Genomic DNA, 230,686 nt, shown 5'->3' on the forward strand with positions numbered 1-230,686 from the left:
ACGATGGGATTCGATCCCCGTCCCTCAGCAATCTCCCAATTTAAAATTACGGCAAGGGAAATAGATATCATCGGTTCCCGCCTTCAACACGGAAACTTTGAGAAAGTAATCAAATTATTCGAAAATGGGACAATCAATCCAACTGATATGATATCCCATATTTTTCACTATACTGATGTCAAAGAAGCTTTTGAAGTTATTAAAAGTGGTAATTTCAGAAAAATTGTTTTGGATTTCAGCAATTGAATCAAGTTCCTGATCCAAAGAAATCACCTTCTGGCTCGATTTCTTTGGATTGGACAATCCCCCAAGAATGTCAAGCAGAAACCACTTGTCCAAGAACTAGAAAGCAAGATTTTGAATGCTTTGGTTACCATGAGATTAAAAAACTTCTACAAACAGATTTTCCTATAGGCCAAAAAACCAAGCAATCACAATGTCTTCAAAACTATCTACTATCTGCAGAAGAAAATCTTAATCTGTTCGGAAGGTACACGACATGAAAAAAAACAATTACTGAGGGGAAAGACATAACTGTTTGAATATTGCTACTTGATAGGGTCGTAGGACAATTTCCTTGTTATCAAGATTCCCGAAATCCTCTCCCATCAAATTCTCGAAAGGCCCCAAGAAAGAAGGTATTCCCTCAAGACAGAGAACTTGATCGAGGGAACTTACATTCACCACTACCAACAGACTTGCTGAGTCTTGGTGCGAGCGCCGTTCGATGATAAAACAGGAAGGGTTTGAACATTCAGGAATGTCTTGGTCTGCCGTTGCAGAAAAAGCAGGTTCGGCTTTTCGAAGTTGCAAGAGCTGAAGTTGTCGAGAAAGGACTTTTGCCCGTATGGAGGAAGAATCAGAAAGCTCTGTTTGCAGGGCCTCAAGATTCAGTTGCTCCCTATTTATCCTTCGAGGATGGACCTTGAGTTCCGGATCACCATACCAGTTTTGGGAGCCTACCAGACTATGGATATAGATGCCCGGAATACCCTTGAAAAATATCATGATGGCACAGGCGGCCACGAATCGATCGATGGCCATTGTTTCGGATTCATTCTCAACCAAGTCGGATAATGCAGAAAAATAGTTGATGTTCAGTTCATAGGGACGAGTTGTTCCATCGGCCTCGTTCTTCCTGGAAACAAAGCCACCCTGTGCAATTGCATGCTCTGCCATTGCCTCTATCTTTTTATCATCAAGAATTCCCACGACCGGCATGAGACCAATGCCATCATGAGATGCAAGGAAATTAAGGAACGAGACTTTCACTGAAGGCAAACGAAGCGTTTTGGCCCAAGAATGCAAGGCTGTGGCATCCTGGGAAAGAAAGGTATGGTATACAAGCGGAGGCAAAGGGAAATTATAGACCATGGTCGCTTCATCGCTTCCATTCCCGAAATAGGAAATATTATCCCGATGGGGAACATTCGTTTCGGTCAAGAGAAAACTCTGGGGAGCAAGGATATCGAGAATCCAGGAAAAAAGCCTGATAATTGCATGGGTCTTTGGATGGTGTATACACGAAGTACCGAACTCCTTCCAAAGAAAGGCAACGGCATCGAGCCGAACTATCGACACACCTTTGCCGACATAGGCAAGAAACACTTCCAGCATGGAGTAAAGCACCTTGGGGTTATGATAGTTCACATCAATCTGATCCTTGCTGAAAGTAGTCCAGACCAAACGTTTCCCCTCTGAGGTATCGACGGAAGTCAGCAAAGGAAGCGTCCTGGGCCTGAATACATAACGAAGATTTTCCTCCCCGGTAAGGAAGATGGCAAAATCCTTGTATTCAGGATTCCCCGAGAAACACTCCTGTATCCAGTAATTCGACCGGGAAAGATGATTGGCGACAAGGTCAAACATCAACTGATACCTACTGCCAAGCAGTGCAATATCATCCCAGGTCCCAAGCCTCGGGTCAACCGCAAAAGGGTCAACCACCGAAAATCCGTCGTCGGAGGAAGAAGGATAAAAAGGCAAGATATGCACGGTGGAAAGAGCATCACCGACATAGGTATCCAAGAATTTCAGCAAAGAGGCAAGCGGGGCTAAGTTCTCGGAATACAGGGAATCTCCATAGGTTATCAACAGTGCAGTATGCCGGTCCAATCTGTTCTGATGGCTTCCAACAGGCCTTCCGTTTACTTGGATGAAAGAGGCTATCAAATCATAATATCGTCCGGTCCATTCATCTGCGATTTCTTTCCCGTATATTTCCCTGAGTTGCCTATTCAGATTTCTCTGCAAGACTTCGTTTGTCATGTGGATTTCCTGATGATCAATTCAGGTTTCAACAGGATCTGTCGATCTTTCAAAGCTTCTTCAGGAAGAACGATACCTGCATTCTTTTCCTTGATGGTATCAAGAAGCAATTTTGTCACCATTTTTCCTATTTCCCGAATGGGTTGCCGGATAGTCGTAAGTGCCGGACGATACATCGAGGCCATGGGAATATCATCAAACCCAGTTACGGCAAGGTCCTTTCCAATCTTCAAGCCCTGTTCCTTGGCTGCATTGATGGCACCAAAGGCAATGATATCATTGAACCCTATGATTGCCGTTGGAGGATTGGGAAGGGATAAAAGGCTCTTGGTTTGTTCATATCCGTCTTTTTGGTCGAAACTGCCTTCCCGAATCAATTGAGGATCCAAGACAAGTCCCAGTTGTTTCATTTTTGCTTGTACGCCTGATAAACGCTTTGCTGCAAACAGTACCGATAAAGGAGGACAGATGCAGGCAATACGGGTATGTCCCTTGGAAACCAGATGCTCAACGACCAGACCCATCGCATACTCACCGTCTTCTTCCACATAGGGAAGGGAAGAAGTTCCCTCGATCATACCAAAGGCAGCAAAGGGGAATTGCAAGGAATTGAGAAATTGAACCCGAGGGTCATCCCTTAACGTTCGACTTAAGATAAACCCGTCTACCCTGCGTCCAGAAATCAACTTCCTATAGTTGGAAAGTTCATCCTCCTCCTGCGCGTAGGCCACAAGCAGATCGATACCCTGATTTGACGCTTCCTCCCCGATTCCTGCAAGAAATTCACAAAAGAAAGACTCCGCATAGCCCTTGGAGGAAACCGGAGCAATGACTCCTATAGTATCCGCCGACTGTTTCTGTAGACGTTGCGCCAAGGTATTGGGAAAATATCCCATCTCTTCTGCTGCCTTACGTACGATGAGTATCGTATCGGGACTCACATCGGAACACCCAGCAAGGGCGCGAGACACAGTCGTGACAGAACGGTTTACCTTATGTCCGATATCTTTCAAAGTGACCATTTTTTCTTACTCCAAATTTCCCAGTATTTTTTCAGGGAAACAGATAAAGCATCCAGGGAAAAATGTTTCCTGGCTATCCTAAAATTCAATTCTACCATATTCAACCTGACTTGTCTGTCAAAGAGAACTGACAAAATCTGCCTGCAAGCTTCCTGTATCCGCTTTTCACCCACCTTGGCAAACCCATCCTCATCAAAGTCAAAAGTATCACCCAACGAGATTGTCTGAAAACCAAACGAAGCGATATCCTTCTTGAAAACAGGATATTCAAACAAAAGAATCGGCAATTTCGCCCGTACTGCTTCAAGGAATTGATTCCCCCAACCTTCCCAATAAGAAGGATAGGAAACAATATCGGCATTGGCATAGGCATCCCAAAGGCTATACGTTTTCTGTCCATTCGTCTCACTCCGTTCAGAAGCGATCCGATTTCCAAGATACAGAAGCTCCACGCCTAGAATCTTTGCCTTGTTTTGCAATCGATCCAGGTAATTTGATTGATCATCCTTGCAACTACCTGCAAGGACAAGAACAATCCTGCTTGTTTGACTGTATGGTAAGTCTTTGTAGGAATTTTTCCCGATATATCCTGCCATCTTCTTTGTCAATTCCGCAACCACATCGAGGGCCAGCTCTATTCCCTTTCGGGGAATGATGCGCGTTGCCTGGAGAATGACAATATCATCAGCAAAAAGATTGAAAGCAGCTCTGAAATCGGCATTGAAAACATCAATCTGCCAAGGTTCCTTCGAGAAATCAAAGACGTTGGGAATTACGGAGGACTCAAGCCCCTTCCGATCAAGCAAAGCCTTCTGTGCAAAACTATTGATCACTACATGAGAATAGGATTGCTCATGGGGAGGAAGGAAACAATCGGCAACTTCCATTGCAGTCTTGCAGGTCAGGGAAACCTTTCCCACCCGTTCCCAATAGAAATCATGGTTGTGGGACAGCACCGATAGTCTTGGATGTAGGACAATCACCTGATTTACTGCAATGGCAGCAGAAGGATGGACGCCTACGGACCAAATATTTTCCACTATCAGCACATCAAGGGCATTTTGTTCAATCCAAGTATCAAGTTTCCCCTGGATCAAGTCTGCCCAGTGGTATAACTTTGTACGATACTGATCTTCATCCTTGTAAGGAAGCAAGGAAGAGAACGTGGCTCCATTGAGTTTTTCAATTTCAGGCAGATGATACGCAAGCTCTTGGATGATGGTGCAGTTTTTCAATGAAGAGGCATTTCCCGCCTCCCCGCTACAAAAGAAAACAATATGCCCTGCTGTTTCAAGCACCTGTTTCCATTTTTCCATTTCAAGGGAAACTCCATCGGTTTCACCTATCTTGAAATGAATCATTCCTATGTGAAGGGATTTTTGTTCTGTGGCCTTCATTCCTTTACACCCCCGGCAGAAAGCCCTTGCGTAAGATTTTTCTGTATGGACATAAACAAGATCATTACGGGAATCGCAGTCATCATGGAGGCTGCCATGATACGATCCCAGATTGCATTTTTCGATACAAACAAGGTCTTCAATCCCAAGGGAAGTGTATAGAGGTTCTTGAAACTCTTCAGGAAAACAGAAGCAAACATATATTCATTCCAGGCAATCATGAAACAATAGATAAAGACTGTAAAGATTGCACCAATTGAAAGAGGTATGATTATCTTTATTATGGTACCAAATCTACTCAAGCCCTCGATCATTGCAGCCTCTTCGATGGAATAGGGTATCGTCCTGAAATAATTACCCAGCATATATAGGGAAACAGGAAGGGTTTGCACGACATAGACAAGGATAAGGCTTGCCATGGTCCCTCCGGGAGTACCGAGAAATCCCAGGGAGGCAAGAATGCGATAAAGGGGAATAAGAAGCAAAATCCCCCCGAACATATAGACAAACAAGACGCCCCGCTGGATTACCGATCGTCCTATGAATTTCAACCGGCTGAATGCATAGGCCCCGAAAATCGCGAAACATACGGAAATGAATGAAGCTATGAAAGAGACAAGGGCAGAATTCCTGAAATATTTGAAAAAGGGAAAGATATCCCCGGTATTCCGGTACTTTGCAATAATGGTCTTTTTTTGTGCAGCTGTCAGATCAGGGGATTCCTCAAGTAGCATCCTAACCGATTCAGGAACTGTTTTCATATCAGTACCGATATTCAGCAATTCACTATAGGCTTCAAGATTTATCTTTTTCGGAATCCAGGAAGGGTTTCCCCAATCCCAGGAATATTTAAGGGAAAGGGAAAGCATTTGTCCAAAAGGAAAAATACAGAACGCCACGATTGCCACTATCATGAGAAAAAATAACAGGCTCTTGAAAAAGTTCTTTCTTTTTACCATTTAAGGACCTTCTTTACATAAAAGAGGATAAAACCTATCAGCAAAACAAACTGAATGACGGCAAGGGTTGCTCCTTGTCCGAGGTTCATGGTACCGGTAAAGGCTTTTAAATAAGTATATACAGAGAATACCTTTACATTACTGCTCAATAAATAGACCTCGTCAAATTTATTGAAGTTCCATATTACCCGTAGAAGGATGAGGGCATTGACCACAAAATAAATCTCCGGCAAGGTAATTGCCTTGAATTGCTGCCAGGAGGAAGCTCCATCGACCTCCGTAGCCTCATACAGATTTCGGTCAATTGCCTGGAGACGGGAAAGAACCATAAGATAGGTGAACGGAAAGTTTTTCCATATGCTAAACAAAATGGCGGCCCATACAGCGGTCGAGGGGTCTCCTACAACGTTTATTCGATGGGAAAGCCAGCCAAGTTTTGAATAAAAAACATCCATGAATATTCCATTTACCGGATCAAATACAAACTGCCAGGCAAATACCACGGAAATCACGGGAGCAACATAGGGAAGAAGCACGATACTTCGGACCAAACCTCTCAAAGGGAATTTTCTGTTAAGGGCCAAAGCAACGACCACTCCCAAAAAAGTTGTCCCGACAGTAGTGAGAACCACATAGAGAACCGTCGTTGCCAAGGCAGAACGAAACTCCTGGTCCCTCAGGACATTCTTGTAATTGGATAACCCGACGAATATTCGTTTTCCCGTGAGGTCAAAATCAAATAAACTTAAATACGAATTATAGAGAATCGGGTACAGGATAAGGACTACGATAATTATTACCGAAGGAAGAACCAAGGACCAACCCAAAGCCTGATCCTGCTGGGACCTTGTAAGGGAATGCCTGCCCTTGACAGGATATCGTTGGTTGTCAACGTTCTTTAGCACCATACAGCAGTACCTCTACCAGTATTGAATTTTGAAAACTGAGAAAAGACAGGGAAAGGAAAATTTCCTTTCCCTGAATGAAAGATCTACTTACTTTATTATCTTCTTCATTTCTGCCTCGGCCCAGGACATTGCCGAATCGACTGGCATATTTTCCTGAGTGACTTTATAGAGCATCTGGGGAATGATTTGCTTTGCCGTAATCTCACTTGCAGCTTCAATCCTCACTCCATCCACAATACTAAAGGTCTTTATATTTTCCAGTCCCCCGATGATCTCCCCCATCTTCTTCTGACCATAGCGTTTGAACAATCCTGAAGGATCATTCTGGAACCGTGGATTCGTGGCAATTTCCTTGAGCATGGGATTCATCCCACCGGGAGCCATATGAAGGAACGTGATATAAGCATTCTGGGTATAGAGATATTCAACAAACTTCATTGCAGCTGCGGTTTTCGCCTTATCAGTCTGATTGAACAGACCAAGGGCAACGACCGTCCCATACCCGGCAGGAACCTTATGGGAAACAAGGGAGGCAATCTCGGTATTGTTTACCAAGTCAGGATCAAAACTTGAACCTTTCAGGTCCTTGAAATTCTCTCCGGTCAAGGATCCTGCAGCGGCATCCTGCACCGCAAGATCATCCATGATGTAGGTCGAATAGAAGAACATCGCCATCTTTCCCTGCAGATAATAGTCACGGGCTCTCCAAGTCTGAGGACCTGGGGGATTGTATTTTGCAAGTTCAGCATAGTACGTAACCGCTTCCTTCATCTCGGGAGAATTGAAAATCAATTTTTTATCTGCATTGAACAAAGCCGCCTCATTCGACATGGCAATCGGGGTAAAGCATTGTTCGGTATAGGACTCAGGCAGGGTACCTACCAAGATTCCATACTGGTTCTGTTCTGGTTTATAAAAATACTTGGCAGCCGCGAGAATATCTTCCCAAGTGGTGGGAGCTGCAAGCCCGGCTTCCTTGAACCAGTCTGCCCTATACCATATTCCCTGGACCCATCCATGATATGGCAGTGCATAGTATTGATCCTTGGTTGTGGTCTCCAGGACTTTCAGGGGACCGGAATAAAAACGATCGACACCAATACCCTTTATGATCTTGGTAGCGCTTACGGTATCAAGCATATTCTGGGTACCAAAAGATACTACTGTCTCGGCAGGGCCTTCAAAAAGTGCAGGTAAAGCACCCGTGGCCTTTGCCGTCTGGGCCTGGGTGGATAGATCATTCTCGTCGACGGGAATCACGTTGATCGCGATATCTGGATTGAGTGCCATAAAAGTATCGACGAGAACCTGTATGGTTGCCATCCTGTCAGATTGAGTTTCCGTTGTCCAGAATTCAATCGAAACAGGACCTTTCGAGGATTCTTCAGCTTGGGCCTGGGCAAATAAAATTCCAGGGGCCAATATTGCCAAAACTAGAACAGTTAGCAGCAACACTCCTTTTTTCATCTTAATCTCCTTTTTTTTCTTTGATTGTTGTTTGTTTTTCACAACAAAAGTAATCCAAAACGTTTTGAATACACTTAATACTAAATCCAAAACGTTTTGGGAGTCAAGAAAAAGTTTGTTTATTTTTAACCGCTCTTTATCTCTCCATAATAAATCACCTAGGAAAACCTCAAAATGAGCAAGAATTTCTATCTTAAAACGCTAATTAATTTAATGTGTAAATATTCTTATGAAACTAATATTTATATAATTAATACATAATTATCATGTTTAATAATCTATTTTTCACATTATATCTGTTTATTCTTTACTTTTCGTATCGATTTTACGAAAAACATAAACTTCCCTTGACCTGACTTTCTTTCTGACATATATTTGTCATGAGCAATAATTGCTACTAAGAAATATATCGGAGTATCATGATGTTGGACCTCTGTTCTATACGAAAACTGCAAACAGCCATAAGGACCTTTGAGGAAAACCTCAAGAAAGAGACGGGACTATCCTTGAACGATGCCCTGCTTCTTTGCGCAACCCGTAAGGGAATCAACGAGCCGGGAGCCTTGGCCAAGGAACTTGAACTCTCTCCCTCACGCCTTACCAGGGTGCTCGATACCCTGGAAAAAAGAGATCTCATTGTACGGAAGGTATCACAAACCGATAGAAGAGGCATTTCCGTCTCCCTTACCGAAGCAGGCCAGGAATTGATTGGCAACTACAGTTGCAGCGGGATACAAGTTCCTGAAGAGCTCAAATTTACCCAAACAGAACAAAACAACTAATCTTAAGGAGGAACTATATATGTCTAAATACGTTATCGTCGGAGGAGTCGCAGGAGGCGCCGGAACTGCTGCCAGACTCAGGAGACTTGATGAGAAAGCAGAGATCATCATGTTTGAACGCGGGGAATATATCAGTTTTGCAAACTGTGGACTCCCCTATTATTCAGGCAACGTCATTACCGAACGCTCCAGATTGTTTGTCATGACCCCTGAAAAATTCAAACAGTCACTTAATGTAGAGGCGCGAGTCCTATCAGACGTGGTTGCCATCAACCGAAAAGAAAAATCCGTCCACATCAAGAACCTGAGAGACAACACCGAATATGATGAACGCTACGATGTGCTGATCCTCAGTCCGGGTGCCAGTCCCATCAAGCCACCGATACCAGGCATTGACAATCCCTCCATCATGTCCCTCCGATCGGTATCGGATATCGATAAGATCAAAGAAAAAATCGATAATCCCGCAACAAAACGCGCTGTTGTGGTCGGCGGTGGTTTCATTGGCCTGGAGATGGCAGAGAACCTCAAGGAACGAGGACTCGAAGTCTCGGTCGTTGAAGCCCTTGAACAAGTGATGAATGTCATTGATTATGATCTTGCAGCCGAAGTTCAGCAACATATGCGACTGAAAGGTGTTCATCTGTATCTCAAGGATGGTGTCTCTTCCTTTGAGAAACATGAATCCCTGGTAACCGTTCGTCTATCCTCAGGCACCCTTATCGATGCAGATATCGTCATTCTCTCCATCGGAGTCAGACCGGATACCTCGTTTATCAAGGAAGCCGGGATAGAAGTGGCCAAGAACGGAGCCATCAAGGTTGACCAATATTTCACCACCAACGACAAGGATATCCGTGCCGTCGGCGATGCCATTGAATTTATCAGCCCCCTGACCAAGACAGCTCTCACAGTCCCTCTTGCAGGACCTGCCAACAAACAGGCAAGACTTTGTGCAGACAACATCGTGCTTGGCAACAAACACCCCTACGGCGGAACCATTGCAACCAGTATTGCCAAGGTATTCGACTTGACCGTTGCCTCGACAGGCTTGACTGAAAAGGGTTTGAAGAGAGCCGAACTACCTTTCCGTGAAGCAGTGACCCATGCAGGAAGCAACGCTGGATATTACCCTGGTTCCAAGCAAATGACCTTGAAAATTCTGTACCATCCGACAACCGGACAAGTCTGGGGAGCCCAGGCAGTAGGATATGTCGGTGTGGACAAACGTATCGATGTCATCTCCGCTTTCATTGGCAAGGAAGGAACCGTACAGGATCTGGCTGAATTTGAGCAGGCCTATGCTCCACCGTTCTCAAGTGCAAAGGACCCCACCAACATGGTTGGATTCATCGGGGAAAATGTACTCAACGGACTTTCCGATACCATTACTTGGGAAGAAGCCGCCCAAAAGCAGGAAGCAGGGGCTTTCATGCTCGATGTGCGCAGCCAAGAAGAGTTTTCCCTTGGCAAGATTGAGAATGCCCACAACATCCCCCATACTGAACTGAGAAACAGACTTGCCGAGGTTCCCAAGGATACGGAAATCGTCATCAACTGTGCAATCGGTCTTCGTGGATATTTAGCTGAACGCATACTCAGGCAAAATGGCTACACCAAGGTCTACAATCTTACAGGAGGATTCAAGACCTGGGAAGTTGCAATGCGAGAAAAGGAACTTCTTGAAAACAAGGGTAAGGAAACTATCAAGCTTGAAGGAGCCCCTTCGACCCTCAATGAAGACGGAAGCTTCCGCAAGCCTTCCGAAGGCAAGCTTTTTGAAGTTGATGCCTGTGGCCTGCAATGTCCGGGTCCCATCATCAAACTCAAGAAAGAAATTGACAAACTTGAACATGGTGATCGTCTTTTCATCAAGGCTTCCGACCCAGGATTTGCCGTTGACGTACAGTCTTGGTGCTCGCTCACCGGAAACGACCTTGTTTCCTTGGTTACCAAGGAAGGAATCGTTGAAGCTGTCATAGGAAAAGGAAATCCTGATATCTGTTCGATGCCCGATTCCCTTTCCGGATCAAAACCAGCCATCTGCAATCCTGACAATGGTGCTACCCTGATCGTATTCTCCAATGACCTGGACAAAGCCCTCGCCTCCTTCGTACTCGCCAATGGTGCGGCGGCAACAGGCAAGACCGTAACGATGTTCTTTACCTTCTGGGGACTTTCGGTACTGCGAAAGAAAAATGCTCCCAAGGTAAAAAAAGATTTTGTGGCCAAGATGTTTGGCGCCATGCTCCCCAAGGGGATGGAAGATCTGTCTCTCTCATCCATGAATTTTGGCGGAATGGGAGCCAGCATGATGAAAGGCAGGATGAAAAAGAAGAACGTCGACCAGGTACACCAGATGTACGCCCAGGCAAAGGATGCCGGAGTACGTATGATCGCCTGTCAGATGTCCATGGATATTATGGGTATTACAAAAGAAGAACTGCTTGATGGAATCGAAATCGGAGGAGTAGCAACATATATGGGTGCTGCTTCCCAGAGTAAAGTCAACCTGTTCGTCTAGACACAATCAATAATGGGGCGGCCTTCGGCTAGGACGGAGGCCGTCTCCTGTTTCTTCCATCAAGTCAGATACTTTCTTTTCCAATTTTTCCAGATGACTTTCCAAAAGAGCAATCTCTTTTGCCTGCTCAGTCACTATTCTATTGAGGGTCTCCACCGTTTCTTCGGAATATGAAAATTTCATTTCCAATGCATCCAGACGTTCTTCAATCATATTGATTCCTTTTGTTCATCGTACCATGCAAGGGTATAGGCATACAATGTCCTTTTTTTGTTGCATTTTCAACAAACACAGAGCTTTTTTTATTGTCTCAAAACAGTTTCATGCTATACTGGCATAAGATTTGTTGCAAAATGGTGCACGAAAGGGGTAACACATGAAAGGTGAACGAGTAGCCCAACTCGAATTATTACTACATTCACACCCTGAAGGTTTACGCAGGGCAGAAATTGCCAGACGCCTGGGAGTCCATCGATCGACGATAAGCAGATATGTAGACGAGCTGAAACAATATATTGATGTATATGAAGACAATAACCTCATAAAAATTAAAAACAGGGACGGTGACGAGAATATTGCACTCAGTGTCTATGAGAGCCTCGCCTTCAATCTCTCTGCAGAAATACTGGCAACAAATTCCGAATTCCAGAACCCCCATCTTGCTTCTGGACTGCGAAAAATAGCGGTGAACATGCGCTCGTATGCTCCAAAAATCAGCGACAATGTCATCAACCTCGCTGAACAAATCGATAAGCAAGTCCAATTGAAAAAAGAAAACAGCAAGTTCAATTCAATCCTTGAAGTCCTTATTGATTCCTGGGTATCAGGACGTATCGTAAGGATTGTCCAAACAGAAACTGGCCTGGAACCAATGGAAACCGAATTGGCTCCCTATTTTATCGGATTCAGGGAAGAAGATAGCGGGGGAAGAAATCCCATAAGCGTGACTGGTCGGTTACGCCATACCACAGAGATCATCACCATAGATATCAGCACAATTACCAGTGCAATAATCCTTGATGAAACCTATACGATTCCAGACAACCTCAAACCCTTTAAGCTGAAGGAAAATGAAGAACGTTACGAAAGCATGGATATGATCCCACTACGATTGAAGCTCAAGGAACAGTCTGCCATGAACGCTTTCCATGCAGTGGTCCATGGAACCCCTGAATTTGAAAAACAAAGTGATGGATCCCTTATTTGCAAGATGGATGCCGAAAACTCCATCGAGCTTTTTTTGAGAATCATACAATGCGGGGATTCAGTGGAAATCCTGTCCCCTGAAAGCTTCAAGAAGAAATTTTGCAAGATGCTCAATAAAATTCTTGTAATTTACCAATAACTTCTTATTGCCCATAGCTCATATTATCGATATTGTATTGAATAGGAGGATACGACAATGAAAGAATACGAATGCGACCTTTGTGGCTATATTTACGATCCAAAAGTAGGAGATCCTGACAACGGGGTCAAACCAGGAACAGCCTTTGAAGATTTGCCAGATGATTGGGTTTGTCCTCTTTGTGGAGCAGCAAAATCTGATTTTTCACCTCGCTAAACAGCATATGTACCAAAAGGGAATTATCCATAAAACAATTATTGGATAATTCCTTTTTTTTTCATCAAACCCCTTGTTTCCCTTCTTATTTTTCCCATACTTTTATTCAGTTTTTATTCATTCTGTTAGTAACAAGAGCATGGTTATGCAAAATTGATACATAATCTTATGAAAAATAATAAAAACATGCTAATCTAGAAAGACACAAAAGAGGAAACCAAAGATGGATCAACAAGATAAAGCAACGGTGATTCTTTTATGTGATGAAAATCCAACAAAACAGGATTTATATAAGCTTCTCTCAGAAAATTTTACGGTAATTGAAGAAAATACGGTACAAGACACCCTGGATTTGCAACAATCCCTAACAGAGGCACCTCTTGTGGTACTGGATCTGATCAACTCCTACGATAAGGGCTTCTCCTATCTGAATGCACGAACAACCCATGCAGCGGCAATGAAAAGCCCCGTTTTATCCATGATACATCCTGAGGACCGGCAAACCATTGAACAGTCCTTTGCCTTGGGCTCTTCCAATTGTTTCTTTTTCCCGATGGAACCGGAATTACTCAAAACCATGATATTGGATATCCTGGAAAAACAACAAAATCCCATACAAGAAAGGCTCTCGTTCCAAAAATCCTACAATGGCATTGCTTTCTTTGAATACACGGCCCATTACATGAGACCGATTTATATAAATGCAATGGAGACCTCCCAAAAAGAGGGTTCTTCGAAGTTTCAAGATTTTTGTATGAAAGTACCCAATGCCTTCAGTTTGTTCACAGCAAATTCACAATTGCTACTTGAAGAGAAAATTCTGGAGATCCTTGAAACCAAGGACACCTATACCCTCAACTTGGAAACCGGTAACAGCTCACAACTCCCTCCATCTTGTATGTTTCAGATTTCCTGGGTTCCCTTTTCTAGCTCAAATCATCCAGTTATCCTGTTCGTAGTACTTGAAAGCTGGGAACAACATGCAAAGAAAAAATGCATGGAGGCTCAGTTGCAACTCGATCCCCTCACCAATCTCTATAACAGAGAAGCATTTTACAAGGAAGCAAATACTCTCATCCAACAAAACAGGGACACTACATATCTCTATATCCGTTGGAATGTAGTCCGATTCAAGATTATCAACGATATGTTCGGTAACAAAACAGGAAATTCAGTTCTCAAGCATATTGCAAAGGGCTTTTCGACCTGGGTCGGCAATCGAGGAATTTGCGGGAAATTCTATTCCGACCAATTTGCTTTTTGCATTCCACAAACAGGTTTCGATCCTGAGCTCTTTTCCAGTTATTCCCTCGCCTTGCTCAAGTCGACAGGAGTAAACCTGACTCTCCAGATGACGTTTGGAGTATATGAGATCACTGATATCACCCTTCCTGTAGAAAGGATCAACGACCGAGCAAAATTGGCAATGAGAAGTATTCGTGAAAACAGTGCCAAACCATATTGTTTCTACGACGCGGCAATGAGAGACAAAGTACTCTCTGCACAGAAAATTACGGATACAGCGGAGAATGCCTTGCAGACCGACCAGTTCATCATCTACCTGCAACCAATTTTCAACATCAATGAAAATCACTTTGTCGCAGCGGAAGCTTTGGTTCGATGGGTGCATCCGATAGAGGGCATAATCTCTCCCAAGGACTTCATTCCACTCTTTGAAGAAAACGGGTTTATCGAAAAACTCGATATGTATGTACTTGAACAAACCTGCAAGCTACAACGATCCTTGATCGACGAAGGAAAAAGGGTACTCCCCATTTCCATCAACCTCTCGCGAATTGACTTTTTCGATTCAGAACTTTGTGAAAAAATCATACAGATGGTTGATCATTATGATCTCTCTCATGGCCTCATTTATCTCGAGATCACGGAAACTGCCTACATGGACAATCCCAAACAACTGCTCGATACAATCAGCATTCTGCAAAAGCAAGGTTTCAAGATACTGATGGATGATTTCGGTTCAGGATATTCTTCCTTGAATACCCTGCAGGATGTCCCTATAGATATCTTGAAACTTGATATGCTTTTTTCAAGGCAGATAGGAATTTCAAACAAGTCTGAAACCATTGTACAGAGTATAGTAAACATGGCACGGGGTCTCAATCTACCTGTCATTGCCGAAGGTATCGAGACACAACAGCAGGCAACTTTCTTCAAATCAATCGGATGCCCTCTCATACAGGGTTATCTTTTCTCAAAACCCTTGCCAGAAAAAGAGTATAGGAAACGCATCTTCCAGGAAGGGACACAGATTGCCGAAACCAGACAAACCAAGACGATTCCCCTTCCGATGAACAACCTGCTTGTTTCGCGTTATAGGAAACTCCTGGAGACAGTGTTCATAACAATTTTCGAGGTAAATTTTTCGCAGAATACCTACACAAACCTCTATGCCGACGACGGCTTTACCCTATTGCCCTTTGGTATCGCAGGTTCCTTGCAGGAGGCTGAATTGTTTGTAACCCAAAAACTCATACATCCGGATGATCGTAGGCAATACGCAGAACAAAACAAAAATACTGCCCAAGCAACCAAGGAAAAACCAGGAAGCCTGCAGACCTCTGAGCTGAGACTCCTGAATCGCAATGGCTTCTATTGCACGGTCCAACGCTTCCTGGTGAAAATGGAATCAAGGACCAACGATTCAGTATACCTCAGCTTGCTGGCCAAAAAGGAAAACAACCATTTGGCTTCTTGTATCCTTGAAGCCATAAGCGACTTGGAGGCCCAAAGAAAGGGAGAACAACAGTATTGCATAGACAGATTGCAACCACGACCATTACCTTTGAACGGAATTTAAAAACGAAATACCGTATCAGCAGGAAACCCTTCAATTTGGAATAAAATTCAAAAGGAACATAAAAGAACCAACACTAGCTTTTTGAGAAAGCCTCCAAGGAAGGACCTGTCAACCGAAAGACAGACCAGTCCTCCTGGGGACAGGCTCCAAGACTTTTGTAAAAATCGATGCTACTTTGGTTCCAATCCAGACAAGCCCATTCAACCCTTGCACAGCCTTCTTTATTTGCCAACTGGGCAATCTCTGTTATCAAGGCCTTTCCAAATCCTCTGCCTCTATACTCTTTTTGAATATACAAGTCCTCAATATAGAGACCACAGCACCCTTTCCAGGTAGAAAAATTATAAAAATAGAGGGCAAACCCTATTTCCAAGCCATCATTACAACAAAACAGTACCGATGCTTTTTTCTTTTCAAACAACCACAAACGCATTTGTTCAGGGGTCGCAACCACTTCACTTTCCAACTTCTCATATATTGCCAGTTCTCTGACAAACTGTAAAATCCTGGGAATATCATTTTCGTTAGCTTCTCGAATGGTCATCATTGATGGTGCACTATCTCCTTTTCAATTACATTGGTAAGTCGTTCCTCTTCGGTGATAATCAATGGAGATTCCTTGAGAAAGGTACTTCCTATCATGCAGGCAAACATTAATGTAGCAAAAAAAGCAAGCATCCTTCCTGCATAAGGAGCTCCTCCCAAGAGGGTAAGAATCATGAGGACAGAACCAATGGCCTGGGAGCAAAGCATAATCACGGCCTGGATAATCTCCTCTGAAACCCCTTGTCCCAATTCCGCGGCATATTGCAGACCAATGGGAATTGAACTCAGCAAGAAAAAACCAAAAATGGAGGTCCCCAAAAGGGCCACAGTCGTATTGGAAAAGAAAAATTGACCGATATCTTGGCTGAATATCAGAAGGAGAAGACCGGGAATTGAGCAAAAGCAGCAAAGCACATAGAAGAATTTCCGTTTACGGAATTTATCGGAAAAAGAAGGCAAGACAATTGCCCCAAGCATACCTCCACCAAGCAAGGCAATTCCTAGCTTTCCATTGGAATCAGGGAAACCCAACAAGGAACTTACAAAATCGACCTTGCTCAAGAAAGTCATGAGCACGCCCCATCCGATGGCAAAGATAAAAATCAATCCGCGAAGGGAAGGATTCGCACTCATAATGGCAAAGGATCGGAAAAAAGAAAACTTGGATTCTGGCTGGAAAGAAGAAGAAGGTGAATGAGGATTCTCACGCATCAGCAATGCGGCAACCAGGGCAAACACGCCACTTATTAGAGAATACACGATGATCATTTTTTCAAAACCACTGCCATAATTTATTGAGGCTGCATCGGTGATAATAAAGAGAGGAGAGAACACCATAACAAAACCCAACGAAAAATACTGGGTGGCCGATATGATACCGACGGCCATTCCCCTTTCACGGATTGAGAACCATCTGGAAATTATCTCAGTAATACTGTTCAAAATCAAAGCCTGGGCTATAGCCAGAATAAATTGACTGAAAAGAAAAATCGAAAAACTGTCCACATACACACCTTTGCACAGACTTGCAAAGATAATCAGGGAAGAGGCTATCCATATACTGATGGTGATTCCAAAACGATGTATCGCATAGGAACAAGGTAGGCTCGCAACAACGAATACCACCATATAGGTCAAGGAAAACAAATCAATGGGAGAAGCAAATGATTCACTGAAGTGTCCTTGAAAAAACAGGTTGGCAACTCTTCCGACCGGTGCAAGATTCATCCATTGAATCTCTACGGCAAAAACCAAAAGCATGAGGGAAAAGAGGATGAGCCATCGATATCGGTAAACCTTGACGCTTTTCATATCGTTCATGATAGCTCAACTCTCGTTCTTTGTATATCTTGTCCAATTGCATCTTGGCATAAGCCAATTTCAACGGTTATAATCATTGTATGAATGAAACTTTGAATATACTTGATAAACGCAGATCAGTTCGGTCTTTTCTTGAAAAGGAAATAACTCCAGAAGATGCCAAAGCCATCAAAATAGCAACCCTTCGTGCACCTACAGCAGGAAATATGACCCTCTATTCCGTAATTGAAGTTACCGATCAAAAGGAAAAGGAAACTCTGGCGACACTTTGCGATGACCAACCCATGATCGCAAAAGCTCCCATGGTCTGGATCTTTCTTGCCGATATGCAAAAATGGGTCAACTATTTTCAGGAAGGGGGCTCCAAAGCCAAGGGAGAACAGAAAAACCTGGCTGCCTGGAGAAATCCTGGACTGGGAGACCTCCATCTTTGTTTGCAAGATGCCATCATTGCTGCCCAAACATCGGTAATCGCTGCCGAATCCTTGGGTATCGGCTCCTGTTACATCGGGGATATCCTGGAAAACTTTGAACAGGTCAAAACCGTGTTGAATCTCAGTAGCTATACCATTCCTGCGTGTATGGTAGTCTTTGGATACAAGAAAAACCAACAAGAGATAAAGCTGACCCCACGATGTCTTGAAGAGTCAATATTCATGGAGAATCAATATCAAGAGTTGCATCTTGATCAGTTGGAAGCGGCTTTTTCTCCCTTGGAAAAACAAAGAAGGGCAACCAATAGCCTACCTTTTGATAATACGGGATCCATTGCGGATTATTATTACTTCAAAAAGCATACCAGTGATTTCATGGAGGAAATGAACCGTTCAACCGCTGTGATGTTTGACCATTGGACAAAAGCCTGACAGCTCTTGGATTTTCTTGCGTGTTGGTGTTTTTCATACTACCATATATCCTATGCCATATAAAATTCTGCTAGTAGATGACGAAACACCAGTGCGCGAGGGCATCCGTGACAGGACTCCCTGGGAGGCCTATGGGTTCTCCATCGTGGGAGAAGCCGGCAACGGAATAGAAGCCCTGGAAATAATAGATGAACTGCATCCTGATGTTGTCATTACCGATATTCGTATGCCCTATCTCGACGGCATGGAACTCATCAAGCAAATACGGTATTCCTATCCACCGATAACCATCATCATCCTCAGTGGCTATGATGAATTTACCTACGCCCAGCAAGCCATCAGATATGATGTGAGTGAGTATGTTCTCAAACCTGTTTCCGTCGAGGATATTTGCAAGCTACTTGAACGGACAGCCAAACGCCTCGATGAGGATATCATCAGGATGCAAGACCAGAACAGGCTAAAAAACGCCTATCAGCAGGCCTTGCCCCTGATCAAGGAAAAGTTTTTGGTCTCTTTGCTTACCTCTGTACACCAGGTCTCAGACGATTCCTTCATTGCCAAGGCGAAGGAATATGGATATGACCTTGCCGGTGATGAATTCGTGGTAGCAACGTTTGAGACAGACCACAAGATGGAAAATGATCCCCTGCAGGCTATGGCGATGCTTCAGATAGCCGAAGAGGTATTGCACAAGGATCAGGGGCCAAATGTTTTCCAGTTTGAAAACCAAATCATAGCGATTTTTACAGGAAACAGCTTCAACCAGAAACACTATGATTCAAATTTCATGAAAAAGACCTTCAGGCAAGTAGAACAACTCCATGCCTATCTCAGCAAGTATTTTACGTTTCCCATACCCATTGGTTTGGGTACCCTGGGACATACTCCCTCAACCATTGCCTTATCCTATAGGCAAGCCTTGGCAGCCTTGAACTACAGTTCTTTTTATCCTGATCAGAACATACTGTATATAAGTGACTTGGAAAAACCCAATGCAAAGCTGGAAAAAAATAATTTCGAAACGCTTTGCAGCAATTTCATCATCTCAGTGAAAATGGGCTCAGAAGAACAAATGATCGAGAATGTCGACAAACTCTTCGGAGAACAAGTAGCCCTGCTTTCCATCGAAAGGTTGCAATCGTATATATTGGGTATCCTTTCCGCCCTTAATGAATTAGTGGTAGAATATAGTTATTCGTTATCTGATTTCAACGATGACCAGGAAACAAGAAACTTTTTCTCGGAAATCGGTACCTTGACCACTCTGGGAAAAGCTCGTCGATGGTTTTCCCGATTGGCCGGGAATATCCAGACCACCATCAGTGGACAGCGGCAAAATTCACATATCCAGTTTGTCGAACAAGCCAAGGCCCTCATAAACACCCACTTTCAGGAAACAGGATTTGGTCTTGATGAGGTCTGCGATAGTATCGGAATCAGCCCCTCTTATTTCAGCACGACGTTCAAACGGGAAACAGGTTTTTCCTTTGTCCAATACCTTACCAATACCCGCCTTTCCCGCGCCAAGGAGCTTTTGATAAAAACAGAGGACAAAACCTACGAGATTGCCAGGGCCATAGGCTTTACCGAACCAAACTATTTCAGCTTCTGCTTCAAGCGATATGAAGGGTGTTCCCCTTCACAATACAGACAAGGCCACAGGTAAAGGAATGCATACCAACCTCCAGGATAGAAGTATCAAAACCATCCTTACCATTGCAATTGCCGTGGTTTCTATTTCTTTTACCCTTTTCATCACTATCATTCTCTACCATGAATTCTCCAATACCATCAAGGAAAATGCAACTGTCTCCACCCGAGAGATCGTCCGCCAGGTCAATGCAAACCTTAGTTACTATATCAATGATATCGTAACCGTTGCCGGGTATGCCCGGGAACTTGCAAAACAAACAGACCAATATTCAACTAAGGAAATCGAAGGGAAACTGAAAGCTATCCTTGCAAGTCGTCAGGATATCGTCTCCCTCATTTTGTTTGACATGGAGGGAAACAGACTTTTTGGAACATCCCAGACTCCAATACGGGAATCCCAAAAAATAGTTGCCCAACAATGGTTCACCAGGGCCATAGGAGGTGAAGGAAACTTCTATTTTACAGGACCACATGTACAACAACTATTTCCTAGCCAATATCCTTGGGTCATCACCTATAGTCAGCAGATCAGTTATACCAAACCAGGAGGAGAACTCGAACAGGGACTCTTGCTCATCGACATGAATTTCTCAGCCGTCAGCGAACTCTGCCAAAGTGCAAAACTAGGAACCACCGGATATGTCTATTTCATTGATAACAACGGAAAGATTGTCTACCATCCCCTTCAGCAACTGATCAATTCCAATATCTTCAAGGAAGATCTCGACGCGGTCAATGACCATATCTTCGGAACCTTCACCAGCACGTTTGACGGACGAGAAAGACTCACCATCATCGACACTGTCAATAATTGCCGCTGGAGAATCGTAGGAGTCGCCTTCATGGATGAATTGATGCGAGGCTTGAATCAATTCACTACCCTGATGATACTCTTGGTTCTTGTCTGTATCATTATCACCATCTTTCTTGCCAGACTGGTATCCTCTTGGATCAGCAGGCCTATACGACAATTGGAAAAATTGATGATCTCAGTGGAAAACGGGGATCTTTCGGTACCTCCCCCGGTAAAGGGTAACAAGGAAGTGGCAGCCCTCTCCCTCTCCTTTGCAAAGATGATTCAACGAATCCGACAACTGATGGACGATATAGTAAAATCCCAGGAGATGAAAAGAAAGTTTGAACTTGATGCCCTCCAGGCAAAGATCAACCCACATTTTCTCTACAATACCCTTGATTCAGTCGTTTGGATGGCAGAGCAAGGGGATACCGAAGGGGTTATTAAAATGATTACGTCCCTGGCCAAACTTTTCCGAATTTCCATCAGCAAAGGCCATGACATCATTACGTTGGAAGAGGAACTGGAACATGTCCGCAACTACTTGATCATCCAACAGACACGCTATAGGGGAAAATTTGAATTCTCCATCGATCTTCCTGCCGATATGCTGGACCTACCCACCATCAAGCTCATAGTCCAGCCCATCGTGGAAAATGCAATCTACCATGGTATCAAGTATCTACAGGAACTGGGGCATATTGATATCAAGGTTTTCAGAAGAAAACCAGGGGCCATCGTCATTGAAGTGAAGGACAATGGGGTCGGAATGGATGAGAATACCCTATTGCATATACTTAAGTGTTCGGCAAACCATCTCCCTGATGGAAGTGGTATCGGTGTAAAAAATGTCCACCAAAGAGTCCAATTATATTATGGTTCGGACTTTGGACTGGAAATCTCCAGTGAACTGGATGAAGGAACCTTGGTAAATATCATCATCCCGGAGAACTCTCCGATACACACAATCAAGGTGGAAAAGAAATGAAACGTACATTTTCCCGATATCTGATAATTCTCGTTATTTCCCTCCTTCTATTTTCATCTTGCGAAAAACGAAATGAAAAGGATAATCCCTATCGAATCGCGGTCATCACCATGATGCAAGGAGGAGAATTCTGGGGGGAAGTAAAGAATGGGGCCCGGAATGCACGGACCAAGACTGATACTGTTTTGGAATTTCTTGCCCCGGTAAATGAATCTGACTATGAAGGCCAGATTGCCTGCGTCGAAAAGGCAATCGAAGAAAAGTTTGATGCGATTGTCCTATCTCCCAGCCATAGCATCAACCTTGAGGAGGTTGTCCGTAAGGCAAGGTCAAAGGGTATTGAAGTTGTTCTGGCAGATTCTTCCCTCGCCACGGAGACTGCCGATTTTTCCATAACAGCTGATTACAAAAAGATCGGCAAAGAAATGGCCTACCATGCGTTCTCCCTGTTTGCAAAGGATGAAAGCATCAACGCAATGGTTCTGGGATCCCTACCCGACAGCACGCCCATGACCAATATGATGCAAGGTCTCGTGGAGGTTTTCAATACCAACGACAAGGCAACCATTCGTTATGCAACCTATAGCTTCAGCGACGAATCAAGAGCCAAGGACATTACCCAAAAAACCATCAGTGAGGATACCTCGGTAAACCTGGTATTCGCCTTGGAAGAAAATACAGCCCATGGAGCGGCCGATGCAATCAAAGGAAAAGAGGGTATTCACTTCATAGCTTTCGGGACCACCCAATATGAAATCCAATTATTGGAGAATAACGGTCTGGATGCCCTGGTGGTGGTAAATGCCTTTAATATGGGATATCGCTCGGTACAAGCTGCCGTGGATCTTCTCAATGGCAGGAAACCTGTAGAGAAGACGGTGGATTTCGCCTTGGTAACCAAAAAAACCATGTTCAATGAAGAATACCAGAGATTATTATTCCAATCCCTGAACTAAAGAAAGGGGACCATCTCCAGACAGTCCCCTGTAACGGAAAAAGAAAGAACTATTTCTTCTGCACGTATTTGCGGATATCGAACGAAACCGCAGTAACAATGATCAGACCCTTGATGATGTTCTGCCAGTACGGATTGACACCAATAAAAGTCAGGCCATAGTTGATGAAGGAAAAAATGATAACACCGGCGATTACCCCGCTGACCGTGCCAACGCCACCGGTAGTGGAAACTCCCCCGACTACACAAGAAGCGATGGCATCAAGTTCATAACCATTACCATAGTTATTCGTAGCACCACCAGTTCTTGCCGCTTCCAATACCCCTGAGAAAGCAATGAGTCCACCGCAGAGACCAAAAAGGCCGACCAAAGTCTTGGTGATATTGATACCGGACACGGCTGCAGCCTCAGGATTGCCACCGACTGCATAGATATTCTTGCCAAATACTGTCTTATTGAGTATTACCCAGACAATCACGGCGACAACAGCGGCAAAAATACAAATGACAGGTATGAAACCTATCGATCCAGACCCAAGAAAGGTGAAATCATTCCTCAATCCTCCGATGGGTTGGCTATTGTTTGGGGTCATATTGAAATAGATGGAAGTCACTCCATAGATTATCAACATTGAACTGAGGGTTGCAATGAAGGCAGGAACCTTGAATTTAGCTACTATCATTCCGTTTCCCATTCCAAACAGCGTCCCGACAAGAACAGCCAACAATATGGGAAAGATAATGGATATCTGTCCAAGTTCAGGGTAGAAACGTCGAACATAATCAGGATTCTGCAAAAAGGATGCAGAAATTACTGCTGCCATACCAACCATACGTCCACCACCAAGGTCAACGCCACCAGTCAGAATAACAAACATCATCCCCAGGGCCATGATGATTTTCGTCGAACTCATCATCAAGATATCACGGACAACACGTAGGCTTAAAATTCTTGGATTGATTATCGCTATGACAACAACCAAAAGCAAAAGAACCAGAAAGATTGCCTTTTCCATGGCAAATTGCTTGAGGGTTTTCTTTCCACTCACCAGATTGTCAGTCGCAGTATTATTATTTTTCATATTGACTCCTTACCTAGCCGACATACTTCGTCGCCAGTTGCATTATTTCTTCCTGGTCAGTCTTCTTGCTGTCTACCGTACCGGCAACACGCCCTTCACTCATCACCACGATTCTATCAGTCATGCCGATCAATTCCGGCATTTCCGAACTGATCATGATGACACCTTTGCCCTGGGCTGCAAGAGCAGACATAATCACATAGATTTCATATTTTGCCCCAACGTCTATACCTCTGGTCGGTTCGTCAAGAATCAGGATATCGGGAGTAGTCAGCAACCAACGGGCGATCAATACCTTTTGTTGATTCCCTCCGCTAAGACTCTTTATGAGGGTTTTTGCAGAAGGGGTCTTTACATCCAGTTCCTTGAGGCTTTTATCGACATCGGCACTCATCCAATTATTTACGAGCAACCGGGCCTTATTCGTATAGGAAGACATATTTGCAATAAGAAGATTATCCTGAACAGAAAGTACCGGGAAAATTCCCGTTGCCCGTCGTTCTTCCGTCAACAGAGCCATTCCCAGTTTCTTGCCCTCATAGGCACTGTTGCAAACCTTTTCCTTGCCCTTGATATACAAATGTCCTTCACTGTGAAGACGAAGACCAAACACAGCTTCCATGACTTCCGTTCGTTGGGCTCCGACAAGTCCCCCGATTCCAAGAATCTCGCCCTTATGGAGGGTCATGGAAACATTTTGGAAACTTCTCTTGCTTGGAGAGGTATAATTTTCGATGCGGAGCAACTCTTCCCCGATCTTGCTTTCACGCGCTGGAAACCTATTGGTAAGATCGCGTCCTACCATCTTCTTGATTATCAAGGAGGTGGTGAGTTCATTGGCTGCCCAGGTCCCGACATTCTTTCCATCACGCATAATGGTTACTTCATCGGAAATCTGCAGGATTTCTTCCATTTTATGAGAAATATAGATGATAGCCACACCCTTAGCCTTCAGGGCACGAATAATGGTAAACAAGTGATCTACTTCGTTTTCCGTCAGGGAGGAACTGGGTTCATCCATAATGATTATTTTCGATGCATAGGAAACAGCCTTGGCAATCTCAACGCTTTGTGCCTTGGAAACAGAAAGCATACGTAACTTATCGTCGGGCTTGATAGTCAGATTGAGTTCCTTCAACAATTCATCAGTTTTCTTGTACATCACTGAATGGTCGACGAAAGGACTTCTCTTCCCTCCAATCCGCGGAAAACGTCCCAACCAGATATTTTCCATGACCGAGCGATAGGGAATCAAATGCAATTCCTGATGTATCATCGAGATTCCAAGATGCAAAGCCTCTTTTACGTTTTCAATTTTTACAGGTTGTTCATTGAAAAGAATTTCACCTTGGTCCATTGAATACAGGCCAAACAAACATTTCATGAGCGTGGATTTACCTGCTCCATTTTCACCCATCAATGCATGTACTGTTCCTGGTCTTACTTTTAGCGTTACATCATCCAAAGCCTTAACACCAGGGAAAGATTTGGAGACATGGTTCATTTCTAATATGTACATACGGTTCCTTGGTGGCACTGGTCGCCCCAGAGCCCTTCTCTCTTATAAGAAACCCTCCGGATTTTCAAGAACCCGGAGGGAGAATCTACATCCAACCAGTCTTATTTAAACTGCTTGTAGTTTTCCTTGGTGACTTTCTGGTAAGGAACCCATACATACTTGCCATCAGAAATGGTATATCCGATAGAAGCAGAAGTCGGGGTTTTCCCAGTGGCCAATTCATAAGAAAGCATGAAGGTTGCACGGCCTTGGTTGACTGCGTCATTCAAGACGGTTCCAAGTAAGGTACCTTCTTCAAGAGCCTGAAGAGCGGGAGCAGTGGCATCAACACCTACGACGGGCATGAATTTTCCATCCTTGAAATAACCGGCAGCCTTGAGAGCTTCAATGGCACCAAGGGCCATGTCGTCGTTATTTGCAAATACGGCTTCAATCTTGTCGCCTTGGGAAGCAATGAAAGCAGCCATTTTTTCCTGGCCCTTGACGCGATCCCACATACCGGTATCTTCGGCAAGTTTCTCGACCTTCATTCCATTGTCCTTGAGACACTTGATGGAATATTCGGTACGAAGCTCTGCATCCTGGTGTCCGGGCTCACCTTTGAGCATGACATACTGGAGGACTCCATCACCATTGCGATCCATGGTAGCCTTATTGGCTTTCCAGTAATCGGCAATAATCTGGCCACTCATCGTCCCTGATTCCTCGGCCTTTGCACCGACATAGTATACCTTGTCCCATTTTGCCATATCTTCGGCAAGTGGTTCACGATTGAAGAATACTACGGGGATATTGGCTTTCTTGGCTTTGTCGATGATTACACCGGCGGCAGTACGATCAACAGGGTTGATTTCCATGGCTTTGACACCCTTGGTGATAAAGAGGTCAACCTTTTCATTCTGCGTGGCCTGGATGTTCATTGAATCAACAACATCAATCTTGGCATCAGTCTTGGCAGCTGCGGCAACGATGGCATTCTTGACCCCAGTCATGAAAGTGTCATCAAACTTGTAAATAGCACATCCGATCGACACGGAATTACTTTCACCTTGTCCTTGGGCGAAGACCGGCATCACAAGCGTGAGAGCCAGACTCAAAACAACAGCAAACTTTTTCATGTAATCCTCCTAAATGGATTTTCTCTATAGAAATTCTTGCATACCCCTTGCCTCCCGTATATGCAAAATTTTTGGGACAATCTTGGTTTTTTTTTGATATTGGATGCAAAACACCAAAAACCCTTAAGGAACCAAAAGTCAGGAAAACAACAAAGCACTTTGCAATATATCAAAACAGAGGACAATCCCTACAAAAAAGGCAACGATCCTGTTCGGAATGCAGAACGATAGTTCCCTTATTCCAGACAGTTCGTTGCCATGATTTTCCTTTCCTTCACAATGAATTCACAGGTAAAAGAAGCGGAAGAAAAACACTCAAACTATAATAATTTATTCAGTTCAAGATCTTTCAAGTTACTTACCAAGAGAGCCAGGGGAATGGTGCCCAGAGAGGTATTGCCTACACCCAAACAAGTTTTTGCGGCCTTGGACAAGACTCGGATATCGTACCAACCGGGATAAATCTCCTCAACGGGTTTATTCAGGTCCAGCAACCCGTAGACAGCCATCATTGCTGTGCGTACCGAGTATTCCACGGTGAAGACACAATCATGGGGAACTTCGGCATATTGGCCCAAGAATCCAAAATTCTGGCTTCCTGCGGGAATAACCTCAGGACGATCACCAGCAACACGAGGCATGAACTGTGAGGTAATATAGGGCATCATCGAGGGAATGACGTTGACGGTATGGTCAAGAATCGCAGGAATCTGTTTCTCCAAGCCCATATGGTACAGCAATTCCTCAAACATCTCGCGACCAGTGCATTCTGCATAGGTTTTCTTGATGTAGTCACCGGGGACATCCAGTTTCAAGGCATAGGCCCACAATACCTTGACGTTATCGGGTTGATCGATGAAATGAGGATGCTTAGGCACCACCCAGCTCATCAGCCAACTGGAATCCTTGATCGTTACCAAGCCACCCATTCCCGGCTTGTCACCAGTCAATTTGGTGAGGTACGGAAATACGATGTCGTCGTCTTTCAAGGTAACGGTGAAACTCATCCACTTGGTCTTGTCGACATCGGAGCAAAAAACTTCAGGATGTCCGAATTCTGGTGATTTTTTTGCAAGTTTTTCCCAGACGGAGAAACAACCCTTGTTCTCGGAACGATTGAGGGGAGCCGGGGTATTGAAATCACCACGTTGTGTATTCTGTGTCATGGAACCATTGGTGAACAATACAAGATCATCTGGGGCAACATCGATCTGTCCTGCTTTACCACTCTTGGTGAACAAGATACGTGTAGCGGTTTTCTTGCCATTTGAGAAATCAAAATCGATATCGGTTACATCACAACCCATCTGGAATTGCACACCATTGTCCTTCAACCAGGTAAGGAGAGGAAGGATCAGGGAATCAAATTGATTGTATTCGGTATGGAGAATTCCTTTCAAACAATTCATTCCCCCGATAAGATGCATGAATCGTTCGACGTAACGCTTTACCTCAACGACACTATGCCAAGGCTCAAAAGCAAACATCGTAACCCAGAAATACCAGAAATTTGTTTCGAAGAAACTAGGTGAGAAGAACTGTTCAATGGTAGTCCCACCCAGAGCCTCTTCTGTCAACATGTGCAACTTTGCCAATTCAAGGGCGTTTGCCTGACTCAATCCAAAGGAAGAGAAGTCGGAGGGAGTACCCTGTTTCTCCACCAAACGACAATGGGACTCAATCGGTTCTTCAATGTTCAGTTGGCGAAATTCATCCAGGATGCTGATATTTGGGTCATTGAGTGAAGGGATGAAAGAATAGAGATCATTGAAACACTCGAAATGGGATTCAATCTCACGACCACCCCTGGCAGTGTATCCTTTCTCGGCAGTTCCTGCCCCATCCATTGAACCACCTAACAGATCAAGCTTCTCAAGTATGTGAATATTTTTCCCTGGCATATGTGCATCATGGATCATAAATGCTGCTGCAGAAAGAGATCCAATGCCGCCACCAAGCAAGTAGGCATGGCGGTTTGCAATGTTTTCTGGAGTTTTTGGAGTAATTCTTTCGTAATTGTTCATAGTATTTTCCTCGTTCTTCTTTGCTTTTGCTCTTCAGGAGGAGCATTACAGAAACAAGGATACCCATGGGAAAATGGCTAATCAATGAACAAAATTACATGCACGTGTCATAATTGCACAACCAAGGCAAAGTGTATCGGAATACACGCATTATAGTTGTTTCATATCGAATTTTTGCAAAGTATGAATGATACTTCCACTCATGACCCGGTCAATCTGATCCGCCATCTGCTGGGGAGATTTCTCAAGATTGGTCTTGAGCCAGGCAGTAAAGACACCGACCAAGGCATTCGCATAAAATTCGCAACATTCCTGTTTGATTCCCTTGGGCAGGGTCATTGTTTGACTGATCTTTTTGACCACATCCTCCAGAAGCTGAAAGAAAACCCGATACAGGAAACCTTCCAGATGATCACGTCCCAAGGAATGAAAGGTATTCAAACAGATAACGCGGTTCCGTTCCGTATATTGCAGGACCAACAGAATACCTTCAGGCCATTGTGCAAGCGTGCAATACTGATCCAGCCCTTCGATGACTTCCTGATCGTATATCCATCCCAGCAATTCATACACATCACGAAAATGATTGTAAAATGTATGACGGGTAAGCCCACAATCATCGGTTATCATCTGCACATGTATGTGGTTTATGGGAGTGTTTGTCATAAGCTTCTTGAGCGAATCAGCCAAGGCTCTTTGTGTTATGGATGTATTGGACATACCTTTCCTCCACTGCTATCTGCCTTCCCTCTGTAGAAAAAGCACCAGCCTTACTATACAAGGATATCTTTCATAGTAATAAAAAGAAGGCTTTCAGGACACCCATGAATCAAAAGCTACCTAAATTGTAAATGGAACTCTTGTTTGTGATAGAAAATCTCTCTATCAGGAAACCTCAAATTCCTTCAGGGTTTCAGCTCTTTGTTTTTCATCAAGAAAAACCCTGTTCTCCCCTGGGAAAGCTACCGCACCAGGGCCCGTACTCCCCGATTCAAAGAATCGTGATTGCTTGGGGGTAAAGAAGACCTGGGTGCCATCAAGGCAGTTGGCATGCATGAAGGTCCAGCCTTCCTTATTGATATGCTCATCAAGAAAACAATCGATCAGTCCTGCATAGGAGACAATCGGGGGAGCTGCCTTGGGATGCCAGGGTCTTCCGATAAAGACACTTCTCGGAAGCACTTGATCTACTTCACTTAAAAACCTGCATTTATAAAATAAGAAACCAAGTGAATTTTCAAAAGTTGAGGGAGCACAGACATATCCACTTGCCTTTGAGAGTATCGAGCAATCGCAAAAGAGACTCTTTCCCTTTCCAAAGATAAAGTCTATGGATCCTTCTATGTAGCAGTCCTTCAATACATGGCTTCCTTCGTCAAGATATAACGTATCCTGATAACCCAGGAAACGACATCCACTCAGGTGTGTATCATCTGCCAAGGCCGTGGTCATGAAAGCTACTGCTTGCAAGCCTGTTTTCATTCCGGGGTTGTCCTTCACCAAATCCCAATGTGCAAAGTAATCGAAATCATTGGCAAAAGTAAGATTCTGGGCTTTGAACCGGGGAGCTGCTACGGTAACAGAAGCACTGGAAGCTGTTCCCAGAATTTTTCCACCTTGTTTTTGGGACGCAAAATCCCCATAGACAATTGTCGTACTATATGGGGAGGTACCTCGAAACGTACAATCAGGACGCTCAATGCGAAGTTTTTCCCGATACTCACCGGGAGCAAGAGTAAAGACAACTTCCCCTGTCAACCTCTTGCTAGCTTCCAAAGCCTCTCCTATTGTCAAGAATTCTGCGTCAGGCCCTATAGCCAATATATGTTCCTTCATGCTTCCAGCATACTACTGCAGGGAAATGACAGCAATTGATTCGCGTATTTTTCTGCTCTTGAAATCAACCTGTATCGATACCTAAACAAACAAAAAAGGAACTACCCGATAAGAGTAGCTCCTTTGGACAGACAAACTATGCAATCATCAACAACTATATTGCTGAGTAGGTGAAGGTGACAGTACCGGTATAGTTATCTTCGAGAGCTGCTGCATACTCTGCTGCATTGACCTGAGCCGAGACTGCATAACTGTAACCAGTAAGACCGGTGAGGTTGGAAGATGAAACCGTGTTATTTACATTGGAGGAACCATTGGCGGTGTTGAAGGTTGCATTACTGCCAGCCGTTACCGTGTAGTTGATCTTATAGTTATTTCCGGAAGTCCCGGCAAGGGCAGTTGCTGTCATGGTTACCTTGAAACCAGTCCTTCTATTGGACAGGACGTTCAGATAGGCAATGGTGCCGGTATTGGCTGAACTTGTAATTGTTTTATCGGAAACAGGATGCGCAATAACTGTATTATACGCGGCAACCGTATTGCCACCAATTGCATCCTGGGTAAGCGCCATATAGTTGATACCGGCGATTGACGTATTGAGAGTAAGATTTTTTGCGTCAGGCAAGGTCTCTGTGGTGACTGTGGCAAACAAGGAGAGAGAGGTGAACAAGGCTACTGTCAAAAGTGCAATAATATTCTTTTTCATTAGGTAATCCCTTAAGAGCCTTGGAAAGCTCCTGTGCAAGTTTTTAAGTCCTTTTCCTGAACTTGGCTTTATAATAGTCAGAAGTAAGACTTATGTCAATAGTTGTAAATTACTATTCTATCTTTTTTTAATTAAAATCTAAAAAATATTTTATAATAATATATTATATAGTTTTAACTTATTTTAACATATATTAAACTTATGGCATCATAATCTATTTCTATGACTATATATGTAAATATAGTAAGAAATAAAAAGCATAAATCAAATTTTCATATCACAAAATCATCTGTTTAGTCACAAGTAGGTAATAAGAATAGTACAGGTATAAACAGAATCCTCAAAAAGATGCAAACTTGGCACAAGGAAAAATAAAACAATATTCCTGGATGAAGATACCAGGGAATACAGAAAGGACCCGTTGCAAATATTACACTTGCAACGGGTCCTGGTTTCTACATCAATACATTGTCCTGGCCGAAAAATCAACCAAGGCAAAACTTACATAAGAGGACCAAGCTTCTCATAGAAACTCATGCGATTCTTTGCATCTGCCTCGGCTTTTGCAAACAACTCATCCGCATGCTCAGGATTGGTCTTATACAATGAAGTATAACGAACCTCGCCCTTGATGAAGTCCTGGAAGGAACCAGTGGCTGGCTTGGTATCCCAAACAAACTTCTTGCCCTCTTCCATGGCAGGATTGAAACGATACATCGGCCAGTAACCTGCATCAACAGCCTTCTTCTCTTCAACCTGGCTGAAACGCATGTTCATTCCATGGTTGATACAAGGAGAATAGCAGAATACGATCGAAGGACCGTTCCAGGCAATTGCTTCTTGCAGAGCCTTCTGGGCATGAGCCCTGTTGGCACCCAAGGAAATGGAAGCGACATAAGCATGTCCGTAGGTCATGCACATGAAGCCCATGTTTTTCTTGCCAATCTGTTTACCGGCATTTGCAAACTTTGCAACTGCGGCAATCGGAGTAGCTTTGGAAGCCTGTCCACCGGTATTGGAGTAAACCTCGGTATCAAGTACCAGAATGTTCACATTCCTACCGGAGGCGACGACATGGTCAACACCACCGTAACCGATATCATAAGCCCAACCATCACCACCGATAATAAAGACAACCTTGTCGGAGAAGTAGTCCTTCAATTCGACAATCTTCCCCAGGACTTCCTTTTCCTCATTGGTCTTGGCAGCTGCCAAGGCATCGGGAAGCAAAGCCTGAACTTCTTTTTGTGCCTCAACGGCAGCATCGGTAGATTCGGTCCAGAGAGAAAGGGACTTCTCTATGGCGGCCTTGAAAGCAGGGGTCGTTCCGAGTGCAAACAAACGGTCGATGTAGATCTTCAACTGGTTGCGGTTGCTGTCTACAGCGAGCCTCATACCAAGACCATACTCAGCGTTGTCTTCGAAAAGACTGTTTCCCCATGCCGGTCCACGACCATCAGAGGTACGGGTGGTATAAGGAATAGAAGGGAAAGTACCGGAATAAATGGAGGAACAACCGGTTGCATTGGCAGCGATCATACGGTCACCGCAAATCTGCGACACCATCTTGACATACGGAGTCTCGCCACATCCAGCACAAGCACCGGAGAATTCAAACAGAGGCTGCTTGAACTGAAGGCCCTTGACTGAAGTCTCGAGGGTTCCATCAAGAACATCATACGGCAACTTTTCGAAGAATTCAGAATTGGTGGTCTCGCCTTTTGCCCTTTCGTCGGCAATTGGACTCAAGGCCAAAGCCTTGTTCTTTGCAGGACAAGTCTCTACACAAACACCACAACCCTGGCAATCTTCAGTATAGATCTGAATCTTGAACAGAAGGCCACGATCATTCTTGGTATTAGACTTGAGTGTATTGAAAGTCTCAGGAGCACCGGCAAGATCAGCAGGATCAATCTGCTTGGCACGAATTGCAGCATGTGGGCAGGACTGTACACATTGGTTGCACTGGATACAATTTTCGGCAATCCAATGAGGAATGAAGGGAGCAACACCACGCTTCTCGTACTTTGCGGTACCGGTAGGCAAGGTGCCATCGAAGGACATTTTGGAAACAGGAATATCATTGCCATTGAGGTGCATGATGGGTTCCATGATGTCTTTTGCAAAATCACTGGCATTGGAGGGAAGCAGTGCCTTAGGCACAAAACTCTCGGTAATCTTTGCAGGAATGACTACCTGATGCAAAGCAGCACTTGCACCATCTACAGCTGCCCAGTTCTTCTTGACGATTTCCTCGCCCTTCTTGATAAAGGTTTTCTTGATGTACTTCTTGATCAAGTCGATGGCTTCCTGTTCAGGAAGGATTTCACTGATCTTGAAGAATGCTGCCTGCATAACCGTATTGATACGGGTACCGAGGCCAGCTGCCTCAGAAATAGCCAAGGCATCGATATTGTAGAAACGAATCTTCTTGGCAATGATCTGTTCCTGCATTTCCTTGGTCAAGTGATTGAACACTTCATCAGAAGGAATCTGGCTATTCAAAAGGAACACACCCTTTTCTTTCAAAGGACCAAGCATATCGTATCGTCCGATATAAGCAGGGTTGTGACAGGCTACAAAGTCAGCATTGTCAATCAACCACGGCATATTCAAAGAACTCTTGCCGAAACGGAGGTGACTGATCGTGATACCACCGGACTTCTTGGAGTCATATGCAAAATAAGCCTGTGCATTCTGGTCGGTATTGTCACCAATGATCTTGATGGAGTTCTTGTTTGCACCGACTGTACCATCGGATCCAAGGCCCCAGAACATGCAGGAGACAACTCCGGCAGGAGATACATTGATCTTTTCCGTAACTGGAATTGAACGTTTGGACACATCATCATTGATACCAACGGTGAAGTTATTGAAGGCAGCACCGGCAAGATGATCATATACAGCCTTTGCATGGGAAGGAGTGAAATCCTTGCTGCTAAGACCAAAACGACCGCCAATGACCTTGATTCCTGTCCGTCCGGCCTGACTCAGGGCGGTGACAACATCAAGATAGAGAGGTTCGCCAATGCTTCCGGGTTCCTTGGTACGGTCAAGAACTGCAACACGCTCGGTTGTTTCAGGAAGAGCAGCAATGAAGTGCTCAACGCTGAACGGGCGATAGAGACGGATTTTCAGGACACCTGTCTTTGCACCTTTCTTGTTGAGGTATTCGCTGGCCCATTCCATGGTATCTGCACCGCTACCCATGACAATTACGACATCGGTGGCCTTGGGATCGCCAACATAGTCAAACAAGTGATAGGGGCGACCGGTGATCTTTGCAACCTGATCCATGTATTTCTGGACCATCGCAGGAACAGCATCATAATACAAGTTGACAGTCTCACGTCCCTGGAAGTATACATCTTCGTTCTGTGCCGCAACCTTGATTTTTGGTTGTTCAGGACGCTGGGCCCTTTCACGGAAGCGAAGGATATACTCTTCGTTGACGAGAGGACGAATATCGTCATAGGAAATTTCCTCAACCTTCTGGATCTCATGGGAAGTACGGAAACCATCAAAGAAACTGAGGAACGGGACTTGGCTTTCCAAGGTAGCAAGATGGGCAACCAAAGCCATGTCCATGGTTTCCTGGACACTGGATGCCGCAGTCATTGCAAATCCGGTGTTTCGGCAAGACATGACATCAGAATGGTCACCAAAGATTGACAGGGACTGAGCTGCGAGAGACCGGGCAGACACATGGAATACGGTGGGAATCATCTCACCTGCAATCTTGTGCATGTTCGGAATCATCAGAAGCAACCCCTGACTTGCAGTAAAAGTAGTAGTAAGCGCACCTGCTGCAAGAGCACCGTGGACAGCCCCGGCGGCACCTGCTTCGGATTGCATTTCCATGATCTCTACCTTTTTACCCCATAGATTCACTCGACCAGTACTGGCCCAGGAATCTGCATATTCGCCCATCGGCGAAGACGGGGTGATCGGATAGATTGCGGCCACTTCACTGAAGGCATAGGCAATATGCGCGGCAGCAGTGTTTCCGTCAATAGTAACCATTTTTTTGTTACCCATTTTGACACTCCATAAAACAATATTTGATGAGACCCAATAGGGGGCCACACTTTGCAAAATTAAAAAAACCCAAAAGTCAATTCCAAGAAAGAATGATAAACCAATAGGCTATCGATTGCAACCTTGGTCGATTGGTTTTGCCCTTGAATCTTGGAACCAACCCCTTTTTTACGCTCCAAAACGACGGTACATTTTAAAATAACAGAAAACAAGAAAAAAACAAATTGCCGACATTACTGACCAGAGAAGAAAATAATTCCCCTTTCCCAGCAACAAAGCCCCAAGACTGGGTGCCAAGGCATTCCCCAGACCTCCTGCGGCAATCGACACGGCATTGAACCGAGCCCTATACCTGACAGGCGCATAGGCATTGAGAAACACATTACCATTGGTTGCTACCAGGATCTCACCAAGTGTCCATACAAAAGTAGCAATCAGAAAAAAGGGATAGCCCGTACAAAAAGCATACATTCCAAAACCTATGGTATAGAAACACATGGCAAGGCGTATATTTTTAAGCTGATGTCTTTTTATTGTAAGCTGAGTAAGCAGGGGGGTCATAACCAATACAGTAACTGCATTTACCGTCATCAGATACCCATAGTTCACCGCTCCCTTATTGATTCCGAACAATGAAGAAAACTGCAGGGGAAGTGCAAAGGTAGTCTGCCCGTAGGTAAAACAATACAGGACCAAACAGGCAAGATACCAGACAACGGCAGGGGTTTTGGACAACTCCCTGAAAAAATGGGTTTTCTTGCCTATTTCTTCCCTTTGCAAAGTTTCGAGTCCAATCAAGGGAATGAAACAGAGCAACATTATCGTCGAGAGGGCAATCAGAAGTGCAGACCCTCCGAAAAGCAAGGGAAGAGAATGAGCATAGAGGAAAGCAGCGGCGAGAGGACCAATGGCCACCCCGATATTTGTCCCTAGATAAAGCAGGGAAAAAGCACGGCCTCGGTCTGAATCAGAAGAAAAATCAGCTACCATAGTATTGGAGACAGGTGCAGTAGCTCCCCGAAAAGGAGAGCAGACAAGGATAAGGGGCGGAACTAGATTGGAATGGGAACCTTCGATAAGCAGGGCACATACCAGATAGCAGAGAGAGACCATTCCCTGACAAAAGGCAAGCACACGTTTTCGGGGAAGACGATCGGCAACAGACCCTCCTGCCAACTGGCCAAAGGAAGTGCAAATCAAGACCAAGGTAATGTAAAAACCCGTCATCTGGTTACTCATACCTAGTTTCCCGGTCAAAATAAGCACTAAAAGAAGTTGCACGAAGTCACCAAACCGGTTTATTACCCGTACGGCAAAAAGAATGTAGATATTTTTCCCGAGGCCTTTATACAAGGCAAACCCCGCATTCCTTGGAAAGCGGGGTTTTGTAACTGAACTACTCATGCACCTCTGACTCCAGAGCCAGATTAAACAAACAAGCCCTGTTGGTCAACATTCACTATGACCACAAGAAAAACATTTCTTGCAACCTTCTATATTTACAAAGGTCACGTTTCCGCAAATTGGACAAATATCAGGTTTTACACTGTTGACCGAAGGAGGAAGGCCCAAATCAAGTTGGCCGGCATCCACAGGTTCATCCTCCTCATCGGGAAGATTCGCAACAGGCTTTTGGCTTTCCAATGAACCAAGATGCTGCTGCAACACCTGCGCAACCGCATCGGCCAGGCTCATGACGCGATTCTTCCCGAAGCCCATGGAACGACCACTTCCTATACCCGCGAGCTGGGCGATAATCGCCTGGGCTCTCTGTTCGGGGTTCAAAGGAGAAGGCATCCTGAGAATCAGGCTGATCAAACGTCCAAGACCTTCAGCGTCGGCCGCAACATCGGATCCCACCTTGGCAACATTGATAAAGACCTCAAACAAATCGGAGGGATTCGGACCATCGCAGTTAACCGTGATATAAGCCGTCCCTATAGGGGTAGCCTTCCTATATGTCGTTCCCCTGAGTACCGTGGAACGAACCCTGGATTTTGGTTCGGATAACACCATTGCAGGAGCTACCGTTTCCTCTGGTTCCTTCTCTTCCGTCCTTGCAGTCAGAACCTGGGTATCCCTGGACCCATCCCGATAGGTGGTTCCGCCCTTGCATCCCAGATCATAGAGCAATTCATACAGCTTTGCAGTCTGTTCAACCGTATATTCCTTGGGGGTATTCCCGGTTTTGGAAATCGAGGAGTCAACCCATTTCTGAATCGCGGCCTGGACCTTTACATGCCCTTCAGGAGCCAAATCCATGGCAGAGACAAAATAATGCGGACGCTTTTCCCCGGGATGAGCTTTTACCCATTCATCATAGACAGCTACCCGTTCGATGTTCGAGCCCATGCGTCCGGTCCGTTCCCATTCCCAGAAGTAATACGGCTCAATGCCCGTACTGGTGTTCACCATGGTCCCCGTGGTGCCTGTAGGAGCCTGGGTAAGGAGCGTCACATTCCTGAGTCCCTTTTCCTTGACCTCTTTTCTGATATTGTCAGGCATTTGTTTCATGAAACCGCTCTCAAGAAGCTTGTCCGCATCGAAATAGGAAAAACTACCTTTTTCCTCAGCCAGACTAGCACTTTCCAGATAGGCTTCCTCGCAAATGAACCGATAGAGCTTATCGATAAAAACCAGGGAGTCAGGACTACCGTAGGCCAACTCCAGTTTAATCAACATATCTGCAAGCCCCATCGTACCGAGCCCTATTCGGCGTTCCGATTGCTGCTGCTTCTTATTTTCTTCAAAGAAATAGGGAGTATCGTCGATTACATTGTCCAAGAAACGAACTGCATCACGAACAGTACGCCCCAAATCTTCGAATAGGACCTTCTTGTTCTCTACAAACTTACTGAGGTTTATGGAACCAAGGTTACAAACACCCCAAGGAGGAAGTCCCTGTTCTCCACAAGGATTCGTACTCTGTATTGTGCAGTAATACCATGAGTTGGACATTTTATTGTAACGATCGATGAAGAAGACTCCTGGCTCCGCTGAGGCCCAGGCACTTTCTATGATTGCATTCCAGACATCCCGGGCCTTTAAGGTTTGGTAAGGAATGACTTTCTTGCCGGCTGCTTTCCAAGCATTGATATCACCGTTCCAGGTCTGATTATACTCTGGGTCAGTGGTGTCAGGAAAACAAGTTTCCCAGGTACCGTCATTCTTCACGGCTTCCATGAAGTCATCGGTGATGCCAACACTGATATTGGCATTGGTTATCTTTCCCATTTCCCGTTTGCTATTGATAAAATCAATGATATCCGGATGCCAGACATTGAGAATCAACATCAAGGCGCCACGACGTGACCCCCCTTGTTCAATAAGCCCGGTAACAAAACTAAAAAGACCGCCCCAACTGACAGAACCACTGGATCTTCCGTTGACACCCTTGACATAACAATGCCGTGGACGTAAGGAAGAAATATTCATACCGACACCGCCACCACGACTCATTATCTCGGTCATCTGTCCCAAAGAGGAAATGATACCACCTCTGCTATCCTTCGGTGAAGGAATTACATAACAATTGAAATATGTAAGGTTCTGGTCTGTACCGGCTCCTGTGAGAATTCTTCCCCCGGGGACAAATTTCCAATCTTCCAGCAACCAGTTGAATTCTTTTTCCCACTTGGACCGTACTGCAGGTTTTTCCTGGGAAGCAATTCCCTTTGCAACACGGGAGAGCATCTGTGCCGGGTCAGTCTCCAAGGGCTTGTCGACATCATCCTTCTTGACATTCAATATTGTCTCATCATCAAGTTTGACCGTAATGGCATCGCCTACTCCAAGCCCGGTAACAACACCAATCTCTCGTTGACCAGTTTGATTATTGCTTACTGCAACGACAATATCTCCCTCTACCAGGGTTTCTTTCTGTACGTCTTTCAAAGCATATCGGTCCAAGAAAATCTTGCGTCCCAATGGGCTCAGTTCATTCTTCATGTAATCCCTCTCTATACGTGTAATATTCTGAATATGATATATTTAAATTCCAATGCATCAGTTACCATATGCGCAGTTCTAACGATAGCATGGCTATCAATTCTTTGCAACAAGGATTACAACATTTGTAGCGCATACAAAACATCAATAACACTGTATATAGTGTTATATCGGTTTTATAGCATACATGTATGGGTTCTTTTATTCTTCGGTTTTTTGCAAAAAAAACCATGAAAATTCACCTATGGTTTTCAACCAAATTGTTATCCGGTCAAGGAGAAAGAGTTGAAAATCACAAAAACTGGGATTCAGGTTTGTACCTAATCCTTTCCCCTGGCAAAGCTCATAATCGCTTATTTAATTAAGTTTCTACCCACTCGCTAGTGTGGTATTTTATAATCGTTCTCTTCCCTTGACAGAAAAACAACAACGATAAAAACTGAGCCAAAGAGGCAAAATTATGAACATCGCTCCTATAACCAATGCCCAGGAACTATCGGCAACCGTGGAAACCTTGGGATTCCTTCCCTTTTTCCCCAATGCCTTCAAAGGCTTTTCCCTGAAGGAGTCAACTCCTCTGGAGTATTGGTTTGTCAAAGGAATCGAAGGCCCCTGGGAATGGAAAGAACAGGTCACCAGGGAAGGGAATCTTGCCTATGGTACCTTCTTCAAGGGAAAAACAGGGTTCATAAACCTCCCGTGGTATGCTCACTTGGCTAATTACAGACGGAAAGGAGATGATTTTTCGACCCATTATCAAAAAGGCTTGGCGGGACAAATGGAAAAAAAGATTATCGAAAACCTTACAAGAAGAGGACCTTTGCTATCTTTCGAGTTGAAAGATCTGGTAGGAAAATCAGGCTTCAGCCAAGCTCTGGCAAAACTCCAGATGAAAACCTATGTGGCAAACTATGACTTTGCCCATAAAACGGGAAAAACCGGAGAAAACTATGGTTGGGGAGTGGCCCTGCTTGCCTTGAGTGAAGAAGTCTATGGCGAGGAACTTATCCTTGGCCAAAGCGGACTATTACCAGAAGAGTCGCTGGACCTGATGGCAAACCACCTGCAAAAAATCCTTGGTGTGGAAAACAAGGAACAAATAACAGGATTCCTGAAATAGAAAAAAGGAGATAGCCAGATGGTTATCTCCTTTTCTCAGTACAGTATATAACAAAAGAACCCTAGTAACCCATTTGCACCATGGCATCAGCAATTTTCTTGAAGCCGGCAATATTGGCTCCCTTTACATAATTGATATAGCCATTTTCCTCAGTACCTTCCGAAACACAGGAAGTATGGATATTTATCATGATATCATGAAGTCTCTGATCGACCTCCTCGGCAGTCCAGCTGAGATGCATGGCATTCTGGCTCATTTCAAGACCAGAGACTGCAACACCTCCGGCATTGGCGGCCTTTCCCGGGCCAAAAGGAATTTTCCTTTCCTGAAAATAGGTAACGGCTTCTGCCTGACAACCCATATTGGAAGTCTCCACGATATACCTGACTCCATTCGCTACCAAAGTCTTTGCATCCTCAAGGGAAAGTTCATTCTGTATGGCACAAGGAAATGCCATATCCACACTCACTTCCCAAGGTTTCTTTCCGGCAATGAACTTTGCACCGAACTTCTTGGCATAGGGTTCTACGATATCGTTGTTCGAAGCTCTCAGATAGGTCATGAAATCCCATTTCTCCTGGGTTCCGATACCATTCTCGTCATAGATGTATCCATCAGGGCCACTGATGGTAACAACCTTGGCTCCGAGCTGGGAAGCTTTCATTACAGCGCCCCAGGCAACATTGCCAAAACCACTTATGGATATCGTCTTTCCCTTGATGGTATCATTGTGTGCCTTGAGCATTTCATCGGCAAAATACATGGTTCCAAAACCGGTTGCTTCGGGACGAATCAAAGATCCCCCGAAATTTCGACCTTTTCCGGTAAGAACGCCGGTATTCTCCCCTTGTATTCGCTTGTATTGACCATACAGGAATCCAATTTCTCGGGCCCCTACGCCAATATCCCCAGCGGGAACGTCCGTATCGGGACCAATATACTTTTGCAATTCTGTCATGAAAGAACGGCAGAATCGCAAGATCTCGGAGTCGCTTTTTCCACGGGGATTGAAATCGCTGCCGCCTTTTCCTCCTCCCATGGGAAGAGTCGTGAGACTGTTCTTGAACATCTGTTCAAAACCCAGGAATTTCAAGCCACCCAACGTTACGCTGGAATGGAATCGAAGGCCGCCTTTATAGGGCCCAAGGGCATTATTGAATTGCACGCGGTATCCACGATTTACCTGAATATTTCCCTGGTCATCCTCCCAGTCAACCCGGAATAAAAATGTCCTATCAGGTTCGGTAATCCGTTCCAGTATCCGATTTTTTTCATAAACGGGGTTATCGTTTACTACATCTATTACACTCTCCAGGACTTCCCTTGCCGCTTGGATGAATTCCGGCTGGGCAGGGTTTTTCCTTTCAAGTTCCGCCATGAATGGCTCTAGTTCATACATTTGTTCAGTCTCCTTTTTATCGGAAAAAAATCTGGTTCCATCGAAGGCAGAGTAAACCTGCATATTCAATCTGTCAACTCATTTCTGTTTAAGCTTATCGCAATATTTTTAATATTTTTTGATGCATGTATCAAAATTTTCATTAGTTTCTGTTTTTATCCATAATTACATAAGAATGAGTTTTCTCTTCCCACCAAGCCTGCCGCATGATAAAATACAGACTATGTATACATTGGATCCAACCTGGCTGCCTTTCAGCAATCTCATGCTGCGACATATTTACAACGTATTGCTCATTTGCAGCGACTATGATCGTTTTCTGTTGGAGGAAGATGGCAGGGTCGAGGAAGAGCTCTATTTAGAATACACCCAACTCGGACTGAACAATCCCCCCAAGATTACGCATACCAATACCGGGGAAGAAGCCCTGAAACTCCTTGGAGAACGAAAATTCGATTTGGTCATCACCATGCTTGATCTTGGCTCCGACCCGGTAGAGCAACTGGCCTTTGACATCAAGGCAATCCAAAGTGATATGCCGATAATTGTCCTCTCTCCCTCATCAAGTCATCGCCGCAATAAAATGATAAAAGGAGCCTTTTGCCCGGCAATCGATTATTTCTTTTACTGGCAAGGAGACCCAACCATTTTCCTTGCCATGATCAAGCTCGTGGAAGATAGCATGAATGTGGAACACGATACCCAGGAAGCAGATGTACAGGTCATCATCCTTGTGGAAGATTCCATTCGTTTCTACTCCTCCTATCTTCCCCTTATGTATACCTGCCTTATCCAACAAAATCGTTCCAGTATTCTTGAAGCTCTGAACAATTGGGGGAAAACGCTCAGGATGCGCGGTCGTCCTAAAATTGTTTTGGCCAGGACCTACGAAGAAGCCTTCAATCTCTATAATCGGTACCGTCACAATATTTTGGGAGTGATTTCCGATATGTCCTATTCCCATGAAGGAATCCAGGATAAAAAAGCCGGCATGGAACTCGCAAAAAACATACTCGCCGATAACCCGGAAATCCCAATCCTCATTCAAAGCACTGATCTTTCCTTGAAGGAGTCTTGCGAAGACTTTGGAGTCAGCTTCATTTGGAAACTCAGTCCTACGCTCCTTGCCGAATTGAACAAATTCATGAATACCCAGTTTGGGTTTGGCCCCTTCATCTTCCGAGATCCCAAGACTCTCAAGGAATTGGCACGAGCCGAGACAATGCGTGACCTGCAACGATTGCTGCCCACGATTCCCCCTGATAGTTTTGCCTTCCATTGCAGGAGAAACGAATTCTCCCGGTGGCTCAGGGCCCAGAGCCTTTACATCCTTGCTTCAAAGATAAAGAACCTGCAACTACCGGAAAAGGGGGATCTCGGAGAAGTCCAGCAGCAGTTGATTGAAATAATCAGGAACTACAGGACAGAACGAACCAAAGGTGTAATTGCCCAGTTCAGCAGAAACAACTATGACGAGACGCTCTTCTTCAGTCGTATCGGCAGCGGATCGCTCGGAGGAAAAGGAAGAGGTCTTGCCTTCATTGACATGGAATTGCGGTCGAGCGGAATACTGGACAAATATCCTGACATCTATCTGTCCATTCCCCGCACGGTGGTACTTACCACTGACCAATTTTCCCAGTTCATCGAAGAAAATGCACTATCGGATATCATCAGCAGTGAACTTCCCGATGAAACCTTACTAAAGATTTTTCTTTCAAAACCTCTTTCTTCTGAATTGGTGCTCAATCTTGCGGAAATCATTCAGGTCATCAAACAACCCATTTCGGTACGTTCCTCCTCGTTATTGGAAGATTCACACTTCCAACCCTTTGCAGGAGTCTACGAAACCTGCATGATTCCCAACACAGGGCCCGACAGAGAGCGACTGGAAGAACTTTGTGATGCCATACGCTGTGTATGGGCCTCGACCTATTTTCATAAGGCCAAGGAATACCTCAAGGCAACGGACCACATGATGGAAGACGAAAAGATGGCTGTCGTCATACAACAAGTCATAGGAAGTGAGCACGGAACATATTGGTATCCCAATATCAGTGGAGTAGCCCGCTCTCTCAATTATTACCCGATAGGGGGTGAAAAAACTGAGGATGGGGTGGGAATGCTCTCCTTTGGATTCGGGAAATCAGTCGTGGACAATGGCTCTGCCCTTCGTTTTTCACCTACCCACCCCAAGCATCCCGTCCAGTTTTTGGGAAGCAATCAGGTCAGCTCCCAAAACAGTTTTTATGGCTTGAACCTGCATAATGGATACCATCCACTGGAAAAAGATGGACCAGAGAACCTGGAACTCCTGGACTTATCCGAGGCAGAAAAATATCCAGAGTCCCTTCGCTATATTGCAAGCACCTATGACCTGGCCACAGGAACCCTTACCGAAAGCACCCGTGCAAAGGGCTTCAAGACCATTACGTTCAACGGAATCCTTAAATATGACGCCTTCCCCTTGGCCGCAATCGTCCAGGATATACTGCTTTTGGGAACCAAGGCCATGAGTACTCCCATCGAGATAGAATTTGCCGTCAATCTCAACAGAAAAGCTCCCAAGAAACCTGAGTTCAGTCTATTGCAGATACGACCCATTGCCCAAGGAAACGAGGGAACCGATGTTCATATTACAAAGGACGAGCAAACCGAAGCCCTTGTCTATTCGACAGTGGTCATGGGAAATGGCAAGATATCTGATATACGGGACTTGATTTACATCAAGCAGGAAACTTTTGACCCGGCAAAAATGCAAGCAATGGCTCAGGAACTGGACCGTCTCAATGCAACCATGGTACTTGAGGAAAAGGATTATGCCCTGATAGTAGCAGGACGTCTTGGTTCCTGCGATCCTTGGCTGGGAATTCCTGTCTCCTGGTCGCAGATCTCTCGATCCAGGGTCATTGTGGAAACCGGCTTCCCCGGTTTTCAGGTGGAACCGAGCCAAGGCACGCATTTTTTCCAGAACATGACCTCCCTAGGATGTATTTACATGACGGTAAACCCTTCCTACCAAGCAGGAAATCTTGATCTATCCAAGCTTCAGGATTACACGTTGGTCGAGGAAACCAAACACTTTCGGCATATAAGGACAAAAAAACCGCTCACTATCAAAGTGAACGGCTTAAAGGGGGAAGGAGTGATCTGCCTATAGCCTTCTAGGCATTGACCACATGTATCGGATGGCCTTCCTTGAAATTCTTCAGGTTGTCGACGGCAATATCCATCAACCGAGACCGACTCTCTTTCGGAGCCCAGGCAATATGCGGAGTGATGAAACAATTCTTGGCAGTGAGGAGAGGATTGTCTGCCTTGATGGGTTCCGTGGAGACAACGTCGACTCCTGCTGCATATATCCGCCCAGCATTCAGGGCCTCGGCCAAATCCTCTTCAATAATAAGGGGCCCCCGGGAGGTATTGATAAGAATGACACTGCTCTTCATCAGGGCAATTGTATTCTTGTTTATCATCCCCTGTGTCTCGGCAAAGAGAGGACAATGCAAGGAAATCACATCCGATTCAGCAAAGAGTGTTTCCTTATTTACATAGTCGGCTATCGCACGACCTTCTTCATTGGGATATTCATCATAGGCAAGCACCTTCATTCCAAAGGCTTTGGCAATGGAGCCGACAGTCCGTCCTATCCGTCCAAATCCCACGATACCCATGGTCTTTCCCACAAGTTCGATAAGAGGATATTTCCAGAAGCACCAGTCAATGTTGTTTGTCCACTCCTGGGCCATTACTGCATCATTATGGGCAGCCACGTGGTGGCAGATCTCGAGCAGATGAGCAAAGACAAACTGCGCGACGGCAGTAGTCCCATAGGTAGGTATATTGCAAACCACAATATTTCGTTCCTTGGCAAAGGCTACATCAACCACATTATAGCCAGTGGCCAAAACTCCTATGTAGACAATATGGGGGCAAGCAACAAGGGTTTCCCGTGCAAGGGGCGTCTTGTTGGTAATGACAACCTCGGCATCTCCGATCCGCTGGATGATAAGCTCTGATGGAGTTCTCTCATATACGACAAGCTCTCCCAAATCTGCAAACCCTTTCCAGCTCAAATCCCCCGGATTTTCCGTATATCCATCCAATATTACAATTCTCATGGTAGGTACTCCTTTCTTAAGGTATTTAAACTCTTGGCCCTGGAAATCAATTCTGTGCAGAACCCTACCTGCATCAGATCTTGTTAAAAACAATAATAGCATCTATCCCATAAGGGCCACAGATACGACCATTACAATTTGGGGAATTTGCATAGGTGTGCTTTAAAAAAAGCAAACAGATGAAATCAATTCCACTAGGTTCAGAAATCCACAAAAAGGCGGTTTTCTTACTACCGGAGTATTCTTTGTCATGCAAGATACCTTTCCCTGATCTTCGATTATAAAACCTCAAGGATACGGACATAACAAAGAATACCATCAAACCTTTTTCACAGTTCCTCTTTTCTTCCCAGTTTACAATTCATGCTAGAAATACATGACATTCAGAAAGGTACATCAGATCTTTGGATTTTCAGGATGCAACATGGTTGCGATAACCTTGTCGAGCACGTCTTCATCCCAAATTTTCTTCCAATCATCCCGGAGCACCAGTTTATCACCTAGACTAATCGCAACCTTGCAGGCATCGGAAACCGGAGTATTCCCAAGAAATCCTAGAAAATTCGCAGAAAGATTGTAGATATGCCCTGACAAGAAAGAGACTGCCGCTTCCTTTTGGATACCTCGTTTCTCTGCTTCCTTGACAGTCTCAGCCATTGCATACAGGCAAGTGGCACCTAACAATTCCACTAATGTCGGTTCCAGAAAAGCAATATTCCGGGCTTCCATGACATAACTATGTTCCACAGGGGCAAACATCTTTTCCGCTACCTGGCGCATCTGGGAAAACCGCTCATCATCGCCTTGGATCTTGGCCATTACGATATCTTGCTTTCCGCCCAATCCACCAAAATAATCATGCCTGGCCTCATAGGTATCCTGATCAAGAAAATACGAAGGATGACAAGGATGAACTACGCCAAACGTACAATCATCACGCAACGCCAATTCCTTTGCCACTGCAGCAGCTGGATCAAGGATCAAAAGGCCTGCACCAGGAGACATAAGGGCAACAATCCCCTCTGAGATAACCTTTATGAAGGTATCCGGGACAGCAAGGACAACAACATCAACCTGGGAAATGATATCTTTTGCCTCATAGGCTGTAAAACCTCTATCCCTGACGGATTTAAGCCCTTTTTCTCCACTTTCCACAAGATACAATGTATAATCTGCAACCTTTGCGAGATTATTGCTCGTACGGGTTCCCATTTTTCCACCAGCACCGACAACTGCAACTTTGAGTTTATCCATACCCTTACCTCTTTTCTCTCTTATTGATTATTCTTTACGATCCCACAAATATTTTCAGGACTGAACCCGTAACTATCCGCAAGTTCCTTTGCCATGCCAGACTCTCCAAAGGAGGTCAAGCCAATCCGGGTTACCGACTTCGGATCATTTTCACAGGAAAGCTGGCAAATATATGATCCCAAACCACCGTTTATGTTATGGTCCTCAACGGTGAACAACTTATGCCCCTGCTTGATCAAATCCACAATCTTTTCAGGATTCTTTCCGTGCAGGATGTTCACATCAGCAACCGTTACACCTATCCCTGCCTGTTTCAGCAACTCGGCAGCCTCGAGCACACGATCAAGAATGAAACCTGAGGCAAAAATCACATTTTTCTTTCCGTAATCCTTCAGAATCGTGACACCATCCATGGAGAAAGGAGCTTGCCTGTCATAGATGTCATTTTCCCTGCCACTCGCTGCCCGAATGTATACGGGTCCAGAAATTTCATAGGCCTTACGAACGGCCCAATATGTCTGGGCGGCGTCAGCGGGAATAAAGATAGTGAAATTGGGAATACTTGAAAGGATCCCCAGGTCTTCATAGAACTGATGGGTTACTCCCTCTCGTTCACCGCCGATAAGCCCTGCATTCACTCCCAGAAATTTTACATTCAAATTCGGGTAGGCGACAAAGGTCCTCATCTGCTCGCAAGCCCTCATGGTCAGAAAGCCGGCATAGGTTGCCACAAAGGGAGTTATACCACACGTTGAAAGTCCTGCGGCAACATCCACGCTGCATTGTTCGGCAATACCTACTTCCACATATCTATCAGGATATTGCTCGGCAAAAGGAACAGCTCGCATCGCCTTCAAGGAATCTGGCGAAATGAACATTATATCTTTCCCTTCGTCTGCCATATCATTGATGGCACTTGCAAAGGCCTCTCTCGTTCCTTTAAAATCCTTCATCGTACACCCCCCAACTGTTGGACAGCCTCAAGGAATTGTTCCTCGGAGGGAACGCCTTTATGCCAGGCATTGTCATTTTCCATATAATCAAGACCCTTACCCTTGATATCATCGCAAACTATTACATGCGGTTTGCCTGAAATGATCTTGGCTCTCTCGATGGCTTGCTTGATTGCATCGATGTCATGTCCATTGATTTCCTGTACATCCCAGCAAAATCCCCGAAACCTCTCGGCAACATTATTGGCTCCGATCGTTGCTTCTACGGAAGAACCACTTTGCCATCCATTCTTATCCACAAAAACAATCATATTATCGAGTTTATGAGCGGTTGCTACATTCACTCCTTCCCAGACAATCCCTTCCTGCAATTCACCGTCTCCAGTAATCACATAGACAAAATAATCTTTTTTCTGGACTTTTCCGGCAATCGCCATTCCTGCACCAAGAGCAATTCCATTGCCCAAGGATCCACTGGTCATATCAACGCCAGGAGTCTTATTCATCACGGGATGTCCCTGGAACTTACTGCCAAGCGCACGTAGATTGAAATGTTCTACTTTCTCACCAAAGTATCCTCTCTCGTTCAGCGCAGCATACCAAATTGGGCAAGCGTGACCTTTTGAGAGGAGAAATCGATCACGATCAGGCCAGTCAGGTTTTGAAGGATCAATATGCATGACATCAAAATATAGCGTTGTTACAATATCTGCGATGGATAAGGCAGGACCAGGATGCCCATCTTTTCCCTCATACACCATGCGAACAGCTTCCAATCGTAAATGGTTTGCCATCTTTTCCAATTCACTCGTAACCATGGCAACCTCCTTACTAAATATATGATTAGTATAACACCAAACATTAAACATCAGATGTTTAATGTATTTTTAACGTACCACTGTTTTTTTACCATGTCAACAACTTATTATTTCTTATTTCCAGGCAAAACTCATGGATTGGAAAAGACACGTCAATGAAACCATCTAAAAACAATTGTATCGTCGTATCTGGGAAACATAGCTAACAGTCAAGAACCATCCTTCCTCGTATATTTCTTTGCCAAAATGTAAGACAAACTCAGAATTTAAGCTTATAAAGCAATATGGCATTTTTATAGAGAACTTTGTCCAGATCCTCTCTGTTCTTTATCAAGGAACGGTATTTTGCAATTTCCACAGGAATATTAAAAATATTGTCCGTGGAAAAAAGAATTTTTGAACAGCCTATTTGCTCAATCATTTTTTTTACACCGAGGACGCCAACCCAACTAGGTTCCAGGAAAACATTATCAAATTTTTTCGCTAAGTATAAAGCTTGCTGGTTATGCATTTCAGACCCTGCATGGGCAAGCACACAGGGAACGTCCCTATAGAGTTCCAAAGCAGGCGCCACACTGATAGGGTCAGAAAAAGGTATGCCAGCCCCTGTATGGATCATAAGGGGCACCTTCAGCTGCCTGCAAGTCTCCCACACCACCATTGCATCCCTTGAGGATGGATGGGTTGCATGCCCAATTGGAGTAATCTTAATTCCCACAAATCCCAAATCCTTGATGCAACGTACGGCTTCCTTGACATAATCCTCTTCGCGGAAATGAGGATTTATAGAGGCCATTCCCCAAAAATGGTTCTTCTCTGACTCAATTTGGGTAAGGCGGAAAATTCTGTCGTGGATGGCCATATGGTCTTCTAAATAGATACGGGGGAGATAGGGTTGCACAATTCCTCCAAATACTCCATTTTCCTGATAGGCTGCTATCAATTGGTCTTCATTCAATTCTTCATCAAAAACCACATCAACCCCTAGATGGGCATGCACATCAATTATTATTTGTGTATCAGCCATAATATCCCCCTATTTTCAACATTTTTTTTCTTTCACTGAACTATTGCATTGGAACGTCCCTATCAAGACAACAAAAAGAACTATCAACCCCTTTGCTATCTTCTGGGCTCCGACTGACATTCCAAGAATCTGCATGGCGGTTACAATAAGTCCGAGAAACAGACATCCAGCCAGCGTTCCCGGTACACTTGCATCACCTCCTGAAATCAAGGTACCTCCCACCACGACACTTGCTACGGTTTCCATTGTATACGCATCGCCCATTCCCAAAAGAGCTCCCCCAACCCGAGCAGAAATGAGTATTCCCGATAGACCTGCAAATACACTGCTGAGACAATAGGTGATCATTTCAATCTTCACGACTTTGACTCCTGCCAATTTGGCAGCTTCATAGTTTTGGCCAATTGCAAGAAGGGATTTCCCATAAGAAGTTTTGTTGAGGACAAGACCTATGAGGACGGCAATAAGCAGCACAAAATAAATCATAAGAGGTATGCCCAAAACACGTCCACGAGTCATTGCCTGAAGAATCGGGGCAATTGTGAATATTGCAAATTTCCTATTTATCAGCAACGTAGCTGTAGTAAGAATATAATTCATTGCCATGGTAGCAATAATTGTTGGGATCTTAAGATATATAACCATGACACTATTCAACAATCCAATAATTGCCGACAACAGAATGACCACTAGCAAGGCAAGAGGAACATTTGCACTTATGCCATTGATAATACTCATCGAAACGAAAGCCATGAGGGTCAAGACACCAGGAATCGAAAGATCAATGGCCCCTCTTCCTGAAGTTATCACCAGCATTTGCCCAAAAGCAAGAATTGCAAGAAAGGAAGCAGTATACGCATTGGATATAAAGCTTTCGGCATTGAGTCTCCCCGAAGAGATTCCCATTACAAACCATAAAAGGAAAGCGCCGAAACCTGCCCAAACCCAATTATTCTGCTTGATATAGTTTTTTATAGTATTCATTGCTTTTTTTCCTTTTGAAACAACCGGAGTGACAGAATTATTATCAGGACAAACCCTTGTATGGTGGCTGTATAATCAGTGCTGACTCTTAGCAACCCCAGCAATATACTGACTAAAGTAAGAACAATACTTCCAAGTACCGAACCTACATGAGTGACAACCCCTCCCGAGAAATATCCTCCTCCGATAATTACGGCAGCAACGGTAAGTATGGTATAGGTTGACATTGCATTTATATCTGAGGCGGCAATAATCGAAGATTCAGCAATTCCTCCCATGAAGGCAAAACAACCGGCAATCAAGTAAGTTATCCAATAGGCCTTGTATCTTGACCATCCACTATTGATCATTGCTCCTTCGTTATTTCCAAAACCTCTCAAGACAGTACCATAACGAGATCTATAGATACTTATAGCCAAGGCAATAAATAAAAGAAGCCAAAGAAGAATACCTTGCAATAAGGGATTGTTGAAATTAAAAAAGGTGAGCAACCACTGTGGAACTTCCCCGCCCGGGACATCCTGAAGTACATAGGCAAGTCCAGTCCAGACAAAAGAAAGGCTCAAAGTCACGATTATCGGTGGAATCTTCTTCCAACAAACCAACAATCCCATACTCGAATAAGAGAGCAATAATAAAAGCAGTACAAAGAAACCAAACAAGGGTTTATCGTGCAAGAGTGTCGCACACACAACATTCACCAATCCCATATAGGCCCCGACACCTAAATCAATATGCCCCAACCCAATGATAAAAGTTTGCGCCAAAGCCCCAAAGATAAACGGGGTAAACCCAATTGCCAGCAATTCAATCCCGAACTTGGAAAAAACAGCTGGAGAGAGAGTTCCACAAACAACATAGAGAACCACTGAAGCTATCAAGGAGAAAAGGAACAACCCATTTGGAATCTTTTTCTTTCCTTTATTTGCCGAAACCTTTCCTGAGAGATTTCCAAAAGAAAGTTTCAACATAATTGAATGATCAAATTCCTCTTGGGTGAAATTGCCTATTATCTTTCCGGAACTCATAACATAGAGATGGGAGCAATATTCCAACTCAGCATCATCTGATGATCGCCAAATGATTAATTTCCCATTATTGGCTGCTTCCTGGAATATCGAATACAATTCTTGCTTTGTCTTTACATCAACACCCTTGGTGGGGTCATCAAGAAGAATGATATCCGCATCAGAAGCAAGAGCCCTGGCAATGAGTACTTTTTGTTGATTACCCCCACTAAGACAGGTAATGGCATCGTCATAGGAATTGCATTTTGTATTCAGCCGTTTATTCCATTTCCTTGCAAGGTCGGATATATATTCCTTTGAAAGAATTTTAAGCAAGGGTTTCTCAGCGATTTCCGTTATGATTGTATTATCTGAAATTGACCACAGGGGGAAAATCCCTTCTTTTTTTCTATCCCCGGCAATGAAGGCAACCTTTCCCTTGATCTGCAACGAATCCTGCTTCAATTTCCTTTTTGAATTAAAAAATATCTCCTTGAGTAACTCAAGTTGCCCATTACCTTCCAATCCTGTAATGCCAATGATTTCACCACCATGCATATCACAACTGATGGTTTTTAGCATTCCAGCAGAAAAATGATTGAGGGTCACTTCCACTTCTGAATTCAGGACGATATCCTGGCTCTTGTTTTTAGTTTGAAGAGTTTTTTCGACCTTTCCATCCCCCATCCGGGTAACCATATCCTCAATGTCAGTATCACAAATCGTACATTGGTATTTTTCTTTTCCATTTTGCATAATGAAAACCCTATCAGCCAAATCCATCACTTCTTGAAGTCGGTGGGAAATGAATACGTAGGATTGACCCTTGGTAACCGAGTCCTTGATATAGGCAACCAATTGTTCTGTTTCTTCGCAGGGTAAAGAAGATGTCGGTTCATCGAGAATAAATAATTTTGCTTTTTTATCGCAAAAAGCTCGGACAATCTCAACCATTTGCTGCTGGGCAATGGTCAATGTTGCAAGTATTGCATTTACATTGATGGAGTTCCCTGGAAAGACCAATTGCAGGGCTTCCTCAGACATTTTCCTGGCTTGTTTTCTCCAAGAGAAGGCATTGTTCTTGAATTCTTGACCATTTTCAATAAAAAAATTCTCATATACAGACAGATTCTTGCATAATGACAATTCTTGATGGACAACACGAATTCCTTTATCTTTTGAGTCATAGGGCGAATATTTTGAAAAATCAATAGGAGAACCTTCAATCACCATTTCACCGGCATCAGGGGGAATTACGCCCGAGAGGAGGTTTGTCAGAGTGCTTTTCCCAGCTCCATTGGCACCAATCAGAGCCAACACCTCCCCTTTATTGATAGTAATATTCAAGTCATTTACGGCAACAGTATAGCCAAAGGTTTTAGAAATGCCCTTCGCTTGGATAAATATTTCATGCGCATTCAAGGCGCTCTGGGTATCAGTGTTCAACGTATGGCCTCATCAAATTGAAGGTTTATATAGGTATTCTCATAGATATTAGATATACATACCAGTAAAATCTTGTAAAACCCGTTCATCACAAACTTAGGTAAACCTGGTTTGTGATGAACGAGAAACTGTATGCTCAAGCCTTACTACTTCGCAGCTTCAATAATTTCCTTCAGGACATATTCCTTTGAAAAATTTGGTGAAATGAAGGTACCGGCTTTCATTCCGGAATAATCCGAAAGATTATCAACCGTAACATGAGGGACACCTAACATCATTGACTGGGGAACATCAAACCCATTGAGAATATACAAAGAAGTCCAGAATGCCGCACCACCGCAGCCAGGAGTTGAGCCTTGGCTCAAGGTCGTATATCCTTTCTGGTTTTCCCACCAATTAATATATTCTGCGGTATTATCCCCAATGATGATTGGAATGGCTCGTCCAGACTGTTCAAATGCATTTACTGCGCCAATGGCATCACCACCGCAATGGGTTATGACAGCATTGATTTCGGGAAGGGAAGGAAGAACCTTGATCAATTCTTCCTGAGTTTTCGTCGCACTTGCCTCACCAATTACTTCCTGAACGATTTTAAGATCAGGATACTTCTGAATCGCTTGTTTGATTCCAGCATAAATACCTTTGTCAGGAGCAGCGCCTGAAACACCTCTTACTACGACCACGTTCCCTTTTCCATTCAATTGTTGTGCAACAAAGTCTGTGCTATCCATTCCAATTTGTTCCCAGGGATAATCCATGGTATAGACGCCCTTGAGATTTACGATCGAATCAAAAGCAACAACTTTGATTCCTTTGTCCAAGGCCTTTTGAATCGTGCTATTAAGAGCGGTAGGGGATGCAGCGCAAATGGCAATGGCATCAACACCAGAGAGAATGAAGCTATTTATCTGTGCAATCTGTGAATTGACAGTGCCATCTCCATTCTGGATTTCATACCTTGAGATATATCCTGCAGACTTAGCTTCTTCAGCAGCCTTAGAAAAGGCCTCGACCATCTGTTTTCTCCAAGTATTGCCAAAATAGGAGTTGGAAAGACCAATTACATACTCCCCATTTTGCAATTCCCCATTATACGTTACGGCAAGTTTTCCTTCCTTGCTCTCCTGTTCTCCATTTGCGAAGGCTGAACCAAGCGCAATACACATGACCAAAACCAGCACACCAACCTTTTTCATCATTTTTTTCTCCTTTGTTTTTTCGCAGCATCAAAATACCAGAGACATTGAATAGCACGTACCTTTTACAGCAATTAAATCTTGATAATTTTCCCCATAGGGTCAGAAAGAAATCAAATCCACCTCATTACTTTCATCTCAAAACTATCCAACCATTATCGAAAAGGAATCGGTAGGAACAAAAACTAATATCGGACATTAAACATCTGATGTTTACCATAATTTACGCTACCATTGATTTCCCACCCTGTCAATAAATTATTTTCCCACTTATTTCTTCTTGATTTTCGTTTTCAATGCAACTCTGTTTTCCTGAATAATAAAAATATAGTATCCCCGCAGGCTGAGAACATACCAAAGAGTCACCACTACAACTACAGATATCAAAGAATAATATATGCAGATTTACAAAAAACTGGCCAGAAGTTTCTCCTGGCCAATTTCTCTCATTTTTTGTTTTCCTTTCGCAGGAAGACGCTATGCAACCTATTTACGCTCTTGCCTAGACCATACTTGCATGCAAGATACTCTAAGAATTTTCGCTGTTCGCTGTTTTGTTTTGTTGGAGATTTTTCCATATATCAACGGATCGATCAATTGCAGCTCCAGCAATTTCAAGATTGTTTTTCTTGATGGAATCCGTAATTTGCGTGTGCACAGCAAGGGATTGTTCACCCTTATTTTGATTATTATGAGTTGCCTTAATTGTCGGAGCATAAATCTCAAGCACGAATTCATACACCTTTTGCAAGAGATGGTTGCAACTGGCTTTCCCTAACAAAGCATGAAAGGCCAAATCATTTTCAACAAATTGCTCCAGAGTTGCATCCATCTTTATCAGATGCCTAAGATCCTCGACATTTTCATAAATGTTTTCTCTTTCCTCTTGGTTCTTGTCTTTATTCCTGATTATCAGTCCGACTACAGATAATTCAATCACATCACGAAATTCTGCCAGTTCCAGAGTATCCGGTCCATATAGAAGAAAATCAAACAAAAGGGGGTTAATCGAGGATCCTTTTGAATAATGGGCAATATACGTCCCATCTCCAGGCTTAATTTCAACAACACCAAAAGAGGAAAGAATTTTCATGGCCTCCCGTACGGAGCCCCTACTGACACCCAAACCTTCCGATATCTGGCCTTCACTGGGAATTTTCTGTCCAGGAAGCAATTTCTTGTCTATTAAAAGCTGCTTGATATTATCGATGACGATATCGACTGTTGACTGCCTTTTTTGGGTTTTAAATAATTGCTCCATAGTTCAACACTTCCTTCTACCAGTACAGGATTATTCTTCCATTAACCAGAAAACGTTCAATATTTATCTAATAATATCCAAATATCAAACATCAGATGTCTATGTTTATATATACTCTTTCTCGAGTTCGTTTGTCAAACACGAATACAAGGAAAAACAAAAATATATTGGCTAGCAGGCATGAATTCCAATTTTTTATAAAATTGGTCCTAAACCTGTTCCAGAAAGGCATCCCAGAGATTGTCATGGGGCGGTTCAGCCACTACAGCCACTTCCGTTTTCTTTACGGGATGCAAGAAAGTAATCCTTCTTGCATGCAGGCAAATGCCTCCGTCTGGATTGCTTCTGGCTGCCCCATATTTCAAATCACCTTTGATATGCAACCCTATAGCTGCCAATTGAGCCCTTATTTGATGGTGACGTCCCGTATGAAGTTGAATTTCCAACAAAAAATAAGTCTTTGAGGAAGCAACCAAACGATAATCCAGTTTGGCCAATTTACTGCCCTTCCTTTCAATAGGAGTGGCAATGCTCTTGTTATGCTTGGTATCCCTGATCAAGTAATGAACCAACGTACCCTCATCCTGGGGAGGTAGCTTATCGACGATGGCCCAATAGATTTTTTTGACACCGCTTCCCTTGAACATTTCGTTGAGACGCACAAGACATTTTTCCGTCTTTGCATAGACGACAATGCCGCTTGTCGGACGGTCGAGCCTATGGGGAATCCCCAGATAGACATTCCCCTCCTTGTGATACGTCTCTTTCAAGTACTGCTTGGCAAGATCCGCAAGAGTAACATCTCCGGTATTATCCCCTTGTACCAACTCGCCACAAAGCTTGTTGAGTATAAGCAGGTGATTGTCCTCGAACAGAATTCTATCTTGCAAGCCCATTACTCTTTCTCCTCATCAAACAACGTCGGTTCCTCTTCTTTTTCATGGACGACTTCTTTCACTCCCCGGAGTCGAAGAGAGGCAATTTCCTTTACTACTATCCTAACTCCATTTGCCTTTACCCCTTTTACCAGGTAATCGGAAAAATAGAATTTCTCTTCCAGGATTCTCAATCCTGGCTTGGGTTTGTAAGTTACTATCATTTCGGCATTTGGAAGAACAGATAGCTTGATCAACTTGAAATTACCTTCAGGAACCAGAGGATATACTTTTTTCAACGTATAGGAAGCAATCTTGCATCGTTTGAGAAAAAGATATTTATATGTTTTTTCCTGATAGAGAACGGTAAAGGTCAGATTGGCAAGTTCACTCTTGTCGGCAAATCCACAGAAAAGCATCCCCTTGCCCACAAATTCCTTCTCCGGGGCATCAACGACCTGATAGGTTCCATCCTTGCGGATAATGAGCACCCGGTCAAAGGAACTGGCCTCCAAAATCTGGGTACCTGTTTTCACCCCGTACCCAAGATAGCCATTGGAAGGATCATATTTCACTGAAAGATTCCTTTCGGCCACTTCCTTGATTGCAATAGTCTCAAAACTCGTGACCGTAGTCTTCCGTTTGTGAAGCTCGGTTCCCAGCATTTCCTTAAGATCCAAAAGATAATCCAAGGCATAGCCTATCAAATCGGCCAATTTCTTTTCAATCTCTTGCAATTGGGTATTGATGCCCTCGATTTCCTCGCGATTCTTTTCTATATCAAACAAACTGATACGCCTGATGGGAATCTTGAGTAACCGATCGACATCTTCCCCTTCCAGGGGACGAAGCAATTGTTCCGCAAAAGGTTTGAACCCCGTAATCACGGCTTTCGTAACCTCTTCGGCACTTTTTTTCTGTTCTATTCGCTTATAAATCCGCTCCTCGACAAAAATCCGTTCCAAGGTCCTTGCATGGAGTTTATCAAGAAGATGGCCCTTCTCAAGCTCGAGTTCCGCTTTCAGTATTTCCACGAGATGATGGGCATGGAAGGTAAGGATCTCCGAAATGCCTATGATAGTCGGCAATTTATCCCTTATTACCAAAGGGTTCACCGACACCTTGGTCTCACAAGCAGTATAGGCATACAGCGCATCGACTATATCGGAAGCATAGGTATTGCGAGCAAGGTTAATCTCGATATTTACCCGGTCAGAAGTATAGTCGTTGATTGAACTGATTTTCAGCTTGCCTTTTTTTGCCGCATCCTCGACCGAATGAATCATCATTTCGCTCGTTGTACCGTAAGGAAGTTCCTCGATCGTAATTTTCTTGGGATCGGAAGTATTGAGTTTTGCCCGAATGGATACAGACCCCTTGCCATCCTGATAATCCTTGACATCCACGATGCCACCACCAGGAAAGTCAGGATAGAGAATAAAATTTTCCCCTTTGAGACAAGAGGCCATGGCATCAAGGACCTCCAATGCATTATGGGGAAGGATGAAGGTACTCATTCCTACGGCAATTCCACTGACTCCCTGTATAATGACTACCGGAATCTTTGCAGGGAAACAAACAGGTTCCTGGTTTCGTCCATCATAGGAATCCACGAATTCTGTCAATTCTGGGTTATAAAGCACTTTCTTGGCAAAGGGCAGCAAACGACATTCGATATACCTTGCAGCAGCGGCACTGTCTCCTGTCATGAAATTTCCGAAATTCCCTTGCCGTTCTATGAAAAGATCACAGTTCGCAAGGTTTACCAAAGCCTCATAGATCGAGGAATCCCCATGGGGATGATAACGCATCGACCAGCCGACCACATTGGCTACCTTATGGAATTTTCCATCATCCATTTCAAATAACGAATGGATGATACGCCGTTGGACGGGCTTGAAACCATCGGTAAGATCGGGAATAGCCCTTTCCTTGATTACATAGGAGGCATACTCGAGAAAATTTTGCCTGAAAATAGATTGCGCCTGTGCCATCAGATTAAATTCTCCATGATAAAGTCCCTTCTCTGGGGAGTATTGTTTCCCATGTAGAACTCAAGAGTCTTATGCATTTCATTCACCCCTGGAATAAACACAGGGACAAGTCGAATTTCATCACCGATAAATTGGCCGAATTCCTTCGGGTCTATCTCGCCGAGGCCCTTGAACCGGGTAACCTCACTGCCTCGGATCTGGGAAATCGCGACGTCACGTTGTTTTTCCGAATAACAATACACCGTCTGGACCTTGTTACGAACCCTAAACAAGGGAGTCTCGAGGATATACACTCTTCCAGCAAGCACCAAGTCCTCGAAATAGGTAAGAAAATACGTCATCAGCAAGTTTCTGATATGGAATCCATCGTTATCGGCATCGGTGGCAATGATGACCTTGCCATATCGGAGACCTTCGACACCATTTTCGATGCCCAAGGCAACCATCATATTATAGAGTTCAGCATTTTTATAAATTTCCGTACGTTTCTTGCCAAAAACATTTAAGATCTTTCCCCTAAGACTGAAGACCGCCTGGGTCATGACATCCCGTGTCTTGGTAATGGTTCCTGAAGCAGAATCACCTTCGGTAAGGAAAATCACCGAGCGTTCGCATTCATCCTGACGGGATGCACTCTGACCAAGGTGATACTTGCAATCCTTCAGCTTGGGAATATTGAGCGAGACTTTCTTTGCAGACTCCCTGGCGCCCTTCTTGACCTCATTGAGTTCCTTGCGCAAGGTTTCATTGTTGATTATTTTCTGGTTGAGCTTGTTGGCATCCTCAGGATTCTTCAACAAGAAATCGATAATGGCATCCTTGATCTCCGTCACGAGCCACGAACGAATTTCCGTATTGCTCAGTTTGTTCTTGGTCTGTGATTCAAAGACTGGATCTTTTACCTTTATCGCAATGGCTCCCACAATTCCATCCCGGACATCCTGCGGAGCCCAATTCTTTTTGAAAAATTCATTGATTCCCTTGAGAATTCCTTCCTTGAAGGCACTCTGGTGAGTTCCGCCATCATTGGTATGCTGTCCATTGACATAGGAAAAATAATTTTCCCCATAGGATCCAGGAAGATGGGTAAAAGCGAACTCCAGTTGTTTGGAACGGCTATGAATAATGGTATACAAGGCATCATCGCCTACTTCCTTGTCCAGCAAGTCGAGCAAACCATGGGCAGATTTATATACCTTGTTATTGAAATCCAGGGAAAGCCCGGTATTCAGGTAGGCATATCCCCAGATCCGGGAAATGATAAAATCCTCGTTGAAGGAATAATCCCCGAACAATTCAGGGTCAGGGACAAATGTAACGAGAGTTCCATCCGGTTCCGGGCACTTGCCCTTGTCCTGTCCCTTCAAGACTCCCTTGCAAAAGGTTGCGGAAGCAAAACGCCCTTCCCTGAAAGCGGTAACAGTAAAGGAAGAGGAAAGCGCATTCACGGCCTTGGTACCAACTCCATTGAGACCGACGGAAAATTGGAAGACATCATCGCTATATTTTGCCCCGGTATTGATTATCGAAACACACTCGACAACTTTTCCGAGGGGAATACCTCTTCCAAAATCGCGAACGGTAACAGTCTTGTCCTTGACTTTGATTAAAATCTTGTTACCGGACCCCATGATGAACTCATCGACGCTATTGTCAATGACTTCCTTGAGGAGAATATAAATACCATCATCGACGTGAGTACCATTGCCTAGGCGCCCGATATACATACCAGGACGTTTTCGGATATGTTCCAATGCACTCAAAGTCTGGATTTTTGATTCGTCATAGGTTGATTGTGCCATTATTTTTTTATTATACCAGATTTACCAAGCTATGGCAAAACCATCGTAAAAGGTTGTTGTCTTCGAATAATACGTGCTGTAAGCTAAAGACATGAACATTCTACTTGTTATGTATCTAATCCTTTGCACCCTGCATTTGACATTTCGTAGCGAAGGATTGTCCAAGACATCCAAAATCAGCAAGGCTTTATTGATGCCGGTATTGCTCCTATATTTTCTTTCAAGGCAGACAGAAGGCCTGCAGGCAAGCTTGTTGGTCATCCTTGCCCTTGGGTTGGACACGCTCGGGGATATCCTCTTGATTGAATCCAACAAAGGAAATAGGTTTTTTCTCGGAATGGGCAGTTTTTTTCTGGGGCATATCTGCTATGGCACCTACCTTGCCATGCATGGGATAAACTGGGCTTATTTTTTTATGGCAATTGCCCTCCTGGCCTATCCCCTTTATAAAATACTGAGAATCGTGCAGGTACCCCCTTATGGCTTGCCTCTGGGAATCTATGCTACACTTCTGACGATACTTATTGTGTTCAGTGCGGGCAGCGGGTCCTGGTATTGTTTCCTGGGAGCTATCGCCTTCGCTTTCTCCGACTATTTCATCGCTATGGAGGCCATCGGAAAGAGAATCTTTTCAGAAACCTCGATCATGGCAACCTATACATTGGCTCAATTGCTTCTGATCATAGGAATTTTATCCTTACAGGGAGTTTGGTAGGATGTTGGAACAAAAAAAGAAATCCTCGTTGCATAAACAAAAAGAGGGCTTGAGCCCCGGAACCCTTGTCTATGTAGGTTCTGGCGAATCAGAAGAGACTGTTGTCATTACGCATACGTTCAATGAACATGGCTATGAAAGTTCCAAGGGACTGAAGGAACAGGAAAAGGGCAAGATAACCTGGGTTCAGGTTTCCGGTCTCTCCGATATCAATATCCTTGCCTCCATAGGCAAACAGTACAATCTTTCCAATCTCAGTCTGGAAGATGCTCTCTCCACTGACCAACGACCAAAGATCGAATTTACCACCACCTACTTCTTCATTACCATGAGAATCCTCGACACTCCTGAAAAACCAGAAGAACAGATCAGTTTCTTTGTAGGCAAAGGCTGGCTCATTTCGATCAGCGAGCATAGCAGTTCCCTTTTCGACCCGGTCATCAAGCGGTTGAGCGGAGAAGACAGTCGACTGAGAAGTTGCCCAGCGGACCATATTCTCCATTCCCTTGCCGATAGGATAACAGACCAATATATGGTCAGGGCAGACGAGCTGGAGATAAAAACCGAGGACCTTGAAGAATTGGTGATCAAGCAGCCGGATAAAATTTCCGCTTCCACCATTCACAGGCACAAACGGGATATCTTGCATGTACGGAGAATCGCCTTGCCACTGAAAGAACTGTTCGGTACTCTTGCCAAAACAGAGAATCCCTTGGTTTCTCCGGAAACCCTTCCTTTTTTCAGGGATACCTTTGACCATGTCCTCTGGCTCTCCGAGGAATGTGAGATGCTTCGCGAAACTAGTCAGGGCGTTATGGAAGTATATTTATCAAGTTTGGATATGAAAATGAACAGAGTAATGAAGTTTCTTACCATCATATCGACAATTTTCATACCCATTACCTTCGTCACCGGCATGTATGGCATGAATTTCAATTTCATGCCCTATGTAACCAAGGTTTCCTGGGGGTTCCAGGCCGTGATCATCTTCTGCCTCGTCCTCTCCGCCTGGATGATTTTCTGGTTTAAAAGGAAAAAATGGTGGTAATAAGGGACCTCAGGGAAATATCGCCTGAAAAACTTTCCAAAACCTTCAACCTGGCTTTTGAAGATTATCAAGTCACGCTCCAAATGAATGCAACCCAACTTAGAAAAAGTCTTGCAAGAAACAGTTATGAGCCAAGTTCCTCCGTGGGGTTATTTGACGAAGACAGACTCGTCGGCTTCGTTTTCAACGGCAAAAGAGAAAATCGAGCATATGATTGCGGAACGGCCATCATTCCTTCCTATAGGGGAAAGGGATATGCACACCTGTTGCTCGACCAAACGATTCAAATCCTGGAACAAAAGGGACTCACCTCCTGGCAACTGGAAGTCCTGAGCATGAATACCAGGGCCAAGGAACTCTACAAGGGTAAAGGCTTCAAGATCAATCGGCAACTTAACTGCTATACGAAAAAAATAACCAACCAGGATAGACCTACCCCCTTGGTGTCCCTTATTCCTGGGGATATATCCCTTCTGCAAAAAAACACAGATTGTCTGCCCAGTTGGCAAAACAGCAAAGAATCAATCGAGGCAGGGGCTCTTCCTGTCTGGAATATCCTTTCGAATAACCAAAGTACAGGATACCTTTGCTTCTCCCCTGAATCAGGATCAATAACCCAATTATTCATATTTCCCGATTTTAGAAATAGAGGAATCGCATTTGGGGCCATCAAGTCAGCCCAATTTCTTTGCAAGGTAGATACTCTCAGATACATCAACATCGATGATTCCTATGAACCCTTGAACAAGCTTCTCACCAAGACAGGTTTTACTTTGTTTGCCACCCAAGAGGAACTTATTCTGCACCTTGGCAATACATAGGAAGACCAGGAGAAAAGCAATGACAAATGAATATGCGATACGTCTTCTTGAGACAGAGGAGGAACCAGAGCTTCTCCGTCTTATGAAAGATTGTTTTGAACCAAGTCTAGAGAAAATCTTTTCCATCCATCCAGAGTCCACTTTCATTGCCTTGCAGGGAGACACTCCGGTTGCAGGCATCAATCTGGATATCTTTCAGGTAAACAAGACCATAAGGATGGGATATATCAGCTGGCTTTATACCCAGGCCGAACATAGGGGAAAAGGCTTGGCAGGAAAACTATTGTCACGGGCAATGGAGTTTCTACAAGAACAAGGTTGCACCGATGTTTGTGCCTGCATTGAAGGGGATAATCCTGCTTCCTTCAAGCAACTTGTCCGGCAAGGCTTTGCCATCCTCCCTGGGAAGGGACAACTCGCCTTGTTTCGCTTCGGAATCTATAAAGTATATAAACATGCTTCACGCTTCTTTGACATGGGGTACTTTCTCTATCATTATTCGTTTTTCAACAACAAAAGGGAAAGACCCGTGCAAACTCCATCAAAAGCCCTTGGAGTGACTTTGTTGGGAAACACCCTTTTGTGGTTTGCTTGCCTGAAAGGCTGGAATCTATTGCATCTGTTCGGGCTGAAAACGAATCATTCTCTCTGGGGCATGGGAAAACCGGATTTCGCTCTTTCCCTCTTACTTGTTCCCGCCCTCTTTTTGGGTATAAGAACCCTGGCAATGGAACTCAGTGCCAAGGTCCAGAAGATCGAGGTGGAATATAGAAGCTGGGACACGGCTTGGATCCTGGCTTTTCTTACCTCCTTTCTCATCGGAATCCCCTTTCCTGTTCCGGGAAATCTTTATATAAAGGGAAATGACTGGGACCTTGGGCAAATGCAGCCGAAACTCACCATGATGGCTCGATCTTCTCAACTGGCCATTGGGATTGCCTGTCTTTTCTTCTCCCATGATTTCGCCCTACGGTATATCCTTCCTTTGCTTTTTCTCGATTCTCTTTTCTTCTTTTATCCCTTTTGTGGATTCAATGCAAAAAGAATTCACACAGGAAGCCTCCCGGCAAGGACAAGTTCTCTTGCCTTGCTACTTGCCGTATCACTGTTTGTATTGCTATAATAAGACATTATGGATGACCCGTTACCTAGTTTAGGGTGTTCTACCGGACACCCCTTTGATTCGTTTATGACAAGGAAGTGTGTATGAATGCACAACTTCTGGCTATATTGGTGCTTTTAGTCTTGTCTGCAGTTTTTTCTGCAACAGAAACCGCCTTTACCTCACTCTCCTTCATACAACAAAAAACCTTGGAAAACAAACGAGGGCACAGCGCCAGGATGGCCTATAAGCTATGTCAAAAAAGCGACGTTCTCATCACCACGGTACTTGTAGGAAACAATGTGGTGAATATCAGCGTATCCTCCTTGGTTACCACCTATGCCATGGCAATATTCGGCAATGAGGCCATCGGGTATGCGACAGGTCTCTTGACTATCGTCATTCTCATTTTTGGCGAAATAACACCCAAACAAATTGCCCTGAACAATAATATGCGCATCGCTACCTTCATGGCCTATCCGATCAGGTTTCTTACCATTATCCTTTTCCCCTTGATCTGGCTACTGCGGTTGATATCCCGATTGCTCATGAAATTCTTTTCCAAAAACACGGATCCAAGCATTACCGCCGAAGGCGTGATGCATATGGTCGATGCCGCCGAGGATTTCGGGGTCGTGGATGAATATGAATCAGATCTCATGCAACGGGCAATCCACTTCAGCGAGATGCAAGTCAAGACGATCATGACCCATAGAACGGATGTCTTTTGCATCAGCGACGAAATGACGATACGACAAGCTTTCCCTTCAATTGTGGAAAGCGGGTACTCCCGCACACCCGTATATCATGGAAACAATGAGGATATCACGGGAATCGTTCTTGTACGCGATATACTGAGAGCCCAACTGGAAGAAAACCTTGATGTAGGAATCGGCACGATAACCAGAAAGCCTGCTTTTGTTCCTGAACAGATGCATCTCGATGATGTATTCCTCCTGTTCAAGAGGGACAAATTGCAAATGGCAATTGTCCTGGACGAATATGGGGGATTCAGCGGAGTCGTAACCATGGAAGATGTGGCTGAGCAGCTTTTCGGGGAGTTATACGATGAACATGAAAGTCGCTTCCCGGAAAGAATCGTGGAAAGCGAACAAGCTCCGGGTACCTACATTGTCATGGCCGACACCCCGTTCATGCAACTTGTCGATGAACTTTCGCTGAATTACCATCATTCGAACGGAAAAGTAAGCACCGTGGCTTCCTATCTCATGAATCTTACCGGGGACATACCCCAGGAAGGGGATATCCTGCAATCGCCGTTGGGTACCTTCAGAATCATCACCATGAAGGGAAACAGGATGGAAGAAGTAGAATTTTCCCCAACGATTGATGACGGAACCCTCTAGAAACGTATTTGTTGCCCTTCAAAAGTGTAGTTGACGTTGACGGAAAATAGATGCAAATGTATGATTGCTCACATGAGCAACTATCCTTTCCATGAAATAGAAACCAAATGGCAGAAGTACTGGGAAGAAAACCAGACTTTCGCAGTAACCGAAGACCCCTCCGTTCCCCCTGAAAAACGGAAATATGTCCTGGACATGTTCCCGTATCCCTCTGGAGCCGGCTTGCATGTAGGACACCCCGAAGGGTATACCGCGACGGATATCTACTGCCGGTATCTAAGGATGAACGGATTCAACGTCTTGCACCCGATGGGCTTTGACTCATTTGGCCTACCTGCTGAGAACTATGCCTTGAAGACAGGAACTCCGCCCAAGGCTACCACAGAAAAAAATATCGAGAACTTTACGAAGCAGATCAAGAGCCTCGGCTTTTGCTATGACTGGAATCGTGAAATTTGTACGCATTCCCCCGAATATTATCGCTGGACCCAGTGGATTTTCATCCAGCTTTTTAACAAGGGACTGGCCTATGAATCCCAGACCCCGATCAATTGGTGTCCTGAATGCAAGACCGGCTTGGCCAATGAAGAGGTCAAGGAAGGAAAATGCGAGCGTTGCGGCACCCGTGTCGTACGCAAGAATATCCGACAATGGGTTCTCAAGATTACCGAATATGCTGACAAATTGCTTTCTGACCTGGACACCCTCGACTGGCCTGAATCAGTAAAGAGCATGCAACGGAATTGGATTGGACGCAGCGAAGGGGCTTCGGTCTCTTTCAAGCTGGAAAAATCAGAAGATACGCTGGAGGTCTATACCACCAGATGCGATACGCTCTTCGGGGCAACCTACATGGTTGTTGCTCCCGAGCACCCTCTCGTGGAAAAACTCGCGACATCAGAACAAAAGAGTGCCGTTGAGGCCTATCTTTCCGCTTCGGCTCATAAGAGCGACTTGGAAAGAACCGATTTGGCCAAGGACAAGACAGGAGTTTTTTCCGGTAGCTATGCCATCAACCCAGTAAATGGTAAGAAAATCCCGGTGTGGATTGCTGACTATGTATTGATCAGCTATGGTACCGGCGCCATCATGGCAGTACCTGCCCATGATACCCGTGACTGGGAATTTGCGAAGAAGTTCAACCTCCCCATCATTGAAGTTCTCAAGGGAAAAATCGATGTACAGAAACAGGCCTGGACGGAAGACGGCATTCATGTAAACAGCGATTTCCTTGATGGGCTCGACAAGGAAGAAGCGATCAACAAGATGCTTGCCTGGCTTGAAGAACGTAAGCTGGGAACCAAGACCATCAATTACAAGCTCCGTGACTGGGTTTTCAGCCGACAACGTTATTGGGGTGAACCGATTCCCCTGGTACATTGCGAACATTGCGGTACAGTTGCCGTTCCGGAGGATCAACTTCCCCTCAGGTTGCCTGATGTCACCTCCTATGAACCTAGCGGCACCGGAGAAAGTCCTCTGGCAAAAATTGACGAATGGGTCAATACGACCTGTCCGGTTTGTGGAGGAAAGGCAAAACGAGAGACCAATACCATGCCCCAATGGGCGGGTTCCTGTTGGTACTACCTCAGGTATATCGATCCAAACAACACAGAACGCTTTGTCGACCCTGAAAAAGAAAAGTACTGGATGCCGGTCGACTTGTATGTGGGAGGAGCAGAACATGCAGTTTTGCACCTGCTCTACGCCAGATTCTGGCATGAGGTCCTCTTTGACCTCGGGATTGTCTCAACCAGGGAACCTTTCCAGAAATTGGTCAATCAGGGCATGATCACCTCCTTTGCCTACCAAAGAAAAGACAAGAGCCTGGTACCCACCGACATGGTCGAGGAAAAGGGACCGGATAGCTACATCGAAAAGGCAACAGGTGAAGAACTTGAGAGAGTCGTCGCCAAAATGTCCAAGAGTTTGAAGAATGTCATCAACCCGGATGAGATCATACAGGAATTCGGGGCCGACTCAATGCGAATGTACGAAATGTTCATGGGACCCCTTGAAGTATCGAAGCCTTGGGCCACGACAGGTCTTAGTGGTGTCTATCGATTCTTGGACAGGATCTGGCGGCTCTATGAAGACAGGCCTCTTAGTGAGGAAGAACCTTCAGCTGAATTGCTCAAGACCCTGCACAAGACCATCAAGAAGGTTACCTACGATACCAACACCCTGAATTTCAATACTGCCATCAGCCAAATGATGGTTCTTGTGAATGAACTCTATAAAATAGAGACTCTTCCCAGGGTTGTTTGGGAAGCCTTGATCAAGATGCTCGGCCCCTATGTACCCCATATGGCCGAAGAATTATGGGAAAAGGCCGGACATGACCCCTCCCTGGCAAATGTTACCTGGCCTTCCTATGAGGAAAGCCTCACCATAGACAGCGAAGTGGAAATGGTGTTCCAGATCAACGGAAAAGTCAGGGCAAAGGTGGTTATCGAGAAAGGAATGGGCAAAGCCGAGCTACTTGCCTTGGCAAAATCCAACGATAAGATTATTTCTTGGCTGGAAGGAAAAACGATTGTCAAGGAGATCGTAGTTCCCGATAAATTGGTCAATATCGTAATTCGATAACTGTTTACTTACAAAAAAAGACTGTTGCACTACCTGATCCAGGCAAGGCAACAGTCTTTTTTATGCACCTAAGGGATTACTTTCCAAGCAAGTCCAGACACATATCAGGGAAGTTACTGATGACACTCGCAACATCCCAGGACTTCAGCTTTTCTACCTGCTTGTGTTCATTGACCGTCCAGACATTCAGTCCTACTTGCTGTTTTTGGCAATCTTTTACCAATTCATCGTCAACAAGGGTAATGCAAGGATGACAGTACTCAATGCCACAGACCCTCGCCAAAGTCCCTATGTTTCGCATTGAGACATCCCCATAAAGCAGACCACAGGGAACGGTCTTGTCAAGTTGCTTGATTCTTGTGACACTGAGCCAATTGAAGGACGAAAAAATAACTCTGTCTTCCAGATGGTAGTGCCGTATTGCCGCAAGAGCCTTCTCCTCGATTTGCGGATAATATATATTGTTTGTCTTTATCTCAACATTGCTGACCAATGTATTGGTTTGCAAAAATTCGCAATATTCCTCAAAACGTGGTATAGGGGTCATTCCAAATGTATCCTCGAACGTTTTTCCAGCATTGATGGTTGTCAATTCCTGGGAGGTGTAATCACTGACCCTGCCACTTTTTCCGGTAGTTCTTACCAGCAGCTCATCATGAATGATCATCAACTGTCCATCTTTTGAAAGGTGGATATCCATTTCAATACCATCGGCACCTACTTCGGCTGCCTTCTGAAATGCAAGAAGGGTATTCTCGGGATACTTTCCGCTGAATCCTCTATGTGCAAATACTTTCATCTCTTCTGCTTCCCCTTTTCTGATTGAGACGTGCAACAAAACAGTACTGCTCGACAATCGTCAAAACCTGCTGTTCCCTTGATATTCTCTTCAGCAAAAAATAGTATCACATCCATCGGGATTTTATAAAATAAAGTTTATTAATTATAATAAAAACAGTCTTTGGATTCAGATACCCAAGCAACAGGATATATAGAATAGTAATGATGAAGAGCTTTGATTTATTGTCAGGCCTTTTTATCTTTCCAGTATAACATTCAGAACAATATTACTGGTGTAGTCTTTTGGATTTTCTGAAAAGGAAGTTCGTAATTCAGCATCCAAGGTGGTAATATGTATTGTTTTCAGAGTAGTAGAATTTTCTGAATAATGAAAAACAGGGGAATCAGATCGTTCACTCTTCCCCTTCATTTCATAGGAAAGAATATAATCAACGACCTTAGTTCCATTTGATAATGGGGAATGCATGACCATTACTTTGCCAGGTCCCTTTTGCTTGATTTCAAGGGAAACGTCACCAATGGGAATTTTGGTGCCTGAAAAAGATACGGTAGCTGGGGTTATCAAAAAACGAACCTTGGTTTCGGCTGTAGAAAGAGTTATCGCTGAAAAAGCCAAATTCGGAGAGAGGATGCAAAAGAACATAAACAAGGTAATGCAAAACATTATCTTGCGAACCCCCATTCTATTCATTCTATATCATAGCCTACTATATAACGATATTATCATGGTACAATACTATACCAGAGAAACATATGTCAATAGTTATAGGATTTCCACAAGAAGACCTTCAATCAATATTTTGTATATGTCTCAGTAAATATATATACCAATACATCAAAAAGGGCAATATACTTATGTCACAACAGAACTTTTTATGAACCTACTTTGCTTTTCTTAGGCCATCACCTTGGCAAGACCACCACGGGAAGTTTCCCTATAGAGGGAAGGAAGGGCCTGTCCAGTTTCCATCATCACTTCTATTACATTATCAAAGGAGACTTTATGTCTCCCGTCTCCCAGCAAGGCATAGGTGCAATGATCAAGGGAACGCAAGGCTGCAAGCGCATTCCGCTCAATACAAGGAATCTGTACCAAACCGCGCATGGGATCGCAAGTCAGCCCCAGATGGTGCTCCAATCCCATTTCAGCCGCATATTCGACCTGATAGATGGTTCCTCCGAGCAGTTGGGTCGCCGCACCGCCAGCCATGGCACAAGCTACACCGATTTCACCTTGGCAGCCTACCTCGGCACCACTGATGGAACCATTGGTTTTCACCACGTTGCCAATGATGCCTGCTGTAAGCAAAGCCCTGAGAATCTTGATCTTGGGAAATTTATATTGCTTTGCCAGATAATACATAACACCAGGCAGAACTCCGCAACTTCCACAGGTAGGTGCCGTGACAATTTTTCCACCACCTGCATTTTCCTCGGAAACAGCAAGCGCATAGCTAAGTGCCAGGGCTGTATGGCCCAAGGGACCGGTAAATTCAGCTGCCTTGGAATTATATTGCCAGGCCTTGCGGGGAAGTTTCAATCCACCGGGAAGCACTCCTTCCGCATTCAGCCCATTTTCAACGGCTTCACTCATGACATTCCAGACTTCCTCGATAAAAGGCAATATCCCGGAGTCTTCAAATTGCAGGGCAAATTCCCAGAGTTGCATTCCCTCTTGGTTACAGTACTCGAGAATTTGTCGCATAGTACTGTAGTCCTTGGGATAGACCTGGGGAGGATCGTTTTCTGTATGGCCTTCAATGACTACACGTCCTCCCCCGACACTATAATAAGTTTGCTCTGACAGAAGGACATTTTGGGCATCAAAACCTCGTATCGTCAGTGCATTGGGATGAAAGGGTTTTTCAATTTCAGGGAACCAAAGAATTTCCACTGGCTTCTTGGTTTCTTCAAAAACCTGACGAATCGCTTTGTCAGTCAAGTGACCTTTTCCCGTAGCGGCAAGACTACCAAATAGGTCAGCTTCAAATCGTGCAGCTTCCGGATAATGGGAGAGGAAATGACCAGCGGCAAAACGTGGTCCCATCGTGTGACTACTGGAAGGTCCATACCCTATTCTGTACAATTCATGCAATGATTCCATTCCTCGACTGTACTGTTTTGATAGAGAAATGGGAAGCAGGGAAACTACCAGTGGGGTGCTTCATGGATACTTGTAAAGAAAGAAAGGGAAGAATCATCCGCAAATACCTTGAGTAGCAATCCATCTTCCCTGTTCAAGAAGCAGTGAAGCCCATCACTTACCAACAAACCAACTCCACCATCACCAAATTGGGACCAGAAGGCTCCATCATTTTTTCGTTCGGCTATCCAATATCCTGGAGGAATGTCTTCGATGAACACAGATACTCTCTGCTTGATTTCAAGTGAGGAAGAAGAAAGTTCTCCATTGAGAAGATCTTTTGCCAATAAGGTAGGATTGATAAGCTCCAAATCATCCGTCTTATTCTTGATAAGTTGCAATACCCTTGGGTAGTTTACCTGGGAGACGGCTTCGGGACCAGTTTTTGAAATCGATAGAAGCAATTCGCAAATCGTGCCTTCTTCCTGAACCAAGACAAGTGGTCCATTCTCTGAAGGAATGAGTGCTCCTCCCAATGGATGATAACACCCCAAAGGATAGGCACAGGCACACAACGTTTTTCCCCGGGGAACGGAAATCCTGACTTTTCGGATACCTTGGGGAATATGCAAGGTGCCAAAAGTCCCATCACCCGCAGTCCAACGAAGGGTATACCACAGTTGTTTTGTAGCTGCAATTTCCCAGGGATGAGTTTCCCCAAGGACAATCTCGATGGAACGAAAACTGACCGGGGATAGACTACAGCCAATACATACGACTGAAAAGAAAACCGACAAGAAGATTTTTTTCACATCTAAGAAAGGAAAAAAACTTGCACTATCGGTTCACCGATAGCCTAAAAATGGAAATAAACTACTTACTTTATTTAGTTACTTTGTTTTTAAGCTCTCGTATTTGGGCAAGGTAATCAACTCTATACTGTTTAAAAAGAGAGAGAAACTCTTCGCTTGCATAATCTGCATACGTCCAGGGAAGTGGATTGAATCGATGTCCGTAATAAATAAGCGTTGTTTCGGCATAGATACCATCGCGAAGGGGAATCCTATGGGATCTATTCTTGGTGGTCGCAAGAATCAAGTTACCGGCAGACAAAAGCCCTGGGTCAAGATTTATTTTCCGATTTCCTTCAGTTGCGAAGTCCTGTTCCAGGGCATTGGTCTCAATCTTGATCGAGGCAAGACAAGAAGGATCGACAAGATTTTCAAAGACGATGAAATAACGAAGAGGTTGTTGACCCATTTCCTCATTATAGTAGTCGGTAAACAGAAAGGGGACCGGAGTGCTTGCCTCCCGTATAGGACCAAAACGTTGCGTGAGTACCTTTACAAGATGCTCATGCAAATCTTCAGCAGAAGAAAGCACTCCAATGATCAGCCTTTGTTTTTCAAACTGATTGACCCCTCCCATATCAAAGGGATGCCGTAAAGGTTCCAAGAACCCTGATCGAAGAACAACAAACCTTCAATTCGGCCAAGGCCAAGGGGAAGGCACCTTCCAGACCAAGCTCTGTTTCCACGAAGAAGGAATACTCCCAGGGTTTTCCCGGTATTGGTCTGGATTCCAATTTTTTCATGTTCAAACCATGTTTTGAAAGTACTGATAAAGCCTCAAAGAGAGAACCTGGCCTGTCCTCTACGGTAAACTGGAGGGATGCACGATCGACTGGGGAGGCTGAACGGAAAACAGAAGCGTTTTCCTCACGGCAAATGATATAGAACCTCGTATAATTGCTCGGGTTGCTTTCAATCCCTTCGCACAGGATTTCCATGTTATGGAACTTAGCGGCAGGAGCTCCAGCTATGGCAGCCTTAGTCGGATCAAGGGTTTTCTTCACATAGGTGACAGCTCCGGCAGTGTCAAAGAAAGGAACAGCCTCTGCCCAGGGCATTTCATTCTTCAAAAAGTCCGCACACTGGGCAAGCCCCTGTGGATGCGAATAGATATGGGTGATCTGCTCTTTCTTGGTTCCCGGAAGGACAATCAAATTATGGATGATGCGAACCTGCTGTTCTCCCACGACCTGCATTCCCGGATGGCTGATAAGAAGGTCAAGATTATCGTATATAGTTCCCCCGAGGGTATTTTCCAACGGGACCACCCCATAAGCGGCCTTTCCCTGCATTACCGATTCAAAAACATCGGAGAAGGTCTTGCAAGGAAGCACTGAGGATTTTTCATCAAAGGTCCTGCGAATGGCAAGTTCACTGAAAGCCCCACGTTCGCCTTGAAAGGCAATGACCTTATTTCCAAGTGTTCCAGGCTCTTCACTTTGCAAGGAAATGGAGGTGGGGATGATACGGGGAATTCTCTCAAGCGATTTTCCCACGACCGTGGAAAGTGCCTGGACATCTCGCATCAATTTTTCGAATTGGGAAGGATAGAGAGACTGGGGACCATCACTGAGAGCTTTTTCCGGATGATCGTGGACTTCGACTATCAGGCCGGAAGATCCACTGGCCACTATTGCCAGACTCATTGGATTAACCATATCCCGGAGCCCCGTAGCATGACTGGGGTCCCCGATAACAGGCAAATGGGTCATCTTCTGGATAATGGGGATGGCACTGCAATCGAGCGTATTTCGTGTCGCCCGTTCATAGGTCCTGATTCCTCGTTCGCATAAGACAATCTGGTCGGTTCCACTTGCCATGAGATACTCAGCCGCCATAAGCCATTCTTCAAGGGTCGCACACAAACCTCTTTTCAAGAGGACAGGCATTCCTGTTCTCCCTACAGCCTTGAGTAGCTCGAAGTTCTGCATGTTCCTGGCACCGATTTGGTACATATCGATATAATTTCTCATCATATCGACGTCGGAGGGGCTGACAATCTCCGTGGTAACCGGCATGCCATATTTTTCGCCGGCTTCCTTGAGATACACAAGCCCTTCCTCTCCAAGACCCTGGAAGGCATAGGGGGAAGTCCTTGGTTTGAAGGCCCCTCCCCGAAGGATTACCGCCCCTGCCTCACGGACAAGGCCTGCAATGGAAAGAATCTGCTCCCGGGATTCAACGGCACAAGGACCGGCCATGACCGCAATGCGGTTTCCGCCAATCTTCACGTTCCCCACCGATACGATGGTATCTTCCTTTTTCAACTCCCTGGAGGCAAGCTTATAAGGTTTACTGATGGGAACGACACTAGCGACCCCTTCAAGCATCTGGACTTCACGTATATCGAGACCACTGTTGCCAACGGCTCCGAAGACAGTCTCTTCCTGTCCAATGATTTCCTTTACGGTATAACCCTTGCTTTCCAGAAAGGACCTGATGCTCTCACGCTGTGTAGCCTGTATATTTTTCTTGAGTACGATAATCATGGAACAACGCTAGAATGTATCAAAAAAAAGGTCAAGGGAACATTGCCTTTTTCAGCGCATCATGGTATCAGAAATGTCATGAACGAACAGTATTGGGAAAATTTATTCTTGCAATTCGGAGAGACGATAAAAAAGGAAGGCTTCAAGCTCCCCTCGGTCTCTGCAATTGCCCTGGAAAAACAAGATCCTTTCAGGGTGCTTGTTTCCACCATCATATCCTTGAGGACCAAGGATGAGGTAACCCTCCAAGCCAGCAGAAGACTGTTTGCCTTGGCCGACACCCCCAAGACAATGCTGGGACTCCCCCCTTCTGTCATTGAGAAAGCAATCTATCCGGCAGGCTTCTATAAGACAAAAGCGAAAAATCTCCTATCCATCTGTGAAATACTGGAGACTGTCCATGGGGGGCAAGTACCTGCTTCATCCGAAAAACTCCTATCCCTTCCGGGAGTGGGAATCAAGACTGCAAACTTGACCTTGAACCTGGGTTTTGGAATCGATGCAATTTGTGTCGATTGTCACGTTCACCAGATTTCCAACAGACTGGGATGGGTAAAGACAAAAAATGCAGAGCAGACAGAACAAGAGTTGCAAAAAGTCATGCCAAGACGCTTTTGGATACCCCTCAATGAATTATTGGTACTGTACGGACAGCATATCTGTACGCCGATAAGCCCTTGGTGCAGCAAATGCAGCGTACAGGAGACATGCCCTAAAATCGGTGTAAAAAAGACTCGTTGACCTTATTTGGAAATAGCTTTTCCGCAAACCTCATAGGTAGCAAACAAGACAATGAGGTGATACATGAAAATTTCTATCCAGGAAAGCAATTGCCTGGCATCGAAACCATTGAAGCCAGGGGCAAAATCGTTAAAAAAGATTATTGCAATCCAGATGACAACAAGGGCGATCATGCCGCTTTTGACAAAAACCGGGGGAATTCCCTTTGCAAACAAGGGAACCAGCAAGAGAAGCCCGCTTATCATGATAATGGCAGAGAGGCCATAGGTCACGATATCGGAATCAAAAGCCCTGAACAAACTATTCAAAGCTCCAGAACCTTCACCATTAATCAATCCCTGTAGGCCCAGGCTGATATACATCAAGGAAATAACGATACGCAAAAGATTCGCAACAGTCTTTTTTTCAGCCATGATAATTCTCCTAAATGTAAAAATTCAGTACCAGATCAGTATACTGCCTTAACAACTCGAGAAACAGACTCCGCCTTCCCGAGTGTATAGAAATGAACTCCGGGAACTCCATGTTCTATCAGATCCTTAGCCTGCATCGTGCACCAATGGATACCGACTTCCCGTACTTCCTGCAGGCTATTTGCCCGAGCAAGCAAATCCACGAGGACCGAAGGGAAATCAACATGGAAGGTCTGGGGAATCGTTTGGAGGTCCCGTTTGCTTCCGATTGGCTTGATACCAGGAATGATGGGAACGGTAATGCCAGCCTTGCGAGCCTCTGCGACAAAACGATAATAGGCTGCATTGTCAAAAAACATCTGCGTAACGATATAGCCAGCCCCGCTGGCAACCTTTCTCTTGAGCATTTCCATATCATTGGTAAGATTGGGAGCTTCTCCATGTTTTTCCGGATAGCCGGCGACACCAATGCAAAAATCGGTCTTCTGAGGAGTTTTCAACTCCAGATCCAGATAATGCCCTTCGTTCATACGAACAATCTGGGAAACCAGCTCATCGGAATGGGAGTATCCCCCTTCAACCGGAACAAAACGTTTCTCTCCTACGGGAGGATCCCCGCGAAGAGCCAGGACATTATCGATTCCCAGGAAATTCAATTCAACCAGGGTATCCTCGATTTCATCGGATGTCATACCCCCACAAATCAGATGGGCAACAACGGGAATGCCAAAGGTATATTGGATCAAGGCCGAGAGAGCAACAGTCCCCGGTCTCTTATGCACGGTTTTCCTGAGCAAGAGTCCATCGGGACGTTCGATATAGATTATTTCCCTCTGATGATTCGTAACATTGATATACGCAGGTTCGTACTCACTCAATTGCTTCACCGTATCGAGCAACATCTGGGCATTGCCTCCCTTGAGGGGAGGAACAAGTTCAAAGGTAAACAAGGGCTTCTTGGCCTGTGACAATATATCGGTTACTTTCATAAGAGTATTATTCCATACCTTGAAGGAGCATGGCAAGCTCGTCACGATGCATACCTTTTGCTTTCGCATACAATTCCAATTGTTCCTCGGAAACCTTCCCGATACTGAAGTACCTGAGATCTTTCCCCCCGAGAACCATTGCACAGATGCTTGAAGCAGGATCCATCGCAAAATTTTCCGTCAAACGAACTCCGATGGTAGAAGTAGCTCCAAGAAGCTCAAAAATCCCTTGCTTCTCACTATGATCCCCCCACGAGGGATATCCAGGGGCCGGTCTGACAAAACTTGCCTCTGCAAGTCCCCATTTCTTCTGGAGGAACAATTCGGTTTTCTGGGCAAGGACCTCAACGAGCCTGTCGCAAATCATCTGCAAAGAGAGGGCCTTGTAGTCATCTCCCTGTTGTTTGAGTTCTTGCAAGTAAGGCCCGATGGCAAGGGAAGAACTGACAACCATCAATCCTGCCGTATCGTTTTTTTCTGCCACATAATCTGCCAGACACAGACCCGTCGCTTCATTTCTGAGAAAATGAAAATCCTTGTTTTCGACCGTTATGGTCATGCGGTCACTTGTCGCAGGAAAGAGGCCACAAACCGCCTTGCACCCGTCGAGGATGAGTTTGGCAACTTTCGAATCACCAAGCATCTCTTTTGCATCGCTTACCAGTTTCTCGGCTTCCTGGCTTCCAAGAGGAACCTTCCAGGAAGTGCTGTACATTTTCCAGTTGATCAGGGGGAGCAAATCCTCAAGGGAGAATTGTTCAAGGGTAAAAATCCCATATTCACAGGCATGGGAACCTTCTTCTTTTTGTCTTGCAAGTTCCAGGGCCTTTGCATAGCCGACGCCTTGCAAAGCTGGTGAAGTCCTGGGATATCGGGCAAAGGAGGTATCGTTTCTCAACAACTCATATCGTTTAGCCAATTCAGACAGGTAAAGACCCTTCTGGTCCCCCATTACCTTTTGGGCTGCAAAAGCCATCGCCGAGGCATCCTGGGTCTGGATTACTGGATTACCATTGTACAGCGGGGCAAGTTTCACGGCCGTATGCAACTCACTGGTGGTAGCTCCCCCTACAAATATAGGGATAGTACAGCCTTGTTGCTCGAAAAGCGAAACCACAAAAGCCATCTCTTTAAGCGAGGGAGTAATCAATCCACTGAGCCCTACAAGATCAGCCTTGTGTTGCTGGGCAGCCTCCAGGATCTTCTGTGCAGGAACCATGACTCCCAGGTCAATCACCTCAAAATTATTGCAGGTCAGTATCAAGTTGACAATGTTTTTCCCTATGTCATGCACGTCACCTTTTACCGTAGCCATAACAGCAATCTTTTTCTTTTGAAAGCCTATTGTATTATTTTGGTTAGTCAAGAAGGCAGTAATCCTAGGTCCTAGGATATCAACTGCCAATTTCATGGTTCGTGCACTGCGGACTACCTGCGGAAGGAAAAGCTTGCCTTCAGAAAAAAGTTTTCCGACTTTTTTCATTCCTTCCATAAGAGGACCTTCTACTATTTGTATCGGGTCCATGGTATCCAGGATTGCCAAGTCAGCTTGTAAAAAAGAGTTCTCACCATGGTAAATAGCCTCACCAAGGCGTTGTTCGGGACCAAGGCTCTTCCAACTTTCTTCGATGGGTTTTTCCCCATTCCCCTCAGGTTTGGTAAGCTCTCCGCTCAGGGCAAGCTCAATGAGAGCCTGCCTTGCCTCGACAGCTTTTGAATCCTCAGGATACAAGGCTCTCTCAATGATCAATCGGGCATGGGACGGAATGGAAGCTAGGTTTCTATCGGATCCAGGATTGACGATAGCCATATCCAGTTTGGCAAGATCCAAGAATATTGCATGCATCGCGTTACGCAAGCCATCGTTTCCCCTGAAGGAAAAAGAGAGGTTGCTTATGCCTCCGCTTGTATGCGCATACGGTAGGTTTTCCATAATCCAATGCGAGGCCCTGATAAAATCCTTGGCATACAGGTCGTGTTCATCGATGCCTGTTGCAATGGAAAGGACATTCGCATCAAAGATGATATTTTCAGGATGAATGCCATCCTGGATCAATACATCATAGCTTCTCTTGGCAATCGCTATCTTACGTTCATAGTGATCAGCCTGGCCCTCTTCATCAAAGAGCATCACCACCATGGCACAACCATAACTTTCAATGCAGTGGGCATGGGAAAGGAACTTTTCCTCGCCTTCTTTCAAGCTGATGGAGTTTACGATTCCCCTTCCCTGGATTTCCCCGAGGGCTACCTCAATGACATTCCAATCGGAAGAGTCAATCATGACAGGGACTTTCGAGATCGAGGGATCACTGGATACCTGACGAAGAAAGGTGACCATGCTGGGAATAGCCTCAAGCATGGAGGCATCCATACACACATCAATTACCTGTGCTCCCTGAACAACCTGCTTTCTGGCAATACTGAGAGCCTCCTCCCAATTGCCTTCCTTGACAAGTCGGGCAAATTTTCTGGATCCCGCTACATTGGTACGCTCCCCTATAACGACAAAGGATCCTTTTTGAACCTCAATCGGTTCCAAACCGGAAAGGACAAGGGTCGGCTCTCTCTTGGTCTTTACGTGAACTGTGGCTTTGTCCGCAATTTCCTTGATCGCGCTGATATGTTCAGGGGTAGTCCCACAACATCCCCCGACGATATTCAGGCATCCTTTTGCCAAGACAGGAGCAAGTTGTGAAGCCAATTGTCCAGGGGAAAGGGTATATTGGCCTTCCTTGTCAGGAAATCCTGCGTTGGGATGAGCACTGATAAAGAAGGGGGAAATCTCATTGAGACGCTCGATGAGCGGCAGCATCTGTTCCGGGCCGGTCGAACAGTTCAAGCCAAGGGAAAAAATAGGGAAAGGCGAAAGGGTTGCAACAAAAGCCTCCAGCGTCTGGCCACTCAAGGTTCTTCCGCTCAAATCGCTGAATGTCACGCTGACCATGATAGGAACTTTCCGTTCCTTTATTTCCATTGCCTTCAGGCAGGCCCGTACGGCAGCCTTTGCAGCTAGGGTATCGAACACGGTCTCGATAAGCAACAAATCAACCCCACCATCAAGCAAGACCTCGGCTTGTTGGCAATACATAGCCTCAAAGGAGGCAAAATCACTCTTTCTATTGGTTGGGTCATCGACATCAGAGGAAAAAGAGAGTCCTCTGTTCGTAGGGCCAAGGGTCCCTGCGATAAAGACGAAACGTTCATGGGTACGCTCAAAGTCGGCAGCAGCTTCCCTTGCTATCTCGCAAGCAGCACGATTAAGGGTTTCTACTTCAGATGCAAGTCCATACTCTTCAAGATTGAAGGCATTGCCGCAAAAGGTATTCGTGGTGATGATATCGGCACCGCTTTCCAGATACTCAGTATGTATCGTGAAGATGACATCTCCCCTGGTCAAGGAAAGCAGTTCATTGCATCCTACGGCTTTCAAGTCCTCAAGGTAAAAATCCTCGTCGCTGAGATGTTGTTTCTGGATCATGGTGCCCATGGCACCATCGAGTACAAGAACCCTCTCAGAGAGAAGTTTCAAAAAAAACTGTTGTCTATCCATTCTTAGGTACGTACCTCCAACTCGCCGCAGAGGGCCAGTTTGTCATCAAGCAATACCACTGCCGAAATAATATCTGCATGGGTATTCATTTCATTGCATATTCTCTGTACATCAAGTTTTGTCTGTACTCGATTGCAGAAAGCAGTTGCATACGCATCGGCAAGGGAAGCTTCGTGACAAGCCACCATTACGGCATCGGCCTTTCCAAAACTATGGGAATGTCCAATTTTTCCTGAAGAAGTACAAATTCCCAGGGGACTATGTAAAACATCCACTACCAAGGAAAGCTTACCTGAAAGTGGATTACCTGGGGCAATAAGCTTTACTGAGAGCTCTTGCAGGACATCAATATAGAGATCCCCACCGTTTTCTATAACAATTTCCGTCAGCAGGAATTTCTCTTTGAGATAGATTCCCAGAGCCTGGGCAATTGCCCCGGCAACACTGGCCATTGGCCCTGTTTTTGAACAACAAGAGGCTTTTAGCATAGCTTCGATCAACGCTGTAGTAGGTTCACTGTTTTCCAGGGGGGTATACCGCGAAAGGAAAGTCTTGTCAGGATAATCGAGAATTTCGTTGCGCAGTTTTCTCACGTATCGTGCAGCTTCATGGACCATGGAGTCAGTATCTACCAAAGAAGGCTGATATCCGATCCAAAGATCGCTTTCCCCAATCGAAAGGGAAAGTGAATTGAATCGTGAAGAGCCCATCTTTTGACGGTAGGTTCGACTCTCATACATGACCTAGGCCTCTCTCTCCGTGGAAAGCGCAAACAATTTCATGGGACAGGCATGAAGGCAGAGGCCACAAACCACACACAAGGAAGCATCATAGACAAGTTTGCTGTCTGCATCCAAACTAAGGGCCCTGGAGAAACACACAGCCGTACAACTTCCGCAATTGATGCATCCATCGTGATCGAACAGAAGCTCCTTGATCATCTCAGAGACCACAACCCCAGCCTCTAAAAGCCATTGGACGCTATCTGCGATAGCCTGCTCTGTACCGGAGAGTTCAACAATGAGCTTACCACCCTTGCCTGAAGCTACATCGGCATTGAGGATATTGATATCAACATCATAGGTCCTTACCAGTTTTCCGACCAAGGGCAATTCCACCAGGGTAGGGGAAAATCTCAAGGCATATCGTTTCTTCATTGGGCACCACCTTCACGGGGAATCAAGGGTTTTACAAAACTATCCTGGGGAAACATCTTTACCGGTTCGCTCAAGAAAAATTTCTTTTCCCGAATCCAGCCATTCAATTCCTGGGCAATCTTTCTGGCAGTGACCAACGAGGACATGGGGGCTGTCTTCACTTCCTTGCCACCAAACATAACAGAACCGCTTTGCAGTTGCTCATAGGTTACCTTCCCCACGACCTCATGGTCGGCCGTCCCATAATCGCAGATAACCGTTTCTATCTGGCTATTCTTGATTGCCAGATGTTTGGCCATCTCGACATCGAGCACAGGAATGGGAATGCCAATTCCGACAAACATCGAGACGCCATATTTCTCGTAATAGGCAGAACGGATATATTCCGTGGACATATCCTTTGCATTTCCGACAACCGCAAGGGTCGCCCCGCTTCCCACGGGAATACCAAATTCATTCCTTGGCCGCTTCATATTGAACTGGGTTCCATTCCAAACCACATAGCCTTCGGTTCCACCGAGGAATATCCTGGTGCCAAGACCGATTGTCTTGAGATACGGGTCATTGAGCAAGGGACTCAATTCACCACTGGTCGAATAGGTAATATTATTGTTGTTCGGCAACAGACACCCCATATAGGTATACTTCATTTTACTGGTACTATTGGTGGCAGCCGCATAGTTTTGGTAGGCATTACGGGGATTGAACAGATAAAATTCGTTTACCGTATCCTTGTTGATCCAGGTATCGATCTCCTTGGTCGGGTAACAATCGGTCCCCTTGCCTCTTGCATGGAGGTGAATCTCCTTGCCGGCTATCAAATCCTCGATGACATTTGCACCGCCATAGGTACAATCGAATTTCGATTCTGCAGTGGCTCCGATATAGGTATCCACCGCGGCAAGGCCTTCATAGACGCCCACTCCATTGAGGGTTATCTCTTCCATCCTTATTCCCGGTGACCAATGCCCGAAATTCAGCACTGCGCCCGAAGAACACATAGGTCCGAAGGTTGCCGTGGTAACGACATCCACCTCTTGGGCAAGGGTCTCGATATCCGTCTTTTCCGCCATCCGGGAAAACTCCTCGGCTGTAACGACAACGACAGTTCCGGCCTTTATCTTTTCATTAATCTGGGCAACCGTTTTTACCATGGGAACTCCTTCAATTCAAACATTGGACTATCACTGGAACAACCCTTCCAGGGTCATTACAGGAATCAAATGGTATGCGGGGACTTCATAGGGATGGGACTCAAGAAGAGCCTGGACCACAGAGACCACATGTTCTTCATCCACAACCAATTCTAACCGCCACTCCGCCACTTGTTCAAGCACACCCACCTCCCCAATGAAAGGAGAATTGCCTTCACCGGGCTTAAATTGACCAGTTCCGAGCGTTTGCCAGCTACATTGTTCATATCCGTTCATTGCACCGGCTCCTGCTGCAAACAAGGCTTCCTTCACTAATTGGAGATGAGTTTCGGGAATATAGCAAACCAATACATACATCTTTTTCTTCTCCCGTATTTTGGGTACTATACCATCATGGTAAAATTATTGGTATTCCTCGGCAATCCCGGAAAGTTATATGCAAATACAAGGCACAACGCAGGCTGGATGCTTGCTGACAAAGCTTTTCCAGAGGCAACCTGGCAACAAAAATTCCATGCGAAACTGTCCCTGCAGGAAGGGAGAAAACTCCTGAAACCCCAAACCTACATGAACGAAAGCGGGATAGCCGTTCGTGCCTGCTGTGATTTCTTTCAAATTGAAACCAATGAACTGATAGTGGTACATGATGACCTGGAAATTCCCTATGGAACAATCAAGCTCCAGATGGGAGGGGGTCTCCAAGGACACAATGGATTGCGTTCCATCAAGGAACATCTTAACAGTGCCGAGTTCATGCGATTGCGCATCGGCCTAGGAAGACCGCAAAGAGGGAATATTGCCTCTTTCGTACTTTCCCCGTTCTCCAAGGATGAAATCCCTTGGTTGCCATCGATTCTTACCAAGGCTGAAACCTTGCTGCAAGATAGCTTTATATCACTTCCAGTAACAGAATCAGTGTTTTGATATTGGGGATCCTTAACAAATTGATTACAACCTAGGCATTGCATGGTATACTTTTTTTCATGAGAGTTTGTCCGACCATCAGGAAAACAATCATTAACTGGGAGGCATGAATTGATGAAACGGGATTTTCGCATTTCAGTTCGGACACGAACTGAGATGGATTTTTTTTTGGCAGTGTTTCCCTCCGATACCAACTTAGATGGTTTATATAATCAGGCAAATGAATTAGCCCATTTCTACAACACCCTCGTCCACGAACGTAAAGGAACTGGGTATGTTTCGACAGGAAAATTACATGCCACGGCTGTCCTTCACTTTATCTATCAAACAGTATTGAGTAGGTACTTATCGGAAAGTGAACCTGACTTCTTCACACGCCTTACTTCCTTGCTTGCAAAAAACCATGCAGGGCAAGAAGTCCTTGCTTTTTACGTCAAGGAATTTCCCTCTCCCCTTTTGGTTGAGCAAGAACCTCCCTTGGCATTTTATATGGAAGAATCCTTGCGAGGATATTTCATTCATCAGGTAATGATAGAAAACCCCGCTTTGGTAAAAGCTGCAAAACCCTTCATCAGTCCGGAAGGCCTTTCGTTCCCCCAAGGTTCCCAGGCACTCACGGCGCTCTTGGGCGGGTACACCCAGGAAGCAGCCCAGATGGGAAAAAGTGAGGAAGATATTTTTTCGTTCCTTACCCATCCCTCAAAACTCTATCCGGATTCCTTGCTTGACCAAATTAAATATGTTGCAGAAAATTGGGGCGAATTCCTTCCTGCAGAACTTACCAAACTGCTTTTAAGAACCATTGATTATATCAAGGAAGAAGAAAAGCCTCATTTTTTCCCGGGGCCAGGAGCAACAGGAACCGGAAAGGCTCCCACAAAAGTACCTGATTATAGCACTATCATGGAAGAATACGAGGCATTCTCTGCTGACAGGAATTGGATGCCCAATGTCATCATGCTTGCAAAAAGCACCTTGGTCTGGCTTGATCAACTTTCCAAGTCCTATGGCTATGCGATAACCAACCTTTCCCAGATTCCCGATCAGGAACTGGACAAGTTGCAACAGGAGGGGTTCACGGCCCTTTGGTTGATTGGTTTATGGGAACGTAGCAAGGCATCGAAAAAAATCAAGAACCTTTGTGGCAATCCCGAGGCGGAAGCGTCAGCCTATTCATTAAAAAACTATGAGATAGCTGATTCAATCGGTGGCTGGGATGCCCTTGACAATCTTCGCCAGCGCTGTGCGGAACGCAGTATCAGACTTGCCAGCGATATGGTTCCCAACCATTGCGGAATCGATGGGGACTGGGTCTTTGACCACAGCAATTATTTCATCCAACAGGACACTTCTCCGTTTCCTTCCTATACTTATAATGGGCCGAATCTTTCAGAAAACCCACAAGTGGAGATACGGCTTGAAGATCATTATTACAACCGCACCGATGCAGCGGTAACTTTTCAGAGAAAAGATTTGCAGACAGGAAAAACCAGTTATATATTCCATGGGAATGACGGAACTTCGATGGCCTGGAATGATACTGCACAACTCGATTATCTCAACAAAGATACTCGAGAGGCTGTTTATCAACAAATAAAGCATGTCGCCAAGAATTTTTCCATCATACGTTTTGACGCCGCGATGACCTTGGCAAAAAAACATATACAGCGGCTCTGGTACCCAGCTCCTGGACAGGGAGGGGATATCGCAGGTCGTTCCCTCTCGGGGTTGAGCGACCAGGAATTCAATGAGAGAATCCCCCAGGAATTCTGGAGGGAAGTAGTGGACAGGCTCAACGAGGAACTTCCCGATACACTGCTATTGGCCGAGGCCTTCTGGATGATGGAAGGCTATTTTGTCAGAACCTTGGGTATGCACAGGGTCTACAACAGTGCTTTCATGAATATGCTCAAGAATCAGGAAAATCAAAAATACAGGGATACCATAAAAAACACCCTCTCCTTTGAACCAGAAATCCTCAAGAGATTTGTCAATTTCATGAACAACCCGGATGAAGATACTGCGATAGCGCAATTTGGCGATGGAGACAAGTATCTTGGTGTTTGCACCCTACTTTCCACGATGCCTGGTCTTCCCATGTTCGGCCATGGACAAATCGAGGGGTTCAGGGAGAAATATGGCATGGAGTATAGGAAGGCTTATTGGGATGAACAACCCAACCAGCGCCTCATCGACCAACATATGAATAACATTGCCCCCTTGCTAAAAAAACGATATCTCTTCAGTGGCGTTGAAAAGTTCGAACTATTCGACCTCCTCAATGGAGACAACGTTGAGCAATCGGCTTTTTGTTATGTAAATGGCACGGACACGGAACGTGCATTGGTATTGTACAACAACCAGTTTGAAAATGTCGAAGGTTGGATCAAATCCTCGGCACCAAAAGTCGAGAAGTCCGATAGTGGTGAAAAATATACAAAGACCATATCCTTGGCCGAATCGATGGGATTGACCGTAGGAGGGCGACAATACGTTCTCTTTGAATCCTTCCCCGAAAAACTGACCTATCTATGCCCTTCTTTGAAAATTTTCGACGAAGGGTTCAAGGTCACGCTAAAAGGCTATGAAACAAACGTATATATTCATATAAGGGAGGTAGAGGATGTGGATGGTACCTATGACGAACTCTACAAATTACTCGATGGCAAGGGAACGGCAAATATAGAACAGGAAATACAAGCACTTAGGCTCAAACCTGTCTTCAAGGTAATGGAAAGCCTGCGCAATGAACAATTTTTGCTCTTATTGGATACGTTGCTCAAAGGAAAGGCGACTCCCCAGCATGAACGAAAGATCATACTGACGCTTGCGGAGGCCTATACCCATCTCTTTGCAATAATAGAGACTCTTCATCCTTCCGCAAAAAAAGCCTTGCCAAGCCTTCCAAATGAAATAAGCCCTTCCCAGATGGTAACCGAAATTCAACGCCTCGCCACCCTTTGCAATACACCGGGTTATTTTTCACAGGGAGCGATTATCATGGATGAACTTCCGGAAATCCTGGCCATCTCAATGTTTTTGAAACCCTTTATCAGGGAGACGGGAAGTATCCAGGAGGCAATGAAGGCAAGTGACCAATTGTTGCTGCAACGTTTCTTCTCGAAGCAATTGGCCGAAAAAGGCTTCAACTCTGAGCTGGCACGTAAAGCTTGCCATAGCGCAGCCATCTTTGCTTCAGCCAGTTATATGATCCAGGATGCAAAGGACAATCCCAAAACCATCCTTGCAAACTTGCTTACCGACGAAGCCCTGGGCAACTATGCAAATTGCAATGAATATGAAGGAATTACCTGGTATAAAAAGGAGGCAATGCAAGAGATTATTTTCTTGACAGCCTTGTCACTTCACATACTCAAGGGCGAAAAGGATACAACTGAATTCACAAGGATTCTCACTGAGGCAGAAACCTTGGCTGGGTATCAATTGGACAGATTGCTCCAATAGACCGTAAATTCCGGTGTTTTCCTTCTTTGGTCTGTGTTTGATTGACTTGACGCTACCGATAAGATACTCTTGGAAACTATGAAGACGTGGATAACTTATCTGGCTGCAACCGCTTTAGGTTTGGCTGCAACACTATTGTTCGGGGATATCGCTGCATTCAGACAGGCAATGTATACCATCACTGCCTTGCTGGTGCAAATCGGTGGATTCGTGTTGATTCCACTGGTTTTCTTTGGCTTTTCTTCGGGTATCGCATCGCTGCGAAAAGATGAAAAAGGTGGAATTTTTACCCGTACTTCCATTACTTGGAGCGTTTTATCAACGCTCCTGCTTGCCCTTTGCGGAGCTTTTATTTTCGGTTTGTTCCCGGTTGCTTTTCCTGCAAGCAGTACCGCGGGAAGTGACCCTTCGGTAATAAAGACGGTGGCAAGCCAATCCCTCTCCACTTTATTCAATTCAATGCTTCCGATAAATCCTTTCTACTCCCTCTCTTCGGCTGAAAGTTTTCTCTTGCCAGTAATAGTAATATCCTGTATTTTTGGATATTTCTTGAAGCCAAACGTTGAAATAATCAGACCAGCCTACGTCACGATGAACTCCCTGAGCGAAACCATGTTCCGTTTAGCCAGATCGTATGCAGCAGTCGGTCATTTCTTTATTTTCTTCGCCTCTTCCTATTGGTTTTCCCGATTGCAAGATGAAGGTACCGTTTTTGTAGCTTCAAGACTACTCATATTGCTCCTTGCCTCAACAGTCTTTGTTGTCTTGGGTGTATTACCCCTTTTGTTTGCCCTGCTTACTAAATTCAAGGTAAATCCCTATCGACTGCTTTACAGGGTATTGGCCCCGGCAATCGCGGGCTTGTTCAGTGGCAGCATTTTCTTTACCAGTCCAATGACAATCTCCCTTTCCAGACACAATCTTGGTTGCCAGAAACGAGTAAGTGCAACAGCCGTGCCCCTTTATACGTTTATAGGTCGGGGAGGGTCGGCAATGATTGCCGCCGCAAGCATCTGTTCTCTTCTGTATGCGACTTCTGGGTCAATGCCTTCTCTCAAGATAGTCCTCTTTGTGGGACTCGCCAGTGCAGGGGTCTCCTATGCAAGTTCCCTATACCTCGGTTATGAGGTGTTCTTCATTGCCGTCATTGCATTGAAATGGCTGAGAATAGATTTACATGGTGCTGAAATGACCCTTATTGGGCTTATGCCATTATTGAATGGCCTAGGGGTCCTGGTGGATTCGTTTATCGCAGCTCTGGGAACCAGTTATACATGCCAAGCAATGGGAACCAGGGTTGAGTGTGCCTATCCCGATATACTGTAACCGACCATGGGAAAAAATTTCCGTTTCTTTTTGCTGGTTCTCCAAGGACTGCTGACTCTTGTCTTCACCCTGCTCTTTTCGTATTCCCTGTATCAGGCGATACAACAGGGAGCAGAGACCGGTCCGTTGATCTCCTATTACATTCCAGCCTTGCTCCATTTGTTCGTTACCCTGGCTGCAGCAATCTTATTGAGCAAGTTCTACAGGTCAAATATTGGCGCAGAGGCCCAATTCCTTCCTATCCTGTTTCTTGTCATCGCCTTGGAAAATGTGAAAGTGCTGCCGGTCTTCTTCAATGCAACCCATCATTTGATACTGAATTTTGAATGGATCTCCATCATATTCCAGTTCTGTTTTCTGTTTTCTTCATTTTTATTCTTGGCTTCCAGTCTATTTTTACAAAACCTCAACATATCGAAACTGGGACAGTATATTGCTGTTTCAGCTGCCTGGTCCCTCTTCCTTTCCTTCATTGTTCCAATATCTACGAATGCAAGTTCTTATTATAAGGTCCTTTCCATCGCAAGCAAACCACTGGTTGCCGTATGTATGTTCATCACGATCCTTGCAATCCTGACCTTCTTGATATCCTTTTTACGGGACATGGAACAGAGGCATATCCTTGCAAGGTGTCTTTCGTTTACCTTGATTATCCTGGGAAATACCATGATGATTCTTTCCCAGGTTTTATCAGCAACGATTGTCGGTCTTTTCTTCTATATCTTTGGCATTACTTTCTTGCTTTTCACAACCAGGACCTATCACATCTGGACCTGATTGCAATACGCTTATTCTTTGAAAATGGACTGGCCTAAGCCTATTCGGCAATTTCAAGTCCCTTCTGCTTTCTAACCTTGTACACTACCACTGAAAGAATAGCCAAGGTGAGAACAATTCCCGTAATATCTGCCATTACATTGGGAACCAAAAAGAGAATTGCAGTACAAAACATACCAAGTCGAAGGGGAAGAGACAGGGGCGTACCACACCAACCCTCAAAGGAAGCTGCCATCAACAGAACGGCACAGACAGCGACAATGATTGCATATACAGTCAAGCCAAAGGAAGTTCCCACCACCAATAGCCCTGGATAGTAGATGAACAGGAAAGGAATGATGAATCCAGCGATACCCAGCTGGAAAGCCTTTACCCCGGTTTTCATGGAATCTGATTCCGCTATACCCGAAGCAGCATAGGCTGCCATTGCCACCGGAGGAGTGATAAAGGAGATGATGGCAAAATAGAATACAAACAAATTTGAGGCCAGAAGCCCGACCCCGGCCTGAAGCAATGCAGGGGAAGCAACGGTGGCGGCAATGACATAGGCGGCCGTAGAAGGCAATCCCATGCCCAGGATGATGCAGGCTATCATGGTCAAGAAAAGCATCATGAAAAGATTGCCATGGGAAAGTTGGAAAACAATCTGGGCAAACCGAACTCCCAAACCTGTCATGCTGACAATTCCGATGACAATACCTGCCGAGGCACAAGCTATGGTTACCGGCACCGAGGATTTTGCGGCATGAAGAGCAGAAGCCTTCAACTCTTTCCAAGGAAACCGATGTTCAAGATGCAATGTACGGACAATGCCTATCAGAAGGATGGATCCTATTGCAAACAAAGCGGAATAACTGGCCGAGAAGCCAAAACCCAGCAGACAAATTATCAAGACAATCAAGGGAATCAGATGGAAATATCCTTGTCTGAGAATTTTTTTTGCGTTGAGAATCTTTGTATTCTGGTCTGGAGCGATACCCAGTCTTCCTGCCTCAAAATATACGGCAGCACCAAGGCTCAGATAATAGAGCAATCCTGGCACCAAAGCTGAAAGAATAATGGTTGAATAGGCAATTCCTGTCATATCAGCCATGACAAAGGCGGCTGCACCCATGACAGGAGGAAGTATCTGGCCTCCCGTTGAGGCAACCGCCTCCACAGCGCCTGCATATTCCTTGGAATATCCTACTTTTTTCATCAATGGAATCGTAAAGGTACCTGTCGTAACCACATTTGCAACTGCAGAACCATTGATGGACCCCATCAAGGCACTTGAAAGGACAGCTGCTTCCGCGGGACCTCCCCGCATCTTTCCCGTAAGGGCATAGGCCAGGTCAATAAAGAATTTCCCTGAACCAAATTTATCAAGCAACTCCCCGAAAATTATATAAAGCACCACAAAGGATACGGCAGCTCCGATTGGCGTTCCAAAGATTCCTTCGTTGGTCCAACATACATAACTGGTAATATATTCCAAATTATACCCACGATGGGCGATTAGGTTGGGAAGATACGGACCAAGCACGGCATAGCCAAGAAATATCAGGGCTATGATTGGCAAGGAAAGACCAATGGCCTGTCTGGAGGTTTCCAGAATGAGAATCAAGAGCAAAAGGCCAGCGATCATATCCAGGCCATTTATTCCCCAGATACCCTTTTCCCTGATTACATCAGGTGTTGTTTGGGTCAGGTAATAAATCCCCAAGGCAAGAACCAGAAGGGTGAAAAATAGGTTTAGGACCTTTTTTCCGATTGGTTGATCTTTCTGCAGTCGATACAAATACCAGACCAGCATAAGGGAGAAAACATGAATTACCCTCGATTGCATCATGCTTACGGACGTATTCATGGTAATGAATAGATGAAAAAGACAAATGGCTACGGAAAGGATAAATAGCACACGGGCAATTACCTTGCCTTTTGAAGGTTGCAATGTTTGCACGGAATATATCTCCATTAAAGAACCGATTAACAAGAAAAGAAGGCACACCAAAACTATTCAACAAGGAATATTTTTGGTGCACCCGATCAGCAACAGATACTATTTTGCCTCAGGAGGAATCAGGCTGGCAGGAATTGCAACCCCTTTTTCCTTGAAGAAGCGAATGGCACCGGGATGCATCGGCACTGACAGTTCCGAAAGGGCAGAGTCAAAGACAACCTGCTTGGATACCGCGGCGGTGACACTTCCCCACTCTTCACGATTATCCAGATAGCCTTTACGATCCCATAGACCTCATCGTCACTCAAACCAGCTTTTGTCGAAGTAAGCATAAGTATACGGCTTATGGGAACAGATATTACAGAATCAACGTTTGCATAGGTTCCGGCTGGAATTTCATAGCGAGTCCAGAAGGGGAAGGCTTTGTAGAACGCAGGATCCGTAAAGGAAATCATCTTTACCTTTGCCGAAGTGGTAAGATCCATCAAAGCGGCCGATTTCAAAGGATGGGTGCAAATGAATGCAGAGATCTTACCATCCTTGAGAGCGGAAACAGCCTCACTCTCGGGAATGAACTGGGGCTTTATATCGTCATAGGATAATCCGTAATAATCAAGAATCATTCGTGCCGCCATTTCACCACCTGAACCGGCAGCCCCTACACCGATTGCCTTTCCCTTGAAATCCTCAATACTGTTTATCGGACTATCGGCAAGCGTAAATACTTGAATATAGCTGTAGATGGTACTGAACATGGAACGAAGGTCCTCGGCTTTTCTTTTCTCGAAATCACCTTTTCCATTATAGGCAAGCCAGGCAATCTCACTCTGGGAAATACCCATGGCAAGTTTTCCTGATGTCAGGTTGCGCACATTCTCCACGGAAGCAGCAGTAGCTTCTCCCGTACAGGCAATTCCCTGAACATGTTTTGTAATGGTTTCAGCCATGGCAACACCCATCGGATACAAAGAACCTGCTGTTCCAGCGGTTCCGATGGAAATTCTTTTAAGTGAGGAACCGGAAATGGTTGAAGAACTTTCCTGCCCTCCTTGTGCGAACATCCCCGAAACGCAAAGCACACAGACCAACAGGACCGAAAATAGTTTTTTCATGAAAATCTCCTTTTTCTAGATACGTTTTATATCGGCATGCAACATTGTCATCAGTTCATGGAAGTTGGGAAAGGAAACCGCTGCATATTCGGCATCTTCAATCTCGGATTGCCCTTCGGCAATCAAGGCAGCAACTGTAGTTGCCATCACGATACGATGATCATGATGACCACTGAGAACTGCTCCATGCAACGGGGAATGGAATATGGTAAGGGAATCCCTGGTTTCTTCAAAATGGGCTCCCATTTTCGTCAGTTCTTCCTTGATCGATTTTGCCCGATCAGTTTCCTTCAATCTACAGGCCCCAATATTTTCCAGTACTGTTTTTCCCTGGGCATAACATCCAAGTACGGCAAGAATGGGAACGGCATCGGGAGTCCCGCTGCAATCAATATGAATACCCTGCAGGGTTGCTCCGCCCTCGACCGTGATGCCTCCTCTTCCGTTATCAGTGACAGTGACGGAAGCTCCCATATCCTTGAGTATCTTGACAAAGGCAGTTTCACCTGCAAAATCCCCCAGGTCAAGTCCATTGAAAGTCACTTTCGATCCTTTGGTAATCGCGGTGGCGATCATAGGATATCCGGAGGAACCCCAATCACCGGGCAGGGTATAGGTAAAGGGCTTGAATTTCTGATTTCCACGAATGAAAAATTCTTCGTAATTTCGATTTTCCACTACTATACCGGCACGCTGAAGCATTCCGATGGTCATATCGACATAGGGTCGTTCCAACAGGTCTGTCTCCCGAATGAGCGTATCCCCCTGGGCAAGGGCACAGGCACACAAGAAAGGAGTCATCCATTGGGAATTTACACCTGGGAAAGAGATTTCCCCACCTCGAATAGGACCCTTTACGACAACAGGAGCCGTTCCGATACCTCTTGTAGAGAAAGCTTCCCCTCCCAGAGTATTTATAGCGTCAATCATGGGCTGGGCTGGGCGATAGCAAATCTGATAATCGCCAGTGAGAACACTATACCCTGGAATCAAGGAACACAAAGCCAAGACAAAATAAAAACCGGTGCCGGAGTTCTCTGCATCCAGAACACATGCAGGTACAACCAGAGCCCCCCCGGTACCGGTGATAATCCATTCCGAATCCTTACTGGTATCTATGGAAGCTCCCAGTGCCCTCATCATTTTGACAATTGAGTAACTATCAAGATTTGTAAGGGGATTTTTTAATATTGTGGTACCCTCGGCCAAAGAACCAAATACAAGACCACGGGCAGTTCCTGATTTATTTCCTGGGATGGTTGCCTTTCCTGAAAGTGTTGAAGCATTGACTAAAAATTTCAAATCCAAATCCTCCAATAGTGTAATTGATAAACGTTTCCAGTTTACATAAATCATCATAACACACCATTTTGATCTGTCAATTAAATAATAAAAATTATTTAATTGTATATATTTTATATAGTTATATTTATTTTCAGTTATCTGGATAGTTTTTACTGCTATTTATTTATCTTTTGTACATTGTATTCATAACAACAGTTTTGATTAACATTTCCATTATTTTATTGTGCCAATACGCGATACTGTGTATACTAGGTTGCATGAGTACCAACGAGAAACCACTCTATTCAATCAAAGACATCTCCAGACTCAGTGGAGTATCCATTGCAACCTTGTCCAGATATTTCAACGGACAATCCATTCGTCTTTCCAATGAGGAAAAGGTAAAGAAAGTCCTTCAGGAAACAGGATATAGGCCAAGCATCGCGGCACGTTTCATGAAAGGCAGTTCCTCGGGAGTAATTGGCTTGATTGTTCCTGAAATAAACCATCCCTTCTTTGCCATGATTGCCGAAGGCGTCATGCAAGAGGCAAGGAACCAAGGACAATTGGTCCTCTGCAGTTCCAGTTCTGGTTCTGTTGAAACAGAAAGGCAGGTCATCGATCAGTTTTCCCAATCAATACTTGACGGCTTGATCTATATTCCTGTGGCCAAGGCCGAAAACATTCCGGCAATCGAGAATTTCAGAAATTTGCCTTTGGTAATAACAGCAAGAAGAAATATTTTTCAGGGAGTGCCCCATGTCTACCATGACGGTGAAAAAGGGGGCTATCTTTCAACTCGATACCTTATTCAATTGGGTCGCAAGAAAATAGGTTTTATATGCAGTTTCTGGGATACTCCCTGTTCCAATACTGAATTACTCTCTTTCATGGAACAACCTGCAAGCAATACATACTCCTCGATAGATCGCTTCAGGGGATATGTAAAAGCCTTGAAGGAAGCCGGAATCCCCTATGACCCGGATCTGGTAGTCGTAACTGGGTATGGACATCAAAGCGGGGTCGATGCGGCCTCCTCCCTTATCGGTCGTTTCACTGGTTGCAACGGGATAATCGCCATGACACAAGCAGTAGCCAATGGATGTGCCTCCCAGTTCAAACGGCAGGGATATTCCATCCCCCAGGATATCTCCATCATTCTTTTCGATGCAAACGAGAGCAAGGCAGATTACACGTTTACCAGCATAGAACTCCATTTGATACGCATGGGCCAGGAATCGGTCAAAGCATTGAAAGGACTTGTCGAGAAAAAACCTATCGGTAATATTTGCCTGGATGTGGAACTATGCGTACGGGAAACGACTGCCGTACTCAAGAATTCATAAAAAAGGAGTTTCCGTTTCCGGAAACTCCCCCTTATTGAAAATAAACCAGCTTACCTGTTTCTATGTAAGATCAATTATGCTCTTGTCATAATCTGCAGGAGCCTCAAAGCCCAACAAATTCATGCATGTGGCAGGAATACTGCTGATCCCAAGGCCTGCATTCAATTCCTTGGAATATTCACCATTGTAGGAACTGTCAACGATGATGCAAGGTACTGGGTTAAGGGAATGAGAGGTCTTTGCCTGCGGGTCCCCGTTCTTCTTTACCTTGACATCCCCATTTTTGGCATGCTCGAACATATCATCGGCATTTCCATGGTCAGCGGTAATGACCATGACACCGCCAGCCTTCTCAATTACCTTGGCAAGGCGTCCGATTTGCAAGTCCAAAGCTTCCATGGAGCACACCACCGCTTCAAAATTACCGGTATGCCCGACCATATCACCATTGGGGAAATTCATCTTGATGAAATCCCATTTCCCGCTTTCGACTTCCTCGATGACACGATCGGCAATCTCCGCGCATTTCATCCAAGGGCGTTGTTCAAACGGAAGGATATCAGAAGGAATCTCTACATACTCTTCAAGCGTATCATCGAACTTACCACTACGATTGCCATTGAAGAAATAGGTAATATGCCCGAATTTCTGGGTTTCACTGATAGAAAATTGCTTTACCGAGGAAGCACAAAGATATTCGGCGAGAGTTCTGTCAATGGAAGGTGGCTGGACAAGATATTGGGCTGGGACATGTAAATCCCCATCGTACTCCATCATACCGGCATATTCGACGGCAGGACGACGCTTACGGTCAAACTCGGTAAGGTCCTCAGCCTCAAAGGCCTTGGTAATCTCAAGCGCACGGTCACCTCGGAAATTGAACAGGATGACACTATCGCCATCCTCAATGGTTCCGACAGGTTTACCACCTTGTTCTATGACAAACGGAGGCAAATCCTGGTCAATGGCACCGGTTTCCGTCCGAAGGGTCTCAATAGCCTCATGGGCACTTGCAAAGGCTCTCCCTTCACCCAACACATGGGTTTCCCAACCTTTTCTTACCATATCCCAGTTCGCATTGTAGCGGTCCATGGTAATGACCATTCTTCCACCACCACTTGCAATCCTGGCATCAAAGGAATCGTCATTGAGTTCAGCAAGAAAGGCTTCAAAAGGATCAAAATAATCAAGGGCACTGAATTCCCCGACATCACGACCATCGAGCAAGGCATGAACCCTGACCTTGGAGACGCCATCAGCTTTTGCCTGGAGAATCATGGCCCTGAGGTTTGCGACATTCGAGTGAACATTACCATCACTGAGCAAACCGATGAAATGCAAGGTGGAAGCCTTTGTTTTGGCATTACCGGTCAATTTCTTCCAGGTCTTGCCCTGGAACATAGCCTTGGTCTCGATAGAGGCGGCAACAAGTTTTGCCCCTTGGGCGAAAACCCTTCCACAACCCATGGCATTATGGCCAACCTCACTGTTTCCCATGTCATCATCGGAAGGAAGTCCGACAGCAACGCCATGGGCCTTCAGTTTTGTCCAAGGATAGGCTTTATATAAGGTATTGAGGGTACCTGTCATTGCAGCAGCAACACCATCACCCTCTTTATATTTCCCAAACCCAACGCCATCCATGATGACAAGGACAACCGGACCCTTGCGGGAAATCTTTCCATTTTTCTTCAATACTTCAACCATCTATGTTTCTCCTTGTAATTTTTCTGATTCAAAAAACCTTATAAAGGTCGGGTAGCAGCCTCTAGATACTGCAGGGCTTCAGGATCAACCAGATCTTTCAGTTCGTCATAAACCCATTGGTGATAGGTATCCACCAACAAAACTTCCTGGTCAGTCAACAAGCCCTTATCTATCAACTTGCGTTCAAACGGACAGAGCGTCAAGACTTCAAAACTATAGAACTGCCCGAATTCTGTCTTCACGTCCTGTTTGACGGCAACAAGATTCTCGATCCTGATACCATGACGACCTTCCTTGTATACCCCCGGCTCGTCACTGATGACCATTCCGGGCTTCAAGGGAACATCTATGGGTTTGGTGTTGATAACCTGGGGACCTTCATGGACATTCAACCTAAAGCCAACCCCATGCCCGGTGCCATGGAAAAAAGTCATGCCATTCTGCCACAAGAACTGCCTGGCAAGAATATCAAGCTGATAACCACAGGTTCCCTGGGGGAAACGGGCTGCCCCAAGGGCAAGATTTCCTTTCAAGACCAAGGTGTAATCATGTTTTTGTTCCTCTGTTGCCTCTCCGAATAAAATGGTCCTGGTAACATCGGTCATCCCGAATTCATACATTCCACCAGTATCGAGAACCAACAAGCCACTCTTGTTGATCGCAGAGGAGCTCTCCTTGGTTGCACTGTAGTGACACATCGCACCATGTTCCCCAAACCCGGAGATCGGGCCGAAGGATTCGCCCAGACATTCCTTGTTGCGCAACCGCTGTTCAAGAAGCCTGTCGGAAATTGCCTGCTCATCATACGTAGGGGCCTTGGTATCGAGACGAGAAAGGAAATTGACAAGGGCAATCCCGTCAAGCAGATGGGACCTTCTCATGCCTTCCAATTCAGTCTCATTCTTGCAGGCTTTCAAGTCAGTGGAAAAATCCCTGCCAGTTACTGTCTTTGCCTTTTTCAGGGCTTCAAAAACCATGAGGTTGGTTTTATCGGGGTTGATATATACGGTATCCTTCTCCCCAATGACGGAAGCAATCGTTTTTGAAGCTTTCTCATAGGGAACAATTTCCAGTTCTTCGCCCACCACAGCTAGAAGCTCACTGGAAAAACGTGCAGGTTCCGTAAAAAGCCAGGCCTTGTCGGTTCCTACAAGCAGGTAGGAGAGAAATACAGGATTATAGGCAACATCATTGCCCCTGAGGTTTGTAAGCCAGGCTATGTCATCAAGAGAGGAAAGAAGCGTATAGTTACAACTTTTTTGCACCATCGCCAACCTGACCATGGTCATTTTCTGCAACCGGGAATATCCTGCTACATCATCAGCCAACTGGATCAAGGCAGTATTTGGAACTGCTGGACGATCATCCCATATCTCATCAAGATAATCGGGGGTGGCTACCAATGTAATCTTGTTCCCTGAAAAATCCTTTTCCATTTTTTCCCGTACAGAAACCATCAAGGTGGACTGATCGATACCTATCTTGCTGTTTTTTGGCATGGACTTTGAAATCCAGGTAATGGGATCCAGAACATCAGGGGTATCGAGCTTCATCAAGGTATAGCAACTATGCTCTATCTGTTTGGCACCTTGGATGAAATACCGTGAGTCAACCCAAAGCAAAGCTTGATCCTGTGTAATCACCACGGTCCCAGCGCTTCCTGTAAAACCACTTATCCAGGCACGGGTTCTCCAACGGGGACAAACGTATTCGCTTTGATGAGGATCCGTACCATTTATTATCCATCCATCCAAACCTTCGCGCTTCATGATGGTCCGTAGAGCCTGGACCCTTTCATCTATTGTTTGCATTCCACTCTCCTTAATTTATCGAGTGCCAGGTCTTTTTCCCTTTCTTTTCAAGAAAAGCAAAAGCCCCAGTCCAAAAAGCACCATTGCAAGACAGAACACCTGTCCCATGGAAAAATTAAAAAATGATTGAAAAAGTGCAATCGTATCGTGTTTCCTGCCAAGGGCAAGCACATACCCTATATTTTCATCAGGAGCCCTGAAGTACTCCAAAACAAATCGAACAAGTCCATAGCCCATGAGATATACACTAAAACCAAACCCATAGGGCTGTTTTTCTCTTTTGGGACGTATTACGAACCAAAGAAACAAAAACAAGACAAACCCTTCGAAAAGGGCTTCATATAATTGAGACGGATGTCTGGGCAAATTGAGCAATTGTCCTTGGGTATAGGGAATTGAAAGAGAATCGGCAAATTGCCTTACCCAGGAATAATCCGTAGAGAATCGAGAAGCATTGGGGAAAATCATTGCCCAGCTTTTTGAAGAGACTCTTCCGAACAACTCCCCGTTGATGAAATTCCCCAGTCTCCCAAAGGTATAGCCAAGAGGGGCCGCATAACAGATTGTATCGGCAATATTCATAAAATTCATGTGATTCTTTCGTTTGAAGAACCAAGCTCCCACTATGGCCCCGACCAGTCCACCATGGTAGCTCATGCCAGGCAATCCGACAAAACTCCCATTCTCGAAAGGCCAGAAAATTTTCCAGGGGTGCGTCCAATAATACCAAGTCCCGTCATAGATCAATACGGAAAAGAGCCTGGCACCCAGCACAAGACCAATAATGCAGTAAAGCACAAGGTCCAAGGGCTTGTCTCCTTCAAGGTCGATTTCTTTTTTTCTTGCCTGTAAAACAATTAAAAAATAGGTAATGGAAAAAGCGACCACATACATCAAGCCATACCACCGAAACGGTAAACCGGGAATGATTTCCGGTGAAATCCAACTGGGAAAATTGATAAAGAAGGTCATGGGGCAAGTGTAATGTGCAATACCCACGTGGTCAATACTGCAAAGAGTAGCCACATTTCTGATATTCATGTATATTTATAAGCATGAAAAAAAATCCTATACTGAGATTCTGTCTCACGTTCATGCTGATACTTACCGCACTCCCGGCTTTCTCGACCGGGACCATGGAACAAACAGTGGCATCGGCGGCCACTACCACCCAAAAATCCAGTAGCGCTGATCAGATTTCCACGGATTTACAATCGATAGAACGCCTTTACCGCTATGTCGACAGCATTTATTATGAGGATGTCGACAAACAGAAAGTTTTTCAAAGTCTTGCCTCAGCAATGATTGCATCCCTGGACGATCGTTATTCATTTTACGTACCACCAGAGGAAGCCAAGAACTATCAGGAAGAAAATACGGGAATATACGGGGGCATAGGCACCTACCTCAATAAACCGGCCCCTGAATTGAAAGACCCCAAGGATCCTTCCTCCTATATGATCACCATCATCTCTCCCTTCCCTGGTTCCCCAGCCCAAAGAGCGGGGTTGATAGCAGGAGATTTGATAAGCCACATCAACGGTGAAAAGGTTGATGACCTTACCAGCAATGAGGCTAGCATAAAACTCAGGGGTGAACCAAATACAGAGGTCACCATCACTGTCTATAGAAACGGGGCTTCCTTTGACATTACCCTGAAACGTGAAAAAATAACGACACCGACAGTTGAATCAGAAATTCTGGATGGCGACCTCGGATACGTAATTCTATCGGAATATTCACCCCAAACAGGGACACAACTACAAAAAAAGGTAGCGGAACTAGCAAAACAAGATATCAAAGGGCTCATCATTGATGAACGCAACAATCCAGGCGGAGCTGTTGACGGAGCCTTGCAAGCTGCAAATATCTTCTTGCCATCCGGAAAGACCTTGGTGACCATTCAAGGGAGAAAAGGAACAAAGAATGACCAACGATATGTTTCCACGGGAACCATGAGTTTCCCCGAGGACATACCAATAGTAATATTGACCAATGGAGGCTCCGCATCATCAGCGGAAATCTTCGCAGCAGCCTTGCATGACAACAAGCGGGCTACCCTCATCGGGACAAAAACCTTCGGCAAGGGTATTGTCCAGGACGTATTTAAATTTGGAGAGGGCTTTGCACAGATTACCACTGCCCATTATTACACACCAAACAATGTGAATATCCACGGAGTGGGAATTGAACCGGACATCATATCAGAGGATATCAAACTCAAGGATGACCAAATTCCAGCCTATGAAAAATTGATGAAAGATAAAGTCATCCAGAGTTTTGAAAAAGATCATCCAGAGCCGACGACAGAGAATATCAAGTTATTTGCCCAGGAAAACAAGGATTTAGGGATAGATACCGATATTCTCTCCATCCTCATGCGAAATGAATATTATGCAAAAATTCCTTACGACACACGTCCTTTGGGAGATATGGTATTCGATACCCAACTCAAACGCGGTGTTGAATTCCTCAGGACCGGTAAATGAGGCAATATCTTCTGGGGCCTTCCTTTTTAGGACAATCCCGCATTACCTTATCAGGAAAGGAAAGCCAATACCTCACCAGGGTCTTGCGTATCAAGCAAGACCAGAGTTTCGCAGGGATTGACAACCAGGGAAGAATTTGGGATTTGAAAATGGATTCTATCGGCAGGGATTCTTGCACGCTATCCTGCAGCCAGGCAGAACAGGGAAAAGCAAAGGTTGCCACCGATACCATGCCTTCCTATGCAGGCCCCTTCCCCAGGATCTTCCTTTACCAATGCCTTTGCAAGGGGAAAAAAATCGAACAAATCGTTCGCCAAGCCACGGAAATAGGAGTGGAGGAAATCGTCTTGGTGCAAAGTACCTATTGTGTCAGTGACTTTTCAAATAAAAGCGAAAAGACAGTATCGCTGAGAACTGAAAGGTTGGAGTCACAAATCAAGGAAGCAATTCAACAAAGTGGTTCTCCTATTGCCACCCACCTCAATGAAAGAGTTCTCAAGCTTACAGAGGTTCCTGGGCATTGGAATAAAAAAGGCCTTGGCCTATTTTTCCATCAAAGTGAAATCCCTGACCAAAAAAGTCTGTATGGTTTACTTAAGGACCTACCGATGGAAGAACCCATTGCCATCTTGATAGGTTCGGAAGGAGGTTTCAGTGATGAAGAATGCACCTTTCTTGAAACCTCTGAATTCAAGCCTGTTTTATTGAAAACCAATATTCTCAGAGCAGAAAGCGCTGCTATCTATGCTATTTCTGCCATTCAAGTTTTATTAACAGAAAAATAACCTCAACTCTGCAAAAGTAAACTGTGACACCTCTCTTTGATATAGTGGTGTCTTAGTTTCAATCTACCTAAAATAATTAGCATTAGGGAAAAAACTACAAAAAAACACCTCGACTTCATTATATAAAAAGGACTGACTATCTTTTTTTTAGGAGACCGAACATGTCATTACTTATCCTTTCAACCGACTGGAGATTCAAGGAAAAGTTCAAACATCATTTTTCAGCGGAATTTTTAAAAGATTTTAGCATGCCATCCAAATTGATCAAACTTGCAGAGCAAAAAGCCTATGACAACAACGATTGCATTATTCTTGATGAAAAACTAGGAACTTCCAATCAGCTTGAGATTCTGAATAAACTCCAAGAAAACGGTACTTCGATAAAAACCTATCTATTCATTGATAAGGATCATGGCTCCCCTTCACTTCCTTCTGTCGATTTTCCCCTTGAGGTAATATACAAGGCAAATTTGGACTATGAAGAATTTTTCTGTTCATTTAATTCAGCAAATCCACTTGAATACCAAACAGTTGGTGAAGAGATACTCGATTTCCAGAGCCGTCTTATCGGAAACAGTAAATGCATGCAAAATGTTCGTGAAAAATTGGCTCTCTATTCCAAATCAGAATGCTCGATCCATTTGTTTGGGGAGACAGGAACAGGAAAAGAGATTGCTGCAAATTCGGTTCACCATGCAAAACATCCTAAAAGAAATATAATCAGCATCAACTGTTCCCTCCTTGAAGGTTCCCTGGCAGAGTCTATTTTTTTCGGACATGCCAAAGGAGCTTTTACCGATGGAAAAACAGAAGTCGAGGGACTTGTAGGAGAAGCCAACGGTTCAAGTCTGTTTCTCGATGAAATCGAAAACCTCTCTCTTTCTTCTCAGGCAAATATGCTCAGGCTCCTGGAGACCGGCCAATACAGAAGATTGGGCGATCCAAGGATCCGTCATTCTTCTTTCCGTTTGATCACCGCATCAAATAAAAACCTCAATGAATTGATGGAAACCAACCATATCAGAAAAGATTTTTTTTACAGGATCACCGATACTACCATAGGACTTCCCCCTTTGCGGGAACACAAAGAAGATATTGCGCAACTCTCGACTTTTTACATAAACAAGCATCTGCCAGGAAAGCATCTATCGAAGGAAGATCTCGCACTTCTTGAACTATACAACTGGCCAGGAAATGTACGACAACTTTTTTCTGTCTTGAAACGAGGAGGAATTAGATGCGGAAAAAAAGAGACCTTGGAATTATCATACGATGATTTTACCTAGTCTTTTTGTGTCCACCGGTTATCCACATGCAACAAATGAGCATCTCTTCCAGGATACAATATCAAGACCATTTTTAAATCCAGTATTATCTAGAGTTACTTCAACAAGAAATAGTTTTATACCTTGTGGATAACTTGTTGATAGATGAATGATAAACCACTTCTTACAAGCTTGTTCAGACAGTAAGAAACCAAATAATTATTATATAAAAATTACTATAAATCTGTTCCGGTAATTACTAACTAATTCTTTACAAAAGAATTAGTTGTCAAAAACAAAATAAGAGTCAAAATAAACAAGCCAAGAAGTAGTCTCCAGGTATAGAAAAAGGGGCATTCAACAATAGCTACGCTTGCTTGTGGATAACTTGTGGACAACCTTTTTGGGTTATATAGGAATTCTAGTAAAAACAACTACTTATCATACCTTTTCAATAGCAAGACCGAGTGCTATAAGTTTCTCTGAAAGCCTTTCGTAGCCGCGTTCAATCTGGTAGATATTCTCGATTCTGGTTTCCCCTTCGGCACATGTAGCAGCAATGACCAAAGCCATTCCCGCCCGTACATCTGGACTGGTAACGATGGCACCTTGAAGACGGGAAGGTCCATTGACCACAGCCCGATGGGGATCACACAAAATAATGTCTGCCCCCATACGAATCAACCAATCCACAAAATACATACGTGATTCAAACATTTTTTCATGTATAAGAATAGAACCTTTCATTTGTGTGGCACAGACGGTAAGGATACTCAAGAGATCTGCGGGAAATCCTGGCCAAGGAGCATCATCCACTTTTCCTGTATGGCCCCCAACCTCTTTGTAAAGCAAACGCTTTTGGTTCTTGGGAACACGAATGGAAGAGGGGCCATCCACTTTGAAATCAAGGCCGATACGTTGAAAACCAAGACGTATCATCTTCAAGTGTTCCAATTGGACACCCTTGAGCAATATATCCCCTCTGCTAGCCCCGGCCAAACCAATGAACGAACCGATTTCCATAAAATCGCTTCCCAGGGAAAAGGTACATCCATGTAGTTTTTTCTGTCCCTTGATGCGCAAAACATTCGAACCAATTCCTTCGACCTTACACCCCATCAAATTCAGTAAATTGCACAGATCCTGCACATGAGGTTCACTTGCAGCATTCAATACAAGGCTTTCCCCTTCAGCAAGAGATGCAGCCATGAGCACATTTTCTGTTGCAGTGACAGAGGATTCATCCAAAAAAATCGTATTCCCCTTTAGTCTGGAACGTTTCGAACCAATATACAGGGAACCATCTTCCTCGATGGAACAAGTAGAACCCAAGGAAGAAAAACCAAGAAAATGGGTATCCAGCCTTCTGTACCCGATGACATCGCCTCCGGGAGGGGAAAGTCTTGCTTCACCGCATATGGCAAGCAAGGGCCCGAGCAAGAGAATGGATCCTCTCACTGACTCAACCAGTTTTGTATCAAGGTTACCCTTACGGCTTCCGCTGGTGATATCCAGCGTATGGGAATCGACAGGGACAATCAGGGAACCAAGGCTTTTGAGAAGCTTGCACATGACCCGTACATCCTCGATGTCAGGAACATTGCATAGGCGGATGGTGTCATCGGTAAGTAACGTGGCAGCCAGACAAGGCAAGGCAGAGTTTTTATTACCACTGATTGTTATTTCACCACAAGCAGGTCTTCCGCCCTTGATCAAATACGCACCCATCTGGACCTCCTTGGGTATCGTACCTCCTCCCTTGTGAATTAGCAAGGACGTTGTTGAAACGAATACAAAAAGGGTGATATCATGGATGTACATGAAGCAACAAAACAAAAGGGTCTATGGCATCGGAAACCCCCTCATAGATATAATCGTCAGTGTTGAAGATCAAGATATCGTTGATCTTGGTATTCATAAGGGAACGATGGCCCTGATCGGTGAGGAGAGGATGCAAGAACTCCTTTTGTTTAGCAAAACCAGGGAGATATCGTTTTCCTGTGGTGGTTCCTGTCCCAACACAATCATTGCACTCGCTTCGCTGGGAATCGAGACTACGTTGGCGGGCAAGATCGGGAATGATGAAAATGGATCTATCTATTGTGAGAAACTCAAGGAATTGCAGGTCAAAGACGAGCTGGTAAGAACCGATACGCAACCTACAGGTTCCACGGTTATCCTCATAACCCCTGACAGTGAACGAAGCATGAACACCTATCTTGGAGCAAACCGGCTCTTCGATGAATCGGATGTACACGAAGAAACGCTGCAACAGGCTGATTTTTTTCATTTTACAGGATATATGTGGGATACCGAGTGCCAACAGCGCTCCATAAGAAAAGCTCTCTCGGTCGCAAAAACGAACAATTTAAAAGTGTCATTTGATATTGCCGATCCGTTTGCCGTAGGACGTTACAGGGAAACCTTTCTCACGTTGATCAAGGAACATTGCGACATCGTCTTCGCAAACAGGGAAGAGGCAAGAATACTGTTCGACAATTATGACCCGTATGAATGTTGCCGATCGATGGGCAAGCTCTGCGAAACCGCCATCGTGAAGAACGGCAAGAAAGGTTCCCTCATTTGCCATAACGGTGTAATTCATGCCATTCCGGTCAAGGGACCGGTTACGCCCGTAGATACCACGGGAGCCGGGGATGTGTACGCCGCAGGTTTCTTGTATGGTCAATGCCACCAATTGGGTATTGAGGACTCTGCACTGATAGCTTCCATCCTCGCCGGGGAAATCATTGCCCAGCGAGGAGCCCAGTTCTCACCAGTCCAGGCGAAGATACTCAGTGAACTGCTTTCCTCAGGATCGTGGCGCAGCCTTTGAGAAAGGTTTGCCCAGCAAGGTGGTAACCAGGAACCCAAAGGATGCAACCAAGATCCAATACATGACTATGGAACCTGATTTCAAGACAGGAAGGGCAACCAAGGTCGCAAATAATCCGCCGACTTGCAAAAACAGGGAATTAAGACTCAGGGCCGAGGACCTGATCGAGGAATCCAACGCCTTGTTGAGAAGCACCCCTCCAACTACCGATACGATACCGAGCAAAAGATAGATTCCTGCATAGAGTATACAGAACAAAAGGGGTGAATGTGCAAGTGCAAGAAAAAACTCTCCTACAAAGGCTAGCAACAGGAATAGGAGAAAGAGAAAGGAAGCCTTGATTCCTTTCAACAGGACCTTTCCCATAAGGGAACCTACGATACTCACGAGAAAAACCATACCACCAATAAATCCCAGTAACCAAATTTGATCTTGGTCCGCAAGCAACCCTTTCAAGAAAGGTTGCCAGTAACTCTCCATGGAAGCCAATAACATTCCTTCTATTCCGGTATATAAAACAAAATAAGCAAGAAATGGATTTTCTTTTATCTGACCAAGTAACAAAGTAGCTTGCTGATGCAATCCGATACGCTTTTGTCTTGGCATGGTATCATTGCTGATCAACAAGAAAACAAGACAAATATGGAGAGCAATCAGGACAAACCGTACACTGAGAAGCAAATCACAGAGATGTACGCCTGTCTTTCCCCTTGCAAGAAGAAAACCACCCAGAAAAGACCCCAAGGCCAAAAACAGGCTGCTGGCAATGTCCAGGGCAACCATCACGTCTTCCAGTTTTCGGTTCGCCGAAAGATGGTGCTCTATGAACAAGGCATCAAGGCTCCCACTTCCAAAGGCTCTTCCCAGACCAGAGAGGGAAAAACCCAACAAGACTATTGCCAGGGACTGGGAGAATAGGCAAAGAGTACCGATCAAGAGAAAAAACAACCCGAATACATAGCTGTTCCGCCTTCCCTTGGCATCACAGAACAAACCACTGGGAACTTCAAAGACCAACACAGTACCTGAATAGCAAAACATTGCCACCCCAAGATAGAACAGGGAGTATCCCTTGCTATCAAGCAAGAGTCCCATAGCTGGTATCAACAACCCAGTGGATAGATACCCAAGGGAAAGAACCGATAGATACGAAACCAAGGAATATCGTCTAGCCATGATAAGCTACCAAGGAATAGACAAACGGTAGCGTACCCTCTTTTTTCTCTTCATGGACAGAAAGATACTTTCGGATGAGCTTATACAGATCATCAGCTTCCTTTTGGGAGAGATGGATGACTCCCGTACTCATATCGGCGGAAAAATGTTCAGGATCCCATTCATGTTCCCTTGCCTGCTTGAAAAAGCCATCCTGGATATCGCGCAACAGATTCTGTGCCAATACCTCACGTTCCCCTCCCTTGTCCAGCCCAAGGCTGACAGTGACAGCTGCAGGTTTGTAATAGGTGGCTAGAATCCCATGTATGGTTTCCTGGTGGTCAATTTCGACAATTTCAAGCTCCACGAGTTTCAGTAAATGGTGCTTTGCACTGGAACTGGTCATCTCGAGTTCGTCGGCAACCATTTTTGGGGTCATCGGTCCTTTCACCGAAAGCAAGTGCAGTATCTTCAGACGGGAAGGTTGCATATAGATTTTCAATTGTTCATCGGTAGTGAGTTTTATTATTTTCATAACAATATTTATAACATAACAATTATTGTTATGTAAAGTATCTTTTATCTTTTTTTCATTTCTTGCATGCATGTCCAAAAATATTTCTGTTTTCTTGCAATTATTATCATAACTTGGTAGTATCAGTATAAATATGACGTCGATTTGATAGCCTCCCGGCTTGCAGACGTCAATAAAGAAACTTGCTAAAAGGGGAGCGCGGTATATTTCCGCCTTATATCCCCCTTCCGCAGTTCCTAAAGGAAGGGTTTCATGTTAGAGAAAGGTTCTCATATCTTCACTTCAGAATCAGTAAGTGAAGGACATCCAGACAAAGTAAGCGACCAGATTTCAGATGCGGTACTTGATGCCTGTCTTGCCGAAGATAGAAACAGCAGGGTCGCTTGTGAAGTATTCGTTACCACCGATACAGTTATCGTCGGCGGTGAAATCACCACCAAGGCACAGTTGGATATTGATTCCATTGTTCGTAAGGTAGTCAAGGAAATTGGCTATACCGAACAAGATATCGGTTTTGATTACAAGACCCTGAAGGTCACCAACCTGACCAAGACCCAATCTGCCGATATATCCTTGGGAGTCACTGCAAGCAGCAGTCTCTTTGGCGAACAAGGTGCCGGGGACCAGGGAATGATGTTTGGGTATGCCTGCAATGAAACACCGTCCTTGATGCCTGCCCCTATCGTGTGGGCCCATGAATTGTTGAAAAAAGCAACCGAATTGAGAAAATCCGGAACAGCACCCTTCCTTCGCCCCGATGCAAAAAGCCAAGTATCGGTTGTTTATACGGATGGAGTTCCCGTTCGTATCGATACCGTAGTCATCAGTCACCAGCATGCTGCATCGACGACCAGGGAAGAACTTTCCGAATTTTTGACAAAACAGGTAATCCATCCAATATTGGAACCTACCGGTATGTTGGATGAAAACACCAAGATACTGATCAACCCGACGGGAAGATTCGTTATCGGGGGACCTGCCGGGGATACCGGTCTGACAGGAAGAAAAATCATCGTCGACACCTATGGCGGAATGGGAAGACATGGTGGTGGAGCCTTTAGCGGAAAAGACCCTTCAAAAGTGGACCGCTCTGCAGCCTATATGGCTCGGTTCGTTGCCAGAAATTTAGTGGCAAACAAGCTCTGTGACCGTTGTGAAGTACAATTTTCCTATGCAATAGGGGTTCCTTATCCTATTTCCATTTATGTGGATACCTTTGGGACAGGAATTGTTGACGATACGGAACTTGAGCAGTTGGTACGAAAAAATTTCGATCTTTCCCCGAACGGCATCATCAGGACTCTTGACCTCTTACGGCCAATTTATCGTCAAAACGTCAATTATGGACATTTTGGCAAAAAAGAAATGCCTTGGGAAAAAACCATTGCCTTGAAACGATAAATAGGCTTCCTTACTATCTTCAACAATGCATCCAACCCTGTACAAAAGAACTTACTGGTACAGTGGTTGGATTCTTTTTTTCATTGCGATAAGAAAAATCAGATATTTTGTAAACCCTTTCCATTTTTTTCTTCCTGGGCTACACTCAAGTAGGAGCAAAAAATGCATATAATGGGTCTGCAAAAGATGACCTTGCTCGACTATCCCGGTAAGGTTGCCTGTACTGTTTTCTTCGGCGGTTGCAATTTTCGTTGCCCTTATTGTCACAATGCAGGCCTTGTCCTTGGAAATGATTCTGAACCGGTCATTGAAGAAAAGGAGTTCTTTTCTTTCCTTTCCCATCGCCAGGGACTCCTTGACGGGGTCTGTATCACTGGCGGGGAACCAATGGTACAGAAAGATCTTGAAACCTTCATCATCCATATACGGGACTTGGGATTTCAAGTCAAACTTGATACGAACGGGAGCTTTCCCAAACAATTGAAAAGCTTGCTTGACAACCATCTGCTGGACTATATTTCCATGGATATCAAAAACAGCAGGGAACACTATGGAGCTACCATAGGAATCCAAGACTATGATACGAAACCTATTGAACAGAGTGTATCTTTATTGATGAACCAGACGATTCCCTATGAATTCAGGACTACCGTTGTCAAGGAGTACCATACACTTGAGGATATCAAGAAAATTGGCTCCTGGCTTGCAGGCTGCAGAGCCTATTACCTACAAGCCTTCAAGGATTCAGGAAACCTCATTGGCGAAGGTGTTATGACCGCCTTCGAAAAAAGCTCCATGGAAGAGATGATAGAGCTCTTGAGACCCGAAATACCGGCAGTATCACTTCGCGGCATATAGCCGGGCCCTGTCTTTTTATACATATAAAACCACATAATTTTCCACCTCAAGAAAAAAACTCTCCCTTGAGGTGGAAAACCAATACCTATTCCTTGTTTACAGGCAGGCGACCTGCTCACAATAGGTCTTGATGTTCGAGGCATTGGTCACTATCCTGGCTTCACCTTTTCCCACTATAACAAGAGTTGGTGCCTGCATTATGTGGTATTTCTTCACAAGTTTTTGATCCTCTTCTGCATCGATGACACGATACTTTATTCCTGCCTCCGAGAGAAACCGCTTTGCAAGGTGGCAATTGGGGCAACTTTTGGTGGTAAATAAAAGCAGTCCATCATTATCAGTCTTGGTTTTTACAACATCATACAGTTTTCGTTCCTTGTACTCCTCAGCCTTGCCATCGTTCCAGTTCTTGACAGGACGATAATACCCGGTGATCCGGCTATAGACTTCAGTTGGCTGATGGCAATACGGACAGGTATACTCCTCGCCAGGAAGATAACCATGCTCATTGCATACCGAATAAATAGGACTGAGGGTATAATAGGGAAGCTTGTAATTCTGGGCTATCTTATGAACCAAGGCAGCTGCACTTTGCCAAGAAGGGAGCCGTTCTCCCAAAAAAGCATGGAACACGGTACCTGAGGTATAGAGAACCTGCAACTGGTCCTGAACATCCAAAGCCTCGAATATATCGTCAGTATACCCTACTGGAAGATGGGAGCTATTGGTATAAAAAGGTTCTTTGCCCTCCTTTGAGGCTGTCCTGATAAGAGGAAAATCCTGCTTGTCATGTTTGGCCAACCTGTACGAAGTCGACTCTGCGGGAGTTGCCTCAAGATTATAGAGATCCCCATATTGTTCCTGGTAATTGGCCAGTCGCTCTCTCATATGGTTCAATACCTCTTTTGCAAACACAATACCTTCTTTTGAGCCCAAATTCTTGCCAATGAATCGGGCATTGAGACAGGCCTCGTTCATCCCGATCAAACCTATGGTAGAAAAATGGTTCTTGAACGTCCCAAGATAACGTTTTGTGTACGGATACAGTCCTGCCTCAAGGAATTGGGTAATGACCGTTCTCTTGATCTTCAATGATTTGGCACTGATATCCATCAACGAGTCCAAACGTTTGTAGAAATCCTTCTTATCAACTGACTGATAGGCAATCCTGGGCAGGTTGATAGTCACGACACCAACCGATCCTGTCGATTCTCCACTTCCAAAGAAGCCACCTGATTTCTTCCTCAGTTCCCTGAGGTCCAAACGAAGTCGACAACACATGGAACGGACATCGCTGGGTTCCATATCGCTGTTAATGTAATTGGAAAAATAAGGAGTTCCGTATTTTGCCGTCATTTCGAACAAGAGTTTATTGTTTTCCGTTTCTGACCAATCAAAATCCTTGGTGATGGAATAGGTGGGAATGGGATACTGGAAACCACGTCCTTCGCTATCCCCGGCAATCATTGTCTCAATGAAAGCCTTGTTGATCATATCCATTTCTTTCTTGCAATCCTTATACCTGAAAGGCATTTCCACTCCACCTACAAGGGCCGGTAATTCAGCCAAATCAGGGGGAACAGTCCAGTCAAGGGTAATATTGGAAAAAGGAGCCTGAGTACCCCACCGAGATGGTGTATTGACGCCAAAGACAAAGGATTCAATGCACTGCCTTGTTTCTTGATATGAAAGGTCATCGGCTTTGACAAACGGGGCAAGATAGGTATCAAACGAGGAAAAAGCCTGGGCGCCAGCCCATTCATTCTGCAATATTCCCAGGAAATTAACCATTTGGTTGCACAAGGAAGATAAATGTTTTGCTGGAGAACTGGTAATCTTGCCAGAGACACCACCCAACCCTTCCTGGATCAATTGTTTGAGGGACCAACCGGCACAATATCCGGTAAGCATGGAAAGATCATGGATATGGATATCCGCATACCTATGGGCATTGGCAATTTCCTGACCATATACCTCGGAAAGCCAATAGTTGGCCGTAATGGCACCGCTGTTGGAAAGTATGAGGCCCCCAACACTATAGGTGACTGTAGAATTTTCCTTTACTCTCCAATCATTGAGTTTCAGATACTTGTCTACAGTATCCTTGTAATCCAGAAGCGTCGTCTCCATGGTCCTGATTTTTTCCTGTTGCTTTCGATAGAGGATATAGCTCTTTGCCACGTCGGCATATCCTGCCTGAATAAGAACCAATTCGACACTATCCTGAATCTCTTCCACCTCGATTTTCCGATTTTTTATTTTCGGCTCATAATCACTGGTAACCTTTAATGCCAGAAAATCGATGATATTTCGTGTATACTTCTTTTTCTGGGCCTCAAAGGCCTTGGTTATGGCCAAGATAATCTTGGAAATATCAAAGGGTACAACAGAACCATCTCGTTTGATTACCTGATAGGTACATACGCATTGTTGGTCCTGAATTACTGGATTGACTTTCCTGTTTGAATTTGCCAGGGAATTTTTCTGTCCATCGCAGAAAATTTCCTGCCCGTTTTGCTTTGCTTCATTGGTAAGCATGGGTTCCTCCTGCCATCAGGATACAGACAGACGAGGATATACCTATCCACGCCATTGTCATTCACCGTGACGGCGTGTCTGTATAGGGAGGTCTTCTGGCTTTGGTTCAACGGTTTTGGCATCCTTCCCAGATTTCTCCAGTGGTTCAAGCCAAATCCTCACCTTTACAGCGGCGGGACCGCGTGGGCATTCATACCCAACTTCCCTTTTCCTATACACACAACATATAGTGTTTTGTACTAAATTGTACGCTACAAATAGTAGACTTTAAAACCTTTTCTTGTCAAGATTTTTTATGGAACCTTCTAATTAAAAAACAAGCGACGCTCTCGCATCGCTCGCCCTTATAGTTCGGAAGATTCTTGATGTAATTACATCTGGGGAATTCCGTTGTCCCTTTTATTGGAAATACGAATTTGTTTGTATAAGCCTTCGCCTTCGCTTTTAGTCTCAACTCCACCAAAATCATTGAGAGCTGTATGGACCAAACGCCTCTCATAGGGATTCATTGGTTCAAGCAAACGGCTCCTGCCATTTTTCTTCACTTGCTCAGCAGTCTTGAAGGCCATCCTTATCAACTGCTCTTCATGCCGCATGCGATAGTTTTCACTATCAACGACAATCTTCTGATCAGGGTCAATTTGTCCTGCATATACATTGGCAAGCAATTGTATTGCATCCAGGTTCTTTCCCTTCCGTCCGATAATAATGCTTGAATTCTCGCTATCGATGTTCAAACCAAGCTTGCGTTCCTTTCGGAAACTTACCGCTACAGAAGACTCGTAACCCATTTTTTCGATCATAGTTGCCACAAAGGCAATTACCTTTTGCTCAAGCTCACTATTGATGGGGGCATCGCCCTGGGCTACATCCAAAACCGGACGTTCATACATCATCTGGTTATCAAGGCCATTGCCTTCATCAAAGTGAATTCTAATCTTAACGTTGCTTTTCTTGAAAAGGCCCTTGCGGACTGGTTCGACGATTTCCACATCGAAATCTTCACGTTCGATGTGCAGTTCCTCAATTGCCTTTGCAATTGCGTCCTGTTCGGTACGTCCTTCGAATTCTTTCATCATATATTTTCTCCGTATTGGGAGGAACACTCCTCCCAATGTTAAAATTTACTTATAACGGGTTTTTACCTCCGCTTTCCTTTTGAACCCTTCGAATTGGGAAATTGCTTTACCTTGCTTGGTTCAGGTTCAGTCTCTGATTCAATCTTTCTTTTACGGTTGACAAACAACTGCTGGAAAATTGAAAGAGCGTTCATTACCGACCAATAGAGAATCAACCCAGAAGGTGCACTATAGAGAACAAAGAAGAACATCAAGGGCATTCCGTAGGTCATGAACTTCATCATTCCTTGCTGTGATCCAACCGTTGAAGAATTCTGCGTAATCTTCATCGAATAAATCATACTTACCGTATAAATAATGGGAAGAAGGTGCAATTCATTTCCAATGAAAGGAATCGTAAACGGGAAGGTAAACACAGTATCCGGCATGGAAAGGTCAGGGATCCAACCGGGGATAAACATGGCTCCGCGCAATTCAAAGTGCTTGTTAAGCAATCCGTAGAAGGCAATCAAAAGAGGGAACTGAATCAACATGGGGAGACAACCACCCATTGGATTGATCTTCTCTTTTTTGTATAGAGTAGCGATTTCCTCATTTTGTTTGGTCGGATTATCAGGATACTTTGCCTTGATTTCTTCCATCTTCGGAGATAGCGCTGACATCTTGGCAGTTGAATCCATACTCTTCTTGGTAATTGGATACAATACCAATTTCAAGAGGAACGTAAGAATGATGATACCCACACCATAGTTCGGAATAATCTTGTAAAGTCCATTCAACAAGAGCTTCAAGAAGGATTCGAGCCATCCAAGCCAAGAACTGCTATCCAAGGCTTTTTCAAGATCTAAATTGGAAACCTTGAAACTATTGGAACTGGCATTGTTATATATGGCCATGTCTTGTTTAAGCTGGGGACCTGCATAGATGCGAAACGTATCGTTTTGGGAAGAAGATTTAATGGATGGACGTGAGAAATACATACTTGATTTCATGGCTATGGAACCGGTTGTATCCTCATTGAGACTCAACTGATAGGAAGTAGCATCTGGAATGGCAATAAGTGAGAAATACTTACCGGCAAGAGCAGCCCAGGAGAGCGGCTTTGTGGTGGTATAATTACCATTGCTAAGCTTGATCTGTTTCTTGTTGGAAGAGCCATCTTCCTTGATATAGAATCTTCTGTAGTTGTAATTATTGTTCGGAAGTGTAGAAAAAGAAGGTCCTATCTGGGGTTCGAATCCCAAGGTATAGGCAAAATTCTCATAGGAAAGAGGTATCGATTTATTGATACTGTTCTCCATGGATATATCAAGCTGGAAAAGATAATCCTCTTGTCCGAACGTATAGGTCTTGGTAATGGTGAACGGATCACCGGAAGGCTTTCCTTTTTCATCCAGCAGTTCAAAATCCTGACTGAAGATAATTTTCTTTCCGTTGATTTTATAACGGAAGGTTGCATCTATCGGATTTGTCTTGTCATTCCCTGCATAAAGAAGGAAGGCATCATGTTCTTTTGGCCCCTTGAACAACAACTCGACAGGTTCGCCCTTATCCAGGTGTTTATTGAGTTTAAAAGAAGATACCGAGGCTCCGACGGGATTGAATTCAACAGTAAAAACATCAGTCTTGAAAACAAACTTACTCTTTGTTCCTTGGGTACCTACAGAAACCAAGGATCCTGGCAAATCTGTATTCCAGGCAAGATTCGAAGAAATCATGGCATTCTTGGCAGGACTGAGATTCACTGTATCAGTAGTTTTTTCTTGACCGGCATCGGAAGCAACCGTCTCTTGTGGGGATGCTGTCGGTGCAGGGGTAAAAAAGGACGTCTGGATAGTCATTCCAACTGTTATGACAACTACGGAAAGAACAATGGCAAGTATGGTATTTTTGTCCATATCTACTCCTGAGGGTTGGGAATCATGAGAGAATTATCACAGGAAAGATATTATATTCGAAGTTTTCTACACAATAATGAATGAGAATTAGACTATAGGAGTATCTTCCAGTTGAAGGAAGACCCCCGCTTTTTCACAAAGAGATATGAGTTGCTTCGTTTGGGTTTCATTATCTTGAACCTTTCCTGGATATACTACAAACGCAAAATCGTAACCGGGAATCATTCGGGGCTTTTCGTTTCTCCAAATTTCCTTGATTTGGCGTCTAATCCTGTTCCTTTGCACGGCATTGCCAAAATGACGAACAGGAATTACGACTATTCGATCCAAATCAAGTTGATTTTTGGAAACAACCATTTTCATGCCATAACAAGCTTGTGTCTTGCCGGTCTTAAAAATTTGGTTGATCTCCGGTTGTCGCTTTACGATTTCTTGCTTAGTAAGGTTTCTTCTCATCACAGACGCTAAGCTTATGTCTACCCTTGGCTCTTCTTCTTGCCAAGATGAGACGGCCACCAACCGTAGCCATTCTGGCACGGAAACCAAACTTTCTATTTCTCTTCATCTTACTGGGCTGGTAGGTCCTTTTTCCTTTGTAACTCATGAGACACTCTCCAATTTTTCATCGCTTTAAGCGGATATTTTTCTATCTAAGCGGAGGATACTCCCCCGAGTGGTGCAGTATATAGAGCAACTTCTCTTACGTCAAGTAACTATGCACTGAGTACCTGAAGATCCTTTACTTCCAATGAGGGATATTTCCTGTTCACAGCAGAAATAATTTTCTTCTGTTGCATCATTGTAATCTGAGCCCAGGATGGATGATCAGCCTTCAAAACCAAGGTTTTTCCCCTGATATCGACAATTTTGACATGGGGGTATAAACGCGATCCAATAATCTCCTGCCACTTCATCCCAATTGCAGCCTTTGGATTGTCCAGACTGATATTCAGTCTGTGCAAAACCATATCCAAAACTTGCTTGGAATCGATGGGATCGTTGGTTTTGCAAACCCTCGGGCTTTTATCCTTCATGGAGTGAAAACCTCCCGTTTTTTACATCATACACCAATGCATCATCCCCTGCTAGGGAAGAGAAGTAATGTTCTTCAGGAAGAAACGTAAAAAAAACCTGGCAATACGATTCCATGAGATGCAGGAACATCTCCCTTTTCTTGAAATCCAGTTCCAAAAGTACGTCATCGACAAGCAATAAAGGTTGCCTATTTGTTTTCTTTTGGAAAAAAGCCATCTGCGCTGCCCTGAAAATCAAGGAAGCCAACCGTAGTTGACCTGTAGATCCACTTTGGGAAAATAAACCGTTTTGATCAATGACATTAAAACGATCCCTATGAATACCGCTAGTTGTGGTCGAAAGATTCAAGTCACGTTGCCTGTTATTGGCCAGGTGCTCAAAAATTTCCTCTTCCGTGGCACACCGGGACCAAGAAGGGTTGTATTGGATATGTATTTCCCTGTCAGTCTGGGAAACTTCGCTATACATCCCGGGAAATATCTGATCAAACTCGAATACTGCCCTGGTTCTTTCCTGTTGAATGGCAAGTCCATATTTTGCCAGTTGCATATCATAAATCTCGAGAAGGGAATATCGCTCTTCCTTTATGGCCTGGTTTCTTTGCTTCAAGACTGAACGATAATGTCTCATGTCATCGAAAAATAGTGGATTGTACATACTCATGGTTTGGTCGAAGAACCGCCTTCTTTCTTCCGGTTCTCCCCTGACAAAGGAAATGTCATCATGTGAAAAGACAATGCATGGAATATTATATATAAGTTCTTTCCTGTCCTTTATTTCCCTACCATCGAGAAGGACAGTTCTCTTCGAATCCTTGTACTCAAGTTCAAGACAATGAGTAAGTAAACCTTCATCAGAATACATTCCTGTCAACTTAAAATTCTTTTCACCATGGCTTGCCAATTCCTTCATGAATGGGGTCCTGAAGGAAGATCCATAGCAAAGTGTATATATTGCCTCGAGAAGATTTGTTTTGCCTTGTCCGTTGGGACCTACAAGAAATACCTGTTTTCTGTCAACAGGTATTTCCTTTGCTTCGAGATTTCTGAATTGATTTGCCCTGATGGAAGTGAATCGCATCAGGCATTGGGCTGCATGGGCATGATTATATGATAATAATCACGCTCAGTATCAGGTTTTACTGTCATAGCCTTAGTAGGTTCAGTAAAGTTTATGGAGAAATATTCACCCTCCATTGCCTTGAGGGGATTGAGCAAATAGACAAAATTCAAGGAAACCTTGCTTTCCGGTCCCTCATATTTGCAAGGAATAATTTCCTTTGCTTCACCCATTTCACTTTCATCGCTGGTTACAAGGACTCCAGCTTCACTGATATCAAGGAAAATTCGTTTTGCCTTGTTTTCAATCAAGAGTGATACACGCTTAAGCGCATCAAGCATGTCCTGAACCCTCATGGTAGCTGAATATTTTTGCGTTTCAGGAATTACCCTACGATAATTTGGGTACTGACCCTTTATGAGGTTTGAATAGAAAAATCTTTTTCCTATTTTTGCATAGATAAGATTTTCTGTGATGCAGAGATCAAGATTTCCCTCATCTGCCGAAAGTTTTTTCAATTCAAGGAAAAACTTTGGTGGAATGATGACAGAAGGGAAAGTCGGAATTTCTTCGGAGAACTTACGTTCAATGATGGAAAGACGTCTTCCATCGGTGGCGACCATGTTCATTCCCGTGGAAGTTCTTTCAAGGAATAATCCGCAAAGAAAGAATCTTGTCTCATCTTCACTGATGGAAAAGATTGTTTGGTTTGCCATTTCATTGAGGGTCTTCTGGGAAATGGAGAAAAAAGTATTTTCCCCGAGAGTTTCCATCTGGGGAAATTCATCACCATTGATTGTCCTTAGCTTGAAGTCAATGGTTTGGTTGGTAGGCTTGATGGCAAGCATACCGTCCTTGGTCGAGAATTGTATTTCAGAATCGGGAAGCGATCGAAGGATGTTGAGAAATCTATCGCAATATACTGTTATGGATCCGTTTTCAATTGTTTGTACTGCTATCTCTGAAGTGAAGCCAATTTTCTGGTCGGTTGCCTTGATGATAAGACGATCATCAAAGGTTTCCAGATATACGTTTGAGGTGATGGAAAGTGAGTTTCTTTGGCTGGTAAAATCCATTGAATATATTATTTCATTTAGGATCGTTTCTTTGCTGCAGGCGAATTTCATTGATTACTCCTAGTTTAATATAAAAATTAGTAATAATAGTAATAATAGCACGATTTCTGTGGATAGCTCGATAATTCATTATACAATAATTGCTTAAATTTTTCTATCCTGTGGATAACTTTCTAGGTTATTCACAATTGATCAACAGGCAAATTTGGCAATCCACAGGCAAAGCCAGTTATGCACAAGCTACCCATAAGCAATCCACAGGCTATTACTTCTTAATGTTTGTTAAGTCCCTTCTTAATTTTAGTATGGTATTGCTGAAAGATTCATCACTTTTCATAAGTGATTCTATGCGTGCGAAAGCATGCATTACGGTGGTATGGTCACGACCCCCAAATTCGGTTCCGATTTCTGTCGTGGAGAATTCCGTGATATCCCTGGAAAGGTACATCGCTATCTGGCGGGGTTGTATAAGGGACTTGTTTTTCTTTTTTCCCTTGATCTCGAAAGTGCTGACGTTGAAATATTCCCCGACCACCTTGATGATGGTATCGATGGAAAGGGTCTGGTTTGCATTGGCTGCAATTGAAGGCAGGCTTCCTAAAAGTTCCTTTGCCTTGTCCAAGGAAAGATCTTGGCCAAGAAGCTCGCTATAGGCTATGAGCTTGGTCAAGGAAGATTCAAGATCACGGACATTCGTACATACATTGACAGCGATATAATTGAGTATATCATCACTCATTGCACTTGCCCTTTTTTTAGTCTTGCTTTTAAGGATAGCCATCCTGGTTTCATAGTTAGGTGGTTGCAAATCTACATTCAATCCTCGTTCAAAACGGGAACTGAGACGATCGGTAATGTTTTTTAATTCACTGATGGGTCTATCACAGGTGAAAACCATTTGTTTCTTTGATTCATAGAGATTGTTGAAGGTATGGAACAACTCTTCTTGGGTACTGTCCTTACCTTGCAAGAAATGAATATCATCTATCAACAATACATCGACTTTTCTGAACTTGTTCTTGAATCCCTGGGTTTTCTGTGCCCCAATCGATTCAATGAATTCATTGGTAAACATCTCTGCCGTGACATACATCACTTTCAGTTCCGGGGTATGGTCAAGGATGTAATTGCCGATTGAATTGAGCAGATGGGTCTTTCCCATGCCGACTCCACCATAAATAAGGCAAGGGTTGTAGCTTACCCCGGGGTTCTTGGCAATGGCCAGGCTTGCATTGAAGGCAAATGTACTGTTGTCCCCTGTTACGAAGTTCGTGAATTCGTAGGAAGGGTTCAGGTTGCAACCTATCTTCATCTTCAGGTTCTTTTCCGCGGAGATTTTTTCCTTGACTACCTGTATTACGGGTTCTTCTTGTTTCTGTTTTTTCTCTCCTGTATCTTGTTTTTTTCTTTCTTCGATTTCTCCCCTGGATTTGACAATGAAATCCACGCTAATCTCTTCGCCGGTGAGTTCACTGAGGGTATTTACGATCAGGCCCTTGTACCGTGAGATTACCGTATCGAGAATAAATTGGCTTGCACCAGCGAGGATGACTTTTCTGTCATCGGAGCCGATGTAGACGATACGATTGAACCAGGTCGTATATTCCTGTTCTGGAAGAGTCTCTTTTATGCGTGAGGCTGTCTCCTGCCAGAATTCAAAATAGTAGCTTTTTGAATCAGTCATGGGACTATTTTACTCTGTAGGACAACGCCTTGCAATACTAGAGTGAAGGTAGTGTAAAAATCAATAATAAAATTATATATTAAAAGAAGTTAAAAATAGCTTATTATTTTATGTGCCTATTGCAACAACCTTCAATTTCTGGTATACTTGATAAGAATCGGCATAAGCATTTTTTTATTATTACATAAGGATATAACGAATGAGTGAAGGGAGCTTTTCCAATGAATCTTTCCAGCCGCCATTGCACCACAGTGCAGTAAGTACGGATGGTTCGCCAAATACCTATTCTGCCGGGAGCATACAAGTCCTAAAGGGTCTTGAAGCTGTTCGAAAGAGACCCGGAATGTATATTGGATCAACTGGCATCGACGGCTTGCACCATCTTGTTTACGAAGTGGTGGATAACAGTATCGATGAAGCTATGGCCGGCTATTGCACGGATATCCAGGTTTTTCTTGATTTGAATGCGCAAGGAAATGAAGTATGTACCGTTGAAGACAATGGTCGTGGAATTCCTGTTGAAATGCATCCTACCGAGAAGAAAAGTTCTCTTGAGATTGCTTTGACCCAATTGCATGCGGGTGGAAAATTCGACAAGAATTCTTACAAAGTTTCCGGAGGTCTCCACGGAGTCGGTGTTTCTTGTGTAAATGCCCTGTCCGAGTGGATGGAGGTCGTTGTCTACAGGAATGATGCTGTTTTCCACCAGGTATACAGCAAGGGCATTCCCCAAGGTGATGTCGCAAAAATCGGAGATTCCGACCGTACCGGTACCGTTGTAAGTTTTTCCCCCGATTATACGATCATGGAAGCCAACTCATTTAGTTATGAGGTCTTGGTTAACCGTTTCAGGGAACTTTCCTTTTTGAACAAGGGAATTACCATTGCCATTACAGATCGAAGGGGTGAGACTCCCAAGGTCCAGAGCTTTCATTCTGAAGGTGGTATCAGCCATTTTGTAAGCTATTTGAACGAATATAAAAGAGTTTTGATTGATCCCCCTATTTCCATTGAAGGGGAACGGGAGAATATCAAGGTTGAAATTGCGCTGCAATATAATGATAAATATGACGAAAAGGTTCTTTCCTACGTAAATAACATCAACACCCGTGAAGGTGGAACTCATTTGTCAGGTTTCCGTAGTGGTTTGGCCAGGGTTATCAATACCCAGTTGCAGAAAAACCCTAAATTAATGAAGAAATATGCAGAAAAGCTTGAGCAAAGTGATATTTCAGAAGGGCTTACTGCTGTTATCTCGGTTAAGATACCTGAGCCTCAATTTGAAGGCCAGACAAAAATGAAACTCGGCAACTCTGCTGTTGCAGGTCTTGTACAGTCGATGGTCTATGAGAAATTGGGCAATTACTTCGATGAATTTCCTTCTTCCACCGAGATAATCCTTGATAAAATCATAGGGGCCGCCCTCGGACGTGTCGCTGCCCGTAAGGCCAGGGAACAGATTCGCAAAAAAAGCGAGGGTGGCGGGCTTCCTGGCAAACTTGCCGATTGTTCTGAAAAAGATCCGGCGAAGTGTGAGGTGTTCATAGTAGAAGGTGACTCTGCAGGTGGATCGGCAAAACAAGGTCGTGACCGAAAATTCCAGGCCATTCTTCCCTTATGGGGAAAAATGCTCAATGTAGAGAAGGCTCAGGAATACAGGGTCCTTGGCAATGATAAGTTGCAGCCGGTCATTTCTACCATCGGTGCCGGCATGACCAGATACAATAATATGGATGGAAGCGGAAATACCGATAGTGATAGCACCTATACTTTTGATATCACGAAAGTCAGATATCATAAGGTCATCATCATGGCTGATGCCGATGTTGATGGTTCCCATATCAGGACTTTGCTTCTTACCTTCTTTTTCAGGTATATGCGCCCCCTGATCGAGGCAGGCTATGTGTATTTTGCAATGCCTCCCCTTTATAAGATTACATTTGGCAAACGTGTTGAATATGCCTATGACGAGGAAGCTCGGGTCAGGATCCTTACGGAGAACAATGTCACTGATTCCTCAAAAGTCCCTATCCAGCGCTACAAAGGTCTTGGTGAGATGAATCCTGATCAGTTATGGGAGACGACCATGGATCCTGAGACTCGTATGATTAGCAGGATTCACCTTGAGGATGCTGAAGAGGCTGACAGGGTCTTTTCCATGTTGATGGGTGAAGAGGTTGAGCCCCGTAGGGCCTTCATTGACGCGAATGCCGTCTATGTATCGAATTTGGATGTCTAGGAAAGGATAGTATCGTGGAAGAACCAAACGAAAACAGAATAATTACGGTGGATGTTTCCAATGAGATGCGTACCTCGTATCTCAACTATGCCATGTCCGTAATTGTTAGCAGGGCTTTGCCTGATGTACGGGACGGCCTGAAGCCGGTCCATAGGCGAATTCTCTTTGATATGTATGAAATGGGCCTCAGGGCAAATACCAGTTACAAGAAATGTGCTCGTATAGTAGGTGATGTTTTAGGTAAGTATCACCCGCATGGCGATGCATCAGTATACGACGCGCTTGTGCGTCTTGCCCAGGATTTTTCTCTCAGGTATCCAGTGGTAAACCCCCAGGGGAACTTCGGTTCCATTGATGGGGATCCTGCTGCAGCAATGAGATATACCGAAGCCAAGATGAGTAAGATCGGCGAAGAGATGCTGCTGGATATACAGAAAGAAACCGTCGATTTTGGGCCTAACTATGATGACTCTCTTGAGGAGCCAACGGTTCTGCCTGCATCTTTTCCATTCTTGCTGGCAAATGGAAGCAGTGGTATAGCAGTCGGTATGGCCACCAATATGGCACCTCATAACCTGCAGGAAATCTGTGATGCAATCTGTGCTGTCATCGAGAATCCCGATATCACCATCGATGAGTTGATGGAACATATCAAGGGACCTGATTTCCCTTCTGGTGGAATTATTTGCGGCATGAAGGGCATCAAGGATGCCTTTACAACCGGTAGAGGCAAGATTGTCATGCGTTCCTGCTATGAGATTGAATCCCATGACAAAGGGCATGACCAATTGGTCTTTACCGAGATACCGTATCAGGTAAATAAGGCCGACCTTGTAAAGAAAATTGATGATTTGCGGAAAGACGGAGTGATTCCTTCCATCTCGACGGTTCGAGATGAATCCGACCGTAAGGGTATCCGTATTGTCATTGAGTTGAAAATGGGATCGGAACCAATGGTTACCCTCAATCAACTCTTTGCACATACGGCCTTGCAGTCGAATTTCAACGTAAACAATCTTTCCTTGGTCAATGGAAAACCCCAACAACTGAACCTGAAACAAATGTTGGAGTATTATATTCTCCATAGGGAAGATGTTGTTGCCAGGAGAACCCGCTATGACCTGAGAAAAGCCCAGGAAAGGGCTCATATTCTCCTGGGTTTGAAAATTGGTCTGGATAATATCGATGAGGTTATCAGGATCATCAAGGAATCGAATGACAATACTGTTGCCGCCGAGCACTTGATGAGTCGGTTTGGTCTTGACCAGATTCAAGCCCAGGCAATCATTGATATGAAATTGGGCAGATTGTCTCATCTGGAGACTTCAAAGATCCTCGAGGAATTGGGTGATCTTGAACAAAAGATTGCCTATTATCAGGACTTGCTTTCCGATGTCAAAAAAATTCTCAAGGTAGTGGAAACCGAAATCAGGGCCTTACCTGCCAATCTGGCACCGAAAGACCATAGATTGACGAAGATACTCCGTGAGGAGATCGGACAGAGCACCCTTGAGGATTTCATCAAGGATGAGGAAGTTGTCGTTCTTATCAGTAACAAGGGTTTTGCAAAGAGAATTCCTACAGGCGAATATGAGGCCCATGGAAGAGCAGGTAAAGGTACCAGGACTACAAAACTTCAGGATGGTGATTTTGTTGACCATATGTTTGTTGCTTCCACCCATGAGTATGTCATGTTTGTTACCAATGCGGGAAAAGCATATTATACCAAGGTCTTTGATATTCCCGAAGCTTCCAAGACTGCAAAGGGTACCAGTATAAAAAATATCCTCCAAGTGGAGACTTCCGAGAAGATTACTTCGATAATCAGTTTCAAGGAGTTCAGCCAGGATACCTATCTCATGATGGCTACCCGCCATGGTGTGATCAAGAAGGTTTCCTTGGCTAATTTCAGGAATGCCCGAACCAGGGGGATAATTGCTCTCAATCTTGATGAGGGTGATGAACTCTTGCAATGTGAGTTTGTGCAGGATGGCGATGAAGTCATGCTGATTACCAAAAACGGACAGGGGCTTCGGTTCTCCCAGTCTGATGTAAGGGCTATGGGACGTGCTTCCCATGGGGTAAGAGGTATCAAGCTTCTTGGCGAGGATGAGGTAGCTGGTTTGCTGAAGGTGGATCATGACAAACGAATTCTCATGGTCACTGTGAATGGACAAGGCAAGCAGGTTACGTTTGATAGTTTCTCTGTCCATGGACGAGGTACTCAAGGCCAGAAGATTTATCGTATAGGTGGAAAGGCCTCTTTCATTGTAGGTGCCTTGGCTGTCAATGACGATAATGATGTGGTATGTGTGACCCTCATGGGACAAACCCTGCGGATTCATGTAAATCATATTTCGATTCAAGGAAGGAACGCAAGTGGGGTCAAGGTCGTAACGATGAAGTCTCCCAAGGATTGTATCGTCGCCATTGCCTCTACTTCTGGAGAAGAAGATGACGAACAGGATCCCGAGGCTTTGGAAGGTACTTCCACTGAAGAGGTCAAGAGTGACTTAGAGCAGATAAAACAAGACTCTGAGTTAGATCAAGAAGCGATTCAGGATGAGGAGATTGACTCTACAAAAGACGAAGAGTAATCATTTTCAACATATATAGGGTCATCTGACAGGTTGTTGGATGACCCTATTTTTTGAGCAAAAATGAGTCAGTTTTTCCACGCTTATCTGTATCGTTAAATAGAAACATATATAAAAAATCTGCATTTAGCGCTGTAGAATGCTGTTTTTTTGCATTTTGGGAAATTCAAAAAATATAAAGCAAAAAACCAGGCAAAAAGACATAGTGCATTTTTCCAATGATTTTCTTTTTCGTGTTTCACGTGAAACAAAACAACAAGGATAATACCGCAATATGTCAAATAAGCCTGAAAACCATATAATCAATACAGGAAAAGTTTTCTTGTGACGGGTATGTAATAACTTCTGGTTTTGTTTGAAACATCAAGAACTCATGGTTGTAGGAAATTGAAACTTTGCTTGCAATAGCTGAGGTGATACCGGTAAGACGATACTATGTAGAGGTGGTATGCCATGGTTGGGTATGTAGGTTATTTATTTACTTTTCCAAAAGAACCATTGCCCTTGAGAAAATATGTAGTTCAGGAATCAATTCTTTATAAGTCTGGTTTTGTACAATGGCTATGAATGCATTTTCTACCATTCTTTGCGGCATTTAACGGGTGTAGAACACCAAAAATTCATATGGGCTATGCGATATTGTCAGAATATGGATGGTATATAGGCAAAAAAAATACGTTTCACGTGAAACATATGATTCCGTGAAACGTAGAAATTGAATACAAACGGTTCGGCTTATAGATCCGGGCTGTTGACTACTGTTAACTTAGGGTCGACGAAGTTCCGCAAATATCTTTCCACACCGCTTTTCAGTGTCATCTGGGACATTGGGCAGCCTGCACATGCACCTACCAAACGAACAGTGACGTCATTTCCGACCAAACTGATAAACTCGATATCGCCTCCGTCATTTTGCAAGGAGGGTCTGATATCCTCTATTGCCTTTTTGACTTTTTCTTCCATGTCATTCCTCCATAGGGTACTTTGAAGATACAATAGAGCGACATAAGGGTCAAGGAGTATTCCTTTATAGGTGACATTTAGTATTCTTTTTCGTATAGTAGATATATGAGTGTGAAGAAGATCATATTTCTAAACCAGAAAGGCGGTGTAGGGAAGACTACCACTGCCGTAAATCTCGGCTCGGCATTGGCCCAACTGGGGAAAAAGGTCCTCTTGGTGGATCTTGATTCCCAAGGGAACTTGACCAGTGCCGTATCTGCGGATAATCGGCTTCCTGGGACCTATGAGGTCATAGTCGGCAAATGTTCGGCAAAAGAGGCATGCCAATCAACCTCTGTGCAAAATTTGTATGTCATGACAGCAAATATCAATATGGCAGGATTGAATATTGAATTGGTCGATCAGGAAATGCGGGAGTTCTTTGTAAAAAAGACGTTGGATACCCTGGGTTCGGAATGGGATTATATCCTTGCCGATTGCCCCCCGTCCCTGGGCCTTGTAACTATCAATGCCATGTGTTGGGCCCAATATGTGATTATTCCCATGCAATGTGAATATTTTGCAATGGAAGGCCTGAATCTCTTGATGCGTACAGTCTCCAATATAAAGAAATCCCTGAACCCCTCACTGAAGGTCCTTGGAATACTCTTTACCATGTATAGCAAGCGTACAAAGCTTGCCAATGACGTGGTGGAGGATATTTCGTCCTATTTCAGTTCTTTGGTATTCTCTACCTTGATCCCCCGTAACGTAAGGATTGCGGAAGCTCCTTCCCATGGACTTCCCATCAATGTGTACGATATGAGTTCAAGTGGGGCGAAGGCATACCAAAAACTAGCCCAGGAGGTTGTAGGCCGTGTCGCAAAATCCGAATAAAAAACATGGGCTAGGCAAAGGTATAAGTTCATTGATGAATGATTATACATTCGACTCTGTACTGGAAAATGCCTTGGGAGTTTCCCCAGAACGTCAAGAGGGTAAAAACAATGCATCTGATCATGCCTTTCTGGAAGTCGGCTTGGAACATATTCATGCCAATCCCCGGCAACCAAGAAAAGACTTCAATGATGCAAGCCTAAGAGAATTGTCAGAATCAATTAAAAGTCAGGGGGTTCTCCAACCTATCTTGGTTGAGGAAATCTCTTCAGGAGAGTACAGCATAGTAGCTGGTGAACGACGATACCGTGCTTCCAAGATGGCAGGTCTTGAACAGGTTCCTGTGCTAGTGAAGAGTTTTTCTGATATGCAGCGTCTTGAAGTTTCTCTTATAGAAAACATTCAAAGAGAAAATCTCAATCCTGTCGAAGAAGCCAAGGCTTATGCCTATCTTATTCAGGAAGCAGGAATTACACAGGACGAATTGGCAAAACGTTTGGGAAAGAATAGATCTACTATCAGTAATAGCATCAGACTTCTCCAACTTTCATCTCCTATGCAGAATGACCTTCTCACCGGAAAATTTTCAGCCGGGCAGGCTCGTGCCCTTCTATCGGTGGTGAACCCTGCGGATAGGGAAATTCTTTATAGGACCGTGCTTGAGAAAGATCTTTCCGTACGGGCTACCGAACAATTGGCTGCACAATTCAATAAAGGAAAGCGTGCGGCTTTCCAAAATAAGAAAAATCGTACAACCAAGGGGTTGGATAAACCAAGGGAAGTGATTTCTGTCGAAGACAAGTTCTTGCAGGTCTTTGGTTCCCAGGTTGAAGTAAAAGGTTCATTGGAAAAGGGAAAAATTGAAATACCCTATAGATCCAGTGAAGAATTGGAAAGGCTTTATCAGTTGCTGGCTCCTGGTCAGGACTTGTTTGAAGTATAATTATTTAGGAGAGATTCATGGAAAAAAAAGAACTCGCTGACGGGCTCTATGCCGTTATGCATACCACAAAGGGAGATATCCTTCTTTCCCTTGAGTATAAGAAAACACCTATGACGGTAGCCAACTTCATTGGGCTGACTGAAGGTACGTTGAATATCAGTAATGAAGGCAAGCCTTTTTATAATGGTTTGACGTTTCACCGGGTCATTGAGAATTTTATGATTCAAGGTGGTTGTCCCAAGGGAAATGGTACCGGCGGTCCTGGATATACGTTCCCCGATGAATTTGATGATTCACTCAAGCACACTGCCCCTGGATGTCTTTCCATGGCAAATGCTGGCCCCGGAACCAACGGAAGCCAATTTTTCATTACGCATGTAGCCACTCCCTGGCTCGATGGCAAGCACACAATCTTTGGTCATGTCCAGGATGGGCAAGATATCGTCAATGCAATTGCCCAGGGTGACAAGCTGTCCTCCGTGGAGATACTGCGTGTAGGTAGTGAAGCCGAGGCTTTTGAGGTTTCACGTGAAACATTCACGAAACTTGTTGCCGATGCCGAAGATAAATCAAAGAACCGGGAAAAGAACGAACTGAAGAAAATCGATGCAGAGCTCAAGAATAGATGGCCTGAAGCAATTGTTACCGAAAGTGGTCTTAGATATGTGATAACCCAACCAGGTACAGGAACCAAGAGCCCGAAGAATGGTCAGACCGTAACGGTTCATTATACAGGAACCTTGTTGGATGGAAGAGTTTTTGATAGTTCTGTTCAAAGAGGAGCTCCTGCGCAATTCTCCATTGGAGAGGTGATAGAAGGATGGAATGAAGCCTTGGTTGCCATGACGGTCGGAGAAAAGAGAACGCTTATCATTCCTCCTCATCTTGGGTATGGTACCATGGGTTATCCTGGGGTAATTCCCCCGAATTCTTATCTTGTATTCGATGTGGAATTGATTAAGTTTTAATATTGTATAAAAAAGGAAATACCGGTGAAAGACAGGGCTGTACAATTTGTGTGTACGCAATGTGGACGAATTGAGACAAAATGGCTTGGAAGATGTCCTGACTGTGGAAGCTGGAATTCGTTTGAGGAAGAAATGGCCACTCCCCCATCCCAGAAAATGGGAAAGGCCGCGGTAATCGATACCAAGACAAGCCCAGTATTCCTCAAGGACATCAACATAGATCCTGGTTTTCGGTTCGAGACAGGTATTTCCGAACTTGACCGTGTCTTGGGTGGAGGAGTCATGCGTGGCTCCTCTATCTTGCTTGGAGGGGAGCCTGGTATCGGGAAATCTACCTTGATGCTCCAGATGATCGAGAAATGTTCTCTCGGCAAATCAGTTCTGTATGTTTCAGGAGAAGAGTCCCCGTCCCAGGTAAAACTCAGGGCTGAGCGGCTTGGACTTTCCCTTGAAAAGATTTCTATCTTTTGTGATACCCGTATAGAGATACTTGCCAATGTATTGGAAAAGACAAAACCCGATGTGGTGGTGATTGATTCCTTGCAAACCCTAAGCAGCAGCGAAGTTCCTTCTCCTGCCGGTTCCGTAAACCAGATCAGGTGTTGTTCCACTGAACTTGTCGGATTGTCAAAACAATTGGGAATTTCCCTTTTCCTCATTGGCCATGTCACCAAGGAAGGGGTGTTGGCAGGTCCCAAGGTCATCGAACATCTTGTCGATACCGTTCTTTATTTTGATCAGGCGGGAAGTGGGGTACGATTGATCAGGGCTGCAAAGAATCGCTTCGGATCAATCGATGAGATCGGAATTTTTCATATGTCAGATAAAGGCTTGATCGCGGTAACGAATCCAACTTCCTTCTTTATAACTGAACGGGAAGGGGAAAACACTCCTCCCGGTATTGTGTATACAGCAGTCATTGAGGGAACCCGTACATTTCTTGTCGAGATACAAGCTTTGACAATACCTGCAAAAAGTGGATTCTCCCGAGTCTATTCAGATCGCATCGACAATGCCAGGGTAAATCGTGTAGCTGCGGTGCTTGAACGTCATGCCGGAATTCGACTCAATGACCAGGATATCTATGTGAATGTAGCAGGCGGAATGAAGATCTCCGAGGTCTCTGTTGAATTGCCACTTGCCTTGGCTTTGTGGTCGGCGGTACAGGGAGTAAGTCTTCCTTCCAAACTCCTTGCGTTCGGAGAACTCAGCCTTTCCGGGGAAGTCAGGAACGTGAGCTTTTCGGAAAAGCGTGAAAAGGCAGCTGGTGAACTTGGTTTTTCCAGGGTTTTGGTTCCGAAAACAACGGTACTGGGTGGTGTGCTTGAGGTGAGTCGTTGCAATACCCTCAAGGAAGCTGTACAGGTCTGTAGCAAGATGGTCTGAGCCAAGACTCTCAAAATACGCTGTATTTTAGCAAGGTATGCATAAAATAAGGATGCCTTCCAAACTTATGGGATACAAGAAATATATACAAAATCCCTGAGAACTAGGGCTGAGCAAAGAAAAACGGGAAAGTCTTTTGACCTTCCCGTTTTCTATTGATAATCAAATCCATCAATATGAAAATGTATCTATCGTGCCAACATAGTCAGAAGAAGAGGGAATACAACTACATTGCCTATTACGGCAAATACGCTTGTCAGGAGAAATACCAGCAAGACATGAAGCACCCTGTTCTTGTACCAACCCTTGAATTTCAAGGCATCATCAGAAAGGTTTTCGAAATCCCTCACCTTGGGTTTTCGTAACGAGGCTTCCACCAAGCCACTGACCATACCGATTCCGATTGCAGGATGAAGACTTGCAAGTGGGGCTGAAAGCATACTGATGATGATGTTCAGGGGATGGGCCAGGGAAATGATAGCTCCAATGGCTGTAAAGGACATGTTGATTGCCAACCAGTAGACAAACATCTTGATTCCCTGGGCTTGCCCAAAATGGAAGAAACCATACAAAAGGATACCTACGATAAGAGTCGGAAAAGCCCAGGAGAGAATCTTTCCTGATTTTCCTGCGGGAGGGACTTCTGAAATTTCCGAAAGATCAGGAGAAAGTTCTTTTGACTCCAGTCTCTGCATGCAGGAGATTATTCCGTTTTGATGACCGGCTCCTATGACAGCCAGGACTTTGTTGCCTGGAGCTTGATAGATACTGGTTGCAAGATACTGGTCACGTTCATCGATGAGTACGGTTTTGACGGCGGGAAGTTCCTTTGCCATCTCATCAAGCATTCCTTGCATGACATCCGATTTCTTCAGTTCCTCAAGTTCCTCGGCAGAGATTTTCTCATTGCTGAAGACTGCGGAAATAATGGTGGCTATCAACTTTGACTTGTTCCAAAGATTTGATTTTCTCCAGGCTCTCTTGAACGTAATCTGGATTTCCCGGTCACAGAGGGAATATGGAATTCCTTTTTCTTTGGCCAACCGTGCAGCACTGAGAATTTCTTCCCCTGGAGCGCTTCCCGATTGATTCCCCATTCGTTTTTGGAAGGAAGCCAGTGCCATATTGGTCAAAAGGAGAAATCCTTTCTTTTCCTTGAGTACTTTCTTGATATCCATGTTGGACCAAGAGCCTTCATCTTCTTTGTTCTTGAATCGGCCATCATCCAATTCCAGACAGATATGATCAGGCTGCTCGTTATCAATGGACAAGGCCACTTCATCAACGCTTTCCTTGGAAACATGGGCAGTACCAACCAGAATTATTTGCCGTCCGTCCTGAAAGGTCAGCCGGTGGAGTGTGTCGCTTATTTTTTCATCAGTCATGTTGTCAACTATACTCAAGGAATCGTCGAGAAACAAGAGAATTTGACATGTTGCCAAGATTCCTATACATTTCTTCGTTATGGATACAATCCTTTATTTGGGAAGACTGACCTTTGCCTTGATCTTGGGTATGGTTCTTGCCCGGTTCTTCGTGAATCGAAAATTCGCTCGTATGATATCGGTTGCCCAGACAATCGTCGTGTGGGCCTTGTTGTTTTTTATGGGGGTGAATACCGGGAATATCGAAGGTATTGTCTCCAAATTGGGTACCATCGGTTTTTCAGCCCTTGCCTGTACCCTGTGCGGGGTTTTGGGAACTATCTGCATTTCCTTTTTTGCCTGCAAGATTTTCAACAGGAATGCAGGAGAGCAACCTATTGCCATTGCTCCCCGCAAGGAAGGCAGTCTGGTCAGAAGAATCTGGGATATTGTCAAGGAACCCTTGTTCCTTGTGGGGATAGTGTTGTCAGGAATGTTCCTACGCCTTGCGACGCCCCTTTTCAATTGGTTCCATTCCTCCCTTATTTCCTATCTGCTATATGCCATGCTGGCTTTTGTCGGTATGGGCCTGGTGTTTCAGAATACCAATTTCAAGGGAATGTTCTCCCATAAGGAATTGTTGCTTCTTCCCGTATTCACCATTGTAGGAACGTATCTGGGAGCATTGTTTGTCCCTTTGTTGACTTCCTTTACCATAAAGGAGTCCTTGGGAATTGTCAGTGGCTTTGGGTGGTATTCTCTCTCGGGTGTCCTGATAACTGATCTGGGGTTCCCTGTTTTGGGATCCGTTTCCTTTATCAGTAATCTATTGAGGGAGAGCCTATCCTTTTTTCTCATTCCATTTTTCGGAAGACTGGGGAAACAGTTCTATTATCCTGCTGTCTGTACCGCGGGAGCGACGAGCATGGATGTAACCCTTCCGTTGCTTTCCACCCATTTCGGATCCTCCACGGTTGTCAGCAATATATATCATGGGGTGATCATGAGCTTGGTAGCTCCTCTCTTGATTCCCTTGTTTTTCTAGACAGCCCAGAGAACCTGGACGATGACTTCAAGAAGGTTTTCCTTGATCATCCTTATATAGATTGTAGAAGCTCCATCACAAGCTTGCATTTCTGAAAGAGGGAGTAGAATTTGCTCAACTTCCTCTTTGGTGGGAGTCATGGGAAGCTGTACAAAATGGTAATCTCCCGAGGCAATAGTAATATCCTGTTTTCTTTTTGGATGGGGTAGTCCTTGGGCCACCGCTTGTCTGAGTTCTTCTGTCGGGGGTTCCTGGAATGCTGTAAACAAAACAGTCAATACAGGTGAGAGGGCGATGCAGATTTCCGAGCCTATTTCAGATCGGTCGATTCTGTCGAGCAAGTCTCCGTATGCCAAGGAAAGGTCCCTTGGATTCTCTGTGTCAAGGATATATGGTAACTCCTGGAATAAATGGAGTATCATTGGCTTGTTGTTTTCCATGGGAGTAACTGTAACAAAATGAAAACCATAGGTAAAGTACAGTCGTTGCAATACACGTTGTTTCGTAGGAAAAATTGCCGGAATGTCACTATTCGGGTCATGGGTGATGGCTCCATACGGGTTTCCGCTCCCTACCGGGTTTCGATTCGTACCATTGAAAAAGTCATCGAGAAAAATCTTATGAAACTGAAGGTAACCGTTGAAAACCAACAGCAACAGAATCTTGCATATATTCACTCCTGGGACAATGGTGATCATTTCTTGTTTGAAGGAAAGCCTTGCTTGCTTTCCTTGCAACCTTCCAATGAGGATTCAGTTGATTTTGAAAATGATATATTCAAGATTTGCTATTGTGGGAACAAACCCACCAAGGAAGAAGTCTGTAGGGAACTCAAGGAATTATATAGAGGGTATGCCAAGGCTCGTCTGGCCGTTCTGGTTCTTCAATGGGCCCAAACCCTTTCCCTTGAGCCTCCCCCCTTCTCGGTACGAGACAGCCTGCGTCGTTGGGGAAGTTGTTCTGCAAGAGGGTTTTTGAGTTTTTCCCTTCGTTCCGCCTCCCTGGATGCGGAGGACCTTTCCTATCTGGTGCTACATGAAATGGCCCATTTGGTCTATTTTAACCATGGTAGGGAGTTTCATGCCCTTCTTAGTGAGTATATGCCAAATTGGAAAATGCATCAAAGGCATATGTTTTCTCTGCAACGTCAGTCGGAACTTACGATATAGTAGGTTGTGTGTCTTTGCAATATTGCATTCACATTACCCTTTATTTCGTGTATCTTTGTAACGAGGAGATGATGAAATGAAACCTGATAAACTAGCAGACGGAGTATTCCGTGTTTCAGCCAAAATCGGAACTAGGGACCTGTTTGAAGGTATTTGGCCTCTTCCGAATGGCGTTATGCTAAATTCTTATATTGTACGAGGACAGAAGAAGACAGTCCTGGTTGATTTGGTCAAGGATTGGGATGGTGCAGTCCTGGCTGTTGAAGAACAGCTCTCTGAATTGGACCTGAAAAATACCGGAATAGATTACCTGGTGATCAATCATATGGAACCTGATCATACAGGTGCCATGGCTTCCTTCGTAGAGAAAAATCCAAAGGTGGAAATTCTTTGTTCCGAAAAAGCCGTTCCTCTCATAAAGTGGTTTTATGGAATTGAAAAAAATGTAAGGGCAGTCAAAGACGGGGAAACCCTCGACCTTGGCGGCAAAACCCTTGAATTCATCATGACTCCGAATATCCATTGGCCAGAGACCATGATGACTTATGATATCGAGGACCGTATACTCTTCAGTTGTGACGCTTTCGGTTCCTTTGGTCGTTATGAACATTGTTTTGATGATGAATTGAGTGAAGAGGAGAAAGAGTTGCTCTCTGGGGAGACCGAGCGATATTTTGCCAATATCGTATCTACCTTCTCTTCCTTTGTTATTCGTGGAATTGCCAAGGTGGAGGGACATCCCCTGTCTATCGTTGCTCCCAGTCATGGAGTCGTATGGAGAAAAGAACCCCATAAGATTGTAGACTGGTATCATCGACTTGCAACCTATATGCAAGGTCCCCGGGAAAAAGAAATTACCCTGGTCTGGTCAAGCATGTATGGCAATACTGCCGCCCTGGTCCCTTCCCTGGTAGCTGGTATTGAAAGCGAACAGATTCCGGTACATGTCTTTGAAGTACCTCAGACCCATGAATCTTTTGTCCTGGAAAAAGCCTGGAGGTCAGAGGGGCTTATTATCGGAATGCCTACCTATGAGTACAAGATGTTCCCCCCCATGTATCATATTCTCGACATCCTGGAAAGAAGCCATGTGAATGACCGCAAGGCAATTCGATTCGGTTCCTATGGTTGGTCGGGGGGAGCCCAGAAACAATTCTCTGAATTTGTCGATTTGATGAAACTTGACTTGCAGGGGTGCGTGGAATACCAAGGGGCTCCGACTGAAGAGGATAAAAAGAAAGCTTATGAGCTGGCAAAATCCATGGCCAAGGCCATTCGGGAAGCATAGGTAAAGGCGGTAAAAACCGGAAGCATCGATGATGATCCCATCATCATTGCTTCTGGATGCCATTGCACACCAAGGCACCAGTTTTCATTTTCCGATTCGATGGCCTCTATACCGCCGTCCTCTGAGAGGGCGGCTATTTTTAATCCTTTGCCCAGGTCCTTGACTTGCTGATGGTGAAGGCTGTTTACCCATAGAGTCTTTTCCTTGAACAATTGTCGTAGGCGTGTTTCCTCTTTGAGCATAATGGTATGGCAACCTTTTGTGGGGCTTTCATAATGGTCATGGGCAAAAGTATTTTCTATTCTTAATTGATAATCCTGATAGAGAGTTCCCCCGAAACCTACATTGATCAGTTGGGATCCCTTGCAGATTCCCAATACAGGTTTTCCTTGTGCAAGGGCTTGTTTGAGCAATTGCAACTGGAATATATCGGTCTTGTTGTCGAATTCCTTGCAAAGAGGATCTTTTTCCTCTCCATATAAAGATGGGTCGATATCGGATCCCCCTGGAAGAAGCAGTCCGTCACAAAGATCAAGAAGTCCTTCTATCTGGGCCTCTGTGGCCTGATCGAGTATGGGAAGCATTATCGGTATTGCTCCTGCCCGTACCAGGGATGAAGTATAGGCTTCATTGGTGATATCTCGTTTCCATCCGACAAAAGGAGAGGATGGGGGACATGTTTGAAGTGTCCCCGCAATCCCTATGACTGGTAATCTCATTTAATCATTGAAAGGAGATGGCGGGTAAAGCCATAAATCCGTTCGACTGAGGAAACCGAGATTTTTTCCTTGACGGAATGCACGTCATACATGTTTGGTCCGAAGGATACTGAATCCATTCCAGGAACCAGGCTATTGATGATACCGCATTCCAAGCCGGCATGAATCGCCGTGATAACCGGTTTTGTATTGGTATATTCCTCGTAGGCCTTGGCACAGAACGCAGTAAGTTTTGAAGCAGGATTGGGAGTCCAGGATGGATAGGCTCCTTCATAGGTCACCTTGGCACCACAGGAACAAAAAGCTTCTCCAAGTCTATGCGCGATGTCATCACGAGCGGATAGAACGGAAGAACGATGACTGGAAATGACTGTGAAGCTATCGTTTGCAAACCGGATGATGGCCAGGTTCGAGGAGGTCTCGACAATTCCCGGGATTGTCAGGCTCATTGCATCCACCCCATGGGGGGCAATGTACAGGCTTCTGACAAAATCTTCGCTTTGCTTGGCATTTGCTGCCTTGGCGGGAGTTACGATTGGCGTGAGTTCCAGCGTAATATCGGGATCACTTATGGCATATTCGATGGATAAGGCTTTTGCAGTCTCTTCCACGATGGCTTCCACTTTGCTCTTGTCTGCTTCTGGTACGGCAAAAGAGAAGGAACAGGAAGATGGAATGACATTGCGTTTTGTTCCTCCCTCTGCGGAGATGAGCATTTTAGTAGGTATAGCAACCAGGGCTCTGGCCAGGATTTTTATTGCATTTGCCCTTTGCTTATGAATTTCTCCACCACTATGGCCACCCAGCATTCCCGAAGAAGAGAGAGAGAAGGCAAGATATCCTGCAGGGATGGTTTCCTGTTTTACAGAAAATTGTACATCGACTTCAATTCCTCCGGCACAACCGATATAGAGAACCCCTTCTTCTTCACTGTCAAGATTCAACATCAAGCGACTGTTGATATGTTCTTTTTGTATGCCGAAAGCTCCTGTCAAACCTGTCTCCTCACTTACGGTGAAGATTCCCTCCAAGGGACCATGTTCAGCAGTGTCATCGGAAAGGATATCAAGGGCAATGGCAATGGCAATCCCATTATCCCCACCGAGCGTTGTATCCTTTGCATGGAGGTAGTCCCCGGAAAGAACGAGATCTATCGGATCGGTAAGAAAATTATGCTTGCTCTCCTTGGTCTTTACGCAGACCATATCCATATGCCCTTGCAAGGCTACCGAGGGACGATTTTCGAATCCTTTGGAGGCTGGTTTTCGTATAATTACATTTCCTACTGTATCGGTAACGGCTTTAAGCGAATGTTGCTTTGCAAAAGCCAACAGGTATTGGCGCATTCCCTCTTCATTACCTGATTCCCGGGGAATTTTGGAAATTTCCTGAAAATAAGACCAGACACGTTCGGGTTTGAGACCTTTTATTGCAGAATTCATTTTATTGTTCCTCCATAATGTTTCGTGACTTTCAGGCAAAACGATCCCTGATAAGATTTCCATCGATGAACAAACCCTTCATCTGTAGGTTCTGGTCCAGAACGACGATGTCTGCCTTATAACCGGGGACAAGCAATCCCTGTTTGTTGAAAGAATATATCCTGGCAGGATTGCTCGAGGACATTTGGACCGCTTGTTGTAGGGGGATTTCCCAGTTTACGACGTTCTTGACTCCCTGGAGCATGGTCAAGGCTGAACCAAGGAACAAGGTAGGATCTTTTTTACTGACAAAGGCACCTTCCTGGCTGAGGATGCAGGAGACGCCATCGGCGGTCAATTCCCCTGTGCGTTGTTTTGTTGGCTTGAGTGCATCGGTGATCATGACAATATTATCCGCGGGTTTTTCCCTGAGCAGGAGTTTGACCAATTCAGGGTGGACATGGACGCCATCGCAGATGATTTCACACTGCATATCCCGTTGGATAAGAATAGCTCCGACCGTTCCTGGGTTTCTGTGGTGAAGGCGACTCATGGCATTGAAGAAATGGGTGGAATGCAAGATACCGCATTGCATACCTTCCATGATGTTTTCATATGTGGCATCAGTATGTCCTGCAAGCAGGACGATATTTTCCTTTCGAGCCAATAAAGCCAACTCACGCATATGTTTCAATTCTGGGGCAACGGTCATGCAGATGACCTTTCCCTCGCCTGCCTGTATCAACTGATTGAAGATATCCAGATCAACTGGTATTACCCCTGCCGGGTTCTGGGCGCCAAGCCTGAGGGGGGAGATGAAGGGGCCTTCCACATTGACGCCCATGATTTTCGCCCCTTTTTCCTTGCCCATTGCTGCAACGATTGCCTTTATGCTGGCAATCATCCTGTCTATCTTGTCGGTATAAACCGTTGGCATGAAGGCCGTGACACCAAAATCGGCAAGTCGATCACTCATTCCGCAAATGGATTCACTATCACAATCCTCGGTTCCAAAACCCCCGATTCCATGAATATGGGAATCGATGAAACCTGGTATGATATAGCTTCCACCTACATCTATCATCGTTGTCTCGGGTGGAAAATGCTTTTCTTCCAGACGGCGCATGTTGAAGATATCCCCGATTGTCCCGTCTTCCTGTATATAAAGGGCACAGTCTTTCAGTTTTGTATAGCCCGTTATCAAGGTTCCATTTGTAAGTACTGTACATGAATTCATGATATTCCTTCCTTCATGGTAAAATATACGAGCATATGGTTCTTAGGTCAATGAAGGTTTTTCAGTAAGGTCGTGAATCCATTTCCCGGAGTGTACCCTAAGGAATCCTATTATGAACTTTGAAACCTCTTCCATGCCAAGCAACAGATAGAGATTCCATATGGAAAGATGGAAAATCATGGATCCTATGAAGGCCAGGGGAACCCCCACGCACCAGACTCCGAACATCTCGGAGAACATGGAATAACGAGTATCGCCTCCGGCTCGAAGTATGCCGACAATTATTGACATGTTCATGCTTTTTATCGGCAATAGGACCGCGTTTGCATACAGGCAATACAATGCCATGGTTTGTACCGAAAGGGAAATATTGAATAAACGGGTGAAGGTAGGGGCAAATCCGACCTCCAGGAGTCCTGCAAAGATTCCCGTACAGAAGGTGATGAGGATGAATCGTTTTGCATAAAGTCTGGCAAGGTCTTCTTTGCGTTCCCCGATCTTGATGCCTATGAGTATTACCGTGGCATTGCTCAAACCAATCATTGCCACGAAAAACATATTTGCAATTGATTCAGTGACATTGACCGCGGCAATGGCATCAACTCCCATTTTACTGTAAGCCACTTTATAGACGGTCATTCCCAAAGCCCAGAAAAACTCATTGGCTATTACCGGCATGCAGGTCGGTACAATACGCGAAAGGAAAGGTTTGCTCCATTTGAAGGCAGTCTTGGACTGTATTGAAACCATTGGATATTTTTTGTAAACAAAGAAAAGAAGCAGGACAGTCTCCAGAATTCTGCTGAATGCTGTGGCTAGGGCAGCTCCTGCCACACCCAGGGCAGGAAAGGGTCCGATACCAAAAATCAATAGATAATTTCCCAAAACATTGGTTGCAAGGGAAATGACTGCAACGGCAAGAGGTGTCTTGGCCTTGCCTATCACTCGTAGGGCCGTGGCAAGAATCTGGCTTATGGAAGAAGCGATATAACTGAAAGCTACTATTCTCAAATAGGTGGCGCCTATGGAAACAACAGCCTCGTCATACGTAAATACATGCATTATCGATCGGGGAACAATACAGGAAGCAAGGGAAAAAATAAGGGCCCCAAGGAAGGCGAAGGTAAGCGACAATCCCAGAATTTTCTGTATTCCATCCAGATTCCTTGATCCCCAGTATTGGGACAGGAAAATGGATGAGCCACTGGAAATACCAAAGAATAAAAGACTGATCAGAAAAAACATCTGATTGCCCAGTCCTACGGCAGCGATTGACTGTTCACCGAGTTGCCCTATCATCAGGGTGTCTACGAAGGAAAGGGAGTTGGAGAGTAAATTCTGTATCATTACGGGAAGGGCGATGGAAAGGGTTTTTTTGAAAAAATCTTTCCGTTGGTCCATCAGGATTTTCATGTTCTGTACCTAGTATTTAAAAGTGATCTTGAAAGATCTTTGCGACCGGCTTTTTGCAATGCTTCCATTACAAGAGCCCTATTTTCCGGTTTATTGAATTGCAAGAGTGCACGTTGCAAATGGCGTTCACGTCCTTTGGGAATATAGATGGAGCAGAAATCCTTGCCTGGTCTTGGATCAAGCCCTGTATAATACATACAAGTCGATACAGTTCCCGGGGTAGGGTAGAATTCCTGTACCTGGTCAGGGACAAATCCTTTTTTCTGCATATATAAAGCCAGGGTAATGGCGCTGTCCAGGGTACTCCCGGGATGGGCTGCAATAAAATAGGGGATGAGGTATTGTTTTTTCCCTACAGCTTTGTTGGTTGCTTCATAGGCTTCGCAAAACCTGTCATAGATGTCTACAGTCGGTTTTCCCATGGCATCGAGTACCTTGGGATCTACATGTTCCGGAGCAACCTTGAGTTGCCCGCTGATATTATGAGTGACCAAATGATTCATGAACTGGCTGCGAACCGGTTCCTGACTGACTTCCATGAGATAATCGTAGCGAAGTCCTGAGCGGATGAAAACTTTTTTTACTCCATTCACGGATTCAATCGCTTCCAAAATATCCAGATACCTGCGGTGAGAATCCTTGAGATTCGAACAAGGCTTTGGCCAGAGGCATTGTTTTTGGGGACAAGGGCCGAAGGTCTCCTGTTTATCGCAAGCCAGACCCTGGAAATTGGCGGTAGGGCCCCCCAAGTCGTGTATATATCCCTTGAAGGAGGGGTGTTTGCTCATTTTTTTGGCTTCCAGGACCAAGGATTCCTTACTCCTGACCTGAATCATTCTTCCCTGGTGGCTGGTAATTGCACAAAAAGAGCAGGATCCAAAGCAACCACGATTGCTTGTAAGGGAAAACTGTATTTCCGTAAGGGCGGGGATTCCCCCTGCTTCGTTGTAATCAGGATGGGCATCCATGGTATAGGGGTAGGAATAGATTTCATCGAATTCCTTTGTGGTCAAAGGTCTCTGGGGAGGGTTTTGCACAACAAAACGATCCATGCATCCTTGGACCAGTCGTTCTCCGTTCATGGGGTTCTCATGCAGAAGTTTTGTCTGGAAAGCCAAGGCATAGGCTTTTTTTCCTGACTCGGTCGGGATATTTGACTTCTTGTCGCGTTCGCTTACTTCTTCAAAGGAAGGCAATGAACATATAGGGTATTGGGTTCCTATTTCAGCAAGACCCTTTGGGGAGGTAGCGAAGACAGTCCCCCTGATATCAGTCATCTCCTTGATGGCTTCGCCCTGGTCAAGTCTTTTGACTATCTCTATTGTTTGCAACTCGCCCATCCCATAGATAAGAAGGTCGGCCTTGGCATCAAGGATAATGGGTTTGCGAACGATATCCGCCCAAAAATCATAATGACTCATTCTCCTGAGAGAGGCTTCCAAGCCGCCAATGATAACCGGGATCTCTTTTCCATAAGCCTGTTTGGCTTTTGAGGAATAGACCAGGGTTGCATGGTCGGGACGGAATCCAGCCTTTCCGCCAGGGCTGTATTCATCTTCACTACGAGGTTTTCCGTTTGCAGTATAGCGGGATACCATACTATCGATATTTCCCCCGCTGATCATGGCACAAAGTCGTGGTTTTCCCATTTTTAGAAAATCTTCGGTTGAGTTCCATTTGGGTTGTGCTATAATCCCTACACGATAGCCTTTGCTCTCTAAAAGTCGAGCTAACAAGGCTGTGCCGAAGGAAGGGTGATCGACATAGGCATCCGCAGAAATAAAAGCGATGTCCAACTGTTCCCATCCACGTTTTTTCATATCTTCCAGAGAAGTTGGAAGAAAGGAATCTCTTGATTGAAGCGTATTCACAGGCCCATGATAGGCTATTGCGTTCAGGGTGTAAATAGGCTAGTTTTTACTACGAAAGGAGCTGATTATGGTAAACGAAAACCTCTATGTAATCCTGAATCCCCATGCTGCAAAAGGCAAGGCAAGGGACCATCGTCAAGAGATTGTTGATTGTTTTTCAAAAGGTGGTTTTACCAGTACCATAATCCTTACTACAAGGAAGCTTGAAGCCACTGACCTGGCTTACCAGGCAGCCCTTTCGGGACACCCTATTGTTATTGCTGCAGGCGGCGATGGCACGGTCAATGAAGTTGCCAATGGTTTGCTCAAGGCAGTGGCCGAAAAAGGAATTGAATGTCCGACGATGGGAGTCATTCCCATAGGAAGGGGCAATGATTTTGCATGGGCGCTGCAACTTCCCGTAACCATAGAAAAAGCTTGCAAGGCAATCATGGAGGGTAAGATAAGGCGTATCGATACAGGTTTTTCGATTGGCGGTCTGTATCCTGAAGGTAAATATTTTGTCAATGGAGAGGGAGTGGGCTTTGAACCCTTGGTGAATTTTACGGCCAGCGCCTTCAAGCATGTCTCAGGGTCCTTGAGCTATGTATTTGCCATGATCAAGATTCTGATTCATTATCCTCGTCCCTATCACATACTGATGACAGTGGATGGGAAGGAAATCGTGCTTGATACCCAACAAATAAGCATCTGTAATGGAAAGCGCATGGGATCTGCTTTTATCATGGGGCCGGGAGCAATTCTGGATGATGGATATTTTGACATCGTATATGCGAATCAACCGATAAAAAGCAGTCATTTAATTCCCATTGCCTTGCGATTTTTCAAGGGAACCCAAGTGAAACTTCCTATTTTTTCCGTAATCAGGGGAAAAAGAGTAACCGTGGTTTCCCAAAACAATCCAATGCCGGTACATGTGGATGGAGAGGAGATTTCCCAGTCTTGCATATCTTTTTCTGCTGAATTGTTCCCTAAAAGCCTTCCTGTGTTTATTTCGTAAGGAAAGGAAAGCTATGTCTAGAATGGAGATGGTTTTATATATTATGAAAAATTATGTTTCCAGTAATTTTTTTTCTTTCTTTTTACGCTATAATTTACTATTTTATAAACGATTAATGTAATAATGGAAAAAACATAGATTTTGGTTTTAATGAAAGAATGCTTTCTGTTTCAAATAATGAATCCGATTGACTTCCAACAGAAGAGAGTATATTCTAGATAATGCGCGTCTTATGTAGTTTTACCTGTTTTTGACCTACGATAGCAAGGAGTCTCCACTTTGATTAAGGATTTGGTACCGTTCGTACATTTTTATGACCAAGATTTTGTTGATATGTATGACAGGTCTTGGGTATGGATTGACGAACTTTGGAAGCTAGGAACAGAAGAAAATGGGTTCTCAGGATCCTATTTAGCATATCCTGGCCAAACCACATTCAACCAGTATTTATCATGCTTCTCAGCTTTGTTTCTTGTATATAGCAACCAGAACAATTCTCCGTTCCCTTTGCTGGACTATTTTTATCAGAAACAAGAAGCGAATGGAGCGATACGAGGTGAGTATTCCATTGAGGACGGAAAAGCTGTTTTTACAGCTTCCAATCCAGAAGGAATTTCTCCTCCGTTGTTTGCATATGTGGAATATGGGTTTTATCATAAAATCGGAAATAAGAAGCGATTGAAGGAAATCGTGCCCATCCTTGAGAAGTATTTTTCCTGGATGCAAGCAAATTTCCAGAAACCGAATGGCTTGTTCTCTGTTCCCCTGTCTGCTTGCCAAAGTGGGAATATTCCAAGGGAACATGTATATTATCCTCTTGATTTCAATGCCCAATTGGCGGTAAATGCCCTCTATATGTCGGCAATCGGGGACATTCTCAATGATAAGGAATTAAGTTTTAGGTATAAAAGAATTTATTTCTCCTTGAAGACCAGAATCAATTCCTTGATGTGGGACCCTGAAACGAAGTTTTATTATGACTTGGATATCAAGGAGAATCGGGTTTACAACAAATTCATCGGAGCCTATTGGACGTTGCTTGCGGAAATTCCCAATGATGAGCGTGCTGCTTCGTTGATTGAAAACTTGCATGATCCCTTGGAATTCGGAACAGACAATCCTTTTCCCGGAGTTCCTGCTTCCTCCCCTGCTTTTAGTGAAGGTGGAAATGGATTCTGTGGTGGTGTGCTTCCTGTAAATACCTTTATGGTAATCAAAGGGCTTGAGCACTACAACGAGTTTGTCTTTGCCAGGGAATGTGCGATTCGTCATATGTATTACCTGCTTGATACCTTGCATCCTGATGCAGATACAATCGGGGATGTCTGGGAAGCGTATCTTCCAAACAAGGAAGGTTTTTCCACTACTACTGAAATTGAAGATTTTCCACGCAAACGTCTGATGCCCTATGCCGGTTTGGTTACCATTACCCTGATGATCGAGAATATCATCGGCCTGGATATTTCCTTGCCTCGCAAAACAGTGAATTGGACTATGCCTTCCCTTGAGGCAATGGGTATAGAGAATTTATCCCTCAAGAGAAATATGATTACCATTCTCAGCAACAAAACTGAACGTGGCTGGGAAATTCGCCTCGAGTCTGAAAAACTCTACTATTTTACTATTGAGATCCTTAGCGAAAACAAGAAGAAGACACTGCCCATTCCTTCAGGTAAATGCTCGATGCTCATAGATAAGTTGTAATAAATATGGCATGGCTTGGAAAACTCTTCGGAGGAACTTTGGGGTTCATGTTTGGTGGACCCCTCGGAATGATTGCAGGAATTGCCTTTGGGCATATGTTTGACAAAGCTGGTGAGTTTCCTCCAGGAACCTCGCAACAAAACAATCCCTACCAAGATGGTATAGGAATTTTCAATTCTGCCCAGGATCAATCCCAGATGATTTTCTTTGTCGGAGCCTTTTCCATGCTTGCTCGTCTTGCCTCTGTCGATGGAAGGGTGACCGGAAGTGAGCAACAGAAGGTCGAGGAATTTATAAGAAATGACCTGAACCTTGGCCAGCGTGAACATGATGCAGCCATGCGGGTCTTCAATGCCGCTGTAACTGGTGGCGGGACCTTTGAACAATTTGCCACCCAGTTCTATGAAAATTTTTCCCATGCCCCGAATATTCTCCAACTTATGATCGATATCTTCTACCGGGTTGCTGCTGCTGATGGCGTAGTCAATAAGGCTGAGGAGGACATGATTCGCAAGGGTGCCTCGATTTTCCATATTCCTTCCTACTTTGTCGATTCCCTTTGCAAAAAATATGGTGGATGCTCGACATCAGAGCATGCGTATGCGGTGCTTAATCTTACCGTTAACGCTACCGACGAAGAAATAAAGAAGGCTTACCGAAAAATGAGCATTGAATTTCATCCAGATACTTTGGCAACAAAAGGTATGGGTGATGAATTTTTGGCCCATGCCACGACAAAGTTCAGGGAAATCCAGGAAGCCTACGAAACAATTAAGAAAGAACGCGGAATTAAATAGGTATACTTATTTTCTTTGCAAGAGAGCTCCAATTAATCGTTGGGGCTTTTTTTTCTGTAGACTGGTGGTAATATTTTGATTTGCTTGGAAGCTGTTTTATATTTTTTTGGACAATCAATTGCAAATTTTTTAGACCCTCCTTTTTTCCTTAATTTAGTTGCCTTGGAATCACATCAATAAAAATGCTTCTTGCAGAAGAAAAATGCTGAATTGCAGGGAAGGGGAGGTGCTTGTCTTCTCATAGATAAAAATGCTGGATTATACTTTGATAAAAGATTGGGATGATGATGAACCCTGTAAATAGGTTGGTGGTGCTTGGCTGTATGGATAATGCATTCAAGAGAGAGCTTCCCATAGGCTTAAGGAGAAAACGCATGGAAAACTACGTAGTTACCCTAAATAGGCAGTTCGGAAGCCTTGGGCGCACGATTGCAGAACAAATGGCGGTTAATCTTGGTGTTGAGTATTATGACAGGGATATCATAGACACCGTTTCGCATCGACTTTCCCTTCCTGTATCCGTAATCAGTGACAGGGAGGAGGCTGCCGGGGGCACTTATTTTTCCAGACGCTTCCCCTTGGGAAATGTAACGAATCAAGAACAGGATGAAATCTTTGAGGTTCAAAAGAATCTTATATTGGATTTAGCCGAGAGAGAAAGTTGCATTATTGTCGGTCGATGTTCCGAATTTGTCCTGAAGGACAAGAAGAATGTATTCAGTATCTATATCTATGCACCCTATGAGGAACGGTTGAAAAACTGCGTTGATTACTTATACATGGATCCCAAGGAAGCAAAGAAGGAAATTGTCGCTGTCGACAAGGCTCGTGATGCCTATCATATGCATTACGCAGGGTATCTTCCTTCAGACCTCAGGCATAATCACATCCTGGTGGATAGTAGTGTTCTGGGAGTCACCCAGACGGCCATGCGACTTGCCGATATCATCAGGGATAAATTCGAGGATGTGAACCACGGCGAATTGAATTCTTTGTGAAAAACAATAGTTGACTGAGGCCTGATAGGGCCAAGATTGCTTAAAAGGTATATTAATTGATAGAGGGCCCTTTGTAGGGACCCTCTAAAAATCACCGGTTTTATCGGTGGAGGATTAATTCCAGGTAACTAAAATATTCCCAACCATTTTGCAGAAAAACTTCCAAGCAAATAGAATGTAGTTGATGACTGTGCACTGCAAATCATCCAACAAGCAATTGCTGTATTGACTAAAGCACCAAGCCAGATACTACCTGTTTGCGTGTAGAACTTCCGTCCAAGCAAGGCAAATAATGGAATGTTGATGAGCATTGGCCAAGTCGAAATGAGTGCCATTGAAGGCATAATTCCGACGCCTGTCTGCCAATAGGTAATATAGCAAGCTCCGTAGCTGATGAAACAGGCTATATAGAGGCCAAGACAGGAGAGAACCATCTGCAATACGGTATTCCATCCATCGCTCATATCCTTCATTCTGCCTGCATTCACAAAGAGACCGCCAATAATAAAAGTCGGCAAAATAAGGATTGCATATCGTAAGCATAGCATAAAGTACTGAGGAGGCATGTCCTTTACGCCCGTATCCCAGAATCTATAATCCTGATGGAATAGGTATTTGATGGTTGCCAGAGAGATATAGGCACCTAAAAACAAGATTGCAGCCATAAGCACATACTTCAATACGATTTGGGGCTTGGTAATAAGCCTGAGCTCTTTCGGTATATTGAGATTCTTTTTCTTGTAGTTGTATACCGTAAAGATAGTGAGCAATACGAATGATCCGATAGCAATCAACCACATAAAGACAATATGGATATCAGCAGTAAAGTCCATTGACCAGAACTTTTTCACCCATATGGATTTGAATCCGAGAGCGGGGCCATTCTGGGTGACAAAGCGAATTGCGAGAAAGGCAATCAGGATATAGATCAAAGAAATTATCCAAAAAACACTGTTTTTCTTACTGACGAAAGGTTCACAAGTTTCTTGCTTACAGGGAGCAAAATATTTGGTTCTCATAAGAATTCCAGAAAATGCCACGAGTGCAAGACACATTGAAATAAATGCAATCAGGTTGAGAAACTCCCTGAACATGAAATGGATATTTGAGGCTTCAAGTGGAACTGTCGTAGCATCCGTCATTTCACCACGATTATACGATAAGGCTTGTTCAAAGTATTGAACCATGTGGGAAGCCGCATCCCTACTGAAATAATCACGGGCATGAGAGTTGAAAGTCGTGAAGAATATACGTGTGGAACGATTTTTGAGTGCCGTCTGGAGAGTGGTGTTTGTTGCCACGGAAGTATCGTTGATCGTTCCCAAGACAGCACTGGTTGGTCTGGTTTCATTTGTATAGGTCTTTACTTGGTACCAGGTATCTTTCTTGATGGCATCGGTAACTTGGAAACGTTCAAGCATACTTTCATTTGTAAGATTCTTTTGTCCTGTTCCTGCCCTTCCTTCATTGAAAAGTGCAATTTGCCAACAGGCATTGCAGTTTGGTACACGGGTAACTTCATAACCGCCTACCATTACTTTCTTTTCATTCAAGCCCCAGTTTCCACCCAAAACAAGAATGGCATAGACTGTATTATCCAGATACTTTTCTTTTTCAACTTTAAGCGCATCGTAATATACCAACTGATCTTTCGATAAGCGATCTTTGGCTAGCTTGTCTGCATCCAAAGAAATTTCCTCATAGGTGAATTCTTGTCCGAAAGTATCATGAAGTACATTGATCATTAGGTCATTGAGTGTGAATGGGCTGCAATCTTGGTCAGCAACGGCAGCAATGCGTTGGGACCCTTGGGAATGACCTATAAGAGCTATACGGGTTGTATCAACGTACTGTAACGTCCTCATATAGTTCAAGGCATCATAGATACCTCCTGTAGGGTCACTTCCGTTGAGTGTTTCCGAGGTTCCAGCCCCATATGCGGACACGCTCAAAACTACAAATCCACGGCGAGCGAATTCTTCTGCTATACCGTTGACCGTACTTTTCGTACAACTCATTCCATGGGTAACAAGAATTGCCGGCAATTTATCATCAACCGATACTATTCTCGGTGTATAGAGGGTCGCCTGCATGACAGAACCTCTTGAATCAAACGAAATATCGTTTATTTTGAGCTTACCCCAATCACTAGCAAGCATGTAGGCAAAAAAGCTACTGAGCAAGATGATTGCGACTAATATGGCAAGGATTTTTTTACATCCTTCCATTGTACTGAAAGTCAATTTCTTTGACTTATCTGTCATAACGAAACCTCCGAATTTATTTTTCTTGGTACGAATGAGTTTTTTAAAGCCCCACATAGTTTCATTGTCTTTACTGAAAGGAATTTTTTCTTTGTATGGAAATCCAAAATTTATTTTCTCTCAAAGATTGTGTTTTCTTCACATAAAAAAGCCTTGGGTTTTCCTTAGTGAAGAGTGTGATTGTCATGTTTCGATTGATGTAAAGGAAAGTATGAACATCAAGGCGAATCGTAGCTTGTAATAAAACAGGTTTGTCTTTGTCGGTATAGCATGGTGTAGATTCCTTTTTACGTATGCGTGTACGTTAACGCAGTGTTTAAATAGTCTCCCATGCTTTTTACTGGTTGTCAATCTTAATTTTTTATAATTATTTTTCATTAGACGGGGAAAATTAAAATACAAGGGTTATGAAAAGAAAAAAGTTTCACTGATAACTATTCCCATTGGTTTGACACAACAAAAAAGAGAGGAGTTCTTGGTACTTAGGCTGATTACCCTAGAAGATACGTAGTGTGTTGTGTGTGAGGATGATGCAAGGCTCAGTATAAAAGTGAAACGGAAAATAGAGGGTATAACAGGATGTTTTAGAATTTTACAAAAATAAAGCCCAACAAATACTATCCAAATTTGATAGGTTTTCAGTTATTGGAATTTTTACCTATACACTTCAGAAATACTATTGTTGTCTTTAGAATAGAATTCTTCCTTTCAAGGACCTGGCCAAGGTAATCCTGTCTGCATATTCCAAATCGCCCCCTATGGGCAAGCCACTTGCAAGTCGAGTGATGCTCAACTCTTTTTTGTCTTTCAAAAGATGCCTGATATACAAAGCTGTGGTATCGCCTTCCTCGGTAGGATTTGTCGCAATGATGATTTCCTTGAAATGACCCTCGGCGATTCTTTTGAGCATCTTGGAAAAACTCAGGTTTTCAGGTCCTATCCCATCAAGGGGACTGATAGCTCCCCCAAGTACATGATACAGTCCATCGAAAGCTCCGCTTGATTGCAAGGTGATGACATCCTGCGGTTGCTCGACGATACATAACTGGGTTTTATCCCTGGAAGGATCGTCACAAATAGGACAGGGATCCACTTCCGTGAAGCTTCCGCAGATGGAACAGGGAAAAACCTGTTCCTGGATGGTGGCAATATTCAGACCCAGCTGTTTGTTATAGGCTGAGTCGGTTTTTATGAGGTGGTAAGCAAGCCGGGAGGCGCTTTTGGGACCTATTCCCGGGAGCCTGGCCAGGTTTTGTACGAGATTTTCCAGTGCTGTCATCGTCAGGCCTGCGGCATCATGTTGCCAAAGGCACCTGCATATTTCATTCCCTCGTCCTTAATCTTTTCCTGCACCTTGTTTGAGGCGGAATTGAAGGCAGAGGCCACGAGTACCTCAAGGGTGGAAATATCCTGGGGATCTACGATTTCGGGAGAAATCTTTACGCTGGTTACGACAAATTTTCCATTTATCGTAACTTCAACCATGCCTGCCCCTGCGCTGCCGGTAGCTATAATGGAAGGAAGATTTTCCTGCATCTTTTGAACATTCTCTTGAATGCCCTTCATATTCTTTATCAGTTCGAACGGATTCATATCCATGATATATTTCTCCTCTTTGTATCTGTTTTTCTAGGTTAGCTCGCCTCGGAAAACAGAGGCAATCTTATTGACTATAGGGTCTTTGTTCTGGCTATGGTTCTGCTCGGGAGCCTCTTCAAAGGAGAACGTCACCTTTCCTGAGTAACCCGAGATTTCCTTGATGAGGGATCCGAATTTTTCCTGATTCTCTTCTGCCTTGTTTTTGCAGAATTGAGTTGAAAAAGAGAGATCCAGTATATTATTGGCATTGTCTATTTTTTTGATTGACTGCGCTACTTGCGAAAGCAGGGGAGTATTGGAAAGCTTTCCGACAAGGCTGGGGATATCATCCTTGGTAAAGGGCCGTTGGCTTTGGGGCGCGACAGGTTTTTGTATTTCAACAGGGGCAGGAGCGGGAACTATGGGGCGCGGAGTTTCAATGACAACTCTTTCAGGCCTTGCATTTTCCCTTTGAACGGGAGGTGTAATGTCCATCTGCAGGTCCACTTCCTTCTGTTTCTCGATACGGGTAGTCTCCGTGGGGATGGTAACCGTTCCGTGCAACAGGTCTTCCTTCATTGCAGCAAGCTTTTTGAGCAAGGTGGTAGGGGAAGCAAGATAAGGAAGAGAGCCAAGACGACTTACGGCCAACTCCAGTTCGAAGCGAGGATTGAGAGAATACCGAATATCACGATAAAGCCTGAGAAACAGTTCCAGCGCTGCCTCGAGTTGTTCCTTGGAATAACCATTCCTCACTTTTGAAGGAATCCTGTCACCTTGTACTCCAAGAATCGATTCTTCTGTAATGCCCTCTTTCATCAAAAGAAGGCTTCTGAAATATTGAGTGAAATCCTTGATGCATTGTTCGATTGAAACCCCGTTTTGCAAAAGACTTTGGATAGCAAGCAAGGCTTCCTTGTCTTTGTTGTCAAGAAGATTCCCTACGACGCTGGTGATTTGATCGAGGCCTACGAGTCCAAGCTTGTCACTGATTTGCGCAAGGGTGATGTGCCCATTGGAAAAGGACACTACCTGGTCAAATAAGGTATAGGCATCGCGCATGGAGCCTGTTGCTTCCTTGGCGATCCAAAAGAGTGCATCGTCATCTGCCTCGATTTCCAAATCCTTGGCTGCCTCGCTGAGACAAGTCTTGATGGTCTCCAGATCTATGAGACGGAAGTGGAATTGCTGGCAACGGGAACGTATGGTAGCCGGTACTTTCTGGGGTTCTGTCGTAGCAAAGATGAAAATGATATATGCCGGTGGTTCCTCAATGGTTTTCAACAAGGCATTGAATGCACTGGTGGAAAGCATATGGACTTCATCGATGATATAAATCTTGTACCGGCTGGCTTGCGGGGGAAACAGGACTTCGTCCTTGATCTGCCGTATATCATTGACGCTGGTATTGCTTGCTCCGTCGATTTCAATGACATCCACGCTGTTCCCACGAGTAATTTCGGTACAATTGGAACATTTTCCGCAAGGATAGGGGGTTGGGCCTGTTTCACAGTTCAGGGCACGTGCAAGAATACGGGCTGAAGAGGTCTTTCCAACACCCCTTGGGCCACTGAAAAGATAGGCATGGGCAATCCTGCCCTGTTCAATTGCATTCTTGATGGTCGATACTACAAACTCCTGTCCCACAAGATTGTCAAACAGTTGGGGACGTTTTTTGGTAGCCGTTACTTCATAAGCCATGGGAACTCCCTTCGGAAAAAATACGAATCAAGTATAGCATGTTTTGGCTTGAACGTGTACCGATGCCCTTGCATCCAAAAGGAGTGTCCACGCTGATCCCGGGGGAAAAAAAACCCAGCCAACAAATCACCCATGTCTCATGTACAATTCACTTACCGCTGCTACCTTCCGGTCCTGACGGGATTGGGTGAATGCACATAGCACAGAATCTGTTGACTGGGAACAAAATACGGAGAGGGGGGGATTCGAACCCCCGGTGCCTTTCAACACACACGCCTTCCAAGCGTGCACCATCGACCACTCGGACACCTCTCCAAGGACGAACAAAACGGTAAACCAAAAAAGAATCCAAGTAAATCGGAGAGAGAGGGATTCGAACCCTCGGTACCGTCAGACGGTACAACGGATTTCGAGTCCGTCTCCTTCGACCACTCGGACATCTCTCCAGGTGATAACAACCGTTACTCAAACAATGAGACCAAAAGGATTTGAACCTTCGACCCTCAGTTCCGCAAACTGACGCTCTATCCAGCTGAGCTATGGTCTCAATACATGTAAAAAAACAAAATCGGAGAAGGGGGGATTCGAACCCCCGGACCCGTTACCAGGTCAACTCCTTAGCAGGGAGCCCGATTCGACCGCTCTCGCACCTCTCCAAGGTTACAGACAATATGATCAATGCAAAACAGATGAAAGAACGGAGAGAGGGGGATTCGAACCCTCGGAGACTTGCGCCTCAACAGTTTTCAAGACTGCCTCCTTCGACCGCTCGGACATCTCTCCATTAAAAAAAACATAGCGAAAATGCCATATAATTCTCTGGTCGCTTTGCTACCAATCGGATTCTCACTATATTGAGTGACCTAGTTTTTGTCAAGGAGGTTGGGAACTAAAGGGCATTTCTTGACAGTTGTGTTGTATCTCGTCATCATATTTTTTATGAGTTTCTCCCTTTTCAATAGAAAACAACAAAAAAAGCCCCCATTGGTCAAAGAAACTGACCAGGCAAGACATGAAAAAATTGAAACCTTGAAAGCTGGTCGTCTGGCTACCCTTGCCCTTGAATTGACTGACAAGCTAATAAATTCCTTTGGACCCAGGATAGCGGGGAGTGAACAGACCAGAGAGACTGCCGCTGAATTGGAAAAAGAGTTCAAGCAGTATTGCGATACTACCGAATACAAGGAATTTCCCTTGTATAATCTAGGCTATACCCTTTGGCTCAAGGTATTGGTAGTCATCTATCCCCTTGCCTTGGTTCTTCTTTTGGTTGGTCTTCCGTTTCTTGCCACCTGTATTCTTTGCCTATTCCTTTTGTATGTCCTCAGGGAGTTTATCTTTTTCAAACCAGTGGCTGAGAAATATACCCCTAAGGCGACAGGAGCCAATGTCCATGGGGTAATAGAACCGCAAGGCGAGGTTTTGCATACAGTACTTTTTTCTGGACATCATGACAGTGCCCGTCTCTATAAGTATAACCCCTTGGACAAGCTGACCTATGCAAAGAAAGTACTTTTGCCCTTGATGTTGTTCCTGTTGCTTTGCGTTGCTTCCCTGACCCAGCTGTTTACGGAACTTTTTACCGGGAGATTCTTTTCTGTGAATCTTCCACCTGTTCCTTGCCTTATACTCAATGTAGTGCTTACCCTTTGTTTTCCCTTTGTGCTTTCTTTGTGGGGGTTTGTTACTTTTGAGGGATCGCCGGGGGCCGGGGACAATTTGGTTTCAAGTTGCATGGGCGTGGAACTTGCCCGGTTTTTTGACTGGAAAAAACGATGCGGGCAAGGTCTTGATCATACTCGTCTTGTCTTTGCTTCCTTTGACGGTGAGGAGGTCGGTCTCAAAGGATCGCGAGTCTGGTTCCGGGAAAACGAACTCTTGTGCAAAGATGGACTGCTCTTGAATTTTGACTGTCCGTACTATGCAGGGGAATTGACGTTTCTGGAACGGGATATCAATGGAACCCAACCTCTTTCCTCTCGTCTTGCCCGCCGGTGCGTCCTTATTGCGAAATCGATGGGCTACGAGGCGACCAGCCAGAGCATTCCTTTCCTGGCTGGTGGTACCGATGCCGCCGAAGCGTCCAGGTCAGGACTGGAGGCCTGCTCCTTGACCGCCGTGGCTTGGGATGATACTTCCCGGCCGGCTGTCTACCATACCAAGGATGATGTAGTTGCTGCCATTGAACCGGATGCGATTGAACAAGCCCTATCCATTGCGATTCGTCTGGTTGAATTGGTAGAGACAGATATGTTGTATGAAAAGGAACCTGCTTCGGAGCCTGCAGTTGAGGAAAAGTTTCCTGAACTACGGTTCAAGTCCTTTACCCTTCGCTGAAGACTATCTGATTTCGGCCATTGGAAGTTTCTGTTATCAGGTTCTGTATCTCAGTTTTTCTTGCAACGGGGAGAGATCCTGAAATAGTAACGGCACTTTCAAAACCTTCCTTTGCAATGGTTGCCTCACAGGCTATCAGATTTTTTTTCAGAGGTTCATACAAATCGTAGGAAGTCGAAAGAAAGAATGAGCATTTCTCGACCAACTCTTCTGTTTGCAAAAGTTCCAAAACCTGCTTGGCACTTTCGCCATAAGCTTTTACCAATCCTCCTGTTCCCAGCAAGGTTCCTCCAAAATACCTGATGACCAGTATTGCGACATTGGTTACGTTACTGCCCTTGAGGACCTCCAGGATAGGCCGTCCTGCAGTATTCTTGGGTTCATGGTCATCACTACAACTAAACTCGTCTCCGTTGGGGCCTACGACCGCTGCATGGACGACATGGGAAGACTCAGGATGTATGCTTTTTGTCTCGGATACCAATTTTTTCACCTCTGCCAGATTCTGGCAAGGGATAGCCAGGGCGATGAATCGAGACTTCTTTACTTCCAGGCAAGCTTGGGCCTTTCCCAGGGGAATATACATGGTTACCACCTATGATTGAATATATTATCTTGGGATTTTGGGACGGATAAAGCTAATTCTTGGGCAAGTTTCGTCAATTCTTGCAGTTGGAAAGCGGATAGATTTATATCTTTGCTGGCTATGTTTTGTTGCAGTTGAAATTTGGTCCTGGCACCAAGAAGAAGGTGGTCGAACCCTTGGGCAAATGCCCAGGCAAGGGAAATCTGGGCGATCGAGCATTGTTTCTTGCCGCTCAAGTCCTCCAGGCTCCCGTATAGTGCCTTGAATGCGCCATAGGATTGCTGTGAATAGCAATACAGGTTTTTCCTTCCATCTTCCGGGGCCAAGGCATGGTTGCCATTCAAGATGCCCAGGCCCAAGGGACTGTACCCGACTGTTTGTATTGAATGTTCCTTGCAGTATCGCTGGGTTTCTTGGATATCATGTATCCAAAGTAGATTGCAGGGCATCTGCAGGTATTTTATTGGATAGTCCCCATAGGATCGTAACAATGCAAGGGGGAAATTACTTACCCCGATAGATCGGACCAGATCAGTTTCTGCCAGCTCGGCCAAGGCATCGAGAACCGGGGGTATCGATACAGTGCTGCTTGGCCAATGCAGATACAGGATGTCGATATAGTCCGTACACAATCGCCTGAGACTTGTCTCGACATCCTTGCGAACCATGGGACCATTTTTTGCAAGGATCTTAGTGGCAAGGGTCAGTTCTTCCCGTCCAATGCTCTTGGAAAATCGCTTTAACTGTTGTCCTGTAAATTGTTCGCTTTCTCCGTTTCCATATCCCTGGGCGGTATCAAAATGACGAATTCCTGAGCGAAGTGCATAATGCAGGAGTTTTATTGAGTCCGAGCGATCCTGGTTTTCCCAGAATCCGAACGAGCCACCAAACTGCCAACATCCCAAGCCGAATTCACTCGTTGTCTTCTTCCTCTACCGTAATGGATTTATCAAGCATTTTTTGGTCGTCAAAAATAAAGCGGCCTTCAAATTTTTTCCCTTCAAGGGCCAAGGGAAGCCAATACTGGTCATCCTCCCACATTTTTTCATAGGGAATCTCGGAAACAGGACACCAAAAGGGTCTGGCTTCTTCGGTCTCCTTGGGAGTCCCTCTATACGTATGGGCAAAAAAGACATAAGCTCGTTCACTAAGACTGTCCTTGAACTGAAAATCCAGTCTTCCGGCCATGATAGGGTCGGTAATATCGAGTTCTGTTTCTTCCTTGAACTCTCTGATTGCGGCCTCTTTGGCTGTTTCATCCAATTCAATATGTCCACCGGGAGCGTTTACCAAGCCGGTGCCAAGCCCTCGTTTTTTATCGATCAACAAGACTTGGTCATTTTCAAAAAGATAGGTGATGACACAAACTTCCCTTGGTTCCCAAATATCCCAGTCAATTTCACTGACTGTATCGGGAATATCTTGCAGTCCCAGGGTTTCAGATGATTGTTCAGGTTCAAGTTTCTTGTTTTTTTCTTCTTCCTTGGCAGCTTCTTCAGGATGGGCTTCATAGTAACATTTCTGGCATAGGTTATCATCGTGTCCGATAATATGGTTCATATCGAGTTTTTCATTGCAATTGACGCAATGAAATCGGAAAGGCCAGGCTTTTTCCCTGAAAAAATAAAAAAGTGCGGCACATATGGCCAAGTCAAGAAACGCAAGTTTCTGGGGCCATCCCCGGGTAAGTATGGTCACGACGCCAACCTCGAATATCAACAGGAGAGCTGCCAGATAGATGGTTGCAAATCGTTTCTTTTGCGAATTGGGAATTTTCCGTTGGGAGAAATTCAACAATAATATGGCAATCAATGCCCATGTGTAATACTGCTCTATTGTTTCCAGAATCATGACAAACAGGGTATAGTGCAAAACCTCATTCGTCAAGCTTTTCATAAAGACGCATCACTAAGGATTAACATTGAAAGCGCTTGATTTTTAGGATAAGCTTAGCGTATACCTTTTAGGTTGGAGGTTGCCATGGGTTTTGATACTATCGCGAAATATATTGACCATACGGTTCTCGCTGCAGATGCGCCACGGGATAAAATCGAAAAGATTTGCAAAGAAGCAAAGGAATATCAGTTTGCCTCCGTGTGTGTAAACAGTTGCTGGGTTCCGCTCTGCGCGAAACTGCTCAAGGGTTCCGATGTCAAGGTCTGTACTGTCGTAGGTTTTCCCCTTGGTGCGATGTCGACGGCGGCCAAGGTTTTTGAAGCCAAGCATGCAGTATCTGAAGGGGCCCAGGAAATCGATATGGTAATCAATGTCGGATGGTTGAAAAATCATGACGACGGGTTGGTTCAGGATGATATAGCCACAGTAAAGGAAGCCTGCGGTTCCCAACTGTTGAAAGTAATAATTGAGACTTGCCTCTTATCCGAAGAGGAGAAGGCGAGGGCCTGCAGGATTGCCAAGGCAGCGGGAGCCAATTTTGTAAAAACCTCCACTGGTTTCTCCACCGGTGGGGCAAAGGTCGAGGATATCAGGCTTATGCGCAAGACCGTAGGATCAGAGCTTGGTGTAAAAGCTTCAGGAGGAATTCATTCCTATGAAGAGGCAAAAGCGATGATCGAAGCAGGAGCCACCCGTATTGGAGCCTCCTGTGGAGTTGCCATCGTAGAGGGCCAGAATGCCGCGCATTGAGCAAAAGACGGAAAGCACTGATTTTCTCAAGAGCTTGGGATTCCCGACTATTGATGTCCATGACACATTTTCCCATTTTGATTTTACCCTTCCAGGCCGAAGGGTATTGCTCATCGGTCCAATGGGTTCAGGAAAAACTGAGTTTGCGGCCCGGGTCTGGCGTGATGCCGCGATTGCCCAGAAAAAAGGGGATCAGGTCAGGTCCCTTACCAGTTGCGGGGATGTTGATAGACGAAAGGTTTTCTTTGTTCGTTCAGAAATTGACGGGGCGAGATTTTCTGACTACCCGGAAGATGCCCTTTGCTATCGGAGTGGTTATATCCACTGTGGAGAAAATATTGCCCGTATCCGTGATTCCTTTGGGCTTGAGCAGGTTTTGGCTGACAATCCGACCGTCGGGACCTTCATTATCGATGAAGCCTCGTTTTTTGATGAACGACTGGCTTATGTGGTAAGAAATCATAGTTATGAGCGAGGGGTCATGTTTATTTTTCCGACCCTTATCTTGAATTTCCGTCGAGATCTTTTCAATTCGACGGCAAGGCTCATGCTGGATATCGCTACTGATGTCATTCCCCTGACTGCCTATTGTGAGCATCCAGACTGTTTGAAAGATGCTTTTTATACCTACCGATATTACCAGGTCGAAGGCAAGGAATGTCCTGCCTTGTATTTTGATCCCTTGATCATTGTGGGTGGGGATGAGCATAAATCAAGTTCGTTGGAACCAAATTATGCTGCTCGTTGCGATGAACACCATTTTTTGCCCGGTAAGGAGTATACCTTCTTCCATCTCAAACCCTTGGGAGAGTTGGCCGCCAGAGGCCAGGAAAAACCCTTGAAGGAAGAGTTGAATGCCCTCAAGCATAATATGGAAGAGTCCATACTGTTCAAGAATATTTATGAGCGCTATGCAGGAAAGAAAGACGAAGAGATTTATTTCAACTCTCTCAAACCCGGCAATATTGCGGAGAAAGCCTTGGTATTTCTTTTTTGTGAGCAAAATCTGGTACCCGAGGAACTCTTGCTCCGGTTGGTCTCGGAACTTAAGCTTGATACGGAGTATCTTACGAAAGTGTTGTCCGACAACCGTCGGCCGGTAACTTTCGAACAACCTTTCTTGCTATAAGGAATATCCCACCAAAAACCTGGTGGGATATTTTATAGGATAACTGTAAAGTACAAAAACAGCACAAGATAACACCTTGCGAATCCAGAATGGAGGAATCTAGAATGTATCTAGATTCAGGAGGGTTTGCCTAAGGGTCGTTACATCTATGTTTTCCAAGAGCCAAGGAACGGAGATGTTGCGCTTTTCCAGTTCCCGATTCAAGCCTTCCCAGTCAAGAACGCCGGTACCTACGGGAAGATCCCCAATCTTCCAACCCTGGTCATTCAACCGATAGTCCTTTACATGGAGGACTCCGATTTTATCACCAAAGGCATCGAGAGCCTCACAGAAGTAGGCTTTTTGGGCTTGTTTTGAGGGAACCGCACGTGCTGTGCCATCTTCTTCCGGGATTCCTGTCCAGGGAACAAGATTGATTGGATCATAGATGATTTTTAAATAGGGGGAGTCAAAAGTTTCAACCAATTTTGCCATTCTTGCTACGGTGGAGATCGTATGCTGACGGCTGACGGCTTCAATACCGATGGTTGCCTTGTATTCTTCGGCAGTTTTTAGCAATCGTTCGATGCTATGATAGAACGTGGTCAGGACTTGGGGTTCGGATGTTCCCAAATCATAGGAGCAGTTCGGTTGCAGGGACCCTGTTTCGGTTCCGACCATTAGGCATCCGATTTCCTTGGATAACCGAAGGCAGTGCTCAAAATTGCTCAACTGTTCATCCCTGATGGCAGGATCTGGATGTACCGGATTTATGTAACAGCCAAGGACCGCGATACGGGCCCCTTTTTGGGCAAGATCCTCGCGAGCGGAGACAAAATACTCTGCTGTATAATCCTTGGTCTTGGGAGGATTTTGCAAAGCTTTTTGAATTGCCAGATGAATGAATGCTTCGCTTCTGAATTGAGAAACTTCATTTGCCAGGGAGCAAAAATTTGAAAATTTACCTAAATCATGTGCTCTGAATCCAATATTTTTCATATAATGAAATTCTAAACCAAAAAGATGCCATGAGTAAATGGATACCATGAGGAGAAACCTATGAAACAATATCTTCTTTCTGATTTTGGGGCTTTGGGAGATGGAATATTTGATTGTTCCGAGGCTTTTGCAAAGGCTTTTGCTACTCTTTGCGAAGGGGGAAGCCTGACTGTCGGATCTGGGGTTTGGAAAACAGGACCTCTTGCCATTACCGGCCATGATATTACCCTGCATCTTGATAAAGGTGCGACAATTCAGTTTATACCGGAGGCAGATCTGTATCTTCCCGTCTATTCCAGATGGGAAGGAGTGAATTGCTACTGTATGCATCCCTGTCTTTTTGTCAATGAAACCCAGAGAGTGACAATTGAAGGGGAAGGAACTCTTGATGGAAACGGGAAATACTGGTGGGACCTTGCTGATTACAAGAAGGAATTCCAGAAGGAACCTGTTACTGATATTGAGAAAAAACTTGCACAGCTGAATATTGGGTATGAAGAACAAAGCAGTGGGGGGGGCGGCCGACAGACCCAATTCTTGAGACCTCCCTTGGTGCAGATCAAGGATTCAAGGGATTTTGTATTGGAAGGAATTACTATTCAGAACAGTCCTTTCTGGACTCTTCATCCTTTGTATTCCGAGAATATTCTCTTGAAAAACCTTGTTGTCAAGAATCCAAAGGATGCTCCTAATACTGATGGCATTGATGTTGATTCCTGTTCGCAGGTGAAAATTGAACAATGCATAATCGATGTAGGTGATGATGGTATTGCCATGAAGAGCGGAAGTGGGCCTGATGGCATAGCCGTGGGACTTCCGACTACCGAGGTCGTCGTCAAGAATTGTACGGTCTTCGATGCCCATGGAGGAGCTGTAATCGGTAGTGAAACGGCTGCAGGTATTTCCAATATCTCTGTTTCTGATTGCAGGTTTGATGGTACTGATCGTGGAATACGAATCAAGACCAGAAGAGGAAGGGGTGGTGTCATCACAAACCTGCATTTTTCCAGGATAACTATGGTAAACAACCTGTGTCCCTTGACGGTGAATATGTATTATCGATGCGGTAGCCCGTACTGCGATTTATTCTCATTGGAAAAACAAATAGTGGATGCAACGACTCCTTCTATTTCAAATCTGACCATTGAGGATTGCACTGCAGCGGATTGCAAGGCTTCCGCTGCGTTTATCGTTGGGTTGCCTGAATCTCCGGTTACAGGCATCTTTATGAAAAATTGCAATTTCTCCATTGATGCTCTTGATCAAAGCTCTCCAGAAGAGAGTGAGATGTATTATGGACTTCCCTTGCCAAGCGGAAAAGGTATGCGACTTCGTAATGCGCAAATTACCCTTGACCAGGTAACCATAACGGGAGTCGAGGAGCCATTCATCCAAGAGGAAAATGTAGAACTTTCCATACTCTGATAGCATTCAAAACTTTTTACTATATCCTGACTTGAAAGGGCCTTCTACTTGGAAGAAGGCCTTTTCAATGTAAACGAATACAGTTTTCCGTAAAGAGTCCAAACTAATTTTTCCAATATTGATAAACCAATGGTATAAAACAAAAACTACCGACAATTGCATCAATTTTAAATAATCAGCATTTAGAAACCGAAGGGCTCTTCTTGTTGATTATTGCTCTGATCGTATAGAGAATTCCCTCTTGGGTATGTGTTTTTCATACGTTCCTCATGATATATTAGCAATCTGAAAACAAATCTACTCCATTCTGTGCTCAGTATGGAGGCAATGATGAGAAAAAAACTGTTTGTAGTATTGGCTGTCCTTTTGTACGGCCTTTCGTTTCTTGGTGCCGAGGGCACGGCAGAAATGCCAAACCAGATGGATAGGACAATATCTGTCACCAAGAGTCCCAAGTATGTTTTCATGTTCATCGGTGATGGCATGAGTCATGTACAAATCAATGCTGCCGAGGTTTTCAATGGCAACAATACCAAAGGCGATATTGCACTCAGCCCTTTGAGTTTTACGGAATTCCCTGTATTGGGATTGCAAACCACCTATGATGCGACCTCTTTCTGTCCTGATTCCGCTTCTACGGCAACCTCTCTTTCCAGTGGCATAAAAACCCATAGCGGAGTTCTTGGTATGGGAGTCGACAAAACGACAAAGACAGAAACCATTGCAGAGAAACTTAAAAGACAAAAGGACTGGAAGATCGGTATCATCTCTACCGTTACGCTCAACCACGCAACTCCCGCTGCATATTATGCACATGTTCCTTCCCGGAATAATTATTATGACATCGGTCTGCAGATGGTGGATAGCGGATTTGATTACTTTGCCGGTGGAGCAATCAACATGGCTGCAGACAAGGGAAAGACCAGTATCTATGACTTACTCGAGGCCAAAGGTTATACGGTCCTCGACTCGAAGGATTCCATCGAAAGTCTGAATTCCAACAGTGGCAAGGTATATGCACAAAATCCACGACTGCAAGATAGTGGTTCCATGCCTTATTCACTTGACATGGACAGCACTGATCTTACCCTGGCAGATTTTGTAAGGAAGGGTATCGATGTCCTGGACAACGAGAAAGGATTTTTCATGATGTGTGAATCGGGGAAGATTGACTGGGCTTGTCATGCCAACGATGCCGCCGCCGAGATTTCTGACTTGCTTGCCTTTGACAAGGCTGTTCAGGTTGCCATCGACTTTGCCAAAAAGCATCCCAGGGAAACCCTTATCGTAGTTACCGGTGACCATGAGACCGGAGGCATGACAATCGGATATGCCTCTACCGGATATAATACGGCTTTCGAGATTCTCAAGAGCCAGAAGCTCTCGTATGTTGCCTTCGATACCATTATCAAGGGAATGAAACAAGGAAATACAAATCCATCCTTTGACGAGGTAATGGCTTTGGTGACCGAGGACTTTGGTTTGGTATCTCCAAATGGGAATGCCTCCGACAAAGCCTTGGTTCTGACAGAGGGAGAATACTCTCGCTTGAAGGAAGCCTATGCTCAGTCCATGCTTCCTTCTGACAAGAGGTCGAAAGATGATGTCACTGCATTGCTGTATGGTGGTTATGATCCTCTCTCCGTAACGATCACCCACATACTGAACAACAAGGCAGGCATTGGTTGGACGAGTTATTCCCATACAGGAACTCCTGTCTCTGTCTATGCAAGTGGCGTAGGCGAACAGGCTTTCTCAGGTTCCTATGACAATACGGATATCTACTACAAGCTTCGAGATATTGTAGGTGTGAATTAGTCTGGGTTTTTGGTTCCGGCACCCTATACTGTACGTATGGGGTGCCAATTCTGTATAGATAGGCAGTACAATGAAATTACAATACAATCGGAAAGAAGTAATCTTTCTCTCTGTTTTTACGGCTCTTTGTTTGTTGATGATCTTCGTACCAACAGGTTTTGGGCGGGCAATCTATGTCAATGCGGTGGGAGCCAAGGCAAAGGTTCTCGCTACGAATGACTCGATGATGTACCAGACAGGAATAGTCAGGATGGGAGAACAGCGCTGTACGGTCGAAGTGCTCACCGGTCCCCATAAAGGTGAACAGGTTGAAGGGATTAACTTGCTTACAGGACGTTTGGAATTCGACAAGGTTTTTACCAAGGGCCAGCTTGCCTGGGTCCTCTTGGAACAAGATCACGACAACAATGTAATATTTACGAATATGGTTGACCAATATCGCTTTGCAAAGGAACTGCAGTTGATGGCTTTGTTTGCTCTGTTGCTCATCATCTTCTCGGGATTTACTGGAATTAGGACTCTTTTATCATTCCTTTTTGCATTTCTTTCCATTTGGAAAATACTTATCCCCTTATCGTTGAAGGGGTATAGCCCGATGTTGCTTGCCTTGATGGTGGGTACTACCCTTACCGTGGTAACCTTGTTATTAGTCGGAGGATGTACGAAAAAAGCCTTGGCCGCAATTATCGGGGCAGTAGGCAGCTCCTTGATTACCTGTCTGCTTGCCGTACTGTTTACCCTCTATCTCGGAGTGCATGGATCGGTGATGCAATGGTCGGAATCCTTGCTCTATGCCGGATACATGAAGCTTGACCTTACCAAGTTGTTTCAGGCTGCTGTTTATCTTTCTTGCTCAGGAGCAATCCTGGATCTTTCCATCGATATCAGTGCAGCGCTCAATGAAATCATAGAGAAAAAACCGAGTATCTCTGCCAAGGAATTGGTAGTCAGTGGGCTTACCATCGGAAAGTCCGTAGTCGGTAGCCAGACAACTACTTTGTTGCTTGCCTATATGGGAAGCTATCTGACGGTGATGATGGTATACATGGCGCAAGGGACCCCGATCATGAGCATCCTTAATTCCAAGACCATAGCAGCCGAGATATTGCATACGTTTGTTGGTTGCATTGGGTTGGTGCTTGTATCTCCCTTGACCTCCTTGGTATGCGGTTGGCTGTATACACGAAAAAGTGCAAAACAAAGGACTGTCCTCGAGAATGAAGGCAGTCCCTTGCTTGAGCCGATGGATTAATTCTCGTCTTTGTTCAATAACCGTACCCGGTCGGGGGCAAAGTCAATTGATACGTTGGCCCCTTCAGGGTACACCTTCTTTGCATGTGGGTCGTCGATCTGTACAAGCACTTCCCCGAACGAAGTATTGATAAAAGCTTCCAGACTATTGCCCAGATAGACATTCATCCGAACTACTCCCTCAATATGGCCTTTCCCTGGTTCAACAACACGCAAGGACTCGGGACGGGCCATCAAAACTGCTTCTTCGCCAATTTTTACATTGTCTCCTGCCTGACTTGCTATCACCTCTTTATCGCCAAGGATGCAGGTCCAGTCTGTTCTTTCCTGAGCTTTGATATGCACGGGAAAGAATGTAGCCTTTCCTACGAAACCGGCAACGAACCTCGAGTTCGGGAATTCATAGATTTCATGGGGAGCTCCGATTTGCCTTACATATCCATTCTTCATGACTACAACCCTATCGGAGAGACTCATCGCCTCGACCCTGTCATGGGTCACGTAGATGGCGGTGATACCCAAGGTCTTCTGGATCTTCCTTATCTCGATACGCATCTGTTCCCTGAGCAAGGCATCAAGGTTGGAAAGCGGTTCATCCAGCAACAGTACAGAAGGAGTTACGATGAGGCTTCTTGCAAGGGCTACTCGTTGTTGTTGTCCTCCGGATAACTTGGAAGGGGCACGATCCCCGTAGTCTGCCAAGCCAACCATTGCCAAGGTTTCCTCTACTTTGGTTTTTATCTCTTCAGGAGAAACCTTGCGGAGTTTCAAACCATAGGCTACGTTGTCAAATACCGTCATATGGGGAAATAGTCCGTAACTTTGGAACATCGTGGCTGTGTCGCGCTTGTTGGGGGGCAACATGGTGACCTCTTCATTTCCAATGAATATCTTTCCTTCTGTCGGAAGTTCAAATCCGGCGATCATTCTCAAGGTCGTGGTTTTCCCGCATCCCGAAGGGCCCAGCAACGTGACAAGTTCCCCGGGTTGGATGACAAGGTTTGAATCATTTACGGCGACGACATCTGATTTTCCCTTCACATCCTTGAAACGTTTTGTAACATGTTCAAGTGTTACCGATACACTTTTCTTTTCAATCATAGAATACCACCTTAGCGGGTTGAAATTGTTTTCTGGGTGAGTTTGTCATCCTTTACCAAGACTTGCATCAGGGCCCAGACAGAGAGGACGATGACGATCAGGATGGTTGACAAGACGCTTGCAAGTCCAAAACGCAAATTTTCCGAGAAATTGAAAATCAAGACAGTCAAGTGATTCCATCTTGCAGAAATCAAGAAAATAATGGCGCTGACTGCTGTCATGGATCGTACAAAGGTATACGACATACTTGAAAGGAAGGCAGGACGAATCAAGGGCAGTACGATGGTCCTGAAGACCGTCGGTACATCTGCTCCCAAGTCCGCGGCCGACTCCTCGATGGCTGGGTCGATCTGGTGTAGCGCCGTTATTCCGTTCTCCACTCCCACGGGAAGTTCCCTGATGATGTAGTTGATGACGATGATTGCACCGGTGCCCACCAAGAGCAGTGGTTGCTTATTGAAAGCAAGGATGTAACTGATACCGATGAGTGTTCCTGGTATTGCATAGGGCGTCATAATAAGGGTTTCCAAAAAGCGTTTACCTGGAAATTTCTTACGAACAATAAGCATTGAGGCCATCATTGCAAGTAAACCTGCAATTGGCGTAGCGATAACGGCCAGTGTTACCGTATCCCTGATGCTTGTCCAGCCACGGCTGAGGGCTTCTCCCCAGTTGACTAGGGTAAAGGAATAATCGATACCCCAGTTCTTGACAAAACACCCTGCGACAATTGTCAGATATAAGGCTACGATAAAGCCAATGAAGATCCAGGAAGCTGATTCCAATGCAAGTCGCACCGGTTTGTTGGTAAGCTCTGTAAGGGTGGTGGAAGGTTTTCCCGTAACCGTGACATAGCTTTTTTTTGCTACCCAGACTCTTTGTATGAGAAAGGCCGTAAGTGTCGGCATCAAGAGCAAGAAGGAGAGGGCTGCCCCCGAGCCGAGATTGCTTCTTCCTGTAACCATCATGTAGGCTTCTGTCGAGAGTACCCTGTAGTCTCCGCTGAGCAACAAGGGGTTGGCAAAGTCGGCCAGGGAATTGGTAAACACCAACAGCCAGGCGGAAACTATGCCGGGAGCGGAGAGAGGCAGGGTAATCGCCTTGAAGGTCTGCCATCGGGTGGCACTCAAATCCAGGGAGGCATCCTCCACTGTCGAATCTATTTGTCGGAGAACCCCGCTGATGGTCATGAAAGCTATGGGAAACATCCCGATGACCTCGACCAAGGTAAGTCCACCCAAACCGTAGATGGAAGTGGATAGATGGAAGAGTTTTTTTGAAATGAGTCCATTGTTTCCGAAGAGCAGGATGATCGACAAGGAAAGGGAGAAGGGAGGGGAGATTACTGGCATTGTAGCCAGGATGCTCATGATCTTCTTCTTCTTGAAGGATGTTCGCTCGATGAGGAAGGCGAACATATATCCGACCACCGTGGAAATGGTTGCCGTAAAGATACCGAGACGAAGAGAACCCCATAGGGCCACCAGATAATTGGGTGAGAGGGATTCTTTCCAGGTCTGCAGGGAGAGTTGTCCGTCTTTCATGAAGGAGAGTCGGGCCGCCTCCAATAAGGGGTAGGCAATGAAGACTAGGACAATGGCGAATAGTCCCAATACAAGAAACCCTGTCATCGGGTCGCGGGTAAAGGTCAGGACCATCATAATGCTCAGAAATAGGACAGCAGCTACAATGAAGAGCGTTTTCAAGAGGTTGTTATACCCCGTGGCCGTTTTGTTGGGTACCAGAATCATGACAGCTCCGGAAACTTGATAGCCTGTTTTGTCGATTATCGGAACAAAATATATTTGGGAATCGGCCGTTGAGGCTACTGCGGTATCTGGATCGAGCGTATAGTCGGCCTTGTACGTTTTTGGAAGTTTCATCGGTTCAAGGTAATAGACACTTTCGAGTGCTTTCTTGAATTCTTCTGAATTCCTGTTTGCATCCCAGATGGAACGTGCCGTATCAGAACCTAGCATAGGGATGAAGTCTGCGGAATTCAAGTCATAGGAAAAATAGAATGCCCGTGCTCCCGAGATGCTTTTTTTGACAGTGGGGATCCATTGTTCAAAAGCCGAGGGAGAGACACTGTCAGGGACTGTTTGGGCAAACAGTTCGATTTCATTGAAGTTACGGTTCTCTTCATACGTAAGGAAGTTTGTAGAAAGGGAATTATACATCCAGAAATCGGCGGCTAGAAATACTAAGGCAGCTATCAAGAACTGCATGATCCGTTTTTTTGTAAACATCTAGTCTGTCCGTTTTAAACACACCCTGCAAGGATAGCTTGCAGGGTGGTCTGAAAGGTTAATTACATGCTGTAATTATCTCTTATTGCCAATTTCATTGGTCCAACGATCAAGTAAACGAGTCTTGTTTACAGAATCCCCATCCCAAGCCATGTCTTGTGTGACAGTCTTGATTTCGTTGATCGACAGAGCATCTGGATGCTTTGCTGCACCATCGGCGACAAGGACCACGTACCATTCGGTAAAGGTTTTCTGGGCTTCTGGGCTGGAAAGAATCCAGTCATAGAGCTTTTTGGCATTGACAGTGTCCTTGCCACCCTTTACCAAGGACATGGAAGCCAACTCATAACCGGTTCCTTCAGAAGGGGCTGTGATTACGATGGGGGAACCTGCTGCCTTAAGCTTTACCTGATCATGGGCATAGCCGATGGCCACGGGAATCTCTCCAGTAGCTACGCTCTTGCCAGGGGCAGAACCGCTCTTGGTATATTGATCGATGTTCTTGTCCAGAGCTGTCATATATTCAATCATCTTGTCTTCTGTACCGAAGATGTCAAGAATTGTTGTCAATACATTGTAAGCTGTTCCTGAGGTATTGGGGTTTGCCATACGGATATAGCCCTTATATTCAGGTTTGAGAAGATCAGCCCAGCTGGTTGGAGGGGTGAGGCCCAGTTCCTTGGCGCGTTCGGTGTTGGTCACGAAGGTAAGTGGACCGACATACATGCCGATATAGTAACTATCAGGATCCCTGAACTGTACAGGAGTCTTGGAAGTGTAACGACTGACATAAGGAACGGTCAAACCCTTGCTTTTTGCCGTGATGTGGTCAAGACCGACACCCCCGACCCAAATGGAAGCCTGTGGGTTGGCTGCCTCAGCTTCAAGACGAGCGACGCATTCTCCACCTGACAACCTTACAAAGTTCACCTTGATTCCTGTTTCAGCTTCAAAAAGCTGGAATAGCTTTGCAGCAAGGGGTTCCTCAAGGGTTGTGTAGGCATTTACACTACCGGATCCTGTAGCGGGACTGACGGCCGGAGCAGGCGCTTCGACTGCTGGGGTGGCTGTAACTGGTGCTGCTTCCTTGCTTCCTTGTGCGAACAGGGCAGGGGCAAGAAGCAACGACACCAAAAGAAGAGTAAACATTTTTCTCATTTTTTCCTCCTGGAGTGACAAAAACATCCTTGGAATAAAGTGATATCCAAGGAATAGAACATCTTTGCCTGATTAATGCTAACCTCCGTAAATCTTGCCGTCAAGAAAAATAACGCTGATGCCAAAATCGATACAATTATGCTAAAAGTAACGTATAGTAGTCCACCTGGAACGATACGGTGAAACCAATACGGGTATACAGGGAAAAAGCCTTTGGGTTATTTGAATCTACATCCAGAAATACAGTATCTGTTTGCGAAAACGCCAGGGCAAGGGCTTGGGAAACCATTTGATACCCCAATCCTTGTTGCCTGAATTGAGGCAGTATCCCGACACCATAGAGGATAGCTGTATCCGCTTTCTCATAATGCATATTGAAAACTCCGACGAGTATACCGTCCTTGATACAAAGGTAGGCACTTCTTTCAGGATTTTTTTCAATTGATGTAATGAATCCTATGCTATCTTCGGTGGGTTCTTCGAATACAATTGAGGAAATGCTTGCAAACTTTTCCATGGTTTTTTCGGTAACCCTTTCAAGGGTAAGGTTCTTGGTCGTTGCATGACTTTTGACTTTCCAGTCCTTTTTTGCAATCGATAACCTATATTCGGTTCTCTCGCGGTCCAGGGCAAGTTTTTGAATATAGGGCAGGGCACTTTTTGCTTTTGGTTCGACTTGCAAGAGATACTTGGTAAAGCCATAGGGGATGAGCACTGCCTTGGAAAGAGAGAGCAGATGCGTGAAGATCCCTTGTCTTCGGTAGTCAGGATGTGTACATCCATTGATCTCCGCTTCAGAAAAAGAAGGGATGAAGCAGGTCAAGAAAGCAACGAGGGTCCCTGTTTCATACGCAAGGAAAAAACAAGGGATTTCTCTTTTGCAATTCAATTCATTTGAAAGGAAAGAGCTGTTATTCAATTTTTCAAAGTCGAAACAGATTTCTTGGAGCTTGAGGATTTCTTGATGTTGTTTTTCGGTAAGGTCATTTGTCTGAATATATTCCATAACTGAAACAGTATAAAAAAGAAACCGGTGCGTATAGATAAGCATCGGTTTCCTTTTTAAAATAATGAAAATAATGTATTAGGCTTTGACCAAATGTACAGCAAATCCACTCAGGTCTTCATTGAGATAGCAAACCTTGATTTTGCCTTTTGCATCGCGTGCAATTGTCTGTTCATTGGCAGTAAAACCGCGCGTTGCCAAATAAACCAAGGTCCTCTCGATGTCGAAGCAACGGAAACCGATATGTCCATTCTTTCCGAGATACATCTTGGGAAGTACTTCAATGGTAGTATCCATGAATACTGAGGAATTGCCTCTCTTGGTTGTCATGCCAAGGGCATCAAAACCCTTGATGGCTTTTTCTGCTTCCTCTGCATTCTCGTCATTGATTCCCAGATGAGCAAACTCAAGTCCCTGGAGAGCTTTTACTGCTTCGCTGCAGATTTGGGAGATTGTATCCCATTGCTCGCCTTCGATTAAATCAGATTTGACCATCCAAGATCCTCCGACAGCCAGGACATTGGACTGTTTCGCATAGGAAGAAAGGTTGTCGAGGCCAATTCCACCGGTAGGCATGAACATCAACTGGGGGAAGGGTCCTGCCAGGTTCTTGAGCATATTGACGCCGCCTGAAGCTTCTGCAGGAAAGAACTTGAGGGTGGTAAGGCCACGGGCCAGACCCTGCTCGATATCGCTGGGAGTGCAGACGCCAGGTACGATGGGGACATTATTATCAATGCACCAATCGACGACAGAGGGATTGAATCCTGGGGAAACAATGAACTTAGCACCAGCGGCGACTGCTTTCTTGGCAAAGTCGACATTGATGACCGTTCCGGCCCCTACCAGCATCTCTGGATAAGCCTTTGTTATACGCTTGATGGCTTCCTCTGCTGCTGCTGTACGAAACGTAACTTCAGCGCAAGGTAATCCGCCTTTTATCAAGGCTCCTGCCAGTCCTTCAGCTTTTGAGGCATCATCGATTTTAACGACGGGTACAAGGCCAATGTCGTGAATCTGTCTGAATAATTCTTCATGCATGATTTTTGTTCCTTCCTTTCTTGTTATCTTGAATGAATCTAGGTGTTTATAATCAATTATGAAACGTTGTTTCAAAATATTATTGACAGATACTAGCATACCCTCTATGATTTCAAATATCAAGAGTAAAATCAGGTTCTCGATATATTTTTAGGAGGAGTTCCATGGGTAATAAATTTGTCACATTCGGCGAAATCATGCTTCGGTTGAAATCACCGGGACATGAGAGGTTTTTCCAATCTCCGGCTTTGGAAGCCACATTTGGAGGCGGAGAGGCCAATGTTGCCGTTTCTCTCTCGATTTTTGGCAAGGATGCACAATTTGTCTCTGCTTTGCCAAATAATGCCGTAGGGGAAGCAGCTGTTTGTGAAGTGAGAAAATATGGTGTTGATGTTTCAAAAATCAATATGACCAAGGCTGGTAGGGTAGGTATTTATTTCTTGGAAACCGGTGCCAACCAAAGATCAAGCAGTGTCGTATATGATCGTGCCGAAAGTTCCATTGCCCTTGCAAAGCCAGCTGATTTTGATTTTAAGTCCATCATGAGCCAAGCCGCTTGGTTCCATATCACCGGTATTACCCCGGCTATCAGCCAAGGTGCCGCAGATTGTTCCCTTGCCGCCATGAAAGCAGCGAAAGAGGCGGGAGTAACCGTTTCCATTGACCTGAACTATCGCAAGAAACTCTGGAACTATGGTAAAAAGGCTCCTGAGGTGATGAGAGAACTTGCCAAGTATGCCGATGTAATCATTGCCAATGAGGAAGATATCCAGAAGTGTCTTGGTATCGAGGCAGGCGTTGATGTTACTTCCGGTTCCCTGGACACTACTGTATATGAAAAACTGACAGCTGAGGTCAAGAATCAATTTCCAAACATCTCGGTTGTTGCTGTTACCCTCAGGGAAAGCAAGAGTGCCGATCACAATGGTTGGAGTGCAGCTCTCAGTGGAAAGACAGGTTTCTATGTTTCCAGGCATTACGAGATTACCGATATCATCGATCGTGTAGGTGGTGGAGATTCCTTTGCTGCCGGGATTATCTATGGATTGAGTGAATATCCAGAGGATGAGGAGTATGCAATCAATTATGCGGTTGCCGCTTCTTGTCTGAAACATTCCATTGACGGGGATTTCAATTTGGCTCGCAAGAGTGAAGTTGAGGCACTTTGCAAAGGGGATGGAAGTGGGCGCGTACAGCGCTAGGAATTCTTTTGATCATACAAGGGAGGCTCAAAGGCCTCCTTTTTCTTTTTTTCATGCTTTACCCAATCTTTATCGTATGTTCAGCCTTTGTCCATTGGGGGGGACTATTGTTCAATCAGTAAAACAAACAAAGAGCCGATTGGCTCAAAGGTGGACAACATGAACAAGAAAAAACTTATCCTCGCATTGGTTCTGATAGCTGTCGTAGTAGCTTCCGTCTCTGCGGCTTCCTATGGAAATCGTTTCTCCTCGTCTTATACCTCCAGACCTTCTGTATCTGCGAATGGGACAACCTTGGGATATGGAAGAAGTTCCATGATGAATGGCAACCGAGGGAACTATGCAACAGCTGCCGGGATCTGTTTGGTCGATGGTGATGAAGTTGCCGTAGGGTCCCGTCTCGGTTATGCACAAAGAGGAACCGGAATGAATGGTTACGGACTGTCTGCAGAAGATCTCCCTGAAATCTGCCCGGTAACTGGAGAGGCTCCTGTGTTGGGAAGTCGGTTGGGCGTGAATCAAGGATATCGGCAGAATTTGAACCGATAAGTATCAAGCAACTAGGATATAGCCAGCAAAAGCTGGCTATATCCCCTAGGAGTTCAAGATGAAACGAATGAGTAAAGTATTATTAATGGCTTTGGTTCTTGGCTCAACTACCTTGCTTGCCTTGGTTGCTGAACCTATCAGTGAAGAACAAAACACTCCGGTATCAATATCCGTAACACAGGAAGAGACAGGCTCTGAGGGAATCCTCTATATGAGGGAAGAGGAAAAACTTGCCAGGGATGTATATCTTAGCTTGTATGAAACCTGGGGAATAAAGACTTTTGCAAATATTGCCCGAAGTGAGCAGACCCATATGGATGCAGTTGCTTCCCTGATCCAGGCCCAGGGCCTTGTTGATCCTGTTGCCGGCTCGGTTGTCGGGGAATTCAAGAATCCTGATCTTGCCGCTTTGTATGACCAATTGATAGCCAAGGGAACAGTTTCTCCCCAACAAGCATTGGCAGTTGGTGCCCTTATCGAGGATCTGGACATCCATGACTTGGAAAACTATCTTTCGAAAACAGATGATTCTGCTTCGATTGTTGTATATACAAACCTATTGAAAGGTTCAGAAAATCACATGCGTTCCTTTATCCGGCAACTTGATAGGTATAACCTTACCTATGAACCAGAATATATTTCCCAGGAAAGGTTGAATGGAATTCTTGCACGCTAAATAGTTTCATACCGTATCTTTTGGAAGGGGCCGTCAAGATGAACGGTCCCTTTTCTATTGGGTCTGGATTTCTGGATTCGTGTTGTAATGGGCAAATAATTCTTCCGTGGCCAGGGCCATCTTGGTAACTGAGAAATCTTGCCCCTTGGGAAAAATATAATACGTATCTGACAATGTAGATAAATCGATGCAATCACCCTTTTCGAAATAGTCATATTCAATATGGCAGGAATACATGGTCAAGGGAGGTTTCTCCAATACAAATGATTCTTTTCCGAAGGTTCCTTCAAGACGAAAGCCTTCCAAGGAATGGGAAAGCCTGGCATCTCCCAGTCGAATGAATCTTTTTGCATTGGGCAGGGAATCCACCACTACTTCCAACTGGGTCTTGTACGTTCCTTGCTCAATTTCCTTTCGCACGGAACTTCTTTCGAACTCATACCAATCAGGAATATGGGTAAACTCAGTGGTGACTGTCTGTTCACCGACTGCTTTCGAGACTGTTTCCACTTCACCCAGCACTGTCATGTTCCAGGTTTTTCCACAGGCTTGGCAATGGAGCGTGCTACCCTTCGATTCCATGCGAAATTCGGTGAGGCAATGCGGACATTTATAAAGAACCTTATGCAATCCCTCGGCTCTCTTAGGGTGGTCAATGACTATCTTGTTTTGTTTTTGCCAAGCATATTCATCATAGAAAAAAGCTTCCTTGATTTTTTCATTGATCTGCTGGACAGAAGCTTTTGCCAATTCCTCCGGTGTAAAAATTCTGGTCAAATCTGCCTCGATCCTGTTTTTTCTCTTGCTAAGGTTCCAGCAGGGACTATTAAGATAATCCCCGTGTATATTCAAAACTACTATGGGCACTCCCAGTACCTTTGCCATTTTTCCCAAAGAAGAAGGCAATACCGCTGTTGTCCCGATCAAGGAATACCGTGCTTCGGGGTATAGGGCAAGGATCGTTTTTTGTTTGGTAAGGACATGCCGGATTTGCCTGATCAGTTGTATGTCGTTGGTGAATTTTCTTTTGCAAATACCTCCTGCATTGCGCAGAAGCCACTCACGTCCGATAAAACCATCGATTGCAACGACATAACTTGCCCTGTGAGGGAAAATAGCTGCCGTGGTTACCTTGAAGTCGAGAAAAGCCATGTGGGTGCATAATAATAAATAGGGCGGTTTCACTCCTTCCATGTTTTTTCTGTTGATTTTCAGGTGATGCATCCAAGTTTCAGGAAAGCTCAAACCCCAGACAACAGGTTTGAGGAATATCCTCTGCCGAATGGGCTGTTTTTTCATGTCAAAGCGAATCGCAGCATGGAGTTTGTCAATTTCAGTCATAGCAGTGCCCTTTATGCAAAGATTGGACCTGAACATCTACGGTCATCATAATCTTAGGAGGATAAAGTCTTCCCTGCAAGGAGAATTATCCAAAATTGTTTTTCTTCCAACCGATGGACAGGTTTGTTTTTTTAGGTATGATGGATAAAGTGGAGGAACGGTATGCCAAATAGGGAATTATATGAATTAGCAAGGGAATATCAACAATGTGAACCAGAGAGGGTATTTTCCGAAAATGACCTGTTTGCCGTTGAATTGCCTGATGGGACGCCCTGTTATGTTTCCATTGTCGAGGGAGCTCTTGCCGGGTATTTAGGTTTGAAGGGACTTTCGGCCTATCTTCGCCTCTGCCTGGAAGATCCGGAAGCACTGCCCCTTGTCCTTTCAGAACTGGAAAATTCACAGGAATGCTATTTGCTTACCTGCAATAATACAAAAGACGATCTCGAGGATAGAGAGCGAAAGGAACTTGAAGAACAAGGCCTGGAGTTCAAGGACGGAACGTTTCCCCAGTTCAGGATCAAAAGGCAATATAAGTTTCCTTGGTATTTGGAAGAGAAGGACGAGGTGAATCTTTTGGTATTGCTCAAGGCAATAATATTTGCAAAGACCTACTTTGCCCAGTTCGGAAAAATTGATAGGGATGCTTCCTTGACCACTTGGTTGGAGTCCCTTGGCCTTGCCGATAGTGAATCAGTTGAATATATCCCGTATTTTCGACAGGAAGGAACTTCGTTTTCGGTGATTGCCAAGACGTTGCCTGACGAAAGTTATTCCCTGGAATTTCCCCAAGCTGAATTGACGAACCAATCAACTCTTGATCAATTCAGGCTTCTGAAGGCAAAACCAGGGAAGGTCCTGTATTATGTGACATTTCTTTTTCCTGATCCTGTTCTTTCAGCCAAAAACCCGGTTCCGGTCTTTCCTGTAACGGAAATGCTCTATGATCCACAGAAACATGATTTGCTTGATGTCTTTATGGTTGAGGACTATGAGGAAGGGCATGTTGGTTTTGTCTCCAGATTGCTTGATTATATCAAGGCAAGCGGAAAGCCCCAGGCTATCCATTGTTTTGGTGAACGTTCCTATCCCTTGCTTGCCACGCTTGGCAAGCAACTTGGCATCCGAATCATGCAAGGCACGTTCAACGAGGAAATCGAAAGATTGAAGGAATTCTTTGTCATGCAGGGAAGGGCGCAGGATGAACCTGAGCATGTTCATGATGAATCCTGCGAGCATCATCATCACAATGAGTAGCCAACAAAGATTCTAGATATCTCCGAATTCTGGGACGATACAGAGAAAAACGAAGTTCTGATCCCCGGCATTCAATACTTGATGCTGGAGATTGGCATTGATATAGGCTGTCGACCCGGGAGTCAGGGGGTATTCCTTTCCATCCATGAAGAGCGTTCCCTTTCCCTCGACAGCATAGATGATATGTTCCCAGGGATGTGAATGCAGGGGGGCAAAACCACCCTTGCCTAAAGTAAACATACGCAGGACATGGTCTTTCCACCCTTGGTCGGGACCAACAAGGACTTGCTTGGTCACTTCCTTGATTCCCTTTCCTTCCAGTTTCCGCTTTGCAATTTCATCTCTGTGCGATACAAACATGGTTTGGCTCTCCTATAATCCTTGCAATTGTTTCATGACCCAATCCGTACGCATACCGCTTTCCCCTGTACTGGGACAGATGCCCTTGTTGAGCAATTGGTTCACGACTGTCTGGATCAGGGGTTGGGCAACATGTTCGGGAGGAAGTGGTACGGCAAGCGTCTCTATTCCCTTGCCTGTATCGATAGTCAAGGGAGCTTCGAGGTCCAAGACAGAGAATGCAAGCATCCCCTTGCTTCCATACAGGGCAATGACATCTTCGTCCTTGAAGGTATTGAAACACCATATTCCGGTGCCATGGACTCCGTTGGAATGTACCCAACTGCCACTTACTATATCTTCGGCACTATTGGTTTTTGCCTGGTTGGTTGCTTGTCCTTGGACACTTTGTATGGGGCCACATAACCAATCGAGAAGATCCAGGGAATGGGAGCCTACATCAAGAAACCTTCCTCCCCCGGAAATGGTGGGGTTTACTCTCCAGGAAGGATTGATGTCATCTTCCTTTATGGTTTGGTACATAAGCAGGTTAACGAACCGGATATTGCCGAGAATTCCTTCTTCGATCAATTTTTTGACCAATAGGTATTTAGGCAGGGCACGTCGATAATAGGCGGAAAAAAGTGGTATTCCCTGAGCTTTGCAAAAAGAGACCATTTCCTGGCTCTCTTGTAAAGTCCTTCCCAGAGGTTTTTCGCAATATACGGGTTTTCCGGCTTTGGCCACTTGAATTGCATAGTCCTTATGGGTATCTGGGTGTGTAGCGATGTATACGGCATCCACTTCAGGATCATCGATAAGATCCTGGGCATTGTCATACCACCGAGGAACCCCATGACGTTTTGCATAATCCTGGGCCAAAGCCCCATTGCGTCGCATCACTGCAACCAGTTGGGAACCTTCTGCCTTTTGGAACCCTGGGCCACTCTTTACTTCAGTAACCGAACCACATCCGATCATTCCCCAGCGAATTGTATTCATCAATTGGCTCCTTGCTTCTTTTAATTCATGTCAAGGGATTTCCTTTTAGTCAGTTTTTTCGATATTGAGGACAAAAAAGATCAAACGATAAGGAACTATCTTTCAGTTTATCAATGTATGCAGTTGACGACAAGTCTTGTCAAAGGCTTTGCAATTGGATTTCCTGCCTCGGTATCATGAAAGGATTGAAAATGTTTTCAATTCATCTCAACAAGAAATCTATCAATGATATTTAATAAAAGCCTCAGGTTTTTTATACACGAAAATAAAACTCATCAATACAATGATAGTTTTTGATTCTCAATAAAATAAGTATCTTTACTTATAAAGAACTTATAAAGAGGATTCTGGGTTCAATGATTGCTAGTAAAGAAAATCCTGAATTTGTTTTTATCACTACGATATCGTTCCATACTAAACTCGAGAGGAACTTCCCGGTTGTCAAAACTTATGGTATCGATATATTGAAGAGGGGCTCCTTTTTTGACAGTCAATAGCTGGGCCTCATAATCACTGGCAGTTTTGATTTCTATGGTTTTTTGGTATTTCTCAACAAGATATCCATATTCTTCCGTAATTATTTTTGCAATGGATTTCTGTTCGCAGATTGTTTTATTCAAAGTAGGATATAAGTGTACAGGTAAATAGGAAAGGTATATTACCATAGGTATTTGATTGGCATATTTTATACCTCTTATTTTATATACTTGAGTGTTGAGTGGTATCGAAAGAGAGGAAGCCTCGATTTCATTGGCTGCAACAATTTCAAATTCAGTCGTTTCGGAATGAACTGAATACCCCAAACGTTCCATTCTATCTTCGAAATCTTCAAAACGAGTGAGAAATTCCTGATTGATCTTAGGCTCAACAATGAAAGACCCTTTCCCTTTAAGTCGACAAATCATTCCGTTTGTTTCAAGTTCTTTCATTGCTTGTCTTACTGTGGGCCTACTGATCTGATATACATCACAAAGCTCTTCTTCTGTTGGGAGAGGAGTTCCATTTTCTCTGGTTTTGATAAAACCCATGAGTATTTCCTTGATCTGGTAATATAAAGGGATAGGTATGGTTTTATTTATTTTGTTATACGAGAAATACGGATCCAGCATGAGTGCTCCTTTTTTTGTCCAGATACAACAATGAATTGGGGTTTTTATGAATTAATTTTGACCCACATCATATTTTTCTTATATGGGACACGCTTATGTTCTTTTTCTATTATAATACATATCAAATTCCATGTAATTAATCAATATTGTAGTAATGTAATTAATTAAATACAGTTCCTATATTTCCTTTATAGCTATTCAGTCAGTAATAAAATTGGTCAATAGGAACAGATTATGTCGCTGAGTTGAGTTTTATCATCTTTTAGTAGAGGATCTTAAGGAATTCTTAGATTTAGTCCAGTGTTTTAAAATAACATCGGATATGTACTTTGTTCGATTATTCCTTGAAAAACAGTTGAAGATACATATCCCTATTGAACAACCCAACACAGGATAATAGGAAATGACAAGTATTGGGATAATAAATGAAGCATGTAAAACATTGGGCTCTGATACTAAAATCCCAAGCCACCAATTATTCTAGTGGCTTGGGCTATCTTTTGTTATTGAATAATGAAATATGACGGTTTTGTATTGAATACCCCTCTATAGTTTTATATTGGTTGGCAAGTGGTATTCATCATAACCTAGTGTTTTAAAGCTTTGGAGTGGTCAAGGGAATAAGAAGGAATTGGGAAATTGATGTCATCAAAATTATACAGTATAGGTATCCTGTTCAAAGTTCCCAGCGTTGCAACCAACCCATTGTATAGTGTTTCCAACATATCTGTCGGTACCCCAAGAATCATATCGTCATCTGTTGCATATCCATGACGTTTGTCGCCGATATCTGCAATGGCCAAACGGATTTCATGGGTAGCCAAGGGCCAAGCAAGGGTTTCGTAACAACTGGCTCCATGTCCATTGCTACACAACTGGATTTTTCCGGCTCCGTCATTCCAGACATTTGAATATTCAAGTTCCATCATTTGGGTGGGATTCCCCCAAATCTGGACGACATCAGGGATTACAGGTGAGAATTCAAGTGGCGCAATCCCCAGGGCTTCAAATTTGAAAGGAAGTGTTTTCATATCCTTGAAAATCTTGGAAGCTTCAATACTGCTTTTTGTAAATTTCCCTGCGGCCTTGTCCTCGAATCCTTCAGGTATTGTCCCAATTCCCATTGAAAGATCCGCAACAGTACAAAGATTTCGAGTATTCTCAACGGTTATGGCAATTGGCAACTCATAATAGCGGGAGAAGCCAACTAAATTACATAAAACTTTCTTGTGTTCAATCCACTGATATTCTTTGGGGACATCTTCTTTGTGGGCAAAAAATTTCAAGCCAATTGGTTTTGTCTTCAATTTCAGAATTGATTCAAACCCCTTTCCCAGGGATTGTAATGTTTCTATTGTCATATAGCTATTCCTTTATTCTTTGGTTGGATGTCAGTCTATTTGGTTGAGAGGGAACAGAGGTTTTTTTCCTGATAGGACGTTTGCGATGTTTTCAGCAGCAAGATGTTTGAGCGTATTCAGGGATTCTTCTGTATAATACCCCACATGGTCGGAAATTATCAGATTATCCAATTTCCTCAAAGGGCTATCCTTAGGTAGCGGATCCTGTTCGAAAACGTCAAAACCTGCACTATTGATCAGTTTTTCTGAGAGAGCGTGAACCAAAGCTTCATTCTTGACAATACCTCCACGGGCTGTATTAATGAGAATGCTTGTAGGTTTCATGAGGGAAAATTCATGTTCATCAAACATATGATAGGTAGTTTCATTCTCTGGGCAATGGATTGAAATGATATCCGAAAGTTTGAGTAATTCTTCAAAGGATACCTTCCGGACTCCTCTTTCCTTCATATATTCTTCACTTTTATGAGGATCATAGGCAATAATTTCTTTTGGATTGAATCCAGAAATTTTCCTTGCAAATACTGATCCTATATTTCCGAGACCAATGACCCCGATTATCGATCCTTTGATTTGGTGAATCTTATAATCCTTGGTCAAGTTCCATTCACCACCGATAATTCTGTTGTACTTTACAGTGGTTTTTCTTACACAATCCATGAGAAGAGCCATTGCCTGGTCGGAGACAGCCTCATCGGCGCCATAGGATGGAACTCGTGCTACCCAAATTCCTTTTTCAGTCGCCTTGTCTACATCAACATTGTTGTAGCCGATACCATAACGAGAGATAATCTTGCATTTCTGCATTGCAGAGATTTCATCACCTTTGATCGTATGTAAATTTAACAATACACCATCGGCATCTTTTATTGCATCAATTACTTCATCCTTGCTTTTGCAGTCACATACTATAAGTTCAGCACCAATAGGATCTAGTACTGCTCTCTCTGCAGCATAACTGTCAAATCTATCATCCGTAACTACAACTTTGAATTTCGCCATTTTTCTCTCCTTGATTTTATTGTGGTTCTACTATGAATCTCAATATTGTAAATGTCAATACATAATAACATAATTATTAAAAGTGTATAATTTGTCTTTACAAATATAAAAAACAAGCTAATAATCAAGAAACTGCTGATGAACTTATTCAGTGATATTGAATTGAGGGAAGGTATTATTTATGGAAAAATTAACTGATTGGAAGATTCCTACGAGCAATGAACCTGGAATGCATTTGGTTGCAGGCCCTGAAGATGGAAAAACCAAGTCATTATGGGTTTATCGCCTGAATTTAAAGGCTATGGAAGAATTTGTATTTTTCGACACCTCAAGGGAATTCTCTTTTTCCATTATAGGTGGCGTTGTTACGTTGTATCATGAAGATAAACCCTCGTTATTGCATAAACTTGACTCTTTTTATGTGCCAGCAAACAGAAAGGTCACAATAAAGGCTGAAACAAATGCTGTTTTGTATATCGGGGCGGCCATCGATGAAGGGTATGGAAAGTTTTATATAAATCTTTTCAATTCAGAGTTACCTATTGGTGATACGAAACAAGTCCATGGGGAAAAACCTTTCAGAAGAGATGTCTACATGACGTTAGGGCCAAAGGTTGCTGCCTCTCGGCTCATTTGTGGCTTTACTTGGAGTGATATTGGAGCTTGGTCGAGCTGGCCTCCGCATCAGCATGAGAAAGATCTTGAAGAAGCCTATTGCTATTTTGATATGGATGCCCCTAGTTTTGGAATTCACATGAGTTATCTGGAAAGTGGAAAGCCTGATGTTTGCCACATAGTTCAATCGGGTGATATCGTATTGGCTCCAAAGGGATACCATCCCACAGTTGCTTGTCCCTTGATCCGTAATTGCTATTTTTGGATTTTGGCGGCTCATTCGCATGAAAGTAGAAGGTATGATTTGGCAATCAACGATCCTGCATATGTCCAACAAAGGGAAAATATATGAAAGCTATAGTCAAGACAGAAAAAGGGGTAGGTAATATTTCTTTAGAGGAAAGAACAGTTCCTGAAATTGGAAGGGGAGAGGTTTTGATACGCATAAAAGCTGCTGCAGTATGTGGTACCGATTTGCATATTGTTCATGATCAATTTCCCTATTGGCCACCTGTGATTTTAGGGCATGAGTTTGCCGGTATCATTGAATCAGTGGGTTCGGAGGTCACTGATTGGAAACCTGGGGATAGAGTAGTGGGGGAACCCCATACTCTTTCCTGTGGTAATTGTTTTTATTGCAGGACCGGGCATATTCAGAATTGTGAATCAAAACGATCTCCAGGGTGGGGCATAGATGGATGTTTTACGGAGTTTATGAGGTATCCAGAACCAAAACTATTGCATCGGCTTCCACCTGAAATAAGTTTTGAATCAGGATCCTTGGTCGAACCAATTGCCAATGTAGTAACTGATATCGTAGAGAGAGGACTTCTTTCTGCAGGCGATTCTGTGGCTATTATTGGTCCTGGTCCTATCGGCTTGATGGCTGGTATTGTGGCAAGAGTTAGCGGAGCTTCCCGTGTAATTCTCATTGGGACCAAGATGGATGAACCAATGCGTATTCCTGTAGCTCGAAAACTTGGGGTGTTTGATGAAATATTCATTGCCGATGAATATGACTGTGTTCCTTTAATAAAAGAACTTACCTCTGGTCTTGGTGTTGATATGGTAGTGGAGGCAAGTGGATCTCAGGGTGGCATTGCAATGGGAGTTTCTGTTTTAAGGAAATATGGGCGATTTATAGGTATCGGCCTTCCAGGGCGAGATGTTGTTGAATTTCCTTATAAGATGGCAATGTTAAAAGTGTTGCAGGTGATTTGCAATATGTCAACTTCATATACATCGTGGGAAAGGTCAATTTCGATTTTGAAGCAAAATGAAAATATTTTTGCTCAATTAATTTCTCATGTGTTTGATTTGGCTGATTGGGAGAAAGGGTTCGATTTGTTGGAAAGGAAGGCTGCCATGAAGGTGGTTTTCAAACCTGGATTGTAATAAATGGTCATAAATGGAGGTTTTCTATGAAAAGGTTAGTTTGTGTAGGTATCATGTTAGCAATGATTCTTGTAAGTCTTGTAGCAAATGGAGCAACGGAGCAACCAAAAAAGGAGGGTACGGATAAGGTCTATGTGTACAAATTTGGACATTCTATGACAGAGGAAAGTGCTCGCCACAAATCGATGGTTTATTTTAAGGAGGAATTGGAAAAACGTTCAAATGGGAGAATCCAGGTTGAGCTATACGCAAATAGTCTCCTTGGCAATGAGTCCGAAATGATGGATATGGTTAAGATTAATGCAATCCAGGGAACCCGAGGTTCTCAATTTGAGAAGGCAAATCCACAATATCTTATTTATAATCTTCCTTTTATTTTTGAAAATAGTGATGAATTCCGCCTGATTCTTGACAGTCCTTTTGAACAAAGAATTGCCAAAGTGGCAAATAAAAATGGGTATTATATTGCTGCTACAGGAATTGCAGGTGGTTACCGCCAGATAACAAACAATAGACGTCCAATTAAAACAGTTGAGGATATCAAAGGTTTGAAATTGAGAGTTCCTCCCCTAGAACCAGTTCTCAAGGCGATAGAGGCTTTGCAAGCTAATCCAGCTCAAGTTCCTTACAATGAAACCTATATGGCTCTGAAAACTGGAGTCGTTGATGGCCAAGAGAATCCTCCTTCAAACATTGTGGATATGAAGTTTTATGAAGTACAAAAGTACCTAAGCATCGTTAATTATATCATCTGCCCTGATTGCTTGTTTACCAGCAATGAATGGTATCAGTCTCTCCCTGCAGATCTTCAGAAGATTTTTAATGAAGTTTCAAAGGAAACGATGAAAAAGAGTACTGATATCTGGTTGGCTGCTGAAGAAGCAAACTTAACGTTCTTGGGACAACATTTGGAAGTGAATACTGTTACTCCTGAAAATCTTAGTAAATTCAGGGAAAAAGTAGCTCCTGTTTGGCAGTATTTTATTGATAAGGGTGCTTTTACGCAAGCTGATGTTGATGAAATTCAAAGTCGTCTCAAATCAGTGAGATAATCACAAGAATCTGTATGTAACGAGGATGTGCGTATTCTTCATTCTTGGGGAGGATACGCTCATTCCAAAATTATTGAAAAGTGAGAAAAAAAATGAGAATAAAAAACCAACTTAATAAGATTCCAAAACTAATTTGGGGTTTGATGACAGTATTGATGGGATTTATATTTGTTATGATGAATTTGCTGGTTGTGCTTAGATATTTCTTTAATACGACAATAGTTGGTGGCCAGGAAATAGTTGATTACTCGTTTATATATTTGACAGCGATTGGAGCTGCTTTACTCATAAATTCCAATGATCATATATCAGTCAATCTTTTTGAGAAGGCTAGTGTGAAGACAAAAACAATATTGAAGGCAATTCAATATGTTTTCATGTTGGCTCTGCAATCCTTCCTGCTTGTTCTCTCTATCCAGTGGATACAGAAAATAGGTCATTTTCTCACTCCTGTTCTTCATTTTGAACAACGTTGGGCTCAATACTCCATTCCTTTAAGCATGTTTCTTGGAATATGTTTCTGTATAACAAATTTGTTTTCACTTTTTTCTGCCAGTAAAAATAAAAAGAGGAATTCCTGATATGACATTACTTATTATTTCCTTGCTATTGCTGATTACATTAGGTTTGCCTATAGGATATGCTCTTGGAGTCTCGGGAGGACTATACTTCATAGCTTATCATCCTGAGTTAATAATAATTATTCCTGAAAGATTGTTTTCTGGAATGAATGCTCCCCTATTGCTCTCTCTTCCTTTGTTTATTCTTATGGGATTATTTATGAACGAAGGGAATTTGACCCAGCGTCTGATCAATATGCTCATGATGTTTGTGGGAAAGATTCGTGGAAGTCTGGGCCTTGTCAATGTCTTGGTCAGCATGGTTTTTGGTGGGATCTCAGGTTCTTCTGTCTCTGATACCGCTTCAGTTGGAGCAATCCTCATTCCAGAAATGGAAAAAAAAGGCTATTCTCAGGAGTTTGCTTGTGGAGTCACCGTTGCTTCTTCGACTATGGGTATGATTATACCTCCCAGTATACCGATGCTCATGTATGCAACGATATCTTCTGAATCGGTGGGAAGGTTGTTTCTTGGTGGTCTTGTTCCTGGTGTAATGATTGGAATATTCATGTTGGTCATTACGTTTTTAATTGCAAGAAAAGAAAATATTCCGATTGAAAAGGTTTCCTGTGACCCTGCATTTATACGGAAGACGCTCAAAGATGGCTTTTTCGCTATTATTATGCCACTTTTTGTTGTTGGTTCAATAGTTTTTGGTGTCGCAACTGCTACAGAAGCTGCTGGTTTGGGTGCTCTGTATGCATTGGTTGTCGGATTGTTTATTTTTAAATCCCTTAAACTTAAAAGGATTCCTGCTTTATTGGTTGAAACTATAAAACTAAGTGCCTCCGTGATGATTGTCATTGCATTTTCGAATATGTTTACATGGATATTATCTTTGGAGCATGTACCACTTAGGATGGCTATGTTTATTACATCAATTAATCTTCCTCCAGTGATTGTCTTGCTTGTGATTGATGTTATTATACTTTTTGTTGGTATGTTTTTGGATGTTAGCCCCGCAATCATGCTTCTTACTCCAGTTTTTCTGCCAGCTGTGTCGGCTCTTGGCGTAAGTCCGGTTCAGTTTGGAGTGCTTCTGATCGCTGGTTTGGCAATTGGCTTGGATACCCCCCCTGTCGGGATGTGTCTTAATGTTGCCTCCACTATCGCAAAGGTTGATATCCTTCATATTTTCAAGTCTGCCATCCCCTTTTTGCTTGCGAATGTAGCGACCCTTTTGCTTGTTACCATTTTTCCTGCAATTAGTAATTGGTTGCCAAATTTATGTACCGCTTGACTTGCATTTTCGATGTTTTAGTAACGAGGAAGGCATGATTTCGAGGTACTTGTAGATTTCTCCCTATTTCTTGGTCCTCTCATGGCATAGTCCCGATAGGGAGAATGTCTTGATGAAATCAAGTAGCAAACAGATGTTTTTTCTGCATGGGTTTCTTTGGGTGTGCGAAATAGATAAATTGGACAAACTGTAGGAATCATTTGGTTCTGTGAATTTTTTCGATGATACATCTTCGCAGGGGAGTCTGTTTTTCAAGTATTCTGTAGAGAACAACAGGGAAAATGATTCCTTGAGTCCTGATTTTGTGTTTTTTGACTAGGCCCTTGCTTCAAGCGTTTGGATCAAACAGATTTTACTGATATAGGGAGCATCCATGAGAACTAAGTTGGGAGAGGAGGTTGTCGAACGGTAAAAAACTGACCAAGATTCGACCGTTTTTATTTATATTCATACAGAAATTGCAACGTAATTCATATTTCAGGATTCTTTTAGAAAGGAAAGAAATGAAAGGTAATTTTTCTTAAAACAGAATTTTCCTAGTGTCTCTGCCAACCCAGCAATCCAGAAAGCTTGTTGCATTCAGTGAGGATGGAATGGACAATCAGTTCCTTTTCTTCATGGTTGAAGCGGAACAATGGCCAAGAAACACTCATTGCAGCAATTACCTTCCCTGTGTAGTCCCGAATGGGGGCTCCTATACAGAGAGTGCCTATTTCATGTTCTTCATTATCGGAAGCCCAGCCAAGAGAACGAATTTCTCCCAGCTCTCTTTTCAAGGCCTCGGGTTCCCTTATGGTATTGGGTGTGAAGGGTTTCAAGGGAATCTTGGAAAGATAGTCATCGACTTCTGCATCGCTCATATCGGAAAGCAAGACCTTTCCGATGGCAGTGCAATACAGGGGTATGCTTTTTCCGACCCTGGAATACATACGAATCGTAAACGAAGACTCTTTCTTCAGTACATAGACCGCATAATTCTCTTCCAGTACACCCATATGCACGGTTTCACCCAATTGGGTGCATAATTTCTGGGCTACAGGTTGAGCCACATTGATAAGGTCGATATGTTCCAGGCCATGGGAACCTATGGAAAACATCTTCAGTGTCAGACTATACAGGTCGGCAGGATCGCGATAGACATACCCCAGTGAAACAAGGGTGGAAAGGAATCTGAGCAATGTAGCTTTTGGCAACTTGGTCTCCTTTGAAAGAGACTCAAGGTTGATGTTTTGACTTCGGGAAAGTGTTTCCAAAATCGCGATGGTTCGTACAACACCGCTTGTCAGTTGCTTATCTCCAAGTACTTCAGATTCCTTCTTTACCATAATTTATGCCTCAAAATATGTCTTTGCGTTATCAAATGAGATATTCTTGACCACAGAACCCAACATGTCAAGGTCATTCGGAATTTCTCCCTCTTCCGCCCAGGTTCCGAAGATGTTGCACAGGATTCTCCTGAAGTATTCATGCCTTGGGTAAGAAAGGAAGGATCGGCTGTCTGTAAGCATTCCGATGAAACGGGGAAGCAACCCGATATTTGCAAGAGTCTTCATCTGCTGTTCCATTCCATCCTTGTGGTCACAGAACCACCAAGCGGAACCGAGTTGTATCTTTCCGGGGATTCCACCCTGATAACAACCCATCAAGGTTCCCAATACGTAATAATCCTTTGGATTCAAGGTGTACAATATGGTTTTGGGGACTTCATTGGTCTGTGAAAGGTTATTGAGAAAAGCGGAAAGCGATTCTGCCATTTCCTTGTCATGGGAGGCATCATAGCCAGTATCCGGACCAAGTTTTGCAAACATCAAGCCATTGTTGTCCCGAATGGAGGCAAAGTGCAATTGCATTGCGATGTTTCTTTTGGCATAGGCTCTGGCCAGGGCCGTGAGTACAAAGGTCTTGTACGCTTCGACTTCCTGGCTGCCCAGGGTTTTTCCTTCCATGCGCTTTGTGAAGATGGCATTGACTTCGCTTTCGCTCTTGAAAATTGCGGGAGCGGTGATCAGTGCATGGTCGGAAGCCTTGCAACCCAGGGAAACGAAGAAATCAAGTCTTGCGATCAAGGCAGTGATTACATCGGAAACTGAACTGATGTTCATGGAAGCGGCTTTTGCCAAACTTGAGATATAGGTGGCAAAGGTGTCCTTGTCGATATTCAAGGCCTTGTCAGGGCGATAGGAAGGAATGACCTTTGCAGGGAAATCCTTCTGACTGGCAATTTCCTTATGATAGAACAAATCGTCGGCAGGATCATCGGTAGTCCCTACTGCATAGACATTCATTTTCTTCATGATACCACTGACAGAAAGGGTAGGATCTTCCTTGAGCTTTCTGTTGGCTTCTTCATAAATGGATTTGGCATTCTTTCTGTTCAGAATCTCGGTTATACCGAAATAGCGCTGAAGTTCAAGATGCGTCCAATGGTAAAGGGGATTTCCCAAGCTGTTTTCCATTGTTTCCGCCCAGGCCAGGAACTTGTCAAACGGGTCGGTTTCCTTTCCTGTTATCAAAGCTTCCGATACCCCATTTGCTCGCATGAGTCTCCATTTATAGTGGTCACCACCAAGCCAGGCATCGGTGATGGTGGAAAATCGCTTGTCCTGTGCAATTTCCTGAGGAATCAAATGACAATGATAATCGAAGATCGGTTGATCCTTGGCATATTCATGAAACAGTTTTTCAGCTGTCTTGGTTTGCAAGAGAAAATTCTCATCCATAAACTTTTTCATTTTCTATATCTCCCTAATTTGTAGTTTGCAAAAAGCAAAGGTCCTTACAAAATGACTCCATCCTTGAACAAGGATATTTCCGCATAGCCATTTTGTTCGTTCTTGGCTAGATAGGTGCCGGAAGCGACTTCCTCGATAAGGGTCAGTAGATCCGAAAGCACGTTCTCGTTGTCTTCTCTCAGTAATCGGCCGGCATCAAAATCAATCCAATTGGCTTTTTTCTCGGCCATGGCACTGTTGGAGGCAATCTTGACAGTTGGTACCGGAGCTCCAAGCGGAGTGCCTCGTCCGGTGGTGAACAATATTAAATGCGCTCCGCAGGCAGTCAGCGCAGTTGTCGAGACAATATCATTGCCAGGCCCTGAAAGTAGGTTCAGCCCAGAATGTGTGACTCGATCCCCATAATTGAGAACAGCCTCGACAGGAGCTTGCCCTCCCTTCTGGATGCACCCAAGGCTCTTGTCCTCCAGGGTGCTTATGCCGCCTGCCTTGTTTCCGGGAGAAGGATTCTCATAGATGACCTGGTTGTGTTTGACAAAGTAATCCTTGAAATCATTTATGAGGTTTACTGTTTGATCAAAGACTTCCTTGTTGATTGCACGGTTCATCAAGAGCTGTTCTGCCCCGAACATCTCAGGGACCTCTGTCAGTATCGAAGTACCGCCCATGGCAGTGAGTTCATCACAGAAGCGGCCTACCAGGGGATTGGCGGTGATTCCGCTGAACCCATCGGAACCTCCACACTTGAAGCCAACGATAAGCTTGCTCATCGGGACAGGGACGCGGGTGTCCTTGGAAAGTGTCTCGGCAAGTTCAGTCAAAAGTTTTTTGCCTGTTGCAAGTTCATCCTCTACTTCCTGGCAAATCAAGTATTTGACTCGGTCAGGATCAGTAGGACCTACAAGGGCCTTGAAGGATTCCGGTGTATTGTTTTCGCAACCCAGGGAAAGTACAAGGACTCCACCTGCGTTAGGATGATGGACCAAGTCAGAAAGGATGGTTCTGGTTGCCTCGTGGTCGGCCCCAAGTTGGGAACACCCATACGGGTGTGACCAGACATGGATTCCATCAAACTTATATCCGCTTAATGCCGTCTTTGCCCATTCGATTAGGTTTTCGGCAATTTTGTTTACACATCCGACGGTAGGGACAATCCAAATCTCATTACGGATTCCAATCTCCCCATTCTTTCTTTGGTAGGCCTTGATGGTGGGAATTTTATCTTTCCAGGTTTTTTTCATGGTCTCTGCCTTGTCCATGAAGGATTTGGCAATTTTCTCATCATAGGAATACTCATTGGCTTCCTGAAGGAGGGTATGTATATTATTTGCATGTACATGGCTACCCTGGGCAATGGCTTCCCTGGCTTCGCCTATCGGATAGCCATATTTGATGATTTTTTCACCTTTGGCTATGTCTCGCAAGGCCATTTTATGCCCGGGAGGGATATCTTCTATACACGTAATGGTCTTGTTTCCTACCTTGATTATCTGACCTTTTGCCAAAGGCTCAATTGCGACGGCCACGATATCCTCGGCAGTTATTTGTAAAATCTTGAAATGTTCCATATCTATAATTCTCCTATATTATTTCTTTGAGAGCTTCTTTCATTCCTTTGGTCCAAATCTGGACCAAATAATTACTTACCATACTTTCCAATTCTTTTATTTTTGTCAAATCCTGTCCCCACCAAGTGTCTTCCGCCAAGATTGCCGAAGAAAGTCTTTCTGCCTTCTTTTTGATATCCCCGCCCATTCCATAGAGCTCGGCAAATCTTGAAAGTACCTCATAACTATCCTTGATGAGGTAGAGTTCTCCATCTCTCGATCCCTTGAGATCAGGTCCCTCAAATTCAGTGCCTTCATAAAAAGAGATCAGGGCAGCAAGCGAAAAGACAAGATGCTGGGGGAGCCTATTGTTCTTTTCGATGAATCCAAGCAAGGAGGGAAGATCCCGATTTTTGAATTTACGTATGGAATTCAATGAAATACTGAGTAACTGATGCCTCAGATACGGATTTTGAAACCGTTCCAGAACTTCAGTGGCATACGGTTCAAGTATTTCCCTGGTTGCTTCCATTGAGGGAATAATCTCATCAAAGATACCGGCATATAAAAATTGATAGAGTAAGCTGTCATGAATGCACTCCTCTACGGTTTCCAGTCCACATTGATACGCAGCCAAGGCCATCATGGTATGTGACCCGTTGAGTATCCTGACTTTTCTATCTCTATAGAAACTCATGTCGTGGGTCCAGATGACATTGAGAGCTGCTGCCTTGAGAGGCAGCTCATCTTCATGAAACTCCTTGTGACATTCAATGACCCAAAGGTAGAAGAGTTCAGCGGAATCAAGGAGATTGTCCTGATATCCGAGTATCTGGCACAAAGCGGCGGCTTCTTGTTTCGGATAACCCGGGACAATACGGTCAACGAGGCTGTTGCAAAAATCACAAGCTTCATCCAGCCAGGTAATGAAGGCCTGTCCAAGATTCCACTCACTGGCAAATTGCTTGACGGTTTTTTTAAGGGTATCTCCGTTGTTTTCAATGAGTTCACAGGGAATGAGAATGATTCCCTTGTCCGTTGCTCCCGCAAAAGTTTTGAAGCGTCTGAACAGGAAAGCACAGATTTTTCCCGGAAAAGAGGATTGGGGAGTGTCTTCGAGGCTATCTCCGCTACGATAGGTTATACCTGCTTCAGTGGTGTTGGAGATGATGAAACGCAAATCCGTACTATCAGCCAAGGGTTGATATTGCACAAATTCCTCAGTTTTATACGGGTTGAGACAACGGCTTACACAATCGATGGTCCGATATTGTTCAAAAGGGGCTCCCTCTCGGATACCTCTGAGTATTGTAGTGTACAAACCCTTCTGGGCATTGATCATTTCTCCCATGCCCCTTTCCAAAGGTTGCACCAGGACGACATTCCCGTTGAAGTCTGTTTTTTCATTGAGTAAATCGACTTGCCAATCAACAAAGGCACGGAGAAAATTTCCTTCACCGAATTGCAATACCCTTTCAGGTCTTGTCTTGGTGTTCTTGACTTTGGAAATTGTCTCCATGTTCAATGACTCCTTTATGATGCAGGCTGATTTTTACCAAAAAGGAAATGTCCCATAATGGCGCAAATAGTCTGCTGTAATACAATGCCGAAAATGACAGGCAACGCGGTTTCAGGAGGGAAGTAATTGATTGCAAGTATAAGAGCTGCACTTATGTTTCTCAAGGAGATTGCAAAGGTCAGGCTGATATTGTCCTCTCTTGACAGTTTTGCAATTCTTCCCAAAACATAGGCAATGGGAAAGCTCAAAGAAGCAATTGTTGCACAGACCAAGGCTACAGGAAGATAGGACCAGGAAGCATTTGCAAGAAGATCTTTAGAGACCTGGGAGGTATTGATGATAATTACCAGAAACAAGGCAAGCTTGGAAAAAGGACGTAGACTGGGAGTTATATGTTCATTTACCTGTCCTTTTGTCAGGTTGTTGATCACTATCCCGAGGATGGAAGGGATTACCACCATTTTAAATAAGGATAGCATCATTCCTGTTGTATCGATGGCAATGGAAGTCTGGGCAAGGAGCTTAACGGTAAAAGGGGTGAATATCGGAGCCAAGGCTGTTGAAATCAATATAAAGGTAAGTGATAGCGCCCCATTTCCTTCATATATCGAGCTCCAGATATATCCGGAAACCGCCGTTGGAATGGAAAGCAGAAGGATGTAGCCGGTAATCATGGCGATGTTTGAATGGAAGACCAGCGAAGCCAGTGCCCAGGCCAGGAAGGGCATGATGATATTGGCACCGATCAAGAAGAATATGATGGGTTTGGGATGTCTCAGTACCTTGAAGAAATCCGTGGTATTGATCCCCAGAGCCCCGCAAAAAGTAAGGAATGCAAACAAATAGGTCACTGAGGGGTTCATCCAGCTTACCAAGGTTCCCAGAATCAATCCCAGGATGACTCCAAAAGGGGTGAGTACTGGCATCAAATGCTCAAGACTATGGTTGAATTGCCTTAATTTTGTCTCTGTATTTTGAAAATGAAACATTGTTCCTAGGATAACTTCCCAATGCTTGGACTGTCAAGCAGAGTCTTGCTATGCTATAGTTGTTTCCTAGGCTGGGAACGAAGAAAAGGAGGTTTTTTGAGATGGCAGAAACTTCTCGAAGAATTGGATTGATTCTGGCATCGATCCATACCGGTGCTTCAATTGATTTTTGGTCTGATATTGCTCATGTTGCGCAAGAAGCAAAGGGCTCACTGTTTGTCTTTCCCGTGGGAAGGCTGGCGTATCCCAAGGATTTTGAATATCTGAGAAACAGTCTCTCTTCTCTGGCAAATACCAAGAATCTGGATGGATTGATCAGTTGGGGATCTTCTTTAGGAGGAGCTGTCAGCATTGATGAGGTCAAGGATTTTCATTCTTCGTTTGGCTCTTTGCCGTGCGTGACCATAGGTATGAATAGGGAAGGTTTTCCCAATATTTCCTTTGATGCCTATGCAGGCATCCAGAATCAACTGATTCATTGCATCAAGGTCCATCATGCTTCCAAGATTGCCTTTATCAGGGGACCCGAGAATCATCTTTCCTCAAATGATAGGTTTCAAGCCTATAAAGATGTCCTTGAAAATCAGAAAATTGCCTATGATCCCTTGCTTGTGTCCGATCCCTTTGGTTGGACTGAGGGAGCAAAAGCGCTTGACCAATTGGTTTCTGCCCGGCATCTGATTCCCGGGAAGGATTTCGATACCTTATCGTGTTCGAGTGATCTTATGATGTTTGGGGCGGGCAAGGTCCTGGAGGCAATGGGTATCAGGATTCCTGAGGATCTGAGGATTGTCGGTTTCAACAATAGCCGGGAGAGTCGACTGCTGAAAGTGCCCTGTACTACAGCGAAGATGCCAGTTCAACGCATGGCTTTCCTCTCTTGGGCCATGGTTGAGGAGATGTTGGAGAAACATACGTTCAATGGCCCCGATATTCTTTTGCCTGCTGAGTGTGTTGTCAGGAGGTCGTGTGGCTGCGTGGATTCCTTGGGTGGCTATCTGGAGGCCAAGAAGATCCTTTCCTCTGAGAATGACTATATTGAATGGCTTGAGAAAGCCTTTGGCCTCTCGCAAAAGACGGTACAACGAAAAATAAGACCTTTGTTGGAGCTTGCCTCCAAATATAAGGATGTTGAGGATACCTTTTTGGCCGCAAGGATAGAGGAAGCCATACAAAACCTTGCCTATCGATTCCTTGATTCAGGAGGCGATCCCAACCAGTTGTCTGAGGCCTTGTCGTGGTATGAGCTATTCTTTGCCAATCTTTCCTTCAAGAAAAATTTTGGTTCTTCCTTGCGGGATATGTTTCTGCGTCAACAAGATTTGGTTTCCAATGAACATGCCTATGCCGTATTGATGCAAAAAAAGAAACTCAATTCGCTTGAGTGTGACCTGCTTTGCATTCGAAGTATACAGGCGATTCCTACAGTTCTGGAAGCGCATCTTCCTGCCTTGGGCATTCCTCAATGCTATCTGGTTACCCATCAGAATGATGAACTCAGTTGTTTTGTCGGAGGCTTTGATGCAACTAGGGTATATCTGGAAACGGAGTTGTTCCCAAAGGATTTATTGCTTCCTTTGCATTTTTCCCAACTTTTGGCCCAAGGTGTCTATGTGATCGAACCTCTGTTCATGGAGAATCAACCGTTGGGATACTTGGTTATCAGAACTGAAGTTTTCGATGGCAATTTGATGGAGGAACTTCGTACAGCCTTGAGCAGTGCCCTCAAGGGAACCTTTCTTGTGGAAGCGGCAAATAGTGCCAGGGAACAGGCTGAACATGCGCAGCGGTTACGAAAGGAGTTCTTTGCAAATGTCAGCGAGGGGCTTCGCAACCCCTTGGACACTATCCTCCAACTTTTCAAAAATATTCCAAATGAAGATAGGTCCGACGAAAAAATCAAGCAGATAATCGGAGCAATGGAAGATGAAGTTTCCAAGGCAAACCATCTACTCGATCTTACTCTTTCGCAGACAGGAGCCCTGGGTTTTGATATCCAGGTGTTCAATGCCAGTTCCCTTGTTCAGGAATTCCTTGCAGAAGGACATGTACAGTATGAGGGAAGTCTGGAATTGCCGGCTTTGCGTACAGATCGTCAGAGATTGAGGGAAATTCTTTCCATTGTCAGGACCCAGATTATCTCTGATGACAGTATTTGTCTTCTCAAAACCAATAGTACGACGGAAGGCTTGGAGTTTGCTCTCTATTCTACTTCGCTAGGTTGGAAAGCGGAATTGTATCGTCAAAATCCAGGTTTTTTGCTTGCTGAAAGAATTGTCTTGATGAGTGGGGGAATTTTTTCCTGCCAGGGAAACTCAGTGAGGTTTCGTCTTCCGTGGCCTGGGTTGGGTTCTGATGAGCCGGTTTTGTCAAAACAGGGCCCCTCTTTTCCTTATTATATAACTGAAAGGGAAGAAGCGACGGTACCTATCGCTTTTGCAGCTTTCGAACCTATACAAATTTTACATGCCCCTGAGGTAGGTAGAAAGGGTGGAATTCCTTCTTCGATAGGACAAATTCTCTGGGATGCCCAGGAAAATGGTCTGGATCAGCAATTGGCCTTGCATGTGTTGGGCACTGATAGTCTGACCTCCCTTTTGCCATTCATTTGTCTGGGGTGTCCTGATGGATTTCCAACGATACGGGAAGCGCTTGAATCCAATGGAGCCATGCAAACTCAGGGGACTGTTTTTGTTTTTGGTGATTTTCTTGGCGAACTCACTTCCTTGGCTTTTCAAGGGTCCTTGGTCAAAATGACTTCCCTTGGGCAATTCGAAGAACTTGCCTTACAGGCAAAACCTTCCCTGTTGATCTCCTGTGAGTGTAATGTGTCTCAGTTTACGGCCATTCGCAAGGGTAGGGTTGCGTTTTCGGTGCCTATTGTCATTATCAAGGAAATCTGGACGGAATCAGAGATCGAGGAGCTGAGTCTTATCCCGAATATTCTCATTGTGAACACCAGTATTGCTGATAGCAAGGAATTTCTTTCCAGATTGATAAGGTTGCGTGGTAATGATTCTCTTTTGCCTTCCCTTACCGGTATCCTGGTAAAACGGGCAGTCGTATATTTATCCCTTCACGCTTCCTCGCAGGTCTCACGTTGGCAACTTGCCGAAGCCGTAAATGTGAGTGAGGACTACCTTACCAGGATTTTCAGAAAGGAAATAGGGCTTTCTCCCTGGGATTATCTCAATCGGCATCGAATCTTTTTGGCCGAAAATCTGCTTCGCCAAACTGGACTCACGATAAATGAGATAGCAAGTCAGACAGGGTTTCAGGATCAAGCCTATTTTTGTCGTGTTTTCAAAAAAATCAAAGGATTATCTCCTGGGTTTTTTAGGTCAATCAATCGATCATAAGCGTGAAAATGACGGAAAAGTACAAGAGTCTCTCTGCATTATCCCCCATTCTTGCCGTATTCTTTCAATATGAGGTAGGGTGGTATGGGCAATAGTGAAGTGCTGCGACGTGATTCAAAGATCATACGTGAGATTAAACGCCATAAATCGGTGTATGCGATTTTGGTGGTTCCTCTTGTTTATTATATTTTGTTTAAATACATTCCCATTTTCAACGGACAGATAGCTTTCAAGAATTATATGGCCCTTGATGGAGTTCTTGGAAGTAAGTGGATTGGACTGGAAAACTTCAAGACGTTCGTCCATTCCTATTATTTTTGGGAATTGTTGAGGAACACGCTCATGTATAGCATTGGAAAGCTGATTTTCAGTTTGCCTTTGGCTATCGTGCTTGCAATTGCATTGTACGAATGTACTCATCCTATATTGGGAAAAATCGTTCAGACCCTTGCCTATCTCCCTCACTTCCTTTCCTGGGTAATCATGTATGGAATACTTCTTGCCATGCTGGCTCCCGGAGATGGAATTTTCAATGATGTGCTGAAACTCTTCGGTCATGCTCCTCTGGATTTCTTGACCAGTACGAAGGCTTTTCCCTGGATAGTCATCTTCAGTGATGCCTGGAAGGAGATGGGCTGGACGGCCATTATTTTCATTGCCGCGTTGATGGGTATTGACCCTTCCTTGTTTGAGGCGGCACTGGTCGAGGGCGCCAATTCCTGGCAACGGGTTCGCTATATCACCCTTCCGTCGATTCGTCCGGTAATCGTAATTGTTCTCTTGCTCAGACTTGGGACAATCCTCGATGCAGGGTTCAACCAGCTTTTTATGTTGTACTCAACGCCTGTCTTGTCGGTAGGGGATATCATTGATACCTGGGTGTATCGTCAAGGTTTACTGGAATTCCAGTTTGGTCTGGCCACGGCGGTCGGCCTATTCAAGGGTGTAATCGGAATGTTCTTGATCCTCGGTTCAAACCGTCTGGTCAAACGTTTCGGTGGATCCTCATTGTATTAGGAGAGAGCTATGGAAAATTCCAGAAACAAGAAAGAAAAAGTAAAGTTAAATAGTTTCAAGGCAAATGTTGCACTCAAGCCAACTGTTGCGGATAAGACATTCAATGGCTTGGTAACAGTGTTTCTTTCGATATTGCTCTTTGTTATTGCAATACCGCTTTGGAGTACCATTACCCTGTCCTTCAGACCAAATGATTACATTGGAAATAACCTTCAGGGAATGTTCCTTGTCCCTTGGAAGTGGTCTAACTCCGCCTATAAAGCCTTGTTGGGAAACAATGGATTCATCCTTGCCTTCAAAAACAGCTTGTTGATTCTGGCAGGAGGGGTTACCTCGGCATTGTTCCTGACTACTCCCTTGGCCTATGTGCTTTCGATCAACTCCCTGCCTGGCCGAAAATTCTTCAATATACTGATTGTCATTCCCTATGTCTTCAATGTCGGGATGATTCCCGCTTACTTGCTTGTCACCAATATCGGATTGATCGACCATTTGGCGGCGGTTTTTATTCCGGGAGCCATCAGTACTTACAATTGTTTGATCATGCGCTCGTTCTTTGAGGGAATTCCCAATGAACTGAAGGAATCTGCAAGAATTGACGGGGCAACGGAGATCCAGGTTCTGATGAGAATCATCCTTCCCTTGTCAAAGGCAATCATCATGACCATCGGGTTGTTCTACGGGGTCTCTTTTTGGAATGATTTCTTCCATGCCATGTTGTATTTGAATAGCAACAGTCTCCAACCCCTGCCAATATTGCTCCGTAATATTTTGATGGCGAGTGGCATGAACGAGTATGTTGAGGTAAATGCCTTCGGAGATGCTCCTGTTGCCGCAATCAAGGCTGCTTCGGTATTCCTGAGTGCAATACCGATGGTTCTGGCTTATCCGTTTATACAAAAGTACTTTACCAAAGGTACGCTTCTAGGAAGCGTAAAAGGGTAAAATGTACGTTTTTGTCCATGTTTTGTACGTTGGTTATTCATATGTAAGGAGGATTGATTATGAAGAAACGCATGCTTTCTCTCGTTGCTCTGGTTGCCTTGTTGTCTCTTGTTGCAAGTCCAGTATTTGCACAAGGATCGACAGATGAGGTAAAAACGACAGGTCCCACTTCGATTGATTTATGGTATGGAGCTGCAATAACTGAGGCTGGGCCACCCCCTGCGGATTGGGTTGGATTCAAGATTATCAAAGAGAAATTGGGCATTGACCTCAAGTTGACTGCCCTTCCTTCAAACGAAAGTGACCAGGATGTGAAAGTCCAGGCTGCCGCCGCCGCAAACAATCTTCCTGATCTGTTTATGCTTCGTAGGGATGTCTTGTTGAGACTGGTTCCCCAAGGTTTGATTGCACCTGTCGATGATATGTATGCAAAGATGCCGGTCAGGACAGCAACCCATTACGATGCAGTAAGCAAGGCAATGGCCACGATCAACGGAACAGGCTACGGTCTTTCCGATCCTGGTTCAATTGCCAAGAATGAAGGACTTTTGATTCGTAAGGATTGGCTTGATAAATTAGGACTTGCCGTTCCTACCAATCTTGATGAACTGATGACTGTTCTCAAGGCTTTCACCTTTGATGATCCCGATGGCAATGGCAAGGACGATACCTGGGGATACGGAGCTTTCACTGAGATCAACAATTTTGAAGCATGGCCCGGAAGAAGACTGGAGCCCATTTTCGGTGCTTTCGGTGTTGATGGTACCTGGGATATGACCAAGGAAAATGCTTCCTTGAATATACTGAAGCCCGAATTCTATGATGCCATGGTGTATCTGAAATCCATGATTGATGCCAATGTCATTGATCCGAACTGGCTTGCCTACAGGAAGGATGATTTCCGTGCTGCTTGGAAACAGGGCCGTTTTGGCGTAATGCGTGAGCAAAACGCTGCTTTTGCCGCACAGTCCAACTACGCACCTTTTGACAAGAATTTCCCTGACGGTCAATGGATTGTCATTGATCCTCCAAAAGGACCAACCGGGAAATCTTCGATTGGACCCTATACTGCCAATTTCCGAATCTATTCGATCAGCGCAAAGGCAGTCAAGGAAGGAAAGAAAGATAAGATTGCCCAGTTGCTTGAATGGATGGCTTCTGACGAGGGTTACTACTTGTTGGGATGGGGTGTCGAAGGCGTGAACTATAACAAGGATGCCAATGGTATTCCTGTGGTAGCTGGTCTTCCTGATCCAGACGTTGCTTTCTCGGCTCCTGGTGGCCAGACTGTTACCCAGTTGAGAAACATGGTTTTCTACAATGGTGATATTGAGCTCTATGCCCGCTATCCGAAGTATGTAACTGATGTCAGCAAGAAAGAAATGTCAGCTCTTACCGTCTTGAGGGATATGCAGACCAGAAAATGGACTCCCCAGATCGGTGCTGATACGCTTCCTATTCCCAATGCAGATCTCAAACGTTTCTATGAGCAGGGCTTGAGTGAATTCATTACCGGGAAACGTACCCTTACTCCTGCAAACTGGACACAGTGGCTTGATGAGTTCAAGAAACTCGGTGGTCAGGATTGGAATGACAAAGGTGTAGCCTTTGCCACGGAAAATGGTCTTTTGAAGTAACCAAAAAGGTTTTGTATCCGGTGGCTTTTTTCCCGATTAGGAAAGAAAGCCACCAGTATCTTCCTACTTTGGCTTGAAATAAGGAATAATGATGAACGTATCTGAACCACTGTCACTCCAGATGGCAAGGTCTGTTGTATCTCGATATCATAGGGGTATGATGAGGTGGCACTACGAACATGGGCTTGTTATCCATAGTTGCCTCTTGGCCGGAGAGATGGCTCAGGTGGAGGACTTCTATGATTGGGCCTATGGTTTGTATGATCCTTTGATTGGTCCTGATGGAGAGATTGTCTCGTATCGCAAGGGAGAGTACAACCTTGACCAGATCAATGCTGGAAGAAACTTGTTTTACCTATATGCTAAATCAGGGGAAAAACGATTTTATCTTGCAGCAAAATTATTGAAGGAACAGCTGGAAGACCAGCCAAGAACCCTCAGCGGAGTTTATTGGCACAAGGAAATATACCCTTGGCAAATTTGGCTTGATGGTGTCTATATGCAAGGGCCTTTCTATGCTCAGTATTGCAAGGAATTCAATGAACCAAAGGGTTTTGATGATATTGCAGCTCAGATTCAGGTTGTCTATAAGACCTTGAGGGATTCTAAGACAGGGTTGCTGTATCATGCCTATGACGAGTCGAGAGGACAACGTTGGTCTGATAAGGATACCGGACTTTCTCCCCATTTCTGGGGGAGGGCCCTGGGATGGTTTTGCATGGCCATTTTGGATACCCTGGACTTCTTGCCTATGGACCATCCTGAGCGAGAAAACCTGTATGAAATCATGAATTCCCTGATCCCTGCCTTCTTGAAAGTCCAAGGCAAGAAGGGGATGTGGTACCAAGTCCTGGATAAAGGCGATATGGCAGGAAATTATGAAGAGACTTCTTGTACCAGTATGTTTTGCTATACCTTGTTCAAGGCTGTCCGATTGGGTATTGTCCGTGATCCTGCAATGAGGGAGACCTGTCTTGCAAAAGCTGGATTGGCGATGGAAGATATGAAAACCACCTATTTACGCAAGGATGACCAGGGGCAATTGCATCTTGGTGGTATTTGCTCAGTTGCTGGCTTGGGCGGAAATCCCTATAGGGACGGCTCGTTCCGCTATTATATCCAGGAAAAAGTCGTTGAAGATGATTTCAAGGGAGTAGGTCCCTTTTTACTGGCTTGCATCGAGGAAGAAATGTCCTTGGCGTAATTTCCTCCTATGTATTTGTTCTGCCTGTTTTTGTAGCGTATTTGTCTTTCTTGCCGAGACCTATACGCTATTTTTTTGAAATAATATACCTTTGAATTTCCCATGGAAGGGAAACATTTTTTTCCACGACTTATCATACAGTATTGATATATTTTTAATTATTTATACAAAAACCAAATGGAAGGAACTTTAGACGAATCTGAAAAAGATTTCTTTGTTTGACAATGGTAAAGGCTGAATGTAGAATAGCGGTATAAAGACTCTTTGTGTTCGTCACAAAATAGGAGAGAACGTAATGAAGAAACTGACTGTTATGCTTTGTGCCTTCCTTATGCTTGGTGCCATGGGTTTTGCCCAGGGAACCGGTGAAGCAGGTCCTGCAAAAAGCAACCTTCGGGTTGGCATGGTTACTGATAGTGGAACAATTGATGATAAATCCTTTAACCAGGGCACCTGGGAAGGTATTGTTCGTGCTGCTGCCGATTATGGCCTTACGACCAAATATCTCAAGCCCTCAGGGACCACTGAAGCTGATTACCTCAAGGAAATCGGAAATCTTGTAGATGCCGGCTATAATATGGTGATTTGCCCGGGATTCAAGTTTGAGACTTCCCTGTACGAAGCCCAGGATAAATTTCCCAAGGTCAAGTTTGTCATTCTTGATGGCGAACCCCATACCGCTGACTATCAGACTTTCCGTATTGAAAAGAATGTAGTAGCTGTTTATTGGGCTGAACAAGAGTCTGGTTTCTTGGCTGGATTGGCTGCCTCCTTGCAAATGAAAGAAGCTGAGTTTGGTTTTGTTGGCGGAATGGAAATCCCTGCCGTACAGAAATTCAACTGGGGCTTCCAACAGGGTATCAAGTATGCCAATGCAAACTATGGGACAAAGATTGTGCTCAAGCAGGAAAATGACCTGTATCAGGGTTCCTTTGACAACATAAGTGCTGGACAGCAGATTGCTGCTTCCATGTACGACAAGGGTGTTAATGTAATTTTCGCTGCCGCCGGTGGTGTTGGTGTTGGTGTTATCAACGAAGCAAAGAACCGTGTAGCTGCAGGAAAGAAAGTATGGGTAATTGGTGTTGACGTTGACCAGTACAGCGAAGGTGTAATGCCTAGTGGAAAATCCGTTATCCTTACTTCAGCAATGAAGTATCTTGATCGTGCTTCCTATGATATGATCACCGCTGAATTGAATGGATCTTTCCCTGGTGGTCAGATTCTCAGACTCAATGCTACCAACGATGGTATCGGTATTCCTGTAGAGAATCCGAACCTTTCCAAGGAAGTTGTTTCTGAAGTTGCCGACGTATATGCAAAAATGAAGAGTGGCGGAATTTCCGTCGCAGCTTCTGCTGATGGACTGTATAAATAAGTCTGAGTAAGTATGTACCTGTAACAAGGGCCACCGAACATAGGTGGCCCTTGTGTACTCTAAACTATCTTTATTTAATCAAAAATACACGCACGGCGTGTCCTCATAGGGAGTCAACCGATGAGTCATGTTATTGAAATGCTGAACATCCGCAAGGAATTTCCAGGGATTGTTGCAAATGATGATATCACCTTACAAGTGGAGCAAGGCGAAATTCATGCCATTCTTGGTGAGAATGGAGCGGGAAAATCCACGCTGATGAGTATTTTGTTTGGTTTGTATCACGCTGATATCGGAACTATCAAGGTCAGGGGAGAACAGGTTTCCATCAATAGTCCGAATGATGCAAGTAATCTTGGCATAGGCATGGTTCACCAACACTTCCAGCTTGTTCATAATTTTACCGTCACGGAGAATATCATTCTCGGGAAGGAAGGGCATTTTTTCCTGGACAGAAAAACAGCCTCCAAGAAGATCAAGGATCTATCCGAGAAATATGGTCTGAATATTGACCCTGATATGATTATCGAAAATATTACCGTAGGAATGCAACAGCGTGTAGAAATTCTGAAGATGCTCTACCGCGATGCCCATATTTTGATTTTTGACGAGCCTACCGCAGTCCTTACTCCCCAGGAGATCGAGGACTTGATGCAGATTATGCGTAATCTCATCGCTGAAGGCAAATCAGTAATTCTCATTACCCATAAATTGAATGAGATCAAGGCCGTTGCCGATCGTTGTACCATTATCCGAAGGGGTAAAGTCATCGGGGTCGTCGACGTGAAAACGACCTCCCAGGCAAAAATGGCTTCCATGATGGTTGGCCGTCCAGTCAATTTCAAGGTCGACAAGAAACCAGCTCAGGTCGGTAGGGTCATTTTGGATATCCATGACTTGAATGTTATGAATAACAAGAAGGTCCTCGGGGTGAAAAGCTTCAATCTTTGTGTCAAGGCAGGCGAGATTGTGGGTATTGCCGGCGTCGACGGAAATGGCCAGTCTGAATTGATTGAAGCCATTACAGGTCTGAGGGACGTCGAGAGTGGAACAATCAGTCTTGATGGCAATGATATTACCTATGCACAAATCCGAAAGAGAAATGAAATCGGTATCGGCCATATTCCTGAGGATCGACAGAAACGTGGGTTGGTCATGAGTGAGACCCTTAGTGACAATGTCGCGATAAAGGAATTCTATCGTGCTCCTTTCAGCAAGAACGGAATACTCAATGAAGAATATCTGCAAGAGTATGCCAAGAAGGTAATCACCCAGTTTGATGTCCGTAGCGGGGAAGGCATTGATTCCTTGGCCGGAAAGTTATCCGGTGGCAACCAACAGAAACTGATAGTAGGCCGTGAGGTAGTATCGGATCCTGAATTACTTATTGCCGTACAGCCTACCCGAGGATTGGATGTCGGGGCTATCGAGTATATCCATTCGCAATTGATCGCCCATAGGGACAAGGGTCATGCAGTTTTGTTGGTTTCTTTTGAATTGGATGAGATTTTCAATCTTTCGGATCGGATTGCTGTCATGAATTCCGGTGAATTGATCGATATAGTGAAGACCAGTGAGACAGATGAACAGGCTGTTGGTTTGATGATGGCCGGTGTAAAGCACAAAGAAGGTGCAGAATGAAAAAACATACTACCAAAGAATTGAAGAGCAATGCCTTCCTTGTTGCCCTCAGTGCGGTCTTGCTGGGTTTGCTGGCTGGTGCAATACTGATGGCTTCCATCGGAAGCAATCCTTTTGAAGGATTTTTGTATCTGAATAAAGGCGCGTTGATGAATATCGAGAGGATTGGCAACACCCTTGCGACCTCTACGACCCTTATGTTAGTTGGCCTTTCTGTTGCCTTCGCCTTCAAGACAGGCTTGTTCAATATCGGGGCCTCTGGGCAGATTCTGGTTGGAGGCTTATGTGCTACCTTGGTTGCTCACTATGTATTTTTGCCTCGACCGTTGTTTCTTGTAGTGCTTACCCTTTCTGCGTTTCTTGGCGGAGCGGTCTGGGGCGTCATCCCCGGTTTTCTCAAGGCAAAATTCAATGTGCATGAGGTTGTCGCAACCATTATGATGAACTGGATTGCCTACTGGTCAATCTACTATTTTGTTCCTGCTTACCTCAAGGGACCTTCTTTGGAGACTGAATCCTCCAGTATTGCCATATCGCAATCGCTGAGGTCTCCGTGGCTTACCAATTTATTCAATGGTTCCTATATGAACCTGGGTTTTTTCATTGCCGTAGTTGCCGTAATTGTCATCAAGTTCATTCTTGACAAGACAACGCTTGGCTTTGAATTGAAGGCAGTAGGCTCGAACCGGTTTTGCGCAGAGTATGCAGGTATCAAAGTCAATCGGAGCGTTGTCATTTCCATGATGATTGCGGGAGGCCTTGCTGGATTGGCTGGTCTGACCTATTACACAGGGTATTCAAGGAATATGCAAATCGGCGTGATGCCTTCCCAGGGTTTTGATGGTATCGCCGTTGCTTTGCTGGGGGCTAGCAATCCATTGGGAGTTTTGCTCAGTTCCTTGTTTTTTGGGATACTGCAGTCAGGAAAAGGGTTCATGAATGCCATGACCAATATACCTCCTGAAATTGCGGATACCATTATTGCGGTAATCATCTACTTTACTGCCACCAGCGTCTTGTTCAAGAGAATGTGGGATGGTTTGTTTCATAGAATCCAAATGAAGAATGAAACGAAAGCATTGGATAAAGAAGAGACTGAAACACCATCCAAGGAGGTAAAGTAATATGTGGTTGATACTTACAAGGATTTTTCCTTATGCAATAGCCTACACGATACCATTGCTTATTACTGCTTTGGGTGGTCTGTATAGTGAAAGAAGCGGCGTCACCAACCTTGGATTGGAAGGCTTGATGCTCATTGGGTATTTTGCTTCAGCCCTTACGATCAAGATGGTGGAGACTTATAGCATTGCGCTTGCCCTCCCCTTGGGGTTGTTGGCGGCGGTCATTGCAGGGGCTCTCTTTTCCGTCTTGCATGCGTTTGCTTCCATCAATTTGAAGGCAGATCAGGTAATCAGCGGTACTGCGATCAACATGTTGGCAAGTGCCTTGACCGTATACCTGGCCAGGACTATTTCCGGAAGCGGAAACATCAGGATCCTGATGGGTATTATCAGAAAAGACATTCCTGTATTGTCAAGTATTCCGGTTCTCGGACCACTTCTGTTCAGCCAAACCTATTGGACTACTTGGCTTTGTCTGCTGATCTGGGGTCTTTCTTGGATCCTTCTCTACAAGACTTCCTTTGGCTTGCGTCTACGGGCTTGTGGTGAACATCCCTCGGCTGTTGCCTCTGCTGGTATCAGTGTTCATAAGATGAGATATTTTGGGGTGCTGATGAGTGGGGCTCTCTCAGGGCTTGGTGGCGGTGTTATATTGATTACGTATTCCGGTGAGTTCAATGGAACCGTTGCAGGCTTGGGATTCTTGGCTATTGCAGCCTTGATATTTGGACAATGGAAACCTCTTGGAATTCTGGGAGCCACTTTCTTCTTTGGTATTGCTACTACGATAGCAAACGTTTCCCAGGTTATTCCTTCCCTGGAGGTTGTGCCTCCGGCTATTTTCAAGGTTTTCCCCTATGTTGCCACCTTGTTGGCCTTGGTGCTTTTTTCGAAGCACTCGGCTGCGCCAAAGGCTTCCGGCGAACCTTTTTAAGATGTTTTGTGCATGTATGGAAACAGCCTTTCGGGGCTGTTTCCTTTTTCTTGGAAGAAGCCTATTGCTTTTCTGAATGCAAAAAATATAGTAGGCTGAAGAAATTGGAGGGTTTATGGATAATCTCATGGAAAAATTGCAGGAAGCTGCATCGTATATTGCTTCAAAAATAGGGGAAGAACCTGTTCAGATAGGTATGGTTCTGGGAAGTGGCCTCGGAGAACTTGCAGATGTTATTCAGGATCCTGTATATATTCCCTACAAGGATATTCCCCATTTTCCCGTTTCCACGGTATCTGGTCATAAAAGCAGATTGGTTGTCGGTAATCTTGAAGGGAAACGGGTTTTGTGTATGCAAGGGCGATTCCATTACTATGAAGGCTATGGAATGGATCAAGTGGTTTTTCCCATTCAGACCATGCATATTCTCAAAATCAAGAATCTGTTGCTTACGAATGCCGCGGGGTGTGTAAATGAATCGTGGAAACCAGGAGACTTGATGCTTATCAGTGATCATATCAAGTTGATCGCGGATAATCCGTTACGGGGAATGAACCAGGATGCCTTGGGTGAACGTTTTTTTGATATGTCTACCGCCTATGATAAGACACTCCGCCAAATTGCAAAGAAATGTGGTAAGGATTTGGGATTGGATCTGAAAGAAGGCATCTACCAGCTTTTTACGGGACCTTCTTTCGAAACTCCTGCCGAGGTACGGTTTGCTCGTTTGTGCGGTGCTGATGCTGTTGGTATGTCGACGGTCCCCGAAGCCATCGTGGCAAGCCATATGCGCATGAAGGTATTGGGAATCAGTTGTCTTACCAATATGGCTGCTGGAATCCTTGAGCAGCCTTTGGATCATAGGGAAGTGTTGGAAACCGGTGAGAAGGCCAAGGAATCTTTTTCGGCTCTTGTCCGTTCCATTACCAAGGTATGGCCACTTTGATTGATGATGCCAAGTCTCTGATCCAGAGACTTGGTTTGCAAAGCCTTGAAGGGGAGGGTGGTTTTTTCAGGAAAATCTATACCCATCGCAAGGGAATGGAAATTCTGGGAGGTACCATTTATTATTTGGTTACTCCTGAGAGTTTTTCTTCCTTGCATTGGCTTCCAACTGATGAAATCTGGTATTTTCTTCAAGGTTCCCCCCTGCAGCAGTTGATTCTCTACCCTGATGGAAGACACTCCCTTTCTCTTTTGGGCCCGGTGGGGGAAAATCAGAATCCCGTTACCATAGTTCCGGGTGGATGCTACCAAGGGACAAGATTATTGAAACCCGAAGGGTATGCACTTTGTGCGACAACGATGTGTCCACCTTTTCAAGCAGATCGATATATCCAGGGAAATAGACAGTTACTTGGTGAATATCCAAATTGCAAGGAATTGGAGACCTTTCTCAGGAGGGAAGAGCTGTGAGAACAGTATTGGTGACTGGAGGAACGAGCAATCTGGGCAGTGCACTCTGTCGTGCATTTCTGGAGCATGGTGATCAAGTTGTCTGTACCTATACCCATAACAAGGACAAGGCAGAAAAACTTGTTCGGGAATTAGGGGAAAAGTTGACGATTGCTTCACTTGATATCCTTTGTGAGGAAAGCATTTTTAAATTGTTTGAATCCTTGGAATCTTTGGATATCCTTATAAATAATAGCGGAGTATTCACTGTTTCAGAACAGGAAAATCTTTTGCCATCCGATTGGGACAAAGTCTTTGATACCAATGTAAAGGGAATGTTCCTGGTTTGCAAGAAAGCAATTCCCTTACTCCGGAAAAGCACAAATGGAGTAATTATCAATATTGCCTCGATGAATGCTTTCCATCCCGGGTTTGGTGGAACTGCCCATTATGATGCTTCCAAGGGCGCCGTTGTTTCCTATACCAAGAGTCTTGCAGCAGAGCTTGGACCTTCCATACGGGTAAATGGTGTGGCCCCCGGGTTGCTTGACGCGCCATATCTTCATGACGATACTAATACAGTAAGGTTGAAGTTCGAGGGTCGTGCGATTCTCAATAGGCTTGTAAAGGCTGGTGAGGTTGCCGATTGCGCTTTGTTTCTCTCTTCTGCAACAGCGATTACCGGTGAAGTGGTAACTGTTGATTGCGGATATAGTGTGGGATAGCCATGAAGATTCTCTGTATCGCCGATGAAACAGATCCCTTGATTTATTCCAAGAATCTAGCGGCCCGATATGGGTACGTAGATGTGGTGATTTCTGCCGGCGACCTTCCCCTTAAATATTATGAGTTTATCATTTCCATTCTGAATAAGCCTTTGTTTTTTGTATTCGGGAATCATAATCTGGAATACCTTACCCAATTTCTTTCTCATGCCAATACTCTGAACCAATATGGATACTCCGATGGGAAAGGTATGATGCAATTCCTCCCGACGTTTGGAGGCGATTTCGTCGATGGGAAGATAATCTATGATAAGCGTCATGATCTCCTCATCGGTGGTCTGGGTGGTTCCATGCGATATAACAAGGGTCGGCATCAATATAGCGAAAGGGAAATGTTCTGGAGGATGATGGGAATGGTTCCCCGGCTTTTCTGGAATCGAGTGGTTCACGGAAGATACCTTGATATTCTTCTTACCCACGCACCTCCTTTGGGAATCAATGATGATGTCGATGCCTGTCACCGTGGTTTTTCTACGTTTTTGACCTTTATGGATTGGTTCAAGCCAAAATATCTTTTACATGGGCATGTGCATCTCATCGATTTGAATGCAAACCGACATGCCGTTTATAAACAAACCAAGATAATCAATGTTTACCAGAGTTTTATTATTGATGATCCCTTGCTGGGAAAGGAATAAGAGTATGGGAAATCCTCTTTTCATGGAGTCGAGCGAAGACTTCGAGAAAGCCCGGAATCGCGGTCGGATGCAGTCGTTGATGAGCAGCCTTGCCTGGAAGAATTCCGATTTGCTTTCGTTGTATGCCGTAACTGAAATGATCAAGCCGAAAAATGAAACCTACCTTGGTATGCGGACCATACCAATTGCAAACATAATAGGTAGTGAGGGGCGTTATCATGATTTCTCCCTTGCTTTTTATCCAAAGAAAGAATTGCTTCGTTCTCGATGGCAGAGTATTGATAGAGCCTCGAAAGATTATATAATCCTTCCTCCTATATCAGTTTATAAACTTGGTGATTGGTATTTTGTCAGGGATGGAAACCACAGGGTCTCGGTAGCGAAAACCCAGGGCGTGGAATTCATTGATGCCGAGGTTGTGGAACTTGATACGGAAATCCCCTTGGAACCGGGGTTGACCATGCGTCAGCTTGGAAAACGGGTTGTTGAATATGAACGAAAACGGTTTATCGACCAATATAATCCTGTTTTTCTTCCGATGGATGAAATTGTTTTTTCTTCTCCAGGTTCCTATCCAGAGATGGTCAATCATATCCTGGTTCATAAATACTATATCAACCAGGACAAGGAAGAGGAGATAAGTTTCGAGGAAGCGGCTCTTTCTTGGTATAACCATGTCTATCAACCAATCATCGAAGAAATTCGTCAGGAAAAAATCCTGTCTGCATTTCCGGGAAAGACCGAGGCTGACCTTTATATGTGGATAGTCAGGCATTGGGACCACTTGAAATATACAAGCGGAAGTCAGGAAGTATCCATTGCCAGTGCTGCGATGGATTATAAGCTTAGGTTTGGAAAGAGCTTTTTCAAGCGTTGGGTAGGAAAGCTTTTTCATTTGGATACAAAAAATGAAGAACAGAAATAGCAAGCCTAAAAAGACAATGCCAAAAGAATAATGCCATAAAAATGATGAAAAAGTGGTAATGACAGGAAGCAGCCAAAAGGCTGCTTCCTGTTATTTCATCGCATTTGAAATTTTTCTTTATTCCTGGATATAGGCACTGAGAATATCAGCATACACTTCCATTTCTTGTCCTAGTTGCTCGCTCGGCCGGATTGAATCTTCCTTTCCTGCCAAATGGACTATTCCTGCAACAGGTTGGTCCAGATTCTCGATTTCTTCGTGGACTCCATAGGGAATATGAAGCATACCCATATTTTGTGACCAATAAATCATGGCACTGAGTGTATGGGCGCCTTCACAAGTCGAATGGGAGCAACTGGTGAAAACAAGCAAAAAATTTGGTTTCAAGGCTTCTGTCCTTGCTGAGAGGCAACGTAGTATCAAGAAAGGTTTTCATTTCAGCGGAGATGTTTCCGAATCGAGTGGGACTTCCAAGGATGACCATATCGCTTTTCAATAAAGTAGAGAGACTTGCCCACTGGCAGAGCCAAAATATCTTCATAGAAATCATTGGTAGTTTCTTTGCGTATTGGCCCAGATATGTAAATCAGGGTCTTCTACGCGATAAAGACGGGCGTCAACATTTCGCTGCTCCATCAGTTCCTTGAGATAGGAGCCAATGATGAAACAGTTACCGCTTACACTGTGAATAATGATAGAAACAACGTTTCATAGGTAAACCTCGCTTATATCGTTCTTATCGCAAGTATACTACAAAAAAAGTCCAGCGTGGAAAAAATGCTCAACACCAAGCTGTGAACAGCCCTTCTCGTTGGTCGATGAATACCTTCGTACCATATACCTCACTGAGGATTTCTTCTTTCATTATGTCTTGTTTTTTACCGTCTTGAACTATTTTACCTTGCTTCATGACAATTATCCGCTCTATGGCAGGAATGATTTCGCTTAATTCATGGGTTGCCAAAATAATTGTCTTTCCACTTTGATCAAGCAACTGGAGTTCTTGTCTATATTGGTGACGAGAAGGGAAATCGAGATTTGCTACCGCTTCATCAAGGAGCATGACCTGTGGGTCATGAACACAAGCCCGAGAAAGCAGCACTCTTCTAGCCTCTCCCGAGGAGAGTCTGTTCATCTGTTTGTCTTTCAGTTTCCAGGCATTGAAAAATCTGAGGGCCTCTTCTGTCTTTAAGGCTTGCTCTTCAGTTACCTTGTGATGAAAGTCGAGACCGATCGAGCTGAAGAATCCTGAAGCGGTTATTTCCCAACCACTATAGGTGCTGTTGCAAAGATACTGCAGGGAAGCAGAGACAATGCCCAGCTTCTTTCTCAATTCCAATACTTCCCATCGTTCTTTGTCAAAGAGGAGTCTTTTTGAGAGAGGGTTGTAAAGGGGATGTATCTCTTCGCTGATAATCTGGATCAAGGTGCTTTTCCCGGCTCCGTTTGGCCCGATGATCGCGACATGTTCACCTTCACAGAGGGAAAGGTGAGATATCATCGAGAATGTTGATTCCCATTCTTCTTACGGAGATATGATCCAATTCAATGATTCGTTTGCCCATAGAAACCCCTTTGGATGGACTATACCATGCAAAGGGTGTTTTGCCAAATTACCATTTTATGCAGAGGCTGATGCAACCTCGTCAGGAAATTTATCGATCACCTTGTTCTGTAATGTCGTAAGTGTTACCAAGATCAAGGCGACAGCCAGATCAGTCTGTCCGTTTTGCAAGGCTTCGCAGAGATACGAATAATCCTTTGCCCGTTTTTCAAGCTGAAGGGGAGTAAAGCGAAGGGATTGGAGGGCTGTGTCAAGCAACGGTGCAAGATTCTCGTAGATGGAAGAGAGTATCTGGTTATTGTTTGCAGATATCAATATTTGGTTGAATTCGTTCTCAGCTTCCTGGAATTGCTTGTTTCCCATGGCATCCTTCTGGTAAATAAGGGGGATGGCCAGCTCCATCTGGGCAGAAGCTTTTCAGAGCTGGGAAAGATAAGTCTCTCGATTTTCAAGGCGAGAGAAAATCCCGTGTTGCACTGGTGGAAATGGTAATTCTGACTTGCATGAGATTTCTTAATAATTTTCCGGGGTTGGTTTGCTTATTGATAATCGTTGTTGAAAATTGATTCGACATATTGGCTAAGGCTGTTGCTTTTTATCTGGGCACGCCGCCCTTGGGAAATAGTTACCAGTCCTTTTGCTTCCAATAATTTCAGGGCTTCTCGTATAGGTCGGCTCGATGTGCTGAATTGGTCAGCAAGAAGTTGCTGGGAAGGCAGGAAAGATCCACTTTTCAATCTATTGTCTAGAATCATCTCTTCAAGTGTCGAAGCGATTTCTTTGGGCTTTTGTTTCAGAAATATAAGTCATATCGATACCCTCGCTAGAAATAAATTATTAGACCTTAAATGATGTCATAAGTCTATACTTATTCTCGGTTATAAGCCTATGTCTTTTTGTAACTTTATGCAATAGAAATATATCAAAAAAATATATATGTTCATCAGTATAAAGTTTCTGCCAAGATATTCTTACCTATGTCTTACCTATGACATTAATAAATAGAGAAGAATCATGGTTTTTAATAAAAAAAGGAGCCCTTGAGGCTCCTTGTATTGAACTTTCCCCCGTGAATTGGAGAAATCCAAACATGGGGGATTGTTATGTCAAAGATCAGCAAAAAGACGAAACTCAAGGCCTTGAAGTTATTCAAGCAAGGATGCAAAGGCAAGGCCACCGCCAAGAGACTGGGTCTCAATCCGTCAAGCACCAGGCGGTGGTGCAAGCAATACGAAGGTGGAAACGAGAGCTGGGTGTACTGTACCTACGACCGTAGATACGAGGCCATGAACGAGCAAGTAAAGGAAGGGATTGTCCTCAAGTCGCTGTCCAAGGAAGAAACCAAATCTGGTCTTTGCCGCAAATACGCCTTGTCGATTAGTGTTCTGAATGTATGGATTCGGAACTATACTGAGTACGGGGTCTGCACGAGAAAGAAAGGCAGAAAGAGGAAAGGTGGACACAATGACGGAATTGGAACGGAAGAAGATGGAAGAGCTCGAGAAGCTCGTAAGGCAACAGCAGTCCAGAGCTCAAGGGGATGCACGACGGGATTATCTTCTACAGGACGTACTTCCAAATCTGCGAGGCAGAGGAGACGGATCCGTCAAAAAAAAAGTTCTATCAGCAGTTGCTGAGGCACGGAAGCTCGGAGTCCCCTGTGACCCGTTCGCTCAAGCTGGCAGGCATCTGCCCGAGCACCTACTATTACTGGGAACAACACAAGGATGATTCGAGTCAACAATGATGTCTCCATAGCATCGCACATCAGGCAGATACAAGAAGAGACAAACTGGTCCTACGGGATTCCAAGGATGACGCAGGAACTGAAGGCGAGGTTCGGGTACGTGCAACTGAACCACAAGCGCGTCGAGCGGGTCATGAAGGAACATGCCCTGAACGCGAAGGTCCGCATCCGACGGTTTCCCAAGGGCTACTATCGGATACGGAAAGAAACTGCAAGGGAACTGCCACAAAACATACTGGCCAGGGACTTCTCGGCAGAGGGGCCCATGTGCAAGCTGGTGACCGACATCACGTACCTTCGTGTCGTGGGGGGCTGGTTGTTCCTGGCCGCGGTCAAGGATTTGTACGACAACGGGATCGTGAGTTATGTCATGGAGGAGCACCAGAGCCTCGCCATGGTCATCAAGGCCATCCAGCAACTGGTCGACAAGGGATTCGATCTCCATGGCGTCCTCATCCACTCGGACCGGGGATGGACCTACACGAACAGGGCCTATGTCGACTACCTTAGGGGTCTCGGTGTGGTGCAGAGCATGTCCCGCAGGGGAAACTGTTGGGACAACTGTTAGGCGGCAAATTATTTTATCAGGAAGACGGCCGAAAGTTGCAAAATGCTTTGGTAAGTGTAGCTTGAGCATGGTACATTAGTTGCACATTCTCCTATAAAGGAAAAGGAGAGGGCTTCCCGACCAAAGTTGTCCCTCTCCAGTTTGCAATAATGCTCTTAGAGATTGCCATTGAATTGGCGGAATTGCAAGTGGTCGAGGGCCAAGGACCTCCCAGCTCCCACTCTTTGGGTGTTTTCTTCTGCACTTTCTGTCGCACCAGGTTGCACGGCCACGGATGGAGAAAGCGCTATTTCATCACCGACAGTCTTGCCAGTCTCCAGCTGTGGATCCACCGCAAGCTTTGTCCTTGCTGCAGGAAGACCTATACCCTGCTGCCCCTGTGGGTCCATGCCTTCAAGTTATTCAGCCTGGAAACCATTTGTCGCATTCTTGCCTGCAGGATCGAGAAAGGACACTTCAGCACCATTATCGGCATATCCGGCTACCTGCAGCGCAGATGGTGGAAGGGATATTCGGACAGGAGCCGCTGCGAAAGCGACTTCCCGGATCATGATCAGCTGTTTCCCCACTTCAAGGCTGCCCTCAAGGGTTGTCTGACGGCCCCTCCTTCAGTAAGGATCGTGCAAGACCGGAGTATCTCCTTGATGGGTTTGCGGCTGCTCAACCCTTCCCACCAACGTTTGTATCTATATGTGCCGAGGTGCATCCCCTAGGCTTTCGGTATCTATTTCAGGAGGTACCTTACCTATGGACTCGCAAAAGAAGGAACAGATAGGCCTGTTCCGCTTCGGACTCATTTTCCCTCTGCTCGATGACCGTTCGCAGTATGGGGACATCACGCGCAGGATGAAGCAAATCTGCTCCAAGCTGTACGACATTCCCTATTCTGACAAGCGGACGGTGAGCATGCCCACCCTCTACAACTGGCTCAACGCTTACCGCAGGAACCGCAACATCGAGGATCTCTATCCCCGCGACCGCTCTGACAAGGGGTCACGCAGAAAGCTCAGCAGCGAAACAGAGCAGGCGCTTATACTGTTCCGCCGCCAGCATCCGGACATCAAAATCACGACCTTGGTGAGGATGGCCGAGAAGCAAGGCATCTTCCTGCCCTCGGAGGTTGTGGACATGACGCTCATCTACCGGGTGTTCCGCAACCAGGACACAAAAGGCAGGAATCCCAACGACAGGGACATGCGCCGGCTGGAGATGGAATACGTGAACCAGGTCTGGTATCTGGATGCGATGGTCGGGCCGAAGGTGCATGTCGGTCAGGGAAAGGAATGCAAGATCGTGACGGCCAAGCTTTTCGCCCTCATCGACGACAAGTCCCGTCTGGTGACCTACGCCCGTTTCTACCGGGATGAGACCAGCGACAGCTTGCTTGACTGCCTCTGGGGCGGCTTCAATGCCCGGGGACTGCCCCGCCAATGTCATACCGATAATGGGGCCGCCATGCGGGACGAGCGCATAAAACTTGGTTGTGCTTCCCTTGAGGTGAATTTTACACACTCAAGGCCATACACCCCCACAGGAAAGGCGAAGGTGGAACGACTGTTCTCGACGGTGAGGATGCAGTTCCTGCCCACCCTGGGCGACGAGCCGCTGGAACTGTACGAGTTGAACAAGCGGTGGATGGCCTATCTTGAGGAGTACAACGGCAGGTATCACTCCGGCATCGGGATGTCTCCCCTGCAATGCTACCTCTCCGAGGTCCAGGCTGTCAGGCCGGCCCCGCCGGACCTGCCCAGGCTGTTCAGGAAGCGCGAAATTCGGACGGTGGCAGCAAGGCCAGGACCGTAAGCCTCGACTCGGTGCTGCTCGAGGTCCCGCTGGGATATTCGGGCAGGAAGATCGAGCTTAGGTACAACACCACCAGCGATGTGGAAGCTTTTCATGAGGGGGTGAGCATCGGAATGCTGCAAGCCGGTGGACTACCAGGCCAACTCACGGGCCCACAGGATGCAGGGGGTGCAGCTGTGAACACGGACATCCGCACCTTCTACGGGTTCAAGCAGATACCCTTCTCTCCGGAACTGAAGCCCCAGCAGATGTACCTGCTCTCCTCGATGGTGGAGATAAGCAACAAGATACAGTTCGCCATCCAGAACAGCATGTACTTCACCCTCATCGGTGATGTGGGGGCGGGAAAGTCGACGACGTTGCGTTACGTACTCTCCCAGCTGCCTGCCAAGAGCTACCAGGTCATCGACCTGGTAGGAGGGCAGTGGAGCTTCGTCGAGGTGCTCAGGCAGCTCATGGCATCGCTGGGGCTTTTCACCAGGACCAACCAGCCCTCCACCATGCTCAGGCAGATTCATGAGGCGCTGGACCTCATCTACAACGACGGGAAGCGGCCCGTCCTGGTCATCGATGAGTGCCATCACTTCACCGGTGATTTCTATGCCCAGCTCCACCTCATAAGCCAGCAGAACCTCGCCAAGGCAAATGTGATACCGATCGTCATGTGCGGGCAGGAAGGCCTGTTCGAGAAGCTGCGCAACCCGCAGGCACGCCCCCTGATGAGCAGGATCCTCGACGGATACAACCTTCGGAGCCTCACCCAGGATGAGTGCTTCGGATACATCGAGCACCACCTGAAGACCATCGGCGGCCGCGGTTCCGAGATATTCGACAAGCCTGCGCTGATAGCCGTCAGCCAGGTGTCGGCGGGTATCCCCAGGAACATCAATTCCGTATGTCTGTTGGCATTGCAGCACGGCATGGAACAGGGCCTGTTGACCATCCCGGCAGAGGTGATCAGGAAAGTGACCAGGAACTGGTGGGAATGAGAGCATAAGGAAAAACGACCATGGATCCAAATACACAAATCAAGGAAGAGAGACCGGTACCACTGGTTGTGCTCCACCACGAATTCACCGAAAGCTATTACCTGCATGTCATCAATCTATACAGAAGTCGAGTGGATGACGAAGCAATGCACCGCAGCATCTGTGAAAAAGCCAACGGCATAATGAGAAGGCAGGCTGTGTTCAGGGAGGACCTGGAGTACTGTTACGAGAACTGCATGATTGACGTTTTCGCAGATCCTGCACCTTTCTAGAATAGGTTTACGATTGTATTCAAGGACTGGCCTCTTCGGAGGCCTTTCGTTGCATAAGGAGCTCTAACCAAGCGTGCAACTTTCTTCTCAGCTGACCGTGCAAATACCGCTATAAAATAATATGCCACATAACAGACAACGCCTGCATCGAGAATTTCTTCGGCCTCATGAAGTGTGAGACCATCTACCAGAACAGAAAGAGACTGCTAACCAAGGAAGAGATGGAACAGCTGGTAAGGGAATACATCGCTTGGTACAATGACAAGCGAATACAAAAAAAACTAGGCTACCGGTCTCCGGTGCAATACCGTCAATCAGTAGCCTAGCTCTCAGAACTCTCCAACTCTATGGGGAAAGTTCATATAAGAGTTTTCTTTAAAGGTCTAGATATCAAGAGTTTCGAATTTATCCTTGATGTTGGTCAGGTTGACAAGTGTAAGGGCAACGGCCAGGTCTGTCTGTCCGTTTTCGAGGGCTTCAACCAGATAGCGATATTCATTGACTTTTTTCTTTTGTTCACCATAGGTTTCAGGAAGCCTGTCCAAGGCAGTATAAAGCTGTGGTGAAAGATTTTCGTAGATACTATTGAGGATTACGTTGTCATTGGATCTGATCAGGGCAGTATGGAATTCAAATTCCACTTGTTTGAATTGTTTGATGGTTTCCATATCTTTTGTATTTTCCATCGTAGGTAACAATTGTTCCATTTTTGAACAGCAACGGTCGAGGGATCTGACAATCAGCATCCTATTTGGATCACGGGAAAGTTCCCTGGTAGCGGAAACTTCAACAGTGGTTCTGACTTGCATCAAATCGGAAAGCAGTTTCCGGTCCGGAGCTTGTTTGCTTATCATGGACATGGAAAGGGATTCTACGAATTGGTCAAGGTTGTTGCTTTTGACTATGGCTTTCTTTCCCTGCTGGACTTGAATGAGTCCTTTTGCCTCAAGGTTTTTGAAAGCTTCCCTGACACTTCTGCTGCTTGCAGAAAATTGTTGGGCAAGTTTATGCTGGCTGGGGAGGGATTCGCCAGCCTTGAATCTTTTTGCTAGAATCATTTCTTCAAGTTGGTTGGCGATCATTGTAGATTTTGTTTCTGATGCAATCGGTGTTATCATTATGTAAGGTCCTCTCTATGAGCAAGGAATCAAGCTGGTACTAATATAGCATAGAACATATCACATATCCATACATGATTATGCGATTATTTTATGAAGTTAGCGAAATTGGTAATTATTTTTCGATAGTATGTGAGAAGTTTAGTTGATTTGATTAATTTCATTAATTTGTTTTGTATTTTATAATTTTATTCAATATATGAATTAAAAATATTTCATAAGAAATATTTTATAATGGGAGTGTTCGCATTCACACAATACTTCTCTCAAAGTGACATAAGACTATATCTATGTTGATAACGAAGCTTCATAATAATTTTATGCATATACGATAGAATTTTTTCAAGGGAGTAAATTTGATTTTTAAAAATATAAAGGACTGTTTTCTATAAAACATGTCACAAGGCAAAATTTTATAACTATATATTATATATAAAATTATAATATTTTTTGAAAATGTTCTTAGAAAAATAAGAATAAATTATAGTTATGTATTGACATAAGTTTTTACAAGGCACTATATTTTACTTGGATAAAAAAGGTCCTTGCACGCCTTTTTGGGAGGGAAACCAAACCATGAGACGATTGGTTATATTTTTTTCTATATTGATGTTTTCGGTGACGGGACTTTTTTGCCGAAGCCGTATCGCAAACTGCTACATTGTCGATAACCACTACGGTTCCAGAATATCTGGTTCATGGTTTTCTTGATGAACAGGGATCAACAAATTTTTTAAGTGCAACTTCGGTGTCAAATGCGTTTGCCCAAGAGGGAGTTGTCCTGAACTATGCGATCAAGACGAATACTGTTGCGGATTTGGTGGTAACTGCTACGCTGACTCCTTTTACTAAGTTGGGTGATGAAAATGCTACGGTAGGAATCGAATCGTTGAGTGTGGGATCGGAGTTGAAGGTTCCTGACTCTGGAACCTACCGATTGGTTGACTTGATTTCGTCCAACCAAGGGATGCGTCTATATTCCTATACATTGACTGTCAAGGCAAATCAAAACGATGTGGCAGTGGCGGCTAACGGAAATTATGAATCTACATTGTCAATTTCCATCTTACAGAACTAAAAAAAGTTCCTTGTGCTAGTTTGAAGTCAATAGTAATTAGGCTATAGGTTCCTGGTATTCTACCAGAGACTTGTAGCCTAAGTTCTTTTATATCCCTGGGCTATTTTCCCCAGAATTGGAATTCTCCTGAGGCATTGCCCTCAGTAAAGATTCTTGAACAGCAGAATCTTGGGATTCAGGGATAAGTTTTTATGCATGATGTGACATAAGAATACGAATTTGTGATAATTATTTTCTGTGTTATTACATGCTCTCGCTATGTATTGTTGCCAGAATTGAACAAATTTCACTACATATGCAATAAGTAAAAATAATATAAAACATTATAATATATAAATATAAAATTATATTTAAAAATAAAAATAAAAATTAATATTTTTTAATATCATAATATTGACATAGGACATAATAAGACGTACTCTTGGCTAGGATTTATTTTAAAATAGTGATTAGCACGAATCAGGGGGATTGAATATGAATAAAAAAAGAGTAATTAGTTTGTTGTTGGTTCTTTTCTTTGTCGTGGCAGGTGCGTTTGCTGATGTAAGCGTTACGATGCCCAGCGCTGCAACAGCAACCTTGAAGGCAAATATCGGTGAATATCTTGATCATGGTTTTACAATTGGAACTGTCAAGTATAATCCTTCGATAACAATCGAAAATGCTTTCGCAGCCCCTTCTCAGTTTGTCTATGGTTATAAGACAAATGCGGTAGGTCATTTTACATTCACAATGAATGTAGGGAATTTTATCAGCACTTCCAATGCGAACAACATCGTAAAGATTGCTTCGGTTACAAGTTCCTTGTCAAGCATAACCTATACATCTACTGGTTATAAGATTTTCAGTGATTATACTGCAACTACGGTTACAGGTGTTGAACAGAATGCTGAGTCAACTATTACCATCACTCCAGCTGCTACAGCTAATGTTGGAAGTCTCGACCATACCGGTTCATCCATTGTTGCTGCTGAGACGGTACAAGGCGGTGCTGCCGGAAGCTATGTATCTACCATTACCTTCACTATTGCATCAGTATAAGAGTTCTTTATTAGTTTAGTTATAAAAACTGTGCGGGAAACCGCACTGTTTTTTTATATGTTGCAATCCCTGATTGATTTGAATTTTACCAGATATCTACTGGTGGAGAGAAGCTTTTCCTGCCTTGGTTTTTTTGTTCGTTGGTGATTCTCTTGCCTTTGCCCCTATATTTGTTGCTATACTGTATATAGCGAGGCTGTTGATGTCTCTGTATTTGGAGGATGGAATGAAAAAATATATATTGGGTTTTTGCCTGTTGATCCTTTCGGTTTCCCTGGGAGCTGAAAACCTGGTCTCCAATGCAACCGTATCGTTGAAAGCATCGATAGCCGTGCAAGATATCAGTATTGATATGTATTATGAGAATGGTGTGAAGCAAGATGAAGAGTTTGATGGTCTTTTGAGTTTTGAGTTTCCTGCAACTGATACTTGGCAAGTGGAACAGTCAGTGTATTTTACATATTCCTCGAATGTTGCAACAACGAGCAGGGGGGTGCTTAGCTTTACGATTTCTCCCTTGAAGAAGAATGATGGAAACATTCTCAATACTTCCATTAAGCTCGAATCCGAAAACGTCATGACTTCCATCAGGGATGGAAATTCCTTTAATATTGGGTTTCTCACAGGTCCCCAGACCAAGGTTGCAATCGGGAAACTGACGGTAGTGGTTTCCAAGACCTCTTCGCAAGTTTTTTCTTCAGGATTGTACTCCGGCTCTATCACATTGACTTTTACGAACGAAGCCTAAAGGAACTGAAAGGACTTCTGTTTAGTTCTGGTTCAGTGCTTTTTACAGTGGATAACTTGAAGATTTCAAACCAATTGATTCATAGGAATGATAGATAAAAAAAGTTTCCGATTAAGTTTCATTTTTCTGATTAATTTGTTTTACAGTCGAATAAATCCATGTAATAATCATGAGTGTCGTCTTTCTAGTCCAGTTCGATTTTCCAGCGAGTGGACGCCCCCGGGAGAGGAATCCCGGGGTTTTCAAGGAGGTTGCCGCTATCCGTTTTCGGATAGCGGTATTTTATTGCCCTCATTGTCATTATTCGATTTAGCTCAAGTCCAGGGTCCTGATCAGGCTCCTTTCAAATATCCAGGTATCCAGGGCAGTTGCTACGCAACCTAGCAGTCCTGCCTTGTCACTGAGTGGAGAACGGGAAATAGGAGTATCGGCTTGTTTGAAATGGGCCTTTTTTGCATATTCCTGTCGTAGGTACTGCAGGTAACTATCATCGATATTGCTGATACCCCCTCCCAGGATAATCTTTTGGCATCCTGTAATGGCACTGGCCTGGGCAAGTGCCTTTGCCATGGCCGAACAAGCTGACTGTAGGTCCCTTATTGATTGTTCCGTTGGATCGGAACAAATCTGTTTTACGGTCTTGTTGTCGTTCTTTTCGCTCAGGGCCCATCCTGAGGCAATCGTTTCGAGACATCCAATATTTCCGCATCTGCAAAGTCCCGTTGGGGCAATTGAAATATGCCCGAATTGCGATTGTGCTGCGCTTATATTTTTTGGGGTTACCCAGGCACTCCCAATATGTTCGGCCCAATTCACATAGAAGAAATTCTCGGAAGTTTCGTTTGCAAACCATCGTTCTCCCTGAACCATGGCCTCAACGTTATGAACGAGAATGGTAGGGATATGGGTATTGGTTTCTATAGCCTCAGATAAGGGGGTCTCTTCCCAGTTCCATAGATCATTGGAGACAAGGATTTTTTTGTCTTCACTGATAATTCCATTTACTGCGACAACAATTCCTACTATAGGACTGGTTGCCACCCGGGACATTCTCAGGCAGGACTTGATTACCGAATAGCAAAGTTCCTGGGCTTTTGGTCTCTGTCCGGTAGGAAAACGTTCAAATCGGAGAAGGTTGCCTTCCATATCTGCAAGCCCGACTGAGGTGTTCCGGCTTCCCATATCAACAGCAAGGACCATTAGCGCATCTTTTTTCAAACGGATGGAAATCGGACGCCTTCCATTGGAGGTCTCTTTCTTGCCCGTTTCTTCGACAAGTCCTTCCTGAAGCAAACCATCGATGATTTCACTGGTTGAGGGTTTGTTTAGTTTCAGTATTCTTGCAATATCTGCACGACTGCATTCTCCTTGGAGGGAGAGGACATTGAGAACTCTCAGCCTGTTATAGGTGCGAGCAGTTGCTGGTTGGGAAAACTTCATGAGGAAAGCATACTCTAAGGTTGCTTTTTTGTTAAGGATAGATTGCCGATAGGAGAAAAAATCATTATGTTTCCCAATATCCCTTTGGAGGTATGTATCTAGTATGGAACAGAAAAAATTCAAGACTGAAGTTTCAGAATTGCTTCAGCTCATCATTCACTCACTTTATTCGAACAAAGAAATCTTTTTGCGAGAGTTGGTCTCCAATGCATCCGATGCATTGGATAAATTGAAGTACAGCTCATTGACGGATGAGAAGCTCAAGGGATTTTCCTTTGAACCAAGAATCGACCTTTCTTTTACGGAAGGCGAGGTGCAGACTCTTACCATTAGTGATAATGGCCTGGGAATGAACCACGACGATTTGACCGATAACCTTGGTACGATTGCCTCGAGTGGAACCAAGAAATTTCTTGCCTCTCTTACTGACGAACAGAAGAAAGACAGCAATTTGATTGGTCAGTTCGGCGTCGGCTTTTACAGCGCCTTTATGGTTGCAAGCAAAGTGGAAGTCATCAGTCGCAAGGCCGGCGAGGATGTTGCCTTTAAGTGGAGCAGTACAGGAAAAGGATCGTATACCCTTGAGGAAAGTACCCGGGAATCCCAGGGTACTACCATTACTCTTTTTCTCAATGAAGAAGGGCATGAGTATGCAAACCGTTGGGAATTGCAGCAACTTGTCAAGAAATACAGTGACCATGTTGCCTATCCGATTTTCCTTTCCTATGACCAGGAACATGTGGATGACAAACAAAAGGATGCTGATGGCAATCCTATAAAGACCCTTGAGCACAAGGTTGAGCAAATCAACAGCAGCTCGGCGCTTTGGAGAAGAAGCAAGAGTGAACTGACTCCGGAAGACTATAATTCCTTCTATAAGAATACTTCCTATGATAGTGAGGACCCTCTTTTCTATATCCATACACAGGCAGAGGGTGCAACGGAATACACTACGTTGTTCTTTATCCCGGCCAAGGCTCCTTTCGATATGAATAATGCCGATTATAAGCCTGGTGTAAAGCTTTTCGTGAAACGGGTATATATTACTGATGATGAGAAGGAGTTGCTCCCGACTTATCTGAGGTTTGTACGGGGTATCATCGATAGCGAAGACCTTCCCTTGAATGTCAGTAGGGAAATTCTGCAACAGAATCGTGTCATGTCTGCTATCCGCAGTGCATCAGTAAAGAAATTGCTCGGAGAATTCCAGCGTATTTCAGAACAGAATCCTGAAATGTATACCAAGTTCATCGGACAGTACAATCGTCCCTTGAAGGAAGGTTTGTATGGCGATTACGCCAATCGTGATGCTTTGCTGGAACTGGTCCGGTTCAAATCTTCTGCCGAGGAAGGGTATGTAAGCCTTGCTTCCTATAAGGAACGGATGGCTGCCGACCAAAAGAGTATTTACTATATTACCGGTGGAAATGAAAAGACCTTGAAATCCAGTCCGTTGCTGGGCGCTTATCGCAAGAAAGGCTATGAAGTTCTTGTAATGGATGATGACATCGATGATATCATCGTCGGTTCCATAGGAACCTACAAGGAACTTTCCTTGAAGGCTATCAACAAGAGTGGTTCTGTTGATGACCTGAAAGACGATAATCCAAAGGAAACCTCAAAGGAATCTGAATCGATTGTCAAGAAAATCAAGGAAGCCCTGGGGGACAAGGTCAAGGACGTTGTGGTTTCCTCAAGGCTTGTTGATTCTCCTGCAGTGGTCGTGGTGGACGAAAATGATCCTTCCGTGCAGATGCAGCAGATTCTCAAGAGTATGGGACAAGGAAACTTTGAAGAGGTCAAACCGATCTTGGAAGTCAATGTCGACGATCCTATGATCAAGAAGATCGAGGCGAGCGAAGATGCCGACTATACCAGTGATCTTTGTTCTGTTTTGCTTGATCAAGCACTCTTGGCCGAGGGTGTCATGCCCAAGGATCCTGTTTCCTTTACCCAGAAATTGCACTCGTTATTGTCTCGATAACCTGCTTTCTTACCTATGCAGAGAGCAAGGGAAGTGTTATATCTTCCCTTGCTTTTTTATATTTCCGATGGTAGGGTTTACTATCGATTCCAATAAGGATAATACACAATGGTTGCTTTTCTTATGGCTTTTGCAAATGAGGCGGTAGCTACTACCACTGGATCAAATACCGTAGCACAGACAACTGGGGACGCCGGATTTCTTACTCAGATAGTGAACACTCTTCATACGTGGTCGCAAGAAGGTCCCCTTGGATTTCTGATGACCTTGGTCACGGGATTGCTGATTGTCTTTGTAGGAAAGCTCCTTATCCTTTGGCTCACCAAAATTCTCAAGAAGATATTTAAACGCTCAAAGAAGATAAATGACTTGATGGCCCGTTTTGTGATCAGGGTTATTAATATTTTTGGTTGGATTATCCTAGCTGTTATTTTTGCCCAGCATATGGGCTTTGATATGGGACCGGTCTTGACAGGATTGGGGATTACGGGAGTGATCCTTGGCTTGGCCTTTCAGGAAACTATCGGAAACTTGCTCAGTGGGGTAATGATTGTCATCATTGCTCCCTTCAGGATAGGCGATTATATCGATTCCGGTTCTTTCTCGGGAACAGTCACTGATATGGATTTGATTTGCATCACGCTCTCCACTCCTGACAACAAGAAGATAGTCATCTCAAACAAATTGGTCTGGGGAAGTCCCATCATAAACTATTCCGATATGGAAAAGAGAAGGGTCGACCTTACCTTGAGTGTAGCCTATGGCTCAGATATCCAAAAGATCAAGGCAGCAGTCTTTGATCTGCTTGCAACCTATCCTGAGGTACTCCCAGAGCCTGCCCCGATGGTCGAGGTTCATAAACTCAATGATTCCTCCGTTGATTTCATCGTCCGGCCTTGGACAAGCCCAAAGGATTACTGGACTATCTATTGGAGATTCCAGGGTGATATTTGCAAGAAAATGGATGAAATCGGGATTGAGATTCCTTTCAACCAAATGGATATCCATCTCAGTTCTGACGTTCTGACAATAAAGCAATAATTGGTCTTGAACGAGGATTATCCTTTTTGCCCAGGGATGCAATGAGAAGTTACGAAAGCGCAAAATTCCTTGGCATCCGAAAGGAGAAAAGTTCCGAGATGGGATTTCTCTTTCCATACTTTTTTTCCGAAGGCAAAGGAAATCTGGCTATCTTTTGTTTCCAGTTCAACCCGGATGTTGGTTATCTTATCTTTTGGCAGAGTATCGTTTTTGACTTCACAGGAAAGTACTTCATCATAGGGAATGAGGTAGAATTCCTCTAGGATCGTAATTCCCAGCATTTTTTTCTTTTGATCGAAAGCAAGAAAAATTCCTTGGCCTGAGTCATTTATATAGCCATGTTTTTCTCCAAAATCCAGATGATTTTTTTTCATTTCCTCGAAAGTCTTGTTTTCCAGATTTGCCAGGATTTTACGAAAGTCCGTTTCTCCTCGCTTTTTCTTTTTTCTTCCGACTGTAAGAGAGTAAAAATTAAAGAGGGTCAGCAAGATAAGGGCTATGAAAAGAATATATTCAAGTATTTTGGTAAATGACATTGTAGGCCTCCCTTGGCACAATACCAAGAGTATCCTTGGTTTGTAAAGGCTCACATTTCATGGTACACTGCGAAAAATGGAGATGGTCCTTGATTAAGATTTTGGTTGTCGTTCCGTATCTAGAACTTCAGGAGCAATTTGATAAAGTAATATCTCAATACGATCTGGATGGATTTTCCATCTCAACTACCCATTTTATCGGTACTGATTCAAAGCTGATCGAAAGCCTTGATGCAGACATTGTAGTTGCCAGGGGTATTACCGCCTCTGCGATAGCCAATCAAAAACCTTCAATTCATGTGGTTCCCATCATGATGGATAGCGGAGATTTGTTCGAAGCCCTGGACAAGGCAAAAAAACGGATCGGTGTCTGCCCCATTGGTATTATAACAAATGAGACTCTCTGTGAGGAGTCCATCATTTCTTCCTTGATTGAATGCCCTGTCACTGTTTCCAAAGTAAATGATCAGGATGATGTCCGCCAAGCTGTTTTTTCATTGAAAGAAAAAGAATGCAGGGTGTTTGTCGGTGGCCTCACCATGTGCAGGCTTTGCGAAGAGAATAATCTGGCCTATGAACATGTGAAGACAGGACATCAGGCAATTGTCCATTCAATCGAAGATGCCGTTGCAGCTGCCCGTTCCCTTGACCGAGCCAAGACCAGGGGAAACCTCTTGGGTATTCTTTTAAACAACGCCAAGGACGCGATGCTTGCGATCAATAGTTATGGTGTTGTCATTGCAGGGAATCGACAGGCAGAGACCTTGTTTGCCTGTTCTCCTTTGGAAGGCAAGGCTGTTGATACTGTCTATAAAGGTATGAATTGGTCCCAGAATTTCTCCTCGAAAGTAGTTTTGGAGGAGTTGCAATCAATTGGAGGGCAACAGATTCTAGTCAGCCAGCAACCCATCCAGGTCGATTCCCAAGCACAAGGCATCCTTTTTACTTTTCAGAATGCAGAGGCTATTCGAAAATCAGAGCGTAAAATCAGGACTGAATTGCACCGTAAAGGTCTTATAGCCAAGTATAGGTTCGAAGATATTGTTACCCAAAATGCACATATGCTCCAATTGGTTGAGAAAGCAAGACGTTATAGCCTTGTCGACAGTCCTATCCTGTTGCTTGGTGAGACCGGAACCGGGAAAGAACTTTTTGCCCAGAGTATCCACAATGCCTCTCCTCGTTCCAAGGAACCGTTTGTAGCCGTAAACTGTGCGGCTTTACCTGAACAGCTTCTTGAAAGTGAGTTGTTTGGCTATTCGGATGGTGCCTTTACAGGGGCTATCAAGGGAGGAAAGAGTGGACTGTTTGAATTGGCCCACAAGGGAACCCTCTTTCTTGATGAGATAGGTGAAATTCCCTTGGTCCTCCAGGCAAAACTCCTGAGGGTCCTCCAGGAAAAGGAAGTTAGAAGGATTGGGGCCGATATGGTAGTTCCCGTCGATGTCAGAGTTGTCAGTGCCGCAAATAGCAATATCATCGAGAAGGTAAAGACAGGTCGATTCCGTCTCGACCTCTTCTATCGTATCAGCTTGCTGAATATTCAGCTTAGTCCACTTCGTGAAAGGAAAGATGACATTGGTTTGTTGTTCACCCATTTTGTCAGGCAATATTCCTTGAAAAACAACAATCGCCTTCCTTCGATAAATGAAGAAGCCTTTGATGAACTCAAGCGTTTTTTCTGGCCAGGAAATATTCGCGAATTAAGAAATGCTGCCGAACGGCTCGCAATTCTCAACAGGGTTGAATTGGTTGGCAAAGAAGAAATTGATCAACTTGATATAGGGGCGACGAGTCTGTATGCGGAAGATGTTGTTCCTGTCCAAAAAAAGAAAAAATTTGAGCAAGATGTTTCTTCTCCAGAGGATCTCTACCGAACTTTTGTTGCCAGCGGACTGAGCAAGGATGCCTTTGCCCGGAAGATTGGTGTAAGCCGTACAACTCTTTGGAGGCGGTTTTCCCAGTTTGAATTGGAGCAGTAAGATGTTTCATATATGTTTCAAATGAAACATGGAACATATTATGAAACGCTGAAACATTTTTTACTGATATGTACGAAAAATGTGAAAAACCGATGAACAATTTTACTATTTGTTGGTTTCTCCAACAGTTAACTGTATACAAAAATGATGAAAACTAAAGATTGTATACAATTTAAGAAAGTTGGCACGTTACTTGCTTTGTATAGGACATTGGGCAACGAAGAAAGTTGCCTGATGATCGAACCAAAGGGAGTTTCTGATGAATGAGAAACCAGTAATGGGAATCTTGCTAGGTGATGCCGCTGGCGTTGGTCCCGAAATTGTAGCAAAACTTGCTGTAGCGAATTTTTTCTCCGAATATTGCAGTCCTATTATAATCGGGGATGTACGTGTTCTTGAACGTGCCTTTTCCTATATTGGTAAATATGCAACCATTCAGGTCGTGAAAAATGTGGATGCAATTGACTGGGGCAAAGGTCTTCCTGTCTTAGATCAAAAGAATGTAGATCCTGCGCTGGTTCCTGTAGGGCAATTAAGCAAAATAGCTGGAAAAGCTTGCCTGGATATGCTCACGGAAGCAGTTGAATTGTACAAGAATAAGAAAATCGAAGGATTTTGTTTCACGCCGTTGAATAAGGCAGGAATGAAGGAAGCCGGATGTAAATTCGAGAGTGAACATCATTTCATGGCGGATTTGTTTCAATTTTCCGAACCCTTTGGTGAAATCAATGTAGTCGGTAATCTCTGGACTACCAGAACCACTAGTCATATCCCTATCAGTGAAGTAAGCAAGAATCTTACCAAAGAGAGTATTCTCCGTGCCGTAAGATTGGCAAACTCGTCTCTCAAAACCAGTGGAATTGAAAAACCTCGGCTCGCCCTTGCTGCTCTCAATCCCCATTGCGGTGAAAGCGGTCTATGCGGGAGAGAGGAAATAGATGTCATTCAGCCTGCCGTGAAAGAAGCGCAAGATATGGGAATCGATGCAACGGGACCTTACCCCAGTGACATTACCTTTATCAAGGCCTTCCGAGGGGATTTCGATGGAGTCGTGACCATGTATCATGACCAAGGGCAGATTGCCTTGAAACTAAAAGGTTTTGATGAGGGAATAACCATTGCCGGAGGATTGCCTGCTCCGATAGTTACCTGTGCCCATGGGACGGCCTATGATATTGCAGGAAAAGGCATTGTAAAAACCCAGGCATTTGAGAATGCCGTAAAAATGGCAAGCAAGATGGCAAACCATCTCGCGGGACGAAAAAGAAGATGATGAGCTAAAGGAAGTTATAGCCTAGATTGTTGAAAAGAGAATATTTCTGATTTATAGGAAAATGAGGTGCAGAAATGTATATTGATTTAAGCTTACCTATTCAACCCCATTGGAGATATGCATTCCAGCATAATCTGGTATCGTCCTTTGAAAAAGGAGATCAATGGCAGATCTCTGAATTCAAGATGAAGTCCCATTGGTTTTCACACATTGATTTTCCCAGACATACTGGATTGGCTTTTCCTGATAGTGAGTCATTCCCATTGGACCATTACAATGGAATGGCCAGTGTCCTGATGATAACTTCCCCGACAATGGTAAATCATGCAATTACTGCAGAGGAACTTGAGAAAGCAAAAAAAGGAAGATCCCTTGAAAAGATTTTGCTTATTCGCTCCGATTGGGGGGTGATGACTTCTTGGGAAACGCATGAGTTTTGGTCGATGGCCCCATATCTTACTGATGAAGCGATAGAATGGATAGCTGCCCAAAATCCAAAGACTGTTGCTTTTGATTTTCCTCAGGATTATTCCATTCGGTTGCTTCAGGACAGAAAGGTTTCTCCCGAGGAACAAAAGACACATATTATTTTATTGAGACAAAATATTTTACTTGTTGAGTATCTGGCCAATTTCAATGCAATCAAACAAGAGACATGTGAGTTTATTTGTCTGCCACTCAGGATTCCCCATATTGATGGTTGCCCTGTTCGTGCAGTTGCAAAGATTTAGGGGGTATCCTATGGATAATGAAAAAATTAATTGTTTCTGCAGATATCTTCGCAATGGTTTCAGCTTTATCGTGTTCCTATGGGTGCTTCTTGTAAATATTTCAATTTTTACTCGATACATATTCAAAGTGGCAATTCCTTGGAATGAAGAATTGAGTATTTTGCTTTTCAATTGGTTTATTTTTATTGGGACGGCACTTGCAAGCATAAATGAAGAACATATCACTATTACTCTATTGAGCGATTCATTGCATGGAAATGCAAAGGCAATTGTAAATATATTCCAGAATCTTTTGCTTATACTCTTTGTTTTTGTAGTTTGTTTCCAAAGCTGGAAAATTTGTTTCTTGCAGGCAAGGACAGAGCAATTCACCGCAATTTTGAATATTCCTGTCTATTTTACAACATTGGCCATGAGTATTGGCAGTGTGTTGTGGCTCCTTATTTTATTTTCAAAACTGTGGATATTGAGTAAGCAATTGCTTGCTAGGAGAGATAAATAATATGGCAAGCATAATGATTATTGTATTTTTTCTAGGATTTCTCTTTTTGGGTATTCCTGTAGTCGGGGCAATGGGATTGGGAGCAATTCTCTATATTGTGAGTTTCATGAATATACCGATGAATATTGTTGCAAATCAAATGTTAGGTGGTGTAGGTTCCTATACCTTGATGGCAATACCTTTCTTTATCATCTCGGGGGCTTTGATGGAAACAGGCGGTATCTCGAAAAGACTTATTTCATTCTCGACCGCTTTGGTAGGGAGTCTTCCGGGAGGTCTTGCCTTGGTTGTCATTGTTGCGAGTGCTTTTTTTGCGGCGATGACAGGTTCAGGAGCTGCTTGTGTAGCTGCAATCGGGGGGATGATGATTCCTGCTTTAGAAAAAAACGGCTATGATATCGATTTTTCTTGTGCTCTACAAGCTGCAGGTGGAACGTTGGGGCCAATGATTCCCCCCAGTATTCTCATGGTTTTATATAGTGTTTCAACGGGTAATTCCGTTGGTGATATGCTGTTGGCTGGATTGTTTCCTGGATTGCTCATTGCTTGTTGTATTATGGTTATCACGGTTTTGATATCAATAAAGAAAGGTTATCGGGGAGGTGCTCCCTTCTCCCTTAAACGGGTAATTGTTTCTTTCAAGGATTCTATTTGGGCATTGTTGACTCCTGTTACCATCCTTGGTGGTATCTATTCGGGTATTTTTACTCCTACCGAAGCTGCTGCCTTCAGTTGTTTTTATGCGATTATCATTGGATTCTTCGTATATAAAGAACTAACGTTCAAGAGCTTGTTGGAATGCCTTTTCAAATCTGTAAAAACCACTGGAGTGATATTGAGCATAGTTGCAGTGACCCAGTTGTTCAGCTGGATTATGACTCGTGAAGGTCTTCCTCAAAAAATTGCATTGATGAGTACAAACATTTCAAATAATCCAATTATTTTCATGTTTATTATTTCACTGATCCTTCTTGTTGTTGGAATGTTTTTGGATCCGGTTCCCGCTGTATTGATTTTTGCACCAATTCTGACTCCTTCGGCTATTGCAATGGGATTGAGTCCCATTCATTTCGGTGTCGTCATGGTTTCTACCTTTTGCATTGGATTGGTCACTCCTCCAGTAGGGATGACGTTGTATGTTGCGGCTAATATTGGGCATCGTCCCGTTTTGAATGTTGGGAAGAAGGTCATGCCATTCTTGATTGCAATGTTGATTGCAGTTGTCATAATAATTTTGTTTCCACAGATTTCCTTGTTTTTGCCAAGTCTTGGCAAATAGGTATTTGTAGGATCAATAATAGGAGAGGAAAATGAAAAAGGTTGGTTTCTTATTGATTTGTCTGATTTTAATGACAGCATTGTATGCAAATGGCGAAAAGGAAGCAGGAAAAATAGAATTTTCAGCTTCGACAGGAGGAATGAGCGCTACAAGTCCCGGTGGAAAAGGTATGGCGAAATTTGCCGAAAAAGTTGGCGAGTATTCCAATGGTACGATAGAAATTAAAGTATTTTTCGATACTACCTTGGGATCCCCTTCCTCTATGGTAAGTGGAATGCAACAAGGTACAGTAGACTTTGGAGTATGCGGTGATGCTTACTATTCCAGTCTTGTTCCTGAGATCCAGGTGTTTGAGTTACCCTATATGTTTAACTCCATCGAAGAAGCAAGAACTTCCGTTGCAGGCCCTGCAGGAAAACTTATCTCAGAAAAATTGGAAAAAAAGGGAATTCATCCCTTAACATTCTGGGAAATTGGATTCAGACAATTGACCAACTCGAAAAGACCTATAACAACACCTTCTGACTTGAAAGGATTAAAAATTCGTTCTCTTCCTTCAACCTTTCAG

General features: G+C 44.4%; 193 protein-coding genes, 5 tRNA genes, 1 other RNA gene, 1 pseudogene and 1 riboswitch (2 of these 201 only partly in view). Of the genes and pseudogenes, 90 read left to right on the forward strand and 110 right to left on the reverse strand.

Annotated elements, in window-relative coordinates; genetic code table 11:
- Positions 1-246 carry the end of a zinc-binding alcohol dehydrogenase family protein gene (locus ACHZBG_RS08315; protein WP_320128985.1) on the forward strand. The gene continues 771 nt to the left of window position 1, outside the view, so 246 of the gene's 1,017 nt are visible here — the last part of the coding sequence; its start codon lies beyond the left edge, outside the window; its stop codon occupies positions 244-246.
- 267 nt (positions 247-513) lie between these two features.
- On the opposite strand, the gene ACHZBG_RS08320 is transcribed toward ACHZBG_RS08315, so the two are convergent.
- The 6 genes from ACHZBG_RS08320 to ACHZBG_RS08345 all read right to left on the reverse strand — a co-directional run bounded on the left by ACHZBG_RS08320 (position 514) and on the right by ACHZBG_RS08345 (position 8,021).
- A complete protein-coding gene (locus ACHZBG_RS08320) occupies positions 514-2,268 on the reverse strand; it encodes an alpha-amylase family glycosyl hydrolase (protein ID WP_320128986.1) in 1,755 nt (584 codons plus the stop codon).
- A complete protein-coding gene (locus ACHZBG_RS08325) occupies positions 2,265-3,290 on the reverse strand; it encodes a LacI family DNA-binding transcriptional regulator (protein WP_320128987.1) in 1,026 nt (341 codons plus the stop codon). The genes ACHZBG_RS08320 and ACHZBG_RS08325 overlap by 4 nt, the downstream gene beginning before the upstream one ends.
- Positions 3,278-4,687, reverse strand: coding sequence for a glycosyltransferase family 4 protein (locus tag ACHZBG_RS08330; RefSeq protein ID WP_320128988.1), 1,410 nt, complete (start codon positions 4,685-4,687; stop codon positions 3,278-3,280). The genes ACHZBG_RS08325 and ACHZBG_RS08330 overlap by 13 nt, the downstream gene beginning before the upstream one ends.
- On the reverse strand, positions 4,684-5,646 hold the full coding sequence (locus ACHZBG_RS08335; RefSeq protein WP_320128989.1) for a carbohydrate ABC transporter permease: 963 nt from the start codon (positions 5,644-5,646) through the stop codon (positions 4,684-4,686). The genes ACHZBG_RS08330 and ACHZBG_RS08335 overlap by 4 nt, the downstream gene beginning before the upstream one ends.
- Positions 5,640-6,554: a sugar ABC transporter permease gene (locus ACHZBG_RS08340; protein WP_320128990.1), complete on the reverse strand. Its 915-nt coding sequence runs from the start codon at positions 6,552-6,554 to the stop codon at positions 5,640-5,642. Before ACHZBG_RS08340 ends, ACHZBG_RS08335 begins: the two co-directional genes overlap by 7 nt.
- An 87-nt stretch (positions 6,555-6,641) precedes the next feature.
- Positions 6,642-8,021, reverse strand: a complete 1,380-nt coding sequence (locus ACHZBG_RS08345; RefSeq protein ID WP_320128991.1) for an extracellular solute-binding protein — start codon at positions 8,019-8,021, stop codon at positions 6,642-6,644.
- Positions 8,022-8,440: 419 nt separating this feature from the next.
- Here ACHZBG_RS08345 and ACHZBG_RS08350 point away from each other — a divergent pair, with 419 nt between their 5' ends.
- The gene (locus ACHZBG_RS08350; RefSeq protein ID WP_320128992.1) at positions 8,441-8,803 is read left to right on the forward strand and encodes a MarR family transcriptional regulator; all 363 of its coding nucleotides are present in this window, start codon (positions 8,441-8,443) and stop codon (positions 8,801-8,803) included.
- A gap of 19 nt (positions 8,804-8,822) precedes the next feature.
- A complete protein-coding gene (locus ACHZBG_RS08355) occupies positions 8,823-11,327 on the forward strand; it encodes an FAD-dependent oxidoreductase (protein ID WP_320128993.1) in 2,505 nt (834 codons plus the stop codon).
- 6 nt (positions 11,328-11,333) lie between these two features.
- On the opposite strand, the gene ACHZBG_RS08360 is transcribed toward ACHZBG_RS08355, so the two are convergent.
- A complete protein-coding gene (locus tag ACHZBG_RS08360) occupies positions 11,334-11,540 on the reverse strand; it encodes a SlyX family protein (RefSeq protein ID WP_320128994.1) in 207 nt (68 codons plus the stop codon).
- A 163-nt stretch (positions 11,541-11,703) separates the two neighbouring features.
- Here ACHZBG_RS08360 and ACHZBG_RS08365 point away from each other — a divergent pair, with 163 nt between their 5' ends.
- The 3 genes from ACHZBG_RS08365 to ACHZBG_RS08375 all read left to right on the forward strand — a co-directional run bounded on the left by ACHZBG_RS08365 (position 11,704) and on the right by ACHZBG_RS08375 (position 15,709).
- The gene (locus ACHZBG_RS08365) at positions 11,704-12,672 is read left to right on the forward strand and encodes a WYL domain-containing protein (protein ID WP_320128995.1); all 969 of its coding nucleotides are present in this window, start codon (positions 11,704-11,706) and stop codon (positions 12,670-12,672) included.
- A gap of 57 nt (positions 12,673-12,729) precedes the next feature.
- The gene (gene rd, locus ACHZBG_RS08370; protein ID WP_320128996.1) at positions 12,730-12,888 is read left to right on the forward strand and encodes a rubredoxin; all 159 of its coding nucleotides are present in this window, start codon (positions 12,730-12,732) and stop codon (positions 12,886-12,888) included.
- A gap of 223 nt (positions 12,889-13,111) precedes the next feature.
- The gene (locus ACHZBG_RS08375; RefSeq protein WP_320128997.1) at positions 13,112-15,709 is read left to right on the forward strand and encodes a GGDEF domain-containing phosphodiesterase; all 2,598 of its coding nucleotides are present in this window, start codon (positions 13,112-13,114) and stop codon (positions 15,707-15,709) included.
- A gap of 73 nt (positions 15,710-15,782) precedes the next feature.
- On the opposite strand, the gene ACHZBG_RS08380 is transcribed toward ACHZBG_RS08375, so the two are convergent.
- Entirely contained in the window at positions 15,783-16,256 is a 474-nt protein-coding gene (locus ACHZBG_RS08380) for a GNAT family N-acetyltransferase (RefSeq protein ID WP_320128998.1), read from the reverse strand.
- Entirely contained in the window at positions 16,253-17,575 is a 1,323-nt protein-coding gene (locus tag ACHZBG_RS08385) for an MFS transporter (protein WP_320128999.1), read from the reverse strand. The genes ACHZBG_RS08380 and ACHZBG_RS08385 overlap by 4 nt, the downstream gene beginning before the upstream one ends.
- An 80-nt stretch (positions 17,576-17,655) precedes the next feature.
- On the opposite strand from ACHZBG_RS08385, the gene ACHZBG_RS08390 reads away from it, so the two are divergent.
- The 4 genes from ACHZBG_RS08390 to ACHZBG_RS08405 are packed head-to-tail and all read left to right on the forward strand — an operon-like array spanning position 17,656 to position 22,837.
- On the forward strand, positions 17,656-18,441 hold the full coding sequence (locus ACHZBG_RS08390) for a nitroreductase family protein (protein WP_320129000.1): 786 nt from the start codon (positions 17,656-17,658) through the stop codon (positions 18,439-18,441).
- 52 nt (positions 18,442-18,493) lie between these two features.
- Complete coding sequence (locus ACHZBG_RS08395) at positions 18,494-20,110, forward strand: response regulator (protein WP_320129001.1); 1,617 nt, start codon at positions 18,494-18,496, stop codon at positions 20,108-20,110.
- Between the two features lie 4 nt (positions 20,111-20,114).
- The gene (locus ACHZBG_RS08400) at positions 20,115-21,881 is read left to right on the forward strand and encodes a sensor histidine kinase (RefSeq protein WP_320129002.1); all 1,767 of its coding nucleotides are present in this window, start codon (positions 20,115-20,117) and stop codon (positions 21,879-21,881) included.
- Positions 21,878-22,837: a substrate-binding domain-containing protein gene (locus ACHZBG_RS08405; protein WP_320129003.1), complete on the forward strand. Its 960-nt coding sequence runs from the start codon at positions 21,878-21,880 to the stop codon at positions 22,835-22,837. The genes ACHZBG_RS08400 and ACHZBG_RS08405 overlap by 4 nt, the downstream gene beginning before the upstream one ends.
- Positions 22,838-22,886: 49 nt before the next feature.
- On the opposite strand, the gene mglC is transcribed toward ACHZBG_RS08405, so the two are convergent.
- From mglC to ACHZBG_RS08455, 10 genes are all read right to left on the reverse strand, one after another.
- Complete coding sequence (gene mglC / locus ACHZBG_RS08410; RefSeq protein ID WP_320129004.1) at positions 22,887-23,918, reverse strand: galactose/methyl galactoside ABC transporter permease MglC; 1,032 nt, start codon at positions 23,916-23,918, stop codon at positions 22,887-22,889.
- A 13-nt stretch (positions 23,919-23,931) separates the two neighbouring features.
- A complete protein-coding gene (locus ACHZBG_RS08415; protein ID WP_320129005.1) occupies positions 23,932-25,437 on the reverse strand; it encodes a sugar ABC transporter ATP-binding protein in 1,506 nt (501 codons plus the stop codon).
- Positions 25,438-25,538: 101 nt separating this feature from the next.
- A complete protein-coding gene (locus ACHZBG_RS08420; protein ID WP_320129006.1) occupies positions 25,539-26,555 on the reverse strand; it encodes a galactose ABC transporter substrate-binding protein in 1,017 nt (338 codons plus the stop codon).
- 320 nt (positions 26,556-26,875) lie between these two features.
- Entirely contained in the window at positions 26,876-28,579 is a 1,704-nt protein-coding gene (locus ACHZBG_RS08425) for an oleate hydratase (protein WP_320129007.1), read from the reverse strand.
- A gap of 150 nt (positions 28,580-28,729) precedes the next feature.
- Positions 28,730-29,299 (reverse strand): TetR-like C-terminal domain-containing protein, encoded by a 570-nt coding sequence (locus tag ACHZBG_RS08430; RefSeq protein ID WP_320129008.1) that lies wholly within the window; start codon positions 29,297-29,299, stop codon positions 28,730-28,732.
- Positions 29,300-29,464: 165 nt separating this feature from the next.
- Positions 29,465-30,415, reverse strand: a complete 951-nt coding sequence (locus ACHZBG_RS08435; protein WP_320129009.1) for a pectinesterase family protein — start codon at positions 30,413-30,415, stop codon at positions 29,465-29,467.
- A gap of 154 nt (positions 30,416-30,569) precedes the next feature.
- Positions 30,570-31,121, reverse strand: a complete 552-nt coding sequence (locus ACHZBG_RS08440) for a hypothetical protein (protein WP_320129010.1) — start codon at positions 31,119-31,121, stop codon at positions 30,570-30,572.
- Between the two features lie 501 nt (positions 31,122-31,622).
- On the reverse strand, positions 31,623-35,159 hold the full coding sequence (nifJ, locus tag ACHZBG_RS08445; RefSeq protein ID WP_320129011.1) for a pyruvate:ferredoxin (flavodoxin) oxidoreductase: 3,537 nt from the start codon (positions 35,157-35,159) through the stop codon (positions 31,623-31,625).
- A gap of 168 nt (positions 35,160-35,327) precedes the next feature.
- Positions 35,328-36,563 (reverse strand): MFS transporter, encoded by a 1,236-nt coding sequence (locus ACHZBG_RS08450; protein ID WP_320129012.1) that lies wholly within the window; start codon positions 36,561-36,563, stop codon positions 35,328-35,330.
- 45 nt (positions 36,564-36,608) lie between these two features.
- Positions 36,609-39,107, reverse strand: coding sequence for an adenosylcobalamin-dependent ribonucleoside-diphosphate reductase (locus tag ACHZBG_RS08455; RefSeq protein WP_320129013.1), 2,499 nt, complete (start codon positions 39,105-39,107; stop codon positions 36,609-36,611).
- A 460-nt stretch (positions 39,108-39,567) separates the two neighbouring features.
- Between ACHZBG_RS08455 and ACHZBG_RS08460 the strand changes: the two genes are divergently transcribed.
- The gene (locus ACHZBG_RS08460) at positions 39,568-40,227 is read left to right on the forward strand and encodes a hypothetical protein (protein WP_320129014.1); all 660 of its coding nucleotides are present in this window, start codon (positions 39,568-39,570) and stop codon (positions 40,225-40,227) included.
- Between the two features lie 61 nt (positions 40,228-40,288).
- Here ACHZBG_RS08460 and gdhA read toward each other — a convergent pair whose 3' ends face one another.
- Positions 40,289-41,626 (reverse strand): NADP-specific glutamate dehydrogenase, encoded by a 1,338-nt coding sequence (gene gdhA, locus ACHZBG_RS08465; RefSeq protein WP_320129015.1) that lies wholly within the window; start codon positions 41,624-41,626, stop codon positions 40,289-40,291.
- A gap of 223 nt (positions 41,627-41,849) precedes the next feature.
- On the opposite strand from gdhA, the gene ACHZBG_RS08470 reads away from it, so the two are divergent.
- Positions 41,850-44,786, forward strand: a complete 2,937-nt coding sequence (locus tag ACHZBG_RS08470) for a PEP/pyruvate-binding domain-containing protein (RefSeq protein WP_320129016.1) — start codon at positions 41,850-41,852, stop codon at positions 44,784-44,786.
- Positions 44,787-44,790: 4 nt separating this feature from the next.
- Here the strand turns inward: ACHZBG_RS08470 and ACHZBG_RS08475 are convergent, their stop codons facing one another.
- The 12 genes from ACHZBG_RS08475 to ACHZBG_RS08530 all read right to left on the reverse strand — a co-directional run bounded on the left by ACHZBG_RS08475 (position 44,791) and on the right by ACHZBG_RS08530 (position 60,367).
- Positions 44,791-45,747: a D-2-hydroxyacid dehydrogenase gene (locus ACHZBG_RS08475; RefSeq protein WP_320129017.1), complete on the reverse strand. Its 957-nt coding sequence runs from the start codon at positions 45,745-45,747 to the stop codon at positions 44,791-44,793.
- Between the two features lie 396 nt (positions 45,748-46,143).
- Positions 46,144-47,001, reverse strand: a complete 858-nt coding sequence (locus tag ACHZBG_RS08480) for a phosphogluconate dehydrogenase C-terminal domain-containing protein (protein ID WP_320129018.1) — start codon at positions 46,999-47,001, stop codon at positions 46,144-46,146.
- 20 nt (positions 47,002-47,021) lie between these two features.
- Entirely contained in the window at positions 47,022-47,954 is a 933-nt protein-coding gene (locus tag ACHZBG_RS08485) for a transketolase C-terminal domain-containing protein (protein WP_320129019.1), read from the reverse strand.
- Positions 47,951-48,772 carry a transketolase gene (locus ACHZBG_RS08490; protein ID WP_320129020.1) on the reverse strand — a complete coding sequence of 274 codons (822 nt, stop codon included), beginning with the start codon at positions 48,770-48,772 and terminating at the stop codon, positions 47,951-47,953. The genes ACHZBG_RS08485 and ACHZBG_RS08490 overlap by 4 nt, the downstream gene beginning before the upstream one ends.
- 259 nt (positions 48,773-49,031) lie before the next feature.
- Positions 49,032-49,799: an amidohydrolase family protein gene (locus ACHZBG_RS08495; RefSeq protein ID WP_320129021.1), complete on the reverse strand. Its 768-nt coding sequence runs from the start codon at positions 49,797-49,799 to the stop codon at positions 49,032-49,034.
- Between the two features lie 15 nt (positions 49,800-49,814).
- The gene (locus ACHZBG_RS08500; protein WP_320129022.1) at positions 49,815-50,783 is read right to left on the reverse strand and encodes an ABC transporter permease; all 969 of its coding nucleotides are present in this window, start codon (positions 50,781-50,783) and stop codon (positions 49,815-49,817) included.
- A complete protein-coding gene (locus ACHZBG_RS08505) occupies positions 50,780-53,236 on the reverse strand; it encodes an ATP-binding cassette domain-containing protein (RefSeq protein WP_320129023.1) in 2,457 nt (818 codons plus the stop codon). Before ACHZBG_RS08505 ends, ACHZBG_RS08500 begins: the two co-directional genes overlap by 4 nt.
- 146 nt (positions 53,237-53,382) lie before the next feature.
- The gene (locus ACHZBG_RS08510; RefSeq protein WP_320129024.1) at positions 53,383-54,438 is read right to left on the reverse strand and encodes an ABC transporter substrate-binding protein; all 1,056 of its coding nucleotides are present in this window, start codon (positions 54,436-54,438) and stop codon (positions 53,383-53,385) included.
- Between the two features lie 526 nt (positions 54,439-54,964).
- Positions 54,965-55,696, reverse strand: a complete 732-nt coding sequence (locus ACHZBG_RS08515; protein ID WP_320129025.1) for a GntR family transcriptional regulator — start codon at positions 55,694-55,696, stop codon at positions 54,965-54,967.
- Between the two features lie 209 nt (positions 55,697-55,905).
- Positions 55,906-56,592: an RNA pseudouridine synthase gene (locus ACHZBG_RS08520; protein ID WP_320129026.1), complete on the reverse strand. Its 687-nt coding sequence runs from the start codon at positions 56,590-56,592 to the stop codon at positions 55,906-55,908.
- Positions 56,592-58,565 carry a DNA topoisomerase IV subunit A gene (locus ACHZBG_RS08525; RefSeq protein WP_320129027.1) on the reverse strand — a complete coding sequence of 658 codons (1,974 nt, stop codon included), beginning with the start codon at positions 58,563-58,565 and terminating at the stop codon, positions 56,592-56,594. Before ACHZBG_RS08525 ends, ACHZBG_RS08520 begins: the two co-directional genes overlap by 1 nt.
- Positions 58,565-60,367 (reverse strand): DNA topoisomerase IV subunit B, encoded by a 1,803-nt coding sequence (locus tag ACHZBG_RS08530; RefSeq protein ID WP_320129028.1) that lies wholly within the window; start codon positions 60,365-60,367, stop codon positions 58,565-58,567. Before ACHZBG_RS08530 ends, ACHZBG_RS08525 begins: the two co-directional genes overlap by 1 nt.
- A 91-nt stretch (positions 60,368-60,458) precedes the next feature.
- Here ACHZBG_RS08530 and ACHZBG_RS08535 point away from each other — a divergent pair, with 91 nt between their 5' ends.
- The 6 genes from ACHZBG_RS08535 (at position 60,459) to leuS (ending at position 68,009) form a co-directional block, all read left to right on the forward strand.
- The gene (locus ACHZBG_RS08535) at positions 60,459-61,082 is read left to right on the forward strand and encodes a lysoplasmalogenase family protein (protein WP_320129029.1); all 624 of its coding nucleotides are present in this window, start codon (positions 60,459-60,461) and stop codon (positions 61,080-61,082) included.
- A gap of 1 nt (position 61,083) precedes the next feature.
- Entirely contained in the window at positions 61,084-62,130 is a 1,047-nt protein-coding gene (gene corA, locus ACHZBG_RS08540) for a magnesium/cobalt transporter CorA (RefSeq protein WP_320129030.1), read from the forward strand.
- The gene (locus ACHZBG_RS08545; RefSeq protein WP_394699368.1) at positions 62,124-62,951 is read left to right on the forward strand and encodes a GNAT family N-acetyltransferase; all 828 of its coding nucleotides are present in this window, start codon (positions 62,124-62,126) and stop codon (positions 62,949-62,951) included. The genes corA and ACHZBG_RS08545 overlap by 7 nt, the downstream gene beginning before the upstream one ends.
- 19 nt (positions 62,952-62,970) lie before the next feature.
- The gene (locus ACHZBG_RS08550) at positions 62,971-64,074 is read left to right on the forward strand and encodes a GNAT family N-acetyltransferase (protein WP_320129032.1); all 1,104 of its coding nucleotides are present in this window, start codon (positions 62,971-62,973) and stop codon (positions 64,072-64,074) included.
- Positions 64,075-64,157: 83 nt separating this feature from the next.
- A complete protein-coding gene (locus ACHZBG_RS08555; protein WP_320129033.1) occupies positions 64,158-65,420 on the forward strand; it encodes a hemolysin family protein in 1,263 nt (420 codons plus the stop codon).
- A gap of 72 nt (positions 65,421-65,492) precedes the next feature.
- A complete protein-coding gene (gene leuS / locus ACHZBG_RS08560) occupies positions 65,493-68,009 on the forward strand; it encodes a leucine--tRNA ligase (protein WP_394699369.1) in 2,517 nt (838 codons plus the stop codon).
- A 76-nt stretch (positions 68,010-68,085) separates the two neighbouring features.
- On the opposite strand, the gene ACHZBG_RS08565 is transcribed toward leuS, so the two are convergent.
- The 6 genes from ACHZBG_RS08565 to aroF all read right to left on the reverse strand — a co-directional run bounded on the left by ACHZBG_RS08565 (position 68,086) and on the right by aroF (position 74,233).
- Entirely contained in the window at positions 68,086-68,808 is a 723-nt protein-coding gene (locus ACHZBG_RS08565) for a glycerophosphodiester phosphodiesterase (protein WP_320129035.1), read from the reverse strand.
- Positions 68,809-69,045: 237 nt separating this feature from the next.
- On the reverse strand, positions 69,046-69,501 hold the full coding sequence (locus ACHZBG_RS08570; protein ID WP_320129036.1) for a hypothetical protein: 456 nt from the start codon (positions 69,499-69,501) through the stop codon (positions 69,046-69,048).
- A 204-nt stretch (positions 69,502-69,705) separates the two neighbouring features.
- Positions 69,706-70,914 carry an L-serine ammonia-lyase gene (locus ACHZBG_RS08575; RefSeq protein ID WP_320129037.1) on the reverse strand — a complete coding sequence of 403 codons (1,209 nt, stop codon included), beginning with the start codon at positions 70,912-70,914 and terminating at the stop codon, positions 69,706-69,708.
- 44 nt (positions 70,915-70,958) lie between these two features.
- The gene (locus tag ACHZBG_RS08580; protein WP_320129038.1) at positions 70,959-71,705 is read right to left on the reverse strand and encodes a hypothetical protein; all 747 of its coding nucleotides are present in this window, start codon (positions 71,703-71,705) and stop codon (positions 70,959-70,961) included.
- 70 nt (positions 71,706-71,775) lie between these two features.
- Positions 71,776-72,321, reverse strand: coding sequence for a DUF4416 family protein (locus ACHZBG_RS08585; protein WP_320129039.1), 546 nt, complete (start codon positions 72,319-72,321; stop codon positions 71,776-71,778).
- Between the two features lies 1 nt (position 72,322).
- Positions 72,323-74,233: a 3-deoxy-7-phosphoheptulonate synthase gene (gene aroF / locus ACHZBG_RS08590; RefSeq protein WP_320129040.1), complete on the reverse strand. Its 1,911-nt coding sequence runs from the start codon at positions 74,231-74,233 to the stop codon at positions 72,323-72,325.
- Between the two features lie 78 nt (positions 74,234-74,311).
- Here aroF and nth point away from each other — a divergent pair, with 78 nt between their 5' ends.
- Positions 74,312-74,974 (forward strand): endonuclease III, encoded by a 663-nt coding sequence (gene nth, locus ACHZBG_RS08595; RefSeq protein ID WP_320129041.1) that lies wholly within the window; start codon positions 74,312-74,314, stop codon positions 74,972-74,974.
- 2 nt (positions 74,975-74,976) lie between these two features.
- Here the strand turns inward: nth and ACHZBG_RS08600 are convergent, their stop codons facing one another.
- Genes ACHZBG_RS08600 through ACHZBG_RS08630 form a run of 7 tightly spaced genes read right to left on the reverse strand, consistent with a single transcriptional unit; the run spans position 74,977 to position 82,597 of the window.
- Entirely contained in the window at positions 74,977-75,387 is a 411-nt protein-coding gene (locus tag ACHZBG_RS08600; RefSeq protein WP_320129042.1) for a hypothetical protein, read from the reverse strand.
- A 35-nt stretch (positions 75,388-75,422) separates the two neighbouring features.
- Complete coding sequence (locus ACHZBG_RS08605; protein WP_320129043.1) at positions 75,423-76,376, reverse strand: methylenetetrahydrofolate reductase; 954 nt, start codon at positions 76,374-76,376, stop codon at positions 75,423-75,425.
- Positions 76,377-76,383: 7 nt separating this feature from the next.
- Positions 76,384-79,929 carry a methionine synthase gene (metH, locus tag ACHZBG_RS08610; protein WP_320129044.1) on the reverse strand — a complete coding sequence of 1,182 codons (3,546 nt, stop codon included), beginning with the start codon at positions 79,927-79,929 and terminating at the stop codon, positions 76,384-76,386.
- 2 nt (positions 79,930-79,931) lie between these two features.
- Positions 79,932-80,669 (reverse strand): UPF0280 family protein, encoded by a 738-nt coding sequence (locus ACHZBG_RS08615; protein WP_320129045.1) that lies wholly within the window; start codon positions 80,667-80,669, stop codon positions 79,932-79,934.
- A 3-nt stretch (positions 80,670-80,672) separates the two neighbouring features.
- Entirely contained in the window at positions 80,673-81,086 is a 414-nt protein-coding gene (locus ACHZBG_RS08620; protein WP_320129046.1) for an NIL domain-containing protein, read from the reverse strand.
- Positions 81,083-82,240: a homocysteine biosynthesis protein gene (locus ACHZBG_RS08625; RefSeq protein ID WP_320129047.1), complete on the reverse strand. Its 1,158-nt coding sequence runs from the start codon at positions 82,238-82,240 to the stop codon at positions 81,083-81,085. The genes ACHZBG_RS08620 and ACHZBG_RS08625 overlap by 4 nt, the downstream gene beginning before the upstream one ends.
- Before the next feature lie 30 nt (positions 82,241-82,270).
- On the reverse strand, positions 82,271-82,597 hold the full coding sequence (locus ACHZBG_RS08630) for an NGG1p interacting factor NIF3 (RefSeq protein WP_320129048.1): 327 nt from the start codon (positions 82,595-82,597) through the stop codon (positions 82,271-82,273).
- Between the two features lie 36 nt (positions 82,598-82,633).
- On the opposite strand from ACHZBG_RS08630, the gene pth reads away from it, so the two are divergent.
- From pth to ACHZBG_RS08650, 4 genes are all read left to right on the forward strand, one after another.
- Positions 82,634-83,164 (forward strand): aminoacyl-tRNA hydrolase, encoded by a 531-nt coding sequence (pth, locus tag ACHZBG_RS08635; RefSeq protein ID WP_320129049.1) that lies wholly within the window; start codon positions 82,634-82,636, stop codon positions 83,162-83,164.
- 114 nt (positions 83,165-83,278) lie between these two features.
- Positions 83,279-86,629: an alpha-amylase family glycosyl hydrolase gene (locus tag ACHZBG_RS08640; protein ID WP_320129050.1), complete on the forward strand. Its 3,351-nt coding sequence runs from the start codon at positions 83,279-83,281 to the stop codon at positions 86,627-86,629.
- 78 nt (positions 86,630-86,707) lie between these two features.
- Positions 86,708-87,955, forward strand: a complete 1,248-nt coding sequence (locus tag ACHZBG_RS08645; RefSeq protein ID WP_320129051.1) for a cation:dicarboxylate symporter family transporter — start codon at positions 86,708-86,710, stop codon at positions 87,953-87,955.
- Between the two features lie 6 nt (positions 87,956-87,961).
- On the forward strand, positions 87,962-88,732 hold the full coding sequence (locus ACHZBG_RS08650) for a hypothetical protein (protein WP_320129052.1): 771 nt from the start codon (positions 87,962-87,964) through the stop codon (positions 88,730-88,732).
- A 40-nt stretch (positions 88,733-88,772) separates the two neighbouring features.
- On the opposite strand, the gene ACHZBG_RS08655 is transcribed toward ACHZBG_RS08650, so the two are convergent.
- The 3 genes and pseudogenes from ACHZBG_RS08655 to aroA all read right to left on the reverse strand — a co-directional run bounded on the left by ACHZBG_RS08655 (position 88,773) and on the right by aroA (position 93,145).
- Entirely contained in the window at positions 88,773-90,674 is a 1,902-nt protein-coding gene (locus ACHZBG_RS08655; RefSeq protein WP_320129053.1) for a TRAP transporter permease, read from the reverse strand.
- Between the two features lie 99 nt (positions 90,675-90,773).
- A pseudogene (locus tag ACHZBG_RS08660) lies at positions 90,774-91,786 on the reverse strand (TAXI family TRAP transporter solute-binding subunit).
- 15 nt (positions 91,787-91,801) lie between these two features.
- Positions 91,802-93,145: a 3-phosphoshikimate 1-carboxyvinyltransferase gene (aroA, locus tag ACHZBG_RS08665; RefSeq protein ID WP_320129055.1), complete on the reverse strand. Its 1,344-nt coding sequence runs from the start codon at positions 93,143-93,145 to the stop codon at positions 91,802-91,804.
- Positions 93,146-93,348: 203 nt separating this feature from the next.
- On the opposite strand from aroA, the gene ACHZBG_RS08670 reads away from it, so the two are divergent.
- The gene (locus ACHZBG_RS08670; protein ID WP_320129056.1) at positions 93,349-94,416 is read left to right on the forward strand and encodes a LacI family DNA-binding transcriptional regulator; all 1,068 of its coding nucleotides are present in this window, start codon (positions 93,349-93,351) and stop codon (positions 94,414-94,416) included.
- Positions 94,417-94,476: 60 nt separating this feature from the next.
- Here the strand turns inward: ACHZBG_RS08670 and gpmI are convergent, their stop codons facing one another.
- The 3 genes from gpmI to lgt are packed head-to-tail and all read right to left on the reverse strand — an operon-like array spanning position 94,477 to position 98,975.
- A complete protein-coding gene (gene gpmI, locus ACHZBG_RS08675) occupies positions 94,477-96,123 on the reverse strand; it encodes a 2,3-bisphosphoglycerate-independent phosphoglycerate mutase (protein ID WP_320129057.1) in 1,647 nt (548 codons plus the stop codon).
- A 38-nt stretch (positions 96,124-96,161) separates the two neighbouring features.
- Positions 96,162-97,934, reverse strand: a complete 1,773-nt coding sequence (locus tag ACHZBG_RS08680) for an aminopeptidase P family protein (RefSeq protein WP_320129058.1) — start codon at positions 97,932-97,934, stop codon at positions 96,162-96,164.
- Positions 97,935-97,949: 15 nt separating this feature from the next.
- Entirely contained in the window at positions 97,950-98,975 is a 1,026-nt protein-coding gene (lgt, locus tag ACHZBG_RS08685; protein ID WP_320129059.1) for a prolipoprotein diacylglyceryl transferase, read from the reverse strand.
- 14 nt (positions 98,976-98,989) lie between these two features.
- On the opposite strand from lgt, the gene ACHZBG_RS08690 reads away from it, so the two are divergent.
- The 3 genes from ACHZBG_RS08690 to ACHZBG_RS08700 all read left to right on the forward strand — a co-directional run bounded on the left by ACHZBG_RS08690 (position 98,990) and on the right by ACHZBG_RS08700 (position 102,494).
- Positions 98,990-100,423, forward strand: a complete 1,434-nt coding sequence (locus ACHZBG_RS08690) for a S41 family peptidase (protein WP_320129060.1) — start codon at positions 98,990-98,992, stop codon at positions 100,421-100,423.
- Positions 100,420-101,208, forward strand: coding sequence for an RsmE family RNA methyltransferase (locus ACHZBG_RS08695; RefSeq protein WP_320129061.1), 789 nt, complete (start codon positions 100,420-100,422; stop codon positions 101,206-101,208). The genes ACHZBG_RS08690 and ACHZBG_RS08695 overlap by 4 nt, the downstream gene beginning before the upstream one ends.
- A gap of 161 nt (positions 101,209-101,369) precedes the next feature.
- Positions 101,370-102,494, forward strand: a complete 1,125-nt coding sequence (locus ACHZBG_RS08700) for a sigma 54-interacting transcriptional regulator (RefSeq protein ID WP_320129062.1) — start codon at positions 101,370-101,372, stop codon at positions 102,492-102,494.
- Positions 102,495-102,914: 420 nt separating this feature from the next.
- On the opposite strand, the gene murA is transcribed toward ACHZBG_RS08700, so the two are convergent.
- Positions 102,915-104,201, reverse strand: a complete 1,287-nt coding sequence (gene murA, locus ACHZBG_RS08705; RefSeq protein ID WP_320129063.1) for a UDP-N-acetylglucosamine 1-carboxyvinyltransferase — start codon at positions 104,199-104,201, stop codon at positions 102,915-102,917.
- 91 nt (positions 104,202-104,292) lie between these two features.
- Between murA and ACHZBG_RS08710 the strand changes: the two genes are divergently transcribed.
- A complete protein-coding gene (locus ACHZBG_RS08710) occupies positions 104,293-105,309 on the forward strand; it encodes an adenosine kinase (RefSeq protein WP_320129064.1) in 1,017 nt (338 codons plus the stop codon).
- Here the strand turns inward: ACHZBG_RS08710 and ACHZBG_RS08715 are convergent.
- Positions 105,286-106,485 carry an MFS transporter gene (locus ACHZBG_RS08715; RefSeq protein WP_320129065.1) on the reverse strand — a complete coding sequence of 400 codons (1,200 nt, stop codon included), beginning with the start codon at positions 106,483-106,485 and terminating at the stop codon, positions 105,286-105,288. The two genes, ACHZBG_RS08710 and ACHZBG_RS08715, sit on opposite strands and share 24 nt — an antisense overlap.
- Positions 106,478-106,999: a helix-turn-helix domain-containing protein gene (locus ACHZBG_RS08720; RefSeq protein ID WP_320129066.1), complete on the reverse strand. Its 522-nt coding sequence runs from the start codon at positions 106,997-106,999 to the stop codon at positions 106,478-106,480. The genes ACHZBG_RS08715 and ACHZBG_RS08720 overlap by 8 nt, the downstream gene beginning before the upstream one ends.
- Before the next feature lie 252 nt (positions 107,000-107,251).
- Between ACHZBG_RS08720 and metK the strand changes: the two genes are divergently transcribed.
- Positions 107,252-108,400: a methionine adenosyltransferase gene (metK, locus tag ACHZBG_RS08725; protein ID WP_320129067.1), complete on the forward strand. Its 1,149-nt coding sequence runs from the start codon at positions 107,252-107,254 to the stop codon at positions 108,398-108,400.
- A 162-nt stretch (positions 108,401-108,562) separates the two neighbouring features.
- Entirely contained in the window at positions 108,563-109,258 is a 696-nt protein-coding gene (locus ACHZBG_RS08730) for an anaerobic ribonucleoside-triphosphate reductase activating protein (protein WP_320129068.1), read from the forward strand.
- Between the two features lie 96 nt (positions 109,259-109,354).
- Here the strand turns inward: ACHZBG_RS08730 and ACHZBG_RS08735 are convergent, their stop codons facing one another.
- The 9 genes from ACHZBG_RS08735 to dnaA all read right to left on the reverse strand — a co-directional run bounded on the left by ACHZBG_RS08735 (position 109,355) and on the right by dnaA (position 119,627).
- The gene (locus tag ACHZBG_RS08735; protein WP_320129069.1) at positions 109,355-111,796 is read right to left on the reverse strand and encodes a ribonucleoside triphosphate reductase; all 2,442 of its coding nucleotides are present in this window, start codon (positions 111,794-111,796) and stop codon (positions 109,355-109,357) included.
- Between the two features lie 67 nt (positions 111,797-111,863).
- Positions 111,864-112,039, reverse strand: a riboswitch (cobalamin riboswitch).
- A 128-nt stretch (positions 112,040-112,167) separates the two neighbouring features.
- Positions 112,168-112,875, reverse strand: a complete 708-nt coding sequence (gene jag / locus ACHZBG_RS08740) for an RNA-binding cell elongation regulator Jag/EloR (protein ID WP_320129070.1) — start codon at positions 112,873-112,875, stop codon at positions 112,168-112,170.
- Between the two features lie 62 nt (positions 112,876-112,937).
- Positions 112,938-114,773 (reverse strand): membrane protein insertase YidC, encoded by a 1,836-nt coding sequence (yidC, locus tag ACHZBG_RS08745; RefSeq protein ID WP_320129071.1) that lies wholly within the window; start codon positions 114,771-114,773, stop codon positions 112,938-112,940.
- An 87-nt stretch (positions 114,774-114,860) separates the two neighbouring features.
- Entirely contained in the window at positions 114,861-115,229 is a 369-nt protein-coding gene (rnpA, locus tag ACHZBG_RS08750; protein ID WP_320129072.1) for a ribonuclease P protein component, read from the reverse strand.
- The gene (gene rpmH, locus ACHZBG_RS08755; RefSeq protein WP_320129073.1) at positions 115,210-115,377 is read right to left on the reverse strand and encodes a 50S ribosomal protein L34; all 168 of its coding nucleotides are present in this window, start codon (positions 115,375-115,377) and stop codon (positions 115,210-115,212) included. The genes rnpA and rpmH overlap by 20 nt, the downstream gene beginning before the upstream one ends.
- Positions 115,378-115,486: 109 nt before the next feature.
- Positions 115,487-115,807, reverse strand: a complete 321-nt coding sequence (locus ACHZBG_RS08760) for a DUF721 domain-containing protein (RefSeq protein ID WP_320129074.1) — start codon at positions 115,805-115,807, stop codon at positions 115,487-115,489.
- A complete protein-coding gene (gene recF / locus ACHZBG_RS08765; RefSeq protein ID WP_320129075.1) occupies positions 115,797-116,888 on the reverse strand; it encodes a DNA replication/repair protein RecF in 1,092 nt (363 codons plus the stop codon). The genes ACHZBG_RS08760 and recF overlap by 11 nt, the downstream gene beginning before the upstream one ends.
- A complete protein-coding gene (gene dnaN / locus ACHZBG_RS08770) occupies positions 116,888-117,994 on the reverse strand; it encodes a DNA polymerase III subunit beta (protein WP_320129076.1) in 1,107 nt (368 codons plus the stop codon). Before dnaN ends, recF begins: the two co-directional genes overlap by 1 nt.
- Before the next feature lie 214 nt (positions 117,995-118,208).
- Positions 118,209-119,627, reverse strand: coding sequence for a chromosomal replication initiator protein DnaA (dnaA, locus tag ACHZBG_RS08775; RefSeq protein WP_320129077.1), 1,419 nt, complete (start codon positions 119,625-119,627; stop codon positions 118,209-118,211).
- 199 nt (positions 119,628-119,826) lie between these two features.
- Between dnaA and gyrB the strand changes: the two genes are divergently transcribed.
- Complete coding sequence (gene gyrB / locus ACHZBG_RS08780) at positions 119,827-121,866, forward strand: DNA topoisomerase (ATP-hydrolyzing) subunit B (RefSeq protein WP_320129078.1); 2,040 nt, start codon at positions 119,827-119,829, stop codon at positions 121,864-121,866.
- 65 nt (positions 121,867-121,931) lie between these two features.
- Entirely contained in the window at positions 121,932-124,463 is a 2,532-nt protein-coding gene (gene gyrA, locus ACHZBG_RS08785; protein WP_394699380.1) for a DNA topoisomerase (ATP-hydrolyzing) subunit A, read from the forward strand.
- Between the two features lie 735 nt (positions 124,464-125,198).
- Here gyrA and ACHZBG_RS08790 read toward each other — a convergent pair.
- Complete coding sequence (locus ACHZBG_RS08790; RefSeq protein WP_320129080.1) at positions 125,199-125,426, reverse strand: NifU family protein; 228 nt, start codon at positions 125,424-125,426, stop codon at positions 125,199-125,201.
- A 105-nt stretch (positions 125,427-125,531) separates the two neighbouring features.
- Between ACHZBG_RS08790 and ACHZBG_RS08795 the strand changes: the two genes are divergently transcribed.
- From ACHZBG_RS08795 to radA, 4 genes are read left to right on the forward strand one after another with little or no spacing between them, the layout of a single operon-like run.
- Complete coding sequence (locus ACHZBG_RS08795; protein WP_320129081.1) at positions 125,532-126,302, forward strand: ParA family protein; 771 nt, start codon at positions 125,532-125,534, stop codon at positions 126,300-126,302.
- Entirely contained in the window at positions 126,283-127,245 is a 963-nt protein-coding gene (locus ACHZBG_RS08800; RefSeq protein ID WP_320129082.1) for a ParB/RepB/Spo0J family partition protein, read from the forward strand. Before ACHZBG_RS08795 ends, ACHZBG_RS08800 begins: the two co-directional genes overlap by 20 nt.
- Before the next feature lie 17 nt (positions 127,246-127,262).
- Positions 127,263-128,213, forward strand: a complete 951-nt coding sequence (locus ACHZBG_RS08805; RefSeq protein WP_320129083.1) for a peptidylprolyl isomerase — start codon at positions 127,263-127,265, stop codon at positions 128,211-128,213.
- A gap of 24 nt (positions 128,214-128,237) precedes the next feature.
- Positions 128,238-129,599 (forward strand): DNA repair protein RadA, encoded by a 1,362-nt coding sequence (gene radA / locus ACHZBG_RS08810; protein ID WP_320129084.1) that lies wholly within the window; start codon positions 128,238-128,240, stop codon positions 129,597-129,599.
- A gap of 188 nt (positions 129,600-129,787) precedes the next feature.
- Here radA and ACHZBG_RS08815 read toward each other — a convergent pair whose 3' ends face one another.
- Entirely contained in the window at positions 129,788-131,041 is a 1,254-nt protein-coding gene (locus tag ACHZBG_RS08815) for a TraB/GumN family protein (protein WP_320129085.1), read from the reverse strand.
- A 22-nt stretch (positions 131,042-131,063) separates the two neighbouring features.
- On the opposite strand from ACHZBG_RS08815, the gene ACHZBG_RS08820 reads away from it, so the two are divergent.
- Positions 131,064-132,008, forward strand: a complete 945-nt coding sequence (locus ACHZBG_RS08820; RefSeq protein ID WP_320129086.1) for a lysine exporter LysO family protein — start codon at positions 131,064-131,066, stop codon at positions 132,006-132,008.
- Here the strand turns inward: ACHZBG_RS08820 and ACHZBG_RS08825 are convergent.
- Positions 132,005-132,448, reverse strand: coding sequence for a hypothetical protein (locus ACHZBG_RS08825; RefSeq protein ID WP_320129087.1), 444 nt, complete (start codon positions 132,446-132,448; stop codon positions 132,005-132,007). The two genes, ACHZBG_RS08820 and ACHZBG_RS08825, sit on opposite strands and share 4 nt — an antisense overlap.
- Positions 132,449-132,466: 18 nt before the next feature.
- Between ACHZBG_RS08825 and ACHZBG_RS08830 the strand changes: the two genes are divergently transcribed.
- Positions 132,467-133,177 (forward strand): SprT family zinc-dependent metalloprotease, encoded by a 711-nt coding sequence (locus ACHZBG_RS08830; protein WP_320129088.1) that lies wholly within the window; start codon positions 132,467-132,469, stop codon positions 133,175-133,177.
- A 76-nt stretch (positions 133,178-133,253) separates the two neighbouring features.
- Positions 133,254-134,465: an FprA family A-type flavoprotein gene (locus ACHZBG_RS08835; RefSeq protein WP_320129089.1), complete on the forward strand. Its 1,212-nt coding sequence runs from the start codon at positions 133,254-133,256 to the stop codon at positions 134,463-134,465.
- Here ACHZBG_RS08835 and ACHZBG_RS08840 read toward each other — a convergent pair.
- The 5 genes from ACHZBG_RS08840 to ACHZBG_RS08860 are packed head-to-tail and all read right to left on the reverse strand — an operon-like array spanning position 134,420 to position 141,126.
- Entirely contained in the window at positions 134,420-135,184 is a 765-nt protein-coding gene (locus ACHZBG_RS08840; protein ID WP_320129090.1) for a gamma-glutamyl-gamma-aminobutyrate hydrolase family protein, read from the reverse strand. The two genes, ACHZBG_RS08835 and ACHZBG_RS08840, sit on opposite strands and share 46 nt — an antisense overlap.
- A complete protein-coding gene (locus ACHZBG_RS08845; RefSeq protein WP_320129091.1) occupies positions 135,181-136,626 on the reverse strand; it encodes an aminoacyl-histidine dipeptidase in 1,446 nt (481 codons plus the stop codon). Before ACHZBG_RS08845 ends, ACHZBG_RS08840 begins: the two co-directional genes overlap by 4 nt.
- A 31-nt stretch (positions 136,627-136,657) precedes the next feature.
- Entirely contained in the window at positions 136,658-137,842 is a 1,185-nt protein-coding gene (gene nagA, locus ACHZBG_RS08850; RefSeq protein ID WP_320129092.1) for an N-acetylglucosamine-6-phosphate deacetylase, read from the reverse strand.
- Between the two features lie 42 nt (positions 137,843-137,884).
- Entirely contained in the window at positions 137,885-139,255 is a 1,371-nt protein-coding gene (locus ACHZBG_RS08855) for an MATE family efflux transporter (RefSeq protein WP_320129093.1), read from the reverse strand.
- Positions 139,252-141,126 (reverse strand): YgiQ family radical SAM protein, encoded by a 1,875-nt coding sequence (locus ACHZBG_RS08860; protein ID WP_320129094.1) that lies wholly within the window; start codon positions 141,124-141,126, stop codon positions 139,252-139,254. The genes ACHZBG_RS08855 and ACHZBG_RS08860 overlap by 4 nt, the downstream gene beginning before the upstream one ends.
- A gap of 67 nt (positions 141,127-141,193) precedes the next feature.
- Between ACHZBG_RS08860 and ACHZBG_RS08865 the strand changes: the two genes are divergently transcribed.
- From ACHZBG_RS08865 to ACHZBG_RS08880, 4 genes are all read left to right on the forward strand, one after another.
- Positions 141,194-142,126 (forward strand): diacylglycerol kinase family lipid kinase, encoded by a 933-nt coding sequence (locus tag ACHZBG_RS08865; protein WP_320129095.1) that lies wholly within the window; start codon positions 141,194-141,196, stop codon positions 142,124-142,126.
- 279 nt (positions 142,127-142,405) lie between these two features.
- Entirely contained in the window at positions 142,406-143,830 is a 1,425-nt protein-coding gene (locus tag ACHZBG_RS08870; protein WP_320129096.1) for a trehalase family glycosidase, read from the forward strand.
- Between the two features lie 47 nt (positions 143,831-143,877).
- Positions 143,878-144,627: a TerB family tellurite resistance protein gene (locus ACHZBG_RS08875; protein ID WP_320129097.1), complete on the forward strand. Its 750-nt coding sequence runs from the start codon at positions 143,878-143,880 to the stop codon at positions 144,625-144,627.
- Between the two features lie 374 nt (positions 144,628-145,001).
- Positions 145,002-145,625 carry a cytidylate kinase-like family protein gene (locus ACHZBG_RS08880; RefSeq protein ID WP_320129098.1) on the forward strand — a complete coding sequence of 208 codons (624 nt, stop codon included), beginning with the start codon at positions 145,002-145,004 and terminating at the stop codon, positions 145,623-145,625.
- 128 nt (positions 145,626-145,753) lie between these two features.
- On the opposite strand, the gene ACHZBG_RS08885 is transcribed toward ACHZBG_RS08880, so the two are convergent.
- From ACHZBG_RS08885 to ACHZBG_RS08930, 10 genes are all read right to left on the reverse strand, one after another.
- Positions 145,754-147,889, reverse strand: a complete 2,136-nt coding sequence (locus ACHZBG_RS08885) for an alpha/beta hydrolase (RefSeq protein WP_320129099.1) — start codon at positions 147,887-147,889, stop codon at positions 145,754-145,756.
- 688 nt (positions 147,890-148,577) lie between these two features.
- Positions 148,578-149,168 (reverse strand): recombination mediator RecR, encoded by a 591-nt coding sequence (gene recR / locus ACHZBG_RS08890; protein ID WP_320129100.1) that lies wholly within the window; start codon positions 149,166-149,168, stop codon positions 148,578-148,580.
- A gap of 2 nt (positions 149,169-149,170) precedes the next feature.
- Entirely contained in the window at positions 149,171-149,488 is a 318-nt protein-coding gene (locus ACHZBG_RS08895) for a YbaB/EbfC family nucleoid-associated protein (RefSeq protein WP_320129101.1), read from the reverse strand.
- Between the two features lie 30 nt (positions 149,489-149,518).
- Complete coding sequence (dnaX, locus tag ACHZBG_RS08900; protein ID WP_320129102.1) at positions 149,519-151,168, reverse strand: DNA polymerase III subunit gamma/tau; 1,650 nt, start codon at positions 151,166-151,168, stop codon at positions 149,519-149,521.
- 116 nt (positions 151,169-151,284) lie between these two features.
- Positions 151,285-151,383: signal recognition particle sRNA small type (ffs, locus tag ACHZBG_RS08905), an RNA gene on the reverse strand.
- A gap of 15 nt (positions 151,384-151,398) precedes the next feature.
- Positions 151,399-151,483 (reverse strand) — tRNA-Ser (locus ACHZBG_RS08910).
- 43 nt (positions 151,484-151,526) lie between these two features.
- Positions 151,527-151,614 (reverse strand) — tRNA-Ser (locus tag ACHZBG_RS08915).
- A 27-nt stretch (positions 151,615-151,641) separates the two neighbouring features.
- Positions 151,642-151,715 (reverse strand) — tRNA-Arg (locus tag ACHZBG_RS08920).
- A gap of 22 nt (positions 151,716-151,737) precedes the next feature.
- Positions 151,738-151,824 (reverse strand) — tRNA-Ser (locus tag ACHZBG_RS08925).
- 42 nt (positions 151,825-151,866) lie between these two features.
- Positions 151,867-151,951: transfer RNA gene (locus tag ACHZBG_RS08930), tRNA-Ser, on the reverse strand.
- 156 nt (positions 151,952-152,107) lie between these two features.
- Here ACHZBG_RS08930 and ACHZBG_RS08935 point away from each other — a divergent pair.
- Complete coding sequence (locus ACHZBG_RS08935; RefSeq protein WP_320129103.1) at positions 152,108-153,505, forward strand: M28 family peptidase; 1,398 nt, start codon at positions 152,108-152,110, stop codon at positions 153,503-153,505.
- Here ACHZBG_RS08935 and ACHZBG_RS08940 read toward each other — a convergent pair.
- The 3 genes from ACHZBG_RS08940 to ACHZBG_RS08950 are packed head-to-tail and all read right to left on the reverse strand — an operon-like array spanning position 153,492 to position 155,987.
- Positions 153,492-154,091 (reverse strand): YigZ family protein, encoded by a 600-nt coding sequence (locus ACHZBG_RS08940; protein WP_320129104.1) that lies wholly within the window; start codon positions 154,089-154,091, stop codon positions 153,492-153,494. The genes ACHZBG_RS08935 and ACHZBG_RS08940 overlap by 14 nt on opposite strands.
- 2 nt (positions 154,092-154,093) lie before the next feature.
- Positions 154,094-154,996 carry an aldo/keto reductase gene (locus ACHZBG_RS08945; protein WP_320129105.1) on the reverse strand — a complete coding sequence of 301 codons (903 nt, stop codon included), beginning with the start codon at positions 154,994-154,996 and terminating at the stop codon, positions 154,094-154,096.
- A gap of 7 nt (positions 154,997-155,003) precedes the next feature.
- Complete coding sequence (locus tag ACHZBG_RS08950) at positions 155,004-155,987, reverse strand: 8-oxo-dGTP diphosphatase (RefSeq protein WP_394699370.1); 984 nt, start codon at positions 155,985-155,987, stop codon at positions 155,004-155,006.
- An 84-nt stretch (positions 155,988-156,071) separates the two neighbouring features.
- Between ACHZBG_RS08950 and deoC the strand changes: the two genes are divergently transcribed.
- The gene (gene deoC, locus ACHZBG_RS08955; protein WP_320129107.1) at positions 156,072-156,737 is read left to right on the forward strand and encodes a deoxyribose-phosphate aldolase; all 666 of its coding nucleotides are present in this window, start codon (positions 156,072-156,074) and stop codon (positions 156,735-156,737) included.
- Positions 156,724-157,866 (forward strand): thymidine kinase, encoded by a 1,143-nt coding sequence (locus tag ACHZBG_RS08960; RefSeq protein ID WP_320129108.1) that lies wholly within the window; start codon positions 156,724-156,726, stop codon positions 157,864-157,866. The genes deoC and ACHZBG_RS08960 overlap by 14 nt, the downstream gene beginning before the upstream one ends.
- A gap of 99 nt (positions 157,867-157,965) precedes the next feature.
- On the opposite strand, the gene ACHZBG_RS08965 is transcribed toward ACHZBG_RS08960, so the two are convergent.
- Complete coding sequence (locus ACHZBG_RS08965; RefSeq protein WP_320129109.1) at positions 157,966-158,844, reverse strand: sugar phosphate isomerase/epimerase family protein; 879 nt, start codon at positions 158,842-158,844, stop codon at positions 157,966-157,968.
- Between the two features lie 60 nt (positions 158,845-158,904).
- On the opposite strand from ACHZBG_RS08965, the gene ACHZBG_RS08970 reads away from it, so the two are divergent.
- From ACHZBG_RS08970 to ACHZBG_RS08980, 3 genes are all read left to right on the forward strand, one after another.
- The gene (locus ACHZBG_RS08970; protein WP_320129110.1) at positions 158,905-160,269 is read left to right on the forward strand and encodes a glycoside hydrolase family 28 protein; all 1,365 of its coding nucleotides are present in this window, start codon (positions 158,905-158,907) and stop codon (positions 160,267-160,269) included.
- Between the two features lie 330 nt (positions 160,270-160,599).
- Entirely contained in the window at positions 160,600-162,087 is a 1,488-nt protein-coding gene (locus tag ACHZBG_RS08975; RefSeq protein WP_320129111.1) for an alkaline phosphatase, read from the forward strand.
- A gap of 70 nt (positions 162,088-162,157) precedes the next feature.
- Positions 162,158-163,339: a YibE/F family protein gene (locus tag ACHZBG_RS08980; RefSeq protein WP_320129112.1), complete on the forward strand. Its 1,182-nt coding sequence runs from the start codon at positions 162,158-162,160 to the stop codon at positions 163,337-163,339.
- Here ACHZBG_RS08980 and ACHZBG_RS08985 read toward each other — a convergent pair.
- From ACHZBG_RS08985 to ACHZBG_RS09005, 5 genes are all read right to left on the reverse strand, one after another.
- Positions 163,336-164,439, reverse strand: a complete 1,104-nt coding sequence (locus ACHZBG_RS08985; RefSeq protein ID WP_320129113.1) for an ABC transporter ATP-binding protein — start codon at positions 164,437-164,439, stop codon at positions 163,336-163,338. The two genes, ACHZBG_RS08980 and ACHZBG_RS08985, sit on opposite strands and share 4 nt — an antisense overlap.
- Before the next feature lie 11 nt (positions 164,440-164,450).
- Entirely contained in the window at positions 164,451-166,688 is a 2,238-nt protein-coding gene (locus ACHZBG_RS08990; RefSeq protein ID WP_320129114.1) for an iron ABC transporter permease, read from the reverse strand.
- 75 nt (positions 166,689-166,763) lie between these two features.
- Complete coding sequence (locus tag ACHZBG_RS08995) at positions 166,764-167,846, reverse strand: ABC transporter substrate-binding protein (RefSeq protein ID WP_320129115.1); 1,083 nt, start codon at positions 167,844-167,846, stop codon at positions 166,764-166,766.
- A 136-nt stretch (positions 167,847-167,982) separates the two neighbouring features.
- The gene (locus ACHZBG_RS09000; protein ID WP_394699371.1) at positions 167,983-168,852 is read right to left on the reverse strand and encodes a GNAT family N-acetyltransferase; all 870 of its coding nucleotides are present in this window, start codon (positions 168,850-168,852) and stop codon (positions 167,983-167,985) included.
- 78 nt (positions 168,853-168,930) lie between these two features.
- Positions 168,931-169,893, reverse strand: coding sequence for a bifunctional 4-hydroxy-2-oxoglutarate aldolase/2-dehydro-3-deoxy-phosphogluconate aldolase (locus ACHZBG_RS09005; protein WP_320129117.1), 963 nt, complete (start codon positions 169,891-169,893; stop codon positions 168,931-168,933).
- A 164-nt stretch (positions 169,894-170,057) separates the two neighbouring features.
- On the opposite strand from ACHZBG_RS09005, the gene ACHZBG_RS09010 reads away from it, so the two are divergent.
- From ACHZBG_RS09010 to ACHZBG_RS09020, 3 genes are all read left to right on the forward strand, one after another.
- Entirely contained in the window at positions 170,058-171,095 is a 1,038-nt protein-coding gene (locus ACHZBG_RS09010) for a sugar kinase (RefSeq protein ID WP_320129118.1), read from the forward strand.
- A gap of 159 nt (positions 171,096-171,254) precedes the next feature.
- Positions 171,255-171,644 (forward strand): hypothetical protein, encoded by a 390-nt coding sequence (locus tag ACHZBG_RS09015; protein WP_320129119.1) that lies wholly within the window; start codon positions 171,255-171,257, stop codon positions 171,642-171,644.
- Positions 171,645-171,702: 58 nt separating this feature from the next.
- The gene (locus tag ACHZBG_RS09020) at positions 171,703-172,320 is read left to right on the forward strand and encodes a DUF2202 domain-containing protein (protein WP_320129120.1); all 618 of its coding nucleotides are present in this window, start codon (positions 171,703-171,705) and stop codon (positions 172,318-172,320) included.
- Positions 172,321-172,374: 54 nt separating this feature from the next.
- On the opposite strand, the gene ACHZBG_RS09025 is transcribed toward ACHZBG_RS09020, so the two are convergent.
- Positions 172,375-173,661, reverse strand: coding sequence for a lysophospholipid acyltransferase family protein (locus tag ACHZBG_RS09025; RefSeq protein ID WP_320129121.1), 1,287 nt, complete (start codon positions 173,659-173,661; stop codon positions 172,375-172,377).
- A gap of 162 nt (positions 173,662-173,823) precedes the next feature.
- Here ACHZBG_RS09025 and ACHZBG_RS09030 point away from each other — a divergent pair, with 162 nt between their 5' ends.
- The gene (locus ACHZBG_RS09030; RefSeq protein ID WP_320129122.1) at positions 173,824-174,918 is read left to right on the forward strand and encodes a DUF6930 domain-containing protein; all 1,095 of its coding nucleotides are present in this window, start codon (positions 173,824-173,826) and stop codon (positions 174,916-174,918) included.
- Positions 174,919-174,930: 12 nt separating this feature from the next.
- Here ACHZBG_RS09030 and ACHZBG_RS09035 read toward each other — a convergent pair whose 3' ends face one another.
- From ACHZBG_RS09035 to ACHZBG_RS09055, 5 genes are all read right to left on the reverse strand, one after another.
- Entirely contained in the window at positions 174,931-175,278 is a 348-nt protein-coding gene (locus ACHZBG_RS09035; protein ID WP_320129123.1) for a cupin domain-containing protein, read from the reverse strand.
- A 12-nt stretch (positions 175,279-175,290) separates the two neighbouring features.
- Complete coding sequence (locus tag ACHZBG_RS09040) at positions 175,291-176,259, reverse strand: Gfo/Idh/MocA family oxidoreductase (RefSeq protein ID WP_320129124.1); 969 nt, start codon at positions 176,257-176,259, stop codon at positions 175,291-175,293.
- A 353-nt stretch (positions 176,260-176,612) separates the two neighbouring features.
- Entirely contained in the window at positions 176,613-177,287 is a 675-nt protein-coding gene (locus ACHZBG_RS09045) for a GntR family transcriptional regulator (RefSeq protein ID WP_320129125.1), read from the reverse strand.
- A gap of 668 nt (positions 177,288-177,955) precedes the next feature.
- On the reverse strand, positions 177,956-178,729 hold the full coding sequence (locus ACHZBG_RS09050) for a DUF169 domain-containing protein (protein ID WP_320129126.1): 774 nt from the start codon (positions 178,727-178,729) through the stop codon (positions 177,956-177,958).
- A gap of 30 nt (positions 178,730-178,759) precedes the next feature.
- Complete coding sequence (locus tag ACHZBG_RS09055) at positions 178,760-179,731, reverse strand: C-terminal binding protein (protein WP_320129127.1); 972 nt, start codon at positions 179,729-179,731, stop codon at positions 178,760-178,762.
- Positions 179,732-179,912: 181 nt separating this feature from the next.
- Here ACHZBG_RS09055 and ACHZBG_RS09060 point away from each other — a divergent pair, with 181 nt between their 5' ends.
- The 5 genes from ACHZBG_RS09060 (at position 179,913) to ACHZBG_RS09080 (ending at position 184,653) form a co-directional block, all read left to right on the forward strand.
- Positions 179,913-180,698 (forward strand): 5-deoxy-glucuronate isomerase, encoded by a 786-nt coding sequence (locus ACHZBG_RS09060; protein ID WP_320129128.1) that lies wholly within the window; start codon positions 179,913-179,915, stop codon positions 180,696-180,698.
- Positions 180,695-181,741, forward strand: coding sequence for an alcohol dehydrogenase catalytic domain-containing protein (locus tag ACHZBG_RS09065; RefSeq protein ID WP_320129129.1), 1,047 nt, complete (start codon positions 180,695-180,697; stop codon positions 181,739-181,741). Before ACHZBG_RS09060 ends, ACHZBG_RS09065 begins: the two co-directional genes overlap by 4 nt.
- A 26-nt stretch (positions 181,742-181,767) precedes the next feature.
- Complete coding sequence (locus ACHZBG_RS09070) at positions 181,768-182,793, forward strand: TRAP transporter substrate-binding protein (RefSeq protein WP_320129130.1); 1,026 nt, start codon at positions 181,768-181,770, stop codon at positions 182,791-182,793.
- 80 nt (positions 182,794-182,873) lie between these two features.
- The gene (locus ACHZBG_RS09075; RefSeq protein ID WP_320129131.1) at positions 182,874-183,374 is read left to right on the forward strand and encodes a TRAP transporter small permease subunit; all 501 of its coding nucleotides are present in this window, start codon (positions 182,874-182,876) and stop codon (positions 183,372-183,374) included.
- A gap of 1 nt (position 183,375) precedes the next feature.
- Positions 183,376-184,653, forward strand: a complete 1,278-nt coding sequence (locus ACHZBG_RS09080) for a TRAP transporter large permease (RefSeq protein ID WP_320129132.1) — start codon at positions 183,376-183,378, stop codon at positions 184,651-184,653.
- Positions 184,654-185,189: 536 nt separating this feature from the next.
- Here the strand turns inward: ACHZBG_RS09080 and ACHZBG_RS09085 are convergent.
- From ACHZBG_RS09085 to ACHZBG_RS09105, 5 genes are read right to left on the reverse strand one after another with little or no spacing between them, the layout of a single operon-like run.
- Entirely contained in the window at positions 185,190-185,978 is a 789-nt protein-coding gene (locus ACHZBG_RS09085; protein ID WP_320129133.1) for an IclR family transcriptional regulator, read from the reverse strand.
- A 3-nt stretch (positions 185,979-185,981) separates the two neighbouring features.
- Positions 185,982-187,385 (reverse strand): glucuronate isomerase, encoded by a 1,404-nt coding sequence (gene uxaC, locus ACHZBG_RS09090; protein WP_320129134.1) that lies wholly within the window; start codon positions 187,383-187,385, stop codon positions 185,982-185,984.
- A 44-nt stretch (positions 187,386-187,429) separates the two neighbouring features.
- On the reverse strand, positions 187,430-188,953 hold the full coding sequence (locus ACHZBG_RS09095) for an altronate dehydratase family protein (protein WP_320129135.1): 1,524 nt from the start codon (positions 188,951-188,953) through the stop codon (positions 187,430-187,432).
- Positions 188,954-188,966: 13 nt separating this feature from the next.
- Positions 188,967-190,451: a tagaturonate reductase gene (locus ACHZBG_RS09100; protein ID WP_320129136.1), complete on the reverse strand. Its 1,485-nt coding sequence runs from the start codon at positions 190,449-190,451 to the stop codon at positions 188,967-188,969.
- A 14-nt stretch (positions 190,452-190,465) separates the two neighbouring features.
- Entirely contained in the window at positions 190,466-191,440 is a 975-nt protein-coding gene (locus ACHZBG_RS09105) for a bile acid:sodium symporter family protein (RefSeq protein ID WP_320129137.1), read from the reverse strand.
- 101 nt (positions 191,441-191,541) lie between these two features.
- Between ACHZBG_RS09105 and ACHZBG_RS09110 the strand changes: the two genes are divergently transcribed.
- From ACHZBG_RS09110 to ACHZBG_RS09175, 14 genes are all read left to right on the forward strand, one after another.
- The gene (locus ACHZBG_RS09110) at positions 191,542-194,799 is read left to right on the forward strand and encodes a helix-turn-helix domain-containing protein (RefSeq protein WP_320129138.1); all 3,258 of its coding nucleotides are present in this window, start codon (positions 191,542-191,544) and stop codon (positions 194,797-194,799) included.
- 84 nt (positions 194,800-194,883) lie between these two features.
- A complete protein-coding gene (locus ACHZBG_RS09115; protein WP_320129139.1) occupies positions 194,884-195,816 on the forward strand; it encodes an ABC transporter permease subunit in 933 nt (310 codons plus the stop codon).
- 9 nt (positions 195,817-195,825) lie between these two features.
- The gene (locus tag ACHZBG_RS09120) at positions 195,826-196,761 is read left to right on the forward strand and encodes a carbohydrate ABC transporter permease (protein WP_320129140.1); all 936 of its coding nucleotides are present in this window, start codon (positions 195,826-195,828) and stop codon (positions 196,759-196,761) included.
- Between the two features lie 59 nt (positions 196,762-196,820).
- Positions 196,821-198,398 (forward strand): extracellular solute-binding protein, encoded by a 1,578-nt coding sequence (locus ACHZBG_RS09125; protein WP_320129141.1) that lies wholly within the window; start codon positions 196,821-196,823, stop codon positions 198,396-198,398.
- 157 nt (positions 198,399-198,555) lie between these two features.
- Positions 198,556-199,602, forward strand: a complete 1,047-nt coding sequence (locus ACHZBG_RS09130) for a glycoside hydrolase family 88 protein (RefSeq protein ID WP_320129142.1) — start codon at positions 198,556-198,558, stop codon at positions 199,600-199,602.
- A 295-nt stretch (positions 199,603-199,897) separates the two neighbouring features.
- The gene (locus ACHZBG_RS09135) at positions 199,898-200,980 is read left to right on the forward strand and encodes a BMP family ABC transporter substrate-binding protein (protein ID WP_320129143.1); all 1,083 of its coding nucleotides are present in this window, start codon (positions 199,898-199,900) and stop codon (positions 200,978-200,980) included.
- A gap of 120 nt (positions 200,981-201,100) precedes the next feature.
- A complete protein-coding gene (locus ACHZBG_RS09140) occupies positions 201,101-202,621 on the forward strand; it encodes an ABC transporter ATP-binding protein (RefSeq protein ID WP_320129144.1) in 1,521 nt (506 codons plus the stop codon).
- Positions 202,618-203,745, forward strand: coding sequence for an ABC transporter permease (locus ACHZBG_RS09145; protein ID WP_320129145.1), 1,128 nt, complete (start codon positions 202,618-202,620; stop codon positions 203,743-203,745). Before ACHZBG_RS09140 ends, ACHZBG_RS09145 begins: the two co-directional genes overlap by 4 nt.
- Before the next feature lies 1 nt (position 203,746).
- Positions 203,747-204,679 carry an ABC transporter permease gene (locus ACHZBG_RS09150; RefSeq protein ID WP_320129146.1) on the forward strand — a complete coding sequence of 311 codons (933 nt, stop codon included), beginning with the start codon at positions 203,747-203,749 and terminating at the stop codon, positions 204,677-204,679.
- Between the two features lie 115 nt (positions 204,680-204,794).
- On the forward strand, positions 204,795-205,625 hold the full coding sequence (locus ACHZBG_RS09155) for a purine-nucleoside phosphorylase (RefSeq protein WP_320129147.1): 831 nt from the start codon (positions 204,795-204,797) through the stop codon (positions 205,623-205,625).
- Complete coding sequence (locus ACHZBG_RS09160) at positions 205,613-206,095, forward strand: cupin domain-containing protein (protein ID WP_320129148.1); 483 nt, start codon at positions 205,613-205,615, stop codon at positions 206,093-206,095. The genes ACHZBG_RS09155 and ACHZBG_RS09160 overlap by 13 nt, the downstream gene beginning before the upstream one ends.
- Positions 206,092-206,799: an SDR family oxidoreductase gene (locus ACHZBG_RS09165; protein WP_320129149.1), complete on the forward strand. Its 708-nt coding sequence runs from the start codon at positions 206,092-206,094 to the stop codon at positions 206,797-206,799. Before ACHZBG_RS09160 ends, ACHZBG_RS09165 begins: the two co-directional genes overlap by 4 nt.
- 2 nt (positions 206,800-206,801) lie before the next feature.
- Positions 206,802-207,497 carry a metallophosphoesterase gene (locus tag ACHZBG_RS09170; RefSeq protein WP_320129150.1) on the forward strand — a complete coding sequence of 232 codons (696 nt, stop codon included), beginning with the start codon at positions 206,802-206,804 and terminating at the stop codon, positions 207,495-207,497.
- Between the two features lie 4 nt (positions 207,498-207,501).
- Positions 207,502-208,422: a transcriptional regulator gene (locus ACHZBG_RS09175; RefSeq protein WP_320129151.1), complete on the forward strand. Its 921-nt coding sequence runs from the start codon at positions 207,502-207,504 to the stop codon at positions 208,420-208,422.
- Between the two features lie 117 nt (positions 208,423-208,539).
- On the opposite strand, the gene ACHZBG_RS09180 is transcribed toward ACHZBG_RS09175, so the two are convergent.
- The 5 genes from ACHZBG_RS09180 to ACHZBG_RS09200 form a co-directional block, all read right to left on the reverse strand.
- On the reverse strand, positions 208,540-208,809 hold the full coding sequence (locus tag ACHZBG_RS09180) for a hypothetical protein (protein ID WP_320129152.1): 270 nt from the start codon (positions 208,807-208,809) through the stop codon (positions 208,540-208,542).
- On the reverse strand, positions 208,757-208,963 hold the full coding sequence (locus tag ACHZBG_RS09185) for an NAD(P)H-dependent oxidoreductase (protein ID WP_320129153.1): 207 nt from the start codon (positions 208,961-208,963) through the stop codon (positions 208,757-208,759). The genes ACHZBG_RS09180 and ACHZBG_RS09185 overlap by 53 nt, the downstream gene beginning before the upstream one ends.
- A 240-nt stretch (positions 208,964-209,203) precedes the next feature.
- Complete coding sequence (locus tag ACHZBG_RS09190) at positions 209,204-209,923, reverse strand: ATP-binding cassette domain-containing protein (protein WP_320129154.1); 720 nt, start codon at positions 209,921-209,923, stop codon at positions 209,204-209,206.
- A 120-nt stretch (positions 209,924-210,043) separates the two neighbouring features.
- Positions 210,044-210,388: an FCD domain-containing protein gene (locus ACHZBG_RS09195; RefSeq protein ID WP_320129155.1), complete on the reverse strand. Its 345-nt coding sequence runs from the start codon at positions 210,386-210,388 to the stop codon at positions 210,044-210,046.
- Between the two features lie 137 nt (positions 210,389-210,525).
- Positions 210,526-210,723, reverse strand: coding sequence for a GntR family transcriptional regulator (locus ACHZBG_RS09200; protein WP_320129156.1), 198 nt, complete (start codon positions 210,721-210,723; stop codon positions 210,526-210,528).
- A 366-nt stretch (positions 210,724-211,089) separates the two neighbouring features.
- Here ACHZBG_RS09200 and ACHZBG_RS09205 point away from each other — a divergent pair, with 366 nt between their 5' ends.
- Positions 211,090-211,623, forward strand: coding sequence for a transposase (locus ACHZBG_RS09205; RefSeq protein ID WP_320129157.1), 534 nt, complete (start codon positions 211,090-211,092; stop codon positions 211,621-211,623).
- Between the two features lie 90 nt (positions 211,624-211,713).
- Positions 211,714-212,301 carry an IS3 family transposase gene (locus tag ACHZBG_RS09210; RefSeq protein ID WP_320129158.1) on the forward strand — a complete coding sequence of 196 codons (588 nt, stop codon included), beginning with the start codon at positions 211,714-211,716 and terminating at the stop codon, positions 212,299-212,301.
- A 155-nt stretch (positions 212,302-212,456) separates the two neighbouring features.
- Here ACHZBG_RS09210 and ACHZBG_RS09215 read toward each other — a convergent pair whose 3' ends face one another.
- The gene (locus tag ACHZBG_RS09215; RefSeq protein ID WP_320128382.1) at positions 212,457-212,690 is read right to left on the reverse strand and encodes a hypothetical protein; all 234 of its coding nucleotides are present in this window, start codon (positions 212,688-212,690) and stop codon (positions 212,457-212,459) included.
- Between ACHZBG_RS09215 and ACHZBG_RS09220 the strand changes: the two genes are divergently transcribed.
- From ACHZBG_RS09220 to ACHZBG_RS09240, 5 genes are all read left to right on the forward strand, one after another.
- Positions 212,595-213,014: a hypothetical protein gene (locus tag ACHZBG_RS09220; RefSeq protein ID WP_394699377.1), complete on the forward strand. Its 420-nt coding sequence runs from the start codon at positions 212,595-212,597 to the stop codon at positions 213,012-213,014. The two genes, ACHZBG_RS09215 and ACHZBG_RS09220, sit on opposite strands and share 96 nt — an antisense overlap.
- A 34-nt stretch (positions 213,015-213,048) precedes the next feature.
- The gene (locus ACHZBG_RS09225) at positions 213,049-214,104 is read left to right on the forward strand and encodes a DDE-type integrase/transposase/recombinase (RefSeq protein ID WP_320129159.1); all 1,056 of its coding nucleotides are present in this window, start codon (positions 213,049-213,051) and stop codon (positions 214,102-214,104) included.
- Positions 214,105-214,115: 11 nt separating this feature from the next.
- Complete coding sequence (locus ACHZBG_RS09230) at positions 214,116-215,093, forward strand: AAA family ATPase (RefSeq protein ID WP_320129160.1); 978 nt, start codon at positions 214,116-214,118, stop codon at positions 215,091-215,093.
- Between the two features lie 20 nt (positions 215,094-215,113).
- Positions 215,114-215,365, forward strand: a complete 252-nt coding sequence (locus ACHZBG_RS09235; RefSeq protein WP_320128378.1) for a hypothetical protein — start codon at positions 215,114-215,116, stop codon at positions 215,363-215,365.
- Between the two features lie 128 nt (positions 215,366-215,493).
- On the forward strand, positions 215,494-215,691 hold the full coding sequence (locus tag ACHZBG_RS09240) for an IS3 family transposase (protein ID WP_320129238.1): 198 nt from the start codon (positions 215,494-215,496) through the stop codon (positions 215,689-215,691).
- 57 nt (positions 215,692-215,748) lie between these two features.
- On the opposite strand, the gene ACHZBG_RS09245 is transcribed toward ACHZBG_RS09240, so the two are convergent.
- The gene (locus ACHZBG_RS09245) at positions 215,749-216,483 is read right to left on the reverse strand and encodes a GntR family transcriptional regulator (protein WP_320129161.1); all 735 of its coding nucleotides are present in this window, start codon (positions 216,481-216,483) and stop codon (positions 215,749-215,751) included.
- Between the two features lie 661 nt (positions 216,484-217,144).
- Here ACHZBG_RS09245 and ACHZBG_RS09250 point away from each other — a divergent pair.
- The 3 genes from ACHZBG_RS09250 (at position 217,145) to ACHZBG_RS09260 (ending at position 219,350) form a co-directional block, all read left to right on the forward strand.
- The gene (locus ACHZBG_RS09250) at positions 217,145-217,561 is read left to right on the forward strand and encodes a hypothetical protein (RefSeq protein ID WP_320129162.1); all 417 of its coding nucleotides are present in this window, start codon (positions 217,145-217,147) and stop codon (positions 217,559-217,561) included.
- 474 nt (positions 217,562-218,035) lie between these two features.
- Positions 218,036-218,602, forward strand: a complete 567-nt coding sequence (locus ACHZBG_RS09255; protein ID WP_320129163.1) for a hypothetical protein — start codon at positions 218,036-218,038, stop codon at positions 218,600-218,602.
- Between the two features lie 226 nt (positions 218,603-218,828).
- Positions 218,829-219,350, forward strand: coding sequence for a hypothetical protein (locus ACHZBG_RS09260; protein WP_320129164.1), 522 nt, complete (start codon positions 218,829-218,831; stop codon positions 219,348-219,350).
- A gap of 309 nt (positions 219,351-219,659) precedes the next feature.
- On the opposite strand, the gene ACHZBG_RS09265 is transcribed toward ACHZBG_RS09260, so the two are convergent.
- Positions 219,660-220,790 carry an ROK family transcriptional regulator gene (locus ACHZBG_RS09265; protein ID WP_320129165.1) on the reverse strand — a complete coding sequence of 377 codons (1,131 nt, stop codon included), beginning with the start codon at positions 220,788-220,790 and terminating at the stop codon, positions 219,660-219,662.
- Positions 220,791-220,893: 103 nt separating this feature from the next.
- Here ACHZBG_RS09265 and htpG point away from each other — a divergent pair, with 103 nt between their 5' ends.
- Positions 220,894-222,774, forward strand: coding sequence for a molecular chaperone HtpG (htpG, locus tag ACHZBG_RS09270; RefSeq protein ID WP_320129166.1), 1,881 nt, complete (start codon positions 220,894-220,896; stop codon positions 222,772-222,774).
- A 108-nt stretch (positions 222,775-222,882) separates the two neighbouring features.
- Positions 222,883-223,815 (forward strand): mechanosensitive ion channel family protein, encoded by a 933-nt coding sequence (locus tag ACHZBG_RS09275; RefSeq protein WP_320129167.1) that lies wholly within the window; start codon positions 222,883-222,885, stop codon positions 223,813-223,815.
- 17 nt (positions 223,816-223,832) lie between these two features.
- Here the strand turns inward: ACHZBG_RS09275 and ACHZBG_RS09280 are convergent, their stop codons facing one another.
- Positions 223,833-224,351: a hypothetical protein gene (locus ACHZBG_RS09280; protein WP_320129168.1), complete on the reverse strand. Its 519-nt coding sequence runs from the start codon at positions 224,349-224,351 to the stop codon at positions 223,833-223,835.
- An 89-nt stretch (positions 224,352-224,440) separates the two neighbouring features.
- Between ACHZBG_RS09280 and ACHZBG_RS09285 the strand changes: the two genes are divergently transcribed.
- The 6 genes from ACHZBG_RS09285 to ACHZBG_RS09310 all read left to right on the forward strand — a co-directional run.
- Positions 224,441-226,333, forward strand: a complete 1,893-nt coding sequence (locus ACHZBG_RS09285; protein WP_320129169.1) for a sigma 54-interacting transcriptional regulator — start codon at positions 224,441-224,443, stop codon at positions 226,331-226,333.
- Between the two features lie 259 nt (positions 226,334-226,592).
- Entirely contained in the window at positions 226,593-227,606 is a 1,014-nt protein-coding gene (locus ACHZBG_RS09290; RefSeq protein ID WP_320129170.1) for a 4-hydroxythreonine-4-phosphate dehydrogenase PdxA, read from the forward strand.
- Positions 227,607-227,680: 74 nt separating this feature from the next.
- Complete coding sequence (locus ACHZBG_RS09295) at positions 227,681-228,337, forward strand: cyclase family protein (RefSeq protein ID WP_320129171.1); 657 nt, start codon at positions 227,681-227,683, stop codon at positions 228,335-228,337.
- Positions 228,338-228,347: 10 nt separating this feature from the next.
- The gene (locus tag ACHZBG_RS09300) at positions 228,348-228,839 is read left to right on the forward strand and encodes a TRAP transporter small permease (protein WP_394699372.1); all 492 of its coding nucleotides are present in this window, start codon (positions 228,348-228,350) and stop codon (positions 228,837-228,839) included.
- A gap of 1 nt (position 228,840) precedes the next feature.
- Complete coding sequence (locus ACHZBG_RS09305; protein WP_320129172.1) at positions 228,841-230,118, forward strand: TRAP transporter large permease; 1,278 nt, start codon at positions 228,841-228,843, stop codon at positions 230,116-230,118.
- A 31-nt stretch (positions 230,119-230,149) separates the two neighbouring features.
- A protein-coding gene (locus ACHZBG_RS09310) for a DctP family TRAP transporter solute-binding subunit (RefSeq protein ID WP_320129173.1) crosses the window boundary here: on the forward strand, positions 230,150-230,686 show its 5' portion. It continues 441 nt past the right edge of the window; only the first 537 of its 978 coding nucleotides appear in the window; its start codon is at positions 230,150-230,152; its stop codon lies beyond the right edge, outside the window.

Origin of the sequence: uncultured Sphaerochaeta sp. (assembly GCF_963676625.2) — a bacterium.
Classification (GTDB): domain Bacteria; phylum Spirochaetota; class Spirochaetia; order Sphaerochaetales; family Sphaerochaetaceae; genus Sphaerochaeta.

Coding starts and splice junctions, on each gene's coding strand:
- ACHZBG_RS09175 (WP_320129151.1), top strand. CDS start 207,502: ATGGGAAATCCTCTTTTCATGGAGTCGAGCGAAGACTTCGAGAAAGCC.
- ACHZBG_RS08430 (WP_320129008.1), bottom strand. CDS start 29,299: ATGTCCAATACATCCATAACACAAAGAGCCTTGGCTGATTCGCTCAAG.
- ACHZBG_RS08400 (WP_320129002.1), top strand. CDS start 20,115: ATGCATACCAACCTCCAGGATAGAAGTATCAAAACCATCCTTACCATT.
- ACHZBG_RS08670 (WP_320129056.1), top strand. CDS start 93,349: ATGAGTACCAACGAGAAACCACTCTATTCAATCAAAGACATCTCCAGA.
- ACHZBG_RS08600 (WP_320129042.1), bottom strand. CDS start 75,387: ATGGCTGAAAAAAAGACTGTTGCGAATCTTTTGCGTATCGTTATTTCC.
- ACHZBG_RS09135 (WP_320129143.1), top strand. CDS start 199,898: ATGAAGAAACTGACTGTTATGCTTTGTGCCTTCCTTATGCTTGGTGCC.
- ACHZBG_RS08565 (WP_320129035.1), bottom strand. CDS start 68,808: ATGAAAGTATTTGCACATAGAGGATTCAGCGGAAAGTATCCCGAGAAT.
- ACHZBG_RS09000 (WP_394699371.1), bottom strand. CDS start 168,852: ATGGAATATATTCAGACAAATGACCTTACCGAAAAACAACATCAAGAA.
- ACHZBG_RS08480 (WP_320129018.1), bottom strand. CDS start 47,001: ATGGATAAACTCAAAGTTGCAGTTGTCGGTGCTGGTGGAAAAATGGGA.
- ACHZBG_RS08470 (WP_320129016.1), top strand. CDS start 41,850: ATGTATACATTGGATCCAACCTGGCTGCCTTTCAGCAATCTCATGCTG.
- rpmH (WP_320129073.1), bottom strand. CDS start 115,377: ATGAGTTACAAAGGAAAAAGGACCTACCAGCCCAGTAAGATGAAGAGA.
- corA (WP_320129030.1), top strand. CDS start 61,084: ATGTTGGAACAAAAAAAGAAATCCTCGTTGCATAAACAAAAAGAGGGC.
- dnaN (WP_320129076.1), bottom strand. CDS start 117,994: ATGAAATTCGCCTGCAGCAAAGAAACGATCCTAAATGAAATAATATAT.
- ACHZBG_RS08950 (WP_394699370.1), bottom strand. CDS start 155,987: ATGAAAAGCTTGACGAATGAGGTTTTGCACTATACCCTGTTTGTCATG.
- recF (WP_320129075.1), bottom strand. CDS start 116,888: ATGCGATTCACTTCCATCAGGGCAAATCAATTCAGAAATCTCGAAGCA.
- ACHZBG_RS08360 (WP_320128994.1), bottom strand. CDS start 11,540: ATGATTGAAGAACGTCTGGATGCATTGGAAATGAAATTTTCATATTCC.
- ACHZBG_RS08570 (WP_320129036.1), bottom strand. CDS start 69,501: ATGAATAGAATGGGGGTTCGCAAGATAATGTTTTGCATTACCTTGTTT.
- ACHZBG_RS08490 (WP_320129020.1), bottom strand. CDS start 48,772: ATGGTTACGAGTGAATTGGAAAAGATGGCAAACCATTTACGATTGGAA.
- ACHZBG_RS08680 (WP_320129058.1), bottom strand. CDS start 97,934: ATGCAAACAATAGATGAAAGGGTCCAGGCTCTACGGACCATCATGAAG.
- ACHZBG_RS08855 (WP_320129093.1), bottom strand. CDS start 139,255: ATGAAAATCCTGATGGACCAACGGAAAGATTTTTTCAAAAAAACCCTT.
- ACHZBG_RS09060 (WP_320129128.1), top strand. CDS start 179,913: ATGGAAAAATTAACTGATTGGAAGATTCCTACGAGCAATGAACCTGGA.
- ACHZBG_RS08345 (WP_320128991.1), bottom strand. CDS start 8,021: ATGAAAAAAGGAGTGTTGCTGCTAACTGTTCTAGTTTTGGCAATATTG.
- ACHZBG_RS08710 (WP_320129064.1), top strand. CDS start 104,293: ATGAAGCAACAAAACAAAAGGGTCTATGGCATCGGAAACCCCCTCATA.
- ACHZBG_RS08700 (WP_320129062.1), top strand. CDS start 101,370: ATGTCATTACTTATCCTTTCAACCGACTGGAGATTCAAGGAAAAGTTC.
- ACHZBG_RS08440 (WP_320129010.1), bottom strand. CDS start 31,121: ATGAAAAAGAATATTATTGCACTTTTGACAGTAGCCTTGTTCACCTCT.
- ACHZBG_RS08840 (WP_320129090.1), bottom strand. CDS start 135,184: ATGAGATTACCAGTCATAGGGATTGCGGGGACACTTCAAACATGTCCC.
- ACHZBG_RS09305 (WP_320129172.1), top strand. CDS start 228,841: ATGGCAAGCATAATGATTATTGTATTTTTTCTAGGATTTCTCTTTTTG.
- ACHZBG_RS08820 (WP_320129086.1), top strand. CDS start 131,064: ATGGATACAATCCTTTATTTGGGAAGACTGACCTTTGCCTTGATCTTG.
- ACHZBG_RS08885 (WP_320129099.1), bottom strand. CDS start 147,889: ATGACAGATAAGTCAAAGAAATTGACTTTCAGTACAATGGAAGGATGT.
- ACHZBG_RS09050 (WP_320129126.1), bottom strand. CDS start 178,729: ATGACAATAGAAACATTACAATCCCTGGGAAAGGGGTTTGAATCAATT.
- ACHZBG_RS08830 (WP_320129088.1), top strand. CDS start 132,467: ATGAAAACCATAGGTAAAGTACAGTCGTTGCAATACACGTTGTTTCGT.
- ACHZBG_RS08585 (WP_320129039.1), bottom strand. CDS start 72,321: ATGGGAGGGGTCAATCAGTTTGAAAAACAAAGGCTGATCATTGGAGTG.
- ACHZBG_RS09065 (WP_320129129.1), top strand. CDS start 180,695: ATGAAAGCTATAGTCAAGACAGAAAAAGGGGTAGGTAATATTTCTTTA.
- yidC (WP_320129071.1), bottom strand. CDS start 114,773: ATGGACAAAAATACCATACTTGCCATTGTTCTTTCCGTAGTTGTCATA.
- htpG (WP_320129166.1), top strand. CDS start 220,894: ATGGAACAGAAAAAATTCAAGACTGAAGTTTCAGAATTGCTTCAGCTC.
- ACHZBG_RS09235 (WP_320128378.1), top strand. CDS start 215,114: ATGGATCCAAATACACAAATCAAGGAAGAGAGACCGGTACCACTGGTT.
- ACHZBG_RS09030 (WP_320129122.1), top strand. CDS start 173,824: ATGCCAAATAGGGAATTATATGAATTAGCAAGGGAATATCAACAATGT.
- ACHZBG_RS09025 (WP_320129121.1), bottom strand. CDS start 173,661: ATGACTGAAATTGACAAACTCCATGCTGCGATTCGCTTTGACATGAAA.
- metK (WP_320129067.1), top strand. CDS start 107,252: ATGTTAGAGAAAGGTTCTCATATCTTCACTTCAGAATCAGTAAGTGAA.
- ACHZBG_RS08940 (WP_320129104.1), bottom strand. CDS start 154,091: ATGTATATTCCCCTGGGAAAGGCCCAAGCTTGCCTGGAAGTAAAGAAG.
- ACHZBG_RS08795 (WP_320129081.1), top strand. CDS start 125,532: ATGAGTGTGAAGAAGATCATATTTCTAAACCAGAAAGGCGGTGTAGGG.
- ACHZBG_RS09170 (WP_320129150.1), top strand. CDS start 206,802: ATGAAGATTCTCTGTATCGCCGATGAAACAGATCCCTTGATTTATTCC.
- ACHZBG_RS09145 (WP_320129145.1), top strand. CDS start 202,618: ATGAAAAAACATACTACCAAAGAATTGAAGAGCAATGCCTTCCTTGTT.
- ACHZBG_RS08865 (WP_320129095.1), top strand. CDS start 141,194: ATGGTAAACGAAAACCTCTATGTAATCCTGAATCCCCATGCTGCAAAA.
- ACHZBG_RS08550 (WP_320129032.1), top strand. CDS start 62,971: ATGACAAATGAATATGCGATACGTCTTCTTGAGACAGAGGAGGAACCA.
- aroF (WP_320129040.1), bottom strand. CDS start 74,233: ATGATTATCGTACTCAAGAAAAATATACAGGCTACACAGCGTGAGAGC.
- ACHZBG_RS08325 (WP_320128987.1), bottom strand. CDS start 3,290: ATGGTCACTTTGAAAGATATCGGACATAAGGTAAACCGTTCTGTCACG.
- ACHZBG_RS09020 (WP_320129120.1), top strand. CDS start 171,703: ATGAAACGAATGAGTAAAGTATTATTAATGGCTTTGGTTCTTGGCTCA.
- ACHZBG_RS08515 (WP_320129025.1), bottom strand. CDS start 55,696: ATGGAGCAATTATTTAAAACCCAAAAAAGGCAGTCAACAGTCGATATC.
- ACHZBG_RS08690 (WP_320129060.1), top strand. CDS start 98,990: ATGAAAAAAAATCCTATACTGAGATTCTGTCTCACGTTCATGCTGATA.
- ACHZBG_RS09095 (WP_320129135.1), bottom strand. CDS start 188,953: ATGGAACATTTCAAGATTTTACAAATAACTGCCGAGGATATCGTGGCC.
- ACHZBG_RS09045 (WP_320129125.1), bottom strand. CDS start 177,287: ATGGGTTTTATCAAAACCAGAGAAAATGGAACTCCTCTCCCAACAGAA.
- ACHZBG_RS09160 (WP_320129148.1), top strand. CDS start 205,613: ATGGCCACTTTGATTGATGATGCCAAGTCTCTGATCCAGAGACTTGGT.
- ACHZBG_RS08625 (WP_320129047.1), bottom strand. CDS start 82,240: ATGGTAAAAACGGTTGCCCAGATTAATGAAAAGATAAAGGCCGGAACT.
- ACHZBG_RS09295 (WP_320129171.1), top strand. CDS start 227,681: ATGTATATTGATTTAAGCTTACCTATTCAACCCCATTGGAGATATGCA.
- ACHZBG_RS08845 (WP_320129091.1), bottom strand. CDS start 136,626: ATGAATTCTGCAATAAAAGGTCTCAAACCCGAACGTGTCTGGTCTTAT.
- ACHZBG_RS09300 (WP_394699372.1), top strand. CDS start 228,348: ATGGATAATGAAAAAATTAATTGTTTCTGCAGATATCTTCGCAATGGT.
- ACHZBG_RS09260 (WP_320129164.1), top strand. CDS start 218,829: ATGAAAAAATATATATTGGGTTTTTGCCTGTTGATCCTTTCGGTTTCC.
- ACHZBG_RS09150 (WP_320129146.1), top strand. CDS start 203,747: ATGTGGTTGATACTTACAAGGATTTTTCCTTATGCAATAGCCTACACG.
- ACHZBG_RS08875 (WP_320129097.1), top strand. CDS start 143,878: ATGTTTGGTGGACCCCTCGGAATGATTGCAGGAATTGCCTTTGGGCAT.
- ACHZBG_RS09140 (WP_320129144.1), top strand. CDS start 201,101: ATGAGTCATGTTATTGAAATGCTGAACATCCGCAAGGAATTTCCAGGG.
- ACHZBG_RS08895 (WP_320129101.1), bottom strand. CDS start 149,488: ATGGATATGAATCCGTTCGAACTGATAAAGAATATGAAGGGCATTCAA.
- leuS (WP_394699369.1), top strand. CDS start 65,493: ATGAGCAACTATCCTTTCCATGAAATAGAAACCAAATGGCAGAAGTAC.
- ACHZBG_RS09185 (WP_320129153.1), bottom strand. CDS start 208,963: ATGAAGATATTTTGGCTCTGCCAGTGGGCAAGTCTCTCTACTTTATTG.
- ACHZBG_RS09080 (WP_320129132.1), top strand. CDS start 183,376: ATGACATTACTTATTATTTCCTTGCTATTGCTGATTACATTAGGTTTG.
- gpmI (WP_320129057.1), bottom strand. CDS start 96,123: ATGGTTGAAGTATTGAAGAAAAATGGAAAGATTTCCCGCAAGGGTCCG.
- ACHZBG_RS08455 (WP_320129013.1), bottom strand. CDS start 39,107: ATGAAGAATGAACTGAGCCCATTGGGACGCAAGATTTTCTTGGACCGA.
- rnpA (WP_320129072.1), bottom strand. CDS start 115,229: ATGAGAAGAAACCTTACTAAGCAAGAAATCGTAAAGCGACAACCGGAG.
- pth (WP_320129049.1), top strand. CDS start 82,634: ATGGTAAAATTATTGGTATTCCTCGGCAATCCCGGAAAGTTATATGCA.
- ACHZBG_RS08415 (WP_320129005.1), bottom strand. CDS start 25,437: ATGTACATATTAGAAATGAACCATGTCTCCAAATCTTTCCCTGGTGTT.
- ACHZBG_RS08790 (WP_320129080.1), bottom strand. CDS start 125,426: ATGGAAGAAAAAGTCAAAAAGGCAATAGAGGATATCAGACCCTCCTTG.
- ACHZBG_RS08620 (WP_320129046.1), bottom strand. CDS start 81,086: ATGAAGAAACGATATGCCTTGAGATTTTCCCCTACCCTGGTGGAATTG.
- ACHZBG_RS09105 (WP_320129137.1), bottom strand. CDS start 191,440: ATGTTTCATTTTCAAAATACAGAGACAAAATTAAGGCAATTCAACCAT.
- murA (WP_320129063.1), bottom strand. CDS start 104,201: ATGGGTGCGTATTTGATCAAGGGCGGAAGACCTGCTTGTGGTGAAATA.
- ACHZBG_RS09055 (WP_320129127.1), bottom strand. CDS start 179,731: ATGGCGAAATTCAAAGTTGTAGTTACGGATGATAGATTTGACAGTTAT.
- ACHZBG_RS08880 (WP_320129098.1), top strand. CDS start 145,002: ATGGAAAACTACGTAGTTACCCTAAATAGGCAGTTCGGAAGCCTTGGG.
- ACHZBG_RS08640 (WP_320129050.1), top strand. CDS start 83,279: ATGAAACGGGATTTTCGCATTTCAGTTCGGACACGAACTGAGATGGAT.
- nifJ (WP_320129011.1), bottom strand. CDS start 35,159: ATGGGTAACAAAAAAATGGTTACTATTGACGGAAACACTGCTGCCGCG.
- ACHZBG_RS08500 (WP_320129022.1), bottom strand. CDS start 50,783: ATGAATACTATAAAAAACTATATCAAGCAGAATAATTGGGTTTGGGCA.
- ACHZBG_RS09210 (WP_320129158.1), top strand. CDS start 211,714: ATGATTCGAGTCAACAATGATGTCTCCATAGCATCGCACATCAGGCAG.
- nagA (WP_320129092.1), bottom strand. CDS start 137,842: ATGAATTCATGTACAGTACTTACAAATGGAACCTTGATAACGGGCTAT.
- ACHZBG_RS08715 (WP_320129065.1), bottom strand. CDS start 106,485: ATGGCTAGACGATATTCCTTGGTTTCGTATCTATCGGTTCTTTCCCTT.
- ACHZBG_RS08425 (WP_320129007.1), bottom strand. CDS start 28,579: ATGAACAATTACGAAAGAATTACTCCAAAAACTCCAGAAAACATTGCA.
- ACHZBG_RS08630 (WP_320129048.1), bottom strand. CDS start 82,597: ATGTATGTATTGGTTTGCTATATTCCCGAAACTCATCTCCAATTAGTG.
- ACHZBG_RS08330 (WP_320128988.1), bottom strand. CDS start 4,687: ATGAAGGCCACAGAACAAAAATCCCTTCACATAGGAATGATTCATTTC.
- ACHZBG_RS09085 (WP_320129133.1), bottom strand. CDS start 185,978: ATGGTAAAGAAGGAATCTGAAGTACTTGGAGATAAGCAACTGACAAGC.
- ACHZBG_RS08380 (WP_320128998.1), bottom strand. CDS start 16,256: ATGATGACCATTCGAGAAGCTAACGAAAATGATATTCCCAGGATTTTA.
- ACHZBG_RS08970 (WP_320129110.1), top strand. CDS start 158,905: ATGAAACAATATCTTCTTTCTGATTTTGGGGCTTTGGGAGATGGAATA.
- deoC (WP_320129107.1), top strand. CDS start 156,072: ATGGGTTTTGATACTATCGCGAAATATATTGACCATACGGTTCTCGCT.
- ACHZBG_RS08980 (WP_320129112.1), top strand. CDS start 162,158: ATGAAATTACAATACAATCGGAAAGAAGTAATCTTTCTCTCTGTTTTT.
- ACHZBG_RS08835 (WP_320129089.1), top strand. CDS start 133,254: ATGAAACCTGATAAACTAGCAGACGGAGTATTCCGTGTTTCAGCCAAA.
- ACHZBG_RS08355 (WP_320128993.1), top strand. CDS start 8,823: ATGTCTAAATACGTTATCGTCGGAGGAGTCGCAGGAGGCGCCGGAACT.
- ACHZBG_RS09100 (WP_320129136.1), bottom strand. CDS start 190,451: ATGGAGACAATTTCCAAAGTCAAGAACACCAAGACAAGACCTGAAAGG.
- ACHZBG_RS08475 (WP_320129017.1), bottom strand. CDS start 45,747: ATGAGAATTGTAATATTGGATGGATATACGGAAAATCCGGGGGATTTG.
- ACHZBG_RS09120 (WP_320129140.1), top strand. CDS start 195,826: ATGGAAAATTCCAGAAACAAGAAAGAAAAAGTAAAGTTAAATAGTTTC.
- ACHZBG_RS08985 (WP_320129113.1), bottom strand. CDS start 164,439: ATGATTGAAAAGAAAAGTGTATCGGTAACACTTGAACATGTTACAAAA.
- rd (WP_320128996.1), top strand. CDS start 12,730: ATGAAAGAATACGAATGCGACCTTTGTGGCTATATTTACGATCCAAAA.
- ACHZBG_RS09035 (WP_320129123.1), bottom strand. CDS start 175,278: ATGTTTGTATCGCACAGAGATGAAATTGCAAAGCGGAAACTGGAAGGA.
- metH (WP_320129044.1), bottom strand. CDS start 79,929: ATGGATAGACAACAGTTTTTTTTGAAACTTCTCTCTGAGAGGGTTCTT.
- ACHZBG_RS08520 (WP_320129026.1), bottom strand. CDS start 56,592: ATGGGCTTGCAAGATAGAATTCTGTTCGAGGACAATCACCTGCTTATA.
- ACHZBG_RS09125 (WP_320129141.1), top strand. CDS start 196,821: ATGAAGAAACGCATGCTTTCTCTCGTTGCTCTGGTTGCCTTGTTGTCT.
- ACHZBG_RS08535 (WP_320129029.1), top strand. CDS start 60,459: ATGAACATTCTACTTGTTATGTATCTAATCCTTTGCACCCTGCATTTG.
- ACHZBG_RS08435 (WP_320129009.1), bottom strand. CDS start 30,415: ATGAAGGAACATATATTGGCTATAGGGCCTGACGCAGAATTCTTGACA.
- ACHZBG_RS08460 (WP_320129014.1), top strand. CDS start 39,568: ATGAACATCGCTCCTATAACCAATGCCCAGGAACTATCGGCAACCGTG.
- ACHZBG_RS08420 (WP_320129006.1), bottom strand. CDS start 26,555: ATGAAAAAGTTTGCTGTTGTTTTGAGTCTGGCTCTCACGCTTGTGATG.
- ACHZBG_RS09110 (WP_320129138.1), top strand. CDS start 191,542: ATGGCAGAAACTTCTCGAAGAATTGGATTGATTCTGGCATCGATCCAT.
- ACHZBG_RS09275 (WP_320129167.1), top strand. CDS start 222,883: ATGGTTGCTTTTCTTATGGCTTTTGCAAATGAGGCGGTAGCTACTACC.
- uxaC (WP_320129134.1), bottom strand. CDS start 187,385: ATGAAAAAGTTTATGGATGAGAATTTTCTCTTGCAAACCAAGACAGCT.
- ACHZBG_RS08365 (WP_320128995.1), top strand. CDS start 11,704: ATGAAAGGTGAACGAGTAGCCCAACTCGAATTATTACTACATTCACAC.
- ACHZBG_RS08995 (WP_320129115.1), bottom strand. CDS start 167,846: ATGAGAAAAATGTTTACTCTTCTTTTGGTGTCGTTGCTTCTTGCCCCT.
- ACHZBG_RS08350 (WP_320128992.1), top strand. CDS start 8,441: ATGATGTTGGACCTCTGTTCTATACGAAAACTGCAAACAGCCATAAGG.
- ACHZBG_RS08805 (WP_320129083.1), top strand. CDS start 127,263: ATGGAAAAAAAAGAACTCGCTGACGGGCTCTATGCCGTTATGCATACC.
- ACHZBG_RS08390 (WP_320129000.1), top strand. CDS start 17,656: ATGAATGAAACTTTGAATATACTTGATAAACGCAGATCAGTTCGGTCT.
- ACHZBG_RS09115 (WP_320129139.1), top strand. CDS start 194,884: ATGGGCAATAGTGAAGTGCTGCGACGTGATTCAAAGATCATACGTGAG.
- mglC (WP_320129004.1), bottom strand. CDS start 23,918: ATGAAAAATAATAATACTGCGACTGACAATCTGGTGAGTGGAAAGAAA.
- ACHZBG_RS08960 (WP_320129108.1), top strand. CDS start 156,724: ATGCCGCGCATTGAGCAAAAGACGGAAAGCACTGATTTTCTCAAGAGC.
- ACHZBG_RS09225 (WP_320129159.1), top strand. CDS start 213,049: ATGGACTCGCAAAAGAAGGAACAGATAGGCCTGTTCCGCTTCGGACTC.
- ACHZBG_RS08975 (WP_320129111.1), top strand. CDS start 160,600: ATGAGAAAAAAACTGTTTGTAGTATTGGCTGTCCTTTTGTACGGCCTT.
- ACHZBG_RS09070 (WP_320129130.1), top strand. CDS start 181,768: ATGAAAAGGTTAGTTTGTGTAGGTATCATGTTAGCAATGATTCTTGTA.
- ACHZBG_RS08555 (WP_320129033.1), top strand. CDS start 64,158: ATGAATGCACAACTTCTGGCTATATTGGTGCTTTTAGTCTTGTCTGCA.
- ACHZBG_RS08825 (WP_320129087.1), bottom strand. CDS start 132,448: ATGGAAAACAACAAGCCAATGATACTCCATTTATTCCAGGAGTTACCA.
- gyrA (WP_394699380.1), top strand. CDS start 121,932: ATGCGTACCTCGTATCTCAACTATGCCATGTCCGTAATTGTTAGCAGG.
- ACHZBG_RS08990 (WP_320129114.1), bottom strand. CDS start 166,688: ATGTTTACAAAAAAACGGATCATGCAGTTCTTGATAGCTGCCTTAGTA.
- ACHZBG_RS08375 (WP_320128997.1), top strand. CDS start 13,112: ATGGATCAACAAGATAAAGCAACGGTGATTCTTTTATGTGATGAAAAT.
- ACHZBG_RS08720 (WP_320129066.1), bottom strand. CDS start 106,999: ATGAAAATAATAAAACTCACTACCGATGAACAATTGAAAATCTATATG.
- ACHZBG_RS08605 (WP_320129043.1), bottom strand. CDS start 76,376: ATGAAAGTAACCGATATATTGTCACAGGCCAAGAAGCCCTTGTTTACC.
- ACHZBG_RS08645 (WP_320129051.1), top strand. CDS start 86,708: ATGAAGACGTGGATAACTTATCTGGCTGCAACCGCTTTAGGTTTGGCT.
- ACHZBG_RS08650 (WP_320129052.1), top strand. CDS start 87,962: ATGGGAAAAAATTTCCGTTTCTTTTTGCTGGTTCTCCAAGGACTGCTG.
- ACHZBG_RS08405 (WP_320129003.1), top strand. CDS start 21,878: ATGAAACGTACATTTTCCCGATATCTGATAATTCTCGTTATTTCCCTC.
- aroA (WP_320129055.1), bottom strand. CDS start 93,145: ATGATGATTTATGTAAACTGGAAACGTTTATCAATTACACTATTGGAG.
- ACHZBG_RS09255 (WP_320129163.1), top strand. CDS start 218,036: ATGAATAAAAAAAGAGTAATTAGTTTGTTGTTGGTTCTTTTCTTTGTC.
- ACHZBG_RS08615 (WP_320129045.1), bottom strand. CDS start 80,669: ATGTATGAGAGTCGAACCTACCGTCAAAAGATGGGCTCTTCACGATTC.
- ACHZBG_RS09015 (WP_320129119.1), top strand. CDS start 171,255: ATGAACAAGAAAAAACTTATCCTCGCATTGGTTCTGATAGCTGTCGTA.
- ACHZBG_RS08510 (WP_320129024.1), bottom strand. CDS start 54,438: ATGATGAAAAAGGTTGGTGTGCTGGTTTTGGTCATGTGTATTGCGCTT.
- ACHZBG_RS08760 (WP_320129074.1), bottom strand. CDS start 115,807: ATGAAGGATAAAAGCCCGAGGGTTTGCAAAACCAACGATCCCATCGAT.
- gyrB (WP_320129078.1), top strand. CDS start 119,827: ATGAGTGAAGGGAGCTTTTCCAATGAATCTTTCCAGCCGCCATTGCAC.
- ACHZBG_RS09245 (WP_320129161.1), bottom strand. CDS start 216,483: ATGATAACACCGATTGCATCAGAAACAAAATCTACAATGATCGCCAAC.
- dnaX (WP_320129102.1), bottom strand. CDS start 151,168: ATGGCTTATGAAGTAACGGCTACCAAAAAACGTCCCCAACTGTTTGAC.
- ACHZBG_RS08965 (WP_320129109.1), bottom strand. CDS start 158,844: ATGAAAAATATTGGATTCAGAGCACATGATTTAGGTAAATTTTCAAAT.
- ACHZBG_RS08450 (WP_320129012.1), bottom strand. CDS start 36,563: ATGAGTAGTTCAGTTACAAAACCCCGCTTTCCAAGGAATGCGGGGTTT.
- ACHZBG_RS08485 (WP_320129019.1), bottom strand. CDS start 47,954: ATGAAGGATTTTAAAGGAACGAGAGAGGCCTTTGCAAGTGCCATCAAT.
- ACHZBG_RS09290 (WP_320129170.1), top strand. CDS start 226,593: ATGAATGAGAAACCAGTAATGGGAATCTTGCTAGGTGATGCCGCTGGC.
- ACHZBG_RS08335 (WP_320128989.1), bottom strand. CDS start 5,646: ATGGTAAAAAGAAAGAACTTTTTCAAGAGCCTGTTATTTTTTCTCATG.
- ACHZBG_RS09215 (WP_320128382.1), bottom strand. CDS start 212,690: ATGGACCCACAGGGGCAGCAGGGTATAGGTCTTCCTGCAGCAAGGACA.
- ACHZBG_RS08735 (WP_320129069.1), bottom strand. CDS start 111,796: ATGCTTACCAATGAAGCAAAGCAAAACGGGCAGGAAATTTTCTGCGAT.
- ACHZBG_RS09130 (WP_320129142.1), top strand. CDS start 198,556: ATGATGAGGTGGCACTACGAACATGGGCTTGTTATCCATAGTTGCCTC.
- ACHZBG_RS09205 (WP_320129157.1), top strand. CDS start 211,090: ATGTCAAAGATCAGCAAAAAGACGAAACTCAAGGCCTTGAAGTTATTC.
- lgt (WP_320129059.1), bottom strand. CDS start 98,975: ATGAATATCAGAAATGTGGCTACTCTTTGCAGTATTGACCACGTGGGT.
- ACHZBG_RS08395 (WP_320129001.1), top strand. CDS start 18,494: ATGCCATATAAAATTCTGCTAGTAGATGACGAAACACCAGTGCGCGAG.
- ACHZBG_RS08575 (WP_320129037.1), bottom strand. CDS start 70,914: ATGGAATCATTGCATGAATTGTACAGAATAGGGTATGGACCTTCCAGT.
- dnaA (WP_320129077.1), bottom strand. CDS start 119,627: ATGACTGATTCAAAAAGCTACTATTTTGAATTCTGGCAGGAGACAGCC.
- ACHZBG_RS08495 (WP_320129021.1), bottom strand. CDS start 49,799: ATGGCTGATACACAAATAATAATTGATGTGCATGCCCATCTAGGGGTT.
- ACHZBG_RS08385 (WP_320128999.1), bottom strand. CDS start 17,575: ATGAACGATATGAAAAGCGTCAAGGTTTACCGATATCGATGGCTCATC.
- ACHZBG_RS09010 (WP_320129118.1), top strand. CDS start 170,058: ATGGGTAATAAATTTGTCACATTCGGCGAAATCATGCTTCGGTTGAAA.
- ACHZBG_RS09280 (WP_320129168.1), bottom strand. CDS start 224,351: ATGTCATTTACCAAAATACTTGAATATATTCTTTTCATAGCCCTTATC.
- ACHZBG_RS08525 (WP_320129027.1), bottom strand. CDS start 58,565: ATGGCACAGGCGCAATCTATTTTCAGGCAAAATTTTCTCGAGTATGCC.
- ACHZBG_RS08695 (WP_320129061.1), top strand. CDS start 100,420: ATGAGGCAATATCTTCTGGGGCCTTCCTTTTTAGGACAATCCCGCATT.
- ACHZBG_RS08935 (WP_320129103.1), top strand. CDS start 152,108: ATGAGTTTCTCCCTTTTCAATAGAAAACAACAAAAAAAGCCCCCATTG.
- recR (WP_320129100.1), bottom strand. CDS start 149,168: ATGACAGCACTGGAAAATCTCGTACAAAACCTGGCCAGGCTCCCGGGA.
- ACHZBG_RS09155 (WP_320129147.1), top strand. CDS start 204,795: ATGGATAATCTCATGGAAAAATTGCAGGAAGCTGCATCGTATATTGCT.
- ACHZBG_RS08530 (WP_320129028.1), bottom strand. CDS start 60,367: ATGGCACAATCAACCTATGACGAATCAAAAATCCAGACTTTGAGTGCA.
- ACHZBG_RS09265 (WP_320129165.1), bottom strand. CDS start 220,790: ATGAAGTTTTCCCAACCAGCAACTGCTCGCACCTATAACAGGCTGAGA.
- ACHZBG_RS09005 (WP_320129117.1), bottom strand. CDS start 169,893: ATGCATGAAGAATTATTCAGACAGATTCACGACATTGGCCTTGTACCC.
- ACHZBG_RS09040 (WP_320129124.1), bottom strand. CDS start 176,259: ATGAATACAATTCGCTGGGGAATGATCGGATGTGGTTCGGTTACTGAA.
- ACHZBG_RS09190 (WP_320129154.1), bottom strand. CDS start 209,923: ATGATATCTCACCTTTCCCTCTGTGAAGGTGAACATGTCGCGATCATC.
- jag (WP_320129070.1), bottom strand. CDS start 112,875: ATGATGAAAGAATTCGAAGGACGTACCGAACAGGACGCAATTGCAAAG.
- ACHZBG_RS08730 (WP_320129068.1), top strand. CDS start 108,563: ATGCATATAATGGGTCTGCAAAAGATGACCTTGCTCGACTATCCCGGT.
- ACHZBG_RS08340 (WP_320128990.1), bottom strand. CDS start 6,554: ATGGTGCTAAAGAACGTTGACAACCAACGATATCCTGTCAAGGGCAGG.
- ACHZBG_RS08320 (WP_320128986.1), bottom strand. CDS start 2,268: ATGACAAACGAAGTCTTGCAGAGAAATCTGAATAGGCAACTCAGGGAA.
- gdhA (WP_320129015.1), bottom strand. CDS start 41,626: ATGTATGAACTAGAGCCATTCATGGCGGAACTTGAAAGGAAAAACCCT.
- ACHZBG_RS09195 (WP_320129155.1), bottom strand. CDS start 210,388: ATGGAGCTGGCCATCCCCCTTATTTACCAGAAGGATGCCATGGGAAAC.
- nth (WP_320129041.1), top strand. CDS start 74,312: ATGAACGAACAGTATTGGGAAAATTTATTCTTGCAATTCGGAGAGACG.